Origin of the sequence: Rhizobium cerradonense (assembly GCF_030182455.1) — a bacterium.
In the GTDB taxonomy this organism is placed as follows: Bacteria; Pseudomonadota; Alphaproteobacteria; order Rhizobiales; family Rhizobiaceae; genus Rhizobium.
In genome coordinates this window covers 56541-279904 of sequence record NZ_JAQJCK010000008.1, presented here as the reverse complement: position 1 = coordinate 279904, position 223364 = coordinate 56541, and the positions used below count along the sequence as shown (strand labels likewise).

The window sequence follows — 223364 nt, the reverse complement described above, 5'->3', positions numbered from 1 at the left end:
TGTAGATTCCGATGATTTACCGGACGGCGTTCCAATCAAAAACCGGACACGATTCCGAGAATTAGCCGGACGCGATTCCGATTTGATACCGGACAGTTTTTCAACGTAAGCAGTGCCCCTGGGTCAGCAACCTTGGCATGCATTTCCTTTTGAACTTGAGGAGATGGCATGTCGAAGAGACGAAGGCTGACCATGAGACAACTACGACATTTGCTTCGACTGCGATCAGACGGCGTGAGCGTTCGCGATATTGCCGATCTGCTCGGGATTGCCCGCAGCACGGTGCAGGACGGGATCGGGCGGGCTGCGACGGCAGGGCTGTCATGGCCTTTGCCTGCCGATCTGACTGACGACGTCCTGGAAGGCAAACTTTTCGCCCGGCGAGGCACCAAACAAGGGGTGCGGCGACTACCAGAGCCGGATTGGAGCGTCATTGCGGTCGAGCTGAAGAAGCCCGGCGTGACGCTGACGATCCTGTGGGAGGAATACCGGGCGATTCATCCGGATGGCTACGGGTTCAGCCGGTTCTGCGACCTGTTCCGCGGCTTTGAGCGACGTCTGACGCCAACGATGCGGCAGATCCATATCGCCGGCGACAAGGTGTTCGTCGACTATTCCGGCAAGAAGCTGCCGATCGTCGATCGCAAGACCGGCGAGATCCGCGAGGCGGAGATCTTTGTCGGCGTGCTTGGCGCATCGAGTTATGCGTTTGCAGAAGCAACCTGGACCCAGACCCTACCGGATTGGATTGGCTCGCACGTGCGCATGTTCGCCTTCTTCAGCGGCGTGCCGCGCCTTATCGTTCCGGATAATTTGAAGTCCGGCGTCAACAAGGCGAGCTTCTACGATCCAGAGATCAATCGCAGTTATGGCACCATGGCCGCCTATTACGGCGTCGGTGTCCTCCCCGCACGACCGAGGCGCCCGAAAGACAAGCCAAAGGTCGAGGCCGGCGTTCGTTTTGCCCAAAGCTGCATCCTCGGCCGGCTGCGTAATCAGACCTTCTTCTCACTGGAGGAAGCCAATGCCGCGATCCGCGGAGCCGTCGAGCGGATCAACACGCACGTAATGAAGCGGCTTGGCAAAACCCGCCAGGAGATGTTCGAGACCATGGAACGCCCGGCACTGGCGGCTCTTCCGGCGGAGGCTTACGAATACGCCGAATGGAAGCTGGCGCGGGTGTCGACTGACTATCACGTCGAGTTCGAGCACTATTTCTATTCCGTGCCCCATGCGCTCATCCGCCAGCAGGTGGATATCCGGGCCACGAGCCGCACAATCGAGGTCTTCTTCAAAGGCAAGAGGGTTGCGGCCCACCAACGCCGTTACGGCGGTTCCCGCCACGGAACCGACCCCGACCATATGCCCAGTTCGCACCGCCGTTACGCAGAATGGTCTCCCGAACGCTTCCAGCGCTGGGGTGCATCCATCGGACCTCACACAGAGGGGCTGATCATCGCCATCCTGGCCAACCGTCCTCATCCAGAACAAGGCTTTCGAACTTGCCTCGGCGTGCTGAAGCTCTATCGGGCAATTCCCACGATGCAGGCCGAAGCGGTGTCCGCCCGTGCCGTCGAGATCGGTGGACTGACCTGCAAAAGCATCAGCGCCCTCATCAGCACCTACAAGGCACCAAGACATTCCGCCGAAACCGCCGCCGTCGGTGAGCATGCCAATCTTCGCGGCAAAGCCTACTTTCATTAGGAGACAATCAAAAATGCTGACCAATCCCACCGTCGATACTCTGTACCAACTCGGCCTTTCCGGCATGGCCACCGCTTTCCAGGACCTGGAGAAGCAACCGGAAGCGAGAAGCCTTCAGCATGGCGAATGGCTCGCGATCTTGCTCGAACGCGAGCAGACCACGCGCCGCCAGAAACGCTTCGAGGCACGAGCCCGCGCGGCCAGGCTCCGTCATGACGCCCAGGTCGAGAATGTCGATTTCCGTGCAGCACGCGGTCTCGACCGTAATCTCTTCCTCAAGCTTTCGACCTGCGACTGGATCAGACAGCGGCACTCCTTGCTATTGATCGGACCAGCCGGCGTCGGCAAAAGCTGGCTGGCCTGCGCCCTCGGCCACAAGGCGTGCCGTGAGGATCTTTCCGTCGCCTATCACCGCGTGCCCCGGCTCTTTGCCGCGCTTGCCTTGGGACGAGGCGACGGTCGCTACGCAAAGGTGCTCAAGAGCTTGGCCAAAACCGATCTCCTGATCCTGGATGATTGGGGCCCCGAGAAGCTCAGCGACGAGCAACGCCGCGTGGACCACTGGTACGATATGATCGGAAATCCCACGATCGCCGACGCCGTGCTGGATCGCCTCGTCCACAACGCCTACCGCATCGAACTTTCCGGTGAGAGCCTGCGCAAACATCGAAACCTGTCAGCCGAGGATGCAACTCAGGCTTGACCAGCCTGATATTCGCCGACAATGATCAACTCAGGCCCAGAGACGCTCTACACCGTCCGGCTTCGCCTCGGAATCGCGTCCGGTAAAACGCTGGAATAAGCGTCCGGTCAATGATCGGAAACCCCGTCCGGTTTCATTGGAATACACACGGACGTCATCGCGGAGCTCTCCACCGATCAGATCGCCGCATTGACGACGCTTCAGATCACCGGCCTCACGACGAAGCAACTTGAGGCATTGAGCACGGAACAGGTCGAAACCCTGTCGTCGGCGCAGGTGGCGTCGCTGAGCTCGACGCAACTCGCGGCCTTGGGCACGGCGGACATCGCGACGTTCTCCACCGCCGATATCGCGGCAATTGCCAGCAAGGCCGTGAAAGGCTTGAGTACGGAAGTTATCGCAGCGCTTTCCTCCGACAAGATTGCCGTGTTGACGACAGCCCAGGTCGCCTCGCTTAAAACAACGCAGGTCGAGGCCTTGGACGCTGATCAGTTCGATGGCCTGTCGACCGCCCAGATTGCTGCCCTCAGCACCACCGCAATTGCAAGCCTGACGACCGATCAGATCGCCGGTTTGAGCACCGCCCAGGTCGAAGCCTTGTCGCCGGCGCAGGTCAAGGCCCTATCCTCGACGCAGCTGGCGGTCCTAAGCACGGATGACATAGCGACATTCTCGACCGCCGATGTCGCGGCGATCACGAGCAAAGGCATCTTGGGCCTGGGTACGGGCATTCTTGAAGCCCTCACCACCACTCAGATCGCCGCATTGAGCACTGTCGCGGTTCCAAAGCTGACGACCGATCAGATCGCAGCCTTGAGCACCGATCAGGTCAAGGCTCTGACCTCGGCGCAGGTCAAGGCTCTGACTTCGACGCAACTTGGGGCTCTCAGCACGGATGATATAGCGACCTTCTCGACCGCTGATATCGCTGTCATCACGGCCAAAGCCATACCGGGCCTGAGCGCGGACGTCATCGCAGAGCTCTCCACGAAGCAGATCTCCGTATTGACGACGGTCCAGATCGCTGCCCTCAAGACAGCGCAGATCGAGGCTTTGACCTCCGATCAGGTCGAGGCCTTGTCGTCGACCCAGGTGAAGGCGCTGACTTCGACACAACTTTCTGCCTTGAGCGCAGAGGATATAGCGACATTCTCGGCCGCCGATATCACGGCGATCGCCGGCAAGGCCATGCCCGGTCTGAGCACGGACATTGTCGCCGCCTTTACCACAAGTCAGATCGCTTCATTGACGACAGCCCAGCTCAGCGCGCTCACGACAGTGCAACTCCAGGCCTTGAGCACCGATCAGGTCGAGGCTTTGACGCCGACGCAGGTCAAGTCGCTGAGCTCGACGCAACTTGCGGCCCTGAGCGCGGACGATATAGCGACCTTCTCGACCGCGGACATTGCGGCGATCACGGTCAAGGCCCTCCCGGGCATGAACACGGACACAGTCGCAGCGCTTAGCACCAATCAGATCGCTGTATTGACGACACTTCAGGTCGCAGCGCTGACAACAGCACAGCTTACGGCCTTGAGCACCGATCAGGTCGAGGCTCTGTCGCCGACGCAGGTCAAGGCGCTGAGCTCGACGCAGCTTGCGGTTCTGAGCGAGGAGGACATAGCGACCTTTTCCACCGCGGATATCGTGGCGATCACCAGCAAAGCCCTGACAGGCTTGAGCACGGATACCGTCGCGGCGCTTTCCGACGATCAGATCGCCGTGTTGACCACGCTCCAGATCAATGCCCTCAAGACAGTACAGCTTCAGGCCCTGAGCGCCGACCAGATCGAAGCCATGTCGACCGTTCAGATTGCTGCCTTGAGCACCAGCGCGGTTGCAAACTTGACGGCCGACCAGGTCGAGGCTTTGAGCACCGATCAGGTGGGAGCTCTGTCCACGACGCAGGTGCGGTCGCTGACTTCAACGCAACTTGCGGCCCTGAGCGCAGAGGACATAGCTGTGTTCTCGACCGCCGATATCGCGGTGATCACGAACAAGGCTATATCGGGCCTGAGCGAAGATATTATCGGAGCCCTGTCGACTGTTCAGATTGCTGCCCTGAGCACCAGCGCGGTTGTAGGCCTGACGGCCGACCAGATCGACGCCTTGAGCACAGCTCAGGTCCAAGCACTATCCACGGCCCAGGTGAAGGTGCTGAGTTCAACGCAACTTGCGGCCCTGAGCGCAGAGGACATCGCGACCTTCTCAACCGCCGATATCGCGTCGATCACGAGCAAGGCCATGCCGGGCTTGAGCACGGATGTTGTCGCATCTCTCAGCGAAGATCAGATTGCTGCCCTGAGCACCAGCGCAGTTGTGAGCCTGACGGCCGATCAGGTCGAAGCCTTGAGCAGCACTCAGGTCGGCCTCCTCTCCGCTGCGCAGGTCAAGGCGCTGACTTCGTCGCAAGTCGCTGCCTTGGGTGACGATGTTACAGTCTTGTCCACCGACAAGATCGCCGTGCTGAGTTCATCGGGCATTACGGGCTTGACTGCCGATCAGATTACCGCCCTGAGCTCGGCTCAGCTCGACGCCCTGACCAGTACCCAGATCGGCGCACTCAGCTCGACACAGATCGCGGCGCTGAGCACGGGCGACATAGCGTCGCTTTCAACGACCCAAATCGCGGCACTGAGCACCGCTGGCGTCGCAGGACTTTCGACCAAGCAGCTCGCCGTCCTGAGCACCGATCAGATTGCGCTTCTGTCGACCAAGCAGATCGCGGCGCTGAGTTCGGCGCAGGTTGCTGCTTTGAGCACAGACGACATAGCGGCTCTTTCAACAGCCCAGATTGCTTCCCTCAGCACGGCTGGCGTTGCGGGATTGAGCACCAAGCAACTAGCGGTGCTCAGCACCAGTCAGGCTGAAGCCTTGACCAGCGCCGAGGTCGGCGCTCTCCATTCCACACAGATTGCCGCGCTTACTTCGGACGACATAGCAACCTTCTCGACCAAGGACATTGCGGCAATCAGTTCGAGTGCGATTCCGGGGTTGTCGACGGCGACGATCGCCTCCCTGACGACAGCCCAGATCGCGGCCCTGAGTACGCAGGGTATTGCCGCCCTGAGCACAGCGCAGATTGCAGCGCTGAGCACCGCTCAAGTGGAGGCCTTGACGAGCACCCAGGTCGGCGCGCTGAGCTCACGGCAGATCGGAGCCCTCGGCACGGACGACATAGCAACGTTTTCGACCAAGGACATTGCGGCGATCAGTTCGGATACCATCGCCGGATTGTCGACAGACACCGTCGCCTCCCTGACGACGACCCAGATCGCATCGTTGAGTACGGCAGATATCAATGTGCTCAGCACCAAGCAGATCGCGGCCCTGAACACGGCGCAGATGGAGGCTTTGACCAGCACCCAGATCGGAGCACTCAGTTCCACACAGCTTATGGTATTGGGGTCTGACGATATAGCGACCTTCTCGACGAAGGAGATCGCGGCGATCGGTTCGAATGCGATCCCAGGCCTGTCGACGGACGCGATCGCCTCCTTGACGACGGCTCAAATCGCGGCGCTGAGCACGGTCGGCGTCAGTGGACTGAGCACCAAGCAGATCGCGGCCCTGAGTACCGATCAGGTGGACGCTCTGACCAACGCTCAGGTCGGCGCGCTCGGCTCGCGACAGGTTGCGGCCTTGGGCACCGGCGACATCGCTACCCTTTCGGCAAGCCAGATCACCTCTTTGAGCACGGCGGGCATCGCAGGTCTGACCACCGATCAGATCGCGGCGCTCAGCACCGATCAGGTCGAGGCCCTGACCAGCACCCAGGTCGGCGCACTTAGCTCGAAACAGATTGCCTCCCTCAGCGCCGAGGATCTCGACACCTTCACTGCTGCGGAGATAGCCGTAATCACTTCGATTGCGGTCTCGGGCCTGTCGACGGCAACGATCGCCTCGCTGTCGGCGACCCAGGTCGCCGCACTTGGCACGGCGGGCATATCGGGTCTGACCACCGATCAGATCGCGGCGCTCAGCACCGTTCAATTGGACGCTTTGACGACCGCGCAGGTCGGCGCTCTCACCTCGAAGCAGATTGCGGTCCTCAGCACCGACGATATCGCTTCGCTCTCGTTGGAACAGGTCGCGGCACTTGGCACGGCGGGGATAGAGGGTCTGACCACGGATCAGATCGCGGTGCTCAGCACCGATCAGGTTGAAGCCTTGAGCAGTACCCAAGTGGGCGCGCTCAGCGCGAAGCAGATCGCGGCGCTCAGTGCGGACGATCTGGATACCTTCACCACTGCCGAAATGGCCGCGATCGGTTCAAGCGCGGTCTCGGGCCTGTCGACGGCAACGATCGCCTCGCTATCGGCGACCCAGATGGCGGCCTTGGGTACGGCGGCCATAGTGGGGTTGACCACCGATCAGATCGCAGTGCTGAGCACCGATCAGGTGGACGGCCTGACGACGGCACAAATGCACGCACTCAGCTCGAAACAGATTGCGGCCTTGAGCACCGCCGACATCGCCTCGCTTTCGCTGGAACAGGTCACGGCACTTGGCACGGCGGGGATAGAGGGTCTGACCACCAGCCAGATTGCTGCCCTGAACACCAATCAGGTCGAGGCGCTGACCAGTGTGCAGATCGGCGCCCTCAGCTCGAAACAGATTGCCGCCCTTAGCGCGCAGGATCTGGATACCTTCACCTCAGCCGAGCTTGCGGCAATCGGTTCGAGTGCGGCTTCGGGCCTGTCGACGGCAACGATCGCCTCACTGTCGGCCGCCCAAATCGCAGCGCTGGGTACGGCCGCCATTTCGGGTCTGACCACCGATCAGATCGCAGTGCTGAGCACCGATCAGTTGGACGCTTTGACGACGGCTCAGGTCGGCGCTCTGACCTCGAAGCAGATTGCGGCCATGACCACCGGCGACATCGCCTCGCTTTCGGAGGAGCAGGTTGCAGCACTTGGCACGTCGGGTATAGCGGGCTTGACCACCGATCAGATCGCGGTATTGAGCACCGATCAAGTCGAGGCACTGACAAGCGTGCAGATCAGCGCGCTCAGCTCGAAGCAGATTGCCGCCCTCAGCGCGGATGATCTGGATACCTTCACCACGACCGAGATCGCGGCGATCGGTTCAAGCGCGGTCTCGGGCTTGTCAACGGCAACGGTCGCCTCGCTGACGGCGTCCCAAGTCGCAGCCCTGGGGACAGCCGCCATATCGGGTCTGACCACCAACCAGATCGCAGTCCTCAGCACCGATCAGGTGGATGCCCTGACGACCGCTCAGGTCGGCGCTCTCACCTCCAAGCAGATTGCGGCCATGAGCACCGTCGACATCGCCTCACTTTCGGATGCGCAAATCGCCGCCTTAAGTTCGACGGCTGTTGCAGGCCTCGGCAGCGCGCAGGCCGGCGCCTTGACGGTTGAGCAGGTCGAAACGCTCTCGACCAGTCAGATCGCTGGATTGAGTTCGGAGGCGCTGAAGGGCCTGACCCTTGATATGCTGGACACTTTCTCACCGGAAGAACTCGGTGCGATTAGCTCAAGCGCGATGAAGGGGCTATCTACGGACTTTATCGTGACGCTTTCCGCCACCGAAATTGCGGCCTTGAGCACGGCAGGCGTTGCGGGATTGAGCAGCGACCAAGTCGCAGTTCTTAGCGAGGAGCAGGTCGAAGCGCTTTCCACCAGTCAGATCTCCGCATTGAGTTCCACCGGGCTTGCCGGGTTGACCACCACGGATCTGGAAACCTTCTCGACGGAGGAACTTACGGCGATTAGTTCGACGGCGATCAGAGGATTGTCCACGACCGCCATCGCGTCCCTATCCTCCGACGAGATTGCGGCTTTGACGACAGGCCAGATTTCTTCGCTGAGCTACGCCCAGGTGGCGGCAATGAGCACTGCGCAAATCGAAGCGCTGTCGACATCGCAGGTCGGCTCCTTCGACGTCATGCAGGCCGCAGCACTGGATGCTACCGACCTCGCCGCGTTTTCAACCGAGCAGATCATCTCTCTGAGCACGAGCGCGATTTCGGGACTGAGCACCAGTGCGCTGGCCGCCTTGTCAACGTCCCAGGCTGAAGCCTTTACGTCAGGTCAGCTCGCTTCCATGACGTCGGCACAGCTCGCGGCGTTGACGACGAGCAGCTCCGCGTCAGACGCTTTGTCCTACCTGACGGTCTGACGTTCGGAGGTGACCAGATGGCAAATGGACAACTATTATGATCGGCTGGTCATCATTGCTGTGCAGAACAAGGCATTGAGCCTGCCGAGGCAGGCTCAAGCGTGATGGAGTTCTGTTCCCTGGATAGCCGAAAGCTTCCAGTCGGAACCGGGCTGGCGCACGAAGGTCCAGACTTCGGTGGTCTCAGACGCATTGCGATCGTCGCCGTCGACGAGTCGGCCCGTCGTGCGGTCGAGCAGCGCGTCGACGCTCGAATAGCGCATGGCAAGAGTGGCATATTCGGCATTGCCTTCGCGCCAGGCTTCTGAAATATCGCCCTGCAGCAGACGAACGTTGGAAACGCTGTTGCGGACGCCTTTGGTTGCATTCTCTCCGAGCTCCTCGGCAAGATAGGACATTGCCTCCGGCGTGGTTAGACGGCGTAGGGTGTTGTAGTCCTCGGCGCCATAAGCCGATTGGACTTCCGTCAGAAGCTGTTCGAAACGGTCGAGATCGGCTTGCGACAGCCCGATCTCGTCATTGGCATGTCTTTGCGGCGCCTGGCTCGCAGCGCCACCGCCTATCGTCGGAATGGAGAAGGAAGAAGGCCGCGGCGCGCTCATATTGTATGACGCGTTCGATCCCGATGCCGAATAAGAGGTTCGCTGCCGGTTGGCGAAAAACCGCATGGCGAAGCTGATGGCCGCGATGATCAGGCCGATCTGCAGCAGCATGCCAAGGAAACCGAAGCCGCCGCCGAACCCGTGTCCGAGCAGCATGCCGAGAAGACCGCCCGCTATCAATCCGCCGATCATCGACCGGCCGAAACCGTTGAAGAGGCTGGGACGCGGCTGCGTATTGATCGGCGACTGCGTTTGGGTTTGGGTCTGCGGCCGGGGCGTCATGGTCCGGTCGATGGGAGCGGCTTGCGTCGGAGCTGTGCGGGTTATCGCCGGAGAGTCAAAGGTTCGCGTCCCGCGGCTGCCGAATCCACTAAAACCGCCGGCACGACGCGCATCGGCATCGCTGAAGCTCGCAAGGGACGTAGCAACGGCAAGGGCGACGATGACTGCAAGCTGAGTGAAACGCGGAACTGCACCGGGCATTGTTTCTCCTGTCCTTAGGCAGAAAGATGACTTGTTCGGTATATATAGGAACGCGGCTTGCGATTAAAAGTTGGCGGGAAGTTCGCCTTTGCGCCTGCCTGTTCCGTGTGTCGGCAAGATCGTTGCCATCCGTCAGCAGCGTTTCCAACGGGAAGAGGCGGCATGGAGCATCGAGGAGATGAAAGCCTTCTGGCGCAGATCGCTTAGCTCAGTGTCTGCCAACTCATTGTTTTGAAGTTCACCGGGGGCATAGTCGGGACTGGATCGCCGATCCCCTCCGGTGCGAGCGGGCAGATTGCCCAAAAGCCACTGCATCACATGCATGCGATACAGAAGCCCGGACAAGATATGGAAGCGGGCTTTCTTGTTTGCGGCCGCCTGCCAATCCTGGGAGGATGCGTTCGGATCATGGTCTTCCGGATACATTTTCGCGGCTCCGTATTGGATGTTTGCCATCGGCCTCCGAAGCCACTGCAACTCCGCTCGTCCTAGTGATATCGATGCGCAAGCTCGACATCGAAATGCGGGGGTCCATCGGAGGTGATCGGCACAAAACGACCCTTCACCCGGAACACTTTTTCGATGAGCCCAGTGCCGGCCAGGACCTTGGGATCACCGTCGAAGACCAGATTGCCTCTATCGAGCAACGAGATCTGATCGCAAACCGACATTGCTTGATTGAGATCGTGGATCGCCATGATGATGGTGACACCCTTTTCCCGGCTGAGCCGGTGGACGAGATCGAGAACCTCCACCTGGTAGCCTATGTCGAGGAACGAGGTCGGCTCATCGAGCAGCAAAATCCGTGCTTCCTGGGCAATCGCCGCCGAAATCCAAGCCCGCTGGCGCTCGCCGCCGGACAGTTCCCGCAGGCTCCTGTCGGCAAAGCCGTGGAGCCCTGTGCTTTCCAGCGCCCAGCGAATGGCATCCTCATCCCGCGGACCATAGCTTTTGAACAGGCCGACATGCGCGAAGCGACCTTGCCGCACCAGTTGCGCCACGGTCATCTCGTCAGGCGCGGCCGGTTGCTGCGGCAGGAAGGCAAGCCGTTTGGCCAATTGTCGCCGCGACATGGATGTGATCGGCCTGCCATCGATCTCCGCGTTCCCATCGGCCGGTTTGATCAGACCGGAAAGGGCTTGCAGCGCCGTGCTCTTTCCGGAGCCGTTGGGTCCGATCAGCGCGCGGATTTCGCCTGGCCTGAAGGAGAGATCTAGGCCGTTCAGCGCTCTTCGAGGACCATAGGCGACGGATAGGCGGGAGCAGGACAGCAGCATGGCATCCTCATGGGGTTTTGCGAAGAAGTGCGATGAGCACAGGAACGCCACAGATCGCCGTGACGATGCCAATCGGGATTTCGTCGGCCTGCCCTATCAGCCGGCCGACAAGATCTCCAAGGGTCACGGTCACCGCGCCGAGGGCGACCGTCAACGGCAGAATGAGGGCATTGCGTCTGCCGGCAAGAAAGCGGGCTAGGTGAGGCACGATGAGCCCGATGAAGACGATCGGGCCAACCGTGCCAACCGCGCTTGCTGCGAGGACGCAAGACAGGAGCAGAGCAAGCGAAAACTGCCGCTTGTAGGAAAGCCCGAAGGATTGGGCCATCGGGGCTTCGAAACGCAGGAGTTCCAGTGGCCGTCGGATCATGGGCAAGACGGCGAGACCGGCAATCGTATATGGAAACAGAAAGGCGGCATGTTCCCAACTCCGCGCGTAGAGACTGCCCGAAAGCCATTCCAGCAGCACTTCGATCCGCGCGGAGCCCCAGCCTGCGATCAATCCGATGGCGAGCGCTTGCAGGACGGCTCCCACGGCAATGCCGCAAAGCGTAATGCGAAGCGCCCCCAGGTCGAGGCGAAACGCCAGCATATAGATGATGCCGCCGGCCAGAAGACCACCCACCGTGCCGACGGCGGGCAGCCACTCAAGGGGGAGCTCGGCGACAGTCGTCGATCCCGTATAGTGAATATAGACTGTGAACAGCAGGAAGATGGTGACTGCAAGCGTTGCCCCCTGAGAGACACCCATGATCGATGGATCGGCGAGGGGGTTGCGGGTAACGCTTTGAAGAATGAGGCCGGAAACAGCGAGGTGAATGCCAGCCAGTATTCCCGTGATGATACGAGGCAGGCGGATGTCCATGATGATCGAGTGCGCCTGCTGCGAGCCGCCTCCCGTGAACACTGCGAGGACATCCGATGCCGGAATATCGGCCACCCCAACGAACACCGCCAGCACGAAGGAGAGGAGCGCGATGAAGACAAAGGCGAGCAGGAACCCGGTGCTGCCGGTGTTTCGGAGCGGCAAGGAAGTGGCCATGATCACGCTTCTCCCTTGAGCGAGAAGCTGCGGCTTTGCACGAGGTAGATGAACAACGGCCCTCCTATCAGCGCCGTGACGATCCCGACCGGAAGTTCTTGGGGAGCGGCAATGCTGCGCGCGATCACATCGGCGGCAACGACCATCAGGCCGCCGAGCGCTGCGGTCAGGGCAATGGTCCATCCCGGACCGTTCGGCCTCAAAAGCCGGGCGATATGCGGCGCGGCCAAACCGACGAACGCGATAGGACCGGCCACCGGCGTAACACCCGCTACGGGGAAAACCGCGAGAAGCAGCAGCAACGGCTTCCAAAACGAGAGCTGCAATCCCATCCCGGCCGCCGCCTGTTCGCTAAGAGCGAGAAGGCCGATCACACGCTGGCATGTCAATGCGCCGGCTGTGCCTAGAAAAACCCATGGGGTCATGTATGCGAGCTGCGTCCACGAACGCCCCTGAAAGCCTCCGGCCAGCCAGAAAAGCAATGACGGCACCTGCGGTCCGCTCAACAAGAGGACGTAGGTCGTGACCGCGCTGAGGAATAAAGAGATGCTGATGCCGCCAAGGGCTAGATGCAAGGGTTGTCCTCTGCCCCCGCGTGAGACCCAGAAGGTCAACAACGCAGCCGCCAAACCACCCGCCAGTCCGACCAATGGATAATATGCGGACGAGAGCCACGGTACGAAGACGAAACAGAAAACGATCGGTGTCACCGCTCCGGATGTCACGCCGGTCAGGCCCGGCCCGGCAAGCGGGTTGCGCGTCAGGGTCTGCAGAAGATAACCGGAGACGCCGAGACCGGCGCCTCCGATGAAAGCCGCAAGGCTGCGCGGCAGCCGCAATGTCCATACGAGAATGGAATCGATTTTCCCGTCGGGAGCTAACAGGACCGTCCAAAGAGCACGCGGCTGAAGCGGCTTTGCGCCGATCAGAAGCCCGCCGATGACGACGATCGCGGCAGCGACCACGATCATCATTGTCATCACCAGCGATCGAAGATCATTCCGTGGCCGCGCATCGGCCGCGAGCCCCATCAATTCTGCAGCTCGGTCGGGATCAGCTTGGCCGCCTCCGCCTTGACATCGACGGCAGGGAAGGTGTCAGGATAGAGGTAATGGGCGGCCTCACGCAGTACCAGCTCACGGGCGATCGGACCATTGGTCTCCACCCATTCGTCGCCGACATAGAACACGCGACCGTTCTTGACTGCCGAGAGCTGCTGCCAGATGGGATTGTTCTCATGCGGACGATCCGGTCCGCTGTCATAGACGAAGATCACCTGCGGATCTTTTTCCAGCATCGTTTCGAGGCTCAGTTCCTGGCCGAACTTACCGTTCTGCGTCATCGGGCCGGCAATATTGTCGCCTCCGAGCGCTGCAACGATCGACGCCGCGGTATTTTCAGTATGGAAGGAGAAGGGGGTATCGCCCGCCCACATGATCTGGAAACGCGGGTGCACATCCTTCGGCGCCTTCGCGGCGAAATCTTCGAGATCCTTCTTGAAAGCGGCGTTCAGTTCTTCGCCGCGCTGCGGATTTCCGAATAGCTTCGAAAGGTCGCTGACCTCCTGATAGCTTTGGCTCAGAAGCTCCATGTTATAGGCGACATAGGGCGCGATCTTCTCGAACTGTGCGGCGTTGCCGACGGTATAGCGTTTCATGGCAATGATGACGTCGGGCCGGACTTCCGACAGCAGTTCGAGATTGGGCTTTGCCCGTTGCCCGATCTGCTTCATGTCCTTTGTCAGGCCAAGAAGGTAGTCCGGTTGGCGTCCGGCCGTCATGTAGGTGGTCGCGACAGGCTTGATGCCGAGGGCAAGCGCGACATCGACCGCAAGGTAGGAAACGGAGGCGATCCGCTTCGGATTGATTGGCGCTTGCACGCTCACACCACGATCATCCACGATCGAAAGCGTCTGTTTTTCCTCTGCGAAAGCGCTTCCCGAGATCAACATGACAATAATGCTTGCAATATTACACACGCTCAACACGCGCCGCCTCATGGCGAATCCTCCAGGTCAATATTTGTTACAACATAGTGTTCATTCAACAGGCACAGCCTATCCGTCGCTTCCACCGCTCAAGGAGAAACGACATCTCAGCGCTTTTGCCTGAAAAACTTGATCGTGATTGTCTGCTTTAACGACAAAACATGATGAATACAATCATCTTTTAGTATGGTGTGCGGAATATCGTCATGCCTTTCCGCCAAGCCTGGCGGGTGCCCGATATTCAGGGTCTTGCGACGTAGCCGATGCCATTCTCAGGTCCGCAATGAAACGCCACCACAGCAGAAAGCTGGTCGCTCCAAATCCGACGCAAAGGCCGAACCAGATGCCGTAACTGCCCCAGCCGATCCAATATCCGCAGACCGCCATGGCCGGGATGCCGATCAACCAGTAGCCGATGAGCGTGTTTGTCAGCCCAGCCTTCGTGTTTCCGAGCCCCCGCAGCAGCCCGATGCAGATATTTTGAGAACCTTTGAAGAACTGATGGGCTATGGCGAACCAGAGGAGCGTCGTTGCGGCGGCGAGCACGGCCGGATCGGCCTCATCACCCAGGAAGGGGCGCAGCACCGCCTGCGGAAGCAAGACGTAGAGGAGCCCAACAGCCGTCATGATGGAAAAGCTGATCGTGAAGGTGCGCCTCGCGACCGCGCCGATTTCACCAGTCTGCCCTTTTCCGGCCGTGCGGCTCACCAGGATCGACGAGCCTTGAGACAGCCCGATATTGGCTTGGTAGACGATATAGGCGAGCTGATTGACGATGTTGGAAGCGGCGAGAGCGACCGGACCGAACGTCCCCATGAAGACGGTCGCGATCGAGGTGATTGCCGCTTCGGAACCGTAGGTCAATGCGATCGGCGTTCCCATCCTGGCGATTTTTCTTATCGTCGCAGGCTGCGCCCGCCATCCATCCAGCGCGAGGAGGGCGTTCAGTTTTTCGTCCCGCCGGACCGTACGCAAATAAACGAAAAAGGTCCATATCTGGACAAGCGTGGTCGCCAGACCGATGCCTGCAAGACCCAGTTTCGGCAAGCCGAGCCATCCATAAATGAAAGCCCCGTCGAGCAGGGCGTTGACGCCGATCGAGATGATCGTAACCCGCAAGAGCGAGCCAGCGCGACGCATTCCTACCGCAAACTGACGAAGGACATTGAGCCACAGCATTGGCAGCAAGCCCGGTGCGAGGGTCAACATAATCGGCTTCGCAAGCTCGACGACCTCGCTGCTCTGCCCGAGAAAGACCAGGCAATAGCTGAGCGCGACGAGGACCATGCCCGCGGCGATCGCGACGATCGTCGCAAGCAGCATGGACGCCCGGAGCAAATCACGAATTTCGTCATGCGCAGTGGTGTCAATGGATGAGGTGCCGGTTCTTTTTTCTCCTCGGCCGACCGAGGCGGCAATCATGTTGCCGACGCCCGTCACCATGCCGACGCACAGCGTACGCAGTTGGTTATAGAGCAGGATCGCGAGACCGCCGGCAGCAACCGCCTGAACACTGATGAAGCCCATCATCAGGAGATCGGTGCTGGTAAGAGCGACCTGAGCGAACTGAATGCCGGCAATGGGGGCGGCGAGCGCGATGATTTCCCGATAATTCCGAAATTGCATTGTGGCCACGTCGTTATGCTCCCAACGCTGCGGCGGTTCGAGATGCCAGATATATCGATTCCCGGTACGCATCGAAGAGCCGATGCAGTCGCCGATGTGCTGTCTCGTCGAACAGATGACGCTCCCGAAGCCACTCATCGTCGTAGATGGTATCGAGATATTTTTCGCCCGCGTCACAGACCAGGACCACCATCGTGCTGTTCGGCTCGATAAGGGCCAAACGCTTGAGCGCCACATGGATCCCGGCGCCGGCGGTGCCGCCGACAAGCATTCCCGTTCGGCGAGCGACAACACGGGCAGCAGTGAACGCATCGATGTCGCCGACCGTCAGTCCCTCATCGATCAGAGCGTGATCGACATTGGGGCCGACGGTAAATCCGCCCGGCGCGCCGGCGCCGGTCTGCCAATACTTGCCGGGTCGTCCTCCGAAGATAATCGATCCTGTCGGTTCGACGCCGATGCTCGTTACCTGCGAGCCGAGGCGGCGCAACTCCCTTACCGTTCCGCATAGAGTGCCGCCGGTGCCGACCGCGCCGACGAGATAGTCGACATCCGTGCCAAGGTCACGCAGCAGTTCGGCCGCGAGGCCAACATAGCCATTGTTGTTGTTGGGGTTATGGTGCTGATCCGGCCAGAATGCACCTGTTTCCTTGGCAATTTCCCCCGCGACGCGCCGCCGCTCGACAGTGCTTGGGCCTTCTCCCTTGCCCTCGATAAAAACGAGATCGACGCCCATGGCCTTCATCGCCCGAAGCTTGTCGCGCGATGCGTGGCTGTCTACGACTGCGGTAAACTTATAGCCCCGTTCGATCGCCGCAAGCGCCAGGCCCGTTCCGGTATTGCCCGAGGTCGGCTCGACGATGCAGCCGCCCGGCTTCAGTTTTCCGTCCCGCTCGGCTGCCAGGATCATTTCCCGCGCCATTCGAACCTTGCAGGAGCCGGTCGGGTTGAACTGTTCCAGCTTCAGCAGCAATCGACTGCCGGATCCCGTCCGGGCAAGTTCCAGCAACGGCGTGTCGCCAATCAGCTCGGAGCATGTGGTTACCACTCGTTCAGCAGGCCGGCTAATGTGTCTGGTCATTGATCCATTCTCCAGGTGAAACGTTCGCCTTGCCGGGCCACAACAATCTTGGGCGGCAAGGCGAGCTGGTGAAACTCACTCTCGTTCTTGTCCATCTGATAGCCAGCGGTATTGGGATAGATGATCAGATCGCCATACCGAGGTGCCGCGGGAAATGCGATCTTGCGCCAGGTCAGAACGTCGTATTCCATGCAACTGGAGCCGCCGATCGCTGCTCGAACGGGCTCCTGCGGGCGGGCTTCTCCCCTTTGCACCAGAACAGGGGTCGGCAGAAACTCGCTGTTTTTCCATTGTTCCGACAAACTCATGCTGAGGCCGGCGACGGTAACGATGCCGTGCTCTGCATTTTTCTTGAAACCCTGCACCGGAAAGACCGTGATTCCCGCACCGTCGAGAAGGGCTCGACCTGGCTCGAGGTATAATTGCACGTCCGCTGCGATCAGCTTCGATGCGAGCGTTCCCTCTGCATCTCGGCTTTGCAGGATCGCGTCGAGCATGGCGGCGCCCGTGGGGGCCTGGTAGTAGGGATAGAAGTGGCTGAAGCTCTTTTCCGCGTGAAAATCAGCCGGATCCACCAACTCCCTAAAGGCTTTCCAATCGGGCTCTTCGACATAGGCGCAGGCAAAGCCGCCGCCTATGGAAATGGCGGATGCCGGAAAGCCCTGTCGGCGTGCTTCCAAGCATTGGTCGATCAACATCGATGCCAATTCGGCGCGCGGCAGCACCGCGTAGCCGTCGAGATGGAAGGAAAAGCCATCCATGATCAGGTGGGCTCCGGCCTTCGCGCAGCGCTCGAGCGCCACGCGAAGGTCATTTGAATTGAGTCCGAAGCGGCTGTTCTGCCCGGAGGGCGGCAGCACACGCAGCAGGATTTGCAAGGGAGCGGTGTCCGCCGCGATGCCGATCGCCCGCTCCAGTTCGTCCAGGGCGTCGATGGCAACGGTTGCACCGTGGCGGCAAGCCAGCCACAAGAGTTCGTTGCTCTTGGCGGCGCCCGTCACGCCAATATTCTCACCCCGAACGCCGTTGGCCAGCGCATGAACAAATTCGGGTATGCTGGCGACGTCCACTGATCCGTGCAGCCTTGCAACCTCACGCAGCCATGCGCCCGCCTTATTGGCTTTCTTGCCGAAATAAACGTGTCCTGCCACGTTCCTTTCCCGCAAAATGCGCTGGAAGGCCGCGAGATTGTCGGCAAAGCTCTCGGGATGGATGATATGAAACGGGCCATCCGTGGCGCCGTGTATCTGGCTCAGCAGCTCAATGTCTTGCCTGACGGCGGTCGCCCAGGCCTGTTCACGAGCGCGCATCGAATTGATCCCTAGTTCCATAGTTCGACCCGCTTGCCGCGACCGGCGGCAATCCCTCTGGTGGCCAGTGCATGGGCGACAGGGATATCCGTGATGATCATGCCGCTGCTGAAGGCGAACACGCGGTCCTCCTGAGTGTTGCGCCCGGGCCTGCGGCCGCCGACGATTTCAGGCAGTTCTGCGTCGATCTTGGCAACGCCGTCCGCGCCGGCGAGCCTCTTTCCGGTGACGCCCAACTGACCCTCGTTCGTCGCAATCGCATAGTCCGCATCGTGCAATGCGCCCGATTCAACCCCCTTGCTGGCAACCGAGATCAATAGACCACCGGGCTTGAGCCACTTGGTCTGGACTTTGGGGTGGGCGGCGCGGCCGGAGGCGGCCACGACGATATCGGACGCTGCGACAGCTTCCGGGACATCCTTCACCAACTCGATCTCACGATCAGGAAAATACTTGGCAAATGTGGAGAGGCTCGCGGCAATCCCGTCGGGATGCGTGCCAAAGAGGCGCAGGGTTTGCAGGCGGGGCAGGGCGGTCAGAAGATATGGTAGCGTATTGATGCCCTGCGCACCTGTCCCGATCATCAGCACCGATCGAGCGTCCTCCTTGGCGCAATGCTTGGCAATGATCGCGGTCGTCGCCGGAGTGCGCGAACCGCCAACGCGATGGCAATCCATGAACGCGAAGGGAAGCCCGGTCGCGTCGTCATAGAGGCTGATCGTGGTGTAGTATTTTTCGGCGCTTTCGCTGCCTTGGCGATAGGAGGTCTTGAACCCGACCTGTTCGAGCGCGCCATCATATCCGAGCATCGAATAGGATACCGCATCCCGCTGCTCGTTCGGGAGCGGCATCATAAGCTTGGTCGGGCAACGCGACTGTCCGTTGGCATAGGACAAGTAGGCGTCTTCGACGAGTCGAATGACCTCCGCCGGCGGCAGCTCGATATCCGATAGGTCGGAACGTGTGAGGATATGGATGGCAGGCGTGTGCATGAACGTCTTGGTCATCGTCGATGCCTTTCGATGTTGCCGATGTGATGTGAGGTGAAAAAAGGGGCGGCGCTGAGCGAGCGTTTCGCTCACCCAACCATCGGGATGGGAGGATCTGCGCTGGGCCGTTTGGCCTCTCGCCTTAGGAGGGAGCCATTGAATGTTTGGCGCTTGGGCTGGGGTCGGGATGCCGGAGATCCCTCAAAGGAATATCGCAAGCCGGCGGCGGGCCTTCGAAAATGTGGCGCGTCGTTTTGCAGGGGAATTTTCGGCCGCTGCGCGCCATCTCGAAAATCATGTCGGGAGTGATTGTCTCACCCAGCCGCCATGCTTCCACCCGGACGGTGTCGTAGTCCAAAAGAACAACTGGCAGGACTTTGAAGCCAAGGCGTTGCGCAATGGTGAGCCTGTGGTGCCCGTCCATGACGAACCAATCGCCGCGATGGACGGTGATCGGCCGCGTCCACCGGCCGGATTGGACGATCTCCTGTTCGAGCTCGTTTACCCTGTCACTGTCGATTTCTTCGGTTGGAATGAGCCTCCTGGGGTCGAGAAGCTGGTACTGAACAATGCTCGTTTTCATTCACGCCTCCCCGACGTCATGATTTGCGAGAGCGCAAGCCGGATCGTTTATGAGCGGGAACTTACACCCTTTTAAGATGCAGTCAATAAAAGATGATGAAAATAATCAACTTTAGAATTAAACTAAGAATCTATCTAAAACAGTGCGTTAGAATCTGGCTAACAAAAGTATAACAACTATTGATAGTATAAGAGGTTGTGCGAAAATGAGCCATGCGATGCTGTCGCAAAGCCCATATGGCATGGAACACGCGGCGGGGTCTCATGTGCTCGTCATTCTGCTTGTCAGATAGTTTCTCGGCAATTTGTCGTTCCGATCACCCTTTGCGCCGACCGCGAACGTGGTTCGCTGAATGGGGAGGACGACGGGCAAATCCGGCGTTTGTATTCAACGAAAGCTGACGGGAAGGTGATTGTCTTTGTTGCTGCTATGCGCCTATGTTGCCGCATCGATTGCCCCGGAGGAGTTGCACCATGGAATATCGTCGTCTTGGAAAGTCGGGCCTGCAGGTCAGCGAATTCTCGTTCGGATCGTGGGTTACCTTCGGCCGACAGGTCGAAGGCAGCGATGCCGTAAGTCTGATGTCACGTGCCTATGACAGCGGCATCAATTTCTTCGACAATGCCGAGGGCTATGAGAGCGGAAAGTCCGAAATCGTTATGGGCGAAGCCCTGAAAACCCTCGGCTGGAGCCGGGATAGCTTCATCGTTTCGAGCAAGGTGTTTTGGGGTGGTCAGAAGCCGACCCAACGGGGCCTGTCGCGCAAGCATGTTACGGACGCCGCTCACGCTGCGCTGAAGCGCCTGCAGGTGGAATATCTCGATCTCTATTTTTGCCACCGGCCCGACATCGATACGCCGATCGAGGAAACGGTTCGCGCCATGCACGATCTCGTTACCCAGGGCAAAATCCTCTATTGGGGTACGTCGGAATGGTCAGCCCAGCAATTGACCGAAGCCTATGCAGTAGCCCGCGATCTGCGCATCACGCCGCCGACTATGGAACAGCCGCAATACAATATTTTCGAACGCCAGAAGGTCGAGGGTGATTACCTGCCGCTTTATGACCTGATGGGCTTGGGCACCACGATCTGGTCGCCGCTCGCATCGGGCGTTCTGACCGGCAAGTACAATAAGGGGGTGCCGAACGACAGCCGCATGAACCTGCCGGGTTATGAATGGCTGAAGGAGAGATGGGCGAGCGACGCCGGCCGCGCTCGGCTTGCCCAGGTGGTGGAACTGGCTGACCTCGCGGAAGAGATCGGCATCTCGATCACCCATATGGCTCTGCTCTGGTGCCTTTCGAACCCCCATGTGTCCACGGTGATCCTCGGCGCCTCGCGCATGAGCCAACTGGAGGACAACCTGGCAGCGCTGGCACACAGAGATAAGCTGACACCCGAGGTGTTGGCTCGTATCGACGCCATCGCCGGAAACAAGCCGGCGGCCCCGCAGCGGTTCTGAGCCAGGAGCAGCCCGCGAGGTTTATGACCGGAATACCATCATGACCCCTTCGAGATTTCGATGAATTAAATCAAAACGACGCGTTCACGCCATATTCAGGCAAATATTATCATGTTTGAAAGCGTTCCTTAACTGAGTCGAAGACTTGAATCGTATGGCGTGCGGCGTCGGAGGTGGTCATGATGAAAAAGACAGTTCTTTCGGTTTTCTTTACTGCAGTGTTTGCAAGCAGCACATTGATTGGTGGTTTTGCCCAAGCGCAGCAATATGACTGGCGGGACGGCCCGCCTCCGGAACGGCGTCATCATCATCACCATGATGGAAATGTAATCGCTGGCGGCGTGGCAGCCGGGCTTATCGGCGGCATAATCGGCGGCGCAATCGCCAATGGTGGTGGAGTGTATGAGCCTGCACCGCCGCCGCCGAGATGCTGGCATGAGAGCCGTCCTGTTCAGAACGAATATGACGACGGATATCATTACGAGCGCGTGCGCGTCTGCGATTAAGAGCCTTCCTTTCGCCCTGAACGGCAGATCGGCTCTCGGTCCCAAGGCCTGATATGGCCGGTAAAATATCGGATGCTTTCAATAAGCATCTATTCAGAGCACCCCGCTTTCTGGTGGACCACCGAAAGCGGGGTGCTCTGGTTTCAAAGAGCAGCCTGTATGCGTTAAAACCCAGGGCGCTAGGCGGTGTGAGAACCGTTGGCGACGATGACGGGGGTCAACAGGTCGCCCCAGTTGCCGTTGCCGCTGTGATGGCGAGCGGAACGTACCAGCTCGACGGAGACTCCAGCCTCGACCGCATCCATAACGACCTGGTTGAGGCGATGCAGCTCATTAGCCAGCATGCGGATAACAGCCTGTTGGTCGGCATTCATACTCGAAGACTGTTCTTCGGTTCTTTCGCTGATGCGTGCGATGGATGGCATTGTCGTTCTCCTCCGATTGATGGTTATTTATTCCGCAGCCGGCTTGAATTGCGCGTGCTCGGTCGATTCATGCATGGCGGTAGTCGAAGACTGGCCGCCGGTGATTGCCAGTGAGACGGCGTCGAAATAGCCGGTGCCGACCTCGCGCTGGTGCTTGGTGGCGGTGTAGCCATTGGTTTCCGCCGCGAACTCCGCCTGCTGCAGTTCCGAATAGGCCGCCATCTGGCGAGCCTTGTAGCCGCGGGCAAGCTCGAACATGCCGTAGTTCAGTTGATGGAAGCCCGCGAGCGTGATGAACTGGAACTTGTAGCCCATCGCTCCGAGTTCGCGCTGGAACTTGGCGATTGTCGCGTCATCGAGGTTTTTGCTCCAGTTGAAGGACGGCGAGCAATTGTAAGCGAGCAGTTTGCCCGGATGAACCCGGTGCACGCCTTCGGCAAATTTTCGCGCCTGCTCCAGATCCGGCTTCGATGTCTCGCACCAGATCAGGTCGCAATGCGGTGCATAGGCGACGGCGCGGGCGATACAGGGCTCGATGCCATTCCTGACCCGATAGAAACCCTCCACGGTGCGGCCGGCTTCGTAATCGACGAAAGGACGATCGCGTTCATCGATATCGGAGGTCAGAAGCTTGGCTGCCTCGGCATCGGTGCGGGCGACGACCAGTGTCGGAACACCCATGACATCGGCCGCCAGACGAGCGGCATCGAGATTGCGGATATGGGCCGCAGTCGGGATCAAAACCTTGCCGCCGAGATGACCGCACTTCTTTTCCGAAGCGAGTTGGTCTTCGAAATGCACGCCGGCAGCGCCAGCCTCGATATAGGCCTTCATGATCTCGAAAGCGTTGAGCGGCCCGCCGAAACCAGCCTCCGCATCGGCGACGATCGGCGCGAACCAGGTTTCGACCGAAAGGCCCTTGCCTTCGGCAATCTCGATCTGATCGGCGCGTTGCAGCGTGCGGTTGATCCGCTTTGCGAGCTCCGGCCCGGCATTGGCCGGATAGAGCGACTGGTCGGGATACATGGCGGACGCCGTATTGGCATCGGCCGCAACCTGCCAGCCGGAAAGATAGATCGCCTTCAGACCGGCGCGAACCATCTGCATCGCCTGGTTTCCTGACAGCGCGCCGAGCGCATTGACGAAATCCTCTTCGTGGATGAGCTGCCAAAGACGGTTCGCTCCCATCTCGGCTAGGCTATGGCGAATAGAGATCGATCCACGCAGCCGCCTGACATCGTCAGCCGTATAGGGCCGCTCTATGCCGTCGAAGCGGCCAGCAGGCGCCGCCGAAATGAGTTTGTAAAAATCAGTCATAGCAGTTTTCCTTCTCCCAACCGCTTGCGTTTCGTGATGTGACTAAATTTACATTGCAGTGCGGCGTGAAGCCAATAAAAATGGCTGAATCCTGAATTGAAAAGGGTTAGGATGTCTTGCGCTTGACAAGATGGCGCAGTAAATTTGTCAAAACTGTAAATCTTTGCGGTCGGAAAAATTTGTAAAAGGAATGACAGATGGCTGAGCGCAAGATCTTTGCCGGCCCCCGGATGCGGCGCATTCGCAATGGCCTCGGTTTGACGCAGACGGCCATGGCGCAGGCGCTGGAGATTTCCCCTTCTTATCTCAATCTCATCGAGCGCAATCAGCGGCCGCTGACCGTACAGCTTCTCTTGAAGCTGTCTTCGGTTTACCGGGTCGATCTCGACGAGCTCCGGGGTGAGGCCGGAGGCGGCGCCGGACAGTTGCGCGAGGTCTTTGCAGATCCGCTATTGGCGGGAGAAATCCCGGGAGAACAGGAACTGATCGAAGTTGCCGAAGCGGCGCCGAATGCTGCGAATGGCATGATCAGGCTTTACCGCGCTTATCGTGAGCAGGCGGCGCGGCTGTCCGACCTAGCCGAGCTTCTCGCGCGGGAGGGCCGTGTTCCGGCGCTAGCCGGCCCGCGCTTGCCGCTCGATGAAGTGCACGACAAGCTGGAGCATCGTGCGAATTTCTTCGCTGGCATCGAAGGCGCGGCTGAGGCCTTTCATGCGAAGCTGACACCGGGAGACGACCTAGCGGCGGCGCTGAAGGCATGGCTTCGCAGCGAGCATGGCATTGCCGTGCGCACACTGCCGGTCCACGCCATGCCGAACCTGCGCCGGCGCTATGACCGCCACTCGATGCGGCTCTTTCTGTCGGAGCGTCTGTCCCCTTTCGATCAGTTGCAGGAGGTTGCGACCGAAGTCTCGCTGCTGGCGTTGCGCGAGGAAATTCATGCCGAGCTCGAGCTGTTGTCGCTGTCGACGCCGGAAGCAAACCGCATTGCCCGTTTCGAACTCGGGCGTTACGCCGCCCATGCGCTGATGATGCCCTACGGCGCCTTCCACAACGCGGCGCAACGTTTGCATTACGATATTGACGCGCTGCGCGCCCGTTTCGGCACATCCTATGAGCAGGTGGCCAGCCGCCTGACGACGCTGCAGCGGCCGGGTGCAGCCGGCATTCCCTTTTTCCTGATGGAGATCGACGGGGCAGGGCACCGCCTGCGCAAGGTGGGGGCTCAAGGCTTTCCGCAGGCGCGCTTCGGCGGCGGCTGTCCCAAGCTTAATGTCCATGCTGCCTTTGCGCAGCCTGGGCAGATTCTGGTCGAAGCGGTCGAAATGCCAGACGGTACCGGCTTTCTGACGATATCGCGCACGATCGAGGGTCCGCAGGCCAATTTCGGCGAAAGAGTTCGCCGCACCGCGCTTCTCGTCGGCTGCGATCTCGGATTTCGGGAGGAAATTGTCTATGGCAAGGCTCTTGCCGTGGCTCCGATCGCAATCGGCACCGCCTGCCGTCTCTGCGAGCGTCAAGGTTGTCTTGCAAGGGCCGAGCCGCCGGTGACGCGGCCTCTCGGGCTCGATGAAATGGCCGCCGGGCTCAGCGTCTTCGACTTCCAGTGATGCCGGTAATTGGTCCTGTTGCATCGAACAGCCGTTAAGGCCGCTGGCGGGAACCAGCCAGGATTGCCGTGACGGCTCTCTTCGGCTGGTTCCAGCTATTCGCGCCAGAGATTAGCACTATCGCGGATCTCCTAGACCAATGGTGGCCGCCTGTCCGATCCACCAGAACAGGCTTGGCTCATGGCCTGGTATTTGTGTCTTGGTTTCGGAACGCCGCCTCGCCGGCGTCCGACACCTCGACCCACTTCTTGTCGGGCGCCGCGTCCGCGACGTAGCTGTCGTGCCAGTTCCACCATTTGTAGGTCGGCGTCTGGGGATAGCCCTCGGGCGAATCCTCCCAGACCTCCTGCCGACCAAGAGGCGTGATATCGAGGTAGTTCCAGGTACCTCCCATCTGTTCATCGCCGCGGTTGTTGATGAAGTAGGTGCGGAACACGCGGTCGCCGTCACGGTAGAATACGTTCGTGCCGTGCCACTCGCCGACGCCGAAGTCAGTATCGAAACTGTCCGTGATGGTGAACCAAGGAATCTCCTTCCAGCCCATCCGCGCCTTCAGCCGCGAGATATCCGCCTGAGGCGCACGCGAGACGAAAACGAGGGTGGTATCGCGCGCATTCAGGTGGGCAACGTGGGCGACCTGGTCGGCCACCATGGAACAGCCCCGGCAGGCATGGTCGGGCCAGCCGAATACGCCCGGCTCAAAGAAGGCGCGATAGACGATCAGTTGCCGCCGACCTTCGAAGAGATCGAGCAGGCTTACCTTGCCCGAAGGCCCCTCGAATGCGTAGTCCGTCTTCACTTCCATCCACGGCATTCGCCGGCGCTCGGCGGCCAGGGTGTCCCGGGCGCGGGTCTGCTCCTTTTCCTTCACGAGCAATTTTTGGCGGGCCGCCTCCCATTCCTGCGACGACACGACCGGTGGTGCGTGCATCGCAGGCTGCCCACCATTCCGACCATTCTCGGCTGATGTAGTCATGGCTTTGAATCTCCTGGCTTGGGCGAATTGCCGCGCTCGTGGTTGAGGCACGATTTCATTCGCTGGTTAACGCTCCTTGTTCGTCGTGAGATAGTCTGGCACCGGAGAGCGGCCAGTGGGAGTAACAAGTGTGGCGGTATTCCAAACGGCGCCCGCTGATTGCAGCCGGCATGCGAGAGGCGCCGCGTCCTGCGCTAGTCACGGTCTTGACCAGGATCAAGGCGGAGCGCCAAGATCGGCCTAGAATGGCGCTGATCGAACAACTTCAAACATGAGGTGTGACCATGCGAGCCAAAACCGTTTTGAGCATCATAGGCATCAATCAAGACAACGGGGATCTGCGTTCGGCGATCGAGCTATGCCGTGCGGCGGGGGCGCATCTTTCCGTGCTGGTGACAGCGCTTGCGATAGCGCCTGTCGGCGGATACGGCGAAGTCTCTTCCTCCGCATGGGCCGAAGAGCGCGAGCGTGAGGTGCAGAGCCTCAGCCAGCAGGTGGCAACCGCAAAAACTCTGCTGCAATCGAGCAATATTTCGTTTGATGTGGACAGTCTGCTAACGGAGTACGGATGGGTCGACAATGAAATTGGCGAACGCGCTCGCTACGCCGACCTGACGCTCGTCGGCGGCGGTCTCCTGGCCCAAAATGATATGCGGTGGCGCGTATTGGATGGTGCGCTGTTTCATTCGGCGGCGCCGATTCTTATTACACCGAGAGGGCGCGTCGCCACGCTTCAGCCGCGCGTGGTGCTCGTTGCCTGGGATTCCCGCAACGAGGCAAGTCAGGCCGTTCGCGCTGCAATGGAGCAACTGACGGCAGCCGAAAACGTGCATGTCGTCATTGTTGATCCACGCGCATCGACCCGCGGCAACGGCGAGGAGCCGGGCGCGGATATCGCCGCCTTCCTTGCACGACACGGCGTCAATGTCTCAGTCGATATTCTGTCAGGCGGAGGCAGGACCGTCGCCGAAGTCCTGCGGCAACATGCCGTGGATATCAGCGCCGAACTGATCGTCATGGGTGCTTATGGACATTCGCGAATGCGGGAGCGGATTTTTGGGGGAACCACGCGCTCGATGCTGGAGGCCGCGCCCGTCCCGTTGATGATGACGCGATGATACCCTTCGGAGGCGGCGTGCCGCCCCTCTTGCTGGAGCGTTTCATCATCAACCGCGAGAGCATATTTAGTTCGCTGCTCTCCGGAGTTCATCGATGATCCGGATGAATTGTGCGTTCCTCTGAGCCTACGGTTAGGCAACGGCTTCAAAGTGGATATACTGAGCGCGGACCGATTTTTGAAACAAGCACATGCTCTGGGATTCGAACCGAACTTGTCGGCGGAAGCGGCAGAGATCTCTTCTGAGGTGAAATATGTATAAGACGATCGTCTGCGCCGTAGGCCTTGGATCACGGGAGAGAGCAGAGCATCTGGTGCGCACGGCTCAATCGCTTCTCGAGACCGATGGCAGCTTGCATGTCGTTCATGTCGTGGAACGTTTTCCTTCCATCACCAGTCAAGAACCGGACGGCTGGGCCGTCTCGGTTATCGACGAGGCTGAGAAGAAGCTGTCACAGCTCTGCAAGCAACTGTCGGTTCCTGCACTTATCCATGTTCGCCCCGGTCGTGCCGGGGATACGATCTTGGCGATTGCAGCCGAAGTCAAAGCGGATTTGATCGTCGTCGCGGGCCATAGGCCCGATGTCCTCGATCGCGTCTTCGGATCTACCGTCGATCAGATCATGCACCATGCGAAATGTTGCGTGCACGTCGATCGGATTGAAGCGAAACAATGAAGATTGAAGGCATCGGATGCGAATTCTTGGCAGAGCTAAAATCTGGCCTTGGAAAAATTCGATGTAAGGATCATAGTGCCGATGCTGGATGATGGTTACCGCCTGACAACAATGGCGGCGGCTTCAATTGCACGCTCCACACCAGTACCGTTCCGCGCCACGATGCCGGGCATGCGGATCGGCACTACGATTACCAGCCTATCGTTCTTGATTTAGGAAACGCCTACGAAAGACTGCCCATTAGAAGGCATGCTCCATCGTTTCATGCGGATTGGGAGAGCCTTCGATGAGGACGCAGGTCAAAACGAATCCACGGGAGGAAAAACGATGCTGACAACAGATCGGGAATGCCGAAGAGGTGGAGAGCGATTTGCAATGCCAACGCTCGGTGAAATCGAGGGGAAACTCATCGTTTCGGAAATCGTCGCCGCAAATTGCTTGCGTCAACTTCTCGCCGGACCAGAAACTGAACCGTTGTCCTCGATAAGGCGGGGGATCAAGCAAGCACTTCAAAATCGATGCAAGAAATCAGGGCTGTGCGGCGAAGACACTGATGCTGCCCTGGAGTACGCTTTTCAGCTCCTCGATGCAGCCGTGGAGGCTGTCGGCAATCAGCCCAAACTGGATTCCAATGCGCGTGAGACAGCCCCTCAGTTGAGCCGCGTGGCGGCGCCTCCGCAATAGCCGACACGAAAACAACAGCAGCATATCTATGTGATTTGGATAGGCGTCACCGCCAACCTACCGTCCCCTTCAGGGATTGCTTCAGTTTGGCAGGCTTAGCCAGTCTTGGCATGGTGACGCCAAACATGAGCATTGCCCTATAAATCGTAAGGTTCGTCAGGATATTCGTTAAACGTCCTGCAATACATCTTGGATAAAACACTTCCAAATTATGGGGGAGATTTGGGATGTTTACTAACAGTAGAATGAAGTTATTGCTGAAGATAGTAACGCCCGCTTTGATTGTCGCCGTTTGTGCAGCCATGCCAATGAATATGGCGGCCGCGCAATCAATCTCGGCTGAGCGGGGTGATCAAAACGTTATGAAGCCGGCCGATTCAAAAAAGAAAACAATCAAGAGCAAAAACGTTTCGGCAAAAACCGCAAAGCCGATTTATCTCGGCGGGGCGCCGTACATTTGTACGCCAAGCGGATTCGGACATACGTCTAGATGCTTCCTGAGGTGAATGGCTTCCTCACCCGCCTCAGCATCAAGTTCGCCCTGCGATAAAGTCAGAGAAGCCGTCCGTTCCGCTCCTGAAGGAGCACAAATACAGACGGCCTCGTCAAGTAGGGTCAATGCCCTGCAGGCGTGATCGATCTATTTGTTTTGCGACAATTTGATCCGCATGCGGTTGTATCCCGCTGTCGCGTAATCTCCTGGCCGCACTTTATGATATTCGTCGTCGACATTGGCCGGAGTTTTGAATGCATACCAATCTCCGTCCGGTTCGCGCTTCTGGAATATGGTATTGCCTTTCTTGCGATGACTGAAACACGTCAACGCCAAGGCTTTCCCTGTTTTGGCGTACCACGTGGCCCTGAAGCATAGTTTGCCCGCGTCCGTCACAAACCAACGGCCAACCCCATAGGAACCCGTTCCCTCCCCAGACCAGGCCTTGAATTCGCGCGCTTTCGCCGCAAAATAGCCTGCGCCGTCTTTCCAGATCCAGGTACGATTGTAATAAAGCTGAAACACGTTTTCAGCAGTCAGCGGCACTGACATGGCTGGAGGTTTTTTCATCTTATCTTGCGCGGTATTGGCGGCAAAGGCACCGGTGCTGGTCACGGCAAAAACGCCCAATAGTAACAGCGTTCGGAATACAGTCATTGGTTTCCTCCTGTCTGTTGATTGTCTGTCGGCGAATGAACTACGGCAGAGCGGCTTTGTAAAAATGGAGATTCCGGCCGCCTGTTCGCCGATTTGAGCAGCTTGCGGTTGATCTTGCAAGCTGCCGATTCCTTCGCGGCGGCGGATGTCGCGGCTACGCCGCATCCAAGCGTGGATGGGAAGGGAGAGCAGTTCTCCAAACGAGGGCCCTGTTGCGGATGGCTATCTCTCGGCCGATCGCGATGAGCTGCCTGCCGAGATCTTCAGAGAAAGCGAGGTTCTTGAATTGAGCTTGGGGTTTGCGACGGAAGGCGATGGCCGCAGGTCAACGATCTGGCTATTCTGATGTGGTTGATGATTCTGAAGAAGACGAAACGGCATTGGCGCGAAAATTTCGGGCTCAAAAGGGCATTTTAGTTTCCCCGTCAGATTGAATAGATATATGCGTCATCCATCATTAACGATTTGGTTTTAAATCATTTGCTGATAGACACTTAGAGTGGTACAAATGGCCTCCCGAAAGTTGTGAGGAAATATTGCCTGACTCACCTCAGAAAGGGCATTCGTCGCAGGCTCCCGTCGAAGGACAAAAAGACGGGCAGGCGAGCACGCACCCTACATTCCAAGTCGAGCGCCGGCGTTGGCCTCGGACGTCGGATACTATTCAAGAAACAAATCCGCCTTTGCCGCCGGCCCTGGAACCCCTGCGGTTCTCCACGCACGATTTGCCGCAGGGCGATCAATTCGCGGCCTGGCAGACGTATTTGGCGTCTCTGATCGATATCAGGCTACCGGAAGGTGTGTCGGAGGAAGCTGGCTTTCCTGCCGATCACACAGCCTGGAATCTTGGCGGCATGCTGGTCGTCCAGCAATCGGTGCCGGCACATTCCTATTCGCGTTCGGTGACAAAGCTGCGATCGAATTCAATCGACCATTGGCATATCGTCTTGTTGCGCGCCGGCCAAAGCTGGACAGAGGTTGATGGAAACGTGTCGAAGGGCGCGCCCGGGCGAGTAGAGCTGCGGTCGTTGGGCCATCCGTTCCGGGGAAGGGCTACTGACGCGCAAAGCCTCTCCGTCTACCTGCCCCGGGAATTGTTTCTGGACATGCCCGCGTTCAACGAGATCAAGAGCAATACGATATTCTCCGACACCTACGCGAAGCTGCTGATCGATTATCTCGACAGCGTCGAGGCGAAGCTATCCAGCATGACTGCGGCGGACCTGCCCCGCGTCGTCCAAACAATGCACGATATGCTGGTGACATGCATTTCGTCATCGGCGGACCATTCCGGGCCCGAGAAGCAGCAGAGTAATTTGGCTCTGATGGAGCGCGTCCGCCGTTTTGTTCAGCGCAATCTGAGTTCGCAAGATCTCACGCCGGATGCGCTATGCCGGGAGCTTGGCATTTCGCGCACCCGACTCTACCAGTTGTTCGAGTCGAGCGGCGGCGTTCTCCATTATATACAAAAGCGTCGCCTTTTTGCGGCGCATGTCGCGCTCAGCAACACCGTCAATCGGCAGCAGATCGTGGAGATCGCCACAGAAACCGGGTTCACCTCTGCGGCCCACTTCAGCCGGGCGTTCAGCAAGGAATTTGGTTATACTCCTCGCGAGGCCCGAAATGTCGCCGCTCCGCCCTTTCTTGCACGCGCGGTTTCACCCGCGGACACGAAGGATGGCGCAAACCCATTCGGCGACTGGCTGAATTCCCTCGGACATTAAATAGAAGCGCAGTTGCGGCCGGCGTCTGGCTGGGGTTACGCCCCAATGCCGCGACGGCGGCTTAACCGAGCGCACCCATCTTCGATCTGACCAGACCTCCCCCAAACAGGTCACTGCGATCCGGTGTCTGTCCCGAAAATTACGGCCGGTTGTATGAGCGTTTGCAAATATGGACGCTGCGGCAAATTTCAGGATGCGCAGCTAACGACAGTTAATGACTCCTTAAGTATAAAAACAGCAACAACAACGCCGATGTACAACGCTTTGATCTAACTCGAAAGCACATTTCCAGTGTTTTTACTTAGGCAAAGAATAGGCAAATTATGGGGTCAGGAAGATGAAAGTAATGCGTCCAACAACTGATCGCTCCGACATTAATACCATTCTCGGTGACATACGTGTTCTCCATTCAAAACAGCAACCTCGGCACATTCTTGTAGCCGGTGGTGCGGGCTTTCTTGGGTCGCATCTTTGTGAGCGTCTCCTTAAATTGGGGCACAGCATCATTTGCGTTGATAATTTTTCAACCGGACTTGAGCGCAATATCCGCCATCTCCGCAACTTCGACCGCTTCAGCGTCATCAGGCATGACGTCATCGATCCGATCGACATCGAGGTCGATGAAATCTACAACCTTGCCTGCCCGGCATCGCCGCCTCACTACCAGGCCGATCCGATCCACACGATGAAGACGTCTGTCTTCGGTGCACTCAACTTGCTGGAATTGGCCGGACGTACCGGCGCCCGCATTTTCCAGGCATCCACCTCCGAAGTCTATGGCGACCCGCTCGTGCACCCGCAGGTCGAGAATTATTGGGGCAATGTCAATCCGTTCGGCCCCCGGTCCTGCTACGACGAGGGCAAGCGCAGCGCCGAGACGTTGTTCTTCGATTTTCATCAAAGATACGACGTGGAAATCAAGATTGCGCGGATATTTAATACTTACGGCCCCCACATGCGCCCCGACGACGGCCGTGTCGTCTCGAACTTCGTCGTGCAGGCGCTGAAGGGCCAGGACATCACCATCTATGGCGATGGCTCGCAGACGCGGTCATTTTGTTTCGTCGATGATCTCATCGAGGGCTTTCAGCAATTGATGGCGACCGACCCGACATTCACGGGGCCTGTCAACCTCGGAAATCCAGGTGAATTCACCATTCTGGAACTCGCCGAACAGGTGATCAGGCTCACCGGCTCCCGGTCGAAGATGATTTGCAAGCCATTGCCCAAAGACGACCCGCGCCAGCGTCGTCCCGACATAAGCTTTGCCCAGCAGAAGCTCGGTTGGCAGCCGCTAGTGCCGCTATCAACCGGCTTGGAAAAGACGATCTGCTATTTCGACCGTCTCCTGACCGAAGAAGCACATGAATGGGTGGGGACTGCGTGATGGCACAGCGAAAAGTTCTGGTAGCCGGCGGCGCTGGATATATCGGCAGCCACACGGCCAAGCTGCTCCGTTCCCAAGATATCGAGCCGATCGTCTTCGACAATCTGGTTACGGGGCATCGTTCCTCCGTCCGTTGGGGACCGTTCGTGCATGGCGATATCCTTGATACCAGCAGCCTGGCACGGACCCTTCTGCAATACAAACCGGATGCGGTCGTGCATTTTGCCGCATCCGCCTATGTCGGAGAGTCCGTCGAAGACCCCGCGAAATACTATCGGAACAATGTCGGCGGCACGCTATCCCTTCTGGACGCCTGCCGTCATGCCGGAATCGATAAGGTCATTTTCTCGTCGAGCTGCGCAACCTATGGCGTTCCGGAGTCGCTCCCCATAACCGAGAAGACGCCGCAACTGCCGATCAATCCATATGGACGGACGAAACTCATTGCTGAGCAGATCCTGAGGGACTACGCGGCAGCCTATGATCTGAAATATGTCGCGCTGCGATACTTCAATGCCTGCGGCGCCGATCCGGACGGAGAACTCGGCGAATGGCATGAGCCGGAGACGCATCTCATTCCGAGAGCATTGCTCGCGGCCGGCGGGGCAATCCCCCATCTCGCCGTCTTCGGCGACGACTATGACACCGAGGATGGAACCTGCGTTCGTGACTACATTCACGTCACGGATTTGGCGCGTGCCCATGTTCTGGCACTCGAGCACCTCGTCAACGGCGGCGGCAACCTTTCGGTCAATCTCGGAACCGGCTGCGGTTCGTCCATCAACGAGATTGTGAGAGCCATCGGCCGTATCACCAAACGCGACGTCCCGCTCGAGATGCATGCAAGACGCGCTGGAGATCCGCCCGCTCTTTATACCGACCCGACCTTCGCGCGCGAGGCGCTTGGCTTCTCGCCCGCATATTCCGACATCGACACCATCATCAAGACCGCCGCTCCCTTCTTCGGCCTGGAGTCACGGGCATGAGGAACACGACCGACACGAAGGCTAAAGAAACGGCCGAACCGCTGCAAATCCGGGTTCTTCAAGGTCGCGATCGGCTGGAATATCTGGCCGGAGCTGCAATCTGGGTAGGCTTGCTCATCTATTTCTGGGCCTGGTGGCTGAAGCCGGAGCACTATATCGGCTTTTGGCGCTTCACGATGGTGACTGCCATACTGGCTTGGGTCACTCTTCTGCCGGCCTATTTCATTGCAATATTCTATCGCGCGCAGAAGCCGAACGGACCGTTGCGGCTTCCCGCCGGCAGCCGCGTCGCCATGGTCGTGACCAAAGCGCCGTCCGAGCCTTTCTCTGTCGTGGCGACGACCTTGCAGGCGATGCTCGATCAATCCTTTGCGCATGATACATGGCTCGCGGACGAAGATCCGACTTTGGAGACGCTGAACTGGTGCCGGCAGCATGGTGTTCTCGTTTCAACGCGAAAGAACAGGCCCGACTATCACCGGACCAGTTGGCCGCGCCGCACACGATGCAAGGAGGGCAATCTCGCTTTCTTCTATGATCACTTCGGCTACGATCGCTATGATTTCGTCGTGCAGCTCGACGCCGATCATGTTCCGGAACCCGGTTATCTCGTCGAGATGCTGCGCCCGTTTGCCGATCCTAAGGTCGGTTATGTCTCGGCGCCCAGCATTTGCGATCGTAACGCGTCGGAAAGCTGGGCTGCACGCGGGCGGCTTTATGCCGAAGCGAGCATGCATGGCTCCCTCCAGGCCGGCTATAATGACGGGCTCGCTCCCCTTTGCATCGGATCGCACTATGCCGTGCGCACTGTCGCCCTCAAAGAAATTGGAGGGCTGGGGCCGGAACTTGCGGAAGATCATTCAACAACGCTGATGATGAACGCTTATGGCTGGCGTGGCGTGCATGCGCTCGATGCGATTGCGCATGGCGACGGCCCCCGCACGTTTGCCGATCTCGTCACCCAGGAATTCCAGTGGTCACGCAGCCTTGTCATGTTGCTGCTGCGGTATTCGCCGACCTATGTTGCGCGCCTGCCGCTGAGATTGAAATGCCAGTTTCTGTTTTCGCAGTTGTGGTATCCGCTCTTTGCGCTGTTCATGGGCCTGATGTTCGTCATGCCAATTCTGGCACTCGCCTTCCATCAGAACTTTGTTGCAGTCACCTATCCCGAATTTTTCGCCCACTGCGCGCCGCTCTCCATCACGTTGATGCTGCTGGCCTATCGGTGGCGTGCCAGCGGCTCATTCCGGCCGTTCGATGCCAAGATCTTGAGCTGGGAGGGGGTATTTTTCCTCTTCGCCCGTTGGCCTTGGGCGGTGGCTGGAACGATCGCTGCCGTTCGGGACTGGATGACCGACTCCTATGTCGACTTCCGCATCACGCCCAAAGGTGCGTCTGAAGTGGATCCGCTGCCCTGGCGCGTTCTATTGCCCTACGCTTTTCTGTCGCTTGCTTCCGTGCTGCCGGTTCTGCTTGTCGACCGGGCTGGTGAAACGCGGGGTTTCTACATCTTCGCGATTATCAACTCCGTGCTCTACACCCTTTTGCTGCTGATCATCGTCATCCAGCACGCTCGGGAGAATGTCGTCAGAATTCGCGCAAGAACGTATCGGCCGGCAATGGCTATGAGCCTTCTTTGCCTCATCGCAGCTCCCGGATTCGCCACCATTGAGCGCGGAACGGAAGGACTGGCATCTCTGACGTGGGGCACCGGCCGCCTGAGGCTCTATGAAACGCAATATGCGGTGGCCGGCGCCGGCTTTGGAAGGCAGGACCTCCAAAAGCTGACATTCAAGCCACATTGGTTAGCCGACACGTCGAATAAAGAGCTTCCGCAAGAAGAAGCATCAAATCCGAGATCTTGAAGATCACGGAAGAATAGCAGGCAGAGTTGCTGATGTTGACAGGAGGAAAACCCAATGAGCAACAGGAAAACCAAAGCAGCTATGGTCGCCTTATTTGCAACCTTGGCGACGACTGGAACAATCTTTGCGGCAAGCATTCCCCGCGGAATCCCGGCCGGCGAAGGGACCCATGCAAGACAGATTACCGATAAGCGGCCGAAGATCGGCCCGGACTCGGTAACCTTCGGTGCCTATGACCCTCACGGTGATTTCAGGGACGACCCGAACTCGAAGATCGAGCATCTTTTCCTTCCTTGGGAAGATGTCGATCTGGCAACGCTCTCGCTTGCCGATGACTACGCCCAGAAACGGGGGCGGAAGCTGTTGATTACCGTGGAACCGTGGTCTTGGGCAGTCGATCGGCGATCGACTTCCGAAGAGCTGCTCCAGGGCATTCTGGCCGGCAAGTATGATCGCAACATGGCTGCTGTCTGCGACACTGCAGCCACGCTGAAGAGCGATGTGACCATTCGCTGGGCGCAGGAGATGGACGAAACCGACAACCAGTTCATCTGGTCCCATTGGCAACCCAGCAGCTACATAGCCGCCTATCGGCGAATGGTGAATGTCTGCCGCAAGCACGATAAATCGGCGAAATATATGTGGTCGCCTAAAGGCGAGCCGAGCCTCGTCAAGTTCTATCCCGGCGATGACGTTGTCGATGTCATCGGTCTTTCGGTGTTCGGCTTGCAGCAGTATGACAAGGATCATTTCGGTGCAGACCGGACGTTTGCCCAATTGCTCACGCCCAAATACAGGCTGGTCCAGGGCTTCAAGAAGCCTGTCGCCGTCGCTGAGCTCGGTTATGAAGGCGACGCCACCTATGTCAGCAACTGGGCTGCGAACGCCGCCAAGCGATATCCGGAATTTCCGAACCTGACAGCCGTTGTCTACTTCAACGACAAGGAACTCTATCCTTGGCCAAAACCCTATGGTCTTCCTAATTGGCGGGTGGTCAAAGAGGCCAGCTTCTGATTGTGAAGTTTTTCAATCTCGGCGCGCAAGATGATCTTCCACGCGAGGCCCCGACGCATCATAATATATAGGCATCGGGGCCTTCACTTTCTTGCGTATCGATCGAAATTTCGCAGAAGGCGGGTCTGATCGTTTTGATGTCGGATTACCTGTTTGCAGTAAAGAAAGCCGACCCTGATGAAAATCGAGCAACTGTCCAACTATGACGACAATTCGATTATTACAGCGGACCTCGTAATTGTGGGCGGCGGCCCCACGGGGCTTACAATCGCAGCCCAATGTGCGAAGGCGGGCAGAAAAGTACTCATCGTCGAAAGCGGGCTTGAACTCGAAAACTCGGAGCATTCGGCACTCAACGAAGTCGAGAGCGTCGGCCAGCCCCAATCGGAAGCGCAATGCCGCAAGCGGATCGAATTTCACAGCCCGCAGGCCAGGTTCTGGTCTCAGGAGGTTCAGCCCTTTGGGGTTCGCTGCCGCGCGCTGGGCGGATCGACGCATGCCTGGGCGGGAAAATCTGCACCTTTTAGTGGCATTGACTTCAAGGCTCGCTCCTGGGTGCCCCATTCCGGCTGGCCGGTCGATCGCGAGCAAATTGATCCTTATATCCTGCGTGCAATGGAGGTGCTGAATCTCAGCCCCCAGGAACCACCGGGCCGCTTTGACCAGGAGGGACTTCATTCCTTTTATTGGCAGTTTGCCCGCTCGCGCGTAGACCGGCTCGACGTCATGCGCTTCGGCAGTGAGTTCATGGCGCAACGGCTGGATAATATTGATGTTCTTCTGGATGCGACCGTGACGCATGTCGGCCTGAGCCCGGACGGATCACGCTTTTCAGACCTCGAGGTCGCCAGCATGGACGGCAAGCGCGCACGCATCGAGGCCGGCATGTGCGTGCTGGCCGCGAGCGGGATTGAAAATGCCAGGCTGCTGCTCGTATCCAACGACGTGCATTTTAATGGAATTGGCAATCACAACGATGTCGTCGGGCGATATCTCATGGATCATCCGGGCGCTCGCATCGGTGCAATCCCAACCGATCAAATGGCCGTGCTCACCAAGCTCTTCGGCTTCTTCGGTGTTCATCACCATGGCCGAGCGCACATGTTCATGCATGGCTTGGCGCTGACCCCGGAAATACAGGAGCGCGAGGAGCTGCTGAACGCCGCTGTCTATTTCGCCACCGAGCGCGCGCCCGACGACCCATGGGATGCGTTGAAGCGGCTGCTGCGCCGACACAGCCCAGATGTCGGCCGCGATCTACGTTCGGTTGCCGCAGGCTCCGGGCTTATCGTCAAGGGACTCGGAATGAGGGTCCTTTCCGACAGTCGCACGCCCAAGGCTCTCAAGGATATTGTGGTCAACAGCGCAATCAGGATGTCCCCGAATTTGGTTGCCAATGAATTCCAGAACCAGGGCGTGCCCCATAAGCTGGTCGGTCTGAGGATCGAAGCGATCTCCGAACAGATTCCGAACCCGGAGAGCAGGATCAGTCTCAGTTCGCGGAAGGACCGTTTTGGTGTGCCATTGGCCAAAGTCGCCTGGCGGATCAACGATGCCGAACGTCAAACGCTGCTCAGGATCGCCGAGCTCTCACGCAAAGCGCTGACGAGCGCCGGCCTGCCTGCTCCTATACTGGAAGATTGGGCGCGTGAGCGGCGGCCAGAAGACATCGTCATCATCGATATGGCGCATACGCTTGGCACGACGCGCATGTCGGCCGACGCGAAGACGGGCGTCGTCGACGAGAATTGCAGGGTCCACGGCGTATCCAACCTTTATGTTGCCGGTGGATCCGTGTTCCCAACCAGCGGCCACGCAAACCCCACATTGATGATCCTGGCCTTTGCGATAAGGCTGGCCGATCATCTGAATTCGAACCTGGCAAAGGTTTGAGCCTCGGGCCTCCTTAGCCCGAAAGTTGTTGCTTGGCGCTCATATCGTCGGAGTGGGTTAACCAGCCGCCCTCGGCTGCCGCTGCGCATCGATATATGCATCGATCTTGTCGGGATCGAACAGGCCGCCATCGAAGAAGCCATCGGGACCGAGCGTCAGGCTGGCGTCGGTGGAGCCAACCGGCGTTTCCACGCGAAGAGCGCCTTCGACCTTGGCGCTGGCGCCTGGCAAGGGCACACCAAGCGCCTGCAGCGCCGAGCGGTATATATCCGGCCTGTAGGTGTTCCGGGCGATGGTCTCGTTGTGTTCGTCGTGAGCCACCTGTCCCCAGCGCACCATTTGCGTATAGAACCAGAGCGCATGGCTTTTCCACGGGAAGGTGGCAGCCTTGGCACGGGGAACAAAGAAGTCCTTGATGCTCGTAATCCGCCCGCCCCCGACCTGCAGATCGCCTGAAAGGGCAGGGAGCAGCCAATCGATGGGGCGGCCGATATAGGCGGGCTTGGAAAGGAAAGACGCCAAGCTTTCCCGGTTTTGCGGATCGGAGCACCAGACAGCCGAGCGGTACAAGGCTCGCAGGAGAGCGGCCATCGCCTCTGGGTGATCGTCCGCCCAGCCGGCATTGGCGCCGAGCACCTTTTCCGGGCTGGACTTCCAAATGGCAGCTTTGACCGTTGCCATATGGCCTTTGCCGCTAAGGACACCGGCCGTATTCCACGGTTCGCCGACGCAATATCCGTCGATCTGGCCCGCACCGAGCGCATCGGCCATCTCCGGTGGCGGCAGGATGATGATCTCCACGTCGCGATCGGGATTTATATCGCATGCCGCGAGCCAATAGCGCAGTTCGTAATTGTGCCCGGAATGGGGATGGACGACGGCGAAACGCAACGGACGTTCGGCGCGGGCAAGGACGACCTCATGCAGGGCCTTGCCGTTGCGGCCGGCATCGAGGTCATCCGTCGCGCCGGCGGCAGCCATTTGGTCCCAAAGCGCTGACGATACCGTCACGGCATTTCCGCCGAGACCGAGCGCCATCGGCACGATCATCCGGGGAGCCAATGGGGTCAGTCCGAGATTGCAGGCAATCGGCATCGGGGCGAGCATGTGCGCCACATTGTAGCGGCTGACCGCGAGCCGGTCGCGAATATTGGCCCAGGAGACCTCCCGCACGAGCTGAAGATCGATCGCCTCGGCCTCGGCGAAACCCTTTTCCTTGGCAATGACGAGCAGGGCGCTGTCGAGAAGGGGCAGGAACCCGGCGACAATCTGGTGTTTCTCCATCATGCATTTTCTCCTGGATCGAGCAGGCCGATCGCGGTTACCAGACTTTGCGCGATGTCGATGATCTTGCGGTTCTGGTTCATGGCCGTCTTGCGCATCAGCGCATAGGCCTCCTCTTCCGAAATGCCCCGCGATTTCATCAGCAGGCCCTTGGCGCGGTCGATCACCTTGCGGTTTTCCAGCTCGCCCCGGGTCTCTTCCAGTTCGCGGTTGAGGCGCGCGAAGGCGTTGAAGCGGCTGATGGCCATCTTCAGGATCGGCCGCACGCGCTCCTGCTTCAACCCGTCGACGATATAGGCGGAAACGCCGGCATCGACGGCCGCCTCGATCGAGGCTTCGTCCGATCTGTCGACGAACATGGCGATCGGCCGCTTCACGGCGCGGGAGAGCTGGAACATGTTTTCGAGCATGTCTCGATTGGGATTTTCCAGATCGATGACGATCACATCCGGATTGATCTCGCTGATCCTGCGGGCAATGCCGTTGATGTCATGGACGATCGTAACGTTCCCATACCCGGCCTCGCGCAATCCCGCTTCGATGATCGATGCGCGAATGCGGTTCTCGTCAATGACCAATACGGCAAGGGTATGGGATTTCATCGTCTCATATCGCCTCCGGCCCAAGCTCACAGGTTGAAGCGCCGTTCAACGCCGGAGCTGCGCGTGCTTCCTTACGATCGGTTTGCCGCAATCGCAACGGCAAAGGGGGCCCATAAGGTCCATTGCCGGGAAATTTGTAAGTCAATGTATGAGGAAGCCCGCCGTACACATTGGCGGACAAATTGGCTGCCTGTTCCCGGCAGACGCGCCTGGACATACGGCGAGGCACGGCAGATAGATTGCGTCGTAATCAATATCGCGCAATCTATCTGACAAAGGGGTTTCCTTATGATCAAGCACATTCTGTTCCGGGCGGCTGTGGCTCTCGCGGTAACGACAACAGCGCCGTGGTCCATTGCCACCGCTGCCGAAGTGAAGAACATCGTCATCGTTCACGGCGCCTTTGCCGATGGTTCCGGCTGGCGCGCCGTGTCCAATATCCTGGCGAAGGACGGCTACAAGGTTACGATCGTGCAGGAGCCGCTCACGTCGCTTGCTGACGATGTTGCCGCGACCAAACGTGTCCTCGATTTGCAAGATGGTCCGAGCGTCTTGGTCGGCCACAGCTATGGCGGCATGGTCATCAGCGATGCCGGAAACGCCGACAATGTCGCTTCTCTCGTCTACGTGGCGGCATTCGAGCCCGACAAGGGGGAAAGCGTGGCGACGCTCGCTCAGAGCAAGCCTGTCGAGAACATGAGGAAGGACAGCATCAGGGCAACGGCGGACGGTTTCCTCTATTTGGATCCCGCGGCGGTGCACGAGGCATTCGCCGCCGATCTGCCGCAAGCTGAAGCCGACTTTATCGCCCGCTCGCAGGTCTTTGCCTCTCAGAAGGTATTCGGTGCTGAGGCGGGTGAGCCGGCTTGGAAAAAGAAGCCGAGCTTCGCGCTTGTTGCAACCGAAGACCGGTCGATCAATCCGGACCTCGAGCGCAGCATGGCGAAACGTGCCGGAAGCAAGACCTATGAAGTCAAGGCGAGCCATGTCGTGTTTATGTCGAAGCCGAATGAGGTTGCAAAGCTGATCGAGGAGGCCGCGAAGGCTGCCTCAAAGTGAGAGATATCGTTCGCGTACATGCGAATGGAAAAGGCACCTTGCCTTTAGAGCGAGGAAAGAGGATTGCTATTCGACAATCCTCTTTCCCTCTGTCGCACATCCAACGTCACCATTTCTTGCTGAGCTTGAAAGTGATGGTCCGAGCGTCGCCATAGCCGCAGACATTCTCGCCGGCGCAACCCGAGACGTATTCCTTGTCGAACAGGTTGGCGACGTTGAGCGAGGCGCCCCAGCCCTTCTTTTCGTAGCGGATGCCTAAATCGAAAAGTGTCGCCGATGGCACACGCAGCGTGTTTGCCTCGTCCGCCCAGGACTTGCCTTGATAACGCATGCCCGCTCCGATGCTGAGGCCGTCAAGCGCATCGCTGGTGAAAGAATAATCGAGCCACAGCGACGCCGTGGAATTCGGCACGAGATAGGGCGAATTGCCGATGACGGAGGAATCGATGTCCTTGGTGATTTCGAGGTCGGTGTAGGAATAGGAGCCGAGCAGTTTCCAATTATCGTCGAGGTTGACCTTGCCTTCGAATTCGACGCCGCGGGAGCGTACTTCGCCGATCTGCCGCTGCAGGAAAGTCACCGGATCGGTCAACGCCATATTCTTGCGGTCGATCTGGAAGATGGACGCCGTGAACAGACCATCGATGAATTCGGGCTCATATTTGACGCCGGCTTCATATTGCGCGCCTTCTTCGGGTACCAGGCCGCCGCCGGTGACGCTGGTGCCGACTTTCGGATTGAAGAAGGTGCCGGCGCTGATATAGGGCGTGATGCCGTTGGCGAATTCATAGGCGAGACCCGCCCGGCCGCTCGCCGCCTTATCGTTGGAACTATAAGTGGTGCCGACGATGGCATCGGAATTGGTGTCGACAAAATCATAGCGGCCGTTGAGCGTGACGAGCCAGCCGCCGCCGAAGCGCATCTGATCCTGGGTGTAGATGCCGAGCTGCTGTTGCGTCAGCACCTGATCGAGATAGACGAAATTGGCGCCTTGTGGCGTGCCGTAGACCGGGTGGGTGGCACTGATCGGATTGGAGCCGCAGCAGGCTTGGATTTGATCCAGCCGATAGATCGAGTAGTCCGAGCCGATCATGAAGTTATGACTGACCGCGCCGGTATCGAACTCGTTCTGTGCGCGGGTATCGACCGAGAAGGTATCGACCTTCGACCGCTCGTAGAAGCCGATGCGGTCGAGCAGGAAGTCCGGATCGTCATAGGATGGATCGAGCGGATTGCCGTTCTCGTAACCATTCAGATATGGGCCTTCCTCGCGTTTGTAGAGATGGCCGTAGCGTGCGTTCTGCGACACGGCCCAACCGCCATCGAATTCGTGCGAGACCTCGTAACCGAGCATCTGCTGGGCGTATTTCAGGTTGTCGATATCCGGCTCGCCGTAAAAAGCCTTGCGGTCGATCTTGCCGAAGGGTGCATCGACCACCGTGCCGACATAGGGAAAGAAGCCGTTGCCGCTGTGAACCTCATCAAGGCCGCTGACCATGCCATAGACGGTGAGCTTGGTGGATTCATCGGGCGAAATGGTGAGCTGCGGCATGATGAAGCCACGCTTGTCGTGGGTGTAGTCGCTATAGGTATCGCCACCCGCGATCTTGCCGGTCAGGCGGTAGCGATACACGCCATCGGCCGAGAGCTTGTCGGAAAAGTCGAAGCCCAGGAAGGCGTTGCCGATATTGTTGATGCCGATCTCGGTATAATAATAGGGATCGTCGGTCGGCTCCTTGCGCACCATGTTGACGATGCCGCCCGGGTTGGCGCCGCCATAGATCACCGAAGCCGGCCCCTTCAGCACCTCGACGCGTTCAAGCATGAAGGGATCGATCTGGAAGCCGCCGAACCCATAGCTGTAGAGAGTCAACCCGTTCAGGAAAACGCCCGTCTGAGTGGCGTCGAAGCCGCGGATATAAAACCAGTCTGTATCGCCGTCATTGCCGAAGGGCTGCGTCGTCACGCCAGGCGTGTAACGCAGCGCCTCATCGACCTTGTTGGTGACGCCACGATCGTTCATTTCCTGCCGGCCGACAACGGAGACCGATTGCGGCACCTCGGTGATGGGCATATCGGTTTTTGAGCCGGTGGTCGTTTTGGTGGCGACATAGCCTTTGACAGGGGCAGTGCCGCTCGCTTCGCTGTTTTCCTGACCGGATTGGACGACCAGCGGTTTCAGCTCCGTCGGGTTTTCCTGCGCGGCGGCCTGCGTGCCAAGCGCCAATGCCGCAACGGCAATACCTGCTGCCAAAACCCGTTTCATCGATACACCAGTCAATTCCTGCATTTCCGTAGCCAGCCCCAACTTCGCGGCACCCGGCATCCAAGCCAGGTGTCTTCCTTCACAATAAGATGAGCAATTAACTCATATTAAACGCGACGGCTTGTCTCGAATGCGGGAAATTGAACGTTTTTGGGCAATTCTCCACAATGCCGGCAATTGCCCGCGGAGTGTGGCTTTTAGGCTATCTGGCTGCGTTTCCAGCTTGCCGGGGTCGTGCCGACATTCTTGCGGAAAACGCGGGTGAAATGCGCCTGGTCGGCAAAGCCGGTTTCGACGGCGACATTGGTGAGCGGCGTATCGCCCTTCAGCAGCAATTGCTTGGCCCGTTCGAGCCGTGCCTTGGTCTGCCATTGGTGCGGCGGCAGGCCGGTCGATGCCTTGAAGGCGTGGCTAAAATGCGATTGAGACAGGCCGGTCAGCGACGCCAGCTCCTCCAGGCGGATATTCCGCAGGCAATTTTCCTCGATGTAGTCGACCGCTCGGCGCAATTGCCAGGAGGCGAGTTCGCTGCGTCTGCGCGGCTGTGATCCTCGAAGCTGCAACACATTGATCAGCAGCGAAAGCGTCAGGCCATCGCCGTAAAGATCATGCAGCGGCTCCGGATTCTCGCATTCGGCTGCAATCAACTCGGCGACTGCCATTAGCTGCGGATCGGAGAAATGCAGGCGCGGACTCTCGAGACGGGCCGGGTCCAGATCCTGCGTCAGCCGCTGGCCGATAACCTCGGCATCGAAATGAATATCGAGATGGCGGACGAAATCGATTCCGTCGAGATCGGCCCAGAGCTCCATCCCCGCGGGAATGTAGGAAATCCTTTCACGCTCAAACTCCTGCCGCCGGTTTTGGACGCGCGGCGAGAGCCGGACGCCACTCGTGCCGGAGCCGCGTTGATCGAGCAGGATGAAGAGCCGTGGATCTTCGGCGATGTAGTAGCCGCCCGCGCGCGCAGCGCAATTGACGTTCCAGACGTCGGCAACGATACCGTTCCACCGGCGCCGATGAACGCCACCAATGACGGAGAAACCGCCGATCTTGTTTTGCATCCTTGGCTGAAACGTCATCCGAGCTGCCAGCTCCACCTTGCTCTAAAATCCTTCGTCATAAACTCAAGTTATTATATCAGCGAAATTCCTATGGCAATGCGCGCTGGTTGGCGAAGGTCCGCGGGAAGGAGGACACTCGCTATCGGAAAACAACCCAATTTTGAGCCTTGGGGCGATCCAACTTTGTCTCGTGTTCGTAATGGCTTGCCGATAGTTTTGCCCTAGCAACGTGAGTCTCACGCTTGCCGCTGACAAAACAGCATACAACCGACGCTGACAGGACCTCTCCGTGAAAAAAACGCTTCTCATCGCCGCGGCATTCGCAGCAGCTTTTCCGCTTCTTGCTCACGCCGAAACCATACAGTTCCCGAGCGACGAGCCGATCGCCGAGGTTTCGATTCCGCATACCTGGGGCCCTAAAGAGACGGAAACCGGCGTCGACGCAACGTCTCCGGACTCCGCGATCTATTTCTCGATCGATATCGCCAGCGACAAGACGATTGATAAGACCCTCGACGACGTCATTGATTTCCTGTCGAAAAACGGTGTCGACATCGACGCCAAGTCCAAGCATGAATTTCCGGATTCCGTGCTCAACGGCATGAAGATGGCGCATCTCGAATGGGATGGCAAAGACAAGGACGGCCCGGTCGATGTCGAACTCGGCCTGCTTCAGCCGTCTGAGCACAAGCTTCTGGTCGTCACCTATTGGGGATCGAAGGAAACTCAGGACAAGCATGACGAAGCGGTGCAGGGCATCATGAATTCGCTGAAGCCGCTCAACGACTGAGCTGTCTCAGGAAAATGACGGCAAAGGCAACTGCATATGTCGTTGCCTTTGCTTCTTCGGCTCATGTTGGTTCGGCCTCGGATGTTGCGGTTGCGATGAGGTGCTCGCACCTTCAGCCTGCGGAGTCTTGTGCCGTCGGAAGGCTGAGCGCTTCCAGGCGTTCCAGGAACGGTAGTTGGCTGCCGAGGATCTTCCGGCGGGCATCGGAAAGAGTGAACCATTCGGCACGATCGACTTCGGGAAACGACTGAAGGCGTCCGCTGCCAGGTGGCCATTCGATTTCGAACAGATTGCTGCTCGGGGTGGCCACGTCGAATTCGCCTTCGAGGGCGAAAGCGGTCACGCGTTTTCCGCCTTTCTGACGCAGGTCTCCCAGCGGCTGCAACTTGCCTTCGGGGAGACGGCCCATTTCCTCGGCGAATTCGCGTCGGGCGGCCGTTTCGGCTGCTTCGTCCTCCGGATATTCGCCTTTTGGAATGGACCAGGCGCCTTCGTCCTTTTTGCTCCAGAAGGGACCGCCGGGGTGAACGAGCAATACCAGCAGGTCGCTTTGTGTCCTTCTATACATCAGGATGCCGGCGCTTCTCTTCATTGACGATCGTTCCCGCAACTGGAGCCATAGCCGTCCTTTTACCGAACGCTACAACAGCTTCATCGCCATGTTGCCGAAGCAGCTTACCAGAGCTCTTGTTTGCCGGTCGGACCAGCCCGCCCGTGATTCAGGTCGCTGTCAGACGGCGGCTATAGGTTACCGCAGATAACTAGGTAGATCGATGAAAATGGCACACCAGATCGTCGACAGCTACGAGATGAAGACGATTGTCCTCGGACCGGATATGCGGACCATCTATGTCGTCAGCGGTGCCTTGCCGGAAGAAAGCGCAGTATTTCCGCACTGGGCGAATGAACGTGTTGTCATTGCGCAGGTGATGATAGCCTACATTCAGGGAGAGGCGCATCGTCTCGATATGGTCCAGGGTTATTTCGAGGATCTGGACGAGACCGGCAAGCTGAAAAACAATTCGCAACTCAACCTGTTCCACACGATCGCCAAACAATTTTTCTCTTCGATTTCGGCAAGAAGTCAGCGACCGGCAGCGATCGGCGACGTGCTGGAACAAGCGATGTGGCACTGTAATCCGCGAGAGAATGCAGAGATTTACGAGAGGTTGCTGACCTATTTCGTTTATGGCCGAAAAGATCCCTTCATCAGGCAATTTCCTATCACAGGGTCCATCCAGCCAACACTTCACTGAGATGCAGGAAGAGAACCGCCAAGCAGGCGAATCGCGGCCGAAATCGGCGGTTGGTTCGCCAGGTGGCGCGGATGACGGCTCTTGAATTTTTGCGCGTCTTCCGCCACCTCTTCGGCGCGACTTTTAACATTCTCAGGAGACCAGACGCACCATGACGACGACCACCGCAGAAAATTCCGCCGAGAGCCACGTCTTTGAGGCCGACGTTGCCCGCCTTCTGCACATGATGGTTCACTCGGTTTATTCGGATAAGGATGTTTTCTTACGGGAACTGATTTCGAATGCGGCCGATGCCTGCGAAAAGCTTCGATATGAGGCCATCGCCACGCCGGCACTGGTGGCCAGCGATCCCGACAGCCGCATCGTATTGACGCTCGATGAGGAGGGCGGCAGGGTAGTCGTCGAGGATAACGGCATCGGCATGAGCCGCGACGAGATGATCGAAGCGCTCGGAACGATCGCTCGCTCCGGAACGCGGGCGTTCATGGAGCGCATCGAGGCAAACAAGCAGGGCGAGGGCGCGCAACTCATCGGACAGTTCGGCGTCGGCTTCTATTCCTGCTTCATGGTCGCCGATCGCGTCGATGTCGTATCGCGCCGTGCGGGCGCGGACAATGCCTGGCTCTGGTCTTCCGACGGCAAGGGCGGCTATAGCGTCAGCCCGATCGATATTAGCGAGGCGCCGTCGCGCGGCACGCGCATTACCCTGCATCTGATGGACGACGCCAAGAGCTATACATCCCGCTGGACCATCGAGCGGATTGTCAAGGAGCAGTCGGGCCATGTGCCGGTTCCGATCAGGATCGCGGAGAAGCCCGGTTCTGAAGCAACGCAGCTCACCGACGGCACCGCACTCTGGACCAAATCGAAGAACGAGATTACCAGCGAAGAGTACACGGACTTCTATCGCGGGATTTCCGGCCAATATGACGAACCGGCGCTCACGGTGCATTTCCGTGCCGAAGGCCGCCACGAATATTCCGCACTCGCCTTCGTGCCCAACTCGCAGCCGTTCGATCTCTTCGACCCCGATCGGAAGGGCCGCATGAAGCTTTATGTGAAGCGGGTTTTCATTACCGACGAGGCGGAATTGCTGCCCCGTTATCTCCGCTTCGTGCGCGGCCTTGTCGATACCGCCGACCTGCCGCTGAATGTGTCGCGCGAAATGATCCAGGAAAGCGCAATCCTAGCCTCGATCCGCAAAGGCGTTGCCAACAGGATCATAACGGCCATCGAAAAGCTGTCCGAAAATGACAGTGATGCGTTCCTCAAGCTGTGGGAAGCGTTCGGAAGCCTGATCAAGGAAGGCATTTATGAAGACTTCGAGCGGCGCACCCAACTGATGGCGCTGTCCCGCTTTCGCACGACCGCGTCCGGCGAGGGGTATCGCTCGCTTGCCGATTACGTCAAAGACCTGAAGGATGGCCAGCAGGCGATTTATTATCTGGTCGGCGACAGCCTGGAGCAGTTGAAGGCATCGCCGCAGCTCGAGGGTTTTCGCGCCCGCGGCATCGAGGTTCTGCTGCTGACGGATTCCGTCGACAGCTTCTGGGTCACCAATGCTCCGGAATTCGAGGGTAAGACCTTCAAGTCGATCACGCAGGGGTCCGCCGATCTGGCGCAATTCAGCAAGGTCGAGCAGGGCGCGCCGGCAAGTGAGACGGCACCGGTTGAGGTTCAGGCATTCATCGATTTTGCGAAGGAGAAGCTCGCCGACCAAGTGTCGGACGTGCGTGCGTCGGACCGCTTGATCGAAAGTGCCGTCTGCCTGGTCGCTCCTGAACAGGGCTACGATCGCCAGCTCGAAAAAATTCTGCAGGGCGCCGGCCGTCTGCAGGCCGGCGCAAAGCCGATCCTGGAGATCAATGGGGATCATCCGGTCGTGAAGGCCATCGCCGCCAGAAGCGATCAACCATCCCTGCGCGACGACGCGGCATTCCTGCTGCTCGATCAAGCACGCGTTTTGGACGGCGACAAACCGGCCGATCCCCGTGCCTTCGCCGAGCGGCTGGCGCGGCTCATGGAAAAAGCGCTGCAGTAGGCGGACGTTCAGCCTCTCTGCGGCATGTTCGCTGTTGGAGAGGATGGAGGATTTTTGCCTTCCAATGTTTCGCAGCGGATGGGTCGTTTCCCAGCCGCTACGAATTGAGTTCGTACCGGCTAAGCCGATTTCAGCCCGCCAAGAAGCGTCGGAATGAGTTCGGACACCGTGGGATGGATCGGCACGGCCCATTTGAGAACCGGATAGGGCGTGCGCGCATGCATCGCGGCTATGAAGCCGTGGATTGCCTCGTCGCCTTCGACGCCGAGGATTGCGGCGCCCAGGATCTGTCCGGTTTCCACGTCGGCGACGACCTTCATTAGGCCTTGTGTCTCCCCCTTTTCGATGGCGCGGCCCACTCGGCTCATCGGCATGGTCGACACCGTGATCGCCCGCCCGGTCGCTCGCGCTTCCCGCTCTGTCATGCCGACGCGTCCGAGTGGCGGGTCGATATAGAGCGCATGGGCCAGGATGCGTTCGCTCACCTTCCGGTCTTCACCGTCCAGGAGATTGGCCGCGACGATTTCGAAGTCATTGTACGAGGTGTGCGTGAAGGCGCCGCGGCCGTTGCAGTCGCCAAGCGCCCATATGCCGTCGACATTGGTGGAGAGATGATCGTCGACGACGATATAGCCCTTGCTGTCCAGGGCCACACCGGCCTCCGCGAGGCCAAGATCGTCGGTATTCGGCTGGCGTCCCGTGGCGATGAGGAGATGGCTTGCTTCGACATCCGGATTGTCGTTCGCCGTCGAGATGCGGATGTTTTGGCCGCTCTTCGATAGTTTCATATCCTGCGCATTCGTATGGATCGATATGCCTTCGGCGCGAAGAACATCACCGATCGCCTGGCAGATATCGTCATCCTCCCGCGGGGCCAATCGCGGGCCGCGTTCGATGATGCTGACGTCCGCGCCGAAGCGCCGGTACATCTGTGCGAATTCGAGGCCAATGTAGCCGCCGCCGATGATGGCGAGATGGCGTGGCAGAGCCGTGAGATGGATGATGGAGGTACTGGTCAGGTACTCCACGTCTGAAAGGCCAGGCAGCGGAGGAATGGCCGGCCTTGCGCCGACGTTGAGAAAGATGCGCGGCGCGGTCAGTGTTTCGTCCCCGACGCGGACGGTCTTTGCGCTCTCGAAGCGGGCGTGTCCCCGTATCAAGGAAATTCCGTCCGTTGACGTGAGCCAGTTCGTGAGCGAATTTCTGGCGTTGTTTGTGACGGTAGCCGCGCGCTTCTCGACGGTCGCCATATCCGTCAGTAGCCCGCCATCCGTGCGGATGCCGTAGTCCGCGCTTCGCCGTATCACTTGGGCGGTCCGAGCGCTGGCAACCAGAGTTTTGGTCGGCATGCAGCCGGCATTGACGCAGGTCCCGCCAACGAATTTCCGCTCGATCAGAGCCACCGTCATGCCGGCAGCCGCAAGACGTCCGGCCAGGGATGGCCCTGCTTGCCCGGCACCGACGATAATCGCGTCGAAGGTCTTCATGCTTGTCCCTCCCGCAGTTGATGTCTGATTTTCATGCCCGGTCGAACTGAATGCCGACGCCCAGTCCATTCCAGTTTAACAGACTTGAGCAGACGGAGGTCGAAAACCTGAGGGAGCGACAGCAATGGATTTCGAAGAGGCTCCTGTCTGCGGCAAATCAACGCAATGTCCGCATCATGATCTCCGCTCAAGCGCTCTGCAGCCTTGACGACGAGCGCCGCTAGGCCATGTCTGACCGCATACCTGACGCAAGGGAACCATGTGTCGAAAGGAGACATAGTGCGAAACGCTAGGATGGGATTTACCGAGCTTGAAAGCGAGGCGAATTTGGACTTCGTAAAATGCGAAGGATGGTCGAAGCTTTGGTTTGAAGCAGTCGATTTCTAGACTGTAGGCTTAATCGCGACGGCGTAAGTGCCGTCGTTCTCATCGGAATGCTGCCCGGTTCGTCGCGCGCATTCCAAGCTTCGGACACCCGGCAAGAGAACAGCGTTGAGAAGCTTCAGGGGCATCTCTGCCGCGTGCGACGATAAGTTAAGGATCTAAGCAACGTGCCCGCTGTCCCGAAAGAACCGCCACAGAAATTCATCCTGCTGATGCTGTCTTCCCTTCGAAAGGCGTTTTTCAGCATTGCCATTGCAAGCGCTGCGATCAACATGCTGGCGCTGACCGGCTCCTTTTTCATGTTGCAGGTTTATGATCGGGTCATTCCGGGCCGCAGCCTTCCAACGCTCACGGGCCTCGCGATCATCGCCGCGACCCTCTTCATATTCCAGGGAGCCCTGGAATTGCTGCGCTCGATGCTGCTTGCGCGCGTTGGCGTCTCTCTCGATCAACGGCTGAATCGGAAGGTTTTTGGCTCGCTCATTCTTCTGCCGACAAAAATGCAGGCGCCCGATGATGGGCTGCAGTCCGTCCGCGATTTGGAGCAGGTCCGATCGTTCTTGTCCGGCGGCGGGTCGACGGCATTGTTCGATCTGCCCTGGATGCCCTTTTATCTCATCCTGTGTTTTCTGTTTCATTTCTGGATCGGCTTAACCGCCCTATGCGGCGCCATCCTGCTCATTGTCCTGACAGCGCTGGCGGAGATCCTTTCACAAAAGCCAGCCTTAGAGGCTGCAAAGTCTTCCGCGGCTCGTCTCAGCTTTGCGCAAGCCGCGCGACGAAACTGGGAGGCGGTGGTCGCAATGGGTTTCAGCGGCCGCCTGATCGAGAAATGGATGGCCATGAACGAGGACTATCTGGGAAATCAGCTCTCCGCCGGTAATATCGTCGGCACGCTGACCACGATCGCGAAGATATGGCGGATGATGCTGCAATCCGCCGTGTTGGCCGTCGGCGCGATCCTTGTCATCAAACAGGAGGCGACAGGCGGCATCATCATCGCCAGTTCGATCATGGTCACCCGCGCGCTTGCGCCGGTGGAGCTTGCAATCGGACAGTGGAAGGGTTTTGTCGCGGCCCGCCAAAGCTGGTCGCGCCTTGCCAAGCTGCTGGATCTGATCCCCACCGAGCATCGGGCCATGGCCCTGCCGGCACCGCAAAAGGACCTCAGCGTCGAAAATATAAGCCTTACCTCCCCCGGCAGCCGCGATTTCATCCTCCGGAATGTCTCATTCCAGATATCGGCGGGCACGGTGCTGGGCGTGATCGGCCCCAGCGCCTCGGGAAAATCGTCGCTCGTCAGAGCGATCACCGGATTGTGGCCGGTGGTCATCGGCTCGATCAGGTTCGATCAGGCAGCCTTGTCGCAGTGGGAGCAAGGCGATCTGGGACGGCATATCGGATATCTGCCGCAGGATGTCGGTCTATTCGACGGCTCGATAGCCGAAAATATTTCCCGCTTCGCGAATGACATGCAGCCCGGACCGATTATCGCGGCGGCGAAGGCGGCGGGTGTCTACGACATGATCGTCAAGCTGCCGGATGGCTTCGACACCGTCATCGGGGAGGGCGGCTCGCGACTTTCCGCCGGTCAGAGGCAGCGTATCGCCTTGGCGCGAGCCGTTTATGGTGACCCGTTCCTGGTGGTTCTTGATGAGCCGAACTCCAATCTGGATGCCGAAGGCGAGGCATCCTTGACCAAGGCCTTGCTGGGCATCCGGGCGCGGGGCGGCATAGTCATCGTCGTCGCTCATAGGCCGAGCGCTCTGGCCGCCGCGGATAAGGTCGCGATCATTGCCAACGGCCAGTTACAGGCATTCGGACCCAAGGATGAGATTCTTGGCACATCCGCGAGGCATTCGGGGCCGGGACCGGTGCGTTTGATGATAGCCGGCGAGGATGTGAGCGGATGAAAAACAGAGGTCTGCCTTCCACCGAGCGCGCGATCCGCCGCCTTTCCATGTTTGTGCTCGCGACAATTCTGCTCCTTTTTGGCGTCCTGGGCGGTCTTGCGGCAGCAACGAAGATTTCGGGGGCGGTCATCGCCCCCGGCACCTTGGTCGTCGACAGCTATGTAAAGAGCGTTCAGCACCTCAAGGGCGGGATCGTTGGCGAAATCCGCGTGAAGAATGGCGATCGTGTCGATGCCGACCAGATATTGGTCCGCCTGGACGACACGCAAACCAGAGCCAATCTCGGCATCATCAGAAAGCGTTTGAATGAGCTTTCCGCCAGAACGGCGCGTCTGGCCGCGGAGCGCGACGATAAGAGTGCGATCAGCTTTCCGGCAAAACTACTGTCCAGCGCCGGCGACGATGGCGTGGCGAGCATGCTTGCCGGCGAGCGGCAACTGTTCAGCGACCGGTTGGCATCGCGACAGGGCCAGAAGTCTCAGCTCCGCGAGCGAATCCAGCAGTTGAAACAGGAAGTGGATGGTCTCGTCGCGCAGGAGAAGGGAAAGCGGATCGAGATTGAGCTCGTCAACAAGGAGTTAAACAGTCTTCAGCGGCTGTTCGATCAAGGCATCGTTCCGGCGGCCAAGGTCTATTCGCTGCAAAGGGACAGCGCTCGGCTGACGGGAGAGCTTGGAAACCTTGTTTCCTCGATCGCCCAAACCAACGGCAAAATTACCGAAACCGAACTTCAGATCATTCAGATCGATGATGACCACAGCTCCGAGGTTTCCGACCAGCTGCGGCAGGCCGAAAGCGATACCGGTCAGTTTTCGGAACGGCTGATTGCTGCCGAGGACGATCTCAAAAGAGTGGACATAAGGGCGCCGCAGGCAGGCATTGTCGACCAGTTGAGTGTCCATACGGCCGGCGCCGTGATCGGGCCGAAGGAAACCATCATGCAGATCGTTCCCGATAAGGATGCGCTGGTCGCCGAACTGAAGCTTGCGCCGCAGGACATCGATCAGATTGCCGTTGGCCAGGTGGTCGCGTTGCGATTTTCCGCCTTCAACCAGCGCATTACACCCGAACTGAATGGGCACGTCGAAACCATTTCGGCGGATTTGACGACCGACCAGCACTCGGGGCTTAGCTATTACATCGTTCGCGCAAAAGTACCGAAGGAAGAATGGGATCGATTGGGAAAGCTGACGCCCCTTCCGGGCATGCCGGTGGAAGCATTCATGCAGACCGGGCGAAGAAGCGTTTTGGCCTATCTGACCAAGCCGATGACCGATCAGATAAAGCGCGCCTTCAGAGAGGACTAGGCGTTCCTCTGAGGCGTTGCATAAGCGAATGCGCCAATTAGAAGCGCAGCCGTTATGAACGACTGCGCTGAGCTTAAAGTCCTATCAGATATGCCAGTCCGGAGTATGGGCAGCCGCTGCCGCGGCCGTCTGCGTGAGATGGTCGTTTAGCTGATAGGCCTTGATGTAATCGATTTTCATCTCCGAGTCTGTCAGGCTGGCCGTCGGAGTGCCGGCTGTGCCGCCAACGGCCTGGTCCACCAGCATATACATCGGGCTGTGCATATCGGCTGGTGTTGCGGTGTGCGCGATGGCCACATCGTCGAAATACCAGACGATTTGATCCTGATCCCACAGCACACCGTAATTGTGGAAACCATCGGTGCTGGGAACTTGCACCGGAATGGATTGTATCGTGTGCTGGCCCGTTGCATTCGAGTGAACCGTGGCGTTGACCGTGTTCGGGTCCTGCCCGCGCATTTCCACGACATCGAGTTCCGGCGGCCAGGAACCGTCTTCCGGCAGAAGCCAGAAAGCCGGCCATGTGCCCTGATCATGCGGCATCTCGGCTCGCATCTCGAAATATCCATAGGTCTGGGCGAAGGTAGAATGGGTGGTCAGGATGCCGGACGTATAGTTATGCCCGTCCAGAAGTGATTTCAGCGCATCGGGCGTCGGTTGGGCTGAAATCGTTAATACACCGTTGGAAACGGAAAATGGGTTGACCGATGCGGTCGGGCCATAAGAGGGATTGATATACCACTGCAACTCGCCGGTCATGCTGCTGCCTTTGTCAGGCGCCCACCAGTATTTCGCATCCCAGGTGCCTTGCGTGCCCTGATGAAGCGAAAGCGTGTTGAAATCGTCCGAGAAGGTCTGCGTGAGCGCGGAGCGGTCGAGTCCGAGCTGGAACTGGTCCGCGCTCAGGTCGGCAGCAGTCTTGTTGGCAAAAACCAGGCTCTCGCCGTTGCCGAGATCGAGTTGCAGATTGGCGCCGTGCTGGCTGAGGTGACTGACGACCTGATCGAAGGACGTCAGCCCGTATTGGTTCAGGCGCACCTTGTCGTCACTGCTGAAGTCAGTGATGAGGTCGCTGCCATTGCCCTTGGTGAAGATAAAGGTGTCGGCGCCGCCTCCGCCGGTCAGAACGTCATTGCCTGCACCGCCATCGATGGTCTGGCTGCCCGTACCGCCGGTGATGATGTTGTCGGCGCTATTGCCGAAGGCATGGCGGCCATTGCCGGTCACCGTGAGATTCTCGAAATTGTCAGGCAGAGTGTAGTCCATCCACGTATTGATGGTATCTACGCCGCCACCGGGCGCCTCGGACGCGTGGTTGATGCTGGAATAGAGATAGTAGATATCATCTCCAGTGCCGCCCACCATCGTGACATTGACGGAGGCGTCACCCCAGATCGAATCATTTCCAGCCGTGCCGTAAAGCGTCGGACCGGAGCCCGTGGCGGAAAACCAACTTGTCGAAGTTCCGCTGTAATAGAGCGGTTGGCCTAATGCATTGAGAACTGAATTGGGCATCGGAAACCTCTTCCGTTGTGCTCGGCTGTCTCCTCCAACAGAGCCAATATTCCTCCGTACTTACGTTAGAGGGATAACATTTTCCGCAGCGCAGCACAGCCCCTTGTGACGTTAATTTCAGCTTTTTATAAAGTTTGTCCGGCTAATGATCGCATTGCTCAATCACAAGCTGTTCGTTCCTGAGCATCAAATGAACGGAGTTCGGTAGCAAATGCGATCATGACCGCTTTTAGGCGCGAAAGCTCTCCTTGGTGACTGGTCTACGGCCGCTATGGGCCGCAAGCAGACGAGAACATCGACATCTTTGCCATTTGCGGACGACGACCCCCGCCCATCCGGGTAATATCAATGTGATCAATCGCGGCGTAGTGTTCCTATTTGGCTTTGAGAGGAGGATGCTATGCCTACCATATTGGCCTATCACGACGTCAAAGACGTCAAACACTGGCTCACTTCACCGCGCCGCAAAGAGGTTTTCGAACCCCTCGGCTGCACAAACATTCGTACGTTTGTTGATCCACAAGCGTCCAACCGAGTTGGCCTGGTCATGGACGTTCCCGACATGGGCCGCCTGGCGGAATTTATGAAGTCCAAGCAAGCGGCGGATGCGATGGAGTATGACGGAGTATTGCCGGAGACCTTGGTGATTCTAACTCAATCGTAGGCGGCCCAGCAGAGACGGGGCCTAACGATAGCGGTGACAGCCTTGACGCGGATAAAGGTTGGCGAATGAGGGGCTGCCCCGTGAAATCCGGCTGCGGCTTTCGTAAGAGCCGATAGCCGCGAACAAAAGCCCGCCGCAGACCGGGAGTCGGTAGTCGCGGCGGGCTCACGCTCCAGTGGCCGGCGTGGTGCACCGTGAGCTACGGGCAAGCAACCCGCAAGCAGGAAACCAATATCAAGCGCTTAGGTTCCCGCGATTTCATGTCGTGCGACAATTCGCACAGCCGCACTGATGGCTGCATGCGACAGAGCAGACCGCCCCCACAAAATGAGGAGCGGCCCCTGATCTCACTGCAATAGAGCTACCCCGGCTTCTTTCGCCGCCTTAATGAATGCTTCTCGCGCGGCTTCTACACAGACCACACCCATCATCGCATCGAGGCATATTCGTACGGCGGTCACATACTCTTCGCCATCTTCAATCGGCCAGTGTTCCAGCAACGTCTCGGTCGCATCCTGTACCGAATTGACGCGCCGATAGCCCTCCGCGCCTCCCATCACGAGCGTCACGGCGGGGAAGGGCCGCAAGGTGTTTCGTTTCAAAACGCATTACCTCCGAAACATAAAGACTTCGGTAACCTTGCAAAAAACGTTCCGCGGAAGGCGGCCCGATCTAGTTGCCTCCCGATAGTGGCCAAAATAGCCGGAGCATGATGCCGGAGAATCGACTACGCCGACGCCCGATAACAGCGGCAGCGACATGGCGTGGCTCGACCTAGTGTGGCCAAAGCTCATGCTATGAGGGAGAGATGTCGGTGAAGCTTGAACAGGTTGCCGTGTCGTTGGCGGCGCGAGAGCGATCGGCAAATAGCCTCAGCGGCGAACCAGAAGTGCCTCGATCGAGGCCATTTCAAAGGCGTCACGCGCTTCGCTCGCCGTACATTCGTGCTCGAGCGCGGCGTTGCAGACCTTTTTGGCTTCCCTTAGAAACACGCCGTCGGCTATGGGCCATTCCCTTTCAAGGCACCCCACAGCTTCGGCCGGGCCTTTGACGGCCTTTTGTTTCCCACTGCTGACAATGACGGAGACGGGTGCCTCCCATGCGAGAGCGCTCATTCTGATCCTCCTTTGTCCTTCAGGTGAAGTTAGGCAAACGATGGTCGTGCCGCTCGGTTCCAAGAGTGAGACCAAAAAATTCCATCTCCGCACGAAAAAGCTAGGCAAGTCAGCAAGGATTATAGATCGAGCTGCTTGCGACGACGCCACGTCAAAGAGCAACCATCGTCAGGCTGCGGGACTTACGGCTACTGGCGTTCACATTTTCTGCGCTGATGCTTGCGGGCACAATTCCGGTGCCGGCGGCGGGTCATATTACGCGCCGCTAGCCCATCTGTGAAGCTGTCAAAATTCCGCGACCTCGCCCCAGGACGAGCCATTCAGCCGATCCGGATGATACGGCTTTGGATCGACGATCGGTTTTGCGGCCGTGACAAGGTCCGCGACGAGATGGCCGGCGCCTGGGCCGATGCCGAAGCCGTGGCCGCTGAAGCCTGCTGCCAGGACCAGTCCGGGCAGTGCCCGGATTTCGCCGATCGCGGGAACTCCGTCGGGCGTACTGTCGATATAGCCGGCCCATGCGGCCGAGACGGGGGTGTTGGCAAGCGCTGGAAGCAACGCTCGTGCTCGCTCAAGGGTCAATTCGATCTGCTTCCGATCCGGACGAGGATCGAGAATGCGGTTCCGCTCCATCGGGGTCGGTCGATCGAGCCGCCAGCGCGACAAAGTTTCGTGCCCACCCTTTAGACCCTCAAAGCCGCCGGCAGCGAGGCTGCGCCAGCGCTTGGCGAACATCGGCACAAAATGGCGGGCGAAACGAAACTGTTGCAATGTCGGATCGACGCGGGCGCGGCCGCTGATCGCAAGCGTGTAACCGCCGTCGCCTCTGCGCGTGGCCGAAACCGCGGCCGTATGCAGCGCCGCCGGCAGACCTTGGGCGCCAGGTGCGACCGACAGGATCGAGGAACGGATCGAGGCTTGCGGAAAGCGGATGCCGAGCTGCCGGCAAAAGGACGATGCCCAGGCGCCGCCGGCCATCACCACCATCCGGGTTCGGATCGTGCCTTTCTCGGTGACGACGGCACTGACATGGCCGCTTTCGGTCTCAAGACCGCGGGCAGCGCACATCTGATGAACGCTGCTGCCGAGCGCCCTGATGGCGCGGGCGACCACCGGGGCAGCGCGCGACGGATCGGCGGTGCCGTCGGTCGGGGAAAAGACGCCGCCCTTCCAGCGCCGGCCGGTCGCCGATCCGAATTCGCTTGCTTGCTTTTGATCAAGCATATGGGTGGTAACGCCGACGCCGCGGGCAAATTCACCCCAGCTCGCCCAGCCGGCAAGCTCCGTGTCGTCGTTGCTCAGATAGAGCAGGCCGCAGCGGCTGAAGCCGGTATCCTCGCCACTTTCCTTGCCGAAATCTTCCCAGAGAGCGAGGCTCTTCGTCGCCATCGGCAGTTCGCGGGCATCCCGGTTCTGCTGACGGCACCATCCCCAGTTTCGGCTGGATTGTTCGGCCCCGATCCGCCCCTTTTCGAGAAGCGCGACCTTCAAGCCCCGCCGCGCGAGATAGTAGGCGGCGAAGGTCCCGACGATTCCGCCGCCGATCACCACGACATCGGCCTTTTCGGGCAGTGCGGGGGTGGTTTCGATGTGCAGAAGCGGGGCGGGCATGGCACTCTCCAGGTTACAAGCGAGCATTCTAGTCGAGCTTTCCCCGCGCAAATGCTGCAGATTGCCAGCGGACAGCATTTCCTTCTGTCGCACGCGGTTAAGGCGAATTCTTGTGCTAAGATCCGGATTTTACGAGGTTAAATCAGCGCGGAAAGGTTCAATTCCGCTTGCTAAGTAAGGCTTTCCGCATAAGATGACAAAAGATTATTCCGCCAGGCGGCACCTGCCGCCGCGAAAATTGGAGCGCGCCGATGAAACTCGACCGGATCGATATCAAGATCCTCTACGAATTGCAGAAAAACGGCCGCATCACCAATGTGGAACTTGCCGAACTCGTCAACCTCTCGCCGAGTCCCTGCCTGATGCGGGTCAAGAAACTGCAGGCGGAAGGCTACATTGTTGGCTATTCGGCGCAGATCAACATCGCCAAGCTCGGGCAGACGCTCACGGTGTTCACTGAGGTCACCCTCAAGAATCATCGCCAGATCGATTTCGCGCGCTTTCTTGCGGCGGTCGAGAAGGTGGATTCTGTGGTGGAATGCCATCTCGTTTCCGGAGGCTATGACTATCTGGTGAAGTTCGTGACCGCCGGGATTGCCGAATACCAGACGACCATGGAACGCCTGATCGACATGGAAATCGGCATCGACAAATATTTCAGCTTCGTCGTGCTGAAATCGCCGATTGTCAAAGCGCATATGCCGCTCACCAGCCTGTTTCCGGTTTGAGCCATCTCTCGGCGGTCGATGTGCCGAACCGCACCTCAGCGTTTTGCAAAGGCGTGCGCCAGCTCGGGATTTTCTTCCAGGCTATCCAGCCAGCCAGTGTCGAGCTTCGGCACGGAGGAGAAGAGCAGCTTGGAATAGGGGTGCTTGGCGCCGCCTGCTAGATCGGCGGATGCGAGTTGCTCGATCTTCTCGCCTGCATACATCACCGCAATCTCGTCGCAGATCGCTTGCACCGTCGACAGATCGTGACTGATGAAGATGTAGGAGAGCCCGAGTTCGCGTTGCAGTTCCTTCAGGAGGTCGAGGATTGCAGCGGCAACGACGGTATCGAGGGCTGATGTGATCTCGTCGCATAGGATGAGCTTCGGCTCGGCCGCAAGTGCCCGCGCAAGGTTGATGCGCTGCTTTTGGCCACCGGACAGTTCCGGCGGGCGCCGATGCTTGAGGGCTTTTGGCAGGTGGACCATGTCGAGGAGCTGGTCGATGCGGGCCTCGCGCTCGCTGCGGCCGAGATTGTGATAGAAGGTAAGCGGGCGCCCGAGTATTTCACCGATCGACTTGGCAGGATTGAGCGCGGTATCGGCAAATTGAAAGACGATCTGCAGCTTTTGCAGCTCTTCGCGCTTGCGGTGCCGGGCATCGGCGGCAAGCTGTTTTCCGTTGAAGGTGATATTTCCAGAAACCGGCGGCAGGATGCCGGCTATGGCGCGGGCAAGCGTCGATTTTCCGCAGCCGGATTCGCCGATGACGCCGAGATTGCGGCCGGCTTCGAGTCTGAGGCTCACGGATTTGAGAGCCGTCGCTGCCGGCAGACCGTTCGGTTGGATAGGACCATAACCCGCCACGACGTTGGTCACCTCCAGCAGGGCGGGTATCTTTTCCGGCTCTGTCGACACAGGGGAGGCATAGAGCTTGGGTTCGAAGGCCCCCAGCAACTGGCGCGTATAGGGATGAGCGGGTGCGGAGAGGATCTGCTCGGTCTCGCCGATTTCCTGAACTTCGCCACCCTTCAGAACGACGATCCGGTCGGCGACCTGCGCCACGACAGCGAGGTCGTGAGACACGTAGACCCCGGCGATGCCGCCCTTTTTCATCACCGATTTGAAAGCTCGGAGAACCTCGATCTGCGTCGTCACGTCGAGTGCCGTCGTCGGCTCGTCGAAAATCATGAGTTTCGGATTGCCGATCAGCGCCATCGCGGCTGAAAGGCGCTGCAACTGGCCTCCCGAAACCTGATGCGGGTAGCGCGCACCGATCGTCTCCGGGTTCGGCAGGCTCAGCGCCTTGAAGAGTTCGACGGCGCGCGTCCTTGCCTCTTCGGCCGGCATCAGATTGTGGATGCGGGTGATCTCGATCACCTGCTCCATGATCGTCTGCGCCGGATTGAAGGCTGCCGCGGCACTTTGCGGGATATAGGCGACTTCGGTTCCGCGGATGCGAGCCCTGGCTTTTTCGGGCAGGCTTGCCATGTCCTTGCCGGCGAGCAGGACCTGGCCGCCGCTGATCCGGCAGCCCTGCCGCGTGTAGCCCATCAGGGTCAGCGCGATCGTCGTCTTGCCGGAGCCGCTTTCGCCGATGAGGGCAACGATTTCCCCTTCTTGGATGTCGAAGCTGACGCCGCGGATGATATCGACCTGGCGGCCGGCATCCGTCTTGGCCTCGACCTTTAGGTCGCGAATGTCGACGAGCTTGGCCATTAATTGCTCCGGTCTCGGATCTTCTGGGGAAGGTTGTCAATCAGCAGGTTAACGCTGATCGTCAGGCTAGCGATCGCGATGCTCGGGAACATGACCGCGGGGGCGCCAAAGGGCAGGCCGCCGATGTTTTCGCGCACCAGCGCCCCCCAATCCGCGTTTGGCGGCTGCACGCCGAGGCCGAGGAAGGAGAGCCCCGACAGAAGCAGCACGATGAAGACGAAGCGCAGGCCGAGATCGGCCATGACCGGCCCAAGGATATTGGGCAGGATTTCGGAGCGAATGAGATAGAGCGCCCCTTCGCCGCGGGCGCGGGCGACCGTGATGAAATCCATGGTGTTGATATTGACCGAAAGCGCCCGCGAGAAGCGATAGGCGCCCGGCGTGTAGATGACGGCGAGCGTCATGATCAGGACCGGGATCGACGAGCCGACGCCGGCGACGACCACAAGGCCGAAGAGCTTGCTCGGGATGGAGTTCAGCGCATCGAGAAAGCGGCTGAGCACGCTATCGAACCAGCCGCCGATCACCGCTGCGATCATACCGAGCGCGACGCCGACGAAGCAGGCAATGCAGACGGCGGCAAGCGAGATGCCGACAGTGTAGCGCGCACCCATGAGAATACGCGAGAAAATATCACGGCCGAGATAATCGGTGCCGAGCCAGAACTTGGCAGACATCGGCCCGAAATAATCGAAATCAACGATGTCGCCGATCGGGTAGGGGATCAGCAGCGGCGCGAAGATAGCGACCAGCGCCCAGGCCAGGATGACGGCAAGGCCGAGCATGCCGACGATGTTAAATCGGAAGCCGAACCGGCGAGGGGTGAGTGCGGTAAGAGCCATGGTCAGCGCAGCCTCGGATTGGACATGATGGCGATGATGTCGGCGATGGTGATCAGAAGCAGATAGACGAGGCAGAAAATCATGGCACAGGTCTGAATGAGCGGCAGATCCCGGGTGGCGACGGCATCCACCATCAGCTTGGCTATGCCGGGATAGTTGAAGATCGTTTCGACGATGATGACGCCGCCAAGCAGGTAGGACAGCGAAAGTGCCACTGCATTGACGATCGGGCCGAGCGCGTTCGGCAATGCGTGTTTCAGGACCATGCGCGGGCGCGAGGCGCCCTTCAGGAGTGCCATTTCCACGTAGGGCGTATTCAGCGTCTCGATGACGGCTGCCCGAGTCATGCGGATCATCTGCGCCGATATCACGAAGCTCAGTGTGATGACCGGCATCGCGAAAACGCGCAGCATTTGGGAAAAGGAGTGGATCTCATTGGCGAAGGCGAGCGCCGGCAGCCATTTGAGATAGACGGCAAAGATCAGCACAGCGGATGTCGCGACCATGAATTCGGGCACGGAAATCACGCCGATCGAGACCACCGTCACGATGCGGTCATAGAGGGAGCCGCGCAGCATGGCCGCGGTAATGCCAAGGGTCAGCGCGATCGGCACGGAAAACAGGGTGGTGGCTGCGGCAAGCTTCAGCGAGTTTCCGAGCCGGGCACCGATCAGATCGGCGATCGGCATGTTGTTGGCGTAGGAAATGCCGAGATTGCCGGTGGCAAGGCCGGCAAGCCAGCGAATGAAACGCAGGATCGCCGGATCGTTGAGATGCATCGCGGCACGCAGGCCCGCGACCGCTTCCGGTGTTGCGGCTTGACCAAGGAGGATCTGCGCCACGTCGCCGGGCAGCATTTCCGTTGCCGCAAACACCGTGAACGACACGATGAGCAGCGTGATCACGGCTACGATCACACGGCCGAGCACGAGAGAAAGAACGTGGCGGTTCATGACAGATCCCCATCGCGAGAACGGATGTGCCGATTATACGGCACTGTACCCGACAAGCGGTGCCGTGGCACCACTGGTCGGGTACAAAGGCGAGGATCAGGCGTCGAGCCAGACATATTCCGCGAAGGCATAACCCATCATGCCACCGAGCGGATTGGCCTCCAGGCCATGCAGCTTCGAGGAGATCGCGTCGACGTTGGAAATATAGGCCGGAATGGCGGTGCCGGCCTCTTCCGCGATCATTGCCTGCATGTCACCGTAGATCGCCTTGCGCTTGGCCTGATCGAGCAGACCGCGCGCTTCCACCAGCATGCTGTCGAATTTCTCCGACTTGTACTGGCTTTCGTTCCACGGAGCCTGGGAGGAATAGAGCAGCGAAAAGAGGATGTCCGGCGTCGGACGCGGGTTGATATTGCCGAAATGCATCGGCGCTTTCAGCCAGTAGTTCGACCAGTATCCGTCAGAGGGTACGCGCTGGACGTCGAACTTCATGCCGATCTCGGCGCCGGCCTGCTGCAGCACCATCGCCATGTCGACGGAGGAGGTCGCAGCGTCGGAGGCGACGACGGGAATGGACTGGCCGAGCAGACCCGACTTCTGGAAGTGGAACTTGGCCTTCTCCGGATCGTAGGCCTTCGGCTTCAGATCGGCATTGTGGTAGATGTTGGAAGGCGGCACCGGCTGGTCGTTGCCGATCTCGGCAAGTCCGCGCAGAGCCGACTTCTGAATGACTTCCCGGTTCAGGAGATATTTGACGCCGGTCACGAAGTCCTTGCTGCTGCCTGGGTTCATATCCAGGCGCATGTTGAGGTCCGTATAGTTGCCGGACGTGGTTTTCGAGAGCGTCACGCCCTTCTGGCTGTCCAGAAGCCGCATCGAGCGCGGGTTGATGGACGCGGCGAGCTGGATATCGCCCGAAAGCAACGCGTTGACGCGCGCAGAATCGTCCTCGATCGCGAAGAACTCGAAGGAGTCCAGGTGCGCGCCACCTGACTTCCAATAGTTCTTGTTCTTGACAGCGACGGACCGGACACCGGGTTCAAATCTTTCGCAGACGAATGCGCCGGTTCCGTTAGCTTTACTGAAATCCGTCGTGCCATCGGCAATGATCATGAAGTGATGCATGGCAAGGATGGTCGGAAGATCGGCGTTCGGATTGGCGAGGGTAATCTCAACGGTCTGCGGGTCGACAGCCTTGATGCCGGTCATCTGCTTGGCGATTGCATTGACCTTCGAGCCAACAGCCGGATCGAGATGGCGTTTCAGCGAATAGACGACGTCGGCGGACGAAAGGGTCTTGCCGTCGTGGAAGGTTACGCCCTTGCGAAGCTTGACGGTCCACACTTTGGCGTCGGAGCTTTCAATGCTTTCGGCGAGTTCCATCTGCGTGACGCCGTCCTTGTCGAGGAAGGACAGGCGGTTGTAGAAGGCGCAACAGCGGACATAGTCCGTCGAGAGCGACGCCTTGGCCGGATCGAGCGTGTCGGCCGTCGACGACGACCAGCCGGCTGCCTTGAGCGAGCCGCCCGAGACGGGGGTTGCGGCGAAAGCCGCCGAGGCGCGCCCAAAGATTGCGCCGCCGGCTGCGGCAGCGATGCCGCCTGCAAGCAGCATCTGCAGGAGATCGCGGCGGGTGGCGCCGCGGCGAATGGCATTTTCGACCATGGCATCGTCTGCGCTGGTCCAATTCGTGATCTTGTCGTTCATCTGCGTTCCCCTTGTTGTTAAGGTTTGATTGGCGCGCCTCGTCTTTTTCCGCGAGGTCGATACCGGATAGTCGCTCAAGCGGCCCTGATTGCCTCCACTGCGTCGGCAAGTCCTGCCATGGAGGTGAAATGGAAATCGGGCCTGGTGAATTCCTTGGGTTCGATCGTGCCGCCGTAGCCCTTCTGGGCATGGCGTCGCTCGATCCAGCAATTGGTCATGCCGAGCCGCCGCGAAATGCCGATGTCATGATACTGGCTTTGCGCGACATGCAGAATGTCGTCTTTCGAGCAGCCGTCCTTGGCGACGAAGGCGAAGACCTGCTCGAAGAAGGCCGGATCGGGCTTTTCCGTGCCCGTATCGTCGGCGGTGAATGCGGCATAAAACGGATTGCCGAGTTCCCTGGAAAAGTGCTCGAACGCCCAGCGGCGGGCATTCGTCATGGCGATCAGCCTGTAGCGCTGCGAAAGGCGTTGGAGAGCAGCGGCGCTGTCCGGAAAGCCTTTCCAGCTCTTGGCGGAATCACGCAGGCGTTCGCCGTATGCCTGTTCGGCCGGCAATCCCAATGTCGGGGCAATGACGAGATAGACACGCACCAGATCATCGGGAAACAGCCCGGCATCTCCGGAATAGCGCGCGGCGCGATAGAGGGCGAGCGCTTCCTCGCCATCGATCGAGACGCCCGCTTCCTCGGCAATCCCGGCGAGGCAATCCTTGATACCGCCTTCGAAGTCGATCAGGGTTCCGACGACGTCAAAGGTGAAGTATTTGAAATCCGCTAGGCTCTTTGCCAAGTGTCTGCCCTCGCCAAATATCAGTTCTTGATCGAGCGCATCCAGTTCCGATCACCGGCTGAATGCAGAAGAAAATGCTGTCCTGTTCCTACCGAGGATTTTCTCGTATCTGCCGAAAATCCCCGTTTTTCGGGCATTGAGCGCCTTTAGTCAGTTCAGTTTCGCAGTAAAGGCTCGCCGGATTCTCTGAATGGGAGAGCTGTGGCGGCACAAAATTGCGAATATGAGGGCAAAGCGGTATTTCACCGATACCGCCAAGGCCCCGTTTTGCGCTCAGGCGAGCACCGCCCGTACGTCGGGATCTTCCAGTGTCTGGTCCAGAGTCCTGCGCGTACGTTCGATGATCGCATCGATCTCCCCATCGGTGCAGCAGAGCGGCGGCGCATAGCCGAGAACACCGTTGCCGAAGGCGCGGATGACAAGCCCATTATTCCAGGCGCGATCGAAGATCCGCCGCGCGGGCTCGGCAGCCGCAGGCAAGGGCGTCTTGCGCTCCTTGTCGACCACCAGTTCGACGGCAGCAAGCATGCCGCGCCCGCGCACGTCGCCGACCAGCGGATGGGAACGGAGATCGCGAAGGCCGGCCATCAGACGCGCGCCAGCCTTGACGCCGTTTTCCAACAGGCCGTTTTCGTAAAGGCGCAACACTTCGAGGCCAACGGCGGCGCTGACGGGGTGCGCGGAATAGGTATAACCATGGCCAATCGCGGAGGCGCCGGCGCCGTCGGCAATCGTGCCATAGACCTTCTCCGACAGGAAGACGGCCCCCATCGGCACGTAGCCGGACGTCAGCCCTTTCGCTGTCGTCATCAAATCAGGGACGATGCCGTCTTCAGCACAGGCAAACAGTGGGCCGGTACGGCCAAAGCCGGTGATCACCTCGTCGGCAACGAACAGAATGTCGAGTTCGCTGCATAGGTCGCGCATTGCCTTCATCCAGCCGGTCGGCGGAACCAGCACGCCGCCGGAACCCTGAATTGGCTCGGCGTAGAAGGCCGCCACACGCTCGGCGCCCAGCTCCTCGACCTTGGCGCGAAGTGCAGCGACCGAAGCGGCGATGATCGCCTGCGGATCGGTGCCGACGGGATTGCGATAGGCATAATGGGTGGGAATCTTGTGCTGCCAGTCGAGCGGCATGCCGAAACCAGCATGGAAGACCGGAAGTGCCGTCAGGCCGGCGCCGACGGTGGACGAGCCGTGATAACCCTGTTCGAGCGAGATGAACTGATCCTTCGTGGGCTTGCCGAGTGCGTGATAATAATAGCGGATGAAGCGAACCGTGCTGTCGACGGCATCGGAACCGCCGAGCGTAAAGTAGACATGGTTGAGGTCGCCGGGAGCGCGGTCAGCCAATTCGGCGGCGAGCCGAATGGCGGGTTCCGAGCCGAGGCTGAAATAGCCGGTGGCATAAGGCAGCTCCCGCATCTGACGGGCTGCCGCCTCCACGATACTGTCATGGCCATAGCCGGCATTGACGCACCAGAGACCGGCAAAGCCGTCGATCATCTGATGGCCCGATGCATCGGTCACGGTAGCACCCTTGGCGGATTTCAACACCCGGACGCCGGCCTGTTCGTGACCGCGATAGGAGGCGACGGGGTGAACGAGGTGGGCGCGATCGAGTTCGATAAGGGAATTGCTCAGCATGATGTCTCTCTTCAGCCCAAGGCTTGGCTCGCCAGGGCAAATGTGTGAACGCTGGGAACGGATGACGGGGTAGACGAAGGTGCACGATGCATGGTGATGCCGCCGCCGACATGGGCAAGGCCATGTTCGAGGAGGAAGGGAGCAAGGCCAGTCTCGGCCCCGGTATCGACACGAATGAATGCGCCTGACCGGGCCGCGAACAGAAAGCTCAGAAGGTCCTGAGCCTCACCAGTGGTTCCGGCAACGACCGGGCCGCAGAGTTCGCCACGGCCGAAGGACCGCAAGGCCGCGTAACCGCGCAGCGCGTCGGCTTCGCGTAGAACCGCCAGACGGCCGGCCTGGACCAGGGCTTGGATGAGTGGCCCGCGATCCGCTCCGAAAGCGATGCGATCGAGGGTGACGATCTGCTCGATATCGGCGGCTGTCGCCCAATCCACCGTCGGCGGCGCAATGCACGCGAGCAGCGGGCCTTGGTGCTGAACGATCTCGCCGGTCTTCTTGAACCCTAGACTTTCATAAAGAGGCAGACCGTCGGCAGTCGCCACGAGCCGGCACTCACGATCACCAACGATATCGAGGGCCGCCTGCATGATCCGGCGGCCGATGCCACGCCCGCGCATCGATTCATCGACGATCACCATATTGATCGTTGCGACGTCATCGCCATAGGGAGTGACGAAGATCGTGGCGACGACCCGGTCGTTCTCGACGGCCACCAGGCCGCGGCTAAGCTCCAGCAGCATCTGCCACTCTTCCAGTCGGTGGGGCCAGCCTGCCTGACGGGACAGTGTCAGAGCCGATTGAAGGTGAGAGTGGTCGAGGGGGCGAAGATCGATCCCGGTTGCCTGCACAGGCTTTTTCTCCCGTCGTTGCTTTTCTTTTTGATAGACCCGTAGCGAAAGAAGATCGTCCCGACGAAAGGGCGGCAGCGGTATCTTCCACCGTCCGTCGGCATACCCGCCGCATCTTATGCCGGGGCGGTTGGCGTTGCGGGCTGCGATTGCGGATTTCGGCGGCAACGCGCTTATGACGACGCGCAACTCTCTGCCAAAGCGGAGCGGCGATACAAAACTTTCTGCTTCGCGACGGCCTAAATGCGGTGAACCGATGGAAGAAGGCTGCCTATGATGTTCTCATTCATCAGCGCCTGCGCGGCATTCTGCAAGGATCCAAGACATGACGAAGTTCCGGCCGAAATACATCACCTTCGACTGCTACGGCACTCTGACGAATTTCCAGATGGCCGAGGCTGCTCAGAAGATCTATGGCGGCGAGCTCGACCAGCCGCGTATGGCGCAGTTCATCCAGAATTTCGCAGCCTACCGGCTGGACGAGATTCTGGGAGACTGGAAACCCTATAATGAAGTGCTCCACAATGCCGTCGAGCGGACCTGCCGCAAGAACGGCGTGATCTTCCGCGCCGAAGACGCTCGCTCCATCTATGAAACCGTGCCGAGTTGGGGGCCGCATCCGGACGTGCCGGCGGGTCTTGCGAAGGTCGCCAAGGAAATCCCGCTGGTCATCCTGTCGAACGCGATGAACGAGCAGATCATGTACAATGTCGAAAAGCTCGGTGCGCCGTTCCATGCGGTCTTCACGGCGCAGCAGGCCAATGCTTACAAGCCGCGCTTCAAGGCGTTCGAATATATGTTCGATATGCTCGGCTGCAATCCGGAAGACATCCTGCACTGCTCCTCATCCTTCCGCTACGATCTGATGTCGGCCTATGATCTCGGTATCAAGCACAAGGTTTGGGTTAACCGGGGTCACGAACCCGCCAATCCCTATTATGAATATACCGAGATCAAGGATATTTCCGGTCTGCCCGGCGTCGTCGGGCTCTGACGGGAGGCCGCCATGCAATTTAAGTCCTATTGGCACGACACAGCCCCGCGTTTCGCAAAGCAGAGCACGGCTCCGCTCGAAGGTCATTATGACGTCGCGGTGATCGGCGGCGGCTTTACCGGACTAGGGGCGGCGCTTCAGCTCGCCAAGGCCGGCGCCAAAGTGGTCGTGCTGGAGGCGGGCACAGTCGGCTCCGGCGCGTCCGGCCGAAATGGCGGTCATCTCAATAACGGCATCGCCCATAGTTTCATCGCGGCGAAGGAAGAACTCGGGGTCGAGCGGGCAAAGGCACTCTATCGCGCCTTCGATGATGCCGTCGACACAGTCGAGCGGATCATCGCGGAGGAGGGGATCGACTGCAATTTCCGCCGTGCGGGCAAGCTGAAGCTTGCCTCCAAGCCGGCTCACTTCGACAGCATCGCCAAGAATTTCGAGGCGGTCCATCGCGAGATCGACCCGGATACGGCGCTGCTGACGGCTGATAATCTCAAGGCGGAAATCGGATCGACGTCGTTTCACGGCGCAATGCTCTCCAAGAAGAGCGCAATGATGCATATGGGGCGCTATGCGGTCGGTCTTGCAGAAGCCGCAGTGCGTAGCGGCGCGGTAATCTTCGAGAATGCCACCGTGACCGACAGGAAGGTCAACGGCAGCCGGCATGAACTGACGACCACGCGCGGCAAACTCTCGGCAGATAATGTCTTCCTGGCAACGGGCGCTTATACGCCCGGCATCTTCAGCTATTTCCGCCGTCGCATCGTTGCTGTCGGCAGTTTCATCATTGCCACGCGTCCGCTGACCAAGGCGGAGGTCGCCGCGACCATGCCCGGCAACCGCACTTGCGTGACTTCGCTCAACATAGGCAATTATTTCCGGCTCTCGTCGGACAATCGCCTCATATTCGGCGGCCGAGCCCGATTTTCCGCAACGTCTGATCAGCAATCCGACGCCAAGAGCGGCGAGATCTTGCGCGCCAGCCTCGCGGAAATCTTCCCGCACCTTGCCAAGATCGAGATCGATTATTGCTGGGGCGGTCTTGTCGACATGACCAAGGACCGTTTCCCGCGGGCCGGCTATGTCGATGGGCTTTGGTATGCGATGGGCTATTCCGGCCATGGCGCACAGATGGCGACGCATATGGGCATGATGATTGCCGACGCCATCCTGGGAAAGGCCGATCGCAATCCCGTCAAAGGCCTCGAGTGGCCGGCGGTGCCGGGACATTTCGGCAAGCCCTGGTTCCTGCCGCTCGTCGGCATGTATTACAAGACGCTTGATCGATTCCAGTAACAGCGGTTTTGACAACGAAACGAAAAAGGGCGCTGCTTTTGCCGCGCCCTTTTTGTTGTCTTTGACAGGCTCAGCCAAGCCCGCCGATGTGGAAGGTCTTCAACTCGAGATATTCCTCGATGCCGACTTGCGAGCCTTCGCGGCCGAGGCCGGATTGCTTGACGCCGCCGAAGGGGGCGACTTCGGTTGAGATCGCGCCGGTGTTCAGCCCGACCATTCCGAATTCCAGTGCTTCGCCGACGGCCCAGGAGCGCTTGAGGCTTCCGGTATAGAAATAAGCCGCGAGCCCGAAGGGCGTCCCATTGGCAATAGCGATCGCCTCCTCGTCGGTCTTGAAGCGAAATAGCGGTGCGACCGGCCCGAAGGTCTCTTCGCTGGCGAGCAGCATGTCGGTGGTAGCACCCGACAGGACGACGGGGGCTGCATATTGCCGGCCTTCCGGCAGATTCGAAGCCTTTGCGACGATCGTCGCGCCTTTCTCCACGGCATCGGCAACGTGGCGCTCGATCTTCTCGATGGCGGCGGCATTGATCATCGGACCGATGTCGACGCCCGCTTGCGTGCCGGGGCCGACCTTCATGGCGGAAACGCGGGCCGCCAGTTTTTCGGCAAAGGCGTCGTAGACCTTATCCTGCACCAGAATGCGGTTGGAGCAGACGCAGGTCTGGCCGCCATTGCGGAATTTGGAGGCGATAGCGCCTTCGACGGCAAGGTCGAGATCGGCATCGTCGAAGACAATGAAGGGCGCGTTGCCGCCGAGTTCGAGGCTGAGCCGCTTGATGCTGTCGGCGGCGCCGCGCATCAGCAGTGCGCCGACGCGGGTCGAGCCGGTGAACGAGATCTTGCGGACCGCTTCATTGCGCATCAGCTCGTTGCCAATCTCGGTCGGCAGGCCAGTGACGATGTTGATGACGCCCGAAGGGATGCCGGCGCGTTCGGCCAGAACACCGAGCGCCAGCGCCGAATAAGGCGTGAGGTCGGATGGCTTGATGACGACCGTACAGCCGGCGGCGAGCGCCGGGGCCACCTTGCGGGTGATCATTGCATTGGGGAAGTTCCAGGGCGTGATGATGCCGCAGACACCGACCGGTTCCTTGAGGACCACGATGCGTCGGTCGCGGGTCGGCGAGGGTATGGTCGTGCCACCGATCCGGCGCGCTTCCTCGGCGAACCATTTGACGAAGGAGGCACCGTAGCGGATTTCTCCACGTGCCTCGGTCAATGGCTTGCCCTGCTCGGTCGTCAAGATCAGGCCGAGATCGTCGCAATGTTCGATCATCAGATCATGCCAAGCTTCCAGCAGTTGTGCCCGCTCGGCATGGGTCTTCGCCCGCCAGGCCGGGAAGGCGGCGCTGGCGGCTTCGATCGCGGCGCGCGTCTCCGTCCCGTCCATGTCGGGAACCGTGCCCATTACTGTCTGCGTGGCCGGATCGATGACGTCGACGGTCTTGCCGGAGGCGGCATTGCGCCAGAGTCCATCGATCAGGCCCTGCTGGCGCAATAGGCTCCGGTCCTTGAGGTCGATCATTGCTGTTGTTTCCTTATCGTTCAGACGAGTGCGTTCAGCACGGCATGGGTGATGGCGTCGGTCTTGTCCTTGCCGGGGAAGGTGCCGATGCCGGCTTCGGTTGTCGCGGCAATCGCACGCATGATTTCGGCTGCGGCTGGCTTTTCGCCGAGATGATCCAGCATCATGGCGGCCGACCAGATGGCGGCAATCGGATTGGCGATGCCGAGATGGGCGATATCGGGCGCGGAGCCGTGCACCGGTTCGAACATCGACGGTGCCGTGCGGTTCGGGTTGAGATTGGCAGAGGCGGCAAAGCCGAGCCCGCCCTGGATGGCGGCGCCGAGATCGGTCAGGATGTCGCCAAACAGATTGGAGGCGACGACGACATCGAGGCTTTCCGGCGCCATAACCATGCGGGCCGCCATGGCGTCTATGTGATAGTTCGTTACGGTGACATCCGGATAGTCGGCGGCGAGCCGCGCCGTGACCTCATCCCAGAACACCATGGAATATTTCTGCGCATTCGATTTGGTGACGGAGGCGAGCTTTCCGCGGCGTGCGCGGGCCTGTTCGAAGCCGAAGCGCAGGATGCGCTCCACGCCGGCTCTGGTGAAAATCGAAGTCTCGACGGCGACCTCGTTTGCCGTGCCCTGGTGCACGCGTCCGCCGGCCCCGGAATATTCGCCCTCAGTGTTCTCGCGAATGCAGAGAATATCGAAGTTGCGTGTCTTCAGCGGCCCTTCGACACCCGGCAGCAGCCGATGCGGCCGGATATTGGCATATTGCTCGAAGGCCTTGCGGATCGGCAGAAGCAGGCCGTGCAGCGAAACGGAATCGGGCACCTCGGCCGGCCAGCCGACCGCGCCGAGCAGGATGGCGTCGAATTTGCGCAGCGTCGCAATGCCATCGGCCGGCATCATCGTGCCCGTTTCCTTGTAGTAGGTGCAGGACCAGGGAAAGCTGGTCGGCTCCAGGCCGAAGCCCGCCTTCCCGGCCACTTTTTCCAATATCTGCCACGCTGCGGCGGTAACGTCCTTGCCGATGCCGTCGCCGGGGATGAGAGCGATCCTATAGGTCTTCATGTCAGCTCCTCAGATGTTGATCAGCACGGATTTGCTGCGACGATTGGCGAGATAGGCATCGCGGCCAAGGTCCTTGCCGATACCAGAGTTCTTGTATCCGCCAGTCGGCAGAATATGGTCGCGGGAACGCCCATAGCGATTGACCCAGACGGTTCCGGCCTGAAGGCGGCGCGTCACGCGGACGGCTCTGGAAAGATCGCGCGTGAATAGGCCCGCCGCAAGCCCATAGGTCGGATGATCGGCAAGCAAGAGCGCTTCCTCCTCCGTCTCGAAGGTTTGCAGCGTCAGCACCGGCCCGAAGATTTCTTCAGTGACCGCCGGCGAGGCCTGATCGACCCCGGCAAGCAGCGTCGGGGCATAAAAGTAGCCTGGCCGATCCAGCCGCGAACCGCCGGTCAGGCATTCCGCGCCGACGCCGATCGCAGCCCGAACGATGCTGTCGATGCGCCCGATCTGACGCTCCGAGATAACCGGCGAATAGAGGCTTTTCTCGTCCCAGGTGGGGCCCGGTTTGATTTGATGCATGTGCCGGAGGATCGCCTCGGTGAGAGGTTCGGTAATCGAGCGCTCGGCAATCAGCCGCGAACCCGCCACGCAGGCTTGGCCGGCATTGGCGAGGACGTTGCGGGCGATCGCCTCGGCGGCCTGATCGAGATCGGCATCGGCAAAGACGAGTTGCGGGCTTTTGCCGCCGAGTTCCAGCGTCATCGGCTTGACGCCGCTGCGGGCGATATTCTCCATGATCGCCGCACCGGCTGCCGTCGAACCGGTGAAACTGATCTTGCTGATACCGGGGTGGCTGGTGATCGCCGCGCCGGTGGTCGGGCCGTCGCCGAGAACGATGTTGATCAGACCGGCGGGAATGCCGGCGCGCACCGAGAGTTCCGCCATGTAGAGCGTCGAAAACGGCGTCATCTCGGAGGGTTTCAGCACCACGGCGTTGCCCGCTGCCAATGCGGGGCCGAGCTTCCAGCCGGCCATGGAAATCGGGAAGTTCCAGGGGGTGATCGCGCCGACGACCCCGTAGGGTTCGGTCATGATCATGCCGAGGCTGTGGTCGTCAGTCGGGACCAGATCGCCACCTTCCTTGTCAGCGAACTCCGCGAAGAAGCGGATCTGCTCGGCAGTAATGGCGATATCGCCGGCGACGAGCTGGCCGATCGGGCGGGTCGAGGATACGGCTTCTAGACGGGCGAGCGTCACGGCCTCTTCTTCCATCAGGTCAGCCCAACGAACCAGCGCCTTGGTTCGCTCGCGCGGCCGGAGGGAGGACCAGCCGCTGGTCTTCAGAGCCCGGTTCGCGGCCTCGACGGCGCGGTCGACCAGGTCCTTTCCGGCCACCGGACATTCCGCGAAAGCGACACCATCCGACGGCCGGTGCATGGTCATGCCGCCCATGGCTGCGACATAGCGGCCGTCGATGAAATGTCCGCTTGGGAGATCGAGCGAATTTGGATCGAAACTAAGGGTCATGGCCGTTCCTTACCGTCGGGTCGGGCAAGTCTATCGGCTGCACCCTGGCAGTTTCGATTGATGCTTTCGCCGTCGCGACGGAATATCCCGTTTGCCCTCAGTGTTTCAGCGCAAGATTCGGCGTTTCAGAGAACGTCACGCAATGTAGCCAGAAAGGGCCGCACAAATCGCGAGGCGGGCCGGGCGTCATTGGTGGCGGCCACCATCTGCATGGCAAGACGCGGTTCGAAGGGGCGGGCCACCAGACCCTCGAAGCCATGCCAGGCAACGAGCCCGTCGACCAGGGCGATGCCGAGCCCCTCGCGCACCAGCGGCACAGCGCCAACAGAGGAGGCAATCTGAATGGCAACCTCGCGCTGCAGGCCGCAGCTCGAAAAAGCTTCGTCCATCGCCGCGCCGATTTCCGCATGGGCGCCGTAGGAGATCAGCGGCAAACCGTCGAGATCGGCGGGGCCGATCCTTGCCTTGGATGCCAGGGGATCATCGGCCCGCATTACCGCGACGATCGGGACATCGCTGAGGATTTCGCTGCGAACGGTTGGGGCTTCGATCACAGACAAGGTGACGGCGAGGTCGATGTCGCCGAGAAGCAGCGCCTCGGCGATCTCGCGCTTCGGCAGGGCATGGAGATGAACCTTCACTTCCGGATGCTTCGCACGAAAGCGCAGGAGTGCCTTCGGCAGCACCGAATAGGTGACCGCCAGGCTGATCCCGAGCCTCAGCAAACCGATCTTCTGCGCACCGATATCCCGCGCCAGCGATTTCAGGGCTTCCATCTCACGAAACACCCTGTCGGCATCTGCAAACAGCAGGTTTGCCTCCATGGTCGGCACGAGCCGCCCGCCGATACGATCGAACAGCGTGTAGCCGAGCTGGCTTTCCAGGTGATGGAGAAACTTGCTGGCGGCGGGCTGCGATATCCCAAGCGAATTCGCGGCTGCGGTCAGCGTACCGTCGCGCATGATCGCCCGGAAGATTTCTAGCTGGCGTGCGTTCATGAGATCCGCCTTTAGGTTATGGATGTCATAACCAATCGCCGCAGACTGTCAAACGCCGTAGCGTTCGCGCATCTCGGCGAAGATGGCGCGCATCTCCTCGGCAACATCGCCCGACCTATTCAAGCCGGAGGCGACCGCGTCGAAGATCCTGTGCTTCAAGAAGAATCGCCAGCCGACCGGCACGCTGGCGAGAAAGCCGGTCAGCAGATCGTAGCGCTCTTCCGTCCATACCGATTCAAAGGCGATTCGCTCTGCGGCATAGGTGATGGGAGCGGTCTTTGGCGATCGGTCGGCGCGTAGGGCTGCGGTCGCCTCGCTGTCAACCGCGCCACGCGATATCGCCACGCCGTAGTCGCGTCGCGCACTTTCCATTGAGATAGCGCCGCGGCGCACATCCTGAATGACCTTTTCGACCGGCCGCTCGAACGGATCGCCGTAGCCACCGGCGCCTGGACCAATGACGCGGATCACGTCGCCGGGATTGCAGTGCACAATGTCCGTATTGCCGAGCGAAATCTTGTCGTCTCTGCCGGGGTTGCGGATAAAGCGTGAGATGGTGCCGGCATGACCGCCTGCGAGACCCCAGCAGGGCATGACCGAGCGATTGCGATTGCGCGCCGTCACTACGGTTTCCGGCGCCGAGACCTGAAATTCCATCACGGCCGACAGGCCGCCGCGATAGCGACCGGGCGCGCCCGTATCGGTCTCCAATCCGTAGCGCAGAAAGCGGATCGGCACTTCCGCCTCGCTGATCTCGATCGGCGTGTTGCGCAGGAAACCGGTGGCGCCGCCGGCGCCGTCGCTTCCGTCGCCGATCGGTGTTCCGCCGCCACCGCCGCCGACAGGGCCGATCGAGGCCATGACCGGCCGGCCATTTCTGGCGCTGGTCTTGATGTTCATGATGGCATTGCCACCGGGAGAGGCGGTCGGCATCAGCTCCGGAAGCGCCTTAGCGAAGGCGCCGACCGTGACGATCTGGGTCATGGCGCAGGTCAGGGAACGCATGCCGACGGCGGCGGGACGCTGGCAATTGACGATGCTTCCTTCGGGAAGCACCGCGCGCGCCGGTCGGAGCGTTCCGGCGTTGAGCAGCAGCGAATTGTCGAGGGTATATAAGACATAGGTCAGGCCCACCATCACCAGCGGATGGCGTTCGCGCCCGCCGGTGGGCATATTGAGCGACGACCCTAATTGTGGATCGCTGCCGGTATAGTCGAGTTCGATCTCGTCATCGCGGATGCGCAGCGTCAGCGCCACACGGCAAGGTTTGCCGCCGACCGAATCCTCGTCGGCATAATCCGCGAAGAAATAGTCGCCATCCGGTATGCGCTTGAGAATGGCGCGCGTCTGTTCCTCGGCATAATCGAGAATCTGGCCGACACCATTGATGAAATCGTCAAAGCCGAAGCGGGCAATGATCTCCTTCAGCTTGCGCTCGCCGATATTGACGGAAGCAATCTGGGCATTGAGGTCGCCGATGTTCTGATCCGGCAGGCGGACATTGGCTCTGACAGTGTGCAGCACGAAATCGTTCAGCACACCGTTCTCGACGAGCTTGACCGGCGGAATGCGCAAGCCTTCCTGCTCGATTTCGGTGAGCGAGCGCGACAGCGAGGCAGGGACTGCGCCGCCGACATCGGTATTGTGGATATGGCCGACGACGAAGCAGGCGATCTCGCTGCCGTGAAACACCGGTTTCCAGATATGGATATCGGGAGAATGGGTCGCGACGAAGCCGCTATAGGGATCGTTGGTGATGCAGATGTCACCCTCGGCATAGCTATCGAACATGTCGAGGAGCGGGCGGTAGTCGATGCCGCTATACCAAGGCGCTCCGAACTGACGCGGGCTTGCGAAGGCAAGCCCCTCGCGCGTCACCACCTGGCAGGAGAAGTCCTCCGTTTCCTTGACGAAAGCGGAGTGCGCCGTGCGCATCAGGGTGAAGGCCATGGCATCGGCGGCGGCTGCACAGAAGTTGGCGAGAACTTTCAGATTTCTGCGATCGATCGCCATCTCAGGCCTCCCTGCGGGTGATGACAAGATTACCGAACCTGTCGACATCGACGGTGAAATCGGGCGGGATGACCGTTGTCGTATCGTCCTGCGCGATGATTGCCGGCCCGGTCAGGCGATGTCCCGCCTTCAGATCGCTGCGGTGATAGACTGCAGTCATGGCAAGACGGCCGTCGAACCAGGCTTCGGCCGAGAAGTGGGGCCGGACAGGCTCGTATGCGGGGCCGAGTTCGGCCGGATACGGTTTGGGCGTCGCGCCCGATATGGTCAGGCGGAGATTGATCATCTGCACCGGCGAAGCTGAGGCTGCATGGCCGAAAAGCCGCGCATGTTCGGCATGGAAGGCATTGACTATGGCATCGGCATCGATCTCTTCGAGCCAATCGCCCTGAAGCGGGACTTCGATCTCGTAGGATTGGCCGAGATAGCGCATATCGGCAAAGGCCTGGACGAATGCAGGCCCGGCGAAACTCTGTTTTTGCCGCAGCCAATGTTCGGCCTCAGCTTTCAGTTCCCGGTAGGGTGCGACGACATTGGCCATCGCCTCCTTCGTGACGTCGCAATAGACGGTACGGATGAAGTCGTTCTTCAGGTCGGCGATCAGGCCGCCGAGGGCAGAGACGACGCCGGGAGTGGGCGGAACCACGACGCCCTTCATGTCGAGCTCGCGCGCCAGGAAGCAAGCCAGCATGGCGCCGGCGCCGCCGAACGCAAAGAGATGGAACTCCCGCGGGTCTATCCCAAAGCGGGAAATCAGGCCGCTGACTTCGGCATACATGCCCGAAACCGAGATGTTGAGGATGTCGCTTGCCGTCGCTTCGATCGTACCGCCGAGCGTCGTTGCAAGGGGAGCAATCGCCGCGCGGGCGGCAGCGCGGTCGACCTCAACCGCACCGTAGCCGAGCGGCATGTGGCCGATCAGATTGCAGGCCGCGACCGCATCGGTGACCGTCGGCCGAACTCCACCGCGTCCATAGCAGGCGGGACCCGGCGTCGAGCCGGCGCTGTCCGGGCCGACCTGAAGCATGCCGAAGGCATCCACCCAGGCAACGGATCCGCCACCCTGTCCGACGGAGCTGACCGATACGGAGGGGATGTGGATCTGGAAATCCCCGATCAGCTCGCCCACACCATATTGCGGCAGGCCATCGAGGATGACGGCGACATCAGCGCTGGTGCCGCCAATATCGAGGCTTAGAATACGATCGAAACCACTGGCCTTGGCGAGATAGCCTGCCCCAATCACCCCGGAAGCGGTGCCGGAGAGGATCATCTGCACGCAGTCGTTTCGCGCCTGGTCGATGCCCATCACGCCGCCATTGCTTTTCGTGATGAGAAGAGGGCAGGCAAGTCCCTCCTGTCTCAGCACGCTTTCGAAACGGTCGAGGTAGCGGGAGACGCGCGGCTGCACATACCCGCTGATGACGGCCGTAATGGTGCGCTCATATTCGCGGATGATCGGCCAGGTCTGTGCGGAGGAAAAGACCGGCAGGCCCGGGGCAAACCTTTCGATCATCGCCTTGACGGCAAGTTCGTTGGCCGGATTGCGATAGGCGTTGAGGAAGGCGATGACGATACCTTTGCAGCCGGCCCGTTCGGCTGCACGCACGGCCCTCTCCACGTCGGCCTCATGCGGAGCCTCGAGTATATCGCCGGTAGCGGCGGTTCGCTCGTGGATGCCGAATACGCGATCGCGCCCAATCAGCGGCTCCGGCCGCACCGAATAGAGATTGTGGATCTGCGGGATCTTCAGGCGCGCGATCTGCAGCACGTCCTCGAAATTCCGTGTGGTGAACAAAGCCAGGTCGTGGCCGTTGCGCTGAATGACCGTGTTGACGCCGACGGTGGTGCCATGGGTGAAATAATCGACCCCAGCAGGATCGAGGCCGTCGCGGGCTTTGAACGTCGAAAGACCTGCGGTGATTTCCGCGCCCGGCTCATCCGGCCGCGAGAAGACCTTGAGGGTGGAGATGCGTCCGCTCGCCTCATCAAACACCGCAAAATCGGTGAAGGATCCCCCGACGTCGACCCCGATACGATAGCCCATGTGCTGTTTCCTTGTTCTGGCCGGAGCAGAATGGCGGGTGAGCCTCACGGTCGCCAGTAACAAGAGCAGCGCAATCCATAACCCTTGGTTATGGGCTTTCAGTGGGTTTTCGGATGCTCATGTAATATTCCGGGTGTGGGACTGGCGCGAAGCCGGCCTTTGCGTAGACCGCATGCGCATCACGCGTCGCCAGCATCCAGTTGCTCACCGTTTTCAGCTCTGGATGGCTTTGGATCACCGCCGTAAGAAACGTCGCCAAGCCCCGGCCGCGATGGTCCGGCAGGGTGAAGACATCGCGCAGATAGGCAAAGATAGCGAGATCCGTGACGACGCGTGCAAAAGCGGCAAAATCGCCGTTCGGCGCATAGATAGCGACCGGCAGTGAACCGGCGAGCGCCCGTTCGAGCAGAGCGCGATCGAGGCCACGCGCCCAGTAGGATTCTTCCGAGAGATAGCGATGGATCCGATCGACATCGAGGCGAGCGCGATCCGTGCTCAGCGTATAGCCCTCATGTTCGGCCTCAAAGACCGGCAAGTCCGCAAGGCTTATCATCAGCCAACCGTCACGTAGATCTTGCGGACCGTCTCTATCGTCCGCCATACGCCCTTGAATCCCGGCTTCATGACGAAGCTGTCGCCGGCGCGATAGGTTACGGATGTCCCGCCCTCATCGGTCAATTCGATGACGCCCTGAAGGATGTGGCAGAATTCGAAAGTTTCGCCCTTGATCGAACGCGTTTCGCCCGGGGTTGCCTCCCACACGCCGGTGTTGATCATGCCGTCGCGCGCACTGTCTTGAGCCCAGGTCTTGAAGGACGGATCTCCGGAAATCAGCCGGTCCGGCATGGCCTTGGAGTGTTTCGGCTCGAAGGCCGGCTGCGGGTCGATGGTTTTCAAGAGAGACATGGAGTTCCTTTCCTATTGATGATCAGTAGCCGCGGCTGCGGTCGACAAGACCGATCGGGTCGAGCCCGGCCTCGTGGCGGCGAATATTGGCGATGACGGTGTTTGCGGCCGTCTCCGGCTGCGTGACGCTGGCAATGTGTGGCGTCAGAACGATCCTGGGATGGCGCCAGAGCGCATGTCCGTCCGGCAGCGGCTCCGGTTCGGTGACGTCGAGGACAGCGCTGCTGATATGGCCGCCGTCGAGCGCTTCGATGAGAGCCTCCGCGTCGAGCTGTTGACCGCGGCCGGCGTGCACGAGGCCGGCGCCTTCAGGCAGCGCGTTGAAGAGATCGGCGTTCAGGATGCCGCGCGTCTCGGGCGTCAGCGGCAAGAGGCAGACGAGAATATCGACGCCCGCCAGAAATTCCGGCAATTGATCCGTTCCGTCATAGCAGGCGACGCCCTCAATGCTGCGCGGCGAGCGGCTCCACCCGCGAAGCGGAAAGCCGAAAGGCCGCAGCCGATCGATGACGGCAAGGCCGAGATTGCCGAGGCCGAGTATGCCGACACAGCGGTCGGCTGCCTGCCGAACCGGGCGGGAGGCCCATTTGCCCGCCCGCTGCTGCTCGATATAGCCAGGCAGATCGCGATGCAGCGCCAGGACGCCGAGCGTCACATATTCCTGCATCATCCTGATAATGCCGTCCTCGACCATGCGGACCAGCTTGACCTTGTCGGGAAGTGCGGCCGGCGAGAACTGGTCGACGCCCGCGCCAATCGAAAACAGGATTTCGAGATTGCGATAGCGGTCGAGATCGGCGGGCGCTGTCCAGGTCAGCAGATACTTGATCGTTGCCGGATCGACGCTAGCCGAATCCGTGACGAAGGGGAGGGTCGGCAGTTCGCGCGCGAAAGCCGCGGCAAAGATCCTCGCCCGCTCTGCATCCGAGTTGAATAAAAAGGCCATGGGCTTCCTCTGGCTTGCTCCGGGTATTCTGCTGCCGGCGTCTCAACAGGATGCATCGAAGTGGGGTCAATCAACCGCATATCGATCCGTTTTTCGTGCCAACGACGTATGCCGCCAGAACATCAACGGACGAGACGATCTCCCAGCGCTTCGATCATGCTGACACAGGCAGACAATTCGCTCTCCTCAATGAATTCGTTGGCTTTGTGCGCCCGGCCGATATCGCCCGGACCGCAGATGACCGCCTCCATTCCGGCCGCCTGATAAAGGCCTGCTTCCGTGCCGTAGCTGACGGCGGCGAGCGGTGGCCGCCCTGTCAGCTCCTCCATCAGCAGGGCAAGCGGCGCGTCGGCGGTAAGGGACAGGGCCGGATAGCTGCTTATGACCTCCCAGCGCGCCGTAAAGCCGCGCTGTTTCAAGGCGCCCAGGCGTCCTTCGATCCCCGCGAGCAGACTGGTTGGATCGACGCCGGCGATCGCGCGGGCTTCCAGCTCGATGGTACATTCTTCGGGAATGACGTTGACGGCCTGCCCGCCATGCATAGTGCCGACCTGCAGCGAGGAATAGGGCGGCTCGAAATTGTTGTCGAATGGCCCTTGGGTCAGACGCTCGGCGGTCGTGACTGCTTCGCCGAGAACGTCGGCCATGGCATGGATGGCATTGAGGCCGAGATCCGGCCGCGAGGAATGACCGGCGCGACCACTGATGACGACCCTTGCTGCTGCTTTTCCTTTATGGGCGCGGATGGCGCGCATGCCGCTGGGCTCGCCGATGATACAGCCCTTCGGCTTGGCACAGAGATCGGGAAGCCGTGCGATCAGATGCGGAACGCCGCGGCAACCGGCCTCCTCGTCATAGGAGAAGGCAAGATGCAGCGGCCGGGCGAGCGAGCGTCCGGCAATGGGCGGCAGCGCAGCAAGCGCACAGGCGAGAAAGCCCTTCATGTCGCTCGTCCCGCGGCCTGCGAGCCGCGCGCCGTGACGCTGCAAGCGAAAGGGATCGCTTGTCCACCCTGGTTCTGCTGCCGCGACAACGTCCATGTGCCCGGAGAGCAGGTATCCAGGTCGGTCGGCCGGACCGACGGTCGCAAACAGGTTGGACCGGTCTCCTTCAGGCCCGGTAAGGACGAAGACCTTTGCGCCGGCCCGCTCCAGATAATCGGTGATCCAGCCGACGATCTCATGGTTTGGCGTACCGACCACGGAGGGAAATTCGACCAGCTTTTCGAGGATCTGTGCCGCTGTCATCGCGATCATCACAGCATCCCTGGCTTTCCGAGATCGGTGCCGTCTATCATGCGCTCATATCGGTAGGGCTTGGGATCGACGCAGGGCTTCTCACCGCGAATGAGATCGGCGGCCAGCATGCCGGCGGCGGGTCCGATCCCGAAACCGTGACCACTGTAGCCTGAGGAGACAAAGAGGCCAGGCCGTGAAACGATCGGCGAGATCACCGGTATGGCATCCGGGGTGGAATCCACCATGCCGCCCCAGCACTCGGCCGGACGGATGCCGGCGAGTTCAGGATAGGTCGCTACCAGTCGGGCAATGCCGCGCTCGACAAGATGGGCATCCGGCTGCGGATCGAGCGTGCGGATGCGTTCGAAAGGCGAGATCCCATCCGCCTTCCAGCGGGCGATTGCTTCCGGCCCTTCCATAAATTGACGGCCAAGCGCAAAGGTCAGACCCTTCCGGCGCGTCTGAAAGGTGCGCCAGAAATCGCGGGCTTGCAGCAGGCCGTAGGGCGTGATCTGCAACTGGCCGAGGCCACTCAACCCCACCGTATAGCCGCCGTCCAGCCGGCGGCGGATGGTCACGTCCTCCATCGCGATCCCGCCATCGGTCACGGCCGGTGCAGCGACGGTATAGAAGGATGTGGATTTAACGCATGCCTGCAGGAAGCGGATTCCATGATGTCTCAGGAACATACCGCTCCACGCGCCGCCGGCAACCAGAACGGCCGCGGCGCGGATTGCACCCTTTTCCGTGACGACGCCGCTGATCCGCCCCGCTTCCGTTTCGAGCTCGCGGGCGGCACAGTTCTGGACTATGACGGCGCCAAGCCGCTGGGCACCGCGCGCCAATGCCGGCACCGCAAGCTCAGGTTCCGCGCGCCCATCGGTCGGGGAATGGACGCCGCCGTTCCAATGACGGCTATTGCCTGGAAGCATCGTGGCACATTCGGCTCCCGTCAGCATTCGCGTGTCGACGCCGAACTCCTGGCCCACGTGGCTCCAACGCTCCCAGGCGTTCAGGTCTGCCTTGCGTGTCGTGGCATAGACAAGGCCGCTGCGGCGAAAGCCGGTTTCATCGCCGAGTTCCGCATTGAGATTGTCCCATCTGCGCAGGGCAAGCCGTGCGAGCGGTAGTTCTCTCGGATCACGGTTCTGCTGGCGACACCAACCCCAGTTGCGGCTCGATTGTTCGCCGGCGATCACGCCTTTTTCGATGAGGACGACGGAGGTTCCGCGCCGGGCGAGTTCGTAAGCGGTTGCGACACCGGCCATGCCGCCGCCGAGAATAACGACATCGGCGGATTTCGGGACATCCTGGTTGCTGGCGACGCGACCGACGGGAGGGGACATCGATGGACCTCTGTTGTGTGTGGAGGGAGGTATCCGGAAACGGAAGGTTTCATTCAGAATAAGCCGCGGCCTATCCCCTGCCTGCCGAAAGCCCCGTGGCTTTGGTGGAATCTTTCGAATTCGCGGGGATCTCAAGCGTATTCTGTTGCGTGATCGCCGCTACAACCAAAGCGGGGTGGTCGACTGGTGGAAGCGTGAAAGTCCATCCTGCACGATAGGCCAAGCGTTCCGGCTGGTTCGGGAACGCGCATGTTGGGAGGGGAGATAGTCATGGCAAAATCCAGTTCGATCCAACTGGATTCCTTCGAGCTGACCCTCAGCGAGATGGAGAACGCCGATCTCGATGCCCTGCATGCGCTCTCGCTGTCGGTCGGCTGGCCGCATCGCGCCGAGGACTGGCAGATCGTTCGTGAGATGGGTCGCGGTGTCGTGGCCCGTGATGCGATAGGCCGGGTGCTCGGCTCCGCCATGTGGTTCGATTTTGCTCCCGACTTCACGACCATCGGCATGGTTATCACGTCTCCGAGATTGCAGATGCTGGGAACCGGCCGCTGGATGATGGAGCATGTCCTTGCGCAAACCGGTTCCCGCGCGCTCGGCCTCAACGCCACCCGCGCGGCCAAGCGGCTTTATCAATCACTCGGCTTCCGTGCGGAAAAGCTCGACTATCAATGCAATGGCGAAGCAGTCTCTCCACCCGTCGTGCCGCTGCCGCCACACACACGGCTGCGGGCTCTCGATCAGGCCGATCTTGCAGAGATCGCGGCGCTGGATCTGGCCGCTTTTGGTGCGGATCGCATGCCTGTGCTTGCGCGCCTCCTAAATGTCTCGAAGGGTCTGGCGCTTATACGAGACGGCCGCATCGCCGCCTTCTCGCTTTGCCGCCGCTTCGGACGCGGTCATGTCATCGGTCCGGTCGTCGCAGCAAGCGACGAAGAGGCAATCGCTGTTATCAGACCGCATGTCGCTGACCATGCGGGCAGCTTCCTGCGAATCGATACCCGCCAGCAGACCGGCGCCTTTCCGCAGTTCCTCGCGCAATCGGGGCTGCCGGTTTACGACACGGTGACGAGCATGTCGCTGAGGCGCGCCTGGCTCCCGGAGGACGGCAGCGAAGGACCGCGCGTTTACGGTTTGGCCAGCCAAGCCTTAGGGTAGCAGCCCTAAGACCTATGCGAGCAACAGCATTCGGCCGTCTTTGGATGGGATGATCCGGAACTTGATTCGAACATACGAGTTAAGCGACGTGGAAAACACCGCCAGGCAAATTCCAAGCAGTTTTCGATCGCAGGCAGAAGCCTTTGACTATTTCGACAGTCTCAGTGTGACGTCGGTCACCGAACTTGCCGGTCTTTGGCGAGGTCATGGCGTGGCGTGCGGCCACCCGCTGGATGGCATCTTGGAAAATCTCGGATGGTACGGCAAGCGCTTCACCGCTGATCATAGAGCCGATGCTCTGTTGTTTGCGGTGGGACCTCACCGGCTCGTGGCCATCGACCCGGAAATGATCCCTCTGAAATTGGTCCTGCGCTTTCATCGCTTCGGGCGGACCAGGATAGCCCGTAGCTGGTTCTCGTATCTGCAGAAAATGTGGCGGGCAAACGGGCCGGTCGCCTCTCTCAGGCCCATGTTCTTCAGGGGCAAGACCAGCGCGGCAATGGTGTATGACGGGCAGCCGATTATCGACCATTTCCGAAAAATTGACGATGACCGGCTCCTCGGCGCCATGGTCGTCGGGGGAGATAGCCGCCATTATTTTTTCGTTCTCACGCGTACGATCGCCGATGGCATCAGGTAAGGGTTTTACAACGCTCCTATCCGCTGACGCGCTGCCTGCGACGATGCGCGATCGCAGTGACGAACGCCATATGACTGTTCTCCGCCAGCGCCTGCGCTATTTAACCTATAAACAGGGTATGGAACGCCGCGTCCTGCGGACCCGGCTTGGCAGTAGATAAAGGATACAAGGAGGCCCTTGATTCAAAGTAGCTATATGAATAGCTCGTTCGGGTGGCATTCAGGTTAGAGCTGTATGATCCCCCCATATCGCCGACATAGGAGGAAGCGAAAGATGTTTGGACGTTTGACAAGATTTTCTTGTATTGCGTTGGTCGGACTGGCCGCGGTGCTACCGTCGGCCGCCATGGCGCAATACTACGACGACGACCAGGATTACAGGCCGCCCCCGCGTTGGGACAATCGCCAGGATCAGGACTGGGGTCGCCCGCGAGGGGATTGGGACGGTGGCTGCAGCCGGCGCGAACTCATGCGCGCTGCCCGCGAAGAGGGTTTCCGGCGCATCGATTCCGTTCAGTCGAACGGTCGGCGCATCATCGTCCGTGGCTGGAATGATGGCGGTCCCGACCGCATGGCCTTCGCCAACAGACGTGGTTGCCCGGCTCTCAACTAGCAGCGATGATACTTCATCGCGAGCCGATGTAACCAACAGGCAGAGCATGCTTTGCGCATGCTCTGCCGCGGTGGTCGAGTTCGGCGAAGATCAGCCCCTCAGCCGATCATTTCCTGAGGCCTTGAGTTAGGGAGATGAAAAGGGTTTGGCGGGGGCATTTCGGTAATAGCAGGCTGGGACGGTTTCCTGACAGCCAGTTCAGTACAAGCGACGCAGTCAAACTTTGGGGAGAAAGCTCCCGCATCGACGCGTTCATCCTGAGGCGATTTACTGTGCGAAATCAATGAGGCCCGGCATGGGATGTCGGGCCTTAATTGTGGGTTAGTCGCAACGACGAATCGTCCTTGTTATCCGATCGCCATCTTCATTCACGCGAGTAACTGTCTTGGTGAAGCAGCGGTCGCCGTCGTAATAGCGGTCGCGGTCCCGGACCCTGCCGATCGAAATGCCGTGATTGCTTATGATCACGCCAGCGCGATCACGATGGTGCCGCGGATAGTAGCCGTCATCATAAGAAGGACCGCCGATGATGACATCGTCCGCAAATGCAGGGACGGCAACGAAACCCATAGCGAGAGCTGCCATTGCGCAGCCAATGATTGTACTTCGCATGTGCTTATCCTCCTTGCTTGCATGTTTAAGCAACGAATAAGGAGGGACATGGTTCCAACATTTGACTGCCGTCGAACATCGCGCCGATACGCTTGGCAAGCCGTCCAACCATCAATTGGCGCCTTTTCCGCGCGGTTCAGCGCCAGCCGAGGGCAGGGGCAACGTGAGTCAGAATAGCTTCGATGACATGCGCGTTATAGTTCACGCCGAGCTGGTTCGGAACGGTTAGAAGCAACGTGTCGGCCTCGGCAATGGCCTCATCCTCGGCCAGTTCCTTGATGAGTGCATCCGGCTCCGCGGCATAGCTGCGGCCGAAGATCGCCCGTGTCTTCTCGTCGATGAAGCCGATCTTGTCCTCATTCTGATTGCCGTATCCGAAGTAGGCGCGGTCGCGGTCGTCCACGAGTGCAAAGATGCTGCGGCTGACCGACACCCGCGGCTCGCGCTTATGGCCGGCCGCCTTCCATGCCTCGCGAAACACTCTGATCTGGTCCGCTTGCTGGATGTGGAAGGGAAGCCCGCTCTCATCATCCTTCAGCGTGGAGCTCTGTAGGTTCATCCCCAGCTTTGCCGCCCAGGCAGCAGTGGCGTTCGAACTGGCGCCCCACCAGATCCGGTCGCGCAGGCCTTCGGAGTGCGGCTCGATGCGCAGGAGGCCCGGCGGGTTTGGAAACATCGGCCGCGGGTTGGGCTGCGCGAAGCCTTCGCCGCGCAACACATCGAACAGGACCTCGGCATGGCGCCGGGCCATCTGAGACTCACTTTCGCCTTCGGCCGGCGCATAGCCGAAATGGCGCCATCCATCGATAACCTGCTCCGGGGAGCCGCGGCTGATACCGAGCTGCAGGCGCCCGCCGGCGAGGATGTCGGCAGCGCCGGCATCCTCGGCCATATAAAGCGGATTCTCGTAACGCATGTCGATGACCGCCGTGCCGATCTCGATGCGGCTGGTCTTCGCGCCAACGGCCGCCAGCAGCGGGAAAGGCGAGCCAAGCTGCCGGGCAAAATGATGCACGCGAAAATACGCTCCATCTGCGCCCAGTTCCTCGGCCGCGACGGCAAGGTCTATAGACTGCAGAAGCGCATCGGACGCCGAGCGCGTCTGCGATTGGGACGAGGGCGTCCAGTGCCCGAACGATAGGAAGCCGATTTTCTTCATCGTCATGTAGCCTCAAAATTGTGGCGCAGCGTACCTCTTGGCACAATTCCTGCTGGACATACAGTGTAATGACGCACCGAGCACAACTTCGCCGAACTCTGATATACTTGAGAGGCGTGTTCAGAATGTCAGGAGGCACTTATGTTGTTTCGACTTCTTCTCGCTGGCGCGCTAATTGCAGCGACAGTTGCGATTCAAGCCGTGTTTATGTCGGCCGGACTGAGCGTTTTTCGCCGGATGGAAGTAAGTCACCGGAATTTCCTGCTCCGCCAGCCTACATTCGTAACCGTGGTATGGATTGTTTACTTGATCATTCCAATTATACTTGACGTTTGTATTTGGGCGTTGTTCTATTACATGTCGTCAGCTCTTCCCAATCTTGAAGATGCCGCCTACTTCTCCACTGTTACGTTCACAACCGTGGGGTACGGCGACATAGTTCTCGGAAAGGAATGGCGGCAGATCGCCACTTTCGAGGCAATCAACGGCTGGATCATATTTGGATGGGCAACGGCTCTCATGATGGCCGTCATTCAACGGCTTTATTTTCGTCCCGATAGCCAGTCGCAGCAATGAGCCGTGTGCGCCGTACTATTTCCTTTTCCTTAAGACGGCGCGCCGGGGGGCAGAAGGAACAATGTGAGTCCGAAGATGGCATAGACGGCCAGTGCCATGACACCCGCGTACCATGCGCCGCGTCCGCCATTTGATAGTAAAGTGGCGGCGAGCGTCGCGACCAGCATCATCGTGACCGCGCCCCTCCAAAATTCAAGAGACATCGGCGCCGGGCCGAGGAAATAGCTGACGAGCACCAGGACCGGAGCGACGAAGAGAGCAATCTGGGCCGCGCTTCCTAACGCGATGCTGACGCTGAGGTCCAATCTATTTGCGCGCGCCGCGGAAAATGCGGTCGTCATTTCTGCCGCTGCCCCCACGAGAGCGACGACGATAAAGCCTACAAACGCGGGTGTCATGCCGAGATGGGTGGCGGCGATCTGGACGGAACCGACGAAGATTTCACTGATCACTGCGACGAATAGAGTAACGATAACCAGAATGATGATGCTTACCGAAAGTGGCCACAGCTTCTCGCTTTCATGGCCCTCGCTCGCGCTCGCGAAAAGCTCGCGGTGCGTCCTCAGAGAGAAAAACATACCTAGTGCGTAGACGGCAATGAGGAGGAGAGCCAGCCCCAGGCTCAGGTTTTGGACAGTGGCGGTGTCCGGTGCGCGATCCGCTTCACTCACCAGGGAGGGGACCAGAATGGCGATCGTAGCGAGGAACAGAAGGCAGGCCTGAAAGCGCGCATTGACCCTGTTGAATTCCTGGACATGATGGCGGAGGCCGCCAAACAGAAAAGCGCCACCCAACATAAAGAGCGTATTGGTGACGATCGCACCGGCAAGTGAAGCCTTGACCAGCAGATATTGACCCGATTGCAACGCGGCAAGCGAGATCACCAGTTCCGTCAAATTTCCGAGGGTGGCGTTCAGCAGGCCACCAACCGCGTCGCCAGTCTTGGCCGCGACAGCTTCCGTGGCGCGGCTCAACAGCGCCGCCAATGGCACGATCGCCACGATCGACATGAGAAACAGCAGCGTATGTGCTTCCGGCGTAACCTGCTCCAGAATGATGGCGACCGGCACGAAAACGACAAGCGCAAGAAGTGGCTGTTGGCTGACTTCGGTTTTAATGATTCCGCCGATAGTGAAGCCTGACGAAGCAATGGGGCTTCTTCCCTCAGAATCGCCCATGACCAACCCCCCAGGTTTTCGAAGCGCTCTGCAGCTAAATCTGCGATGGCCGATTTGATGTTTTCCATCGAGAGCGCGACTAGGTCTGCTATAACTTACCATAGGATCGCGGCTTGAGAAACAGGAGCCAGCTATGCGGCGCATCATCCTTCTTGCAGTCGTCGGCCTGATCACCTGTTCATGCGATCAGACGGGCACAAGCTCGTTGCAGCCAATTCCGGGGAGCATCACCTACGGCGGCCAGCCGAGGATGAAGCTCACGAAATCTCCCATTGGCAGCCAAGTCCCGCACCGTTTCACCGACCAGTGGGGAGATGATGTCTTCGAAACCTATATCATCCAGCCGGATCGCAGCCTCAGACTGGTTGACCGGAAAATCATCGAGCGACCGTTTTAGGGTCGTATCCTTTATACTTCAGTATAAACTAATATTTTGGATGATTTTACGATACTGATAGTATTTGTCTTTCTACTGCAAGTCGAGTTCAAAACAAAATTGGCAAATGACAAATAATTAAGCATGTTTGTGTAGTCTCGTATTCTATCTTTACGGGGAGGCACCCATGGCGTCAATTCAGAATAAAATCATCATCGCAAGCGTCGCGATTTTCGCGTTGGCGGGCGGCGCGACGGGCGTTGGCGTATGGTCGACATCCATCCTATCCGGAAACAACGCCGAAGTTGCCCGTTCGGCACAAGTGCTTCGAAACCACATGCAGGCCGACATGATGCACGACGCGCTTCGCGCCGACGTGCTTGCGGCTGTGCTGGCAACCGAGCCCGCGTCAGGTTTGGCTGCTGACGCGGTGAAGGCGGATCTGGCGGAACACGAGGCGTCGTTCCGGGAAATGATCGCGGCCAACAAGGCACTCGCGACCGATGCGGCCACGCAACATGTGCTTGCCGGTCTTGAGCCGCCGCTCCTTGCCTATATCGACAGCGCCAAGAAGATGGTCGACCTTGCAGGCAAAGATCAGTCCGCGGCCATGAAATCGCTACCAGAATTCATGAACCAGTTTTCCGCGTTGGAAACTGTGATGGAACAGACTGGAGATCAGATCAACGCGGTCTCCGAAGAGATCACAAAGCGGAGCGCTGATACGCAAGCTCTTGTCGACACGCTTTTGAAAGTGATTCTCGGGCTGACCGCGCTGTTCTCGGTCGGTCTCTATTGGCTGACCCGGAAGACGGTCACCAAGCCGATGCTCGCTCTTTCCGGCGACATGAAGAAACTTGCGAGCGGCGACACCAACATCACCTCCGCAGGTGCCGGTCGTTCGGATGAAATCGGCGCCATGGCATCGGCTGTCGAAGTCTTCCGACGGGCAGCAATTGCCAACAAGCAGCTCGAACACGACGCCGAGGCAGCTCGCGAGGAAGCCGAAGCCGACCGGATCGCGTCGCGAAAGCAGGCCGATGAAGATGCCGGCGCGCGCCTTCGTGCCGCCACATCGGGCCTCGGTGCCGGGTTGAAGAGGCTCGCTGCCGGCGATCTTGCATTTCAACTCGATGAGCCCTTCTCGCCGGACTTCGAGAGCCTTCGCCATGATTTCAACAGCTCGGTGAAGCAACTTGGAGATACGTTGAGCGCCATCTCAATGGCGATCACGGCGATCGACGACGGCACCAGGGAGATCGCATCGGGCGCCAATGATCTTTCCAGACGAACCGAACAACAGGCAGCATCGCTTGAAGAGACGGCGGCGGCACTCGATCAGATTACGGTGAACGTGTCGAATTCGAGCAAGCGCACGGACGAAGCCCGCGCAGAGGCGACGAAAGCAAACCATAGCGCCGCAAAATCCGCCGAAGTCGTGTCGCATGCCGAAGAAGCAATGCGTCGTATCGAGGCCTCCGCAGAACAGATCTCCAGCATTATCGGCGTTATCGATGAAATCGCCTTCCAGACAAATCTTCTGGCGCTGAACGCAGGCGTCGAAGCTGCTCGCGCAGGCGAGGCCGGCAAGGGTTTTGCCGTCGTCGCGCAAGAGGTGCGTGAACTCGCACAAAGATCGGCTCAAGCCGCCAAGGAAATCAAAGGACATATCCAGAAGTCCTCGGACGAGGTCGAAAGCGGCGTGAAGCTGGTGCTCGATACCGGTCAGGCTCTGAAGACCATCAGCGGGCAAATTGCCGGCATCAATCAGCATATGGACGCGATCGCCACCTCCGCCAAGGAGCAATCGACCGGGCTTGCCGAAGTCAACGTCGCCGTCAATTCCATGGATCAGACAACGCAGCAGAACGCGGCGATGGTCGAACAGTCCACGGCCGCATCGGCGAGCCTTGCTCAGGAAGCGGCCAAACTTCGCGATCTCGTCTCGCAGTTCAAGCTGCAGGCGGCTGCGATGCAATCCGTTGCGCCGCGCCGCGTAAGGGGCGAGATGGCCGCGTAACGGCTCCATTGACTGAGCTCACTGTCACGCGTGCGCTCAGTCGCGTGCTTTTCGATTGCCAAGGCCGGCACCCCACGCCCGCACCGTCTCGGCCACTGTCCTCAGGTGGTGGGCGGCCGTGAAGCCTGAAACTGCCTTGCGCGGTTTCAGATCATGATCGCCATCTTCGAGCCAGATTATTTCAATGGCATCCGACAACACATAACGGGCCACTTCCTCACGAGTGCCGAATTCATCGCGCGTGCCCTGGCAGATCAAGGTCGGAGTCTTCAATTCGGCAAGGTGGGCCGTGCGCAGATTTTCGGGTTTTCCCGGCGGATGAAAGGGGTAACCCAGGCAGAGCAGACCGGCGATCTTGCCGGCCGCGTAGAGTTCGTCCGCGATCATGCTTGCTACGCGGCCGCCCATTGATTTGCCTCCGATAATGAGCGGACCGGTGGCGCCGAGCTCCGTGATTGCTGCCAGATATTCGTCCTTCAGCGTTTCCGCCCGGGGCGGCGGTTTTCGTAAGCCGGAACTGCGCCGGCTGGCCATGTAGGCGAATTCGAAACGAGCAACACGAATATTGCGTTCGGCGAGGGCGCCAGCGGCAGCGTTCATCGAAGCGGAATCCATCGGCGCACCCGCGCCATGCGCGAGGAGAATGGTGATTCCAGCATCTTCCGGGCCTTGAAGAAGAAACTTGCCGTTTGCGATCGTCATGCGGCTAGTTTTCGCCCATGCCTTCCGGTTTGACAATCAGGCGCATGAAAAACCTGGATCAAACAATCGCAGGCCGAACGGCAGTTAAAGCCGTTGCTTTGTTCCGACGCTTTTGCCATCGGAGCTTTTCGAACGTTCCTCGAAGCGCTCGGGACCTTTTGCAAGGCTCGAACCTTTTTTGGCTTCCACTTTCTTCTCTTCCTTCGCTGCGCTCTTCCTCAATCCACGCGCGGCTTGCCTACCTTTTTCTGTAGGTGCTTGCTCGATACCCATTGCCTTTTCCTCCGCGGCTGCTGATGAAACCCAACGGTTAAGTTATAACTTCGTTCCGCCGAGGTTTTGAGCTGTGGGTATCGACTATACGGCAGCTTAGACGATGTCCTTGAGCCCATCCAACGGTCCGGTCAGGGCCGTTCGCGGCGGCACCAAATCCGGGCGGATAAGATGGATTTTCGGTGGTGTCCGCGTTTCCTCGATCAGTTCGAACGCCTTGGTAATCATGCCCTCCACATCCTGGCGCATCATGATAACCGGGAAGGGGAGGAAGGATCCGAACGGATCATAGTCGTAGCAGCCGACGACCAGATCCGCGAAGGTTTCGTGCGGATGGGCCGACATGAAGCGCAGCAGCCCTTCGAAGTTGATCGACGAGTTGATGAAGAGTGCGCGCGGCAGACGGCCAGCCTTCTCGAAAAACGTCTCGAAGGCAATTCGGGCCGTGTTGGGGGAATAGCCGGTCGGTTGAATTGAGGCTTCGGGATCGGCTCCAAGAAGCGCGCGTTTAACATCCCGGAAGCCGCGGATGCGTTCGCGGCTGGCGTGGTCGTTTCGCCCGCCGAACAGGAAGAGTTCATCGGGGCTTAAGGGATCGTCGCTGGCAAAATGACGGATGATCGCTTCTGTCAGGATGCGGCCGCCCTCGTAATTGTCGCTGATGACCGAATGGACCTTCGTGCCTGGAAGGTCGATGTTGATGTGTTTCAGCCCTGCGGCTTCGCAGACTTCGTGCACGCCGTCCGGGTCCGTCGCGCCGCATATGAACAGCTCGTCAATGGAATAGGAGATCAGGTTCTCGGCGGTCTCGCGCTCTTCCTGGGGGTCGCGGCTGGAGCTGACCACGATCGGACATTGGCCACGTTGCCGCACATGGGCTTCGAAAGTCTGAGCCATCGAGGAGAAGTAGCGATTGTCATAAACGGGCAGCATCAGCCCCACCAATCCCGAGCGGGATCTGCGCAGCCCCTGGGCCTGCCGGTTGGTGGTATACTGGTGCTTTTCCGCGAGTTCGCGAATGAGGTCGGCGGTACTTTCCTTGATGCGGCGCTTGCGCCAGGTGCCGTTCAGGACCGCGCTGACGGTCGAGGGAGAAATTCCGGAGAGCACAGATAGGTCATAGATCGTGGCCTTCTTTCGACTGTCTTTCTTCATCAGCGTCTCCTCGGTTTCTCTTAGCGTCCGAGTCCTCTTGACGAAAGGATAGATCTCATCGATATTCATTGCACCATCGATTGTGCAAAAAAGAAAGATCGATTGTGCACAGCAATGGTGCCGTTTGAGGAAGCGGCTGCCAAAGGGAGGCGGGGCACTTATTCGCCACCCACGCCGGGAGGAAGGCCGTCGGTCTAGGCGCGCCTGTTTGTTCCCCGAGGGGAACTGTGGAGGAGAAGATCATGAAGAGATTTATCGTGGCTGCGCTCGCAGCGTCGCTGTCGCTTGCGACCGCCACAATGGCCTTTGCCCAGGACACCGGCAAGGTCGGCATCGTCGTGAAGATCGGCGGCATCCCATGGTTCAATGCCATGGAAGCCGGCATCAAGGAGCAGGGAAAGAAACTCGGCGTCGATGCCTCGATGATCGGTCCGACAAGCGCCGATCCGGCGCTTCAAGTACGCGCCATCGAGGATCTGATCGCTCAGGGCGTCAAGGTCATCGGCGTCGTTCCCAACGATGCCAAGGTTCTCGAGCCCGTTCTCAGCAAGGCGAAGGAAAAGGGTATCATCGTCATTACGCATGAATCGCCGGGCCAGAAGGGTGCGGACTGGGACTTCGAGCTTGCCTCCTCGACCGGCTTCGGTGAAGCGCACGCCAAGCTTCTCGCCGAGAAAATGGGTGGCAAGGGCGAATATGCAGTCTTCGTCGGTTCGCTGACGGTGCCGCTGCACAATGCCTGGGCCGATGCGGCGATTGCCTATCTCAAGAAGAATTATCCGGATATGAAGCTCGTCGGCGATCGTTACGGCGTGGCAGAAGACGTCGACAAGAGCCGCAGCACGGCGCTCGATCTCATTTCCGCCCATCCGGATCTCAAAGGCTTCCTCGCCTTCGGCAGTCAGGGTCCGATCGGCGCAGGCCGCGCGATCGAAGAGCGTCGCAAGGTCGGCAAGATCTTCGTGCTTGGCCCGTTCTCCCCCGGACAAGGACAGAAACTCCTGAAATCGGACGCGATTTCCGGCGGCTTCATGTGGAACCCCAAGCAGGCGGGAGAGGTGTTCGTGACACTTTCGCAGAAGCTGATGAAGGGTGAGCAGATCAAGGACGGCGAGCAGATCGAAGGCTTGGGCACGATCCATCCGGATTTCGAAAAGCACAATATCATCGTGGACCAGCTCGTTCCGATCAACAAGAAGACGGTTGCCGATCTCGCGGCAATGGGCCTCTGAAACAAGACCGGTTCTCCCGGCAGGCTGGGCCGGCTTCGGCTGGCCCGGCATGTCCTCACCCATCCAAGGTATGACGGGCGGATCCGCATGTCTGAGATCGAAAGCGCGAATGCGAGCGGCGGAGCGCTGCTATCTCTTCGCGACATCAACATAACGTTCGGTGGCGTCAAAGCCTTGAAGAACGTGGCCTTCGAGGTCCATCCGGGCGAGGTTCACTGCCTTGCCGGCGAGAACGGCTCGGGCAAAAGCACGCTGATCAAGATCATCACCGGTGTCTATCGTCCGGCGCCCGGCGCCATCATCGAATATGACGGCCAGACCTATTCCCATATGTCGCCCGTGACCGCGCAGGCGAAGGGAATCCAGGTCATCTGGCAGGATCTCGCGCTGTTTCCAGAGATGAGCGTAGCCGAAAACATCGCGTTTCAGACGGTGCTCGGCCGCTGGCCCCGCCTCGTCAATTACGCGCAGATGCGGCAGCTTGCGATGAACGCGCTGAAACGGCTGGGCGTTGCGCTCGATGTCGATCTGCCGCTCAAGGAATTCGCAATCGCCCAACGGCAGATCGTGGCCATTGCCCGCGCCTTGGTCGGCGAAGCGAAGATCGTCTTCATGGACGAGCCGACGGCCTCGCTTACCCAATCCGAAACCAATCATCTTCTCGGGATCGTCCGCAATCTCTCCGCTTCCGGCGTCGCTGTCGTCTTCGTCAGCCACCGGCTTGCGGAAGTGCTCGACATATCGAGCAGGTTGACGGTGCTTAGGGACGGTGCACTTGTCGGCGTTTATCCGACCGAGGGCATGACACAATCCCGCATCACCGAACTGATGACGGGAAAGACCTTCGACACACATGTTCGGGCGACGCCGAAGGATCAGCAGCCCGTTGTCCTCGATGTCAGGTCGCTCAGTCGGCGCGGTCAGTTCGAGGATATTTCGCTGACGGTGCGGCGTGGCGAAACGCTCGGCATTACCGGGCTACTCGGCGCCGGACGGACGGAACTTGCCCTTGCTCTCTTCGGCATGACGAGACCGGATTCCGGTACGATCGCGCTTGATGGCAGGGCAGTGCGCTTCTCTTCCAATCGCGATGCGATCCAGGCGGGCATCGCCTATCTTTCCGAGGACCGCCTGTCGCTCGGCCTCATCCAACCGCAATCGATCGCCGACAATCTCGTGATCTCGTCGCTGCGCAAGATACTCTCCGGCGGCTTCCTCTCCGAGGATAGGAAGGAAAGCCTTGTCGCCCGCTGGATCCGCCAACTCGGTATCAAGATCGGGTTGCCAGAGGATGCGATTTCGACCTTGTCAGGCGGCAATCAACAGCGCGTCGCCATTGCCAAATGGCTGGCGACCGACCCCAAGCTTTTGATCCTCGATGCGCCAACCGTCGGCGTTGACGTCGGCGCGCGGGCCGGCATCTTCGACATCGTCGCCAAGCTCGCAGAAACCGGGCTGGCGATCATCCTGATTTCCGACGAGGTGCCCGAGGTCTATTTCAATGCGGACCGCGTGCTGCACATGGCGCAGGGCAGGATCATCGGCGCGTTCGATCCACGGCAATGTTCCCTTCACGATATCGAGGCTGCCGTCTATGCGTAATTTCATCAGCACCCATGCGACGGAAAGTTCCCTGCTGGCAGTGATGATCGTCATCTGTGCCTTCCTGTCTTTCGCCACGGATAATTTCTTCTCCCTCGGCAATACCTTCGATCTCCTGAATATCAGCGCCGTCAACATCATCTTCGCCGTCGGCCTGCTGGTCGTTCTGATCGCCGGTGGCATCGATATCTCCTTCGCCGTCGGTGCGTCCGTCGTGCAATATGTGACGGCGATCGCGCTTGGTTGGATCGGCGGGGGAGGCTGGGTTTCGGGCCTCATCATCGCCGGGTCGATCGGCATCCTGCTCGGAGCGATCAACGCCTTCCTGATCCATCGATTCCGGATCATTTCGATCGTCGCGACCATCTCCACCTTCAACATTTATTTCGGGCTTCTCATGTTCTTCACTAAGGGCGTGTCGATCTACGACCTGCCCGACTGGCTCACGGACAAGGTCGTCCTGTTCGAGCATGAGATGCCCGACGGCACCTGGATCGAGATCACGCTTCCTGTCCTGGTCATGGTGATCTGTGTCGTCGCCACCTGGGTACTCATCACCCGCACCACCATCGGCCGGCAGCTCTATGCCTTTGGCGACAATCCCGAAGGGGCGCGCCGTTTCGGCATCAATATCGGCGCGATGCAATTCATCGCATTCGGCTGGCTGGGGTTGATGGCCGGCATCGGCGGGCTGGTGCAGGCGCATTATGCGCAGGAAGTGGTCCCGAATGCGCTCTACGGTCGTGAGCTCGATGTGCTCGCCGCAGTAGTTCTCGGCGGTGCGCGTCTCGGCGGCGGCAAGGGATCGGTACTCGGCTGCGTTCTCGGCGTGCTACTGATCTCCATCACGCAGAACGGCCTCAATCTGATGGGCGTCTCGCCTTTTGCGTTCAAGATGATCATCGGCGCCATCATTCTAGTCGCCATCACGCTATCGAATACGCGGATCGACAAGCTTGTGCCGCTCCTGCGCAGGGAGGGGCAGACACGATGACCGTTCTCGTCGAAAGTTTCCAGAAACGCCTGGGCCCGGAAATGGCTGGCCCCTTCTTCGCCTTCGTTGCCGTGATGATTTTTTTCGGGCTCGCTTCGCCGCAATTTCTGAGCCAGGCGACCTTCGGTTCGGTTGCTTTCCAACTGCCCGAGCTTGGCCTCCTGACGCTGGCGATGCTGCTGCCTATTCTGACGGGCGGGCTCAACCTGGCCATAACGTTCACGGCGAATATCGCCGGATTGACGGTTGCCTGGGTGCTGCAGGCAAATGGCGGCGTGGATGCCGGACCTTTGGCATTCGCCCTCGGATGTGTGCTGGCGCTCGCAGCCGGCGCGGCGAGCGGCGTGATAATGGGTTGCGTCATCGCCTATACGCGCGCCCATCCCATTCTCGTGTCGCTTTCGATGATGATCTTCCTGCGCGGCCTTGGCGAATTTCTCACCCGGGGCGGTGACGTATCCGGTTTTCCGGATTTCATCCGGCCGTTGGGGCATGGGTCGCTGCTCGGCATCCCCGCGCCCCTGATCATCTTCATCGTCTGCGTTCTCGTCTGGCATCTGCTGCTGACGCGCATGAAGCTTGGCTTCAATACCTATATGATCGGCTCCAATATCGAGGCTGCGCGCTATTCCGGCGTCAACACGCGCAAGGTCGTCGTCCTCGTTTACACGCTCTCCGGCGCCATGTGCGCGGTGGCCGGCATCATCATGCTGGCGCGTTTCAATTCCGTCCGCGTCGGCCACGGCGAATCCTATCTGCTGATCACGGTGCTCGCCTGCTTCCTGGGCGGCGTCAATCCGTTTGGCGGCTTCGGCCGCGTGATCCCCGTCTTCGTGGCGCTGGTCGTTCTGCAGCTTCTGTCTTCGGGGCTGAACCTGATGGGAGCCAACCAGCATCTGGCGACTGCTGTCTGGGGCCTGCTTCTCGTCGGCGTAATGTTCCTGCGCTGGGTCGCCTCCCACTACAAATTTCTCAACAATAGAAAAGGATGAGAGCTATGGAAGGCTTCGGTGTTCATACCAGCATGTGGACGATGAACTGGGACCGGGCAGGGGCCGAGCGGGCCGTCGCCGCCGCCGTCAAATACAAGGTGGATTTCATCGAAATCCCCATGCTCAATCCGCCCGCAGTCGATACGGCCCATACCAAGGCGTTGCTGGAAAAACATAAGCTTCGGGCCGTTTGTTCGCTCGGACTTCCCGAACGCGCCTGGGCGTCCGTTCGCCCCGAAGCGGCAATCGACCATCTTGCCATCGCGATCGACAAGACGGCTGATCTTGGCGGTGAGGCCCTGTCCGGCGTGATCTACGGCGGCATCGGTGAGCGCACGGGCGTACCCCCGACGCAAAGGGAGTATGACAACATCGCCCGGGTTTTGACAGCCGCAGCCAAGCATGCCAAGGGCCGCGGCATCGAGCTCGGTGTCGAGGCGGTCAATCGCTACGAGAACCATCTCATCAATACCGGCCGCCAGGCGGTCGAGATGATCGAGCGGGTAGGCGCCGACAACGTGTTCGTCCATCTCGATACCTACCACATGAACATCGAGGAAAAGGGCGTCGGCAACGGCATCCTGGCGGCGCGCGATCACCTGAAATACATACACCTGTCGGAAAGCGACCGAGGCACGCCCGGCTATGGCACCTGCGATTGGGATGAGATCTACGCGACGCTCGCCGCTATCGGCTTTAAGGGCGGGCTTGCGATGGAAAGCTTCATCAACATGCCGCCGGAGTTGGCCTACGGGCTGTCGGTCTGGCGCCCCGTCGCCAAGGATGAGGAGGAAGTTATGGGCAACGGCCTGCCATTCCTGCGCAATAAGGCGAAGCAGTATGGCTTGATATGACGCCGATGGCGGGATGTCCTCCGTCTGGTTTGTGGCGAAAGATCACGCATCGGGAATGAATCTTGCGAACGAACTTCGGTCCGGTGCGTTGAGGGAGGTGCGAATGATCTAGGAGGAAACCTTATGAAAAAGCTTGCTCTTATTGTCACCGCAGTCTCGCTCGGGCTCGCCGTTCCTGCCGCCGACGCAGCGACGGTGCATCGGTCGCAAAAACACACCCACAAGGAACAGGTCGAGGCAGGGCCTAAGGAGCGCCTCGGCACACTTTCCTGCCAAGTTGCGGGAGGCGTCGGTATGATTATCGGCTCCAATAAATCCGTCGATTGCAGGTTCAAGCGAAGTTCAGGTCCGTCAGAACACTATGTTGGCTCCATCGGCAAGCTCGGTGTCGACATCGGCGTGACAGGCAAGTCCTATCTGAGCTGGGTCGTCTACAGCATCCATCCGACTCGCGCCGGCGAAGGCGCTTTGGCCGGCAGCTATGTCGGCGCATCCGCCGGCGCCGCAGTGGGCGTCGGTTTGGGAGCAAACGCGCTCGTTGGCGGCTCTTCGAAGAATTTCGGTCTGCAGCCGCTGAGTGGCGAAGCTGGTACGGGACTTAACGTTGCTGCTGGTGTGTCGAGGCTGCAATTGCGTCCTGCCAGATAAACGCTTCAAGGAACGTGTTCGCCGCGTGCCCACGGGATGGGCCAGCGGGTGAATGTAGGCTTGTAAGAGAGACATCCTAACCGCCGGGTTTCGCGCCCGGCGGTTCGCGACATCTATGCCATTGCAGGCAATGCGGCCCAATGTCGTCCTCTGCTCCGCCATGGCGCGCGGTCGCCAATATATTGCGCGGCAATCTTCCCGAACAGCATCCCTCAATCGCCCGCCGTGCCATCCGATTGGCCGACGTGCCGGCGATCACGCCTTCGTGACAATCTCGGCTGTAACGAATCTCCTCCTGCGAACGAGTACCTGACGTGCCCCCAAGACAGGGGCGTTAACGAACCCAAATGGAGATAGTTCATGCTGAAAGCTACTGTGAGTTCTGTCCTGCTCGCCGGCGCGGTTACGACGGCGCTTGCGTCCATGGCCGCCGCCGCACCGCTGACGAAAGCTGAAGCCAGTGCTGCCATCGCGGCTCACAAGGAGAAGTGCTACGGTGTTGCGCTGAAGGGCCAAAACGATTGCGCCGCCGGCCCGGGAACCACTTGCCAGGGCACGTCGACCGTCGATTTCCAGGGCAATTCCTGGAAGTTTGTTCAGGGTGGCACCTGCGCCTCGCTCGACATTCCCGGCGGCCGCCACGGCTCGCTAATGCCCCTCAAGCGCGACCTCTGATCGACCCGGCTATCGGAAAGCGGAGAAGACATGATGAACGCCCACAATCGAACCGTCGCTCCTGTCGTCGAAGCGGGTGCCGAGCTCCGCTTTCCCTCCTATTCTGTTCATGACTTGGCAGGCACGAGCTTCAAGCCGGAACATCTGCCTGCCATACTCGCGGAAACAGGACGGCAAGGGTTTTTCGAAATCCATGCCGAGAACTATATGGGCGCTGGCGGCCCGCCCCATCACGCCCTTGAGCTTGTGCGTCGAGACCACCCGATCTCGCTCCATGGCGTCTGCATGTCCCTCGGTGGGCCACAACCCCTGAACAAGGACCATCTCCGGCGTTTTCGCGAGCTGGTGATGAGATATGAGCCGGCCCTTGTGTCCGAGCACCTGGCATGGTCGACCCACGAGAATACCTATCTGAATGATCTGCTGCCCCTGCCATATACGAGCGCCACGCTCATGCATGTCTGCGATCACATCGACGAAATGCAGACGGCGATCGGACGTCCCATTCTGCTGGAAAATCCATCGACCTACGTGCTTTTCGCCGAATCCTCCATGAGCGAAACGGATTTTATCGGTGAGATTGCAGGGCGGACAGGCTGCGGTCTTTTGCTCGACGTCAACAACGTCTTTGTTTCGGCCACGAACCACGGCTATTCGGCGCTGGACTATCTTGCCGATTTCCCCCTGTCGAAAGTCGGTGAGATCCATCTCGCAGGTCATGCGGAGCAGACGGATGATGAAGGCGAGCTGCTGTTGATCGATAGTCACGACGGGCCTGTCGCGGATGCCGTCTGGCGTCTCTATGAGATCGTCATCGAGCGATGCGGTGCGATTCCCTCGCTGGTCGAATGGGACAGCAAAATTCCCGATTGGCCGGTCTTGAGGGCCGAGGCTGTCGCAGCGCAAGCGATCCTCGATCGGCAATCTCAAACCTTGGGCAAATCCCATGCGTTCCGCTGAAGTCCTGTCCATCGGGCGCGGCGACCCGTCATTCGCTTCGACGTTTTCCAAGTCGCTGTTGAACCCCGAACAACAAACGCCGGCTTCCCTTGTCGGCGCGCATGGGAAAGCTGCCGACAAGCGCTATAACGTCTACCGCAATAACGTCACCGTGAGCCTAATCGAGGCACTGGCCGCGATTTTCCCGGCGACCCAGCGCATAACGGGACCGGATTTCTTTCGTGCGATGGCGCGCTTCCACATTCGCGAGACGCCGCCGACATCACCGCTTTTGTTCGAATATGGTCACCACTTTCCCGCTTTCATCGATGCCTACGAATACGCACAGCCGATGCCGTGGCTGGGCGATGTCGCGCGGCTGGAGCGGGCCTGGCTGGACGCCTATCACGCCGCCGATTGCCCGGTGATCTCGGCAGATGATTTGTCGGCCGTCGCGCCGCACGAGTTATCCGAGCTTCGATTTCGCGCCCATCCGGCGACAAGAATTCTGTCTTCCAAATTTCCGGCCGTGACGATCTTCGTCGCCAACCGAGGCTCCGAGCCGGTGGAGCGCATCGAGTGCGTCGTTCCCGAGGACGCGCTGATCACGCGGCCGGAACTCGACGTCGTGGTCCGGCTGCTGCAGCCCGGTGGGGCCTCGTTCCTAATATGCCTCGCCGACGGCGGTAGCCTCGGATCGGCTGCGGCAGCAGCTCTGAACGTCAATCCTGCCTTCGATCTCGCCGGCATGATCGCCGAGATGATCGAAGCCGGCGCTTTTACTGAGATTTACGTGGAGAATTCCGATGTTGAAAACACTTGACACTTCGGTTGCCGGCAAGCCGTTCGCACCGATCGTCGGATTGCTCGAAAAAGCAAGCCGGTTGATACAGACGATCGCGCAGCCATCCCTGGTGCAACTCGTCCTGCGTATCGGATTGGCCGTGCCATTCTGGCGTTCCGGCATCCTCAAATGGGACGGATTTCTGCAGTTGAGCGATACGGCCGTGGAGCTCTTTTCGGATGAGTTCATGCTCCATCTTCCAGGCGGGCCATATCCCTATCCCGCACCGGCGGTGATGGCATTCCTATCAGGTTCGGGAGAGGTCGTATTTTCAACTCTCCTTGTGCTCGGCCTTACCACGCGTTTTGCCGCGACCGGTCTTCTCGCCATGACCGCCATCGTGGAGCTGACCGTTCCCGATGGATGGCCCGTTCACATCACTTGGGCGGCGTTGGCGCTCGGCCTAATGGCCTGGGGGCCGGGACGTTTGTCCTTGGATTATCTCATCGGAAAGGTTTTTGGGTTTGATGCGCCGTTCCGGACGACGTCGCCTTCAATGCCGGGAAAAAGTCAGCCGTAGGCCTGGAGGTGTCAGGTCTTGCCGAAATGAAGCGCCGCTGCAGCTTTCACTTGACGCGAAAGGTGGCGCGACGTTCACTCCACTTCGGAGATAATGCTGATGACCGAACTTGCCTCATACAGTTTCAGGAACGACCCAGACGTGCCGCCTCACGATCATGAAAAGGGTCTTATCGTTTTCGACCACGAGTGCATTTTCTGTTCGTCGTTCATCCGTTTTGTCTTCGCTCATGACCCTTCCGGTCGTTTCCTATTCACGGCCGCGCAGTCCCCGCTTGGACAGGCGCTTTATCGGCACTACGGCCTCGATCCGACGGATTTATCGACCAACTTGGTGATCGTTGACGGCATCCTGCACACGAAGATGGACGCCTTCGCCACCGCCATGCGGTGTCTCGGTTTTCCCTGGAGCCTGCTTGCGGTGGTGAACCTGATGCCACGGCGGCTGGCCAACGCCGCATATGATCTGATCGCCAGACACAGATACCGCCTTTCCGGCAAATACGAGACCTGCCTCGTGCCATCCAGGGAATTGAGGGCGCGCGTCATCGAATAACGGTTTGCTGCTGTCGGCGATAAGCCAAAGCATGCAAATTCCGCTGGCGGAGCGACCAGCCTTGCCGGCATGGAAGACTGCGAGAGATATTGCCGACGCACTCCCGGGACGGAGGCTACAAGGATGCGTGTCCGAATGGATTTCTGTCGATCGTTGTCGGCTGAGACGTTGCGGCTGGATAGCTCGGGTTCAAGGGGACGTCGGCACGGTGCGATGCTGAAGGGCAATGTTTCATTTCGATGGCGAGAAGCGTTACGGCTTCTGCCAATGCCTTCTCCGCATCGGTAAATGAGGGCGCCGAACCTGCCTGTCTCGCCTGGCCATATATTTCCGCAGATGCCATAACGCGCTCCGCGAGGTAATGACATTCAGGAGTCGCTTCGACAAAGTTCAGGGCGAATCGGAGATTGATCGCGACCTGGAGGACGAAAGCAGCGGCTGAGAAATCAACAATGGCGCCGGGCGGTTTCGTCTGATCCAGGTACGTCTTCCACTGTGTTGTCATTTTGATGCCTTTCGCACCCGGTCCCTTCGATATAAACCGGAAAAGCCGTCGGGAATTTCTGTGCTGGCGCCCGTCCGGGCGCCATGCGTGCTCCGCGCCGCATCTGCGACTGCGATCAAAACAAATGAGTTGTCGAGCGTGCCCCCGACAGATGGCCCCTTTCCCATCTGCCGCAGAGCGTGACGAAAGACATTCATCCCCACCCCTTCGTCAGTGTGGTCAGTATCTTTCCAAGCAGTAGTAAGCGCAGGGCGGGCACCCTTTCAATCGCGCTGTTCCCCATTCAGGCTTCAGTCCAGCCTCCCTTCCGACCTTTGTCCGATAGCAAGCTGGGACCAAGGTCTTAGTCGAAATTGCAGAAGTCCGAGATTGGCGTTTTTGCCGAGACAAAGGTTGACGGCTCCGTCCGCAAAAACGATGTGATGTCGTGGCGGAAGGCTGTTTTCAATTTGGTGACTGCACGATCTTTTTCGCGCAGTGTGCGTTCATGAACGTGTGGGAGGCCAGCTATGTCTTTACGCGGAAAGTCGATCGCCGTTCTTCTCGGTGCATCCTTTACGCTTGTGCTTGTGGCAACGCCTTATACCGTCGAGATTCGTGGATCCTCCATCGGGCTTGTCGCGCAAACCGCGGATGCAAAAAGCGGAGGCAATGGTAACGGCGGCGGCAATGGTAATGGCGGCGGCAACGGCGGGGGTAATGGCAACGGCGGCGGCAATGGTAACGGCGGCGGTAATAGCGGAAACGGCGGCAGCAATGGAAATGCCGGTGGAAACGGCAATGGTAAAGCCAACGGAAAAAGCGCTACCTCGACCCAAACCGACGCGGACGACTCAACCGATGATGACGCATCGATGACGGTGCGCCACGATGACGGCATGAGCGAAGAAATAGAAAATGGACGTTATGTCATGAAGGATTCGAAGGGTCGCACCATCATCAATCGTAGCGCGACCGCAGCCGATCAGCGGAGACTGAAGTCCTTCCTTCACTAACCCCGGTTTTCAAGCGCATCGCGAAAGGCCATCGCAGCCTCCGTTCGGTTTGCAACACCCAATTTGGCGAAAATCTGGGTCATATGATGCTTCACCGTCTTTTCGTGGAGATCTAGCTTCAGCCCGATATGCTTATTGCTCAATCCTTCCGCAACGAGCTGAAGGACCTCGCTTTCCCGGCCTGTCAAGTCGCGCAGGAGATCCGCTTTTTTCGAGGAGGCGTTGCCGTCGCCGGAGATCAGGCGAGCGGAAAGAGTGGGGGCGACATAGCTTTCTCCCGAAGCCACGGTGCGGAGGATGTCAGCCAGCGCTCTCGATCCTACCCCCTTCAGCACATATCCCTTCGCCCCGCTCTTGAGAGCCGTCGTCACATCGTCGTTTGCTTCAGAAACCGTCAGCATCACGATCTTCTGACCCGGCACCCGCTCGAGGATCAGCGGAAGTGCGTTCAGGCCCCCGCCAGGCATGGAGATATCCAACAACAAAACGTCTGGACGTTCGTTCTCGGATATTCGGATCGCATCTTCCTTCGTGCTGCCTTCGCCAACGATCGCAAAGCCGTCGATCTCGCCAAGGCTGCGAATGACCCCTTCCCGGAACAGCGGATGATCATCGATCACCGCCAGACTGATTGCCGTCGTCATATCTGCTCCATTTCCATTGCGTTCAGCGACATTTGAACCACGGTGCCACTTTCGGAAGACTTTAATTCGAAAGTGCCTCCGAGGCTTTCTACCCGCTCTCTCAGGCCTGCCAAACCGATACTGCTTGGCGGTATATAGGCCGGATCGAAGCCGGGTCCCTCATCCGATACTGCTATTGTGATCTGCCCGCCGTCGATTGTTTGTTTTACTTGCTGTGCTGCGCCCTTACCATGGCGATAGCCATTATTCAGCGCTTCTTGAACGAAGCGGTATATACATATCTTAGTGGATGTCGAAAGCTCTTGCGTCCTGCCGGAAATGGATAAGCCGACGGCAATGCCGGTTCGTTGCTCATGGGAGCGCACGGCACGCTGCAATAGTTCGGGCAGGTTTGCCGATTCGATATGCGGCAGCACCAGCCCGCTGCAGATGCTTCTAATATCCGCCATCGCATCGTCCAGGCTCGACTTGATTGCGGCAAGCGATCGCTCTCGCTCGCGCGCCGGAGTGCGTGGATTGATCAGGGCCTCGCTGTCCAATCTCAGCGATGCATAGGCAACAAGTTGGGCGGGGCCATCATGCAAATCGGCACCGATGCGCCTGAGGTAGCTTTCATTGAGGGAAGCAGCGCGTTGTGAGGCTCTTTGAACCCGGGCGTGCAAAATCTCGTTCTGCTGCAGAAGCGTCGATAGCTCGCCGATCCGTGCTTTCAAGGCGCTGCGCTGGCTTTCGATCGTTCGGCTTCCGCGAAGGACGATAACGGAAAGAATGAGAAAGAACGTCAGCGTGAACAGGGCGACAGCGACCCAGCTTCTGAAACGCGCCTGGTTCAGGCTGCGCTCGAAATCGTACGCCACCTCATAAAATTCGGAAACGGCCACGACTTTGCCCGACCAGGGCTGGAGGACCGGATTGTAGATCTCCAGAAGCGGCTTGCCACTGTTGCGCTCGGCAACGCTTTCGACGTCATCAAGCTGGTTGAACTGCGCCACCATCGTGCCGGCAAATGCCGTTTTCAGGTCATTGCTGAGCGGGAACTGTTTGCCCATGAGGTTTTTGTCGTTGGAATAAAGGATGGTGCCGTCGTTACGCCACAGGCGAAAGGACATGAGGCGGCTGCCAAGCGCACCCTCGCCGAGTGTTTCGTCGAGAGCGTGAGTCACCGTATCGTCCAGAACCTCCGTCGTCTGCATATCGGGGAGCAAAGGCGCAATGACGCTGTCAACATAAAGAGCGGTGCTGGCGGCGGAGTTGCGCGTGACAGCCTCCTCGATAAGGTTGGTGACGAAAGCGCCGACGAGAAGCAGCGCGCAGGCGGAAACGAAACCGCCGATCAGCAGAAATTGTTTTGCCAGCGATTGAGAATTCCAGCTCGCGAGTAAACGAACCGGCGACAGCATTGATTTAAGGCTCGTCTGCATGTCTGGCTACTTTCAGCGATAACCACCCAATACGGCATACCTATCGTAGCCGGGCAGCGCGTCAAATGGCGAAAATTCATCTCACCGGCAAGTCTCGGAATTGACGTCCCCCGAGCCCCGTTGAATCGATGAGACTTTCGGCCATATCGGCGATCAGGCTAAGGTCCGATCACCGATGGCATTGGTCTGACCCATGTAGAAACTTTCTTTTCTAGCAATATTGTGGCGATCAACGCGGTTGCTCGTTGCTCGTCCCGCGTCGCGGTTGCGTGGGACGAGCGGCGTGGTTGCCCGTTGCTCGTCCCTCGTCCCTCATCACCGTTGCGTAGCACCGGAAGGGCGCACGTTTGGAATGAAAGGAAGAAGCATATGAAATTCGGATCAGTCTTCGGAACGACCATTATCGCCGTGACGCTCGCCGTTGTTCCGGCCGGTGGCGCCGTTGTGGGTCTCACAAGCCTCGCGTATGCCAAGGGCGGAAACGGAAACGGCAACGGCGGCGGCCATGGAAACGGCGGCGGTAATGGTAATAGCGGGAGCCACGGCAGCGCCAATTCGAGTCATGCTAAGTCCGATGACGCGGATTCAAGCGACACGGATGGGGATGTGGATACCAATGTGGGCCACGTCAAGCACGCGCCTCACGTCTCGAAGTCGGCTGTTGCCAATCAGAAGCTTGAGAAACATAACGTGACCAAGGTCAAAACGCAGGCGGCGGAGCTTGGTAGCCTCAATTCCCTCAAGCGGAATTATCATGCCTACATGAATTCCAAGGATCCGAAATTCGCAGCAATCGCGGCCTATGTCAGGGACTATGCCGAATTCGAAATGCAGTACGGAACCAATGCTATACCGACAGACCCAGCCCTCAGTGACGACGCGCTTCGTTCGGCGCTTGCTCAGGCTTCGAAAAATGGCGTCGTGACAGATAGAACGCTGGCGGAGGCCAAGGATGTCCTGGGTGTCGGCCCCGCCGTCGGAAAGATAGATCAGGTTCGCGATGCGTTGGAAGCATCGACACCGGCGCCATCGGACGACGTAACAGATCCGGATGATTGAACAACCGCTGCGGCGGGTGCGAAAAGGCCCCCCAACCGGAAGCACCCGTCGCTACGCAGAGCGACCAACACGCCGCCCAATCGTGTTGGTCGCTCTTTCGTTATATGATGTCGCCTATATCGCCAGACCTCGGCGGTGCGTCACTTGCCTGTCATTTTTTTAAGACACATCTTGTTCGGCATGCTTCTATGCTGCTTCGCGCTAAGCGGGTTTCAGCGCCCGGCTTCTTGCGAGCGAAATGGAGTAGAATGCGTTTAGCCATGGGCTGGCCGCTCTGTCTCGACCTTGAAGCGGCCTGCACATGAGGGCGAATCCCGCTCATATGCAGATATTAAAGTGCTTTCGCTTCTTTGCGCGTTCTCAACCAAACGGCGACAGAGGCACGTGAATCGTTTCTGCCTGTAGAGAATGAAGAAGAATCTTATGACGAATCTTCGCAGTCAATGCAGCGAGCAAGCCACATGAGGCGCTCTCTCTCGCGAAAACCAAATGCGATCGCTTATTATACGGATTTTGTCGTCTACCCGATCATCACTGCCGGACTGATCGCTGCCTATTTTGCTTGGGGCTATGATGGCCGGCCTTTGATCTGGCTCGCCGCGATCGTGATCGGCGCAGCCGCATGGACGCTGGTCGAGTACCTTATCCACCGCTTCGTGCTGCATCATGTCGTTTATGTGCGCGATATGCACATCCAACATCACCACGCGCCGACCGAACTGATCGACACGCCGATCTGGCTAAGCCTGTCTTTCATGGCCGCGGGCGTGTTGTTGCCGTCGTGGTGGGCTTTCGGCTTCGGCGTGGCGTCAGGCTTCACCGTCGGCATGACGCTTGGCTATCTCACGTATGGCACGATGCATCATGCCATGCATCACTGGCGGATTCCGCACGGCACCTATCTCTACCGCGCCAAGCGCTGGCATGCGCAGCATCATGCCTCTACCGACGAGGGGAATTATGGTGTCTCGTCGCTTTTCTGGGATCACGTGTTCGGCACGGTGCTGCCGGATCCGGCCGTGAAGAGCAGGGAGAGGCGGGACGGTGGCTGAGTGCGTTCTCGAACCCACTCATCGCATAAGCGCATGATCTTCCATATACAAGTTGATCGGCATTTTTATTCCTCGAACATCTTGCCGCTGCGTGCTTCAAGCCGGTACCGGTGTCCGGGATAGACGAGGCGGGCGATGGAGACGACCTGTCGCGCTGACCAAGTGCGCCGGCGGATCGCCAGGCACGGCTCGGTTTTCAGGACGGTCAAGAGCTTGCATTCCCAGGGTTGCGGCATCGCGGCCTCGACGATGTGTTCCGAACCGCTGAGCGGGGCGGCAGCCGTCAGATAGGCATTCGGCGTCAGCGTCGTGAAATCCTGCTCGAGATATTCGGGCGCTGCTTCGGGATGAACGAAACGGTCCTCGATCTGCACCGGAACGCCATTTTCGCTGTGGACGATCAGCGAGTGAAAGACCGCCGCCCCGATCTCCAGCTCCAGCGCGTCCGCAACCTCGGGAGAGGCGGTTTCCCGGGCCAAAACGACGACGGAGGCCTCGTGGACATGGCCGCGCTCGGCGATCTCATCGGCTATGTTGCGCACCTCGAATAGTGCCGAATACCCTTTGCGCTCGGCGACGAAGGAGCCCACGCCCTGGATGCGAACGAGTTCGCCTTCATTGGCAAGCTCCCGCAGCGCCCGGTTGGCGGTCATCTTGCTGACGCCAAGTTCGACGACCAGCTCGTTTTCCGAGGGTACGCGATGCTTCGGCGGCCATTCGCCGCTGTGGATTCGATCCAGGATCATCTGCTTGACGCCGGCGTAAAGCGGACCGGAGTCGTTTTCGGCCAGCTCACGTTTCCGATCGGTAGCGCGTTTCATTGCCTAATCCTTGTGCAGTCGCGAAATTCGCATTGTAAATCGACTTGGCACTTGCATAACACAAAATATCACATATGGTACCCTATACAACCATCCGATCGATGTGACCAGCAAATGAGGTCCGCGACCGGCAAGCCGGCGAAGACTGGCGTAAAAAGAAATTGGCTATTTCGATCTCAAGAGGAGAACATCGATGAAGATTAGACATGCCCTTCTTTCCAGCGCCCTGGCGCTCACCGTTCTCGCCGGCCCTGCGGCCCAGGCAAAGGACTGGAAAACCGTTACCATCACGCTCGAAGGCGCTTATGCGCCGTGGAACCTGACAAACTCCGACGGCACGCTCGGCGGCTTCGAACCGGAGCTGGCCAAGGTGCTGTGCGAGCGGGCGAAGGTTGAATGCAAGCTCGTGGCCTCCGATTGGGACGGCATGATACCGGCTTTGAACGCCGGCAAGTTCGATGTGATCATGGATGCGCTATCGATCACCGACGAGCGCAAGCAGGTCATCGACTTCACCGTTCCCTATGCCGCGACACCGGCCGCTTTCGCGACCGCAAAGGACAGCCCGCTGGCCAATGCTGCCGGCACCGGCGCAACCGTCAAGATGACGCCCGGCCAGACCGGCGTTAAGGAGATCGACGCGCTGAAGTCAGCCTTCAAGGGCAAGACCATCGGCATTCAGGCCGCTACCGTTTACGCCAAGTTCATCTACGACAACTTCGGCGACGTCGCGACGATCCGCGAATACAAGACCGGCGCCGACCGTGACCTCGATCTGCAGAACGGCCGAATCGATCTCGGCTTCGACGATGCCGTCTATTTCCAGACCGCTTTCGATGCCGCCAACGGCGCACTCGCCTTCACCGGCCCGCAAGTCGCCGGCCCGATCTGGGGCGTCGGCGAAGGCCTCGGCGTCCGCAAGTCCGACACGGACCTGCGCGACATGTTCAGCGCGGCAATCAAGTCGGCACTTGCCGACGGCACCGTGAAGAACCTCTCCATGAAGTGGTTCAAGACGGACGTCTCGCCGCAGGAATGATCGTTCGCCGGCGCTTCCGGATGACGGAGGCGCCGGCTCTCGGCTTCAATGCCGCTTCCCGCATGTTATGTTTGACTAATCAAGAAAACAGACCGCTCGGTACGGGGAACGAACGAGATGGCGATATTGCAATTGATCGGTTTCGGCTCGACCGGATGGGGCGCTCTGCTTCTGCTCGGGGCGCTGATGACGCTGTGCGTTACCGCGGTCGCATTGGCGATCGGCGCTGTCTTCGGCGCTATCATCGCGGCGGCGAAGCTTTCCGGCAATCTCATCCTGAAGACGCTTGGAAACGTCTATACAACCGTTTTCCGCGGCGTGCCGGAACTGCTCATCATCTATCTTATCTATTTCGGCGGCTCGAGCGCCATAACCAGCATCGGCAAATCCCTCGGCTATGAAGGGTTTCTGGGGATGCCGTCGTTTGCGGCCGGTGCGCTCGCCGTCGGCATCATCTCCGGCGCCTATCAGGCGGAAGTGTTCCGCGGCGCCTATCTCGCTATTTCCAAGGGCGAGCTTGAAGCCGCCTCGGCGATTGGGATGCATAAAGGCTTGAGATTTCGGCGCATCATCATGCCGCAGGTGCTGCGCTACGCTATTCCCGGCATGGGCAATGTCTGGCAGTTGAGCCTCAAGGATTCGGCGCTGATTTCCGTCACAGGCCTTGCCGAGCTGATGCGCACCAGCCAGGTCGCCGCCGGTTCGACGCGGCAATATTTCCTGTTCTTCATCGTGGGCGGTGCGCTCTATCTCATCCTGACGAGCCTGTCGGATCGCATCTTCAACGGCGCCGAACGGCGCGCCAATCGCAGCATGCCCTCCGCAATGGGCCAGGCCTGAGGATTGATCATGGATTTCGCTTTTCTCGGACAGACCATGCTCACGCTGCTCGAAGCTCTGCCGACGACGCTGGCGCTGTTTTTCTTGTCGATCGCCATCGGCGGCGTCCTCGCAATCCTGATCGTCTGGATGCGGGTCGGCGGCAATCCGGTCTTTACCGCCATCGCCAAGGGCTACATCTTCATCTTCCGCGGTTCGCCGCTGCTGATCCAGATGTTCCTCATCTTTTACGGGCTCGCCCAGTTCGGATTCATCCGTTACGGGCCTCTCTGGCCGCTGCTGCGCGAGCCTTTCGTCTGTGCCGTGCTGTCGCTGGCGCTTTGCACCGCCGGTTATACGGCGGAGATCTTCCGGGGCGGCATTCGCGCCGTCTCGCCGCGCGAGATCGAGGCGGCGCGTTCGATCGGCATGTCCGGCTTCCTGCTGGTGCGGCGTGTCCTGGCGCCGATCGCCTTCCGCCACGCGTTGCCTGCCTATTCGACCGAAATCGTACTGATGATGAAGTCGACGGCGCTCGCAAGTCTCGTCACCGTCTGGGAAGTGACCGGCGTTGCCCAGCGACTGATCTCGCATACCTACCGCACGATGGAGGTCTTCCTCTGCGCGGCGGCCATCTACCTCATCTTGAATTTCATCATTCTGCAGGCGCTCGGCCTGCTGGAATATCGTCTGTCCCGCCATCGTCGCGCCGTTCCGGCGGCGCTGAAGGCGTGAGGCAACTGGCCTAGATCTGGATTGGAGAGATCATGCCCGGCGTCACCCGACTTTCGGTCCGTAATATCCGCAAGAGCTTCGGCACGCACGAGGTTTTGCGCGGCATTTCCCTCGATGCGCAGGACGGCGACGTCATCTCGCTGCTAGGCGCCTCCGGCTCGGGCAAATCCACCTTCCTGCGCTGCATCAATCTTTTGGAGACCGCCACCGACGGCGAAATCTGGGTCGATGGTGAGCAGATCCGCATGGTGCACAAGGGCGGCAAAACCAAGCCGGCGAGCCAGAAACAAGTGGATCATATCCGCTCCGAGCTAGGCATGGTGTTCCAGTCCTTCAATCTCTGGTCCCACATGACGATCCTGCAGAACGTCATTGAGGGGCCGGTGCATGTGCTGAAGCGGCCGCGGGCCGAGTGCATCGCCGAAGCTGAAGCGTTGTTGGAAAAGGTCGGCATCGCCGACAAGCGTCATGCCTATCCGGCGCTCCTCTCCGGCGGCCAGCAGCAGCGCGCGGCGATCGCCCGCTCGCTCGCCATGAAGCCGAAGGTCATGCTCTTCGACGAGCCGACCTCGGCGCTCGATCCCGAGCTGGTTGGCGAAGTGCTGCGCGTCATGCGTTCCCTAGCGGAAGAGGGCATGACCATGCTCGTCGTCACGCACGAGATGAGCTTTGCCCGCAATGTCTCCAACCGCGTCGTCTTCATGCGCGAGGGCCTGATCGAAAGCAGCGGCCCGCCGCAGGAAATGTTCGGCAGCGGCGCCTCGCCGGCTTTCCGCCAGTTCATCGGACATTTCGGAACCCCGACATGACGATTACGCTTCGAACGGTGCTCGGCTGGCGGGATATCGCCAGCGTGGCGGAGGGGGCGCCTCTGTTGCTTGCGCCCGCCGTCCGGGAGCGCGTCACCTATGCGAGCCGGATTGTCGAACGCATCGTCGAGACCGGCGTGCGCGCCTATGGCATCAATACCGGTGTCGGTGCCCTCTCGGACACAGTGGTCGATCGTGAATCCCAGAGCCGCCTGTCGCGCAATATCATCCTCAGCCACGCCTGCGGCGTCGGCGAGCTGTTGGCGCCGCGTGAGGTGCGCGCCATCATGGCCGCTCAGATCGCCAATTTCGCCCATGGCCATTCCGGCGTGCGGCTGGAGATCGTCAGTCATCTCGCGGCCTTTCTCGAAAAGGGTTGCATTCCCGACGTGCCCTCGAAAGGTTCGGCCGGGTATCTGACGCACAATGCCCATACAGCGCTGGTGCTGATCGGGGAGGGCAGTGCCAAAGTCGCCGGTAAAGCCATGTCCGGTCGTGAGGCATTGGCGGCGATCGGTCTTGAACCGCTCGTGCTCGGCGCCAAGGAAGGACTGAGCCTCGTCAACGGCACGGCCTGCGCCACTGGCCTTTCCAGCGTGGCATTGGCGCGCGCCGAGCGCCTGCTCGCCTGGGCCGATGCCGTCGCGGCGCTGACGCTGGAGGCCGCAGGTTGTCAGGTGGCGGCATTCGACGAAGCCGTGTTGGCGTTGCGCCCCTCCAAGGGCATTGCCACGGTCGGCGCATCGCTGCGCGCCCGCATGCAAGGTAGCGGCCTGATTGCCGCGGCTTTGGGACGGCGTACGCAGGATGCTCTCAGCCTGCGCGCCATTCCGCATGCCCATGGCGCGGCACGCGACGTCTTCGACAATTCCGCAGATGTTGTCGACCAAGAGCTTGCTTCCGTCACCGACAATCCGGCGGTTTCCGGCACGCCGGAGAACCCGGTAGTTTCGTCGGAAGCGCATGCGGTTGCTCCCGCGCTCGGACAGGCTGCCGACAGCCTCGCTATCGCGCTCGCCCAGCTTGCGGCGATGAGCGAGCGGCGCACGGATCGGCTGGTCAATCCGCTCGTCAGCGGTCTGCCGCCCTTCCTCGCCAGCGACGCCGGCAGCAATTCCGGTTTCATGATCGCGCAATATACGGCTGCAGCGCTAGCCAATGAGAACCGCCGGCTGGCGGCACCCGCCAGCACCGACGGCGGCCTGACCTCCGGCCTGCAGGAGGATTTCCTGGCGCATCCGACGGCGGCGGCAAACAAGCTGCTCGCGGTGATCGACAATGCCGAATATATCCTGGCGATAGAATTGATGGCGGCGGCGCAGGCGCATGACTTCCTCAGTGCCGCGGGAGGCCGCGCCGCTGGCACGGACGCGATCTACCAGATGGTGCGCGACCGTATTCCGCATTATGGCGACGACCGGCCCTTGAGCGGCGATATGGAAGCCTTGCGAAACCTCGTTCGCGAGACGCTGCCGCCCGATTTTGCCAAATAGGATGGCTTTATGACCGCTCAGTTCGACGTCGCCGTCATCGGCCTCGGCGCCATGGGAAGCGCGGCAATTTCCTTTCTCTCGGCGCGTGGCGTCAAGGCGATCGGCATCGACGCTCACTTTCCCGCCCATGCCTTGGGTTCGTCGCATGGCGACAGCCGGCTGATCCGCCTCGGCTATTTCGAGGACCCGTCCTATGTGCCGTTGCTGCGGCGCGCCTATGAGAACTGGCGGGCGCTGGAAGCGCGGCTGCGCACCGACATCCTGACGATCACCGGTGTCCTGCAGATCGGCAAGCCGGATAGCAAGATCGTCAGCGGCACCCTGGCTTCCTGCGAGCTGCATCAGCTACCCCACGAGGAACTGGATCGGAAGGCGATGGCGACGCGTTTTCCGGCCTTTGCGTTGGACGAAGACGAAGTTGCGGTGCTCGATCCGCAAGGTGGCTATCTCCGTCCGGAAGCGGCTGTCATGGGCTATCTGAAGCTCGCGGCCGAGGATGGCGCGGTCCTGCATTTCGGCGAGAAGGTGACGGCAATCGAGCCCGATGATGCCGGCGTGACGATTTCATCTGATGTAGGCCGCTATCGCGCCAGACGGGTGATCGTCTCGACCGGTTCATGGATCGCCGAACTGGTGCCGCAGTTGAGGGAGTATGCCAATCCGATCCGCCAGGTCGTTGCCTGGTATCAACCGCGCGACGGCTTCGTGACGCAGCCGCATCGCATGCCCGCCTTCCTCCGCGACGAGGGGGAGGACGGTTCCTATTTCGGCTTCCCGGCCATCGGCGTCGACGGCGTCAAGATTGGCCGCCATGCGCATTTCATGGAGCCGATCGATCCGAACCAGCCGAACCAGCCCGTCAATGACAGGGACAAGGCGCTCCTGGATAACTTCATCGCAAAGCGCCTGCCAGCCGCCGCGGGCATTCGCGTCAATGCCATCACCTGCCGCTACACGATGCTGCCGAGCGAGGATTTCCTGATCGATCTCATGCCCGGCGAGCCGAATGTCGTCGTCGCCTCACCCTGTTCCGGCCATGGCTTCAAATTCACCAGCGTCGTCGGAGAAATTCTTGCCGATCTTGCGATGGAAGGCGGGACGAAGCTGCCGATCTCGGCCTTCTCCTTCGAGGCGATGGAGAACTTCCTTGCGCCGCGGAAGATGCAGGCCCGCAGCTAGCGATAGCGGGCGCCGGATCGCGGCGTGTTATTGCTGTGGCTTGTTCGTCTTGGGCGGCAGCAGATTGGCTAATTCCATCGGGAAGGGAAACAGGATCGTCGACGTCTTTTCACCGGCGATGACATTCAGCGTGCTCAAGTAGCGAAGCTGCATGGCTTCCGGTTGCTTGGCCAAAACCTCGGCTGCTTCGAGCAGCTTCGCCGCCGCCTGCTGCTCGCCTTCGGCATTGATGATCTTGGCACGCCGCTCGCGTTCCGCCTCCGCCTGGCGGGCGATTGCGCGGATCATGGTTTCGTTGATATCGACATGTTTGATCTCGACATTGGCGACCTTGATGCCCCAGGCATCCGTCTGGGCATCGAGGATCTCCTGAATGTCGCTGTTGAGCTTGTCGCGCTCCGCTAGCATCTCATCGAGGTCGTGCTTGCCGAGCACCGAGCGTAGCGTCGTCTGGGCGAGCTGGCTTGTCGCCATCATGAAGTCCTCGACCTGGATCGTCGATCTCTCGGGATCGATGACGCGGAAATAGATCACGGCGCTGACGCGGACCGAGACGTTGTCATGCGAAATGACATCCTGGCCGGGCACGTCGAGCACCCTTGTGCGCAGGTCGACCCGCATCATCTGCTGGACATAGGGGACGAGCAGGAACAGGCCGGGTCCCTTGACGCCGGTGAAGCGGCCAAGCGTGAAAACCACCCCGCGCTCGTATTCCCGCAATATTTTGATCGCGGACGCAAGGACGAGCAGCAAGATCAGGATGACCACAAGATAGAAGGCGAGATCTGCAAACATGCCCATGATTATTCCTCCTGCTTTCCGGAGCTGCCGCTTTTCTAAGTGCTGCGGATCACCTCGAGCGTCAGGCCGTCGCGGCCGGTCACTGTAACGGCGTCACCGGTGGCAAGCGGCTCCGAGGACACTGCCTTCCAGCGCTCGCCATGGGCGATGACGTAGCCTGCGGTGCCCGTCCAACTGTCGACTTTGCCCGGGATGCCGATCATCTGTTCCGTGCCGGTGCCGACTTTGCGCCAGCGGGAAAGGATCGCGAGGCGGGCGACGACGAGGCTGAATGCAAAGGCTGCGACAGCGATACCGCCTAGTACGCCCCAGGACACTTCAAAGCCTGGAATATCCGTATCGAACAGAATGGCTGCCCCGAGCACAAGTGCAATCCCACCGCCCATGCCGAGGGCGCCAAAGGAGGGCGAATGCGCTTCGGCCACGGTGAGGCCCACGCCCATGATGATCAATCCGACGCCGGCATAGCTCACCGGCAGCAATGCCAGAGCGTAGAGACCGAGCAGCAGGCATATGCCGCCGATCGTGCCGGGGACAAATGTTCCAGGAGTGAGAAATTCGAAGATGATGCCGTAGATGCCGACCATCATCAGGATGAGCGCGATGTTCGGATCGGTAATCACGGAAAGAAGGCGTGTGCGCCAGTCCGGTTCGAATTCGCGAAGGGTAAGGCCGGCGGTATCGAGACGGATATCCGTTTGGCCAACACGAACCGTGCGTCCCTGCGACTGAGTTAAAAGGTCTTCGATGGTGTTCGCCGTGAAATCGACGACATGCTCGTGAACGGCGGCGGTTGAAGAAAGGCTCGCGGCCTCTCGCACGGCCCGTTCCGCCCAATCGACGTTGCGATTGCGCAGTTCAGCCAGCCCGCGAATATAGGCGACGGCATCGTTGATCGCTTTCGCTTCGCTGGCGCTGCGGGGGACTTGTCCCTGTGTGCTATCCGGCTTTTTCGGAGTGTCCTTATCGGGCTCCGTACCGCCAAAAGGGCTGCCGCCGATGGCGATCGGAGTGGCCGCGCCGATATTGGTGCCCGGCGCCATCGCCGCGATATGGCTTGCATAGAGAATATAGGTACCGGCGCTGGCGGCCCGGGCGCCACTTGGCGCCACGAATCCCGCCACAGGCACAGGCGAGGCAAGGATCGCCCTGATAATGTCTCGCATCGATGTGTCGAGACCGCCGGGAGTGTCGATCTGCAAAACGACGAGGCTTGCGCCATCGGCGCTTGCACGTTGAAGGCCGCGCCGTATGTAATCTGATGTCGCCGGGCCGATGGCGCCGTTCACCTTCAGGACAATAGCAATGCGCTCTGCTCCGAATGTCGGTGAGGCGGTTAGGCCGAACGCTGATGCCAGAGCCAGCATCAAGGCGAGGATTGGCGGCATTCGTCGCCAAAGCTTCAAACACTGCGCTATCGTTCGCCGAGCATTCATTTTCATGAATATATGGCAGCGTCGTCAAACGGTAAGTGGAAACCGTCCCTGTCGATTTCCATTATTTTTAAAGGAGCTAAGGAGCTCAACAGATCCAGATGTCTCAGGCCACGAAGCCCGAATCCTGGGGCGGAACCAGCGACTTCCAGGATATTAGATTGCATCTTTAAAACGAGCGGTTGCCAATAGGTCACAGCCACCGGCTCGAAGCTGTCATAATTTGTTTTTTGATCCTCTCGCATATTGCCTCCCGCCTTATGGTTGATATTTCTGCCATGCCTTTATTACCCATAGGAGATTCGGGATGCGGAAACTGGCGCCAATTGCACTCATGGTTGTCTTGAGCGCATGTGCGAGGCCATCGGATGGGCCGGACGCCGGTAATATCTACAACGCAACGTTGCCGCATTCGAATGAGAGAATTCCGGTCGTTCCTCTGGCAGATGCGCCCATGGGTGGTGCAGTGGCAGCGCCGTCCTACGCGCCGACGGATCAGGGGCTGAGCATTTTCCGGTCTGCGGGCTTTGCCGATGCCCGTTTGCGTCGCGGTGACGTGATTGATGTGACAATCTTGGACACGGGCGAGGACGGGCTGCTTTCGTCGACCCAGAGCAAGGCGCTCAATCTCGGCCGCTTCACCGTCGATTCCCAGGGTTTCGTCACCATGCCTTTCGTCGGCAAACAGCGGGTGGTCGATTCGACGCCAGAGGGCTTGCAGTCGCAGATCATTAGCGGGCTCAAGGGATCTGCCGTCAATCCGCAGGCCGTGGTGACCGTTGTCGACAAGCCCTCGAGCGCGGTCACTGTTGACGGCAAGGTCCGTACGGCGGGACGTTTCCCGCTGACGGCGCGCAAGGAGCGCGTACTGGACGCCATCGCGCTCGCAGGCGGCGCTTCTTCCGCACCCGGCTCGGCGACTGTGACGCTGACACGCGGTTCGAAACGGGCGACCGCGCCGCTTGATCGTGTTCTTCAGGACGATCGGCAGAATGTCCGGTTGCTGCCCGGAGACCAGCTTTTCGTGGCCGACGATTCGCCAAGCTTCACCGCTCTCGGCGCCTTCCGGAGTGTCGGCGAATTTCCATTCGAGCCTGGCAAAATGACCTTGGCGCAGGCGCTTGCCCGCGCCGGCGGTCTGCTCGACGACCGCGCCGATTCTCGCAATTTCTATGTCTTCCGAAACCAGAAGATCTACTCACAGCCGGTCGCTGCCGCAGCCGGCAAAGCCGCCGCCCCAGCCGTCGTGTCCGTCAAGCCGGAGATCTACCGCGTCAATCTGAAGGATGTGTCGAACTTCGTACTGATGCAGCGATTCCAGATGCAGGACGGCGATACGCTTTATGCAAGCAATGCCGGCATGGTCGACGCGGCAAAGCTGCTGACCGTTTACCAGAAGAGCGCTCCGACAGCCGCCGCGCCTTTGCCCGGCGCCAGCGCTGCGAACTAAGGTATTCGCCGCATAATATTCCGGCTGGCGAGTGCAAATTAGAAAGAGCGCAGGGGGTCCGCGCTTAATGTCCCGAGGAGGCCAAGCGCGGCTGCCGCGCTCGCCGGCCTCATGGATGGGTCGGGTCGAGTGAGATGTTCGGCAAAAGCACTGATATTTTCGACATCATCCCCTGTCTCCTCGCATCCATCGAGAAGAACATGCAGCACGCGGCCGGCTGAATAGAGGTCGGAACGAAGATCCGCGGCTGCTCCGTCGGCCTGTTCCGGCGCCATGAACGGCGGGGTGCCCGCCATTTTGATCTCAAGATCGCGGTTCCGACCACCTTGTTTCAGCGCTACACCGAAATCGGCAATCTTTAGCCCGCGAAAATCGTTGTCAGGCAAAAGCAGGTTTGCTGGCGTTATGTCGCAATGGACATAGCCGGCTTCGTGGATTGCCTGAAGTCCTGACAGCAGGCCGCTCATCATCTCTACAATATCGCGGGCCGAGATAGCACCGGCGGCAAGCCTTCGGGACAGAGGCACTCCAGCCCATTCCATCACGATTGCCGGCCGGCCATCCGGAAGCCGCAAGGCGATTTGGGTCCGCGCAATATGCGGATGATGAAGCGCCATCCCGATCTCGGCTTCCCGCAGCAGAAGTCTGCGCGCACCCACATCATTGGCATGGCTTGGCGTGACGGTCTTGAGGGCATGAAGCGTTCCAAGGTCGCGGTGACGAAGCCTGCTGATTTCCGTGCACTCGTGGCGGTGGACGGTTTCCTCGATTAGAAAACTGCCAGCAATGAAGATCGGGTTGTCGGAGGGGAAATGTGGTAGCCGCCGATCCAACGCGTCGCGTATGCGGTCGATCAACATGGTCTGCGTTTCGGGTGGACGATTACCCTTGCCGTCGTGGGTCAATAGGCGCAACAGGCTGGAAAACCGGGAGGCTATTTCTTCCAGATCATCCGAGGGCAGTCCGTTGCTCATGGGACACCGACGACGATGGCGCTGAGGTTCTCACGGCAATTCGCTATCAGACCTTCCTGGACCAGCGCATTGGCAGCGCGCTCTATCGGCGTCTCGATCATAATCTCAGCGATCACGCGATCTGCGAGCATGCGGGACAACGCGGCACTGCATAAGATCAGGCGATCGCCAGGGCGAAGAGCGTCGAGAAACGTGTCGGGTACGAACTGCTGTTTGAGCCCCACCCCTCGCGCAAGCGTACGTCTAAGGCCGATATCCACATGATCGCGCGTGAGGCAGCGCATCATTCCGTCGCGCAGCAGATAGCAGCGTGCATCTCCGGCCCAAATGAGCGCTAGCTTTCCATCGAAAATGGCTGCGACCACGATGCTGGCGAATGGCGGCTGCTGTTCGCCGGATGCCGCTTTCGTCTGCAGAATACTGTTGGCATGGCCGAGCTTGCCTTTGATGTCCTGAACGAGGGCCTGAAGGCTCTCTTGAGCGGCAACGCTTGCGAGCACGCTTGTTGCGGTTCTCGCAGCCTCGATAGCGCCCGTGCTGTCCCCGACACCATCCGCGAGGGCGAAAAGGCGCGGGCGTTCGGATACCAGCAAAGCGTCGGCATTGAGCGATAGGCGTGTTCCCGAATGGCTGGCGTAGCTGCTTTCGATCCGTCGTCCTGTTTCGGGTGCGGTCACGTTATCGGCGGGTTCTGTTGATTGGGAGGCAACTGCCGGTGGCGGCCCTCGGGGCTCCTCCACTGTGACAAGCTTCAGGAAGTCCCGAATGGTGGGCGGACCCTCCGTCTTGAAGCCTTTGCCGTGCCTGGTATCCGGGACCATGCGCCACCAGAGCGAAGCAGGGGCGCCGATATCGGGCGAAACCGCGTCATCCGTCGGCCGAATGTTGGGAATCGGCAGTCGAAGACGCCTCACGCCTTCGATGAAGCGAGGCATGTCGAAATCCGATTTCGTGGATGTCTCGGCAAGCGCTTCGGCTGCGGTGAACCAGATGTCATCCTCGCAAATGTCGCGCAGACGTCCGGTAAATCTATGGAGCTGCGCTGCGATGATCAGCGGAAAACTTCGCCCGACGCGATCCTTGCTCGGCAGCAGCACGCCGGCGACCGCGGCGGGGCTCCAGACACCACCCGCTATCGCAAACCGCCAGGGTGGGCAGGCATGGAAGAGACGACGCCAATCTTTTCCAAGTGTTGGCTCCATCGCTCCCAGACCGTCTTGGATCCAGCGGTCGAGCTCGATCTGGAAGCGCCGCCCCAGTGCGGTGGAAACGAAGTCCCCATGCGTCGGCAGTTTACCGAAGAAGCCGATCATGTCGGTTTCCTGTGGCAGCGCTGTGCGAGCAGAGCGTTCATTCATCGGCCGCACCGCTAGAACTGGGTTGGGCAGGTAAAGTCGGATAGCGCCTGCAGTCGGAAGGGGTTGAGAACGGAACCGAATTGTACGTCGAACTCGGCGGCTTGGCCGGCATTGTCGAACTGCGCCCGGAAGAGATCCGGTCCTTGCATGGTGATTTTTGCCCCGTCGAAAAGCCGGAAGGGCGACCAATCGCCGCTCTCGGTCATCGCCTGCTGCCAGCCGCCGGGCAGAAAGGCGATGCGGGATTGGTTTTCGGCTCCTGTGGACGGCCACGCAATGGATTTTGATTGGATCGGGCCGTGGAAGTAGACCACGCGCTCGCCCCCGATTTCCATCATCACCGCATTGGCCGAATCCGTCAGGGATACCGGTTTGATGTTGATGGAAATCGCCGGTTTTTCGCTCCCGGCGGGGAAGAACGCGCGCTCGATCTTGTCGGCATTCTCGAACTGGGCGATCGCCTGACTCGGAATGCTGTCGCCACCAAAAGTGCCGCGCCATCCCCATGGCTGGGCGCTGGTATCGACGAAAGCTTCCAGCCTGCTCTTGAAGAAAGTTTTGAAAAGGCCCTCCGGCCCAAAAAGACGCACGAAATCCGCCATCGCCACGTCCTGCGAAGACGCCCGCTGGAAGGGATATCGCCCCGTCACGATCCGCGAGCAGAGGTTCGCACCCTCTGTGGCCCATAGGTCGTTGATACGGTCGCGGGCGGTCTTGACGGCGAGAGCGCCGATGTCCGCAGCGACTCCGGCCATCCACGTGTCTACAGGCGCGGGAAGCCCGCGCGCCTGCTGGAGGAGGTCCTGATTGGCACTTGTGAGCTGTCCGCCGGCATCGAACACGCGGGCGACCTCCGCAGTCGAAGTCGAAGCGCGCGAGAGCTGATTGTAGAGGTTCTGCAGGATCGGCAACAAGGACTGGATTTGCGATCGGGCGGCATCCTTGGCGCCTTCCGGCTGCGCACCGGCTTCCTGTTTTGTGCCGCGAGGGATATCAAGCGCTGCCCGCAACGGCCCGTATGGGTCCGGCGCATTGGCGGCGCTCGCCAAGGCGGATGAAAGGGCCGAATCGGGCGCATCGCCCAGCGATGCGATCTCGATGCCGTCTGATGGCCGAAGGTCGGTCGCTGCGGCGATTGATTTCAGGAAGGCTTCGATCGGGCTTGGATTGGCCGCGAGAATGCGTGTCGTTTCCGTTGCATCGGCAAGGTTCTGCGACGGGCGGACCTGCAGGTCGGCGAGCAGCCCCGACCATTGCCGCCCGAAAGCATCAAAATAGAGCTGCAAGGCTGCCTGGGTGACGACCTCGGTTGTCATTCCCGCGGAATTGCTCTCGTTTCCGCGAACCCATTGCTCTCTAAGCGCTTCGGCAGCAGCCTCGGTGATCATCGGCAGCACGACCGTCCGATATCCCTTGCCGGTGAAAAGTCCGGGAATACCGCCGCGAAGCGTTGCTTTGGATTTTCGCTGAAAAGCCTGTTCGCCAAGCGGACCCAACGCATCGGCCGGAACCCACGGATCGAGCGCGCGCGCCTGCGGCGAATAAACGAGAATATCGTAAGCGCGGGCCGCCAGGCTCTGAGCACGGATGATGTCGCGCGCCTTGGCGATGAGCTGGTTGTCGAGTTCGATCGCCGGAAGCTGACCCTCAACCATGGCCTCGACATGGGTGATCAGCGCTTGCCGGGTCGCCGTTCGCCCTTCGTCCGGATAAAGCGAGGCGAACATGTCCGTCGCCTGCTGCGAAACAAAATCCTTGTCCATTGGCCCCATGCCGCCAAGCATGCCGTAGAATTTCAGGGCGTCGAAGGTCTTTTCGACATCGGACGTATTGGCCATGTTCTTCTGCAACTGGACCAGCATGCGCGGCAACAGCAGAGAAGTGAGCGCTCGCCGATAGGCGCTGCGCTGCCGGCTGGCGATCTTGTCCTCCTGATTGAGGCCAAAGCTCGTCGGCCAGACCCTGGCTTCGGAAAAGCCGGTGGTCACCGCGCGCAGATTGTCCAGTGCCGGCAGGATACGCAGGAAATCAACATCGGAGACGTCGCGAACGGGAATGCCGCTTGCAAGCTTCTCATAATTGTCGATGCGCTTGTCGGCAGCGGCAATTGCGCGGGAGTTCTGGAAATAGGTTGCGGTCCAACTGGTGAAGACGATGGCCAGCGCGACGGCCGCGAGGCCATAGGCGGCGCGTTTGATGATCGTCTGCCGGCGCGACAGACGCCGGTCCCGCGCCACAAGCGAAGCCTCGTCGAAAATGACATCCTTGAACAAGCGCGACAGGAAATAGCTGCGCCGCATGCGGGCGGAAACTGCGGATAGGGCGGAAGGCTCTTGTGGCTGTGTGGCGGAGGCGAAATAGACGCCACGCATGAGCGGTGCCTCGATGAGGTTCGATGCCGAGCAAAGTTCGGTCAGCACCTCATGCAGGCGCTCCTTCAGCGAGGCAAGTTCCGCCGGAAAACGGAATATTCTCCCGCGCACTTCAACGTTCGGCTCCTGCTGGAGACGCTCGATGAGCATGGTGCCGACACGCTCCTGCAGAAGCGCGAACTCCTCCATGAACCGATCGGGCAAATTCTGGCCCTGGTAACTTTCCTCCAGCCCGAAGGTCGTGCCCCAAACCTGCTCACGATCCGTCTTGTTGAAGCCGTCGAAGAACTCGACGAAGCCCGTCAGCAGATCCGCCTTGGTTAGAACGATGTAGACCGGAATGCGCGCCTGCAGGAATTCGTCGAGTTCGGAGAGCCGCTGGCGGATGGCGCGCACTTCTTCGAGCTGTGCCTCATGATCACGGGTGAGCAGGTCGCCGATCGACAGCGTCACCAGTGCGCCGTTGATGGGTTGTGACCGGCGATATTTTCTGAGCAGTCCGAGAAAACCTTCCCATCCCGCCTTGGATGCACCGTTCAGATCGTCCTGTGTCGTATAGCGGCCGGCCGTGTCGATAAGGATTGCCTCATCGGCAAACCACCAATTGCAGTTGCGGGTGCCGCCGGCGCCCTGCACCGAGTTGCTTCCAAGCGCATCGCCAAGCGGAAATTTAAGCCCGGAATTGGTCAGCGCAGTGGTTTTGCCGGAGCCCGGTGCGCCGAAAATCACATACCAGGGGAGCTCATAGACATAGCCGAACCGCTTCTTAGTAACGCGGCGCAACAGCGAGAGGGCTTCCTTGAGGCGGCTATGGATCTCGCCGACCTCCGCCTGCTGGCTCGCAGCGTCGGACGCCGCATCCTTTTCAAGGCCTTCGACGAGCGCCTGGTCTCGCTTGCGGGCGCGGAAGGCCGAGACGATGAGATAGACAAGCCAGATTGCGATGACCAGGCCTATGGCAACCATCCGGGCGTTGACGCTGGCGAGCGGTTTGAAATCGCCATAACCGAGCGTGTAGCCGTAAAGCCAAATGCTAACGCTGATCGCCGCAACCCAGATGAGCGATATGAACCGCCGGCCGAGAAGACCGGCATAGACTGAGACATAGGAGCGGAGCGTATAAAATAGGCTGAGCGGGTTCATGGTGAACCCCCCGTTGTCGGAGCCTTCGTTTCACCCGTCTGCGTGCCGTCGGCCGTAGGCGCGGTGACGTTGGCGTCGCTGAGCGTCTCCTTTGGATCGGTCAGCACCAGGATTTCAGTCCGGCGGTTCGTTTCCCGGCCTTCCGGCGTTGTATTGCTTGCCAGCGGATCGCTATCGGCACGGCCTTCCGTCAGGATTGCCTCCTTGCCGGTATAGGCGGCGAGAATATCGCCGACAGCCCTCGCGCGAGCTTCGGAGAGATGCCAGTTCGAGGGGAATTGCGCCGTCCTTATGGGAACATTGTCCGTATAGCCAACGACCACGGCGCGATATTTCTCCGAGGCAAGCGCGCCGCCGATCCGCTGGATGAGATCGCGGAACCGGCTGCTGACCTCGGCGCTTCCGGTATCGAACAGGCCGGAATTGTTGATCCTGACGAGCAAGCGGCCGTTTGCGTTCGAAAGCGTAACCAGCTTGCGGTCCACCTCCGGCTGCAGGAACGCGAGAAGATTGTCGAGCCTGCTTGGGACGGTCGGCTTGATGGGTACCGGATCTGGCTGAGGCTGCTGTTTGGGCGGCGTCTCCACCTTGGCGACGACGACGGGTGGCTTCGGCGCGTCGATGAGCACGCTGGGCGTTTCATGCGGTGGCAGGTTCGCCAGCCGCTCGAAAGTGCCGTCGGAGGCTTCGTTGAGCGACAGTGTGAAAAATAGGTAGCCAAGGGCGAAGAGGAGGACGAGGGCGGAAAGCGCCGTCCAAAGGGCAACGGCCGTGCGCAGCGGCTTATGCCGCGCGGAAACACCCCGCCAATGGGGGGAGAGCTCACGCTCGAAAACGCCGTATTGGCCGAGAAGCGTTTTGTAGAGGCTGTCGCGGATGCGGCCGAGTTCCAGAGACCCGCGCGCCGAGACCCGCGTGCGTCCCTCGAATGCCAGCGACAGGCAGAGATAGATGAGAAGAAGCAGGTCTTTATTGGCTCCCGGACTCTGGTGGAAGTGATCGAGCAGATCGAACACCCGGTCGCCGCCGGTCACATCCATATGAAAGGTCGAGACGAGCCCGGACCGAGCCCAGCCAGCGCGCACGCCCCACGGCTTGCTGAGAACCACGTCGTCGATCGTCGCGCACACCACATAATGGGCGGCACGCGCGCGCTCCGGACTGATCCGCGCGCTCGCGAGATCCCGTTCATAACGCCCGACGGCATCGACGGTCACCCGGCGAAGCTCGGTGATGTCAGGCTGTGCATCCGTGTTCCGCAGGCTGTGGGCGAGATTGAGAAGCGGCGCTGCCGAACGGACGATCGTCGGCACTTCCTCGCCGCCGAAACGGAAATCGCGCACCAATGCGTCGACCGACCATCCGACGGAGCGCAGGTCCTGCGGTTCCGTCGGGGCGAGGGCATCGTCCAGCAATGCCGCCATCTTGCGGGCAGATTCATTCTTGCTGGCGCCGTCCTCGGTCAGCTCGATGATCGTCGGCAGCTCCTGCCAGGGCGTCGATTGTGGCGTATTCATTCTCTGAGGGCCCACAGTTCCATCTCCAGACCCGGGAAGTCGCCTGCAAGATGCAAGGCGATTGCACCGGACGTATCAAGCTGTTTCCAAAGCGGATTCTTCGTGTCGAGCTCGAAGTAGATCGTTCCCGACCGATAGGGCAGTTGCCGCGGCAGCACCGGCAGCGGCCTGACGGGTATGCCGGGCAGAGCCACATTGACGAGGTCGGCTATCTTTTCCACCGGGCCGACTTTGATCTGCGCCGGCAGCTTGCGCCGCACGTCTTCCGCCGACATTTCGGCACGCACGGCCAACACGAAACCGGCATCCTTGAGCAGCGAGCGGTCGTTGATCAGCCCGACACGCACGCCATGACGCCGTTCGGCCAGCTCGATCGCAACGGCCGCCTGCTCGAGGACGGCTGAAAGCGATGTTCGCAGATCGTCGAAGACAGCCGCAAAGGTCGCCTTCAGATCGTCGTGCCGATAGGGCGGAAAGTCGCTGGCCCGCTTGCGGTCGGTGGTGAAGGTCGCGAGCTCGCCGGCGAGCTGAATGCATTGCTCGTAGAAGACAATCGGATGCAGCCGGGTGGCGTTCGCTGCGATATGGCGCAGCATCGGATCGGCGCGATTGAGGATGTGTAGCAGAAAATAGTCGCCGACCTCCGCAGTGCCGCGAATAGTCGGATCGCCGATGCGTTCGGCAATCGCCTCGGCGCGGTGACGGACGATGCCGAGCAATTCGGTCACGAGCTCGTTCAGCCGTGGTTCGGCGGCGCAATTGAGCGACGGCGCGAGATATTCCGGATCGAGGATCACGGCCTTGTCGGAACGCACCTCAATGATGCGGGCGAGCCCGATCAGCTCATAACCTGCCAGTTCGTCGCCTGCCTTCAGATATCTGAGGCTCAGCCGACCGACGTCGATCGGCGCCATGAAATCCGTTTCGACATTGGAGTCCGGCGCTTCGTAAGGAGAGGCGACGATGCGGACGCTGTTGCGGGTTGCGCCGCCATTCAAGGCGACGTCGGCCTTGCCGGGTTGGCGCGCGGGCAAGGCCAGATAGACGACGGCGTTCTTCGTCGATTCATCAAGATCGAGCGGTGGCGGTAGATCGGCGTCAACAGGCGCTTCGAAAGGCGTTCCGTCCGGCAGGATGCCACGCAGGTTCGACAGCGCGAACTGTCCGATCGCCAATGCGCTGCGGTCGATGCCGATTTCTGCGATACCCCAGGGATAGGGCGCAAGCCCGCGCGCGGTGGTTCGCACGAGCCGTTCCGTCCATCGATCGGCCTGCTGAAAATGCTGTACGCGAAGGAACATGCCCTCGCTCCAAGCCACTCGGTTTTCGTTTTTCATCGGCCGTTGTTCGTCCTCTTCGTCATGCTGTCTGAAGCCTGCTCTTGCCGGCTATCCCAGCGCGCATCGCCTCGCCGAATAGCTCGCGTATAGAAAGGTGCCTGCCGTCCTTCTCGAACTGGGCGCGATAGGCCTGCCAATACCGATGGCTGCCCTGCCACGGCAGTTTCCGCGATGCCGCATCGACCCGCGCTTCGATCATGCGGGGTTCCAAGGCCTGGCCGGCTTGATCGGCGAGATTTTCCAGCGCAGCGTTGAATTGCGCCTGTTGCGATAGCAGGGCGCCAAGGCGCGCAATGAGCCGCTCCTCGTGGCTCCGCTCGAAAAGACCGGTCTCGTCTTCGGCTGGGAGAGTATCGATTTCGAATATCGAGAGGCCGTCTGCCAAGGCCTGTTCCAGCCGATCGACCATGGTCTCCAGCCGGAGGATGTAGGACTCCGCATCGCCGGAGCGCCGGCTTTGCGGCGGCCGATCGGCAAAGTCGGCATCGTTTGCCGCGACGATCGTCTTCGTACCGCCATCCACTTCGACAGTATTGCGGCTGCGTGCAACCGGCACGGAGACGCGCGTTGCCGCGCCATGCTCCAGTTGGCTGCCGTAGTCAAAATCCGCGTTCCAATCGTTGGGAAGCACTGGTTCGATGCCGCTGGTATCGGGCGGTCCGTCCCAGCCGATCTCGACGTCGCGGATCGATTTTGTGGCTGCGTCTATCCGTCGCCAGTCGGCGGAGCCGTTCGACCAGTTGTCACCGTTACGCTCGCCAAGTATGCCGGTGGCGGTATGCCCGCCGGGCGCGACATCGGCCAGAATTGAGGAAATCGTCAATGTCTCGTCGCTGAGTGCCAGTCCGGCTTCCGGATCGCCGATCTCGCGATCCGCTTCGCCAGTGACGACGGCTATGAAAGCAAGGCCGCCGATTTCAATTCGGGATTTATCCGCCAGCCGTTTCGTCTCGCCCTCAGGCACTATGACACCGTCGACACGCGATCCGTTGGCGCTTTGGTCGCGCAGCAGAAAGCCGTTGCGATCCCGTTCAATGATGCAATGTATCTTGGAGACGAGCCGTTCGGGGTCGGCCAACTGCCAATCGCAGTCCGGCGAACGGCCGAGCGTGCGTCTGCCGCGCTCGAAGAACCATTTGGCGCCGATCTCGGTGCCCGCGATTTGCCTCAGTTCAAGCCGCATCGCCGCCTCCATTAATCATGACCTGCGACGATGAGCGAGTTTCGGTGACAATGGCATCGCCGCTGTCGCGATCGGCTTTCGCAACCCGCGCCCAACTGTTCCAGCCGAGCCTGGGTGGATCACCCGCGGCGCCAAGCCGGCAGAAAGGGATATGTTCTTTCTTCAGGACGACCTGGATATCGAAATCGAGCGCCGGCCCGGCATAGAGCCGGGTCAGAGCAAAGAGTTCCCCGATCTTCATCCCACCTGGAGAGAGCGACAGATAATCCTGGTAGTCGAGCGGTCCGACGATCACGCGAAAACTGCTGCTGAAATCATGGATGGCCGCGCCCGCGGCTGCGTTGACGCCGAGCCGCACACCCTGCGGCTGGCCAAGCCGGCTACGCTCCGTGACCGGAATTTCCAGCCAACGGCCGCGGAAAAGCTCGACCTCGACAGGCAGGCCCGTAAATTCGCAGAGCATCGCGCGCAGGTTGACCGCGTTGCGCGTGCGGCTCGCGAAAAAGCCGGAGAAGCGCAGGATCAGTTCATCATCAACGGAGACTTGCTCCTTCAACCGCGCGGTACCAAAACCCGCGATCGAAAACAACGTGGTGATGAATGTATTGCCGTTACGTTCGCGGCTCCAGCGCAGCCGCCTGGCAATTCGGTATTTTTCGCAGGCATCGACGAAAAGCTCCGTCATGCGTGCGCTGAAGAGATCGAAGAAACTGGCAAGGCCGCGCGATCGGTTTCGCTCCTCGCGCATGATCAGTTCGTTGTAGCTGGGCGGCATCGAGCCGAGAGGGCCGAGCAGAGCCGCCATCGTGCTGCGCACTGACGCAGACCGCTCTTTGCGGCGGAAGCCGCTCACAGCCAACGGTGCCGGCGAAACACCGATCGGAGACTCGACCGACAGGTCTCCATCCGTCGCCGACTGAGCCACGCGGAAAGCCGTCGCCGGCTCGAAGCGACCGGGGTCGCGTTCGAGCAGCGATGCGAGAGGATCGTTCCTGTTCTCCGCGGGCAACGTCATCGGTGCGTGGCGATCCTTTCCTAGAGAAGCGGTCGTTCGGCAGCGCGCGCCGGCCAGACTGCGATCGGTTTCGACTGTCCCTTCATCGAGATCGAAAGGCGGGTGAAGCTGTTGATGGATGTGTAGAGGCCGAGGAACCGGTCGAGAACGCTGCCGAACAGATAGGCGGATGCCCTGTCGATCGCTGCCGGGTCGAATTCGAGCATGACATCCGTGCCCGGCACCATTCCGCCGCTTCCGAGCCGTGCCGTCGAACTGTGGGCTTGCACCCGCACCAGCGCATCGACGAGCTGCTTCGTCTCGCGGCTGTCCCGGAAGGTGTAAAGCGAGAGAATATCCTTCAACGCCGCGCCCTCATTGTCGAAAAGGGAAAGATGATTGAGCAGCAGGTGCGACACGAGCCGCCAGTTGCGTCCCTGCTGTTCGTTCATGCGGACCGAAGGGGTCGGCGGCATCAGCGCTTCGACGGAACCGACAGCTTCGCTGCCGGAGGCGAGCTGCAGATAGGGATGACCGCCGCCGAACGGCAACTGTTCAGGCAAATCGCGGTTCAGGCAGAGCGTATCGATGCTGGCAATCCTGTCCAGCGGCCCGGGCGCCTTCCGTCCCCTGTCGACGAAGGCGATATCCATGTCGGACGTGCGATCGTCGGCATCGAAACTGCGGATACATTGCCAGAAAAGCGATCCGGATCCGCCCTTCTGGCTGCGGCCGAAAAAGGGAGGGCATACTTCCTCCTCGCCCCCGCGGCCGGAGACCAGCACGCGCTCTATCGCATAGATCTCACGCGTCTTCTGCCGCCGGGCATCGGGCAACAAACGATATTCCGTGCGCGTACCGTCGAGGGTCAGTGGTTCGCAGGTCTGGCGGAAAAGATTGACGACGGGCGTGGCATTGAGCACGAAATCGCGCGCCGAGACCGTCCGTTCCAGCTTGGTGTCCGTCTCGTCGAGATAGATGAAGATTTCCAGCGTTTCTCCACGCCAGACATCAAGCCCGCCAATGTCGATGAAGAGGAATTTCTGCGGCAGTGCGAAGAACTCGGTCAGCAGCCGATAGCCTATGAAGCTTGAAGAAGGATAGGGCAGCATCGACTGGTCCGGCTCGAAACCGACGGGCCGAAGCTTGGTGGCCGGCAACAGGATGGGATTGCGGTCGTCGGCGTGATGGGCAAGCGCAAAGCCGAGCGTGTGGTTAGCAAGCAGCTCATGGAGCGCGACGGCCTGCTGCCAGACCGAGGCGATATGCAGCCGCAATCGCTTTAGTCCGATGTCCCCAAGCGGCTTGTTGGCGTCGCGCGAACGGATGGACAGGCGCAGGCAGCCCGCCGCGCCGGCATGCCGCGATGGCGGGGCGCTGATCGGATGGCTGGAAAGCGAAGCCGAAACGATTTCGACCGGCAGGACATCCGTATCCTGCGTTGTGCGGAAACGGCAGGCTTCACCGCCGATCGGTTCGGCAAAAATTTCAGTGTGACGCGGCACGGTCTGGACCGAGGCGAGCGTATTGCTCGGCGCGAACCGGACGATGCCCATGGAGGGCAGTGGCGCCAGATAGTGAGGATAGAGGGTTTCCAGCAGGCCGTCCGTCAGCTCCGGAAACTCGTCGTCCAGTTTCTGGCGAACGCGGGCGGCGGAATAGGCAAAGCTTTGGATGAGCCGCTCGACATGCGGATCGTCGGCGATTTCACCGGTCATGCGCAAACGGCCGGCGATCTTCGGAAAAGCATCGGCAAAACGCGCCGCGCGCCGCCGGAGAGCGGAAAGCTCGTCGTTATAGCGCTGTAGGAAGCCGTCAGACATTGGCGGTCTCCACCAGAAAACGCTGGGTCGACGGATCGATCATCGATTCAAAGCTGATCGGCGGCATTCCCTCATGCACCCGGAAGGTGGCCTGGATGCGCATGCGAAGGGCCCGCTCTCCGTTGGAGCGGCTTTTAAGGATCGTCACGCGCACATCGGAAAGACGAGTTTCGAACAGGGCTATGCGCCGCTCGATGACGCGGGCAAGGCGCAATTTGGCTTCGTCGGTAACGAGGTTCGCCGATACCATGCCATCGACGCCGTAAGAGACCAGTGCATCGCCCAGCTCTTCGCAAGCCGAAGGCGGCGCGGTTGGGCGGCGTCGGGTGTTGAGCAGGGCTTCGAGGTCGCGGCGAAGCCCTTCGCGCAGCTCGCGGATCTGTTCGGTCGTGCTCAAGGGCGGGTCTTGCGACAGGTCCGGATTGGCATCGACCAAGCGGTCGATGATCGATCGCGCAAGTGTCCTTTCCTGTGGCCTGTAGCGTTCCAGCGGGTCAACCATGGGCCGAGCGCCTCGTCTCTTCTGTCCAGCCGGATGCCTCGAGTTTCACGGTGTCGTGGAAGGACACCAGTTCATCGCCTGCCAGAAAACATCTCTGACCGCGGCCGGTGGTGATCCCGGTCGGTTCGTCGATCCACTCTGTCTCGCGGCCAAGCAGCAGTTTCCCGTCCGCCGGCGTTCCGTGATAGATCGCCGGAAGGAGAACGAGCGCACTTGCGCCATCGACCAGTTCGAGCTCGGCCCGGCGGAATGCGAGGTCTCGCGGCCGTGCGATGGGTTCGATAGTGACGGCCGCGATCTTGGCAAAATCCACCCAGAGATAGGCGCCGCCGTTCATGATGACTTCCAAGGCGTGTGGAACGCGATCGTCGAGGTCACGCAGGTCAGAAACCTGCTTGCCGTTCCAGATCATCGGCTGCTCGCCGCGCAGATCATCAAGCGCCTCCAGCATTGCCCGCGTTTCCTTCGGCGATCCCTGCCGGCTTGCGATGCCGAGCTGCAATGCCGCCTTGTCGAGCTCGCTCGGTCCCTGCGGAAAATCGGGTGTTGCCGCATCGCGAAACCACGCCGATCGCGCAGCCATCGCCCGCAACTGGTTGCGCAACAGCGTAAATCCCATCGTGTCTTCCGGTGCGAATGTGTTGGCGAGATTGCACTGCGCATCAGCGCGCTCGTAGTCGCCATCGAGCACCAGCAGATCGATGTAGAGGTGCCGAGCCTCCTTATCGGTCGGTGAGACCTTCAGATGCGCCTTCACCTGTTCCATTGCATCTTCCAGTGCATTTTCACCGAGGGCTTCGGCAATCCTGGCGGATAGCATCATGCGGACATCCTTTGCGGCAGGGCGGGACGCGACAGGGCCTGGGCCGTGTTCGCGGTCTCGGCAATGAGATGGAAGCTCGTAGAGACATCATCGAGCTGGAAATGCGGCTGCAGCCGCACGGTGCAGGAAAAGATCCCTGGCTTGCCCGGAATTTCGCTGACCGCAATGCCGGCGGAGCGCAGGGGGAAACGCGTGCGCAGCGCAAGATCGGCATCATCATTGCCGAGCGTATATCCGGAAAGCCACTCATTGAGCTTGCGCTCGATCGAGCCGGCGTCCGATAGCCGGCCGATCTCGTCACGCATGATGACCTTCAGATAGTGCGAAAAACGCGAAGCGCAGAGGACATATTGCAGCATGGCGGCGATCCGCGCATTCTGCCGCGCCTGCTCGCTGGAATAATGCGGCGGCGCGTGCAGGGACTGATTGGAATTGAAGATGACCGAGGCCGACAAATAGGTGGTTGCGACCGGCACCAGGCCGAGTTCGCAGAGTTGCTGCTCCTGCGTGCTGGTCAGTCGTATCTCGACGGGTGCCTGGGCCGAGAGGCCGTCGCTTTCGATCCCCATGTCGTAGGGTGCCAGTTCTTCCGCGCTCAAGAGGCCGCCATCCACCGCATCCTGCGTTACGCCGCGGATATCGGCAAACCAGCCGGACTCGATAAAGTTGCGGATGACGATCAGAGCAAAGGCAAAGGCGCCGTTGCCCCACAGCAGCGTGCTGCCATCGGCTGCGATGCTCTCGCGGAAAGGAAAATGATCGTCGCGTCGGCGCGCGAAAGGCTCATAGGGCGATCGCATCAGAATGCGCGGCGCCACGAGCCCGAGGAAACGCGAATCCTCGCGCGCCCGCAACCCGTTCCAGCGGATGCGCTGCGGGTCGTTCGCGAGCCAGGAAAAATCATGCACGCGGTTGAGTTCGCTGAAATGCTGAAGGCCGATTGCCCGCGGGGAAGCGGCTGCCACGAAGGGGCAGAACGCTGCCGCAACCGCCATGCCGATTTGCGTCAGCGCACCGATGGCATCGCTGCCCGCAGACTCCTCGGGCGAAAATTCATAGTCGCCGATCAGCAGGCCGAACGGCTCGCCGCCAGGCATGCCGAATTCGCGGCTATAGACGAGTTCGAACAAATGGCTCTGGTCGAAATCGGTGGTGCGCTCGAAGTTGCGGGATAGCTGCGGCCAGCCGACGCTCAGCATCTTGATCTTCACGTCATCGGCGCGATCGGCCTGCTCCACAAGCAGAGCCAACCCACGCCATCTCGCCTCCATCGCCTGGAATTCGGGATGGTGGAGGATGGCGTTGACCTGCCGATTGAGCGTATCGTCGATCATGGCGATCAATCGATCTATCTGACGCGGTCGCGCTGTGCTGGAATCCATCGCTGTTCCGATCATGGGCCTGCCGAGGATCCGCGCGGCGATTGGGCGCCGCGCGGTATCCAGCTTAGTTTTTGGACGGAATGCGAGCGACCATGCGCAGCGAGGTGGTCAATTCCTCCATCTGAAGCCACGGGCGCATCCAGGCGACGGCATTGTAGGAGCCTGGTTTGCCCGGAACTTCCTGAACCGTGACTTTGGCATCGCGCAGGGGGTATTTCGCGCGCGATTCCTCGCCGGCATCGTCATTGGCGTTGACATAGTTGGAGATCCAGCGATTCAGCCAGTTTTCGCAGTCCTCCGCCTCCATGAAGGAGCCGATCTTGTCGCGGCCCATGACCTTCAGGTAATGCGCGAAGCGAGAGGTCGCCATCATGTAGGGAAGGCGCGCCGAAACTGCCGCATTGGCCGTTGCTTCCGGCTTGTCGTAGAGCTTGGGCTTGTGCGTCGTTTGCGCACCGAAGAACACGGCGTAGTCGGTGTTCTTGTAGTGGCAAAGCGGCAGAAAACCGAGTTTGCCAAGCTCGGCATCCCGCCGGTCAGTAATGCCAACTTCCGTCGGGCATTTCAGGTCGAGATCGCCATCGTCGCTGGAGAAGATGTGCATCGGCAGGTTTTCGACCTTGCCGCCGTTCTCGGCGCCGCGAATGGCGGTGCACCAGCCGCTGCGCGCAAAAGCTTCGGTCAGCCGCGTTCCCATGACGTAGGAGGCATTCATCCAGCAATAGGCATCATGGTCCAGCTCGCCGGTGCTTGACCCCTGGGTTTCGTCGAAGCCGAATTCGTCGATCGGGTTCGTTTTCGGGCCGTAGGGCATGCGTGCCAGTACGCGGGGCAGGGCGAGCGTCACGAAACGCGAGTCGTCGCTGTCCCGCAGGCTGCGCCATTTTGCATATTCCACCGTCTCGAATATCTTCTCGAGATCGCGCGGACGGGCCAGTTCGCGATAGTCGTCGAAGCCGAACATGCGCGGGCTTGCCGCGGAGATGAATGGCGCGAAGGCAGCGGCTGCGATGGAGGAGATGCCCTGGAGCATCTGCACATCTTCGAAGGAATTGTCGAACTCATAGTCGCCGATCAGAGCGCCCATCGGCTCGCCGCCGGGCGTGCCGAATTCATCTTCGTAGATGGATTTGAAGAGGCGCGACTGGTCGAATTCCACGGCCTTTGACAGGTCTTTCGATACGTCGCGCTTAGACGCGTTCAGCACGCGGATCTTCAGGTTGACGCTGGTCTCGCTGTTCTTGACCAGATAGTTCAGCCCGCGCCAGGTGCCTTCGAGCTTGCTGAATTCCGGCGATTGCATGATGGCGGCAAGCTGACGGGAGATCGTCCTGTCGAGTTCGGCAATGGCGTTGTTGAGGGTGATCGTCAGGTTGCGGTCGTAGGTGACGGTGCCCTTGAGGGCTTGGTCCGTCAGCGTTCGCAGAAGGTCCTGGGCACGGTCGGGTTCGGTCTGGCGCGTGGCGGCCACGACCCGGGTCAGGAGGTTTTCATCCGGCGCGAATTCGGCCTCGGGGGCCTTCAATTGGGTTTCAGCGCTCATTCTTCGATCCTTCAGGAAGAGCAGCGATCTCGGCAGAAGCATTGGTCTGACCGGCATCGGCTGCGCGAAACAAGGGTGGGACGATCTCTATTCGGGGCTCGTCAGGAGCGATCAATTGACGGGCGGCTTTTGCAGAGCGCCGAGTTCGGACACCAGTTTCGAAAGATCCGCCTTGTTCTGCAGAATATCCTCGAGCAAGCGTTCGAGTTCCTCCGAGCGGTCCGCCTTGCTCATCAAGTCGCGAAGCTGGTTGCGGGCATCGAGCAGGGCCTTCAGCGCCGGCACCTGATTGACGATCGAGCCCGGCTCGAAATCATTCATGCTCTCGAACTTCAATGAGACCGGGATGTGCGTGCCGTTGCCTTCGATCGTGTTTTCGACGGTGATGTTCAGGCCCGGCGTCATGCGGCGCATGACGTCGTCGAAATTGTCGCGATCGATCTGCACGAACTTGCGTTCGCCGAATGGTTTAAGCGGCTGAGTCGGATCGCCGGAGAAATCGCCGAGGACACCGACGACGAAGGGCAGCTCCTTCACGACCATCGCGCCTTCGGTTTCGACCTCGTACTTGATGTGGACCCGCGGCTTGCGAACCCGCTCCAGCTTCTCATGAACACTTGCCATTAAGCTTCTCCTTCATGCCAGCGGCAAATTTCGGACGTTAAAATTGTCGCAACTCTGAATTCGGCAAGATCAGGTTGCAAAAATTTATGCTTTGCGAGATTTTTCACCCGCTTTTGTTGGACTTTGGTTGAATTCCTGCTGCGGTCAGAACCGCGTTTCGAACCTGCTGCTCCGGCAGGAGCTCCGCCAGAAGTTCGGAAAAATCCATGCGTCCCCGCCTGACCAACGTCTCGATTGCCAATGAAATCGGCGAGTGTGGTTCGGTTCGGCGGAAATAACGAGCGACGGAAGTCAGAAGCTCGAAGGCTTCTTCTCGCGATCCGATCGCATCGGCGTTCAGCGGTCTGGCCTGAACCGGCTGCGCTTCTGCCACGGAGTTCGCGTTCGCGGCTTGAAGTCTCGGCTCGCCTGCGGACGCATCTGTCTCTGGGTCGATGCCCGCCAGCGTGCGAATAGCGGCTGCCGCCTCCCGAAGGACGTTGTGCGTGTTGGAACTTGGCGGCGCCTCGCTCCCGCAGCGCTCGCCAAGAAGCGCCACCAGACCGTCAAATGCGGAGATGCAGCCGTTCACCCCCTCGAGGTGACTGCGCATCGCCGAAACCCCGGCTTCCATGACCACCTGATTGAGTTCATCCCGCCGCTTCGCCTCGTTGGGGCGCTGCGACAACTGGAAATCCCAGAGCGAGAACTGGGCAAATTTGGCGCCGGGAACGAGCGGCGTGAGCCTGATGGCCTGGATGATCGTGCCTTCGCCGCCGACACCGTTGAGGCCCGCCAAAGGCGCCAGCCGCTCTTCCAGATCGCCATCGCCGACCGAATGAAGTTGCTCCCAATACTTGTCTAAAAGCGACGTGATCGCGAGGTAGATATCGCGAAGTCCTTCGAAACCCCGAAGCCGCAACTCTGCTTCGGCAAGCCATGCTAATACTTCGAGGTCCTTACTTCTTGAAGAAATAATCTGCAATCCCAGATTGCTTACATCTGTCCAAGCTGAGCAAAGCGTAATATTATCGCCGGGTGAAATACCTCGTTCAGCAGTACGAGCTTGGTTTCTGGCATCTTTTATTCTGTAGTATATTTCGCGCATTGAAGTATTAACGCGAAGATTTTCTCCGCATGGCGCGTTTTTATCAAGTGGAGCAGCGATGTCGCGAATGTTCAGCAGGTTGTTAACTCCGAAATTTTGAATACATCATCGGAATTCGCGATACTGATGGGGAGATATTGCCTTGTCAACCGTGTATATTCTGCGACGGATTTGTGACATCGAGCAAATTCTCGCGCGTTGGAAAAATTGATATTTGAGCCTAGACAATGACGATTAACCGCCCTAGTTGTTTCGTCGGCTCCAAAGGACGCGATGATTTAAACTTTTGAGGGAGGTTTTCTGAGTGTCCAACATCGATCTCAATCGTCTCATCAGAACGCTTGAGCCGAATTTGCGTGTCGGACTTGAGGCTGCGGCGTCGCTTGCGGCACGTCACAGACACGCGATGGTGGATGTCGCACACTGGATAAGATCGCTGCTTGACGCGCCGGAAGTTTGCTCCGTTTTTGAAGGACTTAGCGTATCTCCTGTCGCGCTGCGGACAGAGCTTGATGGAGCGATTGCCGACCTGCCCCGTGACGGTGAAACATCGCTCGTGTTGTCCGCCAATTTGCTTGCGCTTCTGCGGGAGGCGTGGATCGTCGCGTCTCTTCAATGTGGCCGCAATAGTGTCATCGCCGCCGATCTGCTGACCGTTCTGACGACGGATCAGTCGTTGCGCATCGTCATGCGCGGCATTGCCCCGTCACTACGCAATCTCGATCGGAACGCATTGGAAAACCTGTTGAACGCCGCGGCTTCCTCGGACGCCGTTGCATCGGTGGCGCCGCTTTCCGGCACGATTCCGTCCGCCGGAGAAAACGAGTTTTTGCGCCTGTACACCCGCGACATGACGGCGGATGCACGCCAAGGCCGCATCGACCCGGTGATCGGACGGGATCGAGAATTGCGCCAGGTCATCGATATCCTGATGCGACGCCGGCAGAACAATCCGATCCTCGTCGGCGAGGCTGGCGTGGGCAAGACTGCGGTTGCGGAAGCTTTGGCGCTGGAAATTGCGGCGGGCAACGTGTCGGACATGCTGAAGCATGTGCGTATCTTGCTCCTCGATCTCAGTCTACTGCAGGCCGGGGCGGGCGTTAAGGGCGAGTTTGAGCGTCGCCTGCATGGTGTGGTCGATGCCGTAAAGGCCTCGGCAGAGCCGATCATCCTGTTCATCGACGAGGCGCACGGCCTCATGGGCGCCGGTGGACAATCCGGACAAGGGGATGCGGCAAACATCCTCAAGCCGGCGCTGGCGCGAGGGGAGTTGCGGACTATCGCTGCGACGACCTGGAGCGAATACAAGCGCTTCATTGAGAAGGATGCGGCGCTGACCCGTCGTTTCCAGCTCGTGCACATCCACGAACCCGATGAGGAAACGGCAATTCGTATGCTGCGCGGCATCGTCGGCAGCTTCAAGGCCCACCACAAGGTCAGGATTCGCGACGAAGCGCTTGCCGCCGCAGTCCGTCTCTCGGCGCGCTATATTCCGGCTCGGCAATTGCCGGATAAGGCTATCAGCTTGATAGACACGGCCGCGGCTGCTGTTTCGCTCGCCCGGCAGACGATCCCCGAGGCCCTGAAAGGGCTTAGAAACGAGCGGGATATGCTGGAGCTCGAGGCCGCTTCGCTCTTGGCCGAACCGCCAACTGCCGAGATCGCCGCTCGCCTTGCCATCATCGATGCCGAAAGGTTGGAGGTCTCGTCCGAGATCGAGAAATTGCAGCTCAAGTTCGATGAGGAGATGCGGCTATCGCGGGAGGCCGACCGTCTCGAAGCATCGATCGGCGAGGCTGATGACGGGGCATCGCCGGCAGGTGGATCGCGGGTAGACGACAGCAATGTCGCGCCTTTTCCGCTGCACGGCATGGTTTCCGAAGGAGCGCATTCGGCGCTTGTGCTGGCGGAGCGCAATCTCGCGAAGGTCGCCGGCGAAACGCCGCTTGTCCCCCGCGTCGTCGACAAGGACGTCGTCGCCGGAATCGTGGCGCGTTGGACAGGTATTCCCGTCGGAAAATTGCTTTCGGATCAGGTCGAAACGGTCAAGACCCTGGATGCTCGGCTGAAGGAGCGCATCATCGGGCAGGATGCTGCCATCGACCGGATTTCGGCGGCGATGCGGTCTGCTCGCGCGGGACTTTCCGATCCGCGTCGGCCGCCGGCCGTCTTCCTGCTTGTCGGCATGTCGGGAACGGGAAAGACGGAAACGGCGCTTTCGCTTGCCGATCTGCTCTATGGCGGCAGCCAATATCTGACGACGATCAACATGTCCGAGTTCAAGGAGGAGCATAAGGTTTCGATGCTTCTCGGATCTCCGCCCGGCTATATCGGCTATGGCGAGGGCGGCGTTCTGACCGAAGCCGTGCGCCGGCGGCCCTATGGCGTGCTGTTGCTCGATGAGATCGACAAGGCGCATCCCGGTGTGCAGGAGGTCTTCTACCAGGTCTTCGACAAGGGCATGCTGCGCGACGGCGAAGGCCGGGACATCGATTTCAAGAACACCACCATCGTCATGACGGCAAATAGCGGCTCGGAGCTTCTGGCGGCGCTCGCCGCAGATCCGGAAACGATGCCGCAGGGAGAGGCCCTGGAAACGCTGCTGCTTCCTGAATTGCAGAAGCATTTCAAACTTGCCTTTCTCGGACGGACGATCGTTTTACCTTTCATCCCGCTCGACGGAGATACATTGAGCGGGATCGTCGATATTCAGATCGGCCGCATTCGTGATCGCGTGGGTGCCGCCTACGGCACCGCCGTGTCCCTCTCGTCAGCAGCCCGCGAAGCGCTTGTCGCGCGGGCTAAGGCCAGCGATTTGGGTGCGCGCGCCATCGAGATCATGATCGCCCGCGATCTCCTTCCCGCGCTTTCGACCTTTTTCCTCGATGCGATTTCCGCAGGGCGCAGGGTTGCCCGCATCGACATCAATTTCAACGACCATCGCTTCCTCATCGAGGAGTGCTCGGTGGACGACACCGAATTCGTCGATCCGGAAAAAACCGGTGCGGCGAATGAAGCAGCCTCGGACGGACATGCTGTCCGGATGCGGCATTAGACGGAAAGGCAACCGCGCCTTGGCGCAACAAGGCGGATTTAAATCCCAACAGGAGAGCTGATAGCATGCCGATTTATCTGCAAATCGACGGTATCCAGGGCGATGCCACCCACGAACAACACAAGAAGTGGATGGACATCGAAGTAATTCACTGGAATGTTTCGCGCAACATGAAGACTTCGGCTGGTTCTGCAGCGAACCGTGAAGCTTCCGAGCCGACTGTTTCGGAAGTCATTCTGACCAAGGTCAGCGACTCTTCGTCCACCAAGCTGTTCCAGGAAGCATGCTCCGGCCGCACCGGCAAGCAAGCAGTTATCCATCTGGTGACGACCGGCAATCCCGGCGACACCTATATCGAATATACCCTGACCAACACGCTGATCGCCAGCTATTCGGTCGATTCCAACGGCGATCGTCCGGTGGAGACGATCAAGCTCAACTTCACCAAGATGGAAGTGAAGTACACGCCATACGACGACTCGCAGTCGCCGCAGTCGCCGATGATTGCCTCTTACGATCTGGCAACGACCAAGGCTGCTTGATGACAGCACCATCTTCCGGCGCGTTTCTGACGACGCGCCGGAACTGTGTTTGACGCGAGATCGCAGTCACGGCTGCGATTTCCACCGTTTCAAGAACGTTCCTTCATCGAGGTCGCCATGGTAGATTTTTCCGTTTCCTCGCCGGCGCTGCAAATGGAGCCGGTGAGACAGACCGACCTTCCGCCGGTCAGGCGCGCAGGCCGCGGTCCGTCCTATGATTACTTCTCCTATCCGAGCGGTCCGCGTGAATTCGCGGCACGCAATCAGGCTGCGGGTGCGGCAGCATCGCTTTTCCGGATGTTTGCGGAAAAGGCCAATGAGATGTCGTTGACGCACTGGCTGCAAAGATGGCTGCGCAACAACGAGGCCCACATCATCCGCGAGATGGACACCAACCATCATTCGATCTTCGTGGCGCAATTCAATTATTCCGTCACCGACGGCGAGACCAGGGCTTTGATGGCGCGCGGCGCCTATCTGCTTGGAACGGTTCCGACGCGCGCCGATATCGGCAAAATCCTGACGCCTGAGGTCCTGTATGGGCCGGGCATCCATGAGACCCTACCGAATGGCACATTGTTCCAGATGGTCTATCTCGTGGGCGGACGCCGGCAGGCGCTCGGCAGTGCCGGCAAGACGGGTGCTGCAATCGCGCGGATAGGATGAGGCGCAGATGAACGATCAGCCTTCGGCCAACGATTTCATCCAGGCGACGCGCAATCTCAGGGTCATATCGCCGCTTGGAACGGATCAGCTCCTGCCTGAGCGGGTAACGATCGAAGAGGGGGTGTCGTCGCTGTTCGACATCCAGCTCTCCGTGCGCGCCAAGCGTGAAGTCGTGAAGCCCGAAGAATTGATCGGGCGTCTGGTGGACGTCTCCATCGAGGTTCGGCAAGGCGAAGATGGCGGGGACGGCATGCGCCGCCCCTTCAACGGGCTGGTCACCGCCCTTCACGAAGGCCCGCCGATCACGCGCGGGCTTCGCTCCTATTCGCTGGTATTGAAGCCGCAGATGTGGCTGCTGTCGCAACGGTCCGATTGCCGGATTTGGATGGACAAGACGAGCGTCGATATCGTCGAGACGCTATTTTCCGAGCACGGCATACCCGCACCTGACGTATCCGGTGTCGTAACGCCCCCGCCGCCACAGCATTACTCCGTGCAATGGAATGAAACGGATCTGGACTTTCTGACCCGCCGCTTCGAAGAGGATGGGCTTTTTTACTGGTTCTCGCATGAAAACGGCAGCCACCGGCTGCATGTTGCCGATGGTGCGAGTTCATGGGCCGGACCGTCGCCTTCGGCTCTGGGTGAATCGCAGGTGCGCCTGGCGCAGGGGTCCACCGACCGCAACCACATCAGCGAATGGATGCGGCATTACGCCTATGTGCCGGGGCAACGAGCCGGCGCGGATTGGAATTTCGAGACGCCACAAATGGTGCCTGCCGCAACGACGCCGTCGCTGGTGCAGATGCCGGGGGCCATGAAGCGCGAGCTCTATGAATATCCGGCCCGCATCGCCTCCGTCGGCGAGGCGGAAAGGGCGCAGAAGCTCAGGATGCAGGCGAGCGAGGCCGACCATAACAGGGTTCTCGGCCGCTCCACCTCACGTATTCTCGAAGCCGGCCGGCGTTTCACACCTTACGAGGTTGCCCATCCGGACCATGTCTACGAAGAGCATGTGGTCATCAGCGCAAAGCATGTCGCAGTCGACCCTTCCTACGAAACCAATATCGACCAGCCGGAATACAGCAATGAATTCGAAGCGGTGCCGTCGCGCGTGTCGATGACGCCGCACCGGCATACCGAGCGCCCGCGTATCCGCGGCACTCAGGTCGCAATCGTCGCCGGTCCGCCGGGCGAAGAGATTCATCCGGACAAGTATGGCCGCATCAAGCTTTGGTTTCCCTGGGATCGCAGGGCCAGCAAGGACGGATCGGACACCTGCTGGGTGCGCGTGGCGCAGAATTGGGCGGGCGGCACCTGGGGCGGTCAGGTCATTCCGCGCATCGGCATGGAGGTCATGGTCGCCTTCATCGACGGTGATCCAGATCGGCCGCTGGTGACCGGCGTCGTGCCCAACCCCAGCAACGGCGTACCCTACGATCTGCCCGGCAACAAGACCCGAATGGTTATGCGGTCTAACACCCATAAGGGCACGGGCTTCAATGAAATGACGTTCGAGGATGATGCCGGTCGGGAGAACATGTTCTTCCATGCCCAGAAAGACCAGACGACCCGCGTTCTCAACGACCGGACCAAACGCGTCGACCGCCACGAGGTCGCCTCCGTCGGCGGCAACCGCGCGGTGGAGGTGAGTGGCAACCAGAAGCACGAGATCGGCGGATCGGTGAATACGGTTGTCGGCGGCACGGGGCCGATGGCGATGGCGCTGATGGGCGCAGTGCAAGGACTTTCGGGGCAAACGGCAGGCTTGCTCTCACAGGCGGGCCAAATCGCCGGCGGTGGCGGACCGGGCCTTGCCGCATTCGCCGGCACCCTCGCGTCCTCCGCTCTGGGCTTCCTCAGCGCCGGCGGCCTCGGCAGCCGCGAAGGCGTTGTCTCGGGGTCTAGTCCCCGTGCTGATGCAGGTACGGCGCTAGCGGGATCGGGAACCGGTGTCGGAAACGCCGCATCGGACCTCTTCCCGTTGTCGGGGATCATGAACACCATTGTCGGGTCTTTCAAATCGGACACTGTTGGCATTGCCCGGGCTGAGCAGATCGGGGTGAGCAAGGTTACGAATGTTGGCCAGACATCCCTCGAAAAGGTCGGCAAATTCAAGAAGGTGATCGTCGGCGAAGAGTTCGTCATCGAATGCGGCGCTTCCAAGTTCATCATGCGTCAAGACGGCACGGTCATCATTCTGGGGACGCATTTCAACTTCACGGCATCCGGACCGACACAGATCAATGGCAAGGTCGTCGATCTCAATAAGCCGGGTGGTGGCTTTGCCGAAGCATCGCCGACGTCGTCGGATACGACGGCGCAGGGCTGACGCGCCGATGTCGGTCGACAACCGTACGCCCTTTCCTGCGCTCGCCTTTCGCCAGTACAACCTGGCGGGCGATCTCCTCGGCGTCGTTGTTGCCAGAGGCACGTTCAAGCTCGCGAATGGCGGCCCGCTGGTCGTGGATGATGTCCAGCGGCCTTTGGTCATGTCGGATGCTTATGATGGCGACCCGCACCAGACGCCGCAAATGGCTTGCACGGATCTGGCACCGTTCAAGCCGGGCACGGACGTAACCTTTATCGGCGCCGGCTTTGCTCCGGGTGGCGTGGCAGCTTCTTCGTGGACGTGCGGTCTGAAAGTCGGACCCGTTCAAAAGCGTCTGCGCGTTCATGGGCCGCGTTTCTGGCGTGCGAAGACCCGCAAGACCTGGCGCGGGCTGGTCGATAAGGACAAAGAGGATGCCCTTGATGGCTGGGAACTGACCGCGGGAGAAGCGGTGACCTATGTCCCGATCGACTGGCGGTTTGCCTTCGGCGGTAGGATCGAGGGCGGCGAGCTATTTGAACGAAACCCGCTAGGGATCGGGCTCGTCGACGAGGACCGCTTTCGCGAAAGACCGGAGTGGCCGGCGCCGCAAATCGAAGATGCTGATGCGCCCATTCGCTCGGTCAGCGACCGGCCGGCGCCGGCGGGTCTTGGTCCACTTTCGCCATTCTGGGAGGATCGGAGCCGGAAGGCCGGCACCTACGATGACGCCTGGCTGAAGGACAGGCATCCGCTGCTTCCCCACGATTTCGATTTCTCCTTCTGGCAGGCGGCGCATCCTGACCTGGTGGCAAATCCCTGGCTGCAGGGCAACGAACCCTTCGAACTGGATCACCTCCTGCCAGGAATGGGGGTGTTTCGCGGCCGCCTGCCCGATGTCCGGCTTGAGGTCGCGATCGATCGAGGCACAGGGCCGGCGCGCGGTCCCATGGTGCTAGACGGCGTCCATTTCGACATGCGGCCCGGTGTCGGGCGCGTTTTCCTGACCTGGCGAATTGGCTTCCCTTGGCCGGAGCGCCGCGGACTGCCGCGTCTTGTCTTCGCAAGTTCCGCTCAAGGAGTGGCTTGATGGGCGAGAGGCAATTTCCCGACCCGATCTATGATGGCGATTTCGCGGCCCTCTACGGGCTTCCTGCCGATACGAGAATTATCGGCCCGCCGATGTCTGGCACTTTGCTCACCAAGACGCCGGACGGCAGCAATCCGATGCTCAGCTATGACGGGCCTTGGCCGCCTCCGAAGAAGGAGGCGACCAAGGCAGTGGAGCAGCCACGTCCCACCGCTGCCGATCCCCCACCGCCCGAGCTCATTCCCGACGACAGCAAGGCGATTGCGGTTTGTTTGTCGCCGGACGTGTGCAAATCACCGGACAAGCCGGTTCCCTACATGTCTTGGGGCAAAGCCTCAGACGATCTGAACTATTCGCCGGATGTCCGCTCGAACGGTATGGTCATCAAGCGCCAGGATTCCAAGTTTTCATGCTGTTATGGCGATGAGCCGGGCGTGGGATTGGGATGCAAATCCGGCACGGTTGGAGATGTTGTCGAACCGGTTAGATCCTCGGGAATCGTGCGTGCAAATGGCATTTGGGTCCAGCGCCACAACGATCGCTGCACATTGAACAACGGCAATACCGAAGGCGAATACGTCCATATTCAGTCGACTGACACGAAGAAGGCGCCCGACGGCAACGACAAGGGCGACAAGGCTTGGTACGAAAAGGCTTGGGATTGGACCGGCGAGAAGCTTCATGACGCCGGGCAGGCTATCCATGAGTTTGACGAAAGCCACGGTCGCGTCATAACACGCGGCATGGGAGGGCTGCAGGCCATAGGTGGTGCTGCGGAGAGTGTCGCTGGCGCCGGTCTAGCTGGTGTCGGCGGCGCAGCGTCTGCAACCGGCGTCGGAGCGGCGCCGGGTGTTCCAGCCATGATTGGAGGGGCCGCACTCGCGGTCAACGGCTATGATAATTTCTCAACCGGCTTAAAGCAGCTTTGGACCGGGGAAACTCAAACAACTGCGATCGCCCAGGCCGCCGGGCAAATAACTACTGCACTTGGAGGATCGCCTCAGACGGCGCAGACCGTTGAGAATGTCGTTGGAATGACCCAGGCGGTTGGCGGTGGGGCCGGTACAATCGCCGCCGGTATCGGGAAGGCCGGGACGATCGCAAAGACGGCCAAAGTCGGTGACGACATTGTCGAAGAAGGAGCCAATGTCGGGAGGGCGGTTGAAAGCGGCGAGGAAGGAGCGCGCAGTACACGCCTTAGTCGGTGGGTGAGAAAAGATGTCAACGGTCGAAGAGTCTATCAGCGCGATGATTTAATTGATCCGAACAAAGTTGATGACTTAGGTAGAACTAACAAGCAGCGTATGGAGAAAGGGCTTGCACCGCTTGGCGACGATGGAAAAGAAATTAATTTGCATCATCTAACGCAAGATGAGCCAGGCGCTATGGCTGAAGTGAAGAGTACTTTTCATTCTGAGAATGATCGCGTACTACATATGTATTCAAATCAATATGATAAGATGTATCGGGATAGTGCTGGCAATTGGCACAGATACAGTAGCGCGCCACCATCTATGGACAGGGGCCCTTTCAATCAATGGAAGTCCGATTACTGGCGGACGAGAGCAAAGGATTTTTAGGAGCGCAGAATGACAGCGATAACTGATTTTGAAAATGCACTTGCGATCGTGCAGGCCAATCCGTCGAGTTCCGATTTTTTCGGCCCGGCACCAGACGATAATGTCGAAGCGGCGGAACAGATGTTGGGTATTCGGATGCCTCCCAGCTACAGCAAGTTTCTTGCGACTTTGGGAGTTGGTTCATTTGATGATGCCGAATTTTATGGGATCGTTGCGAATAAAATACCGGGTAGTTCGGTGCCCAGCATGATTTGGCGGACTTTGGAGGATCGTAAACTTGCCGGCTACCCCAAAACCCATGTCACCATCATGAGTAGTGGTTACGGTCCTATTTTCTGCCTGGATGGTTCTGTCGTAAACTCTGAGGACGAGTACCCTGTCGTTGAGTGGACTCCGGCTACCGGCGCGGCAAATCCGGGTGAACGCCTTGCAGATAGTTTCGGCGCCTTCTTCTTGGATGAGGTTAGTAAGCGCACTAGCGCTCAAATTTGAGGTCATCGGTGACGGCTCGCAAAGACAAAATCGATCAAAGATATCGATCCCGTCTATCTCAATCATCTGCGGTCGAAAAAGCTTATCGATTGACGGTGCGACCGCGGCCTTCTCCAAGCTTTTCAGACAAATCCAGCCTTTAAGATTGAGGCTGTCACGCTGCTGAAGGAACAATCGTTCCATGATTTATCGGCGGAAATTGAAGATCTTCCGTCAGGCCTATTGGCCAATTGACGATCGGAGCTCCAGAACGTTTAGACACTCCATGTCCGAGTCATGCGCCTAATACCTAGATAGCTATTGCGAACGTTGACGGCAGCGACCAACCTCTCGGCGAGGATGCCATTTTCGGCGTGAAGCCGGAGTTGATCCGTGAATTCGAGCGCGTGAGCATCGGTGGCGCACCATCCTGGCGGCTCGAATTCACATTTGTCATGGCGTGCGCAAAACAGGGAGCCGAAGCATGAGTCGCAATTTCGTCTATAGCGGCAGTCCCGCCCATATCGTCTTCGGCGAAGGCAAAAGCGCGCTTGCCGGAGAGTGGGTGGAGAAGCTCGGATGCAGGCTCGCGCTCGTCCTCTCCACGCCCCAGCGGAAGGCGGATGCCGAGGCTTTGGCGGCGCGTCTCGGGCCACTTGCGGCGGGCGTTTTTGCCGGCGCTGTCATGCATACGCCTGTCGATGTCACCGAAAAGGCGATGGAGGTCGTGCGGCAGACCGGTTGCGATTGCGTCGTTTCACTTGGCGGCGGCTCCACGACCGGCCTCGGCAAGGCGATCGCTTTTCGCACCGACCAGCCGCAGATCGTCATCCCGACCACCTATGCCGGCTCCGAAGTGACCCCGATCCTCGGCCAGACCGAGGATGGACGGAAGACGACGGTGCGCCATGCAAGCATCCTACCGGAAGTCGTGATCTACGATCCGGTGCTCACCACCGGTCTGCCCGTCGGCATGAGCGTCACCAGCGGGCTGAATGCCATGGCGCATGCCATCGAGGCCCTGTATGCGCAGGACCGAAACCCGATTTCGACGCTGATGGCCGTCGAGGGCCTCCGGGCCTTCAAGACCGGCCTGCCGGCGATCATCGCATCGCCCGGGGATGTCGATAGACGGGCGGATGCGCTCTACGGCGCCTGGCTCTGCGGCACCGTGCTCGGCACGGTCGGAATGGCGCTGCATCACAAGATCTGCCACACGCTCGGCGGTACGTTCGACACGCCGCATGCCGAAACGCATGCGATCATGCTGCCGCATACGGCGGCGTACAACGCGGCCGCGGTGCCGGAGCTGCTGGCATCGGCCGCGACGATTTTCGGCGACTCGGTCGGCGGCGGGCTTTGGGATTTCGCTAGGGCTGTGGGCGCCCCGATGGCGCTGAGGGATCTGGGGCTCAGCGAAGCGGATCTCGATCGCGCCGCTCAGATCGCGACCGAGAACCCCTATTGGAACCCGCGGCCGATCGACCGGCAATCCATTCGCTGCCTGTTGCAGGATGCCTGGGAGGGCAGGCGACCGCAGTAACATCATGCTGACGATCCGGTCGCCGAGCTGCGCCGCGTCTTCGCATCGATTTTGGACCAATGAGGATGATGGACATGGATGCGCATGAAAAGGGATTCTTCACCGAAGAGAGTTCGGTCGAGGTCGTCACCGGCCGCAACCGCAATGCCAAGGACGAACGGCTGAAACAGGTGATGGAAGTCATCACCCGCAAAGTGCACGAGGCGGTGAAGGAGATCGAGCCGACACAGGAAGAATGGCTGCAGGCCATTCTGTTCCTCACCCGCACCGGTCAGATCTGCAATGAGTGGCGGCAGGAATTCATCCTGCTCTCCGATGTGCTTGGCGTCTCGATGCTGGTCGACGCGATCAACAACCGCAAGCCATCGGGCGCTTCGGAAAGCACTGTGCTGGGGCCATTCCATATCGATGGCGCGCCAGAGCTGGAGATGGGCGCCAACATCTGCCTCGATCAGAAGGGCGAGGACATGTTCATTTCCGGCCGTATCCTCGACACGGACGGCCGGCCGATCGAAAGCGCTGTTATCGATGTCTGGCAGGCCAATGATGAAGGTTTCTACGATGTCCAGCAGCAGGGCGTACAACCGGATTTCAATCTGCGCGGCGTTTTTCGCACTGGTGCCGACGGCCGTTACTGGTTCCGGGCGGTGAAGCCGAAATATTATCCGATCCCCGACGACGGTCCGGTCGGCCAGCTTCTCGGCCAGCTCGGCCGCCATCCCTACCGTCCGGCGCATCTGCACTACATCATCAAGGCCAGGGGTTTCGAGCCCCTGGTGACACACATCTTCGATCCGGATGATCCTTACATCAATTCCGATGCGGTCTTCGGCGTGAAGGAGAGCCTGCTTGCCCGGTTCAAGCGGACAAATGATCCTTCACGCGCAAAAGAATACGGCTTCCAAGGAGCTTTCTGGGATGTCGAGCACGATTTCGTGCTTGCGGCCAAATCACAGATGATGGGTTGATCAGATCTTCGGGGATGTTGCGGCCCCGATCTCTCTTTCTCTGGCGACCCGCTCTTTTCGCGATATCTGCTGTTCCACGACGAAGACGAGCAGGCCACCGATGGCCAGGCATCCGGCCAGGAAGAACATCGGGGCAATCGTGCTTCCCGTTGCGTCTTTGATCCATGGCACGACGTTCTGGGCAATGAAGCCGCCGAGATTGCCAACGGAGTTGATGGCCGCAAGGCCCGCCGCGGCGCCGGCGCCCCTCAGGAACCGTGACGGCAGGCTCCAGAAGACCGGCTGACCGGAAAAGATACCGGCGGCAGCGATGCACAGAAACGCGAACTGCAGCGTATGGTCCGGGATTAGTGCGGAAAGCAGGAGCGACAGCGCTCCGACGAAGGCCGGGATGACGATATAGGGCGTCTTCGATTTCGCCTTTGCCGCCATGGCGGGAACGACATAGAGGCTGATTGCGACTAGGATCCATGGAATGATGTTCAGGAAACCGTTCTCGGTGTTGCCGACGCCGAAGCTTTTCACGATCGTCGGCAGCCAGTAGCTGAGGCCATAGGCTGCAAGCGGAAAGGCGATATAGCAGAGCGCCATCAGCAGCACGCGCGGATCGACGAGGGCTTTGAAGCCGTTATCAGCGTTCTTGTCCATGCCGGCATTTTCCGAGGTAAGCTTATCCTGCAGCCAGCGCTTCTCCTGGTCGGTGAGAAAGTGCGCCTGCTCCGGCCGGTCCGACAGATAGAATATCGTCACCACGCCCAAGATGATGGCCGGAATACCAGTCGCGATGAACACCCACTGCCAGCCAGCGATATCGTAGAGCCCGTCGAGATCGAGCAGCATACCGCCGAGCGGCGCGCCGACGGCGTTGGCGAATGCGCTGAAGATCATGAACAGCCCGACCATCGTGCCGCGATAGGCGGACGGAAACCAGAGCGTGAGAAGATAGAGAACGCCGGGGAAGAAGCCTGCCTCGCAAGCGCCGAGAAGGAAGCGCAGGATGTAGAACATCGTTGCATTCTGCGTATAGGCGAGCAGCGTCGTTACGATGCCCCAGGAGATCAGAATTCTGGCGAACCATCTGCTGGCGCCAAATCGTTCCAGCATCAGATTGCTCGGCACTTCGAAGATGAAGTAACCGATGAAAAACAGAGATGCGCCAAGGCCATAGGCATACTCGCTCATCCCAAGCGCATCGACCATCTGCAGCTTGGCGAAACTGACATTCTGCCGGTCGATATAGGCGACCAGATACAGGAGCCCCAAAAAGGGCATCAGACGCCAAGTGATTTTAGAGACGAGCTGTTTTTCGTCGACCATGGCTGTTTCTCCTAAAATTTCATGGGATTTCTTGAGCGCTCGAGGATGAGCGGACTGATTATTTCGCCTTTTAGATGTAGCGGCAGGAGGGTGTGGCAATACGCGGTCGACAAGTTCGTTGCGGATGGCAGCATCCGATTGTCGGTCGAACCACGTCTGTGGCGCCGATTTTCCGAAAAAATCTTTTACGCGGCGATCCGTTTCGGTCCCTGGAGTCGTCTTTGCTGTGTCCGAAACAGAAGGAGGCGCTGATCGCGCTCTTGAAGCAGAACATCGACACAGTGATCCGCACGCTCCATGGCTGGAAGACGACCCGGCTGATCGCGGCAAAGGACGGCGCTAGTGTCGTCATCTATTCCGAGTGGGAGACCTCCGCCGCCATTGAGGCGATGCGCGGCGATCCGCGCATGCAAGCCTATTTTCCGAAGATTGCTGAGTTGGCGAGCTTGGACTCCACGGTAGGCTCGGTGGTTTTGAACGAAACCCGATAAGGATGAACGCACAAGTAAATCTGCGTCAAACAAGCAACTAAGGAGAACTGCAATGGCTCGGATGGTTGTTATTTACCCGACACCGAAGAACATTGAGGAATTTGATCGGCATTACTTTGAAGTCCACGTGCCCCTCGCCAAGAAAATTCCGGGTCTCAGGAAATACGAGGTCAGCGACGGACCCATCGCAACGGTGGTTGGAGGCTCCACGATTCATCGGATCGGAACGCTGTATTTCGACGACCTCGCGGCGATCGAAAGGGCATTTGCCAGCCCGGAGGGACAGGCGACCAGGGCGGATCGCCAGCTTTTTGCGCCTGATGACTCGGGCGTTCAAATGTTCCTTTTCGACAACCGGGAAGTTTGAGCCCATCCCCCTCGTCCCGCGGGCGAGGGGAAACGATGGTGGCCGCTTATACAGGTCGCAAAGATCGCAAATCAGGCAAAAAGGACTGAGCGATGCCAGCAACCAAAGTAATTTTGGTCCTCATCCGCAATGGTTGGCACAACCGTTCGGCGTGGGATAGAGTTGCGCGCGGAAGCGCAGTAGGTTTCGACACATGAGCACCGACGAATTCGAAGATCGTTTGAGAGCGCTGCGGCCACGCCTTCATCGCTACTGCGCGCGCATGACAGGGTCGGCGGTCAACGGCGAGGATGTATTGCAGGATGCCCTCGTCAAGGCTCTTCACGCGCGGGCCCGGGGCGCCGAGGTGGATAATCTCGAGGGCTGGCTGTTTCGCATCGCCCACAATGCGAGCCTCGATTTCCTGCGTGACAGGTCTCGCAAGACGGTCGTTGCGCTCACCGAAGACATGGAAGCGGCGCCCATACCCGAGGCCGACATCGTAGCGATCAGCTTCCAGACGTTTCTGCGGCTGCCTGAGCTTCAGCGCTGCGCGGTGATCCTCAAGGATGTCCTCGGTCATTCGGTCGAGGAGATTGCAGGCATTGCCGAGTGTTCTCCGGCCGCCGCCAAATCGGCGCTCCAACGCGGGCGAGCGGCGTTACGGCAACTCGCACAAGAGCCCGAAGACCTCCAATTGCCGCTGATATCCGACCCGGATCGGCGGAAGATCACCGCTTACGTCGATCTGTTTCGCAGTGGCGATTTCGACGCGATCCGCGCCATGCTCGCCGACGACGTGAAGCTGGATCTGGTGAACCGGCTCCGGCTGGAAGGCCGCGACAAGATTGGCATCTATTTCACGCGCTATGCGGAAGAGACGAGATGGCGCTTCGCCCTCGGTGCCATTGAAGGACAGCCGGCCATGCTGGTCTTTGACAGCACCGGCCCGATGGACAGACCTGCGCATTTCGTCCTGGTCGGCTGGTCGGAAAACCGGATCATCGAGATCCGAGATTTCCTGTTCGCTTCCTATGTGCTCGAAGCCGCAGATTGGGTGCGACTAGGCTGAAAGCTTTTGGATCGAGTCATGATCCGCCCTCGGCTCAATTCGACCGCGACGCCAACCAGCTATGCCATTCTTCCTCGCTGCCGTGGAAAGCATTGAGGTCAATCCGCCCTTCGACCCCATGCGTGAGGCCGGAACCGGAATATTGCCAGAAGAGCCATTTCCGCCCCGGATAGACCTGGGAGGGATGTGCGGCCACCGAGCGTAGCCAGAAGGGATAGTCGGTGAATTCGCCCCGCAAGTTGTCGCGGTAGAAATCCGGCGCGGTATAGATGATCGGGCGTTGGCCGTAATACCGCTCCAGCTTATCCATAAAAACCTGCATTTTTTCCAGAACGTGCTCGCGTGAGGGTTTTCTCCTGCAGCTCGACTCGCCATTCCACTCGACGTCTATGACCGGCGGCAGAGCGCCGGCCTCCCTCGGAACGTTACGCATGAACCAATCGGCTTGCTCGCCGGCCGTCCGGCACCAATAGAAGAAATGATAGGCACCCCGCTTCAGCCCTGCCTCTTTGGCCCGGCGCCAGTTCTTCTTGAACATGGGATCGAGATGATCGCCGCCGTCGGTCGCCTTCAAATAGACGAAGTTCGCACCCTGCGCCTGCAACTTCTCCCAATCGATGTCACCCTGCCAACGCGAAACGTCGACGCCGTGCACGGCGAGTTTTCTGGGTGAGGAACTGCCGAAGTTGATGGGCTTGGCGTCCCGGAAGCGACGGCTGTAGATTTGCATTCGCGTTTGCGGCGCGGCGCTGATCGCTGGGTTCACCGGCATGAGCAGAGCGACCGGTTTTTCCGCGGGAACGGGCACGCCGTCGGTCTTGGCTGTTGGCACGAACGCCTGCGGCTCCGGAGGCGTTTCCGTCCATGTCAGCGCTTGCTGTTGCTGCTGCTGTTTGACCACTTGCGGAGCGGTGCTGCCGACCTCAGCGGTCGGCACGGGCCCGCTTGAGCGGGTGATGGAATTTGTCGTCTCCTGCGACGGCGGCGCGACCGGGACGTCTTCCGGACCGGAGCTGGCGGCGCATGCCGACAAAATCAGGGAGGTGAGAAAGATTGCTGACACAGCCGCTAGACGCATATGAACCCGCACGCAAAACAACAGTCGACGGCAGAATCCATGTCGCTCGAAAACCGCCGACATGAATTGCTAATGGAGAATTACCAAAAAAGATTGAATCCAATCTTTACGGGTCAATAATCGGGTTTCGTGGTGTTCGGTCTGGTGCACGCCGGATCAGAGCGGGCGTGCACCGTTTTGTTGGCGGGAGAGAAGCCTCAGCCAAGGCGCCAAATGGAAGACGCTCATGAGCAAATACATCGGGACCATTCCGCCAAGTGGTAAAGCCCCCTGCATGGCCGAGCAGATCACATCCTGATCGCCGACAGCGGCGGTCAGCAGCGCCATGATCGCGAATGTCGGCGCCGCGGCGAGGGACAGCCAGTGAGAGATGCCAACGGCGACAGCGTCACCGGCAGACCCGCCGCCGGCGAGAAAGCCGTCTTTCGAAGGGGTGGGTTCACTAAACATCGACACGTCAGCTCCGGCCGTACTGGTCATGATGGCGCCACCAGATCCCATTCTCGTTGCGTCCCTTGGGGGCACGATCGAGCCACTGGTACATGCCCCAGAGGCCATCCAGCCCGCGCGCGTAGCTGGAATAGGTGTGGTAAACGACGCCGTCATCGAGCGCGAAGGCGCTGAGGCCCGGCCTTTCGCGCGTAAATGTGGCAGCGTTGGTTCCGGTCATGGCCGCCATTTGCGAGACCGGTTTCTCGCTGCCGCGCTCCTGCCGAGGTTGAGGTGAAGGCGCCTCGCGTCTGAAATTATATTCAATGCCGCCCTCGCGCTGCTGGTCCTCGGTGAAGCAGACGCTGAAATCGCCATTGAAATCGCTGCCGAACGAGGACGCCCAGGGGAAGGTCCACCCCATTCGCTGCTTGAATGCCTGCAGCTTTGCAAGCGGTGCGCGCGATATCGCCGAGAAGGCGACATCGTGGTTTTCGAGATGGACGACGAAGCCGTTGAATCCATCCGCGATCGAAGAGCAGGATGGGCAGCCGGCCGTATAGTCGGGACCGAACATGAAGTGGTAGACGAGGAGCTGCGAGCGTCCCTTAAAGAGATCGGCGAGCGAGGCTCTGCCATTCTCCGTCTCGAAACGATAGTCCTTTTCGATCCGTACCCAGGGGAGGGCTTGCCGACGCAGCGCCAATTCGTCGCTTCGCCGCGTCAGCTCCTTCTCCTCCGCGAGCAGGTCCAACCGTGCAGCCAGCCATTCTTTGCGTGTCGCTGTCATATGTGCGGTCATCATTTTTCTCCCTTGGCTATCTGCCGCCGTATCATTCAAGATGCGACGTGCTGTTTGGTGGTCGCGAGTAAACTACGCCCGGCTATCGAATTGATGGGAGTTACAAGTTTGACGGGATTTCGATGGACTCGATGATCACCGCTGCGGCCTATGCGCTTGCGGCGGGCGATCCTCTCGGCGCGTTGAAGCGAGTTGCCCTGCGCGATGATGCGCCGGCGCTCGCGCTGAGGGGCATCGCGATGGCGCAACTCGGTGATCTCGGCCGCGCAAAGGTGCTCCTCAAGAATGCGGCGCGCGCCTTCGGGCCAAAGGAGGGCATGGCCCGCGCCCGGTGTGTCGTCGCCGAAGCGGAGATCGCACTCGTCTCGCGCGACCTTACCTGGCCCGCCAGAGCGCTTGCCGCGGCGCGGGCGACCCTCGAGGCACATGGCGACCGCGTGAATGCCGCCCATGCCCGGAATCTCGAAGTCCGGCGCCTGCTCCTGATCGGCCATCTCGACGAAGCCGAGCGCGTGCTCGCCGAGCTTGACCCGACACCGCTTCCTCCCGCTTCGAGGGCGGCTTACGAGCTGGTCGTTGCCGGCATCGCCATTCGCCGCCTGCAGACGAAGGCAGCGCGTGCAGCACTTACGCGGGCAGGGCAGGCCGCAAGTGCAGCGGATATTCCTGCGCTGACGGCGGAGGTCGAAAGCGCCTCGCTCGTGCTGAACACGGCTGCGGCGCGCCTGATCCTGCGTGGCGAGGAGCGCCCGCTCCTGCTTGAAGAGGTGGAAACGCTTCTGGAGTCGGGGACGCTGGTGGTGGACGCATGTCGTAACGTCGTCCGGAATGCAGGGGCGGTGGTTTCGCTTGCGACGCGCCCGGTCCTGTTCGCGCTTGCACGCGCGTTGGGCGAAGCCTGGCCCGCAGATGTGCCGAGAAGCACACTTCTCACCCGCGCCTTTCGGGCCAAACATGCCGATGAATCGCATCGTGCAAGACTGCGTGTCGAAATAGGGCGGCTTCGCGCCGAGCTCAGGACGCTGGCGGATGTTCGGGCCACGAAACGTGGCTTTGCGTTGGTGCCGCGCCGCGCAAGCGAGGTCGCCGTGCTGGCGCCGCCCGTCGAAGAACAGCATGCGGCGCTGCTCGCCTTTCTTGCCGACGGCGAATCCTGGTCGAGTTCTGCGCTGGCGATTGCACTTGGAGCGAGCCCGCGCACGGTACAGCGTGCGCTCGAACAGCTTGCGGAAGCAGGTAAGGTACAGTCGCTGGGTCTTGGGAGGGCACGCCGCTGGATGACCCCGCCCGTGCTCGGATTCCCGACAATCTTGTTACTCCCCGGTCCTCTGCCGAATGAATAGGATGACAGCATGAAACGATCTCAAGCCGAAATTCTTCGTGAATATGGACCCTTTCCCGGCGCCGACCGCGTGAACGGCGTCACCTTCGACGGCCGGCACGTCTGGTTTGCCTCCGGAGACCGGTTGAGCGCCTTCGATCCGGCAAAAGGGGAGGAGGTGCTGCATTCGATCGAGGTCGCCTCTCATGCGGGAACGGCCTTCGACGGTCAGCATCTGTTTCAGATCGCCGAGAATATCATCCAGAAAATCGATCCGAAGACCGGTCGCGTGCTCGCCACGATCCCGGCGCCTGGCCATGGCGGCGACTCCGGGCTCGCATGGGCCGAGGGGACGCTCTGGGTTGGGCAGCATCGGGGCCGGAAGATCCATCAAATCGATCCGCAAACGGGAGCAATCCTCCGCACCATCGAGTCCAACCGCGTCGTTACTGGGGTCACCTGGGTCGACGGCGAACTCTGGCACGGCACCTGGGAAGGTGACGAGAGCGATGTGCGGCGGATCGATCCCGAAACGGGAAAGGTCCTGGAAAGGCTCGACATGCCGGCTGGAATGGGTGTGTCGGGAATGGAGTCCGATGGCGGAGATCAGTTCTTCTGCGGCGGAGGCGGCAGCGGTAAGGTGAGAGCCGTTCGCCGGCCAAGCCGCGCGCCCAAGGCCAAAGGTTAGCGCCCTCAAGACTGTTTAGCGAATGCTGAGCGGATGTTTCACGTTAGCGAATCGGAGGCGGATGACGTTGGAAAAGGCAAGCCATCCGGGCGGCTTTGCGCATTAAATCGTTTTCCCGTCCCTCCATATTCACAGATTTTCCGGGAACGATAAGCCGGCGCCGACCTCTCCATTGCCGTTACTTCGCGCTCGGTGAGCGGTGAAAAATCCGTTAACTATCCGTTGCTTGGTCATCGTTCGTCAGATCTCGTCCATGGACGCATGACCAGCGTCTGCGCGTGGCCATAGGCCCGACCGGCGCTGCGCGACGATTTTTGCTTGTTCATATTACATTGCTGAAATAAAAGGTTATCGGCGCGTTAACAGGCGCCTGTCCCAAGACTCAAAAAAGACTTCGCAAGAATCTATGTAGAGAAGGAGACGATAATGTCCATTTCACTCAATAATTTCAATGAGGTTCCACCGCAAGCCGTGCATGCGGACGATGTCGCGGCGCGTGTGAAGGCAGCCCGTGAGACCGTGGGCTACAGCATTGAAGATCTGGCGGTGACCTGTGGTCTCGCCAATGAGGAAATCATAGGCATCGAAGATGGCGCAGATATTGATCCGGCTAAACTGAAGCGGATCGCCACTGCACTTCAGCTTCCGCCGTCAGCGTTCCTGGCGGTTTAATTTTGAAAGAATCTGGTCGGCCTTGCCCCCCAGCAAGAGCCGACCAGCGGGGGCACTAATATTCCCATTGGCGAGCACTCCGGTGGTGACGTGTTCCCCCATAGCGTATTACTCTTCTTTATCTCTTACGTTTGATGGCTTTCGCCTCCGCCGCATGGCCGAGATTCGTAGCGCCCGCGAGCCTTGGGTTTTCCAACATAGATGCTGTCGAGATCGCGGTGATGAGGAACACCGATCGATGTCGGCGTCACTCGCTCCCGGCCACGACTTCAATCACGCATTCCAATGTTCCGGGCTGTATTGACATCACCTGTCCCACCGCTATCATTCCATTATAAAATTTAATGTTCCGTAATAACGGAATAAACAAGGGGATGATATCGTGCGAAGCAAATTTGCCTTTCTGCTGGGAGCAGCTCTTCTCATCATGCCATCGGCGCTTCTGGCGCAAGAAAAGGGCGGCGTGATCAATGTCGCGACAATTGGTGAGCCGCCGACATTGGATCCGATGGTTTCGACGGCCGATCTGGTCGGCATCGTTTCGCAGCATATTTTCGAAACGCTTTTTACCTTCGACAAGAATTGGAAGGTAACGCCGCTTCTGGCCGAGAGCATGCCCGACATCAGCGCTGACGGCAAAACCTATACGATCAAGCTTCGCACCGGCATCAAGTTCCACGACAATAGCGAGATGACATCGGAAGATGTCGTTGCCTCGCTCAATCGCTGGACCAAGATCGCCTCACGCGGCAAGCAGACCGCGGCTATGATCGACAGCATCTCGGCGGTCGATCCCTCGACGGTCAAGATCGTGTTGAAGCAACCCTATGCGCCGCTTCTCTCCCTGCTCGCCTTCAACAATTCGGCCGCGATCATCATTCCGGCCAAGCATCAAGAAGACCCGATGACCGCCTTCATCGGCACCGGTCCCTATATGCTGAAGGAGCGCAAGGCTGACCAATATATTCAGTTGGTGCGCTTCGATGGTTATAAGTCCCGCAGCGGCGAGGCCGATGGTTATGGCGGCGCCCGGCATCAATATCTCGATGAAATCCGTTTCGTGCCCGTTCCCGACGCCAATACCCGCGTCGAGGCGGCAGTTGCCGGCCAATATGATTATGTCGATTCACTGCCGGTCGAATCTTTCGACCGCGTGAAGGGCTCGGCGGCGTCCCAGCCGGTCATGCTGAAACCCTTCGGCTATCCGGTCTTCGTCTTCAACACAGCGAACGGCATCACCAAGAATATAGAGATCCGTAAAGCGGTACGCACCGCGCTCAGCATGGAGGACATGCTCGCCGCCGCCTTCGGCAGCACCGATTTCTATGCGCTCGATGCTGCATTTTATCCAAAGTCCTACGCCTGGAACACGGATGCCGGCACAAGCGGCGCCTATAACGTCGCCGATCCCGAGGCCGCCGGCGCTCTGCTGAAGAAGGCGGGCTATAATGGCGAGCCGCTGCGTATCCTCACCAGCCGTCAATACGAATTCCATTACAAGATGGCGCAGGTTGCCGCCGAATATCTGAAGCAGGCCGGCTTCAAGGTCGATTTGCAGGTTGTCGATTGGGCAACGCTAACGCAGCGCCGTGCCGATCCAAAACTGTGGGACATCTATATCTCCCACAGCCCCTTCCTGCCCGAGCCGGCTTTGATGGGGCAGATGTCGACGAGCGCGCCCGGCTGGTGGGACACCCCGGCCCGAAAGGTCGCGGTCGATGCTTTCAATTCCGCCGTTGATCCCGACAAGCGCGTAGCGCTGTGGGCTGATGTCCAAAAGGTGATGTACGACGAAGTACCGCTGATCAAGATTGGCGACTTTAATGCGCTGGCTGCCAAATCGCAGAAGCTCGAAGGGGTCGAGGCCGCGCCCTGGCCGTATTTCTGGAACGCGTCGATCAAGAAGTAGCAGCCCATAGGCTCGTCATTCCGGCCGCGATGGAAGCGGCCGGAGGATCGGACAAGACATGATACGCTATATCCTCCAGCGCCTTTTCGGCATGATCGTCGTGATGTTCCTCGTGGTCACGATCGTCTTCGTGATCGTGCGCGTCACTCCCGGCGATCCGGCTGCCGTCATGCTCGGTCCGGATGCGACGGCGCAGGACATTGCGAGCCTCAGAACGAGGCTCGGCCTCGATCAGCCGCTAGCCCTGCAATACCTCTATTACTTCGGTCAGCTTCTGCGGGGCGATCTCGGTCAGTCGATCTTTCTGAACGAGCCGGTGACCTCGGCGCTGGTCGAGCGCGCCGAGCCCACCTTCTTTCTGACGGTGTTCTCGCTGGTCATCGCCAGCATCATCGCCCTGCCGATTGGCATCTATTCCGCCTATCGCCGCGGCTCGCTGTTTGATCAGGCGGCGACGGCGCTTGCCATGCTGGCGGCCAGTATTCCGAGCTTCTGGCTCGGCCTCATCCTCATCCAGTCCTTTGCCGTTCGCCACGGTATCTTTCCCGTCTCCGGATATGGCGGACCGGGTTCGTCATTCGTGGACCGGATGTATCACCTGGCACTGCCCTCGATCGTGCTCGGCGTCGTCTCCTCGGCGCTGATCCTGCGCTTCACCCGCGCCTCGATGCTGGACGTGCTCGGTGACGACTATATCCGCACCGCCCGCGCCAAGGGGCTTATCGAGCGCAAGGTCATCCTGAAGCATGCGCTGAAAAACGCGCTGATCCCGATCCTCACCGTCATCGGGTTGACCGCGGCGGTGCTCATTTCCGGCGCGGTGGTGACCGAGACCATCTTCAGCCTGCCGGGCATTGGTAATCTCGTGGTGTCGGCCGTGCTCCGACGCGACTATCCGGTGATCCAGGGCGCACTGCTCGTCATTGCCGGGCTTTACGTCCTGATCAATTTTGCGATCGACATGCTCTATCTGCTGGTTGATCCGAGGGTGCGCTACTGATGGCCGCGATTTCAGACACAAGCGCCGGCGCCGAGCGCCGCAAATTCGCCAGACGTCTCTTCAAGCGCAAAACCGTCGTCTTCGGTGTCGCCGTGCTGACGATATTCGTGCTGCTCGCCGTCTTCGCGCCGTTGATTGCGCCCTATGCGCCAGGCAAGCTGTCCATCGTCAACCGGCTGAAGCCGCCAAGCTTCATCCACCTCTTCGGAACCGATGAGTTCGGCCGCGATGTCTTCACCCGCACCATCTATGCCGGCCGTCTGTCATTGCTGGTCGGTGGCGCGGTCGTCGCGCTGGCTGCGGTGATCGGCGTTACGCTCGGCCTGCTCGCCGGCTTTTTCAAGCAATTGGATACGCCGATCGCCCGGCTGGTCGATGCGATGATGGCATTTCCCGATATCCTGCTGGCGATCGCGCTGGTCGCGGCCCTCGGGCCGTCGCTGACGACGGTCATCATCGCGCTCAGCATCGTCTACGCGCCGCGGCTGGCGCGTATCGTCCGCGCCTCGACGCTGGTTATCCGCGAACTGCCCTATGTGGAGGCGGCGCGCGCGCTCGGCGTCTCGACCCTGCATATCATGACACGACATGTGCTCAGAAACCTGCTGTCGCCGATCCTGGTGCAGGGCACCTTCCTGTTTGCCAACGCCATGCTCGCCGAAGCCGGCCTTTCCTTCCTCGGCCTTGGCGTGAGCCCGGATATTCCGACCTGGGGAACGATGATCGCCGCCGGCCGGCAATATCTCGATCAGGCCGATTGGATGACGCTCTTCCCGGGTTTTGCCATCATTCTCTCCGTCCTGTCGTTGCAGATGGTCGGCGACGGATTGCGCGACATTCTCGATCCCAGACTTCGAAAGGACTTGTAGCCCATGTCTTCCGGATATGAACCGAAGCGGCCATTGCTGATCGCCAACGTCAAGCCGATGGCTTTCGGGCAGGCGACGTCAGGCGGCGTCACTGACGTGCTGGTCGGCGCGGATGGGCGTATCGCCGAGGTTGGACCATCGCTTGCCGTCTCGGCCGATGTCGAAAGGATCGATGGCAAGGGTGCCTGGATGTCGCCGGGCTGGATCGACCTGCACGTCCATATATGGCATGGCGGGACCGACATTTCCCTCCGCCCATCGGAATGCGGCGTCGAACGCGGCGTGACGACCTTGGTTGACGCCGGCTCGGCGGGTGAAGCGAATTTCCATGGCTTCCGTGAATATATCATCGAGCCGGCGCGCGAACGCATCAAGGCGTTTCTCAATCTCGGTTCGATCGGTCTCGTCGCCTGCAATCGCGTCAGCGAATTGATAGACATCCGTTCGATCGATTTCGACCGCATGCTGCAGGTCTATGCCGACAACAGCGAGCATATTGTCGGCATCAAGGTGCGCGCGAGCCATGTGATTACTGGCTCCTGGGGCATCACGCCCGTCAAGCTTGGTAAGAAGATCGCCAAGATACTGAAGATCCCGATGATGGTGCATGTCGGCGAGCCGCCGGCGCTCTATGACGAGGTGCTGGAGATCCTCGGACCCGGCGATATCATTACGCATTGCTTCAACGGCAAGGCCGGCAGCAGTCTCATAGAGGACGAGGATCTCTTCAATCTCGCCGAACGTTGCGCCAGCGAAGGTGTCCGCCTCGATATCGGCCATGGCGGCGCGTCTTTCTCCTTCCGTGTCGGCGAGGCCGCCATCAAGCGCGGGCTTCTGCCATTCTCGATCTCCACCGATCTGCATAACCGGTCGTTGAATTCCCCGGTCTGGGATCTCGCGACGACCATGTCGAAGCTGCTGTCGGTCGGCATGCCCTTCGAGAAGGTGATCGAAGCGGTCACGCATGCGCCGGCCTCGGCCATCAAGCTGCCGCTTATCGATCGGCTCGCGGTCGGGGAGCGGGCCGAATTCACGATCTTCGACCTTGTGGAGTCCGATATCGAAGCGGTGGATTCGATGGGGGATGCGGCCGTGCTGAAACAGCTTTTCGAACCGCACTACGCAGTCATCGGCGCTGACGCCTTTGCCGCGAGCCGTTACATCCCGCGGGCGCGAAAAATGACGCCCCATGGCCACTGCCATTAATAGCTGAGTTCCGAATTTAATGATTGTACGACAGGAGTTTGCGTGAACCAGTCTTCCGCCACCGCCGAGAGCGCACAGGGTTCGCCCTATGAACGTCTCTCCACCCTCGGCATCGTGCTGCCGCCGCCGCCGCCGCCGATAGCCAACTTCGTGACGCATGTTTGCGAGGGCAACATGCTCTATCTGTCCGGCCAGGGGCCGCGCGAGGCCGACGGCACTCTGCATTTCGGCAAGGTCGGCGCTGAGGTCGGCATCGAACAGGCCTACGCCGATGCGCGGCTGACCGGCATCAATCTTCTGGCCGTTATGCAGGATGCGCTTGGCGATCTCAAGCGCGTCAAGCGCGTGGTGAAGCTTTTGGGCATGGTCAACGCCACGCCCGATTTCGCCGATCATCCCAGCGTCATCAACGGCTGTTCCGACCTCTTCATCGAGGTTTTCGGAGCGGCCGGCCAACATGCACGCTCGGCTGTCGGCTTCGGCTCGTTGCCGGGCAATATCACTGTCGAGATCGAAGCGATCGTGGCTTTGCACGGCTGAGGAAGGGACAGAACGTCAATGGCCACGCCAACCCATCAATCTCTCGATCTTTTCCGCCGAGCTTCGAACCTGTGCGACGTAGTGACCTTCGTCGGAAAAGGCTTTCTGCTCCGGCAGAACGATGGAGATGGTGGCGACGCAGTGGCCATCGCGGTCGCATACGGGCGAAGCAATGCAGGCCACGGCATAGTCGGATTCTCCGGCCTGGATCGACAGACGGGCTTCCAGCGCTTTCGCCGCAGCCGTCGACAGCGTCACCGGGTCGACATCGGCGCGGCCGGTCGGAGAGGTGCGTGCACAGTGCCGGAAAAGCGCGATGCGCTCTTCCTCCGGCAGATGACCGACGAGCAGGCGGCCGGACGCCGTCCAATTGAGCGGCACCCGTGTGCCGACGCGCGAGGCGACTTGGAAGTGGCTTGGACCATCGGCCATGGCGAGAACGAGCATATGGTCGCCGTCGCGGCCGCAGACCTGAACGGTTTCGCCGGCCTGCCGGCAGAGATCGTGCATTTCATGGGTGGCAACGCTCATGAAATCGAGCGATCGGGCATAGGCGAGGCCGTAGTGGTAAAGACGGGAGCCGAGCCAGATCGTGCCATCGGCATTGCGGCTAAGCAGGTTCTTCTCAACGAGGTCGTCGACGATGACGTAGACGGTCGAGAGCGGTGCGCCGATCGCCTTGGCGACCGCGTAGACACCGCAAGACGTGCCGGTTTCGTAGAGGTGATCGATGACCTGCAGCGCCCGGTCGATGCCGCTGACGCGCGAGCGCCGCGCTCCCTTGACGGCGGCGGCGTCGTTTTCATTGGCCGTCTCGCTCTCGGAGTAGCCGATGGGTGATGTCTTTGCGTCCAAAAACCGAACTCCCGTTCAAATCGGTGGTTTGTTACATAATTATGGCATAGCTGTCGATGGTCCGGTACTGCAAGCGCCGCCCCGCCAGCAAAAAAATCTGGAGGTTCTCATGCCGAATGAAGACATTCGTCCGTCCGTCGGACTTCGCCCCGTCATCAATGTCTCGGGCACGATGACGAGCCTCGGGGCATCGATCGTTGTTCCCCAGGCGATTGCGGCAATGGGCTCCATCCTGCCGCAGTTCGTGGAGATCAACGACCTGCAGCGCAAGGTGAGTGCGGTCATCGGGCGGCTGACCGGCGGCGAAGCGGGATTCGTTACGGCCTCCTGCTCGGCAGGCATCAGCCTGGCAGTCGCCGCCGCCATTACCGGCAACGATCTCGCCGCGATCGAGCGTCTGCCCGACGTCCGCGGCGACAAGAACGAAGTCATCGTTCAGATGGGACATGTGGTGAGCTATGGTGCGCCGGTCGACCAGGCGGTGCGGCTTGCGGGTGGTAAGGTCGTGCTGATCGGCCAGGCGACCTCGACCTACCGGCATCATCTGGAAGGTGCGATCACGGAGAAGACGGCGGCCGCCCTTTATGTCGTTTCGCATCATGTCGTTGACTACGGGTTGTTGAGCCTCAAGGAATTCTGCGAGATCGCCCATGCCAAGGGCGTGCCTGTCATTGTCGATGCAGCTTCCGAATATGATCTGCGCATCTTTCTGGAGCAGGGCGCGGATCTTGTTCTTTATTCCGGCCACAAATTCCTGGGCGGCCCGACCTCGGGCATCGTCGCGGGACGCAAGGACATGGTGCGCAACACCTTCCTGCAGAACCTCGGCATCGGCCGTGGTATGAAGGTTGGCAAGGAAAGCATCTTCGGCGTCATGGCGGCGCTCGAAGCCTGGGAGACGCGCGACCATGCCGGCATACGCGAGCGCGAGACCGGCTATCTCCATCTCTGGCACGACCGCTTCGACGGCCGCCCCGGCATCAAAGCCGTGATCGAACCCGACCCGACCAACAATCCGCTCGACCGCTTGCGTCTCACCATCGATGCGCGCGAGGCCCACATCACCGCTTGGGACCTCGCCGACGCCTTGGCCCGGGGAACCCCGCCGATCATCGTTCGCGACCACGAGGTAGAGCACCATTATTTCTACCTTGATCCCTGCAATCTGCATCCGGGCGAGGAGATAATCGTGGCCTCCCGTATCGGCGAAGAACTCGACAAGGCGCAAGCCTCAAACGAAATCATCGCCACATCGTTGGAAGATCGCAGCCGCCGCCGTTTCGACGGTCTTTTGCGCTGGCCGGATTGAGATGGTGAATAAGGGGATGGTGATGGCCAGCGGCGACGCCCAGACTTCACAGCTCACCGAGCCAGTGCTCTCGGTGGAGGGAATGACGACCTCCTTCCTGGCAGAGGGGGCTTGGAAGCCGGTGGTGCGTGACGTGTCTTTCACCGTGGCGCCAGGTGAAACCGTGGCGATTGTTGGGGAATCCGGCTCCGGCAAAAGCGTCACGTCGCTGTCGATCATGCGGCTGCTTCAGCAGGACATGAGCCGGATCACCGGCCGCATCACGCTCGGCGGCAGGGATATTCTGGCGCTGTCGGAAGCGGAGATGCGCAAAGTCCGCGGCAAGGATGTCGCGATGATCTTCCAGGAGCCGATGACCAGCCTCAATCCGCTCTTCACCATCGGCGACCAGATTTCCGAGGCGCTGCTCTGCCACGGCGAGATGTCCAGGGCCGAAGCGAAGGCCGAGACGATCCGCCTTCTGGAGCGCGTGCGCATTCCATCGGCCGCCTCGCGCTTCGACGAATATCCGCACCGCTTCTCCGGCGGCATGCGCCAGCGCGTGATGATCGCCATGGCGCTCGCCTCGCGCCCGAAGCTGCTGATTGCCGACGAGCCGACCACGGCGCTCGACGTCACCATTCAGGGCCAGATCCTCGATCTCATCAAGATGCTGCAGGAAGAGCAGGGAACATCTGTTCTGTTCATCACCCACGACATGGGCGTGGTCGCTGAGATCGCCGACCGCACTATCGTCATGTATCGCGGCGAGCAGGTCGAGACGGGCGCGACCAGCGAGGTGTTCTTCCACGCCAAGCATCCCTACACGCGGGCGCTGCTTTCGGCTGTCCCCGTGCTCGGATCCATGAAGGGGCGCGAGCGACCCCTGCGGTTTCCGGTACTCAACAGCGAGACCGGTCAGGCTGAGCCATTGACGGAGGTGGCCGATACCGTCTCGGCGGCGCAGCGGCCGGTGCTGGAGGTGAAAAACCTCTGCAAACGGTTCGACATTCATTCCGGTCTTTTCGGGCGGCTACAGGGCAGGGTGCATGCCGTCGAAAACGTCTCCTTCGATCTGCAAGCCGGCGAGACGCTGTCGCTGGTCGGTGAATCCGGTTGTGGCAAGTCGACAACGGGCCGCGCCATCATGCGCTTGATCGAGCCGCAGAGCGGCTCGGTGCTTGTCGACGGCGAGGAGATGCTGGCTCTTGATCGCAAGGGTCTGCGCGATATGCGCCGCAAGGTGCAGATGATCTTCCAGGACCCCTTCGCGAGCCTCAATCCGCGAATGACGATCGGCGCTGCCGTCGCCGAGCCCTATCTCGAACACAAGATGGGAACGGCGAAACAGGCGCGCGACAAGGTTGCCGACCTCTTGGTCAAAGTCGGCCTTTCGCCGGATATGGCGATGCGCTATCCGCACGAGTTTTCCGGCGGGCAGCGCCAGCGCATTTGTATTGCGCGCGCGCTCACCCTCGATCCCAAGGTGATCATCGCCGATGAGAGCGTTTCGGCCCTCGACGTTTCGATCAAGGCGCAGGTCATCAACCTTCTGCTCGACCTGCAGCAAAGCCTGAACCTCGCATTCCTGTTCATTTCGCATGACATGGCCGTCGTCGAGCGTGTCAGCCATCGGGTCGCGGTGATGTATCTCGGCGAAATCGTCGAGATCGGGCCGCGGCAGGCGGTGTTCGAGAACCCGCAGCATCCCTATACCAAGAAGCTGATGTCGGCGGTGCCCGTTCCCGACCCGGCCCGGCGGAGATTGAAGCACGGCATCGCCGCTGACGAGCTGAAAAGCCCGATCCGGTCGCCGGACCACACGATGCAGCCGCTGAAATATGTGGAGATCTCACCCGGCCACCAGGTTGCCCTCTGACGGCCGGAGCTTTTGTGCTCGTGTCGCCGTCGCGGTGTCGCGGGCCGTGCCTGGACATACCGTTTAGTCGCCGGTGATGTTATCGTTGCAGGACGAGCCTTATCTTGAGGATATTCCATGGATTCTTCCCCGCAACCCCGACCGACCGAGGCGGGCATTCTGCAATTCATGGAGATCTGCGATTCCTTCTATCCGCCTGATGCGGTGGCGGCGTCCATAGGGCAGCAGCGCCAATGGTATGACGCACTTTGCAGCCGTTTCGACCGCCCGCTGCCCGACGGGATGCACACACGGGATGAAGTCGTGGCGGGCAGAATCCCGGTCAGGCATTATCAGCCGGCAACGATCCGGACCTCGACCTGCCTGCTCTACCTTCACGGCGGCGGCTTCGTGGTCGGTTCGCTCGAGAGCCATCATGCGATCTGTGCTGAGATCGCCGACTATGTCGGTGCGGAGTTGACGTCGGTCGATTATCATCTGGCGCCAGAGTATCGCTGGCCGGCGCAGACGGACGATTGTTTTGTTGTTCTCAAGCAGTTGCTTGCCGAAGGAAAGACCGTCCTGCTGATCGGCGATAGCGCCGGCGGTAATCTGGCGGCGGGGCTCGCCGTTCGGGCTAAGGGTGAGCGGCTCTCCGGCATTGTCGGGCAGATATTGATCTATCCGGCGCTCGGCGGGGATCTTGTTTCCGGTTCCTATGAGGAGATGGCGAATGCGCCGGGGCTGACGACCGCCGACGTCGGTTATTATCGCAGCGTGTTGCAGGCACCCGCCGGCGATCCGGTCGCCGAGCCTCTTGCCTCATCGTCGTTTGCCGACCTTCCGCCAGCCTTCATAACAGTCGCGCATTTCGATCCGTTGCGGGACGATGGCCGCAATTATGCGGCAAGGCTTGCCGCGGCGGGTGTCGAGGTCTGGTTTCGCGAGGAGCCGCAGATGGTGCATGCCTGGCTGCGTGCCCGGCATATGAGCGATGGCGCGAGCGCCGGTTTTCGCGCCATATGCGAGGCAGCGAGCCGTTTTGCGGGATCGAACTGATCACATCAGATCGCGCGGAATTCGCTTTTCCTCGAAAATTTTTTCGAAAATTTGCGTATTGCCTTCAAAGGCGATGACGGACGCACGGATGATCCATTCGGCTGCCGTGCAATAAATCGTCGCCGTCGCCACCGTGCGGACATACCATCCCGGCCGCCGCATGTCGCATGTCCAGATCGAGGTTCCACTCATCGACAGCGGATCGTCGGGCGCGATGGACCAGACCTCTTCGCGGAGCTGGCGCGTGGAAAGACCCGTGCCCGGATGTTCAAAAAGGCCGGTATCCTCACGGATTTCATAATGGGTCTTGTTGGCGGAGAGATCGCGCACGACCTGACGCTTCGTCGCGGCCGGAGCATGTTCAATATATTTCGGCAGCGGATCGGGATTATCCGGCTGCTTGATATCGATGGTTTCATAGGCACCGAGCTTTGGCAGGCCGAAACCAATGGAGGCGATGTCGATCGTCAGACCCGGATTTTCCGGCGGCGGCAGGATCATTGGCCAGTATGCGGTGGAGAGCGAAAGAGCGATGCGGTGGCCTTTGCGGAAGCGATAACCGCAGGCATCCAGCGTTAGCCTGATGGTGGTGCGTTCGCCCTTCTTCAGGGGCTGCGGTTCGGCATTGCCCTCTCGATGAGCAAGATTGAGCACGCCGAAAGAGACGCGTGTCGCTGTGCCGTCCGGGTGGAGATCGATGAGCCTGGCGCAAAGATTGGCCGTTTCGGCATCGCAGCGTAGCGACAGAGTGACGACCGGACGGCCGAGATAGTCATGATCGACGGCCAGCGGCGTGGTCTGGAAGGTCAGCGAACCGGCGTCATCGAGGCGCTGGTCGATCGCCATTTCGGCATCCGGTTTCAGCGTGAAATATTCGCCCGAAGTCGTCCCTGTATCGAGGGGCGAGCGCAGATAGACGGCATGTTCCGGCGCATGCGGGATCGGCATGCCTTCCATCAGCGTGCCGAACTGTTCGACATAGAAGCATTGCATCTCCGGCTTTTGCCAATCCTGCTTGGCGATCCAGAAGCCGGGGTCGAAATCACGGCGCGGCGCAGGCCTTACAGCATCAAGAATATAGGCGCGCACCTGCGGCACGCCCTCTACACCATTTTTGTCGCCGCGCAGCCAGCGGTTCCACCAGGCGATCGCCTCGCCATGGAAATCGGCGCGGGGCTTCGGCCAGGCAAAATGGGGATATTTATGAACCCACGGACCGATCAGCGCTTTCGCCCTATCGCCGAGACCTTCGACGGCCATCAGCGGCGTGTTGCGATAGCCATCCGCCCAACCGGCAATGACAAGGGCGGGGATTTCGACATCGGCGAAATTCTCGCAGATCGAGCCGTGCCGCCAGAAATCGTCGCGGCGCTGATGCTGGAGCCATTCCTCCATGAAGAAAGGCTCATTCTCCAGGCGTTGCAGCCACATATCCCGCCAGCGGTCGCCAACGATCTCCGGGTCGGGAGAGCGGGACTGATAACCGAGCATGGTGGTAGCCCAGGAGAGCTGCGCCGAGAGATGGCAGCCATTCTTGTAGTGGATATCGTCATTATAGCGGTCGACCGTGGAGGCGATCGATATCACTGCCTTGAGCGCGGGCGGGCGCAGCGCCGCGACCTGCAAGCTGTTAAACCCGCCCCAGGAAATGCCCATCATGCCGACGGAGCCGTTCGACCAGGGCTGTGCTGCGATCCAGGCGATCAGTTCACAGGCATTGGCGAGTTCGAGCTCCGTATATTCGCCGTCGATAACGCCATCGGATTCGCCGGAGCCGCGAATATCGACGCGAACACCGGCGATGCCGGCTGCGGCAAACACCGGGTAAGTCGATTCATCGCGGGGGCTCGTTCCATCGCGTTTGCGGTAAGGCAGGAATTCGAAAACGGCCGGCACCGGATCGCTTTCCGCACCGTCCGGCATCCAGATGCGCGCCGCAAGACGCGTGCCGTCGTTCAGCGTGATCCAATGGTTTTCGATCGTGGTAAAGCTGCGGTCGGTCATGACGGGCTCATTCCGATATTGCTGGCCGATATTGCTGGCGCGATGATTTTAAAGCCATGGGGAGCGAACGTCATGCTATCAATTCCCGGCGCTTTCCATCTTTCTCGTCGTCAGGACACGCTCCAGCCAGCCGATCTCCATTTCCGGCACCGATTTCAACAGCAGATCCGTATAGTCGTCGAAAGGCGGCGAAAGCACCTTCGATTTCGGCCCGAAGCGCACGAGCTTGCCGCGATGCATGACCGCGACACTATCGGCGATGGCGCGCACGATAGCGATGTCGTGGGTGATGAAGATGTAGGAAAGCTGGGATTCCTCTTGCAGCCGCATCAGCAGTTTCAGGATGCCTTCGGCAACAAGCGGATCGAGCGCCGAGGTGGGCTCGTCGCAGAGGATGAGTTCCGGCTTGGCCGCCAGGGCACGCGCAATCGCGACACGCTGTTTCTGGCCTCCGGAAAGCTCGGCCGGATAACGGTCGATGAAACCATTGCCCATCTCGATCTCTTCGAGCAGCTCTTTCACCCGCGCCGTCTTTGCCGCGCCCCGCAGGCCATAATAGAAGGTGAGGGGACGGCCGATGATGTCGCGCACTGTCTGGCGGGGGTTCATGGCGGTATCGGCCATCTGGTAGATCAGTTGAATGCGCCGCAGCTCGTTGCGCGAGCGGTTTCTGAGGGCTGGAGTCAGCGGTTTCTTGTCGAAAGAAATCCCGCCATCGCTGGGCGGCAGCAGTCCGGTGATGACACGGGCAAGCGTCGATTTACCGGAGCCGGATTCACCGACAATGGCAAGCGTCTGACCTTTTGGTACATGTAGAGAAACATCGTGCAGCACCTTGAAACCGTTCGAATATTGCGCGCTGACGTGTTCGACTTTCAAAAGCGTGTCGGATTGATCGACCGCCTCCTCGCGTGCGGTCTGGCGAACGTTGACGAGGGCGCGGGTATAGTCTTCCCGCGGCGCCTCGATGATCTGCTGCACGGGCCCGTATTCCACCTTTTTGCCGTGCCGCAATACCATGATGTCGTCGGAGATCTGCGCGACGACGGCAAGGTCATGGGTGATATAAAGGGCTGCCGTATGGGTCTCCTCGATGGCGTGCTTGATCGCCGCCAGAACGTCGATCTGCGTCGTCACGTCGAGTGCGGTCGTCGGCTCGTCGAAGACGATCAGCTCGGGATTGGAGCAGAGCGCCATCGCCGTCATCGCGCGTTGAAGCTGGCCACCCGAGACCTGGTGCGGAAAACGATCGCCGAAGGTCTCCGGGTTGGGCAGGCCGAGGACCCGGAAGAGGTAAAGCGCGCGCTTCCTCGCCTCGTCTTTCGTCATCAAGCCATGCTTGACGGAGGCTTCGATCACCTGTTCGCCAAGCTTGTGGGCCGGATTGAAGGCAGCCGCAGCCGATTGCGCGACGTAGCAGACGCGTGCCCCGCGAATCCTCCGAATGCCCGATTTTCCGAGCGGAAGAATATCGACGCCGTCGAGCAGCACTGCGCCGCCGGTGATCTCCGCGCCGCCGCGGCCATAGGCGAGCGCCGAGAGGCCGATGGTGGATTTGCCGGCGCCGGACTCGCCGATGAGGCCGAGCACCTTGCCCTTTTTTAGGTCGAAGGAGACGCCGTCGACGATTGTGACCCGCTTCGGCGGCTCGCCGGGCGGATAGCTGGTCGCTTCGATCTTGAGATCGCGAACGGAAAGAAGCTCAGGCATCGCCACGTCCTCCCTTGAGGCTGGAGGTGCGCTTCAAGAGCCAGTCGACCACCAGATTGACACAGACCGCGAGCGCCGCAATCGCGGAGCCCGGCACGAGAGCGGCGGAAATGCCGAAGATGATGCCGTCCTTATTGTCCTTGACCATGCCGCCCCAATCGGCCGACGGCGGCTGTATGCCGAGCCCGAGGAATGACAGCGTCGACAGGAACAGGATCGAAAAGGCAAAACGCAGGCCGAACTCCGCCAGCAATGGCGAGAGCGTGTTCGGCAGGATTTCACGGAAGATGATCCAGACCTTGCCTTCGCCGCGCAGTTTGGCGGCTTCCACGAACTCCATGACCGCGACGTCCAGCGCGACGGCGCGGCCGAGGCGATAGACGCGCGTGGAATCGAGGATCGCCATGACGAGGATGAGCACGGCGAGATTCTGCGGTAGCACGGCGAGCACCACCAGCGCGAAGATCAAGGTCGGGATGGACATCATCAGATCGTTGAAACGCGAGAAGACCGTGTCGATCAATCCGCGCGAGACAGCGGCGGTGAAGCTGAGGATGATGCCGAGCGAAAACGAAATGATCGTCGCGGCCAGCGCCACGAACAGCGTGGTGCGGGCGCCGTAGATAAGCCGCGAAAGGATATCGCGGCCGAGATTGTCAAGGCCGAAGAAATACTGCGCGTCGGCTGGCTGCCAGACGTTGCCGACGACTTCGGTTTCGCCATAGGGCGCGATCAGGGGGGCAAAGATCGCACAGATGAAAGCCAGCAGAATGCCGATGATGCCGACCCAGGCAGTGATGGGGATGTCTCTCAATCTCATCGTGGATGCCTCAGGCGCGGGTTGGCGACGATCGCCAGGATATCGGCAACCATGTTGAGCAGGATGTAGACGGCGGCGAAGATCAGGCCGCAGGCCTGGACCACCGGCATGTCGCGCACGGTGACGGCATCGACCATGTACTGGCCCATGCCGGGATAGACGAAGACGACTTCCACCACCACGACACCGACGATGAGATAGGCAAGGTTCAGCGCCACGACGTTGATGATCGGCGCCAGCGCATTGGGGGCGGCATGTTTGACGATCGCGCGGAAGGCGCTGAGGCCCTTCAATTCCGCCGTTTCCATGTAGGCGGAGGACATCACCGAGAGGATCGCGGCCCGCGTCATGCGCATCATATGGGCGAGGACAACGAGCACCAGCGTTGCCGTCGGCAGCGCGATGGCCTTCAATCGGTCGACAAATCCCATGCCGTCATAGACGGTCGCCGGAAAGGTCGCGACCCCGAATTTCACGGCGAAAAACAGAATGAGCAGATAACCGATGAAGAATTCCGGCAACGAGATCGCCGCCAGCGAGATCACGTTGATGATCTTGTCGGGCAAACGGTTTCGGAAATGCACGGCCAGCATGCCGAGCCCGACGGCAAGCGGCACGGAGATCACTGCGGCAAAGGCGGCAAGGAAAAGCGAATTGCCGAGACGTTTGCCGATTTGTTCGCTGACGGAGTTCTTGCTGGCCCAGGATGTACCGAAATCGCCCTGCACGGCGTTGCCGAGCCATTCGACATAGCGGGTGGTCACAGGCCGATTGAGGCCGAGTTCGGTGCGGATATTGGCGACGGCCTGCGGTGTCGCCGACTGGCCGAGATAAGTGGTCGCGAAATCGCCCGGCAAGGCTTCGAGGCCGCCGAAGATCAGGACCGAGACCGCGAAAAGCAGCACGAGGCTGAGCAGGAAACGCTCGATGATGAGGGACAACAGCGGAAAGCGCTGCTTGAAACGCAATCCGGGCAGCACTGTGCTGGGTTGTAGATTGGACATGACTGATGCCTCGCGCTGAAACGTCTGGAGGACCGCGAAGGTTTTCCGCGATCCCGGTTCCGTTAGAGATAAGGGCGTTTCTGCCCTGCTTCGGGCATCAGGTCTCCAACCAGACGCGGGTCGCGACGTAGCCGTTCGACATATCGTTGCCGATGTCGTGGACATAGCCCTTCACCTGCTTGGTGGAGGCGTTCACGAAGTCGTTGAACATCGGCAGAATGACGCCGCCCTCGTCGCGGACCATCATCGCCATGCTGCGATAAAGCTCCTTGCGCTTGGCTTCGTCGAGTTCCGAGCGGGCTTCCAGGAGAAGCTTGTCGAAGTCCGGACGCTTAAAGCGGGTGTCGTTCCAGTCCGCCGTCGAGAGATAGGCGGTGGAATACATCTGATCCTGCGTCGGGCGGCCGCCCCAATAGGAGGTGGAGAAGGGCTGGACGTTCCAGACGTTGGTCCAGTAGCCGTCGCCCGGCTCGCGCTTGACCTCGATGTTGATGCCGGCCTTCTTGCAGCTTTCCTGATAGAGGACCGCGGCGTCGACGGCGCCCGGGAAGGCGACTTCCGATGTGCGCAGCAGCACGGAGCCGCTGTGGCCGGACTTCTTGTAGTGGAAGGCTGCCTTATCGGGATCGTAGGTACGCTGCTCGATGCCTTCGGGGAAGAGGGCGTAGGTGCTATTGATCGGGAAGTCGTTGCCGACCTTGCCGTAACCGCCGAGGATCTTCTTCACCATGGTTTCGCGGTCCATGGCATATTTCAGCGCCAGGCGAAGGTCGTTATTGTCGAAGGGCGCTGTGGTGCAATGCATGATAAACACGTAATGCCCGCGGCCGGCGGTCGACAGGATTTCGACATTGGGCGCGCGCTTCAACAGGTCCACGGTCTTTGGATCGACGCGATTGATGTAGTGCACCTGACCGGACGACAGCGCGGCGATACGTGCCGTCGCATCGTTCATGCCGATGATTTCGATCGAGTCGACATAACCGCGATCAGTACGCCAATCGTCCTTGTTCTTCTCGAACGTCGCGCGCACGCCGGGCTCGAAACTGACGAGCTTGTAAGGACCGGTGCCGATCGAAGCGAGGGGATCGTCATTACCGCCATTCGGCTGGATGACGAGATGGTAGTCGGAGAGCAGCAACGGCATGTCGGCGTTGCCTTCGGTCAGCGTCAGGACGAGATTGTCACCATCGGCCTTGATCTCCTTGATCGATTTCATGACGCCGAGCGCGCCTGATTCCGACTTGCTGTCGGTGTGGCGCTTGAGGGTGGCGACGACGTCGTCGATGGTCAGCTCCTTGCCATTGTGGAACTTGACGCTCTTGCGGATCTTGAAGGTCCAAGTGGCCGCGTCCTTCGACGGCTCCCAGGATTCGGCAAGTGCCGGCACGGCGGCACCGGTCAGGGGATGAGATTCCACCAGCATGTCGCCCCAGCAACGGCCGACGCAGAACATGAACTGTGACAGGAATTTTGCCGGGTCCTTGGAATCGGTTGCGGCACCGCCTTCGAGGCCGAGTTTCAGATGGCCACCGCGCTTCGGTTCGGCTGCCATCGCGCTTTCGGTGAAAAGCTGATCGGCAAGTGCCAATGTCATGCCGGCCGCCATGGCGCGCCCCATGAATTCGCGACGGCTGAGACCGCCGGAGGTCACACGGCTTGCCAAGTGTTTCGTGTAATCTTTCATTCCCCTGTTCCTTCTTCTTGATGCGTTGATAGAACTTTCGGGCAAAGCTTCGGATGCGGTTTCCTCTCCGCCGGAAGCTCGATTGCCCGCGATCATGCGGGAAAATAATGCGGTTGTCGCCGCCTTCTCACTTTCCTTTCCAGATTGGGCTTCGCTTCTCCGCGAATGCCCTTGCGCCTTCCAACTGATCCTCGCTCGAATAGAGGGCATCGACGGTCGCAAACTGCCGTTTGGTGATCTTGTTCATGGCAGTCTGAAACGTCGTTCCCTCCGCTTCGCGGACAATTTCCTTGATGGCTGCGTAGACGAGCGGCGGGCCGCTTTCGAGAAGCCGGGCAAGTTCCCAGGCTCGGCTCATCAATTGATCCGCAGCGACGATCTCATTGACGAAGCCCCAACGATGAGCCTCGGCAACGTCAAGCCAGCGGCCGGTCAGGAGCATGTCCATGGCGATATGATAGGGAATGCGCTTCGGCAATTTGATCGATGCGGCGTCTGCGACAGTTCCCGAGCGGATTTCGGGAAGCGCGAAGGTCGCATGCTCGGCGGCGATGATCAGATCGGCGGAAAGAGCAATCTCGAAGCCGCCGCCGCAACAGATGCCGTTGACGGCGCAAATCACCGGCTTGTTGAGATCGCGAAGCTCCTGCAGACCCCCGAAACCGCCGACGCCATAGTCGCCGTCGACCGCATCGCCGGCGGCAGCCGCCTTCAAATCCCAGCCGGCCGAAAAGAACTTCTCGCCGGCACCGGAAATGATCGCCACGCGCAGATCGGGGTCGTCACGGAAATCGCGGAAGATCAGCCCCATCTCGCGGCTTGTCGCAAGGTCGATGGCGTTCGCCTTCGGTCGGTCGATGATGACCTCCAAGATACCGTTGTCGCGCCTTGTGCCAATGGGGCTGTGCAACTTCCGCTACCTCCTTCGCCGGATGAGGGCATCCGCGGCAATGACGCCACGATTTTCAGGCAGAACCATCAATGGATTAATGTCCAGTTCTTCCAGTCGTGCGGCGTTTTTTACGACATATTCTGCCGCTGATAAGACGGCGTCGGCAACTGCATCGAGACTGCTCTTCGCCCCGCCACGATAGCCTTCGATCAACTTCCTGACCTTCAGCCGCGATATGGCGTCCAACACGTCTGTCTTCGTCACGGGAAGGGCTAAAATAACGGAGTCTTCAAGCAATTCCACTAGGATTCCACCCGCGCCGATCGTCAATGCCAATCCGACGACGGGATCGCGCACGGCGCCGACGATCAACTCGGCGACGGGGCGCTCGACCATCCGTTCGACGAGGTATCCGGAGGCGATCGGAACCATCCGCTGCGCCGCTCTTTGCACCGCCTCCACATCCCAGAGGTTGAGTGCGACGGCTCCGACCTCGGACTTGTGTTCGACGCCCAACGCCTTCAGGGCAACAGGAAAGCCGATACGGCGCGCCTGTTCTGCGGCCTCGCTCGGATTGGATGCCGTTTCGCCTAGGGGAATGGCGAGACCGGCGGCGGACAACTCCGCTTTGGCCGCCGCCTCGCTCAAGGTTTCGATCTCGCCTGCGATCACGGGAATATCGAGCAGCGGTAGCGGGGATTGAGCACGCCAGGCCATTCCGATCCGGCTTGCCACTTCCGCCGCCGTGATGGCTTCGCTAATGCCGCAGAGAGGCACTATGCCATCCCGCATTAGCTGCAAGGCAATCGTTTCCGGCATGTTTTCCGGCAGCGTCGCCAGGATGCCAGCGCGGGCGCCAGTGCGTTTTGCCGCAGCAGCAACGGCGGCAACCGTCGTCATCCAGTCCGCTGCATCGCAACGATCGTCGCGCGGAAAATCGAGGACGATCAGATTGAGCGCGTAGTCGCCTTCGAACATGGCGGTGAAGGCCTCCGATTGGCGTGAAAGATCGCCCCAAACGAAGGTGTGGTAGTCGAGAGGATTGGAGAGCGTCACCATCTCGCCGAGGCTGTGCCGCAAGGCCGGCAATTGCTCCGGTTTCAGAGCGCGAAAATCCACCGCCCGGCCGGTCGCAGCATCGGCCATTAGCGAGGCCTCCCCGCCGGAACAGCTCATCGAAGAGATCGCATTGCTTTGCAGTGGGCCAGTCACGTGCAGCAGTTTCAGCGTTTCGACGAGTTCCGGCAGGGTCGCGACCCGGCCGATGCCGAGGCGAGCGAGAACCGCATCGGCAACGGCATCGCTGCCGGCCAGGGATGCCGTATGGGAAACGGCGGCGCGCTGCGCCTGTTCGGATTTGCCGACCTTCAGAGCGATGACGGGTTTGCGCAATTCCCTCGCACGCACGGCAAGTTTTTGAAGGGTCTGGACGTTGCCGAACCCCTCGATATGCAGGCCGATCGCCGTAACGCGAGGATCTTCCAGGACGGCGAGGGCGAGATCGCACAATCCGATCTGCGCCTGGTTGCCTGCCGTCATCAGATAGCTGATGGGGAGGCCACGCCTTTGCATGGAGAGATTGATGGCGATGTTCGAGGATTGGGTGAGAATGGCAACACCGAGTTCGACACGCACCATTCCGTGCTGATCGGGCCAGAGCAGGGCGCCATCGAGACCGTTGATCACGCCATAACAATTCGGCCCGACGATCGGCATGTCGCCGGCCGCATCGACCAAGGCCTCCTGCAAAGTGGCACCATCGGCCAGTTCGGCGACGGCTTCGCTGAAGCCGGAGGCGTAGCAGACGGCGCCGCCGGCGCCTCTGGCTGAAAGCGCGCGCACGATATCGATAGTCAGCATCCGGTTAACACCGACGAAGGCGGCATCCGGTGCGGCGGGCAGGTCTTCCACCGATCGATAACAGCGGCGCCCAAGTACGTTATCGAGCGTCGGATGCACCGGCCAGATGTCCCCGGCAAAACCCATGCGATCGCATTGTTCGATGACCCGGCGCGCCTCACGGCCGCCGAAGACGGCGATCGTTTGCGGTCTGATCAGGCGATCGAGCGGGCGTTGCGTCATCCGATCACGCTCCGAATGGCCGCAGCAGATCGCGGCTGATGATGTGACGCTGAATTTCCGAGGTTCCGTCCCAGATGCGTTCGACGCGCGCATCGCGCCAGAAACGGGCAAGCGGCAGGTCGTCCATCAAGCCCATGCCGCCGAAAATCTGGATCGCCTCGTCGGTGACGCGGGCAAGCATTTCGGAGGCGTAGAGCTTGGCGGACGCAATCTCCCGATTGGCCGGGATGCCGGCATCCAGTTTCCACGCGGCGGATAGTGTCAGCAGGTCGGCGGCGTCGATCTCCGTGATCATGTCGGCAAGCTTGAACGACACGCCCTGATTGGCGCCTATCGGTTTGCCGAATTGTTTCCGCTCCGCCGCATAGGGCAGCGCCAGATCGAAGACACGGCGAGCGCGCCCGACACAGCTCGCGGCGACCGTCAGACGCGTCCCGTAAAGCCACTCATTGGCAATATCGAAGCCGCGATGCACCTCGCCAAGCACTTGGGATTTAGGCAGACGGCAATCCGTGAAGCTCAGTATGACGTTGTGATAGCCGCGATGGGAAACTGAATCGTAGCCCTTGAGGATCTCGAACCCCGGCGTGCCGCGATCGACCAGGAAAGCGGTGATCTTCTTCTTCACGCCCCTCGGCGTTTCCTCTTCGCCGGTTGCGGCAAAGACGATGACGAAATCGGCGATGTCGGCGTGCGAGATGAAATGCTTGGTGCCGTTCAGAACGAAATCGTCGCCATCCTGCCGGGCTGCGCATTTCATGCCGCGCATGTCGGAGCCGGCGTCGGGTTCGGTGATGGCGAGCGCGTCAATCTTCTCGCCACGCACGGCCGGCAGAAGATAGCGTTCGCGCTGCTCGCCCTCGCAGGCCATCAGAATTCCGGAAGGGCGGCCGAAGAAGACGGTGAGCCCCATCGAGCCCCGACCCAGCTCGCGCTCGACAAGGGTGAAGGTGACGTGATCAAGCCCGGCGCCACCGATTTCCTCGGGGAAATTGCAGGCATAGAAGCCGAGCTCGATGCATTTGCGCCGGATCTCGTCGCCAAGCTCAGGCGGCACGAGGCCGGTGCGCTCGACCTCGTTCTCATGCGGATAAATCTCCGTCTCCACGAAGTCGCGGACCGTCTGGACGATCATCTCCTGCTCTTCGTTGAGCCCGAAATTCATGATCGCTTCCTCCTAGCGCTTTTGTCCGACATGACGCCCGACGCCTTCAGGCGCAGGCAGTTTTGCATGGGCCTCGGCAATCGGCCTTATTTTGCTCAGCACCTCCTCCGGTGCGGGAGCGGCTTTGCCGGCCTTGGCGTCGACATGCAGCAGCATCTGTTCGGCGGTGGCGATCGCTTCGCCGGTTATCGTGTCGTAGATCGTATGGAACACGTGCAGTCGCTTCTCGTCGGCGGACAGAAGCTGGCAGGTGGAATGGATAGCTTGGCCGAGCTTGGCTTCGCCAAGATGGCGAATATGAGTCTCCACCGTATAGTAGCTGTGACCGCGCTCGACATAATCGAGATCGACACCGATCAGGCGCAGCAGCGCGTCAGACGTATCGCCGAAGACCTGCAGATAGCGGTGTTCGGTCATATGGCCGTTGTAGTCCACCCATGCCGGGCTGACTTTGGTTTCGATAAGCCGCAACGGCTGCGCGACATCCGACAGCATTTTGCCGCCGCCGGCGGAGGCCCAGAGGCCGTGCTCGAATTCCTTAAGCAGCTTGCCGGCGCCCCAGCCCTTGTCGCCATGGCTGCCCTTCAGCGTCTGCAGGATGCCGACGAGATTTTCGTCGCGAATGCGCTCCAGCTCGCGGATCGACAGGCCTGCCGCCTGTTCGTCCGACTGCTGGCCGATCTTTTCGACAAGGGCGTCGTCGAGATCGACGACATCCATCAGCTTCGTCCAGTTCCATTGCAGGGCCGGGCCGAACTGCGCCAGGAAGTGCCGCATACCCGCTTCGCCGCCGGCAATGCGGTAGGTCTGGAACAGACCCATCTGCGCCCAGCGCAGGCCAAAGGAATAGCGGATGACGTCATCCAGCGTCTCTACCGTGCAGATATCGTCCTTGATCAGCCAAAGCGCCTCGCGCCACAGGGCTTCCAGCAGACGGTCGCCGACGAAAGCTTCGATCTCCTTGGCAATGTGCACGCCCTTCATGCCGATTGGCGGCAGTCGGGCCATGGCGGCCTTGATCGTTTCCATCGAAGTCTTTTCACCGCCGACGATTTCGACGAGCGGCAGCAGATAGACGGGGTTATAGGGATGGGCGACGAAGAGGCGTTCCGGATGACGCATATCGCGTTGCAGATCGGTTGGCAGCAGCCCCGAAGTGGATGAGCCAATCAGGGCATCGGGCCTTGCTACCGCATCGATCTGCGTCAGGACTTTACGTTTGAGGTCGAGCCGCTCGGGCACGCTTTCCTGGATCCAGTCGGCATCGCCGACGGCCGCTTCAAGCGTGTCCCTGAAAGTGAGCTTGCCGCGCGGCGGAAACGGCGCACCGGTCAGCATCGCATAGGCTTTTTCCGCGTTCGCCAGAACTTCGCCGACGATGCGGGTCGCTTCCGGATGCGGGTCGAAGACATCGACATCGATACCCGCCAGCAGAAAGCGGGCAATCCATCCGCCGCCGATGACGCCGCCGCCGATGCAGGCTGCCTTGTTGATCCTGGTCATGGTGGCCTCAGCGCTTCGTCAGTTTTAGCTTCTTGCGGACATCCTCGGGGCCGATGATGCGCGCGCCCATGCCTTCGACCACCTGCACCGCCTTTTCGACGAGCTGCGCATTGGTCGCGAGCATGCCCTTTCCGGCATAGAGATTGTCCTCGAGCCCAACGCGAACGTTGCCGCCGGCAAGGATCGCCGCCGCCGGATAGGCCATGGCGTTACGGCCGATCGAAAAGGCCGAGAAGGTCCAGCTTTCGGGAACGTTATTGACCATCGCCATAAAGGTGTTGAGGTCATCGGGCGCCCCCCAGGGGATGCCCATGCAAAGCTGGATGAGGACCGGGTCCTCAATAAGACCCTCCTCGGCAAGCTGCTTGGCAAACCAGAGATGACCGGTATCGAAAGCTTCGATCTCGGGACGCACGCCGAGATCCGTCATCTTCTTTGCCATCGCCCGCAGCATGGAGGGCGTGTTGGTCATGACATAGTCGCCGAGACTGAAGTTCATCGTGCCGCAATCGAGCGTGCAGATTTCCGGCAGGCATTCGGCGACGTGGCTGACGCGCTCGGAGGCGCCTGCCATGTCAGTACCGCGGGCGTTAAGGGGCAGGGGGCTTTCAACATCGCCGAAGATCAGGTCGCCGCCCATGCCGGCGGTCAGGTTGAGCACCACATCGACATCCGCAGAGCGGATGCGATCCGTCACTTCCCTGTAGAGATCGTTGCGGCGGCTCGCGGCGCCGGTCTCGGGGTCGCGGACATGGCAGTGGACGACGGCGGCACCAGCCTTGGCGGCATCGATCGCGGATTCCGCGATCTGCTTGGGAGTGATCGGAACATGGCTGGATTTGGAAACCGTGTCGCCGGCGCCGGTGACGGCGCAGGTGATGAAGACATCGCGGTTCATCGCAAGAGGCATTTTTGTTCTCCCTCGTATTGAGCCCATTACGAGGCATGCGACGTTCCAATGCTTTGCATTTTCGGAAGAGAACGATACATTACCGGAAATATCAGGGAATGCCCGTGCTGACTTCGTCCAACACACCACTCGACATCGATCTGCTGGTGCTTCCGGAAACGAACCTGATCCTGATTGCTTCGGTGATCGAACCGTTGCGTGGGGCCAATCGTATCTCCGGAGCCGAGATCTATCGCTGGCGCTTGTTTACACTTGATGGCGCGCCCGTCGAAACGACGAGCCATATCCCGGTTCCTGCGTCGGGCGGCTTCCGCCCCACAAGCGACACCACTCCGCTCTTCGTGCTGGCGAGCTACAATTGGCGGCGCAGCGCGACGCAGGCGCTGAAGATGCAGTTGTCGCAGACGGCGCGCTACCGTTCGATGATGGCGGGCATCGAATCCGGTAGTTGGCTGCTCGCCGAAGCAAGCCTTCTCGACGATGTTTCGGCGGCTGTTCATTGGGAGGATTTCGACGATTTCGCGCTAGCCTATCCGCAGGTCCGTGCCGTCAAGGATCGTTTCGTGATCGACGGCAAGCGCATCACCACCGCCGGCTCGCTGCCGACCGTCGACCTGATGCTGGAGATCATCCGGCGGCGGCAGGGCTATTCACTTGCGCTCGAAGTCAGCAGGCTTTTTATCTACGAGCCGGCCAATACGCGGAGCGCGGCTGAGCTTTCGCCCTCGACCGCCGGCTTGCGGATGCGCGACCCGCGCGTTGCACAGGCCATTCGTCTGATGGAGGAAAACATCGAGCAACCGCTGGTCCTGACGCGCCTGGCGCGGCGCATCGGCCTCAGCGCTCGCCATCTCCAGGCGCTCTTTCAGGAAAGCATCGGCGCGCCTCCACATGTGCATTATCTCGCCCTTCGGCTCAACGCCGCGCGCCGCAAGGTGATCGAGACCAAGGATTCTTTCGCTGAGATTGCCGCGACAACCGGCTTCAACTCGGCTTCGGCATTTTCCCGAAGCTATCGCGCCAGTTTTTCGGAAAGTCCCTCCGGCACGCGGCGGCGCCTGCGCGGGCGCTCTACGGCTGCAGCAGAGCCGACATAGGCTGGAAGGCTTCCCGCACCATTTCCGCGAGCTCCTGGATCGCCTCGCTGGAATGATAGGGATTGCGGCGAAGCACGACGCGCGAGGAATCGACCGGCGGAAAGCCGTCGTCGCTCGTCAGCTCCCGGCAGCCATGCGGAATGTTGCTGCGGGATAGTGTCGTAACGGCAAGGCCGGCGGAGACGGCGTTTTTCAGGCCGGAACTGGTATCGGCAACGAAGGCGATGCGATAGGGCCGCGCCTGCTGCTCCAGGGAACGCAGGGCAAAGTCGCGCGCCCAGGTCGAGTTCCGGTATGTCGCAACAGGCAGCGGCGTTGCGTCATGCAAGCGGTGCACCAATGATGTCACCCAGACTGTCGGATCGATGCAGAGCACCTCGCCAGTGGTCTGATTGCTCCAGTCGAAGACCACAGCGATATCGAGTTCGTCCTTCTCCAGCGCGCTGAGATTTCGAGCGGTGTAGTCGCAGGAAACGGTCACTTCGACGGCCGGGTGCCGGACAGCGAAGGCGGCAAGCGCCGCGGGCAGGACGGTTTGGCTATATTCCTCGGGAATTCCGATCCGCACAGGTCCATTCAACGGTTTGGTGCGGATCGTTGCTGCAGCCTCGTTTAACAGGTCGACGATCCGTCGGGCGTAGGGCAGCAACTGATTTCCCGGCCGGGTCAGCACGACCCCACGTGCGCTTCTTTCGAATAGCGCCTCGCCGACAATTTCTTCGAGACGCTTGATTTGGGCGCTGACGGCCGATTGCGTGCGGCCAATGCGCTGTGCGGCAACGGAAAAATTCGACGTCTCGGTGATGATGAGAAACGTCCGGAGCAAATCGCTTTCGATGGGTTCGCGCATGGGCAAGCCACAAAAATTTCCGATGGCATATATCTCTACTATTCGTTTGTCTGATGTCAAATATCGGCGCACACAGGGGCGATCCGTTCAGGTGCTTCGCTTCCGAGATACCGCACATGACCATTCAGGCCCCCGCCAGATCATTCTCTGCCAATGAGTACGAAAAGGGCGTCGCCCTCGTCGTTGCGGCAACGCTCGCTTGGAGCGCCAGCGGCGTCTATGCGCGGCTGCTGACGACGGATCTCTGGACGGCGATCGCGTGGCGGTCCCTGTTCGGCGGATTGTTCCTGCTGATCCCGAGCTTCTTTCTTGAAGGCGGATTCTCGCGTCGCCAATGGAGCTCGGTCTTTCACCCGTCGGGGCTTGCGATGATCGCCTGCCAAACCTTCAGCCAGGCCTGCTTCATCGGCGCGCTTTATATGACCACCGTCGCGAATGTGACCATGATCTATGCCACGGCGCCCTTCATCGCCGCCTTCCTCGGCTGGGCGATCTTGAAGGAGCGGGTGCCGCGGAGAACGCTGATTGCAGGCGGCGTCTGCCTGCTCGGTGTGGCGATCATCGTTGCCTCCTCGATCGGCGGCGGCACCGGTCTCGGCGATCTCCTAGCACTTGGGATGACGGCCTCATTCGCCTTAGTCATCATCATTCCGCGCATCGACCGCAGTGTACCGAGCCTGCCGCCGACCATCATCGGCGCCTTCCTGACACTCGTCATCTTTGCACCGTTCAGCTCGGTCGGTTCGCTCGATCTGCACAACTGGCTGGTGCTTGCCGCCTTTGGAGCAACCAATTTCTCCTTTGCGCTCGTCCTGTTTCTCGCCGGCGCGAAGCGCATGCCGCCCGCGGACGCCGCTCTTATCGGGACGATGGAGATTGTGCTCACGCCATTCTGGGTCTGGCTGTTTTTTTCCGAAAAACCGCCGCTTGCCACCTTCGTCGGCGGCGCCATCATTCTTGCCACCGTCCTCTGGCACACGTTCATCGATCTCAAGAAGAGCCGGCACAGCCCAGAGCCTAGAACAAGATGCCCGTAAGACCAGACCTGGAAGGTATCGCGCTTGAAACCAGACCCTAGACCGAGAGGGGCGATATGCCTCATCGATCTCCATGACGAATATAAATATTCTCTTATAAGCTGTATATTTGTTCAGCTAACATTCATTTAGCGGAAGGCAAATAAACAATCGCCGCAACGCCTTGCGGTTGATTGAGGCTCGGCTGCTGACAGCTCACGAGGCAGGCGGCCGGGCCTCTCAATTCCCTGAACGGCACGGATAACTCGCATGCGGCTGCTTCTCGCTTTGATTGACTGGCTCTCGGGCCGACGCTGGAAGCGGGCGGAGCAGGAGACTGTTCACTATTCCGCCGATGATCCATGGGTACTCCGGCAGATTGAAGCGTTCGAGCGGGAATTGAAGCACTAAGGCGCGCCAGTGAAATGCGGACGTAGAGCCGGGTGTTTTACCTCCGGATCGACCGATATTGATAATGACTTGGACCTCACACGAGTCATCCCGCTGGCGATGGGGATCTTGTCGTGGTGACGGGCGTCTTATTCGCGCTCCCCGCGGACACTCCAGTAAAATACGTCGAGCTTGTGGCTGGGAGTTGCGCCTTGGAACGTATCACCGAAAGCCTTGTCGAGGATGGAGGGGTTGAACACGACCTTTTGTGAAAGAAACTCAAAAAAACTGGCGACCAGTAACTGACGCGCGGTACCCCTATTGTCATTCTCGGGCCTAGCCTTCCCGAAGACTGCGTAGCGATCGTTAGTATAAGTCCTCGTGCCATTGTCATACGCGCATCCCGGGATCATCTTGACGTTTTCGGTAATGATTTCGAGATCACCCACGAAATAGTGAAAATCATCATGGCAGAATGCGTTTGCCGCGGCTGTATACCCGCTATAGGACTTGACCCTGTTTTCAGTACCTTCTCCGCACAAAGGCTTTGAATCCGGATTCAGCGGATCGCCGCGCAAGTAATCGATTAGCGCGTCTTCGAATTTGGGAAGCTCATGCGCAATCAGAAGCGCATTGATTCCCTCATTCTGAGCTGTCGTCCCACCTACAAGACCGATTAATGGCTTTTTGGGGTAGGAACAGATTTTATCCGGCGGATCCTCCCCCTTGCGTGTGATGTAGCTTATCCCGGTTAAAAAGAGCGGCGCAGAAACCATGAAGCCGTTGCGCCGTTCATTGGTGATCGTTGCCGGATCGCAGAGTATGTCAAACTTGACGCCAAGGTCGAGGAAACGCGAATCGTTTATCGGGGAAATAGTGTTGCTCGTGGTGGCGTCTTTGCCTGCAACGGTGGCCGCAGCGGCTAACGCTTCTTTTTCACGCGCCTCGTCAATGTCGTAGATGCCGATATCATTGAAGGTCAATTCGCCTGGCTTTGCGTCCAGTATCATCTCGGCGAGGGCGGCATCACATATTCGCACCATGTAGCCCGTATAACCGGCTCGTTCCAACGGACCGCGTGCCGCATCGGATGCCTTCTCGCCGGGCAGGCTCGACCTATAAGAAAATGGCCGGGCATCGCTTCGGACCCCGATGCAAAGCTGCGTCTTCTCGTTGCATGTCGTGACTGGCGGTTGCTGGGGAGGCTCGGCTTCCGCGACCCCTCCCGCGATAAAGACAAAACACGCAAAAAGCGAACTGAGCAGTGCAGTATTCATTGATCGCCCCCTTAGTTCAGTTTCTATTTCACGTCGTCGTCTCCAGCCTCCGTAATCTCAAGCATAACGGCGAATGTCAGAAGAAATAGAAATGGAACGAAGCAAAAAATAAACGTATCTCTCGTTTGTTGTGAGAACAAAGCGGCTTTTGGTGCTGAGGGAAGTGCAGATCCATAGGTCAGGAAAATCGCAAGCCACATATATCCCGCATATACTGCAGAGAAAATAATACTGATTAATACTGTCCAAAAAACACTGAGATGTCTGTGCTTATCCATAATAACGAGGGCCGCGAATGAGAGGATCAGCCCGGCCCCAAAATGGAGGGCAAAAAACTCCCCTGATTGTTCAAACAGAAAAATGATTTGCGTTTGTGTCAGATGAAAATTTACGGCCCATGCCAACTTAGCAAAGTTTACCGCAGCCGACGCAAAAACTGCGATAAGCCCCGACAGCAAGGACATGCCAAGCAGCGTTAGGAACGGAAACTGATAGAATTTCCAGTCCGTTCGCCATGATTGTTGCTCGATGCGTACCTCGCGCGCGACGAGCACAAAGAAAACGCTCAAGAGAACCAGAAGTCCCGAATGAAGAGTATCCCAGGCTGTCGTTTCGATGAAAATGGGCCGTTGCGTAAGATTATATCGGCGAATGGCTTCCTTCGTCTTGCAATCGGCGTCAGTTGGGGAACAAACAGGTTGGGCGATGGTATCCTTTGTATTTAATTTATCATTGTTCGCGCTTGCATTATTGTTTGCTCTCACTTGATTAGCAATTTCGTTCTCTAAGACGCGTGTTTGTTCGCTATACACGCCTGGATCACTTTGCACTTTCCAGTCACGCCACTGGTTGTAAATGAGAAAAGTCGCGATTGCGCCAAGGACCAAGCCAACCATCATGCTGATCGCGAACGAGTTTTGTTCGGCGTTATATTTTTCCTGGATTCGCTTTATGGTTTTTTCCATCGGGCTCAGAGGTCTTGTTTCTTCTTTCCTTTGAGACTTCTGACCGAGTTTCGGAGGGCGCCTGCGGAGCAAGCCGCTTTGGCTGAAGACTGACCGGTTATTGCGCACGAACAAGACGGCGAACACTGCCATCGTATTCGATCGCGCGATCGCCGCTTCGCGCTGGAGATTCGAAAGAGCCTCCCATATTTCATGTATATCGGGCTTTGCGGCTCCGTCTTCGCCGCCGGATTGAAGCTTCTTTTGTAAAGCAGCTATGAGGTCGTGCAAGGCGGTGAGCTGCCCGTCGAGTTTGTTCGACAGTGCTTCCAGCTCAGACATTTGATATAGCGGGAAGTACAGCATTCGATTATTCGCGTTTGTAGCGACCGAGAGATAGTCAATCGTGGCCAACGATGACTCAATCTCCGCTATTTTCCTGCTTAAACCGATACTACTCTTGATTGATTCAGTCGCGTCGCGAAAACTTGTGACCAACAATCCCGGTTGATCTCTTAGGAACTCCTCATAGTCCACGCTGCGTAGACTCTCTATGACCCTGTAGACGCCCCGGGGGATACCGGCCATCCGATGAGCAAGACTTCTCATCGTCGCTTCGATGGGTTTGACAGCGCCAATCGACAGGAATGAAATTAAGAGGGCAGAAACGAAGATGGGTTTGCCGTAGCTCGTCGCAGACAGTACCGACGGGTCACTTGCGGGCAACAGGACGTTGTCGGTTGCGCCGATTTCGCTTCTGGCCTTGCTCGCGCTCAATAACAGGTCATACACCTCTGCCGAGCCCAAGACCACGGCGTAGACGATAAGGTATAAGGCAGCATAGAAGGTGAAACCGGCGATAATCTCGCCGGTCGTGCAGAGGTTCCTCACCTCGACTTCTTTGAGAATCGGGTGCAGCGAGAATGGATGGTCGCCGGTTTGCGAGTTGAAATTCCGAAATGCCTCGATCAGCAGCGTCACCGCTCCGGCTGCAATGGCGCCCGCGTAGATCAAATCGTTCATCGCCAGGCGTCCGAGGTCTATCTCTCAGGGGCAGTTTTGAGCTGATGAATTGCAGGGACCAGCGGCCATTGCTCGGTTCTCGTCAACGACGACAAAACCAGCAATTCCAAAAGCGAGGACACTCATCATCAATAAGAACTTGATCATGTGTTCACTCTTTTAATGGTGGTGATTTTTAATTATATCGCACTTAAAACTTGCGTCAACTGCGCAGCAAAGGACGTATGTTCGCCTGTTAGTCGACATATGTCGCCGTTCAGCTTTATGGCCAAAGCTCGTAGAAGTGCTGGACCGGCCCATGACCGGTTCCGACGGTGAGCGTTTCGGCCGCCGCAACCGCGCCCGCAAGATAATGCTTGGCGGTGGTAACAGCTTCCGTCAGTGTCGAACCCTTTGCGATCTCAGCGGCCAAGGCACTGGACAGCGTGCAGCCGGTTCCATGCGTATTCTTGGTTGGCATGCGACCCGCTTCGAACCAGGTCAGCCCCTCCGGGCTTGCGAGAACATCAGGGCTTTCATTGCCGGCAAGATGCCCGCCCTTGACCAGAACGGCCAGCGGACCGAGCTTTGCCAAGGCCTGGGCCTGCCGCGCCATCGTCTCGCGATTTTCGGCAACGGGTTCGTGCAGAAGCGCCGCCGCTTCGGGCAGATTGGGCGTCAGCAGCGTGGCCAGGGGAAGAAGCTGGTTGGTCAGGACGTCGACGGCATCCGCGGCAAGCAGCGCCGCACCGCCCTTGGCGATCATGACGGGGTCCAGCACGATTGGCACGCCTCGATGGGGAGCGAGCGCATCGGCAACGGCTTCGGCGATTGCCGCATTGGCAATCATGCCGATCTTGACGGCATCGACGCGTATATCGGCAAAGATCGCCTTGATCTGATCGGCGACGAACTGCGGAGGAACGGGGTGAACGCCGGAAACGCCTTGCGTGTTCTGGGTCGTCAACGCGGTCAGCGCCGCCATGCCGTAGACGCCGCGTGCCGAAAATGTCTTCAGGTCGGCTTGAATGCCGGCGCCGCCGGAGGGGTCGGAGCCGGCGATGGAGAGGACGTTTCGGATCATGGGCGTGCCTTTCTGATCCAGCCGATAGACAACGCACCGGAGATTGCGGCGAATTCGCCGACCTCCGTTTCGGCATACGCCGTCGTGACCAAGTTGGTGAGGCATTGCACCAGCGGAGGGTTTGTCCGCATGGCCGTCAGCAGCGCGCCGGGAGTGGTTTTATCTTGCATATCGCCCCTTTCGGGCGGGGCGAGACGCGAAGGGGACAACGACAAGAGCACGCCGAGACCCCGAGCGACTCCCTCCGCCAGCATTATCTGGTTCAGGTTCAAAGGGTGCTTCTCAGCCCATCACGCGACGGGCGCCCCTGTCTCTCATCACCGTCTTTTTCGCAGAGAAAGACCGCCCTGTCACCAGCAAATCGCAGTATCGAGATGACCGAGCTTCCGCAGCGTTAAATGTCTCTAGTGGTGGTGGCCCGCCTCCGGCCCGTGTTTTGGCTTTCTGATGAACAAGGCCGCCGCGATCGCTCCCAGCGAGATGATCGTCCCACAGAGAAATGCCGCCTTAATGCCGCCGATCGTTGCCGTAAGGATACTGGCGCCGCTAGCGGAGAGGCTGGTGGACCGGAGCGTCATGATCGCGACGAACAGCGCGGTGCCGGCGGCACCGGCGACTTGCTGGGTCGCACCGAGCATGGCGCTGCCATGCGAATAGAGGTTCGGCGGTAGCGATCCCAGGCTGACGGTGAATAGCGGCGTGAACATCAGCGCAAGACCGATGCTGAGCACGATATGGGCGATCAACAGCATCCAAAACGGCGTATCCTGCTGAATGAAGACCAGTCCGCCCATCACCATGCTGAGCATGATGGCCCCCGGAATGATCAACGGTGCTGGACCGTATTTATCGAACAGGCGCCCGACGGTCGGTGCGCAAAGGCCCATGATCAGCCCGCCAGGCAGCAACAGCAGTCCGGTTTGCAGCGTCGACAATCCCAGCACGTTTTGCAGATAGATGGGCAGCAGGATGAAGACGCCGAACATCGACATCATCAGAATGGCCATCATGGCGGCGGCGATCGTGAAGGTCTTTGTGGTCAAGGTGCGCAGATCGAGCAGCGCTCTATTCTGTTTCTGCAAATGCAACTGACGCAATACGAAAACCGCGATGACGACAGCGCCGGTCAGGAGCGGAATCCATGGCGACACCACGGGCGCGCGAAGTGCTGCGTCGCCGAGCCCGCTGAGGCCGTAGACGAAACCGCCGAAACCGATGGCTGAGAGGATGATCGAAAAGATATCGATCGGCGCGGTGGTTGGAACCGTCACGTTCTTCATCCGCAAGGCGCCAAGCGTCAATGCGCCCAACGCGATCGGCAAGACCAGGAGAAACAGCCAGCGCCATTCGAGCGCCGAAAGGATGAGGCCGGAAATGGTTGGCCCGATGGCCGGCGCCACCGATATGACGACCGAGATATTACCCATGGTCCTGCCGCGGGAGTCCGGCGGCACCAAGGTCATCACTGTCGTCATCAGCAGTGGCATCATGATCGCCGTGCCCGAGGCTTGCACGATCCGCCCGAGAACAAGTGCGGCGAAACCCGGCGCCAGCGCCGAGATCAGCGTACCGGCGCTGAAGAGCGACATGGCGAGAATGAATACTGGCCGGGTGTTGAGCCGTTGCAGCAGGTATCCGGTGATCGGGATGACGACGGCCATGGTCAGCATGAAGGCCGTGGTCAACCACTGAGCGGCACTCGCGGTGATATCGAGATCCGCCATCAGATGGGGGAGCGCAACACCCATGATGGTTTCGTTGAGAATGACGACAAAAGCCGACACCAGCAGCAGGGCTATAACGAGTTTGTTGCGGGCACTATGGTCTTCCACGGTGGGAATATCCTGTTCCACATCGGCAAAAGTCTGGCTTTCGGTCGTCATGGTGCTGCCTTGAGTTTGAATTCAGAAGGGCAATCGAATTGCCTGGAACGGTGAACCGCTTGGCGCTTTCCCGATTATGACGAACGGCCGCGTGAGATTACGACACGTGCAGCGAATTATTTTTGCGCCATTGATTGTCTGAGCAACGCGCGCCTGCAATTCTTGCCGGTTGCTCACCGGCAAGAATGCTAATGGGCTGACAAAGGTCAACCCTAAAGATGTTTCGGTTGGCCTGGTCCGGAGAGAGAATTTGAAGTGACAGAATGGGCCGCCTTCAGACCCATGCGCTACTTGCATGGGTGCAGTGAAGCCTTGGCGCTGCAATAACCGAGGGTGCCGTATTATATACCTCTCATCGAAGCAAAGGGGAGCGCCACGGACGGCAGCTCGGCTTCGAATGCCCGAAGAAAGGGGATCATCATGAACGTAGCACGCTCTTTCAACAACTGGCGCAAGTATCGTCAAACGGTCGCCGAACTGGGCCGTATGTCCACGCGCGAACTGGATGACCTCGGTATCGGCCGCGGCGACATCCGCAACATCGCTCGTGGCGCGGTTGCTCGCTAACGGCTCATAAACGCCATAACTTCGACTTTTCGTTAGCGCCTGCTTCCTCCCGAGCGGGCGCTTTTGTTTTGCGCACGCTGTCGGCGGTTTCCCGCATTTTCAATGTAAGTCGATGCTAATGGAGCATCCCGCTTTTCGCATAACGCATGCCTGCCCTGCAAAGAAATGCCTATGAACTGAGCAAATCTGCGATATAATCTTGGTTATCGAAGCGATGCACCTCCTCCCGCATCCCTTCGTGATGTAGGCGCCCTTATCCTCCTCCCAAGGTCGTCTGCGGGAACAGTAGCACTCCTCCTCCCAGCTACTGTTCGGTTCTTTTCGAAAGCCTGCCGCACCTCCTCCCGCGGCAGGCTTTTTCGTTTGGAGCTTCGGCAACAGCAGGGAGAGTTGATCGATTCTCGATGTTGTCATGAGCTCAATGAGCTTTTCGCCGTAGAGGGGCCGCGCCTGCGCTTGCCGGATGACCCATTCGTGCGGAAAATATCGAGCAATCGTTGGTGCCGCCATCTGCGTCCCATCGGCAAGTCAGCTTCGCTCCATCTTATTTGTCCTAATGTTCCGTGCCCGAAATCATCCTGCGGGCCTCGTGCAGATCGCGGCGCTTGACGCGTTTCGATCTCAGGACTGTGAGAGGAATGTTTCCGCATGCTGAAGACCTTTGACGACTACGCCCCCGGCCTTGCCCCGAACGGCAAAATGGCTGAGACCGCAGGCGCGCCGTTAAAGCCGTCCGGCAAGGACAAGGATGCGCTTCTCACCTGCCTGATTTCCGGTGGGGACGAGAGATTGGAGTGCGACGCTGCAACCGGTCTCAACATGTATGGTTACGGGCCATCGCCCCGGCCGCAGGATCTGGCCTTCGGCTCCTCGACGGCATCGACCATTTCCGCACCGGCTTTCGCGGCGGTCGGCGCTTATTATGCTGATCTTTTGCGGGAGATGGAAACGCGGGCTGCGACCGACATCTACGCGCGGGAGATCGCGCGGATGCGGACGAAACTGCTGCATCTGCTTGGCCTCGATCAAGGCTCAGGGCCTTCGCGGGTGGATGCCGTCATGGCGACGTCAGGCACCGATATCCATCTTTTCGCTGCGGAGCTGCTGGCGCGCCAGGACGATCGGACCTTGATGACCATCACGCTGATGGGCAACGAGACCGGGAGCGGGGTGATGACTGCCGCAGCCGGGCGTCACTTCATGAGCCGCGTCAGCAGCAATAGGCCCGTCGCCAAGGGTGAGGAACTAAGCCCGGGACATGCCACGCGAAATACGACGGTCGCGGTGCGCAATCCGGATGGCACGTTGCGGAGCGAAGAAGAGATAGAATTGGAATTGAGGGGGTTGATCGAGCTTGCCCGCGCGGCTGAACTCAGATGCCTTTTGGTCGTCACGGATGTTTCCAAGACCAGCCTGCTGGCGCCAGGCCTCGAAACGGTCTTTCGCCTGAAAGCGCGCTTCGGCGCCATGCTCGATATCATGATCGACGCCTGCCAGTTTCGCGTCTCCGGGGCAACGATCCGTGCCTATCTGGCCCATGATTTCCTTGTGGCCGTCACCGGCTCCAAATTCCTGGCCGGTCCGATTTTCAGCGGGGCGCTGCTGTGTCCGCCTCGGATGTCGGATCGCTTGAAACAGCGGCCTTTGTCTCCGGCTTTTGCCGATTATTGCGCGAAAGCGGATTGGCCGGAAGGCTGGGTGGCCCGGGACGCGTTGCCAGATCACGCCAATTTCGGCCTCTTGCTACGATGGAAGGCGGCGCTGTTCGAACTGGAGCGCTTCGTTGGCATGCCTGAGCAAAAGGTGATTTCGGTGCTGAACGCTTTTGCAGAGGCGGTCGGAGAGCGGCTGAAGCACGATAGCGCCTTCGAACTGCTCGATAGCCGACCGATAGACCGGAAGAGCCTGTGCGGCGACTCGCACGCCCCGGGCTGGGATGAAATACCTTCGATCTTCTCATTCTATCTGCGCAATCCCCATCAGGACGGCATCCTGACGGCGACGGAGATGGCCGCGGTATACAAGAACCTTGCCGTTGAGCAGAACGGCCTTATACCGGTGCGTCTCGGTCAGCCCGTTCGCTGCGCCGATTTCGGCGATATGCCCGCCAGTGCCTTGAGGATATGCCTGAGTGCGCCGTTGATCGTGCGGGCTTGTGAGAGTGCCGATGCGCTTGATGAGCTCATCTCACAGGCAATGACGGTCCTAGATCGAACGGCTGACATGGCCGCGCAATTGGCATCCCAGCCGAGCATGGCCCGCACGTCAGGCGTGCAAGCCTAGCATCCCACCGAAGCGGCGACAGCAGGGCATCTCAGGCGGCGGCGCTATGTTCGCCCCTGGCCGCCGTCCATACCTCACGCGCCGCATCGGCGTTCATGACGGCGATGGCGATGCCGACGATCAGGTCCGGCCAGGCGGAATTCCAGAGAAATGCGGTCACGAGACCTGCCGCAATGATGGCGACATTGGCGAGCGTGTCGTTGCGAGCCGATAAAAACGCTGCCCGGGTTAGGCTGCCGCCATGCGCGCGAAAACGGGCCAGCATCATGGCGCAGGAAAGATTGATAGCGAGCGCGCCGAGGCCCGCCAGCGATAGGGGCAGTGGTTCCGGCGCAACCGGCATCATGAATTTCTTCCAGGCGGTCCAGATGGTCGCCAGCCCGGGAACGAGCAGGATCGCGGCAAGAGCCATGCCAACGCGGGCGCGATTGCGGGCGCTCCAGCCTAGTGCCATCAGGATCAGGAGATTAACCGACGCGTCTTCGAGGAAATCGACGCTGTCGGCAAAGAGCGATACCGAACCGATGGACAGCGCGACCACAAACTCGACACAGAAATAGCCGAGGTTAAGAAGCGCCACACGTTTGACCACGTTGCGGAGTGTAATGTTGGTCATATCAGCTCTTCACACTCCTCGCCGACCCCAGCTTATCGAGAGCTATTAGGTCTTCCTTACAACCCGCTGAAATCCACCAAACCTCAGCTAAGCGACCGAACAAGACGAATATGGGCTGAACCTAAGTCGCTGCGGTGAGTTTTCAGTTTAACGTCAGCTCGCCGCGATAACAGCTTGGCCACGCCAGACGCAGAACCCTCGTGGCCTTCGGAGAATAAGATTGAATCTCATAGTACTGCGTGATTCTCCTGTTCCGGAGTTCGTGCGCCAGCCTATTCCAGGCCATTTAAAATATCGCGCCGATATCGACGGGCTTCGCGCGCTGGCGATCCTGCCAGTCGTGCTGTATCACGCGGGCATTCCGGGGTTCAGCGGCGGTTTCGTCGGCGTCGATGTTTTCTTCGTCATCTCCGGGTTCCTGATGGCTTCGCTGATCTCGGGTGAGGTTGCTCGCGACGATTTCAGCATCGTGCGTTTCTACGAGAGGCGAATACGGCGAATTTTTCCGGCGCTCTTTGCCGTCCTTGCAGCCTCGTCCATAGCGGCATGGTTGCTTCTGATGCCGGTCGAGCTGGAATATTTCGCCCGCAGTGTAAAGGCCGCCGCATTGTTCACCTCGAACATTCAGTTCGAGAAGGAGAGCGGTTATTTCGACATCGGCGCGCAGTTGAAACCGCTGCTGCACACCTGGTCGCTGGCAGTCGAAGAGCAGTTCTACATCCTGTTTCCGCTGCTGCTGTTGGCGGTCAACCGATTTGCGCGGCGCTATACGGTGCCCATTCTGCTTGGCCTGTTGATCGCCTCGTTCGCGGCGAGTGCCTGGACGGTCTTCCGCACGCCTGCGGCGGCATTCTACCTTTTGCAGTTCCGCGCCTGGGAATTGCTGATCGGCGCTTTGCTGGCTTTCCATGTGATACCGAGACCGGCCCGGCCTGTGGTGCGGGAGAGCCTTGCGGCCCTCGGCGTAATCCTGATCGCCATCGCCGTCTTCGGTTTCACCGATCATACTCTATTTCCCGGCCCTGCCGCTTTGCTGCCCTGCCTCGGTGCGGCCCTGGTGATCTATGCTGGAGCGGAACATGGATTGGCCGGACGAGCGCTGCGGGCGAGGCCGCTAGTGTTCGTCGGCCTGGTTTCCTATTCCCTCTATCTCTGGCATTGGCCGATCATCGTCTTCACACGCGAAATCTTTGGCCGCGAGCTTTCCCCGGTCCAGAGTGGCTTGATCGTCGTCGTCTCGCTCGCTCTCGCCTCATTTTCGTGGCGGTTCATCGAGCAGCCTTTTCGCGGTCGTGGCAGTCGTTTGGGTCGAAGGCCCTTATTCGCGGCCGCAGCAGTGGTCATGGTCGCGGTGGTCGGATTCGGTAGCTACGTCATTCGCGACAATGGTGCGCCGAGCCGCCTCCCGGCCGATGTACAGAAGGTCTACGCCGCAACATATGACATCAGCCGTTACGGCGCACCGCCATGTTTTGCCGACTCCGATACGACCGGCCCGTCTCTATCAGACATACGCGCGGGAAAACTTTGTCCGCTCGGCGCTGACGGATCGGCCTCTCCTTCCTTCCTTGTTTGGGGAGATTCGCATTCCGGAGCTATGTCTCCGGCGATTGACGAGGCGGCGAAACAGGCTGGCGTTTCCGGTCTGTTTGCGGGACATGCGTCATGTCCGCCATTGCCGGATGCGCAGCTTCCGGCTCGCGGTGATGTGAAGCGGTGCGGCGAGTTCAATGCAGCCGTCCGTGATCTCGTTAGATCGAAGCATATTCCGCTGGTATTCCTGATCGCCTACTGGCCGAAATATGTGCATGATGCCGAGTTGCCGCATGAGGGCGTCTACTTCGACCCATCGGTGCCGCCGCCATTAGAGGACAAGTCCGCACCAGTCACGGCATCCCTCGACAGGCTGGTGGCGGAGCTGACGCAGCAGGGAACCAAGGTTGTGTTGGTCATGGACGTGCCGGAAATGGGCCGGTACATGCCGGAAGCCGTCGCCAAGGCTGTGATGACCAAGACATCGACGGAGGTTGCCCCGCCGTGGAGTTACGTTGCGAAACGGCAGGCATTGTCGCGCGCTATTCTGGCTGGTCTAGCGGCCAAATACGGCGCGGCTATAGTCGACCCGCTGCCTGCGATCTGCCACGATGGGCATTGCGACGCGACACAAGACGGCATGCCGCTCTATAAGGATGCCGACCACATCACAGCCACTACCTCGAAAAGGCTCAGCTACCTGTTCGCTCCCATATTCTCGGCCCCGAAGCGAACATCCGCTGCCTTCGGTAATTCATAACCGGTTCAACGCAAGATGCCTTGAGCCTTCAGTGCATTCCACCGCCGCCTTTTCCAAGGTCGATATTGCTGAGGATCAGGGCAAGTGGGATTGCCGAGAGGGCGATGAGAGTCAGCACGTAAAAAACGTCGATATAGGCGAGATAGCTCGATTGCATCTGAACCTGTTGTCCGATCCATGCTGTCGCCTGCGATTGCGCGTCGGCCATGGTCGCGCCTTTCTGCGCAAAGTAGCGCATCATGGTCTGGAGGGTCTCCTGGTAGGCTGGGGCGGATGGGACTATGTGTTCGACGAGCCGGCTTTGGTGCCATTGCTCGCGATGTGCCAGAACGTTCAAGGCAATGCAGACACCGATCGAGCCGCCGATATTGCGCGCCGCGTTGATCATGGCGGAGGCCTGATTGGTCTGGTCCGGCCGCAGGCCGTAATAAGAGGCTGAGGTGATCGCGATGAAGATCAACGGCAGGCCCAATCCGATATAAAGCCGCGACCAGACGAAGAACGCAAAATTGAGGTTGGGATTGAGCCGCGTCAGCCACCACATCGACCCTGCAATGATCAATGCACCGGTGGCGATCATGTATTTCGGCTGGACCACCGTGGTCAGGCGACCCGCGACGAACATCATGACCATGGTGACGAGACCGCCCGGCGATAGCGCGAGGCCGGCCCAGGTGGCGGTGTATCCATAATCCTGCTGCAGGACCTGCGGAAGGAATTGCGTCGTCGCGATCAGGATCGCGCCGGTTGCCATCATGACGATGAAGCAGGATCCGAACTGCCGGGTTCCAAGCAGCCGTCCATCAATGATCGGGTTCGATTTCGTCAGCACCCAGGGGATCGCCAGTGCAAAGGCCAACACACAAAGCGCCGTCATAGCGATGATGAAATTTGAATCGAACCAATCTTCCGTCTGACCGCGATCGAGAACGAGTTCGAGCGAACCGAGAAATGTTGCCACAAGCAGGAAGCCGACAAGATCGAAGCGGATGCCTTGCCTGCGGAGCTCCTGCCGTTTTCGGCGCATTTCCTGCGATCGCTCCACCAGAAAATAGACGAGGATGAAGGCAAAGACGCCCACCGGGCCGTTGATCAGGAAACACCAGTGCCATGAATAATTATCCGAGAGATAGCCGCCGAGCGTGGGGCCGATCACTGGCGCCACCACGACCGCAACGCCGAACATCGCAAATGCCTGGCCGCGTTTTGCCGGCGGAAATGAATCGGCGAGGATCGCCTGCGACGTCGGCACCATGCCGCCGCCGGCAAATCCCTGGATGACGCGGAAGATGAGAAGCGATTGGAGATTCCACGCCAGTCCGCAGAGAACGGAGGCGATCGTGAAGATCGCGAGGCAAGAGAGATAGAAGCGACGTCTGCCATGTCGTTCGGCGATGAAGCTGCTGGCGACCAAAATGGTTGCGTTGGAAACGAGATAGGTCGTAACCACCCAGGAAGCCTCGTCCGCGCTGACTGCAAGGCCGCCCGAAATATAGCGCAGCGCCACATTGGCGATCGTCGTGTCCAGGACTTCCATGAAGGTCGCAAGCGAGACCACGACCGCGATCAGCCATGGATTGGTGGCGCCCGCGGCGGGGGTGGTCGCTCCGCCAGCGGTTGTGTTTGCGCCGCTCATGTCAATGCCTCGGCCGGATGGTGACCGTGGGGACCACGGACATGCCGGGACCGATCGAGAGATCCGCCGGCCAATTGTCGACGACAATCTTCACCGGCACGCGCTGTGTGACCTTCACATAGTTGCCGGTCGCGTTCTCGGCGGGAAGCAGGGAGAACGCCGTGCCGGAGCCGGGCTGAACCGATGCGACCTTGCCGTGCAGCTTGTGATCCGGATAGGCATCGATCGTCACATCCACCGGCTGCCCCGGCCGCATGTCGGTCAACTGCGTCTCCTTGAAATTCGCGGTGATCCAGATTTCGTCGGGAACGAACATCGAGATGGCCTGTCCGGCTTCGATGTATTGCCCTTTGGCACCAGTGAGGCGGACGACACGGCCGCGTTGGGCCGCGACGATCGTCGTATATTTGAGGTTCTGCTGCGCCTCTTCGGCCTGAGCCCGCGCTTGGCTCAAACTCGCGGCAGAACTCGCCCTCTGGGCTTCGGCAACCGCCTTGTTCTTCTGCGCCGAGGTTATGTTTGCCTCGGCCTGTGCAAGGCTCGCCTGGCTCTGCTGCAGGTTGGAGGTCGCCTGCTGCACTGCCTGCACGCTGCCGGAACCGCTTTTGACCAGTTGCTGCTGGCGTGCGGCCTCCTGCTGTGCATATTGCAGCGCCGCCGCTGCCGAGTTCTGCTGGGCCTTTGCGACATCGATCGCGGCGCCTGCGGCGTCGATCTGGGCACCGGCGCTTTGGAGCGCGGCGGCCGCAACATTTACCTGTCCGTTGGCTTGGTCGAGGGTGATCTGGTAATCGCGCGGATCGATCTTCAGGATGACATCGCCAGCCTGAACATGCTGATTGTCGGTCACGGGAACATCGGTGACATAGCCGGAAACCTTCATGGCAAGCGAGAAGCTGCGAGCGTCGATGAAGGCGTCGTCGGTCGATTCATAAGGCTGGAAATAGATCTGCCAGGCGAACCACGTGGCGGCGGCAAGGGCAGCGACAACAATCAGGCCAAGCAGGATCCAAAGGGGATGCCTGCGGACGAATGACGGACGCTTTTTCTCCGCCCGGTCAGTCTGGTGATCGTTGCCGGGATGGATACGTTCAATCCGAGGTTCGGTCTGGTTGTCTTTCTGAGCGAGATGCTGATCATCGACCACGGCACAACTCTCATATCTGTTGGCCATAGGGTCGGTAACGTTTGGGTAGAAGATCAGTTCCTGATCGCTTTGATCGACGCCCCGGCATGGCGGTTTTGTCGCAGGGGCGAAGACATGCTCTAATCACCCACGCGTGGTCGTCGGTCGTCACCATCGAAGCCTGCAAAATCTCCCCGAACAATGCCATGGCGCTGGAGCTTGTCGTAGAAGGTCTTCCGCGGGATGCCGAGGGCCTCGATCGTACGGCGGACATCGCCGCCGTTTTGAGCGAGAGTCTCGCGGATCAGCTCGGCCTCATAGCGCTCGATGCGGGCGGGCAGGGGCAATGTGTTATCTGCGGAGAGGATTTCGCTTGCCTTCGGCTCCGCCGCCGATTCCAGACCTAGAACGAAACGCTCCGCAAAATGCGAAAGCTCTCGAACATTGCCCGGCCAATCGTGGCTCTGCAAATGATGGCGAATAGCGGCGGACATGGCGGGCACTTCGCGCTTGAAGCGGCTGGCGGCGCGATCCGCGAAATAGCCGAAGAGCAGGGGGATATCGTCGCGCCGGTCGCGCAGCGGCGGGATGGATATGGTGACGACGTTGAGGCGGTAATAGAGATCCTCACGGAAGTCGCCGCGTTGGCGCGGGTCGCCCAGATCGACCTTCGCGGCCGCCACCACACGGAGGTCGACCGGACGCACCTCGTTTGTGCCAAGCGGGGTCACCTCCCGCATTTCCAGAACACGCAACATCTGTACCTGTATTGCCGGCGGCATACTCTCGATCTCATCGAGAAACAGCGTGCCGGCGCTTGAATGCTCGATGCGGCCGATGCGCTTCTTCTGTGCGCCGGTAAAGGCACCGGGCTCGTGGCCGAAAAGCTCGCTTTCGATGACGGTCTCCGGCAGCGCGCCGCAATTGAGCGCCACGAAATTGCCCTTGGCGCGCCGGCTCCAGCGATGCAAGAGGCTTGCGACCACCTCCTTGCCGCTGCCGGTCTCGCCGGTCACCAGCACATCGACATCCGTATCCGCGATCTGCCGCAGCGTATGACGCAGCCGCTCCATCGCAGGGGTCTGGCCAATCAACGGCAGATCGCCCTGTGCCTGTTCGGCCGCAATGCGGAGCGCGCGGTTTTCCAGAACGAGCCGGCGCTTTTCCGCCGCCCGCCGCACGCTTTGTACCAACCGGTCGGTGGCGAAGGGCTTCGTGATGAAGTCATAGGCGCCGTCCTGGATCGCCTTGACCGCCATCGGAATATCGCCATGGCCGGTGACCAGGATGACCGGCAGGTCGGCATCCTGCTCTTTGACGCGACTGAATAGCTGCTGTCCATCCATCTGCGGCATGCGGATATCGGAGACGATGACGCCTGCAAAACCGGCCTCCAGCGCGCCGAGCGCATCGGCCGCGGTGGAGAAGGCGGAAACGGAGAAGCCGGCGAGTTCTAGCGTCTGCTTCGTCGCTTTCAGCAGGTCCCTGTCGTCGTCGATTAGAAAGACCGCGGAAACGTCGCTCATGAAATTGCCCTGCGCAAATGAATGGTGAAACGGGTGCCGTTCTCGCCGCTTTCAACCTCGATGCGGCCGCCATAGTCGGCGACGATGTCCTTGGAGATGACAAGGCCGAGGCCGAGGCCTTTTTCCTTCGATGTGTTGAAGGGCGTGAACAGCGAATGGAGGATCGCCGGCGGAATACCGGGGCCGTTGTCAGAGACGATGACAGCAATGCCGTCGGTCGTTTCCTGCACCGAAACCTCGACTTTCGGCTGTTCGCGCCCTTCCAGCGCTTCGAGCGCGTTTTGGAAGAGATTGATCAGCACCTGCTCGAGCCGAACGCGTGTGCCGATGACCGCCAATCCGGCGGGCGGAGGATCGATCGCCAGCGCATCGAGCCGGCCGGCAAAGCGGCTTCTGAGCAGGATCACGGCGCCTTCGATGACGCTCCTCAGTTCCACCGGTTCCGGCGCGGTTCGTCCCTTGCGGGCAAATGCCTTCAACTCTTCGGTAATCGTGCCGATCCGTTCGGTCAGGGCCGCTATGGAAGTAAGATTTTCCTTTACCGGCGCGATCTGCTGTCGCTCCAGGAAGATATGGGCATTGTCGGCATAGGCGCGAATGGTCGCGACCGGCTGGTTGATCTCATGGGCGACGCCGGCGGCGACCTGGCCGAGGATTGCTAGGCGATTGGCCTGTACCAGATCCTGCTGCACGACCTGCAGCTTCGCCTCCGTCGTGCGGTGATCGGCAATTTCCGCTTCGAGCCGATCCCGGGCGCGGCTGAGATCTTCGGTGCGCTCCAATACGCGCCGTTCCAGCTCCTCGCGAGCGACCCTGCTGATGGCGATCTGCATCACGGATACGTGGCGGCGCCTTAGCAGGAAGGCGGCGATCGCCAGGATCGGCACCAGCACAGTCAGGACGAGGAAGCGCGTTTCGCGGACCGTGGAAGAAATTGCCTGATCCGTCGGGACGAGATAGTCCAACTGCCAGGGCGTCGAGGGGATTGCTGTTCTCAGCCGCAGATATTCCGCAGCGCTGCTTCCCGGTAGGACCGCGCGCACGATCGAGACATCCGGACCGATCGCTTCGGGGCGGGCGATCGGCAGAGGTGTCAGCGACGCATCGCCGAATTGCAGGCTCTTGCGGATGGCGGCGAGGTTTTCAGCAGGCAGCGGCGATGCCGTCATGAAGCGCCAGGAGGGAACGCTGGTGATCAGCACGACCCCATGCTCGTCGGTGACATAGGCCGGACGGCCGGCTTCCCGCCAATCGGCTTCGAGCTGGTCGAATTCCATCTTGACCACCACGACACCCAGCGCGTTCTCCGCGTCGCCGACGCGGCGGGAAATGTAAAGCCCGGGGCGGTTGCTGACATTGCCGAGCGCGAAATGCTCCGCCGTTCCCGCCTCCATCGCCCGCCGGAAATAATCACGGAAGGAATAATCATTGCCGACGAAGCTCAGTGGTTCGCGCCAGTTGCTCGATGCGATCGCGACACCGTCCTTGCCGGTGACGTAGAGCACCGAGGCCTTGGTACCGGAGACGAGGCTTTCGAGCTTACGGTCGAGCGTGGTAACGGCATCGCCTTTGGCCGCCGCAAGTGCGTCGCGCACCTGCTGGTCGTCCGCGAGGAGAAGCGGCAAGGCGCGGGGCCGTTCGAGGACGGCTCTCAGCAGTGCGACCTTCAGGTTCGCGTCGGTGCGACCCTGGACCTGCAATGCCTCGATTGCGGTCATGCGGCCGTAAACGCCGGCGCCATAGAGCGCGGCTGCGATGAGGATCGCGCAGAAAGCCGTAAAGACCAACCAGACACGGCGAGAGCGCCGGCCTAGCTGCTCTGGCGTCGAAAATCGTTCCATGGTTGGCCGCTGCAGCATCATGACATTGTGCATGATTTCGCGCGTATCGCAATTCGATCTGTGCGGATTGCCGCACAGATTTGGAGATCTAGCTACCGACCTTCATAAAATCTGCTTTTATATCAATAAATTATTAGGAAATCCTTCATTTGGCACGCCCGTTGCAACGATCCGTCAAACAGTCGGAGGCTGTTGAAGATCAGTAGTCGTTGCCCGGAGGGCCGAAGGATCGGTTGGGCATAACGGAGGATATCATGATTGCACCCGTCGCTGCCGAGACACACGGCAAAATTCCCTTTTACAGGCATCTCTATGTGCAGGTTCTTGCCGCGATCGCCGCCGGCATCCTGCTTGGACATTTCTATCCGCAGATCGGTGCGTCTCTGCAGCCGCTCGGCGATGCCTTCATCAAGTTGGTCCGCATGGTCATCGCGCCGGTCATCTTCCTGACGGTCACCACCGGCATCGCGGGCATGTCGGATCTCAAGAAGTTCGGCCGCGTCGTCGGCAAGGCGTTCATCTACTTCCTGACCTTCTCGACGCTGGCACTGATCGTCGGCCTCATCATCTCGAACGTCGTACAGCCCGGCGCTGGTATGCACATCGATCCGGCAACGCTGGATACGAAGGCCGTCAACAATTACGCCGCTCAGGCTCATGACGCGACGGTGGTCGGCTTCCTGATGAACATCATTCCGGACACGATCGTCGGCGCCTTCGCCAAGGGGGACATCCTCCAGGTGCTGTTCTTCTCGGTCGTCTTCGGTATCGCACTCGGCGCTGTCGGCGAACGCGGCCGCCCTGTACAGGACTTCCTGCAGGCACTGACCACGCCGATCTTCCGCATGGTCGCCCTGTTGATGAAGTTCGCGCCCATCGGTGCTTTCGGCGCCATGGCTTTCACCATCGGCAAATACGGCATCGGCACGATCGCCAACCTGGCCTTCCTGATCGGCACCTTCTACGCTACATCGCTGCTGTTCGTGCTCGTCGTTCTCGGCGCCGTCGCGCGCTACAACGGCTTCTCGATCCTGGCGCTGATCCGCTACATCAAGGAAGAATTGCTGCTCGTTCTCGGCACCTCGTCGTCGGAAGCAGCACTTCCCGGCCTGATGAACAAGATGGAACGCGCAGGCTGCAAGCGCTCGGTCGTCGGTCTCGTTATCCCGACAGGCTATTCCTTCAACCTCGATGGCACCAACATCTACATGACCCTGGCGGCGCTGTTCATCGCGCAGGCGACCGATACTTCGCTCTCGCTCACTGACCAGATCTTGCTGCTGCTCGTGGCCATGCTGAGCTCCAAGGGGGCTGCCGGTATCACCGGTGCCGGCTTCATCACGCTGGCCGCTACCCTTGCCGTCGTGCCGTCGGTTCCGATCGCCGGCATGGCGCTCATCCTCGGCATCGATCGCTTCATGTCGGAATGCCGCGCCCTGACGAATTTCGTCGGCAATGCCGTTGCGACTATCGTCGTCGCCCGCTGGGAAAACGAACTCGACCAGACTAAGTTTGCCGCCGCCATGGCTGGGCGATTGACCAGTGACGTCGATCCGCCGGCGTTGCAGGCAGCGGAATAACGACGCTATCGGCATCTCTGGAAAATGCGAACGGCCTCCCTTCATGGGAGGCCGTTTTCAGTTTCTGGACCCTGAATTAAACCGGAACATCGGCCGCCAACAGACGTTTTCCATTGACACTGCAGGCCGTGCCAAACGGACGTGATGGTGCTGAAGAACATGGAGATTTTTCCGTTTTCTCTCCATGGCCAACGAAATGGCAGGCGAGCTTCCAATCCATCCGGTCTGCAGCCCGCACTTTCATCGATGGAGAACAGCATGGACGAGAGCTTCAAGCTTTGTCGGCCGGTTCCGATCGCAACAGTTGGCAATCGCGATGCCGGTCACATCACGAGCGTGGTGTCATCGCCGGTACGAGCAACGACCACGCCATCAACTTCACCTAAGTCTGAAGCCAAGCATCGATCGCTTGGACGGTTCCTGCTGCTGGCGGCTGCGCTAACAGTTGCAATGCCGGGACTCATGTCCGCGCAACAGCTCAAGATGCCGAACAGCGAACGCTGCCGGGCTCCCGACGCCAATAGCCAGACCCAAGGTGAAAACCAAACCGCACTGGCGGGTCCTCAGGATAACGAGGATAAACTTTCGGATTGCGGCGGTGTGCTGAAACCGCCTCTTACCGGAGATAGCGCTATGGAAAAGCCAGCCCCGCGTGGCGGCAAGACACCGATTATTCCGCCTAGCGAGGTCCCGGGCCAGCAGGAACAGCAGACGCCGGAAGCCAAATAATCCGTTTTGGGAACTCTACGGCTTGGGTTCCGGTTGCTCGATGGTTTTCTGAGCGACAGTCGAATCCTGGTTCTTTCCGGTCACGAACGGCTTGATGACGAGGATGCTGAGGATCGAGGCGACCATCAATCCGATAATGATGATCAACAGTGCGCGCATGCTTGCCTACGCTTTCTATCGCGGCCTACGAACACAAAGATTGCTGTCGTGACCGCTGATGCCGCTTACCTGCCGCGAATGGGTCTCGACGCGTCGCTTGGCCTCGTCGTTTTCGACGGATCCTTCAATGAGAATGCGGCCATTGTTGACGGTGACGAAGACGCCGGAGATATCCAGCAGCGGGTCTTCGCTCAATTTCCTTTGGATTTCCGCGCGAATCTCCGCATCCGGCCGCCACTGCGATTCGGATACCTTGAAAGGGTTTTTCTCAGGCTTTGTCGACGACTCATATGTCTTGGGCTGACGTCGCATGACGCTTTCCCTTCGTTGGGTTCATGAAATGCAACATGAAAAACGCCATAAGGTTCCATCTCGCAGCCCCGGGCTCGCCTATCGACGCCTGAGGACCTCGTGCAGCAAAAAGCCAGCAAGGCCGCCGATTGCCAGCATGGTAACATTGCGCATCGTGCGGTGCTCTCGCGGCTGCGAGGCTCTGACCGCCTCCGCAATCCGGCCGGCGGCAGCATCCAGGGCTTGCTCGCGTTGCCTGTCACAATCCGGCGTATCTGCCGACCGAAAGTCGTCCGTGCCCGGCTCCGCGTAGGTGAAGTTCACTTCCAGCCTCTCCATATTAGGCGCAAGGGCATCGATGTCTCCGGAGCCGCCGGCAGCCTGATCGAGCGCCTGCTGGGTGCGGATATCGGCGTCAGCGGAGGGGGCGGCGTTGGTTTCCATCTCTCTCATTTTGGCCATGGCATCCTCCTTTTGTTCGAAGGGCAAACCATCGCCAGTCAAGAATGTTCCCGGTGAGCATTCTTGTGCATTTCATGGTCATGTAGTCGTCGTCGTCATCTCGAAAGAGACTACTTTATAGCGCTCTTCGACATCAGCCAGCAGTTTCGGCGCGCCGCCGCTGATACCCCCATGCTTCCATCGCACCTGATAGGCGGCATGAGCCGCGCCGTCGGCCTCATTTATCGATTTGCCGACAAAGCAGAAGGAATATCCGAGTGGAGCGAAGGCCGTTTCGATCTTTGCAATATCGGCGCTGTCGGCAAGCTCGATCACCACGCGCGCCTTTTGCTTATGCGATATCAGCTCATCGAACCATTTAAAGAGTGTGAGCACGATGAAGGCCACGATAGCTCCGGCGGACCCGACCACAAGTTGCCCGCCGCCAATGCACAGGCCGATTGACGTCATAATCCACAACGTCGCCGCTGTCGTCACGCCGGTGACTAGGTCGCCGCGCTTGAGGATCGCACCGCCGCCGATAAAGCCGACGCCCGTCAGCACGCCGAGCGGAAAACGCAGTATGTCCATGGAGACGAATGATTGGAATGTTTTGCCCGTCATGGGGAGGAGCAAGTTGGCCTGGATCATGGTCAGGCACGCCGCCAATCCGACCAGGATCGTCGTCCGAAATCCGGCGGCGTGCCCACCTGCCTCGCGATTGAGGCCAATCAGCCCGCCGGCAGCGACGACCAATAGGACGCGCATCGCGATATCCATCCAAGTGGGATTCAAAGGCATGAGCTCGATCATCGTACTCGGCATCGCACCCTCCTGACGTTCGTGGCCGGCTTGAATGCCGGAACAAAGCTGAAAGGATTTCGTTCCGCCTTCAAGGAGATGAAAGGGCTCGCCGCGATTCCGGGCCTATGAAACCTCAGGAGAATGCATATGACCATGACTGCAAAAGAGATCGTCTCCGTTCTTGGACCAGTCGATGAGACTCTGATGGCCGATATCTCCGCGACCGGCGCAACTCTGGGCGAGCTTGCGGAGGCTTGGGCCTGGGTCAACAATGACGAGGCTCTGATCGGCGAGGGCAGGACTCTGCCGAGCGGCAAGGTAGCCACGCTTGTCGATCTGCTTTCTGCCGATGAGGACGACGAATTCGCGATGTAATTTCGATTATCCGCGCTGTGGACGGGAACAGATCGGCGCTTCGCCTGTTGTTGTAGCGGGCTCTCAGCGGAGGGCACCGCGACCAGTGGGGTGCCGGGCGCCGCCCGATCTAAGGTCGCTGGAGAGATTGTCCTGTGCCTAAAGGCCGGACGAAGCGTCCGCTCATGGAGGAACCAATGAAAGTTCGAGACGCCATGACGCACGACGTGCGCATTACCAATCCTGACGAAACGATCCTGCAGGCTGCACGGACGATGGCGGATCTCGACGCCGGTGTCCTGCCTGTCGGCGACCATGACCGCCTAGTCGGCATGATCACCGATCGCGATATCGCCATTCGCGGCATCGCCAATGGCAAGGGGCCGGACGCGAAGGTCCGCGATGTGATGACATCGGAAGTCAAATATTGCTTCGATGATCAGGAGATCGACGAGGTCTGCCGGAACATGGGCAACATCAAGGTCCGTCGCTTGCCGGTGCTGGATCACAGCAAGCGGCTGGTCGGTATCCTCTCGCTCGGCGATATCGCCCTGGCGCAAAGCAACGGCAGTGCCGGCCAAGCGCTGAGCGGCATCTCGCGCCACGGCGGCGAGCACAGCCAGACGACTTGATCGGCCTGTTCGGGACATGGAGACAGCCGGCCATGCACGGGCGTCTTCATATGGTGGAAAAACAGATCGCCGGGCGCGGCATTCGCGACCCGGCGCTGCTGAATGCCATGCGCCTGATTCCACGGGAAAACTTCGTAGAGAAGGGCTTCGAGATGTTTGCTTATAACGACTGTCCGCTGCCGATCGGCAAGGGGCAGACGATCTCTCAGCCCTATATGGTTGCGCTGATGATCGAGGCAGCCGAAGTCAAGCCCAGCGACACGGTTCTGGAAATCGGCGCGGGGCTTGGCTATGCGACCGCTATCCTCAGCCGCATGGCGGCTCATGTGTTTGCCGTGGAGCGCCATGCCTCGCTTGCGGCCGGAGCGACCGAACGACTACAGCGTCTTGGCTATGACAATATCGATTTGCGCTGCGGAGACGGTTCAAAGGGGTGGCCGAAGGCCGCCCCCTTCGACGCCATCCTTGTCTCAGCCGCCGCGCCGGAGGTGCCGCAGGCCCTGAAAGAACAATTGACCGTAGGCGGCCGGCTGGTCATCCCGGTAGGGCCGGAAGAGAGCAGGCAGACGCTCCTGAAAATTGTGCGGAAAGGCCCGGATAATTTTACCACCCAAAATCTCGGCGCCGTGATTTTCGTGCCGCTGATCAGCGAGCATGGCGGAACTGAAGACTATAATTGATCACATTGCTTTTGCCGCAAAGCACGCACCCCCATCTTGGCATTCGTTTATCTTGCAAACGCGTGCAAATGCCGCATGACCTTACGGCACCCATCAACAGCTTTCTTCATAAAACTGTCACGACATCGGCTCACAGGATGATGCACGCAATTGCAAAACCGAGCAAAGCCGCATGCCGGCTGGAGAGAAGCGTGTCGCAGAAAGTGTTCGTGAGCGCACAAGAAGTCGCGGACTGCGCGGGGGTGTCCCGCTCGGCCGTTTCGCGCACATTCACGCCAGGGGCGAGCGTATCGCCGGAGACGCGCCGGAAAGTGCTCGAGGCCGCCGACGCACTCGGCTATCACGTCAATCATCTCGCCCGCGGGCTGATGCGCAACGAAAGCGGTATCGTCTGCCTGATCGTGTCCGACATGGCCACCCCACATCGCTCCGGCCTGATCAAGGCGCTGACGCAGGAACTGCAGCACAGCGGCAAGATTGCCATGCTCGTCAACACCGATCTGCTGGACGGCAGTGTCGACCTGGCGCTGCGCCAGGCGATCCGCTACCGCGCCGATGCCTCGATCATCATCTCTGGGATGCCCGATAAGTCGATCACGCAGCTCTGTCTGAAGAGTGGCCAGCGATTGGTGTTGATCAATCGCGATGACGAGCAGGACGGGCCCTTGCGGATCAATCTCGACGACGAAGAGGCTGCTGCCCGCGTCGTTACCGCCTTCCTTCGTGCCGGCTGCCGCAGGCTCGCCTTTGCCAATTCGGAGGCCGGCACACCAAGCCTCATGGCAAGGGAGCACGGCTTCGTCGCTGCGGCCAGGGCGCATGGTCTGGAGGTCGTCGTCGAGCGCTACGGGTGGACAAGCTATGAGAGCGGCAGGGTCCTTGCGCAGAGGCTCCTAACCCTTCACGAGCGCCCGGATGCCGTCTTCTGCGCGACCGATCTGCTTGCCTGCGGCTTCGTAGATGCCGCCCGCCACCAGTTTCGCATTTCCGTTCCCGACCAGCTCTGCGTCGCCGGTTTCGACGATATCGAGCAGGCCTCCTGGGCATCCTACCAACTAACGACCTTTGCTCAGCCGCTTGCCACGATGGCGCGGGAGGCGGTCGCGTGGCTGGAGAGCAAGGAGGCGGCGAAGCCTGAAGGACGGGTACATGCCATCCGTCTTCATGCCGATCTCGTGTGGCGCAACTCGATCAGGGGTGGCTGACGACATGGCACCTTTGACCTCAGGGCAGACAAAATCCTCCAGAGGAACGGACAGATTTCTTTCCGATCTCGCCTCCCATGCGGATGAGCTGTTTAACGGCCCCGTATATGAGCAATGTGCTGCGATCTGTTACCGGAGAAATGAGGAGCTTGGTATATCGGAAGTGCTTCTCGTCACCAGCCGTGAAAGCGGGCGCTGGGTTATTCCGAAGGGCTGGCCGATAAAAGGGAAAAAGCCGCATGAGGTGGCCGCGATCGAGGCTTTCGAGGAAGCCGGCGTTCGCGGCAAGATCAAGAAGAAACCTTTCGGCTATTTCACCTATCTGAAGCAGCTCGCCGACGGCAACCGCGTTCCCTGCATTGTGCAACTGCATTTGCTCGAAGTCGAAAAAATCTACGAGGATTTTCCGGAAAGAGGCCAACGCCGCAACGCATGGGTCTCCTTCATCGAGGCTGCGAACCGCGTGCGCGAACCGGAACTCAAGGGCCTTCTTCTGGTGGCTGACCGAAAGCTTAGGCGGGCGAAAGCAAAGAGATAGCGTTCGCCACGTCCGTCCTCAGCCAATCTCCGTTCGCCCGCTCATCGCCAGCCGCAGCGGAATGCGCGTCGCAGCTACCGCCGGCAAAGCACCGCCGACGGCGCCGATGATCAAGGACAGCCAAACGGCCTTCGTTACCAGGGCGGGAGACAGGACCAGTTGAAACCTGATCTGCGTATGATCGGCGCTCATCGTTGAGGCGGTCCAGCCGTTGAGGACGGCATAAGAAAAGCCGACGCCGATCAGGCATCCGAAGCAGGTCAGGATCATTGCCTCGATCCAAGTGCCTGCAAAGGCAGCCCGCCGGCTGAAGCCGATTGCGCGGACGGTGGCAATCTCGGTGCTGCGATCCGACACGGAGTTGAACATGGTCGTCATCGCGCCGACCACCGCGCCCGCGGCCATGATCACCGCCAGCGGCCAGCCGAGAAGGAGGATCAGCTTCGACGTGCGTTCTGCGAGCGCTGCGAAATAATCCTGTTCCGACCGCAGAGTTAGCCCGATCTGCGGCGTATCTGCCGCCATGGATTGTAGTGCCGGCAAGGCTTCCTGCGCGGTGAGCTTGATCCTGACGCTCTCAACCAGATTGGGCCGGTTGAACAACGTCTGCACCACGCCGATATCCGCCAGCATTTCGGATTCGAAGACGGAGCCGCCGGCGTCGAAAATACCGACGACAGTCCATTTCGATGTGCGGAGCGTGAGCCGTTCGCCAAGCGCCAATCCCTTGTAGTCAAGGCTCAGCCGACGCCCGACGATGATCTCGCTGGCGCCGGGATTAAACATACGGCCATCAACGATCCTGACATTCGGGCGCAGGCTGAGCCCGGACGGACCGATGCCGCGCAAGGAGAGTGTTGAAAGCAACCCGCCGGTCTTCTGCGGCACATCCACCGGGACGACCATTTCCGGCGACATCACTGAAGCTCCTATGGCATCGGTCGCGATACCGGCAGCGCCGTCGAGATAATGAAGCTGGGACGGTTCGATCCGGCTGCCGAGCTCCGTCGCCGCCCCTTTTCCCAGAGCAATGACGATATCCTTGGAGCCAGCTTGCAGCAGGGAAGTCCGAAAGCCGTTCGACATCGCCAGGAAGCCGAGCAGAACCGCAACGACCATCGCAACGGAAAAGACCAGGGAAAGGGAAATCCATATCCGGCGGCGAAGCGATTTCAGATTGGATATGGTCAAGGCCATGGATTGATTGATGATTGTGCTCATCGTCTCATCTTTCTCTTAAAGCGGCGTTGGGCGGCACTCGAATGGCATTGAAGGCTGGCGCGACACCCGTTGCGAGCGCCAGCAGGACGGCGAGGCCGGTTGCTTCGAGAATGATCGCGGGGGTGAGCACGAGATCCGGCACGATCGTGCGCAGCGGCTCGCGCAGAAACATGACAGCCGTAAAGGCAAAACCGAGGCCGAAGCTCAGGCCTACCGCAAACAGGGCGAAGGTCTCAGCCAGAATATTGCCGAGGATGAAGCGCCGCGAAAAGCCGAGGACCTTCAGCACGCCGATCTCCCGTGTCCGTTCGCGGATGACGAAGAACATAGTGTTGGCGACGATCATCAGGATGGTCACGAACGCCACGCCGATCACCAGACGCACGATGGTCGCGATATCGGCAAACTGTGCGATAAAGGCCCGCATGAACTCGGCTTCCGTCCTCGTCCGTGTCTCGTAAGCGGAGTTGGCAAAGAGGGTGTCGACGGCTTTGATGACGTCGTCGGCGCGGACACCGTTCTTCGGCACGATGCCGAAGCTGCTGACGGTGTCGCGGTCGGTACTGCGCTCGAAATTGACGTAGTCATACCGCGCCACCACGAAATGAGTGTCGGCGGATTGCTTACCATCCAATATGCCGACGATTTCGAAATCGAAGTCCGAACTGCCGTCCGGCTTGAAGAAGCTGGAGGTATTCAGCGTGATCTTCTGCCCGAGCACCCAACCCTCCTGTGTTGCGATGCTCCGTCCGGCGATCGCGCCGTTCCGGATTTGGGCGAAGCGGCTGAGAGCATCGGCGGGGATATCGTATTGATCGCCGATGAAGCCGGCGAAGGTGCCGGGCTCCGCCGCCGTCAGGCCTAGAAAATTCGCCGGTGTCCGGTAGGTCGCGCGGCTGCGTGCCATGTAGGTTGCCGCAGCGACATCGGGCAGGGCCAGGATCTTGTCGTAATAGCTGATCGGGAGAGGAAGCGTGTCGCCAACCTTGTTGGTCACGATCAGACGCTCCGAATCTACCTCACCACCCAGGAAGCCATGTTCGAAACTCGTCAGGATGAGGTGGATGAAGAAGGCGATGGCGATGCTCGCGATCAGCAGGGCGCTGCGCATCGGTTTGCGTGCCATGGTCCGGCGAATGAGAGTGAAGCGGCTCATGATGATCACACAGCCTCGCGTTCGACAAAGTAGCCTTTGTCCAGGCGCAGCACACGTCTGGCAGAACGCGCCGCTGCATCGTCATGGGTGACCATGACGATGGTCTTGCCGAGCTCCGAGTTGAGGATGCGCAGCATGGCGAGCACGTCTTCAGCGGACTCGCGATCGAGATCGCCGGTTGGCTCGTCGCAGAGCAGCAGTTTCGGATCGCTTGCCAGCGCCCTGGCGATCCCCACCCGCTGCTGTTGGCCGCCTGAAAGTTCCGACGGTAGATGCTTGCGCCGGTCGGTGAGGCCGACGAGGGAGAGGATCGTTTCGACCCGCTCGCGACGCTGGCGTCCGGTCAGACTCGTCAGCAACAGTGGAAGCTCGATATTCTGCTCCGCCGTCAGCATCGGCATCAGATTATAGAACTGAAATACGAAGCCGATATTGGCGCCTCGCCACTTTGTCAGGGCGCTTTCGTTCATTCGGCTGATGCGCGCATGGCCGAAATTGATGTCGCCGGCATCGGGGCGATCGATACCGCCGATGAGGTTCAGAAGGGTGGATTTGCCGGAGCCGGAAGGGCCGACGATCGCGACGAAATCGCCTCCTCGGATCGTCATGGTCAGATCCGAAAAGATCGTCACGGCGTTCTTTCCGATGCGGTAATCCTTGCGCACATTATTGATCGAAATGCTGCCGTCTTCCGGCGTCGATGCGCTCTCATCCATTTCAAAATCCTCTTTTGTCCAGGTTTGCTTGAAGGTCCGGAGCGTCCAAAGTGACCTTTGCGGCCATGTTGGGCAGCACCCGGGAGGGTGGCGTCAGGAATTCCAGCCGAGCGGTCACGGTGCCCTTCTGCAGCGATGCCGCTGGTACGATGGTCCGCACCCGCATTTTGAAGGGGTGGTCAGGAAAGGCGTCGAGAATGGCCACCGCCGTCTGGCCGGGCTGTATCCGTGCGGCATTGGACTGCGCGATGTCGGCATCGACGGTCAGGGAGTTCGGGTCGAGAAGGATTGCGATCCCGTCTCGCGGTCCGCCGCCATCCGTCCCCGAGGCAACCATATCGCCGAGGCCAACCAGCCGGGTGACGACCACGCCGTCGAAAGGTGCGATAATCTGATGGAGCGACAGGGTTCTTTCCTGCTTCTCCACCTGCAGTCGCGCGGTCTCGGCTGCCTGCCGCGCAGAGTCGAGATCGCTGGTCAATTGCACGACCGCCAGGCTATCGGCGTCGAGGTTGCTGGTCGCGACGACACCGCGCTCGAGAAGGAGCTTGGTGCGTTCGAGGGTTTTGCGGGCCTGCTCCAGCGAAACCTCGACGCGGCGTGCCGCTGCGACGGCGGCAGCGGCCTGGGATTTGGCAATCCTCAGCTCAATCTCATCCGTCGTCTTATCCAGACGGGCAATGACCTGTCCCGCCAGAAAATGATCGCCGACATCCAGCGGCAGGTCGACCACTCTGCCGCCGATCTCCGGCCGCAGGGTGATCATCCGCCCGGCAACGACATAGCCGGACCCGACAATCGTTTGGGGCAGGGGTTTTGCAGTTTGCTCCTGGGCGGTGGGAGCTTTGCTTTGTGAGGACGTTTCGGTCCCTTTTGCCGGCTCGGTGACAATTCTCGTCGCGAAAGGTTTCCAAGGCGCATCGGATGGCACGGGGGTGAAATAGACGGCCGCGAATGTTGCGGCCGTGCCTGCCAGTATCATACCGAGCATCCCTAATCGGCCGGTGGGGCGTGAGGCGCGGGGAGGCGGCTCAACGCGCTCGATCGATAGCGACCGAAGCCGAGTTGCGATATTCGCGTCAGAATTCATGAGGGGGTCTCCAGACGTTTATGGCGTCACTGTCCGCCGCTAAAGCGTCTGGGGCGACCTCGATCATGATTCAGCACGTCTCAAATCGCGATCTGGATCGCCGGGAGCCGCGAGTCAGGCCATAGTGGCCGCAAATAGGGTTGCCCCGGGGAAGGGTCTCATGCTGTTCGTGCCGCTGCCGTTCGTCGTCGCCTTCATGCTTCTTCTGCTGTTTCTGACAGTGGTGCGGCGTGATGACGAGCTGGCGGCAAACCGCCCTTTCCTCGTCCTGCTTCTGGCTTGTGCCTTGCAGTCGGTTTTCGTTGGGCTGCGCTGGGGCTATGGCTTGCAGCAGGTCGGCCATCTGACGCTCGCCTTGGCAACGATCATGCCGCCCCTTGTTTATGCCGGTGTTCGCAGGTTGGGTGCGGACAGCCGCCGCCGCTGGCCCGCTCTTTTGATATTCTATGGCTTTCCTGCTGTTGTCATCGCCTTGCTGGTCGTCGTCTGGCCGGAGGCTATCGATATCGCCATGATCCTGATTTACGTGGCCTACGCCCTCGCACTGCTCTGGCTCGTCCGGTCCGGTCCCGACGTGCTGCGCCTTGCGCCCTTCGAAGCGGCGCAGCCGGCCCATCGCGCGCTCGTCTTTGCCGCTGGCGCATTGTGTTTCTCAGCAATGGTCGACGCACTGGTGCTGTTCGATTTCGAATCGACCCGTGGCGCGCATGCCGGCATGATTATCAGCATCGCCAATCTTCTCGGCCTCTTCATGCTCGGCACTGCGGCAGCCGCGGCCAGCCGCAACTCCACGCCCACCGAAAGCTTGGAGGCCGCGCCTCCATATGACCTCGCCGAAGACAAGGATACGATCGCCAAAATCCATGAGCTGATGCAGGAGAAAAAGCTCTACCGCGACGCCAATCTCAATCTTGAGCGTCTGGCCCGTAAGGCAGGGATACCGTCGCGGCGCATTTCGGCCGCCATCAACCGGAGCATGGCCAAGAACGTCTCGCAATATGTCAACGATTATCGCATCGCCGAGGCATGCCGCCTGCTGGCCGAAACCGAGCGATCGGTAACCGAGATCATGCTGGAAGCCGGTTTCCTGACGAAATCGAATTTCAACCGCGAATTCCGCCGTGTCACCGACATGACGCCTGTCGGCTGGCGCGAGAAGTGCGCCTATTCCGCAGGTCCGGCTTAGCGCCCAAGCTGGTCTCATCGGTGCCTCCAAAGCTGTGTCCATCACCGCGGATAAGCAACTATCCATTGCGGAGGGCCGATCTCTGCTACTATGCGATCGGCCAACAAAACGCCGAAGAATTGTCAAAAAAGTATCAGTCTTGCGTCGATGGCGTAGTAGCGGCCATGGATATCCGCGCGTAAAGTCCCATTGTCGGAAAAGAAACAATGGCCTCTGGGAGGAGGTGCCGGCGGGGAATAAGCCCAGCCGAGTGCAGGCAGGAGGACGACATGAATCCAGATTTGGAAGTGGTCGCGATCGGCAGCGCCGAGTCCTTCAAGGCATGGGAACATGGCTATCCCTATCGCACGGTCCGCTGGCACTTCCATCCCGAATATGAAATCCACCATGTCGTCGCAACGACGGGGCAATATTTCGTGGGCGATTTCATCGGGGAATTCGAGCCGGGAAATCTCGTGCTCACAGGGCCGAACCTGCCGCACAACTGGGTGAGCGATGTACCTCCGGGCACATGCCTGCCACTGCGCTGCCGGGTCCTTCAGTTCTCCGAATCCTTTTTTGCTGACGCAAACAGGGTTTTTCCCGAGCTTTCCGGATGTATCGACATTCTGGAGATGAGCCGCCGTGGCGTGCTGTTTGCGCCGGAAACGGCAGCGGTTGTCGGGCCGATCCTCGGTGAATTGGTCGAAGCGAAGGGAATTCGTCGCATCGAACTTTTCATGAATGTGCTCAATGCATTGAGCAGCGCCCAGAATGCCAGCACTCTCGCCAGCACGCGTTATCATCCCGATCCTTCTGGATTCATGTCGGCCGGGGTCAACCATGCGTTGGCCTATATCAACACGCATCTGACGGAGCCGTTCAGCGAAGCTGATCTTGCCGAGTTGACCGGCCAGAGCCCGAGTTCGTTTTCCCGCAGCTTCCGCCGGCATACCGGCATGGCGCTCGTTCAATACGTCAATCGGCTGCGGATCAACTTCGCCTGCCACCTGCTGATGAGCAAAGCCGAAATGTCGATAACCGACATCTGCTTTGCCGCGGGTTTCAACAATATCTCGAACTTCAATCGTCGTTTTCTGGATCAGAAGGGCATGGCGCCCTCGCGCTTCAGAACATTGCTGGCGCAGAACGTAAGAGCGGTGGAGGCCGCGTAAAACAAGGAGGACCGGGAGGAGAGACCAGACAATCGGGGCAAGGAGGACCGGGTCATGCGAATGACCCGAAGGGGAACCTTTGCCCGGAAATCAGCTCATAAGCATCGCGCTCAAGACATGAGCCGAGGCTTCATCGACACAACTATCATTTGGAGCGGAGGAATTCCAATGACCCAATTCGCATTGAAACTTGCAGGCGTTGCAACACTCGCCATCGGTCTTCTGAGCGGCACGTCCGCATTTGCCCAGTCCGCGAAAGTGACGGACGCGACGGTCGCTTTCCTGATGCCCGATCAGAGCTCGACGCGCTACGAGGAGCATGACTATCCGGGTTTCCAGGCAGAGATGAAGAAGCTCTGCGCCGGCTGCAAGGTCATCTATCAGAATGCAAACGGCGACGCTTCGCGTCAACAGCAGCAGTTCAACTCCGCGATTTCTCAGGGCGCGAAGGCAATCGTGCTCGATCCGGTCGACTCGACGGCGGCAGCGTCTCTCGTCAAGATGGCGCAGAGCCAGGGCGTAAAGGTCATTGCCTATGACCGTCCGATCCCATCGGCGGTGGCCGACTATTATGTTTCCTTCAACAACGAGGAAATCGGCAAGATGATCGCCAAATCGCTGGTCGATCATCTGAAGGCGAAAAACGTGAAAGCTGGTGATGGCGGCCTTCTGGAAATCAACGGTTCGCCGACCGATGCGGCGGCAGGCCTGATCAAGAAGGGCATCCATGCCGGTCTTGCTGAAGGCGGCTATCCGGTGCTTGCCGAGTTCGACACCCCGGAATGGGCGCCGCCGAAGGCACAGCAATGGGCAAGCGGCCAGATCACCCGCTTCGGCAAGAAGATCCTGGGTGTTGTCGCAGCCAATGACGGCACCGGCGGCGCGGCTGTTGCCGCTTTCAAGGCCGCCGGCGTCGATCCCGTGCCGCCGGTTACCGGCAATGACGCGACGATCGCAGGCCTGCAGCTCATCATCGCCGGCGACCAGTACAACACGATCTCCAAGCCGAGCGAGATCGTTGCCGCGGCAGCGGCGAATGTCGCAATTCAGTTGCTGTCGGGCGAAACGCCGAAGGCCGATACGAAACTCTTCGACACGCCGACGCAACTCTTCGTGCCTGCACTCGTTACCGCGGAGAACCTGAAGGCAGAGATCATCGACAAGCAAGTCAACGACAAGCCGATCCAGACTGCGGAGCAGCTCTGCGGAGATCGCTATGCGGAAGGCTGCAAGAAGCTCGGTATCGCGAAGTGATCATATCCTCCCGCCAATTCCTCCGGCCGCTTACGGGCGGCCGGAGGACCGGGAACTCATCCTGTTCCGTTCATATAGAAAGGCTCGCGACATATGACTGACGCTTCCGACCAGACAGCCGCGGCAGGCGAGTTGGTGCTCAGCCTGCGAGGCATCTCCAAACATTTCGGCGCGGTGTCGGCGCTGACCGATATCGATCTGGATGTGCATGCGGGCGAAGTCGTCGCTCTCGTGGGCGACAACGGTGCCGGCAAGTCGACGCTCGTCAAGATTCTCGCCGGCGTCCACCAGCCGAGTGCCGGCACGATCACCTTTCGCGGTTCCAAGGTGACGCTGAGCGACCCCAGCACCGCCCTGCATCTGGGCATTGCCACCGTCTTCCAGGATCTGGCGCTCTGTGAAAATCTGGATGTCGTCGCCAATATCTTCCTCGGGCGGGAACTCAGTCCGCTGCGACTGGACGAGACCGCGATGGAGGTCCGTGCCTGGACGCTGCTGAACGAACTTTCGGCCCGCATCCCAAGTGTCCGTATTCCGATCGCATCGCTCTCCGGCGGGCAACGCCAGACGGTGGCGATCGCCCGTTCGCTGCTTCTGGAGCCGAAACTCATCCTGCTCGATGAGCCGACGGCAGCCCTCGGGGTCGCCCAGACGGCCGAGGTTCTGAACCTCATCGAGCGCGTCCGCGATCGAGGCCTGGGGGTGGTCATGATCAGCCACAACATGGAAGACGTTCGGGCCGTGGCGGATCGCATCGTCGTGTTGCGGCTCGGCCGGAACAACGGAATTTTCTACCCTGACGCATCGAACCAGGAACTGGTCAGCGCGATTACCGGCGCCACGGAAAATGCCGTTTCGCGCCGCGCCGGCCGCCGTCAGGCACAGCGGCAAATAGGGCAGGAGGGTCAGATATGACCAGCGACATCAAACAGGCGGGAACGCTCCTCGACCGCAGCGATATTCGTGTCAAACACGAAGCAGGTCTTAGTGGCACGATCCGCGCGTCGATCGACAAGGTGCGCTCGGGCGATCTCGGCTCGCTGCCGGTGGTCGTTGGTCTCATCATCATCTGGACTGTCTTCGGCACCCTCAATCCGACGTTCCTTTCGAGCAACAACCTTGCGAACCTCCTGTTCGATGCATCGACGGTCGGCGTCATCTCGCTCGGAATTGTCTGCGTTCTGATGGTGGGGGAGATCGATCTATCTGTCGGCTCGATCAGCGGCTTTGCTTCCGCCATGGTCGGCATGCTCTGGGTCAACGAGGGCTGGCCGGTAGCTATTGCCGTTATCGCCGCACTTCTCGTCGGTGGGTTAATCGGTTCGCTCTATGCCCTGCTTTTCAATCGCCTGGGAATGCCGAGCTTCGTTTCGACCTTGGCGGGCCTGCTAGCGGTGCTCGGCATGCAGCTCTACCTGCTTGGCGCCACGGGTTCGATCAACCTGCCCTATGGGTCGGCGATCGTGAACTTCGGCCAGCTCATGGTCATCCCGCGTCCGCTCGCTTATGTCTTCGCGTTGCTTCCCGGCATCGTGATGCTGGTTTCGGGTTATCGTGCGGCTCTGCGCCGCCGCGAGGCCAATCTCTCCTCTCGTTCCATCGGCGGCCTAGTGGTGCGTGCTGTCGCGATCACCGTCGCGCTCGAATTCGTCGCCTTCTACCTCAATCAGGACCGTGGCATCCCGTGGATGTTCGCGCTCTTCGTAGCGCTCGCCATCATCATGAATTATGCGCTGACGCGGACCCAATGGGGCCGATCAATGGCGGCTGTCGGCGGCAATCGTGAGGCGGCGCGGCGCGCGGGCATCAATGTCCGGTTCATCTATACGAGCGCCTTCGTTCTCTGCGCGATGTTTGCGGCGCTCGGCGGCGTGCTCGCGGCGGCGCGGCTGGCTTCGGCAAGCCAGCAGGCCGGTACGGGCGATGTCAACCTGAATGCGATCGCCGCTGCCGTCATCGGCGGAACGAGCCTCTTCGGCGGCCGCGGTAGCGCATATTCGGCGCTGCTCGGCATCATCGTCATCCAGTCGATCGCAAGCGGGCTGACGATGCTCGATCTGTCCTCGGCCCTTCGCTACATGATCACCGGTGCTGTCCTCGCCATTGCCGTCATCGTCGACTCGCTGGCGCGCCGGTCGAGAGTCTCCCACGGCCGGGCCTGATACAACGACCAAGGTAAGGATTGATATGAGACAGGAACTTTCTGGAAAGGTCGCGGCGATCACCGGGGCAGCCTCGGGGATCGGCCTTGAATGCGCTAAATCGCTATTGCAAGAGGGCGTCAGCGTTGCCCTCGTCGACAGGGCCGAGGAGTCCCTGAAGAACATATGTTCCGAGCTTGGTCCGGAGGCTTTTCCTCTGGTCATCGACCTCACCAATCCCGCCAGCGTCGCGACCATGATGCCGCAGATATTGGAGAGGTTCGGAAAGCTCGATATCTTTCATGCCAATGCCGGCTCCTATATCGGCGGCGAGGTGGTCGATGGGGATCCCGACGCCTGGGACCGGATGCTGAACCTGAACGTCAACGCGGCCTTCAGATCGGTCCAGGCAGTATTGCCGCACATGGTCGAAAGGAAAACCGGCGATATCATCATGACCAGTTCCATCGCCGGCCTGGTTCCCGTCGTCTGGGAGCCGATCTATACGGCCTCCAAGCATGCGGTGCAGGCCTTCGTTCATACAGTGCGAAGGCAAGTCGCCAAACATGGTATTCGTGTGGGTGCAGTTGCTCCCGGCCCGGTGGTGACGGCCCTGATCAGCGACTGGCCGAAAGCAAAGCTTGATGAAACGATCGCGGCGGGCGGACTGATGGAAGCGACGGAGGTGGCAGAGGCGGTGTTGTTCATGCTGTCCAGACCGCGCAACGTCACGATCCGCGATCTCGTCATCCTTCCGAACAGCACGGACCTCTGAAAATGACGCAATATTTCATCGGTGTCGACGTCGGTACAGGCAGCGCCCG

The 223364-nt window shown here is 59.9% G+C and carries 198 protein-coding genes and 1 riboswitch (1 of these 199 only partly in view); of the genes, 96 read left to right on the top strand and 102 right to left on the bottom strand.

Annotated features, from left to right (window positions below; translation table 11 throughout):
- Nucleotides 1-168 precede the first annotated feature (168 nt).
- From istA to PH547_RS20600, 3 genes are all read left to right on the top strand, one after another.
- Complete coding sequence (istA, locus tag PH547_RS20610; protein ID WP_065091858.1) at nucleotides 169-1704, top strand: IS21 family transposase; 1536 nt, start codon at nucleotides 169-171, stop codon at nucleotides 1702-1704.
- A gap of 13 nt (nucleotides 1705-1717) precedes the next feature.
- Nucleotides 1718-2407, top strand: a complete 690-nt coding sequence (locus tag PH547_RS20605; RefSeq protein WP_285169288.1) for an ATP-binding protein — start codon at nucleotides 1718-1720, stop codon at nucleotides 2405-2407.
- 189 nt (nucleotides 2408-2596) lie between these two features.
- Nucleotides 2597-8548, top strand: coding sequence for a beta strand repeat-containing protein (locus PH547_RS20600; protein WP_483315559.1), 5952 nt, complete (start codon nucleotides 2597-2599; stop codon nucleotides 8546-8548).
- Nucleotides 8549-8643: 95 nt separating this feature from the next.
- Here PH547_RS20600 and PH547_RS20595 read toward each other — a convergent pair whose 3' ends face one another.
- The 11 genes from PH547_RS20595 to PH547_RS20545 form a co-directional block, all read right to left on the bottom strand.
- Complete coding sequence (locus PH547_RS20595) at nucleotides 8644-9633, bottom strand: Tim44 domain-containing protein (protein WP_104827214.1); 990 nt, start codon at nucleotides 9631-9633, stop codon at nucleotides 8644-8646.
- A 132-nt stretch (nucleotides 9634-9765) separates the two neighbouring features.
- Nucleotides 9766-10089, bottom strand: coding sequence for a hypothetical protein (locus PH547_RS20590; protein WP_283051718.1), 324 nt, complete (start codon nucleotides 10087-10089; stop codon nucleotides 9766-9768).
- Nucleotides 10090-10121: 32 nt separating this feature from the next.
- Nucleotides 10122-10910 carry an ABC transporter ATP-binding protein gene (locus PH547_RS20585; RefSeq protein WP_285169287.1) on the bottom strand — a complete coding sequence of 263 codons (789 nt, stop codon included), beginning with the start codon at nucleotides 10908-10910 and terminating at the stop codon, nucleotides 10122-10124.
- Between the two features lie 7 nt (nucleotides 10911-10917).
- Complete coding sequence (locus PH547_RS20580; RefSeq protein WP_285169286.1) at nucleotides 10918-11952, bottom strand: FecCD family ABC transporter permease; 1035 nt, start codon at nucleotides 11950-11952, stop codon at nucleotides 10918-10920.
- 2 nt (nucleotides 11953-11954) lie between these two features.
- Nucleotides 11955-12932 carry a FecCD family ABC transporter permease gene (locus PH547_RS20575; RefSeq protein WP_285169285.1) on the bottom strand — a complete coding sequence of 326 codons (978 nt, stop codon included), beginning with the start codon at nucleotides 12930-12932 and terminating at the stop codon, nucleotides 11955-11957.
- 50 nt (nucleotides 12933-12982) lie between these two features.
- Nucleotides 12983-13903: an ABC transporter substrate-binding protein gene (locus tag PH547_RS20570; protein WP_285169284.1), complete on the bottom strand. Its 921-nt coding sequence runs from the start codon at nucleotides 13901-13903 to the stop codon at nucleotides 12983-12985.
- A gap of 240 nt (nucleotides 13904-14143) precedes the next feature.
- Nucleotides 14144-15565 carry an MATE family efflux transporter gene (locus PH547_RS20565; RefSeq protein WP_285169295.1) on the bottom strand — a complete coding sequence of 474 codons (1422 nt, stop codon included), beginning with the start codon at nucleotides 15563-15565 and terminating at the stop codon, nucleotides 14144-14146.
- A 13-nt stretch (nucleotides 15566-15578) separates the two neighbouring features.
- On the bottom strand, nucleotides 15579-16646 hold the full coding sequence (locus PH547_RS20560; protein ID WP_285169283.1) for a PLP-dependent cysteine synthase family protein: 1068 nt from the start codon (nucleotides 16644-16646) through the stop codon (nucleotides 15579-15581).
- Nucleotides 16643-17956, bottom strand: coding sequence for a type III PLP-dependent enzyme domain-containing protein (locus PH547_RS20555; protein ID WP_285169282.1), 1314 nt, complete (start codon nucleotides 17954-17956; stop codon nucleotides 16643-16645). Before PH547_RS20555 ends, PH547_RS20560 begins: the two co-directional genes overlap by 4 nt.
- Before the next feature lie 11 nt (nucleotides 17957-17967).
- Nucleotides 17968-18963 (bottom strand): ornithine cyclodeaminase, encoded by a 996-nt coding sequence (locus PH547_RS20550; RefSeq protein ID WP_285169281.1) that lies wholly within the window; start codon nucleotides 18961-18963, stop codon nucleotides 17968-17970.
- Nucleotides 18964-19087: 124 nt separating this feature from the next.
- Nucleotides 19088-19528: a ParB N-terminal domain-containing protein gene (locus tag PH547_RS20545; protein ID WP_285169280.1), complete on the bottom strand. Its 441-nt coding sequence runs from the start codon at nucleotides 19526-19528 to the stop codon at nucleotides 19088-19090.
- 473 nt (nucleotides 19529-20001) lie between these two features.
- Here PH547_RS20545 and PH547_RS20540 point away from each other — a divergent pair, with 473 nt between their 5' ends.
- Nucleotides 20002-20991 carry a potassium channel beta subunit family protein gene (locus PH547_RS20540; protein ID WP_285169279.1) on the top strand — a complete coding sequence of 330 codons (990 nt, stop codon included), beginning with the start codon at nucleotides 20002-20004 and terminating at the stop codon, nucleotides 20989-20991.
- A 179-nt stretch (nucleotides 20992-21170) separates the two neighbouring features.
- Nucleotides 21171-21497 (top strand): hypothetical protein, encoded by a 327-nt coding sequence (locus PH547_RS20535; RefSeq protein ID WP_104827204.1) that lies wholly within the window; start codon nucleotides 21171-21173, stop codon nucleotides 21495-21497.
- Nucleotides 21498-21676: 179 nt separating this feature from the next.
- On the opposite strand, the gene PH547_RS20530 is transcribed toward PH547_RS20535, so the two are convergent.
- Together PH547_RS20530 and aceA are read right to left on the bottom strand one after the other, a co-directional pair.
- Nucleotides 21677-21922, bottom strand: coding sequence for an SMc00767 family acetate metabolism repressor (locus tag PH547_RS20530; RefSeq protein WP_104827203.1), 246 nt, complete (start codon nucleotides 21920-21922; stop codon nucleotides 21677-21679).
- A gap of 27 nt (nucleotides 21923-21949) precedes the next feature.
- Nucleotides 21950-23239, bottom strand: coding sequence for an isocitrate lyase (gene aceA, locus PH547_RS20525; protein ID WP_285169278.1), 1290 nt, complete (start codon nucleotides 23237-23239; stop codon nucleotides 21950-21952).
- Between the two features lie 197 nt (nucleotides 23240-23436).
- On the opposite strand from aceA, the gene PH547_RS20520 reads away from it, so the two are divergent.
- Nucleotides 23437-24849, top strand: coding sequence for a helix-turn-helix domain-containing protein (locus PH547_RS20520; RefSeq protein ID WP_285169277.1), 1413 nt, complete (start codon nucleotides 23437-23439; stop codon nucleotides 24847-24849).
- A gap of 178 nt (nucleotides 24850-25027) precedes the next feature.
- Here the strand turns inward: PH547_RS20520 and PH547_RS20515 are convergent, their stop codons facing one another.
- On the bottom strand, nucleotides 25028-25825 hold the full coding sequence (locus PH547_RS20515) for a DUF899 domain-containing protein (protein WP_285169276.1): 798 nt from the start codon (nucleotides 25823-25825) through the stop codon (nucleotides 25028-25030).
- A 284-nt stretch (nucleotides 25826-26109) separates the two neighbouring features.
- Between PH547_RS20515 and PH547_RS20510 the strand changes: the two genes are divergently transcribed.
- The 4 genes from PH547_RS20510 (at nucleotide 26110) to PH547_RS20495 (ending at nucleotide 28809) form a co-directional block, all read left to right on the top strand.
- Nucleotides 26110-26943: a universal stress protein gene (locus PH547_RS20510; protein WP_285169275.1), complete on the top strand. Its 834-nt coding sequence runs from the start codon at nucleotides 26110-26112 to the stop codon at nucleotides 26941-26943.
- Between the two features lie 253 nt (nucleotides 26944-27196).
- Nucleotides 27197-27619 carry a universal stress protein gene (locus tag PH547_RS20505; protein WP_260304167.1) on the top strand — a complete coding sequence of 141 codons (423 nt, stop codon included), beginning with the start codon at nucleotides 27197-27199 and terminating at the stop codon, nucleotides 27617-27619.
- A gap of 327 nt (nucleotides 27620-27946) precedes the next feature.
- Entirely contained in the window at nucleotides 27947-28303 is a 357-nt protein-coding gene (locus tag PH547_RS20500; protein WP_260304166.1) for a hypothetical protein, read from the top strand.
- Between the two features lie 227 nt (nucleotides 28304-28530).
- Nucleotides 28531-28809, top strand: a complete 279-nt coding sequence (locus tag PH547_RS20495) for a hypothetical protein (protein WP_104827196.1) — start codon at nucleotides 28531-28533, stop codon at nucleotides 28807-28809.
- A 134-nt stretch (nucleotides 28810-28943) separates the two neighbouring features.
- On the opposite strand, the gene PH547_RS20490 is transcribed toward PH547_RS20495, so the two are convergent.
- Entirely contained in the window at nucleotides 28944-29453 is a 510-nt protein-coding gene (locus PH547_RS20490) for a DUF995 domain-containing protein (protein WP_285169274.1), read from the bottom strand.
- Nucleotides 29454-30136: 683 nt separating this feature from the next.
- Here PH547_RS20490 and PH547_RS20485 point away from each other — a divergent pair.
- The 6 genes from PH547_RS20485 (at nucleotide 30137) to PH547_RS20460 (ending at nucleotide 38322) form a co-directional block, all read left to right on the top strand.
- Nucleotides 30137-31177: a helix-turn-helix domain-containing protein gene (locus PH547_RS20485; protein WP_285169273.1), complete on the top strand. Its 1041-nt coding sequence runs from the start codon at nucleotides 30137-30139 to the stop codon at nucleotides 31175-31177.
- Nucleotides 31178-31550: 373 nt separating this feature from the next.
- A complete protein-coding gene (locus tag PH547_RS20480; protein ID WP_483315562.1) occupies nucleotides 31551-32564 on the top strand; it encodes a UDP-glucuronic acid decarboxylase family protein in 1014 nt (337 codons plus the stop codon).
- Nucleotides 32564-33550 (top strand): UDP-glucose 4-epimerase GalE, encoded by a 987-nt coding sequence (gene galE / locus PH547_RS20475; protein WP_283051689.1) that lies wholly within the window; start codon nucleotides 32564-32566, stop codon nucleotides 33548-33550. The genes PH547_RS20480 and galE overlap by 1 nt, the downstream gene beginning before the upstream one ends.
- On the top strand, nucleotides 33547-35415 hold the full coding sequence (locus PH547_RS20470; protein WP_285169271.1) for a glycosyltransferase family 2 protein: 1869 nt from the start codon (nucleotides 33547-33549) through the stop codon (nucleotides 35413-35415). Before galE ends, PH547_RS20470 begins: the two co-directional genes overlap by 4 nt.
- A 54-nt stretch (nucleotides 35416-35469) precedes the next feature.
- The gene (locus PH547_RS20465) at nucleotides 35470-36429 is read left to right on the top strand and encodes a glycoside hydrolase family 26 protein (protein ID WP_283051686.1); all 960 of its coding nucleotides are present in this window, start codon (nucleotides 35470-35472) and stop codon (nucleotides 36427-36429) included.
- Nucleotides 36430-36606: 177 nt separating this feature from the next.
- Nucleotides 36607-38322: a GMC oxidoreductase gene (locus PH547_RS20460; RefSeq protein WP_285169270.1), complete on the top strand. Its 1716-nt coding sequence runs from the start codon at nucleotides 36607-36609 to the stop codon at nucleotides 38320-38322.
- A gap of 57 nt (nucleotides 38323-38379) precedes the next feature.
- Here the strand turns inward: PH547_RS20460 and PH547_RS20455 are convergent, their stop codons facing one another.
- Both PH547_RS20455 and PH547_RS20450 read right to left on the bottom strand, forming a co-directional pair.
- On the bottom strand, nucleotides 38380-39609 hold the full coding sequence (locus PH547_RS20455) for a CmpA/NrtA family ABC transporter substrate-binding protein (protein ID WP_260304158.1): 1230 nt from the start codon (nucleotides 39607-39609) through the stop codon (nucleotides 38380-38382).
- Nucleotides 39606-40208, bottom strand: coding sequence for an ANTAR domain-containing response regulator (locus PH547_RS20450; RefSeq protein WP_283051682.1), 603 nt, complete (start codon nucleotides 40206-40208; stop codon nucleotides 39606-39608). Before PH547_RS20450 ends, PH547_RS20455 begins: the two co-directional genes overlap by 4 nt.
- A 288-nt stretch (nucleotides 40209-40496) precedes the next feature.
- Here PH547_RS20450 and PH547_RS20445 point away from each other — a divergent pair, with 288 nt between their 5' ends.
- Complete coding sequence (locus tag PH547_RS20445; RefSeq protein ID WP_285169269.1) at nucleotides 40497-41267, top strand: alpha/beta fold hydrolase; 771 nt, start codon at nucleotides 40497-40499, stop codon at nucleotides 41265-41267.
- A 106-nt stretch (nucleotides 41268-41373) separates the two neighbouring features.
- Here the strand turns inward: PH547_RS20445 and PH547_RS20440 are convergent, their stop codons facing one another.
- Nucleotides 41374-43533, bottom strand: a complete 2160-nt coding sequence (locus PH547_RS20440) for a TonB-dependent siderophore receptor (RefSeq protein ID WP_483315558.1) — start codon at nucleotides 43531-43533, stop codon at nucleotides 41374-41376.
- Between the two features lie 197 nt (nucleotides 43534-43730).
- Nucleotides 43731-44615 (bottom strand): helix-turn-helix domain-containing protein, encoded by an 885-nt coding sequence (locus PH547_RS20435; RefSeq protein ID WP_260304155.1) that lies wholly within the window; start codon nucleotides 44613-44615, stop codon nucleotides 43731-43733.
- Between the two features lie 271 nt (nucleotides 44616-44886).
- On the opposite strand from PH547_RS20435, the gene PH547_RS20430 reads away from it, so the two are divergent.
- On the top strand, nucleotides 44887-45387 hold the full coding sequence (locus PH547_RS20430) for a histidine kinase (protein WP_104827185.1): 501 nt from the start codon (nucleotides 44887-44889) through the stop codon (nucleotides 45385-45387).
- 112 nt (nucleotides 45388-45499) lie between these two features.
- Here the strand turns inward: PH547_RS20430 and PH547_RS20425 are convergent, their stop codons facing one another.
- A complete protein-coding gene (locus tag PH547_RS20425) occupies nucleotides 45500-45979 on the bottom strand; it encodes an NUDIX hydrolase (protein WP_285169267.1) in 480 nt (159 codons plus the stop codon).
- Nucleotides 45980-46196: 217 nt separating this feature from the next.
- On the opposite strand from PH547_RS20425, the gene PH547_RS20420 reads away from it, so the two are divergent.
- Both PH547_RS20420 and htpG read left to right on the top strand, forming a co-directional pair.
- Nucleotides 46197-46643 carry a hypothetical protein gene (locus PH547_RS20420; protein WP_285169266.1) on the top strand — a complete coding sequence of 149 codons (447 nt, stop codon included), beginning with the start codon at nucleotides 46197-46199 and terminating at the stop codon, nucleotides 46641-46643.
- 151 nt (nucleotides 46644-46794) lie between these two features.
- On the top strand, nucleotides 46795-48684 hold the full coding sequence (gene htpG, locus PH547_RS20415) for a molecular chaperone HtpG (protein WP_260304151.1): 1890 nt from the start codon (nucleotides 46795-46797) through the stop codon (nucleotides 48682-48684).
- A 119-nt stretch (nucleotides 48685-48803) separates the two neighbouring features.
- Here htpG and PH547_RS20410 read toward each other — a convergent pair whose 3' ends face one another.
- Complete coding sequence (locus tag PH547_RS20410; RefSeq protein ID WP_285169265.1) at nucleotides 48804-50171, bottom strand: FAD-containing oxidoreductase; 1368 nt, start codon at nucleotides 50169-50171, stop codon at nucleotides 48804-48806.
- Nucleotides 50172-50722: 551 nt separating this feature from the next.
- On the opposite strand from PH547_RS20410, the gene PH547_RS20405 reads away from it, so the two are divergent.
- Nucleotides 50723-52468, top strand: coding sequence for a type I secretion system permease/ATPase (locus PH547_RS20405; protein WP_285169264.1), 1746 nt, complete (start codon nucleotides 50723-50725; stop codon nucleotides 52466-52468).
- On the top strand, nucleotides 52465-53775 hold the full coding sequence (locus PH547_RS20400; protein WP_285169263.1) for an HlyD family type I secretion periplasmic adaptor subunit: 1311 nt from the start codon (nucleotides 52465-52467) through the stop codon (nucleotides 53773-53775). The genes PH547_RS20405 and PH547_RS20400 overlap by 4 nt, the downstream gene beginning before the upstream one ends.
- Before the next feature lie 84 nt (nucleotides 53776-53859).
- On the opposite strand, the gene eglC is transcribed toward PH547_RS20400, so the two are convergent.
- Nucleotides 53860-55290, bottom strand: a complete 1431-nt coding sequence (gene eglC, locus PH547_RS20395; protein WP_260304147.1) for an endo-1,3-1,4-beta-glycanase EglC — start codon at nucleotides 55288-55290, stop codon at nucleotides 53860-53862.
- A 400-nt stretch (nucleotides 55291-55690) separates the two neighbouring features.
- Here eglC and PH547_RS20390 point away from each other — a divergent pair, with 400 nt between their 5' ends.
- Complete coding sequence (locus tag PH547_RS20390) at nucleotides 55691-55954, top strand: hypothetical protein (RefSeq protein WP_046610246.1); 264 nt, start codon at nucleotides 55691-55693, stop codon at nucleotides 55952-55954.
- Between the two features lie 347 nt (nucleotides 55955-56301).
- Here PH547_RS20390 and PH547_RS20385 read toward each other — a convergent pair whose 3' ends face one another.
- From PH547_RS20385 to PH547_RS20375, 3 genes are all read right to left on the bottom strand, one after another.
- The gene (locus PH547_RS20385; RefSeq protein WP_104827177.1) at nucleotides 56302-56556 is read right to left on the bottom strand and encodes a DUF982 domain-containing protein; all 255 of its coding nucleotides are present in this window, start codon (nucleotides 56554-56556) and stop codon (nucleotides 56302-56304) included.
- A gap of 270 nt (nucleotides 56557-56826) precedes the next feature.
- Entirely contained in the window at nucleotides 56827-57069 is a 243-nt protein-coding gene (locus PH547_RS20380; RefSeq protein WP_285169262.1) for a DUF982 domain-containing protein, read from the bottom strand.
- A 285-nt stretch (nucleotides 57070-57354) separates the two neighbouring features.
- Nucleotides 57355-58680, bottom strand: coding sequence for an NAD(P)/FAD-dependent oxidoreductase (locus PH547_RS20375; protein WP_285169261.1), 1326 nt, complete (start codon nucleotides 58678-58680; stop codon nucleotides 57355-57357).
- Between the two features lie 251 nt (nucleotides 58681-58931).
- Here PH547_RS20375 and PH547_RS20370 point away from each other — a divergent pair, with 251 nt between their 5' ends.
- Complete coding sequence (locus tag PH547_RS20370) at nucleotides 58932-59408, top strand: Lrp/AsnC family transcriptional regulator (RefSeq protein WP_028752029.1); 477 nt, start codon at nucleotides 58932-58934, stop codon at nucleotides 59406-59408.
- Between the two features lie 35 nt (nucleotides 59409-59443).
- On the opposite strand, the gene PH547_RS20365 is transcribed toward PH547_RS20370, so the two are convergent.
- The 7 genes from PH547_RS20365 to PH547_RS20335 form a co-directional block, all read right to left on the bottom strand.
- Nucleotides 59444-61105, bottom strand: coding sequence for an ABC transporter ATP-binding protein (locus tag PH547_RS20365; RefSeq protein ID WP_260304145.1), 1662 nt, complete (start codon nucleotides 61103-61105; stop codon nucleotides 59444-59446).
- The gene (locus PH547_RS20360) at nucleotides 61105-61947 is read right to left on the bottom strand and encodes an ABC transporter permease (protein ID WP_260304144.1); all 843 of its coding nucleotides are present in this window, start codon (nucleotides 61945-61947) and stop codon (nucleotides 61105-61107) included. The genes PH547_RS20365 and PH547_RS20360 overlap by 1 nt, the downstream gene beginning before the upstream one ends.
- A 2-nt stretch (nucleotides 61948-61949) precedes the next feature.
- Nucleotides 61950-62900 carry an ABC transporter permease gene (locus PH547_RS20355; protein ID WP_104827172.1) on the bottom strand — a complete coding sequence of 317 codons (951 nt, stop codon included), beginning with the start codon at nucleotides 62898-62900 and terminating at the stop codon, nucleotides 61950-61952.
- A 96-nt stretch (nucleotides 62901-62996) separates the two neighbouring features.
- Nucleotides 62997-64607 (bottom strand): ABC transporter substrate-binding protein, encoded by a 1611-nt coding sequence (locus tag PH547_RS20350; protein WP_104827171.1) that lies wholly within the window; start codon nucleotides 64605-64607, stop codon nucleotides 62997-62999.
- Between the two features lie 74 nt (nucleotides 64608-64681).
- On the bottom strand, nucleotides 64682-65398 hold the full coding sequence (locus PH547_RS20345) for an HAD-IA family hydrolase (RefSeq protein ID WP_285169260.1): 717 nt from the start codon (nucleotides 65396-65398) through the stop codon (nucleotides 64682-64684).
- 273 nt (nucleotides 65399-65671) lie between these two features.
- On the bottom strand, nucleotides 65672-67045 hold the full coding sequence (locus PH547_RS20340; RefSeq protein WP_285169259.1) for an aspartate aminotransferase family protein: 1374 nt from the start codon (nucleotides 67043-67045) through the stop codon (nucleotides 65672-65674).
- Between the two features lie 11 nt (nucleotides 67046-67056).
- Nucleotides 67057-67896, bottom strand: coding sequence for a GNAT family N-acetyltransferase (locus PH547_RS20335; RefSeq protein ID WP_285169258.1), 840 nt, complete (start codon nucleotides 67894-67896; stop codon nucleotides 67057-67059).
- Between the two features lie 325 nt (nucleotides 67897-68221).
- On the opposite strand from PH547_RS20335, the gene PH547_RS20330 reads away from it, so the two are divergent.
- Both PH547_RS20330 and PH547_RS20325 read left to right on the top strand, forming a co-directional pair.
- Nucleotides 68222-68890, top strand: coding sequence for a haloacid dehalogenase type II (locus PH547_RS20330; protein ID WP_285169257.1), 669 nt, complete (start codon nucleotides 68222-68224; stop codon nucleotides 68888-68890).
- A 12-nt stretch (nucleotides 68891-68902) separates the two neighbouring features.
- Nucleotides 68903-70180 (top strand): NAD(P)/FAD-dependent oxidoreductase, encoded by a 1278-nt coding sequence (locus PH547_RS20325; protein WP_285169256.1) that lies wholly within the window; start codon nucleotides 68903-68905, stop codon nucleotides 70178-70180.
- A 70-nt stretch (nucleotides 70181-70250) separates the two neighbouring features.
- Here the strand turns inward: PH547_RS20325 and PH547_RS20320 are convergent, their stop codons facing one another.
- From PH547_RS20320 to PH547_RS20270, 11 genes are all read right to left on the bottom strand, one after another.
- Nucleotides 70251-71708, bottom strand: coding sequence for an NAD-dependent succinate-semialdehyde dehydrogenase (locus PH547_RS20320; protein ID WP_285169255.1), 1458 nt, complete (start codon nucleotides 71706-71708; stop codon nucleotides 70251-70253).
- Nucleotides 71709-71728: 20 nt separating this feature from the next.
- Nucleotides 71729-72772: a tartrate dehydrogenase gene (locus PH547_RS20315; protein ID WP_285169254.1), complete on the bottom strand. Its 1044-nt coding sequence runs from the start codon at nucleotides 72770-72772 to the stop codon at nucleotides 71729-71731.
- A gap of 9 nt (nucleotides 72773-72781) precedes the next feature.
- Entirely contained in the window at nucleotides 72782-74245 is a 1464-nt protein-coding gene (locus PH547_RS20310; RefSeq protein WP_285169253.1) for an aldehyde dehydrogenase family protein, read from the bottom strand.
- A gap of 125 nt (nucleotides 74246-74370) precedes the next feature.
- Nucleotides 74371-75243, bottom strand: a complete 873-nt coding sequence (locus PH547_RS20305; RefSeq protein ID WP_285169252.1) for a LysR substrate-binding domain-containing protein — start codon at nucleotides 75241-75243, stop codon at nucleotides 74371-74373.
- Nucleotides 75244-75291: 48 nt separating this feature from the next.
- The gene (locus PH547_RS20300; RefSeq protein ID WP_285169251.1) at nucleotides 75292-77256 is read right to left on the bottom strand and encodes a hydantoinase B/oxoprolinase family protein; all 1965 of its coding nucleotides are present in this window, start codon (nucleotides 77254-77256) and stop codon (nucleotides 75292-75294) included.
- Nucleotide 77257: 1 nt separating this feature from the next.
- Nucleotides 77258-79303: a hydantoinase/oxoprolinase family protein gene (locus tag PH547_RS20295; protein WP_285169250.1), complete on the bottom strand. Its 2046-nt coding sequence runs from the start codon at nucleotides 79301-79303 to the stop codon at nucleotides 77258-77260.
- 88 nt (nucleotides 79304-79391) lie between these two features.
- Nucleotides 79392-79856, bottom strand: coding sequence for a GNAT family N-acetyltransferase (locus PH547_RS20290; RefSeq protein WP_104827159.1), 465 nt, complete (start codon nucleotides 79854-79856; stop codon nucleotides 79392-79394).
- Nucleotides 79856-80209 (bottom strand): cupin domain-containing protein, encoded by a 354-nt coding sequence (locus PH547_RS20285; RefSeq protein WP_285169249.1) that lies wholly within the window; start codon nucleotides 80207-80209, stop codon nucleotides 79856-79858. The genes PH547_RS20290 and PH547_RS20285 overlap by 1 nt, the downstream gene beginning before the upstream one ends.
- 22 nt (nucleotides 80210-80231) lie before the next feature.
- Nucleotides 80232-81155: a 2-hydroxyacid dehydrogenase gene (locus PH547_RS20280; RefSeq protein ID WP_285169248.1), complete on the bottom strand. Its 924-nt coding sequence runs from the start codon at nucleotides 81153-81155 to the stop codon at nucleotides 80232-80234.
- A 122-nt stretch (nucleotides 81156-81277) separates the two neighbouring features.
- A complete protein-coding gene (gene argE / locus PH547_RS20275; RefSeq protein ID WP_483315557.1) occupies nucleotides 81278-82411 on the bottom strand; it encodes an acetylornithine deacetylase in 1134 nt (377 codons plus the stop codon).
- On the bottom strand, nucleotides 82411-83739 hold the full coding sequence (locus PH547_RS20270) for an NAD(P)/FAD-dependent oxidoreductase (protein WP_285169247.1): 1329 nt from the start codon (nucleotides 83737-83739) through the stop codon (nucleotides 82411-82413). The genes argE and PH547_RS20270 overlap by 1 nt, the downstream gene beginning before the upstream one ends.
- A 270-nt stretch (nucleotides 83740-84009) precedes the next feature.
- Here PH547_RS20270 and PH547_RS20265 point away from each other — a divergent pair, with 270 nt between their 5' ends.
- From PH547_RS20265 to PH547_RS20255, 3 genes are all read left to right on the top strand, one after another.
- The gene (locus tag PH547_RS20265; protein ID WP_104827154.1) at nucleotides 84010-84897 is read left to right on the top strand and encodes a GNAT family N-acetyltransferase; all 888 of its coding nucleotides are present in this window, start codon (nucleotides 84010-84012) and stop codon (nucleotides 84895-84897) included.
- Between the two features lie 109 nt (nucleotides 84898-85006).
- On the top strand, nucleotides 85007-85537 hold the full coding sequence (locus PH547_RS20260; RefSeq protein WP_483315561.1) for a DUF4334 domain-containing protein: 531 nt from the start codon (nucleotides 85007-85009) through the stop codon (nucleotides 85535-85537).
- 273 nt (nucleotides 85538-85810) lie between these two features.
- Nucleotides 85811-86149, top strand: a complete 339-nt coding sequence (locus PH547_RS20255; protein ID WP_285169245.1) for a hypothetical protein — start codon at nucleotides 85811-85813, stop codon at nucleotides 86147-86149.
- A gap of 321 nt (nucleotides 86150-86470) precedes the next feature.
- Here the strand turns inward: PH547_RS20255 and PH547_RS20250 are convergent, their stop codons facing one another.
- Together PH547_RS20250 and PH547_RS20245 are read right to left on the bottom strand one after the other, a co-directional pair.
- Entirely contained in the window at nucleotides 86471-86761 is a 291-nt protein-coding gene (locus PH547_RS20250) for a hypothetical protein (protein ID WP_285169244.1), read from the bottom strand.
- 136 nt (nucleotides 86762-86897) lie between these two features.
- On the bottom strand, nucleotides 86898-87920 hold the full coding sequence (locus PH547_RS20245; RefSeq protein WP_285169293.1) for an LLM class flavin-dependent oxidoreductase: 1023 nt from the start codon (nucleotides 87918-87920) through the stop codon (nucleotides 86898-86900).
- 141 nt (nucleotides 87921-88061) lie between these two features.
- Here PH547_RS20245 and PH547_RS20240 point away from each other — a divergent pair, with 141 nt between their 5' ends.
- On the top strand, nucleotides 88062-88496 hold the full coding sequence (locus tag PH547_RS20240) for a potassium channel family protein (RefSeq protein ID WP_285169243.1): 435 nt from the start codon (nucleotides 88062-88064) through the stop codon (nucleotides 88494-88496).
- A 29-nt stretch (nucleotides 88497-88525) separates the two neighbouring features.
- On the opposite strand, the gene cax is transcribed toward PH547_RS20240, so the two are convergent.
- Entirely contained in the window at nucleotides 88526-89674 is a 1149-nt protein-coding gene (gene cax / locus PH547_RS20235; RefSeq protein ID WP_283054275.1) for a calcium/proton exchanger, read from the bottom strand.
- Between the two features lie 133 nt (nucleotides 89675-89807).
- Here cax and PH547_RS20230 point away from each other — a divergent pair, with 133 nt between their 5' ends.
- Entirely contained in the window at nucleotides 89808-90071 is a 264-nt protein-coding gene (locus PH547_RS20230; RefSeq protein ID WP_283051613.1) for a hypothetical protein, read from the top strand.
- A 166-nt stretch (nucleotides 90072-90237) separates the two neighbouring features.
- The gene (locus PH547_RS20225) at nucleotides 90238-92070 is read left to right on the top strand and encodes a methyl-accepting chemotaxis protein (protein ID WP_285169242.1); all 1833 of its coding nucleotides are present in this window, start codon (nucleotides 90238-90240) and stop codon (nucleotides 92068-92070) included.
- Nucleotides 92071-92106: 36 nt separating this feature from the next.
- Here the strand turns inward: PH547_RS20225 and PH547_RS20220 are convergent, their stop codons facing one another.
- From PH547_RS20220 to PH547_RS20210, 3 genes are all read right to left on the bottom strand, one after another.
- Entirely contained in the window at nucleotides 92107-92772 is a 666-nt protein-coding gene (locus tag PH547_RS20220; RefSeq protein WP_285169241.1) for an alpha/beta hydrolase family protein, read from the bottom strand.
- A gap of 84 nt (nucleotides 92773-92856) precedes the next feature.
- A complete protein-coding gene (locus PH547_RS20215; protein WP_285169240.1) occupies nucleotides 92857-93045 on the bottom strand; it encodes a hypothetical protein in 189 nt (62 codons plus the stop codon).
- Nucleotides 93046-93141: 96 nt separating this feature from the next.
- On the bottom strand, nucleotides 93142-94200 hold the full coding sequence (locus PH547_RS20210; protein WP_285169239.1) for a LacI family DNA-binding transcriptional regulator: 1059 nt from the start codon (nucleotides 94198-94200) through the stop codon (nucleotides 93142-93144).
- Nucleotides 94201-94442: 242 nt separating this feature from the next.
- Between PH547_RS20210 and PH547_RS20205 the strand changes: the two genes are divergently transcribed.
- From PH547_RS20205 to PH547_RS20145, 13 genes are all read left to right on the top strand, one after another.
- Nucleotides 94443-95432 (top strand): autoinducer 2 ABC transporter substrate-binding protein, encoded by a 990-nt coding sequence (locus PH547_RS20205; RefSeq protein WP_199773642.1) that lies wholly within the window; start codon nucleotides 94443-94445, stop codon nucleotides 95430-95432.
- An 87-nt stretch (nucleotides 95433-95519) separates the two neighbouring features.
- Nucleotides 95520-97034 (top strand): sugar ABC transporter ATP-binding protein, encoded by a 1515-nt coding sequence (locus PH547_RS20200; protein WP_285169237.1) that lies wholly within the window; start codon nucleotides 95520-95522, stop codon nucleotides 97032-97034.
- Nucleotides 97027-98028, top strand: coding sequence for an ABC transporter permease (locus PH547_RS20195; RefSeq protein ID WP_285169235.1), 1002 nt, complete (start codon nucleotides 97027-97029; stop codon nucleotides 98026-98028). Before PH547_RS20200 ends, PH547_RS20195 begins: the two co-directional genes overlap by 8 nt.
- Nucleotides 98025-99020, top strand: coding sequence for an ABC transporter permease (locus tag PH547_RS20190; protein WP_285169234.1), 996 nt, complete (start codon nucleotides 98025-98027; stop codon nucleotides 99018-99020). Before PH547_RS20195 ends, PH547_RS20190 begins: the two co-directional genes overlap by 4 nt.
- Nucleotides 99021-99025: 5 nt before the next feature.
- Nucleotides 99026-99874 (top strand): sugar phosphate isomerase/epimerase family protein, encoded by an 849-nt coding sequence (locus tag PH547_RS20185; RefSeq protein WP_260304881.1) that lies wholly within the window; start codon nucleotides 99026-99028, stop codon nucleotides 99872-99874.
- A gap of 123 nt (nucleotides 99875-99997) precedes the next feature.
- On the top strand, nucleotides 99998-100522 hold the full coding sequence (locus tag PH547_RS20180; protein ID WP_104826441.1) for a DUF992 domain-containing protein: 525 nt from the start codon (nucleotides 99998-100000) through the stop codon (nucleotides 100520-100522).
- A gap of 140 nt (nucleotides 100523-100662) precedes the next feature.
- Entirely contained in the window at nucleotides 100663-100791 is a 129-nt protein-coding gene (locus PH547_RS20175; protein ID WP_260304882.1) for a hypothetical protein, read from the top strand.
- Nucleotides 100792-100882: 91 nt separating this feature from the next.
- A complete protein-coding gene (locus PH547_RS20170; protein WP_104826442.1) occupies nucleotides 100883-101197 on the top strand; it encodes a BufA1 family periplasmic bufferin-type metallophore in 315 nt (104 codons plus the stop codon).
- 33 nt (nucleotides 101198-101230) lie between these two features.
- Complete coding sequence (gene bufB, locus PH547_RS20165; protein WP_285169233.1) at nucleotides 101231-102157, top strand: MNIO family bufferin maturase; 927 nt, start codon at nucleotides 101231-101233, stop codon at nucleotides 102155-102157.
- Nucleotides 102144-102959, top strand: coding sequence for an HvfC/BufC N-terminal domain-containing protein (locus PH547_RS20160; protein WP_285169232.1), 816 nt, complete (start codon nucleotides 102144-102146; stop codon nucleotides 102957-102959). The genes bufB and PH547_RS20160 overlap by 14 nt, the downstream gene beginning before the upstream one ends.
- Nucleotides 102943-103500 carry a DoxX family protein gene (locus PH547_RS20155; RefSeq protein WP_285169231.1) on the top strand — a complete coding sequence of 186 codons (558 nt, stop codon included), beginning with the start codon at nucleotides 102943-102945 and terminating at the stop codon, nucleotides 103498-103500. Before PH547_RS20160 ends, PH547_RS20155 begins: the two co-directional genes overlap by 17 nt.
- Before the next feature lie 99 nt (nucleotides 103501-103599).
- Nucleotides 103600-104055 (top strand): thiol-disulfide oxidoreductase DCC family protein, encoded by a 456-nt coding sequence (locus tag PH547_RS20150; RefSeq protein WP_260304885.1) that lies wholly within the window; start codon nucleotides 103600-103602, stop codon nucleotides 104053-104055.
- Nucleotides 104056-105069: 1014 nt separating this feature from the next.
- The gene (locus PH547_RS20145) at nucleotides 105070-105555 is read left to right on the top strand and encodes a hypothetical protein (RefSeq protein WP_285169230.1); all 486 of its coding nucleotides are present in this window, start codon (nucleotides 105070-105072) and stop codon (nucleotides 105553-105555) included.
- Here PH547_RS20145 and PH547_RS20140 read toward each other — a convergent pair.
- Both PH547_RS20140 and PH547_RS20135 read right to left on the bottom strand, forming a co-directional pair.
- A complete protein-coding gene (locus tag PH547_RS20140) occupies nucleotides 105552-106199 on the bottom strand; it encodes a response regulator (protein WP_260304887.1) in 648 nt (215 codons plus the stop codon). The genes PH547_RS20145 and PH547_RS20140 overlap by 4 nt on opposite strands.
- A complete protein-coding gene (locus PH547_RS20135) occupies nucleotides 106196-107620 on the bottom strand; it encodes a sensor histidine kinase (RefSeq protein ID WP_285169229.1) in 1425 nt (474 codons plus the stop codon). The genes PH547_RS20140 and PH547_RS20135 overlap by 4 nt, the downstream gene beginning before the upstream one ends.
- A gap of 369 nt (nucleotides 107621-107989) precedes the next feature.
- Between PH547_RS20135 and PH547_RS20130 the strand changes: the two genes are divergently transcribed.
- Together PH547_RS20130 and PH547_RS20125 are read left to right on the top strand one after the other, a co-directional pair.
- Entirely contained in the window at nucleotides 107990-108679 is a 690-nt protein-coding gene (locus PH547_RS20130) for a hypothetical protein (protein ID WP_285169228.1), read from the top strand.
- Between the two features lie 461 nt (nucleotides 108680-109140).
- The gene (locus PH547_RS20125) at nucleotides 109141-109731 is read left to right on the top strand and encodes a sterol desaturase family protein (protein ID WP_285169227.1); all 591 of its coding nucleotides are present in this window, start codon (nucleotides 109141-109143) and stop codon (nucleotides 109729-109731) included.
- A 65-nt stretch (nucleotides 109732-109796) separates the two neighbouring features.
- Here the strand turns inward: PH547_RS20125 and hutC are convergent, their stop codons facing one another.
- Nucleotides 109797-110552: a histidine utilization transcriptional repressor HutC gene (gene hutC / locus PH547_RS20120; protein ID WP_104826450.1), complete on the bottom strand. Its 756-nt coding sequence runs from the start codon at nucleotides 110550-110552 to the stop codon at nucleotides 109797-109799.
- A gap of 193 nt (nucleotides 110553-110745) precedes the next feature.
- Here hutC and PH547_RS20115 point away from each other — a divergent pair, with 193 nt between their 5' ends.
- From PH547_RS20115 to solA, 6 genes are all read left to right on the top strand, one after another.
- The gene (locus PH547_RS20115; RefSeq protein ID WP_285169226.1) at nucleotides 110746-111591 is read left to right on the top strand and encodes a transporter substrate-binding domain-containing protein; all 846 of its coding nucleotides are present in this window, start codon (nucleotides 110746-110748) and stop codon (nucleotides 111589-111591) included.
- Between the two features lie 117 nt (nucleotides 111592-111708).
- Nucleotides 111709-112431: an ABC transporter permease gene (locus PH547_RS20110; RefSeq protein WP_260304892.1), complete on the top strand. Its 723-nt coding sequence runs from the start codon at nucleotides 111709-111711 to the stop codon at nucleotides 112429-112431.
- Between the two features lie 9 nt (nucleotides 112432-112440).
- On the top strand, nucleotides 112441-113145 hold the full coding sequence (locus PH547_RS20105; RefSeq protein WP_285169225.1) for an ABC transporter permease: 705 nt from the start codon (nucleotides 112441-112443) through the stop codon (nucleotides 113143-113145).
- Between the two features lie 32 nt (nucleotides 113146-113177).
- Nucleotides 113178-113954, top strand: a complete 777-nt coding sequence (locus tag PH547_RS20100) for an ABC transporter ATP-binding protein (RefSeq protein WP_120707645.1) — start codon at nucleotides 113178-113180, stop codon at nucleotides 113952-113954.
- Nucleotides 113951-115447, top strand: a complete 1497-nt coding sequence (locus PH547_RS20095; RefSeq protein WP_285169224.1) for an HAL/PAL/TAL family ammonia-lyase — start codon at nucleotides 113951-113953, stop codon at nucleotides 115445-115447. Before PH547_RS20100 ends, PH547_RS20095 begins: the two co-directional genes overlap by 4 nt.
- 9 nt (nucleotides 115448-115456) lie before the next feature.
- Nucleotides 115457-116626, top strand: coding sequence for an N-methyl-L-tryptophan oxidase (gene solA / locus PH547_RS20090; RefSeq protein WP_285169223.1), 1170 nt, complete (start codon nucleotides 115457-115459; stop codon nucleotides 116624-116626).
- A gap of 27 nt (nucleotides 116627-116653) precedes the next feature.
- Here the strand turns inward: solA and PH547_RS20085 are convergent, their stop codons facing one another.
- The gene (locus tag PH547_RS20085) at nucleotides 116654-117427 is read right to left on the bottom strand and encodes a slipin family protein (RefSeq protein ID WP_104826457.1); all 774 of its coding nucleotides are present in this window, start codon (nucleotides 117425-117427) and stop codon (nucleotides 116654-116656) included.
- A 35-nt stretch (nucleotides 117428-117462) separates the two neighbouring features.
- Nucleotides 117463-118815, bottom strand: a complete 1353-nt coding sequence (locus PH547_RS20080) for an NfeD family protein (RefSeq protein ID WP_285169222.1) — start codon at nucleotides 118813-118815, stop codon at nucleotides 117463-117465.
- 352 nt (nucleotides 118816-119167) lie between these two features.
- Here PH547_RS20080 and PH547_RS20075 point away from each other — a divergent pair, with 352 nt between their 5' ends.
- On the top strand, nucleotides 119168-120310 hold the full coding sequence (locus PH547_RS20075; RefSeq protein ID WP_350223743.1) for a polysaccharide biosynthesis/export family protein: 1143 nt from the start codon (nucleotides 119168-119170) through the stop codon (nucleotides 120308-120310).
- 38 nt (nucleotides 120311-120348) lie between these two features.
- Here the strand turns inward: PH547_RS20075 and PH547_RS20070 are convergent, their stop codons facing one another.
- From PH547_RS20070 to tssA, 14 genes are all read right to left on the bottom strand, one after another.
- Nucleotides 120349-121284, bottom strand: coding sequence for a serine/threonine-protein kinase (locus PH547_RS20070; protein ID WP_285169220.1), 936 nt, complete (start codon nucleotides 121282-121284; stop codon nucleotides 120349-120351).
- A complete protein-coding gene (gene tagF, locus PH547_RS20065) occupies nucleotides 121281-122642 on the bottom strand; it encodes a type VI secretion system-associated protein TagF (RefSeq protein ID WP_285169219.1) in 1362 nt (453 codons plus the stop codon). Before tagF ends, PH547_RS20070 begins: the two co-directional genes overlap by 4 nt.
- 11 nt (nucleotides 122643-122653) lie before the next feature.
- On the bottom strand, nucleotides 122654-126157 hold the full coding sequence (gene tssM / locus PH547_RS20060; protein ID WP_285169218.1) for a type VI secretion system membrane subunit TssM: 3504 nt from the start codon (nucleotides 126155-126157) through the stop codon (nucleotides 122654-122656).
- Nucleotides 126154-127674 carry a type VI secretion system protein TssL, long form gene (tssL, locus tag PH547_RS20055; RefSeq protein WP_285169292.1) on the bottom strand — a complete coding sequence of 507 codons (1521 nt, stop codon included), beginning with the start codon at nucleotides 127672-127674 and terminating at the stop codon, nucleotides 126154-126156. Before tssL ends, tssM begins: the two co-directional genes overlap by 4 nt.
- Nucleotides 127671-129011: a type VI secretion system baseplate subunit TssK gene (gene tssK, locus PH547_RS20050; protein WP_350223742.1), complete on the bottom strand. Its 1341-nt coding sequence runs from the start codon at nucleotides 129009-129011 to the stop codon at nucleotides 127671-127673. The genes tssL and tssK overlap by 4 nt, the downstream gene beginning before the upstream one ends.
- 22 nt (nucleotides 129012-129033) lie before the next feature.
- Nucleotides 129034-130197, bottom strand: coding sequence for an FHA domain-containing protein (locus PH547_RS20045; protein WP_285169216.1), 1164 nt, complete (start codon nucleotides 130195-130197; stop codon nucleotides 129034-129036).
- On the bottom strand, nucleotides 130187-131212 hold the full coding sequence (gene tssG, locus PH547_RS20040) for a type VI secretion system baseplate subunit TssG (RefSeq protein ID WP_285169215.1): 1026 nt from the start codon (nucleotides 131210-131212) through the stop codon (nucleotides 130187-130189). The genes PH547_RS20045 and tssG overlap by 11 nt, the downstream gene beginning before the upstream one ends.
- Nucleotides 131213-131232: 20 nt before the next feature.
- The gene (gene tssF, locus PH547_RS20035; protein WP_285169214.1) at nucleotides 131233-133014 is read right to left on the bottom strand and encodes a type VI secretion system baseplate subunit TssF; all 1782 of its coding nucleotides are present in this window, start codon (nucleotides 133012-133014) and stop codon (nucleotides 131233-131235) included.
- A complete protein-coding gene (gene tssE, locus PH547_RS20030) occupies nucleotides 133007-133516 on the bottom strand; it encodes a type VI secretion system baseplate subunit TssE (RefSeq protein WP_285169213.1) in 510 nt (169 codons plus the stop codon). The genes tssF and tssE overlap by 8 nt, the downstream gene beginning before the upstream one ends.
- The gene (locus tag PH547_RS20025; RefSeq protein WP_285169212.1) at nucleotides 133509-134339 is read right to left on the bottom strand and encodes a type VI secretion system accessory protein TagJ; all 831 of its coding nucleotides are present in this window, start codon (nucleotides 134337-134339) and stop codon (nucleotides 133509-133511) included. Before PH547_RS20025 ends, tssE begins: the two co-directional genes overlap by 8 nt.
- Complete coding sequence (gene tssC, locus PH547_RS20020; protein ID WP_285169211.1) at nucleotides 134336-135721, bottom strand: type VI secretion system contractile sheath large subunit; 1386 nt, start codon at nucleotides 135719-135721, stop codon at nucleotides 134336-134338. Before tssC (PH547_RS20020) ends, PH547_RS20025 begins: the two co-directional genes overlap by 4 nt.
- A gap of 64 nt (nucleotides 135722-135785) precedes the next feature.
- Complete coding sequence (gene tssC, locus PH547_RS20015) at nucleotides 135786-137264, bottom strand: type VI secretion system contractile sheath large subunit (RefSeq protein ID WP_285169210.1); 1479 nt, start codon at nucleotides 137262-137264, stop codon at nucleotides 135786-135788.
- 111 nt (nucleotides 137265-137375) lie between these two features.
- Nucleotides 137376-137888, bottom strand: a complete 513-nt coding sequence (gene tssB / locus PH547_RS20010) for a type VI secretion system contractile sheath small subunit (protein ID WP_260304908.1) — start codon at nucleotides 137886-137888, stop codon at nucleotides 137376-137378.
- Between the two features lie 103 nt (nucleotides 137889-137991).
- Nucleotides 137992-139050, bottom strand: a complete 1059-nt coding sequence (gene tssA, locus PH547_RS20005; protein ID WP_285169291.1) for a type VI secretion system protein TssA — start codon at nucleotides 139048-139050, stop codon at nucleotides 137992-137994.
- 229 nt (nucleotides 139051-139279) lie between these two features.
- Here tssA and tssH point away from each other — a divergent pair, with 229 nt between their 5' ends.
- From tssH to PH547_RS19960, 9 genes are all read left to right on the top strand, one after another.
- A complete protein-coding gene (tssH, locus tag PH547_RS20000; protein ID WP_285169209.1) occupies nucleotides 139280-142030 on the top strand; it encodes a type VI secretion system ATPase TssH in 2751 nt (916 codons plus the stop codon).
- Between the two features lie 65 nt (nucleotides 142031-142095).
- Nucleotides 142096-142572 (top strand): Hcp family type VI secretion system effector, encoded by a 477-nt coding sequence (locus PH547_RS19995; protein WP_034511314.1) that lies wholly within the window; start codon nucleotides 142096-142098, stop codon nucleotides 142570-142572.
- A 117-nt stretch (nucleotides 142573-142689) separates the two neighbouring features.
- Complete coding sequence (locus PH547_RS19990; protein WP_260304910.1) at nucleotides 142690-143238, top strand: hypothetical protein; 549 nt, start codon at nucleotides 142690-142692, stop codon at nucleotides 143236-143238.
- A 7-nt stretch (nucleotides 143239-143245) separates the two neighbouring features.
- A complete protein-coding gene (gene tssI, locus PH547_RS19985; RefSeq protein WP_285169208.1) occupies nucleotides 143246-145570 on the top strand; it encodes a type VI secretion system tip protein TssI/VgrG in 2325 nt (774 codons plus the stop codon).
- Nucleotides 145571-145577: 7 nt separating this feature from the next.
- Nucleotides 145578-146639, top strand: coding sequence for a DUF2169 family type VI secretion system accessory protein (locus PH547_RS19980; protein ID WP_285169207.1), 1062 nt, complete (start codon nucleotides 145578-145580; stop codon nucleotides 146637-146639).
- A complete protein-coding gene (locus tag PH547_RS19975; RefSeq protein WP_285169206.1) occupies nucleotides 146639-148219 on the top strand; it encodes a PAAR-like domain-containing protein in 1581 nt (526 codons plus the stop codon). The genes PH547_RS19980 and PH547_RS19975 overlap by 1 nt, the downstream gene beginning before the upstream one ends.
- A gap of 9 nt (nucleotides 148220-148228) precedes the next feature.
- Nucleotides 148229-148711: an SMI1/KNR4 family protein gene (locus PH547_RS19970; RefSeq protein WP_285169205.1), complete on the top strand. Its 483-nt coding sequence runs from the start codon at nucleotides 148229-148231 to the stop codon at nucleotides 148709-148711.
- 463 nt (nucleotides 148712-149174) lie between these two features.
- Entirely contained in the window at nucleotides 149175-150233 is a 1059-nt protein-coding gene (locus PH547_RS19965; RefSeq protein ID WP_283051568.1) for a maleylacetate reductase, read from the top strand.
- Nucleotides 150234-150307: 74 nt separating this feature from the next.
- Nucleotides 150308-151201, top strand: a complete 894-nt coding sequence (locus tag PH547_RS19960; RefSeq protein ID WP_283051567.1) for an intradiol ring-cleavage dioxygenase — start codon at nucleotides 150308-150310, stop codon at nucleotides 151199-151201.
- Here the strand turns inward: PH547_RS19960 and PH547_RS19955 are convergent, their stop codons facing one another.
- Nucleotides 151202-152518, bottom strand: coding sequence for an MFS transporter (locus PH547_RS19955; protein WP_285169204.1), 1317 nt, complete (start codon nucleotides 152516-152518; stop codon nucleotides 151202-151204).
- Nucleotides 152519-152739: 221 nt separating this feature from the next.
- Between PH547_RS19955 and PH547_RS19950 the strand changes: the two genes are divergently transcribed.
- The 3 genes from PH547_RS19950 (at nucleotide 152740) to PH547_RS19940 (ending at nucleotide 154427) form a co-directional block, all read left to right on the top strand.
- Nucleotides 152740-153009 carry a putative quinol monooxygenase gene (locus PH547_RS19950; RefSeq protein ID WP_285169203.1) on the top strand — a complete coding sequence of 90 codons (270 nt, stop codon included), beginning with the start codon at nucleotides 152740-152742 and terminating at the stop codon, nucleotides 153007-153009.
- A 52-nt stretch (nucleotides 153010-153061) separates the two neighbouring features.
- The gene (locus PH547_RS19945) at nucleotides 153062-153376 is read left to right on the top strand and encodes an EthD family reductase (RefSeq protein WP_104826465.1); all 315 of its coding nucleotides are present in this window, start codon (nucleotides 153062-153064) and stop codon (nucleotides 153374-153376) included.
- Nucleotides 153377-153569: 193 nt separating this feature from the next.
- Nucleotides 153570-154427 carry a sigma-70 family RNA polymerase sigma factor gene (locus tag PH547_RS19940; protein ID WP_285169202.1) on the top strand — a complete coding sequence of 286 codons (858 nt, stop codon included), beginning with the start codon at nucleotides 153570-153572 and terminating at the stop codon, nucleotides 154425-154427.
- 34 nt (nucleotides 154428-154461) lie between these two features.
- Here the strand turns inward: PH547_RS19940 and PH547_RS19935 are convergent, their stop codons facing one another.
- From PH547_RS19935 to PH547_RS19925, 3 genes are all read right to left on the bottom strand, one after another.
- Entirely contained in the window at nucleotides 154462-155505 is a 1044-nt protein-coding gene (locus PH547_RS19935) for a glycoside hydrolase family 25 protein (protein ID WP_285169201.1), read from the bottom strand.
- A 156-nt stretch (nucleotides 155506-155661) separates the two neighbouring features.
- Entirely contained in the window at nucleotides 155662-155985 is a 324-nt protein-coding gene (locus PH547_RS19930) for a hypothetical protein (protein WP_285169200.1), read from the bottom strand.
- A complete protein-coding gene (locus tag PH547_RS19925) occupies nucleotides 155963-156736 on the bottom strand; it encodes a DUF899 domain-containing protein (protein ID WP_285169199.1) in 774 nt (257 codons plus the stop codon). Before PH547_RS19925 ends, PH547_RS19930 begins: the two co-directional genes overlap by 23 nt.
- Nucleotides 156737-156858: 122 nt before the next feature.
- On the opposite strand from PH547_RS19925, the gene PH547_RS19920 reads away from it, so the two are divergent.
- From PH547_RS19920 to PH547_RS19885, 8 genes are all read left to right on the top strand, one after another.
- Complete coding sequence (locus PH547_RS19920) at nucleotides 156859-158079, top strand: helix-turn-helix domain-containing protein (RefSeq protein WP_260304922.1); 1221 nt, start codon at nucleotides 156859-156861, stop codon at nucleotides 158077-158079.
- Nucleotides 158080-158088: 9 nt separating this feature from the next.
- Complete coding sequence (locus PH547_RS19915; RefSeq protein WP_285169198.1) at nucleotides 158089-158745, top strand: Vgb family protein; 657 nt, start codon at nucleotides 158089-158091, stop codon at nucleotides 158743-158745.
- 426 nt (nucleotides 158746-159171) lie between these two features.
- Entirely contained in the window at nucleotides 159172-159417 is a 246-nt protein-coding gene (locus PH547_RS19910) for a helix-turn-helix domain-containing protein (RefSeq protein ID WP_285169197.1), read from the top strand.
- Nucleotides 159418-159844: 427 nt separating this feature from the next.
- A complete protein-coding gene (locus PH547_RS19905; RefSeq protein WP_483315560.1) occupies nucleotides 159845-161326 on the top strand; it encodes an ABC transporter substrate-binding protein in 1482 nt (493 codons plus the stop codon).
- Between the two features lie 58 nt (nucleotides 161327-161384).
- Complete coding sequence (locus PH547_RS19900; RefSeq protein ID WP_283051552.1) at nucleotides 161385-162326, top strand: ABC transporter permease; 942 nt, start codon at nucleotides 161385-161387, stop codon at nucleotides 162324-162326.
- Nucleotides 162326-163195 (top strand): ABC transporter permease, encoded by an 870-nt coding sequence (locus tag PH547_RS19895; protein ID WP_260304926.1) that lies wholly within the window; start codon nucleotides 162326-162328, stop codon nucleotides 163193-163195. The genes PH547_RS19900 and PH547_RS19895 overlap by 1 nt, the downstream gene beginning before the upstream one ends.
- A gap of 3 nt (nucleotides 163196-163198) precedes the next feature.
- Nucleotides 163199-164401 (top strand): amidohydrolase/deacetylase family metallohydrolase, encoded by a 1203-nt coding sequence (locus tag PH547_RS19890; RefSeq protein WP_285169195.1) that lies wholly within the window; start codon nucleotides 163199-163201, stop codon nucleotides 164399-164401.
- A gap of 42 nt (nucleotides 164402-164443) precedes the next feature.
- A complete protein-coding gene (locus PH547_RS19885; protein WP_260304928.1) occupies nucleotides 164444-164941 on the top strand; it encodes a RidA family protein in 498 nt (165 codons plus the stop codon).
- Nucleotides 164942-164956: 15 nt separating this feature from the next.
- Here PH547_RS19885 and PH547_RS19880 read toward each other — a convergent pair whose 3' ends face one another.
- Nucleotides 164957-165796 carry an IclR family transcriptional regulator gene (locus PH547_RS19880; protein WP_283051548.1) on the bottom strand — a complete coding sequence of 280 codons (840 nt, stop codon included), beginning with the start codon at nucleotides 165794-165796 and terminating at the stop codon, nucleotides 164957-164959.
- A gap of 109 nt (nucleotides 165797-165905) precedes the next feature.
- Here PH547_RS19880 and PH547_RS19875 point away from each other — a divergent pair, with 109 nt between their 5' ends.
- From PH547_RS19875 to PH547_RS19865, 3 genes are all read left to right on the top strand, one after another.
- A complete protein-coding gene (locus PH547_RS19875; protein WP_285169194.1) occupies nucleotides 165906-167105 on the top strand; it encodes an aminotransferase class V-fold PLP-dependent enzyme in 1200 nt (399 codons plus the stop codon).
- A gap of 22 nt (nucleotides 167106-167127) precedes the next feature.
- On the top strand, nucleotides 167128-168963 hold the full coding sequence (locus PH547_RS19870; RefSeq protein WP_285169193.1) for an ABC transporter ATP-binding protein: 1836 nt from the start codon (nucleotides 167128-167130) through the stop codon (nucleotides 168961-168963).
- A 117-nt stretch (nucleotides 168964-169080) separates the two neighbouring features.
- Nucleotides 169081-170001, top strand: coding sequence for an alpha/beta hydrolase (locus PH547_RS19865; protein WP_285169192.1), 921 nt, complete (start codon nucleotides 169081-169083; stop codon nucleotides 169999-170001).
- Here PH547_RS19865 and PH547_RS19860 read toward each other — a convergent pair whose 3' ends face one another.
- The 10 genes from PH547_RS19860 to bcoG all read right to left on the bottom strand — a co-directional run bounded on the left by PH547_RS19860 (nucleotide 170002) and on the right by bcoG (nucleotide 183778).
- The gene (locus tag PH547_RS19860; RefSeq protein WP_285169191.1) at nucleotides 170002-172005 is read right to left on the bottom strand and encodes a CocE/NonD family hydrolase; all 2004 of its coding nucleotides are present in this window, start codon (nucleotides 172003-172005) and stop codon (nucleotides 170002-170004) included.
- A 78-nt stretch (nucleotides 172006-172083) separates the two neighbouring features.
- Entirely contained in the window at nucleotides 172084-173715 is a 1632-nt protein-coding gene (locus tag PH547_RS19855; RefSeq protein WP_285169189.1) for an ABC transporter ATP-binding protein, read from the bottom strand.
- Nucleotides 173708-174535: an ABC transporter permease gene (locus PH547_RS19850; RefSeq protein WP_260304934.1), complete on the bottom strand. Its 828-nt coding sequence runs from the start codon at nucleotides 174533-174535 to the stop codon at nucleotides 173708-173710. Before PH547_RS19850 ends, PH547_RS19855 begins: the two co-directional genes overlap by 8 nt.
- Nucleotides 174532-175539 carry an ABC transporter permease gene (locus tag PH547_RS19845; RefSeq protein ID WP_285169184.1) on the bottom strand — a complete coding sequence of 336 codons (1008 nt, stop codon included), beginning with the start codon at nucleotides 175537-175539 and terminating at the stop codon, nucleotides 174532-174534. Before PH547_RS19845 ends, PH547_RS19850 begins: the two co-directional genes overlap by 4 nt.
- Before the next feature lie 97 nt (nucleotides 175540-175636).
- Nucleotides 175637-177226 carry an ABC transporter substrate-binding protein gene (locus PH547_RS19840; protein WP_285169182.1) on the bottom strand — a complete coding sequence of 530 codons (1590 nt, stop codon included), beginning with the start codon at nucleotides 177224-177226 and terminating at the stop codon, nucleotides 175637-175639.
- 127 nt (nucleotides 177227-177353) lie between these two features.
- Nucleotides 177354-178136 carry a carnitinyl-CoA dehydratase gene (locus PH547_RS19835; RefSeq protein WP_285169180.1) on the bottom strand — a complete coding sequence of 261 codons (783 nt, stop codon included), beginning with the start codon at nucleotides 178134-178136 and terminating at the stop codon, nucleotides 177354-177356.
- Between the two features lie 6 nt (nucleotides 178137-178142).
- Nucleotides 178143-180200: an acetate--CoA ligase family protein gene (locus tag PH547_RS19830; protein WP_285169178.1), complete on the bottom strand. Its 2058-nt coding sequence runs from the start codon at nucleotides 180198-180200 to the stop codon at nucleotides 178143-178145.
- A 4-nt stretch (nucleotides 180201-180204) separates the two neighbouring features.
- Nucleotides 180205-181365: an acyl-CoA dehydrogenase family protein gene (locus PH547_RS19825; RefSeq protein WP_285169176.1), complete on the bottom strand. Its 1161-nt coding sequence runs from the start codon at nucleotides 181363-181365 to the stop codon at nucleotides 180205-180207.
- Nucleotides 181366-181377: 12 nt separating this feature from the next.
- On the bottom strand, nucleotides 181378-182868 hold the full coding sequence (locus PH547_RS19820) for a carnitine 3-dehydrogenase (protein WP_285169175.1): 1491 nt from the start codon (nucleotides 182866-182868) through the stop codon (nucleotides 181378-181380).
- A 7-nt stretch (nucleotides 182869-182875) separates the two neighbouring features.
- The gene (gene bcoG / locus PH547_RS19815) at nucleotides 182876-183778 is read right to left on the bottom strand and encodes a 3-dehydrocarnitine:acetyl-CoA trimethylamine transferase BcoG (protein ID WP_285169173.1); all 903 of its coding nucleotides are present in this window, start codon (nucleotides 183776-183778) and stop codon (nucleotides 182876-182878) included.
- Nucleotides 183779-183876: 98 nt separating this feature from the next.
- Between bcoG and PH547_RS19810 the strand changes: the two genes are divergently transcribed.
- Nucleotides 183877-184875, top strand: a complete 999-nt coding sequence (locus PH547_RS19810; protein WP_285169172.1) for a GlxA family transcriptional regulator — start codon at nucleotides 183877-183879, stop codon at nucleotides 184873-184875.
- Here PH547_RS19810 and PH547_RS19805 read toward each other — a convergent pair.
- Entirely contained in the window at nucleotides 184850-185725 is an 876-nt protein-coding gene (locus tag PH547_RS19805; protein ID WP_104826492.1) for a LysR substrate-binding domain-containing protein, read from the bottom strand. The genes PH547_RS19810 and PH547_RS19805 overlap by 26 nt on opposite strands.
- Before the next feature lie 116 nt (nucleotides 185726-185841).
- Here PH547_RS19805 and PH547_RS19800 point away from each other — a divergent pair, with 116 nt between their 5' ends.
- A complete protein-coding gene (locus PH547_RS19800) occupies nucleotides 185842-186762 on the top strand; it encodes a DMT family transporter (protein WP_285169171.1) in 921 nt (306 codons plus the stop codon).
- A 518-nt stretch (nucleotides 186763-187280) separates the two neighbouring features.
- On the opposite strand, the gene PH547_RS19795 is transcribed toward PH547_RS19800, so the two are convergent.
- The 5 genes from PH547_RS19795 to PH547_RS19775 all read right to left on the bottom strand — a co-directional run bounded on the left by PH547_RS19795 (nucleotide 187281) and on the right by PH547_RS19775 (nucleotide 193321).
- Nucleotides 187281-188408: a type 2 periplasmic-binding domain-containing protein gene (locus tag PH547_RS19795; RefSeq protein ID WP_285169170.1), complete on the bottom strand. Its 1128-nt coding sequence runs from the start codon at nucleotides 188406-188408 to the stop codon at nucleotides 187281-187283.
- A 23-nt stretch (nucleotides 188409-188431) separates the two neighbouring features.
- Complete coding sequence (locus PH547_RS19790; protein WP_285169169.1) at nucleotides 188432-190375, bottom strand: hypothetical protein; 1944 nt, start codon at nucleotides 190373-190375, stop codon at nucleotides 188432-188434.
- 262 nt (nucleotides 190376-190637) lie between these two features.
- Entirely contained in the window at nucleotides 190638-191438 is an 801-nt protein-coding gene (gene thiD / locus PH547_RS19785) for a bifunctional hydroxymethylpyrimidine kinase/phosphomethylpyrimidine kinase (RefSeq protein ID WP_285169168.1), read from the bottom strand.
- Nucleotides 191435-191608: a hypothetical protein gene (locus tag PH547_RS19780; protein ID WP_285169167.1), complete on the bottom strand. Its 174-nt coding sequence runs from the start codon at nucleotides 191606-191608 to the stop codon at nucleotides 191435-191437. The genes thiD and PH547_RS19780 overlap by 4 nt, the downstream gene beginning before the upstream one ends.
- A 52-nt stretch (nucleotides 191609-191660) precedes the next feature.
- A riboswitch (TPP riboswitch) is annotated at nucleotides 191661-191757 on the bottom strand.
- Between the two features lie 85 nt (nucleotides 191758-191842).
- Nucleotides 191843-193321, bottom strand: a complete 1479-nt coding sequence (locus PH547_RS19775) for a DHA2 family efflux MFS transporter permease subunit (protein ID WP_285169166.1) — start codon at nucleotides 193319-193321, stop codon at nucleotides 191843-191845.
- Between the two features lie 420 nt (nucleotides 193322-193741).
- On the opposite strand from PH547_RS19775, the gene PH547_RS19770 reads away from it, so the two are divergent.
- Nucleotides 193742-193888: a DUF1127 domain-containing protein gene (locus PH547_RS19770; RefSeq protein ID WP_104826498.1), complete on the top strand. Its 147-nt coding sequence runs from the start codon at nucleotides 193742-193744 to the stop codon at nucleotides 193886-193888.
- A gap of 648 nt (nucleotides 193889-194536) precedes the next feature.
- The gene (locus PH547_RS19765) at nucleotides 194537-196171 is read left to right on the top strand and encodes a hypothetical protein (RefSeq protein WP_285169159.1); all 1635 of its coding nucleotides are present in this window, start codon (nucleotides 194537-194539) and stop codon (nucleotides 196169-196171) included.
- Nucleotides 196172-196202: 31 nt separating this feature from the next.
- Here the strand turns inward: PH547_RS19765 and PH547_RS19760 are convergent, their stop codons facing one another.
- Nucleotides 196203-196787, bottom strand: a complete 585-nt coding sequence (locus PH547_RS19760; RefSeq protein WP_285169158.1) for a cation efflux transmembrane domain-containing protein — start codon at nucleotides 196785-196787, stop codon at nucleotides 196203-196205.
- A gap of 220 nt (nucleotides 196788-197007) precedes the next feature.
- Between PH547_RS19760 and PH547_RS19755 the strand changes: the two genes are divergently transcribed.
- A complete protein-coding gene (locus tag PH547_RS19755) occupies nucleotides 197008-199080 on the top strand; it encodes an acyltransferase family protein (protein ID WP_285169157.1) in 2073 nt (690 codons plus the stop codon).
- Nucleotides 199081-199108: 28 nt separating this feature from the next.
- On the opposite strand, the gene PH547_RS19750 is transcribed toward PH547_RS19755, so the two are convergent.
- The 4 genes from PH547_RS19750 to PH547_RS19735 all read right to left on the bottom strand — a co-directional run bounded on the left by PH547_RS19750 (nucleotide 199109) and on the right by PH547_RS19735 (nucleotide 205242).
- On the bottom strand, nucleotides 199109-200716 hold the full coding sequence (locus PH547_RS19750) for a DHA2 family efflux MFS transporter permease subunit (RefSeq protein WP_285169155.1): 1608 nt from the start codon (nucleotides 200714-200716) through the stop codon (nucleotides 199109-199111).
- Between the two features lies 1 nt (nucleotide 200717).
- Nucleotides 200718-201890: an HlyD family secretion protein gene (locus tag PH547_RS19745; RefSeq protein ID WP_483315556.1), complete on the bottom strand. Its 1173-nt coding sequence runs from the start codon at nucleotides 201888-201890 to the stop codon at nucleotides 200718-200720.
- A gap of 92 nt (nucleotides 201891-201982) precedes the next feature.
- Complete coding sequence (locus PH547_RS19740; RefSeq protein WP_285169153.1) at nucleotides 201983-203368, bottom strand: sigma-54-dependent transcriptional regulator; 1386 nt, start codon at nucleotides 203366-203368, stop codon at nucleotides 201983-201985.
- On the bottom strand, nucleotides 203365-205242 hold the full coding sequence (locus PH547_RS19735) for a sensor histidine kinase (RefSeq protein WP_104826505.1): 1878 nt from the start codon (nucleotides 205240-205242) through the stop codon (nucleotides 203365-203367). Before PH547_RS19735 ends, PH547_RS19740 begins: the two co-directional genes overlap by 4 nt.
- A gap of 221 nt (nucleotides 205243-205463) precedes the next feature.
- Between PH547_RS19735 and PH547_RS19730 the strand changes: the two genes are divergently transcribed.
- Nucleotides 205464-206789, top strand: a complete 1326-nt coding sequence (locus PH547_RS19730; RefSeq protein WP_104826506.1) for a dicarboxylate/amino acid:cation symporter — start codon at nucleotides 205464-205466, stop codon at nucleotides 206787-206789.
- A gap of 147 nt (nucleotides 206790-206936) precedes the next feature.
- Nucleotides 206937-207518 carry a hypothetical protein gene (locus PH547_RS19725; RefSeq protein WP_285169152.1) on the top strand — a complete coding sequence of 194 codons (582 nt, stop codon included), beginning with the start codon at nucleotides 206937-206939 and terminating at the stop codon, nucleotides 207516-207518.
- A gap of 15 nt (nucleotides 207519-207533) precedes the next feature.
- Here PH547_RS19725 and PH547_RS19720 read toward each other — a convergent pair whose 3' ends face one another.
- The 4 genes from PH547_RS19720 to PH547_RS19705 all read right to left on the bottom strand — a co-directional run bounded on the left by PH547_RS19720 (nucleotide 207534) and on the right by PH547_RS19705 (nucleotide 209234).
- Complete coding sequence (locus PH547_RS19720) at nucleotides 207534-207677, bottom strand: hypothetical protein (RefSeq protein WP_199773645.1); 144 nt, start codon at nucleotides 207675-207677, stop codon at nucleotides 207534-207536.
- Between the two features lie 15 nt (nucleotides 207678-207692).
- Nucleotides 207693-207989, bottom strand: a complete 297-nt coding sequence (locus tag PH547_RS19715; protein ID WP_285169150.1) for a BON domain-containing protein — start codon at nucleotides 207987-207989, stop codon at nucleotides 207693-207695.
- 78 nt (nucleotides 207990-208067) lie between these two features.
- Nucleotides 208068-208430 carry a hypothetical protein gene (locus tag PH547_RS19710; protein ID WP_285169149.1) on the bottom strand — a complete coding sequence of 121 codons (363 nt, stop codon included), beginning with the start codon at nucleotides 208428-208430 and terminating at the stop codon, nucleotides 208068-208070.
- 78 nt (nucleotides 208431-208508) lie between these two features.
- Entirely contained in the window at nucleotides 208509-209234 is a 726-nt protein-coding gene (locus PH547_RS19705) for an MgtC/SapB family protein (protein ID WP_285169146.1), read from the bottom strand.
- Between the two features lie 126 nt (nucleotides 209235-209360).
- Between PH547_RS19705 and PH547_RS19700 the strand changes: the two genes are divergently transcribed.
- From PH547_RS19700 to PH547_RS33955, 5 genes are all read left to right on the top strand, one after another.
- Complete coding sequence (locus PH547_RS19700; RefSeq protein WP_104826512.1) at nucleotides 209361-209588, top strand: hypothetical protein; 228 nt, start codon at nucleotides 209361-209363, stop codon at nucleotides 209586-209588.
- 176 nt (nucleotides 209589-209764) lie between these two features.
- Nucleotides 209765-210199 (top strand): CBS domain-containing protein, encoded by a 435-nt coding sequence (locus tag PH547_RS19695; RefSeq protein ID WP_285169145.1) that lies wholly within the window; start codon nucleotides 209765-209767, stop codon nucleotides 210197-210199.
- Nucleotides 210200-210231: 32 nt separating this feature from the next.
- Nucleotides 210232-210879 carry a protein-L-isoaspartate(D-aspartate) O-methyltransferase gene (locus PH547_RS19690; RefSeq protein ID WP_285169144.1) on the top strand — a complete coding sequence of 216 codons (648 nt, stop codon included), beginning with the start codon at nucleotides 210232-210234 and terminating at the stop codon, nucleotides 210877-210879.
- A gap of 191 nt (nucleotides 210880-211070) precedes the next feature.
- Entirely contained in the window at nucleotides 211071-212084 is a 1014-nt protein-coding gene (locus PH547_RS19685; RefSeq protein WP_285169143.1) for a LacI family DNA-binding transcriptional regulator, read from the top strand.
- A gap of 163 nt (nucleotides 212085-212247) precedes the next feature.
- Nucleotides 212248-212622 (top strand): NUDIX hydrolase, encoded by a 375-nt coding sequence (locus tag PH547_RS33955; RefSeq protein ID WP_245464172.1) that lies wholly within the window; start codon nucleotides 212248-212250, stop codon nucleotides 212620-212622.
- Nucleotides 212623-212640: 18 nt separating this feature from the next.
- Here the strand turns inward: PH547_RS33955 and PH547_RS19675 are convergent, their stop codons facing one another.
- From PH547_RS19675 to PH547_RS19660, 4 genes are read right to left on the bottom strand one after another with little or no spacing between them, the layout of a single operon-like run.
- Nucleotides 212641-213843 (bottom strand): ABC transporter permease, encoded by a 1203-nt coding sequence (locus tag PH547_RS19675; RefSeq protein ID WP_285169141.1) that lies wholly within the window; start codon nucleotides 213841-213843, stop codon nucleotides 212641-212643.
- Nucleotides 213844-213847: 4 nt separating this feature from the next.
- Complete coding sequence (locus PH547_RS19670) at nucleotides 213848-214999, bottom strand: ABC transporter permease (protein WP_285169140.1); 1152 nt, start codon at nucleotides 214997-214999, stop codon at nucleotides 213848-213850.
- A gap of 5 nt (nucleotides 215000-215004) precedes the next feature.
- Complete coding sequence (locus tag PH547_RS19665; protein ID WP_285169139.1) at nucleotides 215005-215715, bottom strand: ABC transporter ATP-binding protein; 711 nt, start codon at nucleotides 215713-215715, stop codon at nucleotides 215005-215007.
- Nucleotide 215716: 1 nt separating this feature from the next.
- A complete protein-coding gene (locus PH547_RS19660) occupies nucleotides 215717-216697 on the bottom strand; it encodes an efflux RND transporter periplasmic adaptor subunit (RefSeq protein WP_285169138.1) in 981 nt (326 codons plus the stop codon).
- Nucleotides 216698-216965: 268 nt separating this feature from the next.
- Between PH547_RS19660 and PH547_RS19655 the strand changes: the two genes are divergently transcribed.
- From PH547_RS19655 to PH547_RS19625, 7 genes are all read left to right on the top strand, one after another.
- Nucleotides 216966-217991, top strand: a complete 1026-nt coding sequence (locus tag PH547_RS19655; RefSeq protein ID WP_283054271.1) for a helix-turn-helix domain-containing protein — start codon at nucleotides 216966-216968, stop codon at nucleotides 217989-217991.
- Between the two features lie 269 nt (nucleotides 217992-218260).
- A complete protein-coding gene (locus PH547_RS19650; RefSeq protein ID WP_260304950.1) occupies nucleotides 218261-219145 on the top strand; it encodes an AraC family transcriptional regulator in 885 nt (294 codons plus the stop codon).
- 168 nt (nucleotides 219146-219313) lie between these two features.
- On the top strand, nucleotides 219314-220399 hold the full coding sequence (locus tag PH547_RS19645; protein ID WP_283054228.1) for an ABC transporter substrate-binding protein: 1086 nt from the start codon (nucleotides 219314-219316) through the stop codon (nucleotides 220397-220399).
- 93 nt (nucleotides 220400-220492) lie between these two features.
- A complete protein-coding gene (locus tag PH547_RS19640) occupies nucleotides 220493-221314 on the top strand; it encodes an ATP-binding cassette domain-containing protein (RefSeq protein WP_104826522.1) in 822 nt (273 codons plus the stop codon).
- Nucleotides 221311-222561 carry a sugar ABC transporter permease gene (locus tag PH547_RS19635; RefSeq protein ID WP_260304952.1) on the top strand — a complete coding sequence of 417 codons (1251 nt, stop codon included), beginning with the start codon at nucleotides 221311-221313 and terminating at the stop codon, nucleotides 222559-222561. The genes PH547_RS19640 and PH547_RS19635 overlap by 4 nt, the downstream gene beginning before the upstream one ends.
- 25 nt (nucleotides 222562-222586) lie before the next feature.
- Nucleotides 222587-223315, top strand: coding sequence for an SDR family oxidoreductase (locus PH547_RS19630; protein ID WP_104826524.1), 729 nt, complete (start codon nucleotides 222587-222589; stop codon nucleotides 223313-223315).
- Between the two features lie 2 nt (nucleotides 223316-223317).
- A protein-coding gene (locus PH547_RS19625; protein WP_285169135.1) for an FGGY-family carbohydrate kinase crosses the window boundary here: on the top strand, nucleotides 223318-223364 show its 5' portion. The gene runs 1588 nt beyond the window's last position; the window shows 47 of its 1635 coding nt (coding positions 1-47); the start codon lies at nucleotides 223318-223320; its stop codon lies off the right edge, out of view.

What these genes read in the sequence shown, in the direction of transcription:
- istA (WP_065091858.1), top strand. Translation starts at nt 169, where the DNA reads ATGTCGAAGAGACGAAGGCTGACCATGAGACAACTACGACATTTGCTT.
- PH547_RS20605 (WP_285169288.1), top strand. Translation starts at nt 1,718, where the DNA reads ATGCTGACCAATCCCACCGTCGATACTCTGTACCAACTCGGCCTTTCC.
- PH547_RS20595 (WP_104827214.1), bottom strand. Translation starts at nt 9,633, where the DNA reads ATGCCCGGTGCAGTTCCGCGTTTCACTCAGCTTGCAGTCATCGTCGCC.
- PH547_RS20590 (WP_283051718.1), bottom strand. Translation starts at nt 10,089, where the DNA reads ATGGCAAACATCCAATACGGAGCCGCGAAAATGTATCCGGAAGACCAT.
- PH547_RS20585 (WP_285169287.1), bottom strand. Translation starts at nt 10,910, where the DNA reads ATGCTGCTGTCCTGCTCCCGCCTATCCGTCGCCTATGGTCCTCGAAGA.
- PH547_RS20580 (WP_285169286.1), bottom strand. Translation starts at nt 11,952, where the DNA reads ATGGCCACTTCCTTGCCGCTCCGAAACACCGGCAGCACCGGGTTCCTG.
- PH547_RS20575 (WP_285169285.1), bottom strand. Translation starts at nt 12,932, where the DNA reads ATGACAATGATGATCGTGGTCGCTGCCGCGATCGTCGTCATCGGCGGG.
- PH547_RS20570 (WP_285169284.1), bottom strand. Translation starts at nt 13,903, where the DNA reads ATGTTGATCTCGGGAAGCGCTTTCGCAGAGGAAAAACAGACGCTTTCG.
- PH547_RS20565 (WP_285169295.1), bottom strand. Translation starts at nt 15,565, where the DNA reads ATGCAATTTCGGAATTATCGGGAAATCATCGCGCTCGCCGCCCCCATT.
- PH547_RS20560 (WP_285169283.1), bottom strand. Translation starts at nt 16,646, where the DNA reads ATGACCAGACACATTAGCCGGCCTGCTGAACGAGTGGTAACCACATGC.
- PH547_RS20555 (WP_285169282.1), bottom strand. Translation starts at nt 17,956, where the DNA reads ATGCGCGCTCGTGAACAGGCCTGGGCGACCGCCGTCAGGCAAGACATT.
- PH547_RS20550 (WP_285169281.1), bottom strand. Translation starts at nt 18,963, where the DNA reads ATGACCAAGACGTTCATGCACACGCCTGCCATCCATATCCTCACACGT.
- PH547_RS20545 (WP_285169280.1), bottom strand. Translation starts at nt 19,528, where the DNA reads ATGAAAACGAGCATTGTTCAGTACCAGCTTCTCGACCCCAGGAGGCTC.
- PH547_RS20540 (WP_285169279.1), top strand. Translation starts at nt 20,002, where the DNA reads ATGGAATATCGTCGTCTTGGAAAGTCGGGCCTGCAGGTCAGCGAATTC.
- PH547_RS20535 (WP_104827204.1), top strand. Translation starts at nt 21,171, where the DNA reads ATGATGAAAAAGACAGTTCTTTCGGTTTTCTTTACTGCAGTGTTTGCA.
- PH547_RS20530 (WP_104827203.1), bottom strand. Translation starts at nt 21,922, where the DNA reads ATGCCATCCATCGCACGCATCAGCGAAAGAACCGAAGAACAGTCTTCG.
- aceA (WP_285169278.1), bottom strand. Translation starts at nt 23,239, where the DNA reads ATGACTGATTTTTACAAACTCATTTCGGCGGCGCCTGCTGGCCGCTTC.
- PH547_RS20520 (WP_285169277.1), top strand. Translation starts at nt 23,437, where the DNA reads ATGGCTGAGCGCAAGATCTTTGCCGGCCCCCGGATGCGGCGCATTCGC.
- PH547_RS20515 (WP_285169276.1), bottom strand. Translation starts at nt 25,825, where the DNA reads ATGACTACATCAGCCGAGAATGGTCGGAATGGTGGGCAGCCTGCGATG.
- PH547_RS20510 (WP_285169275.1), top strand. Translation starts at nt 26,110, where the DNA reads ATGCGAGCCAAAACCGTTTTGAGCATCATAGGCATCAATCAAGACAAC.
- PH547_RS20505 (WP_260304167.1), top strand. Translation starts at nt 27,197, where the DNA reads ATGTATAAGACGATCGTCTGCGCCGTAGGCCTTGGATCACGGGAGAGA.
- PH547_RS20500 (WP_260304166.1), top strand. Translation starts at nt 27,947, where the DNA reads ATGCTGACAACAGATCGGGAATGCCGAAGAGGTGGAGAGCGATTTGCA.
- PH547_RS20495 (WP_104827196.1), top strand. Translation starts at nt 28,531, where the DNA reads ATGTTTACTAACAGTAGAATGAAGTTATTGCTGAAGATAGTAACGCCC.
- PH547_RS20490 (WP_285169274.1), bottom strand. Translation starts at nt 29,453, where the DNA reads ATGACTGTATTCCGAACGCTGTTACTATTGGGCGTTTTTGCCGTGACC.
- galE (WP_283051689.1), top strand. Translation starts at nt 32,564, where the DNA reads ATGGCACAGCGAAAAGTTCTGGTAGCCGGCGGCGCTGGATATATCGGC.
- PH547_RS20470 (WP_285169271.1), top strand. Translation starts at nt 33,547, where the DNA reads ATGAGGAACACGACCGACACGAAGGCTAAAGAAACGGCCGAACCGCTG.
- PH547_RS20465 (WP_283051686.1), top strand. Translation starts at nt 35,470, where the DNA reads ATGAGCAACAGGAAAACCAAAGCAGCTATGGTCGCCTTATTTGCAACC.
- PH547_RS20460 (WP_285169270.1), top strand. Translation starts at nt 36,607, where the DNA reads ATGAAAATCGAGCAACTGTCCAACTATGACGACAATTCGATTATTACA.
- PH547_RS20455 (WP_260304158.1), bottom strand. Translation starts at nt 39,609, where the DNA reads ATGATGGAGAAACACCAGATTGTCGCCGGGTTCCTGCCCCTTCTCGAC.
- PH547_RS20450 (WP_283051682.1), bottom strand. Translation starts at nt 40,208, where the DNA reads ATGAAATCCCATACCCTTGCCGTATTGGTCATTGACGAGAACCGCATT.
- PH547_RS20445 (WP_285169269.1), top strand. Translation starts at nt 40,497, where the DNA reads ATGATCAAGCACATTCTGTTCCGGGCGGCTGTGGCTCTCGCGGTAACG.
- PH547_RS20440 (WP_483315558.1), bottom strand. Translation starts at nt 43,533, where the DNA reads ATGAAACGGGTTTTGGCAGCAGGTATTGCCGTTGCGGCATTGGCGCTT.
- PH547_RS20435 (WP_260304155.1), bottom strand. Translation starts at nt 44,615, where the DNA reads ATGACGTTTCAGCCAAGGATGCAAAACAAGATCGGCGGTTTCTCCGTC.
- PH547_RS20425 (WP_285169267.1), bottom strand. Translation starts at nt 45,979, where the DNA reads ATGAAGAGAAGCGCCGGCATCCTGATGTATAGAAGGACACAAAGCGAC.
- PH547_RS20420 (WP_285169266.1), top strand. Translation starts at nt 46,197, where the DNA reads ATGAAGACGATTGTCCTCGGACCGGATATGCGGACCATCTATGTCGTC.
- htpG (WP_260304151.1), top strand. Translation starts at nt 46,795, where the DNA reads ATGACGACGACCACCGCAGAAAATTCCGCCGAGAGCCACGTCTTTGAG.
- PH547_RS20410 (WP_285169265.1), bottom strand. Translation starts at nt 50,171, where the DNA reads ATGAAGACCTTCGACGCGATTATCGTCGGTGCCGGGCAAGCAGGGCCA.
- PH547_RS20400 (WP_285169263.1), top strand. Translation starts at nt 52,465, where the DNA reads ATGAAAAACAGAGGTCTGCCTTCCACCGAGCGCGCGATCCGCCGCCTT.
- eglC (WP_260304147.1), bottom strand. Translation starts at nt 55,290, where the DNA reads ATGCCCAATTCAGTTCTCAATGCATTAGGCCAACCGCTCTATTACAGC.
- PH547_RS20390 (WP_046610246.1), top strand. Translation starts at nt 55,691, where the DNA reads ATGCCTACCATATTGGCCTATCACGACGTCAAAGACGTCAAACACTGG.
- PH547_RS20380 (WP_285169262.1), bottom strand. Translation starts at nt 57,069, where the DNA reads ATGAGCGCTCTCGCATGGGAGGCACCCGTCTCCGTCATTGTCAGCAGT.
- PH547_RS20375 (WP_285169261.1), bottom strand. Translation starts at nt 58,680, where the DNA reads ATGCCCGCCCCGCTTCTGCACATCGAAACCACCCCCGCACTGCCCGAA.
- PH547_RS20370 (WP_028752029.1), top strand. Translation starts at nt 58,932, where the DNA reads ATGAAACTCGACCGGATCGATATCAAGATCCTCTACGAATTGCAGAAA.
- PH547_RS20365 (WP_260304145.1), bottom strand. Translation starts at nt 61,105, where the DNA reads ATGGCCAAGCTCGTCGACATTCGCGACCTAAAGGTCGAGGCCAAGACG.
- PH547_RS20360 (WP_260304144.1), bottom strand. Translation starts at nt 61,947, where the DNA reads ATGGCTCTTACCGCACTCACCCCTCGCCGGTTCGGCTTCCGATTTAAC.
- PH547_RS20355 (WP_104827172.1), bottom strand. Translation starts at nt 62,900, where the DNA reads ATGAACCGCCACGTTCTTTCTCTCGTGCTCGGCCGTGTGATCGTAGCC.
- PH547_RS20350 (WP_104827171.1), bottom strand. Translation starts at nt 64,607, where the DNA reads ATGAACGACAAGATCACGAATTGGACCAGCGCAGACGATGCCATGGTC.
- PH547_RS20340 (WP_285169259.1), bottom strand. Translation starts at nt 67,045, where the DNA reads ATGCTGAGCAATTCCCTTATCGAACTCGATCGCGCCCACCTCGTTCAC.
- PH547_RS20330 (WP_285169257.1), top strand. Translation starts at nt 68,222, where the DNA reads ATGACGAAGTTCCGGCCGAAATACATCACCTTCGACTGCTACGGCACT.
- PH547_RS20325 (WP_285169256.1), top strand. Translation starts at nt 68,903, where the DNA reads ATGCAATTTAAGTCCTATTGGCACGACACAGCCCCGCGTTTCGCAAAG.
- PH547_RS20320 (WP_285169255.1), bottom strand. Translation starts at nt 71,708, where the DNA reads ATGATCGACCTCAAGGACCGGAGCCTATTGCGCCAGCAGGGCCTGATC.
- PH547_RS20315 (WP_285169254.1), bottom strand. Translation starts at nt 72,772, where the DNA reads ATGAAGACCTATAGGATCGCTCTCATCCCCGGCGACGGCATCGGCAAG.
- PH547_RS20310 (WP_285169253.1), bottom strand. Translation starts at nt 74,245, where the DNA reads ATGACCCTTAGTTTCGATCCAAATTCGCTCGATCTCCCAAGCGGACAT.
- PH547_RS20305 (WP_285169252.1), bottom strand. Translation starts at nt 75,243, where the DNA reads ATGAACGCACGCCAGCTAGAAATCTTCCGGGCGATCATGCGCGACGGT.
- PH547_RS20300 (WP_285169251.1), bottom strand. Translation starts at nt 77,256, where the DNA reads ATGGCGATCGATCGCAGAAATCTGAAAGTTCTCGCCAACTTCTGTGCA.
- PH547_RS20295 (WP_285169250.1), bottom strand. Translation starts at nt 79,303, where the DNA reads ATGGGCTATCGTATCGGGGTCGACGTCGGGGGATCCTTCACCGATTTT.
- PH547_RS20290 (WP_104827159.1), bottom strand. Translation starts at nt 79,856, where the DNA reads ATGATAAGCCTTGCGGACTTGCCGGTCTTTGAGGCCGAACATGAGGGC.
- PH547_RS20285 (WP_285169249.1), bottom strand. Translation starts at nt 80,209, where the DNA reads ATGTCTCTCTTGAAAACCATCGACCCGCAGCCGGCCTTCGAGCCGAAA.
- PH547_RS20280 (WP_285169248.1), bottom strand. Translation starts at nt 81,155, where the DNA reads ATGGCCTTTTTATTCAACTCGGATGCAGAGCGGGCGAGGATCTTTGCC.
- argE (WP_483315557.1), bottom strand. Translation starts at nt 82,411, where the DNA reads ATGATCGCGATGACAGCGGCACAGATCCTCGAAAAGCTGGTCGAATTT.
- PH547_RS20270 (WP_285169247.1), bottom strand. Translation starts at nt 83,739, where the DNA reads ATGTCCCCTCCCGTCGGTCGCGTCGCCAGCAACCAGGATGTCCCGAAA.
- PH547_RS20265 (WP_104827154.1), top strand. Translation starts at nt 84,010, where the DNA reads ATGGCAAAATCCAGTTCGATCCAACTGGATTCCTTCGAGCTGACCCTC.
- PH547_RS20255 (WP_285169245.1), top strand. Translation starts at nt 85,811, where the DNA reads ATGTTTGGACGTTTGACAAGATTTTCTTGTATTGCGTTGGTCGGACTG.
- PH547_RS20250 (WP_285169244.1), bottom strand. Translation starts at nt 86,761, where the DNA reads ATGCGAAGTACAATCATTGGCTGCGCAATGGCAGCTCTCGCTATGGGT.
- PH547_RS20245 (WP_285169293.1), bottom strand. Translation starts at nt 87,920, where the DNA reads ATGAAGAAAATCGGCTTCCTATCGTTCGGGCACTGGACGCCCTCGTCC.
- PH547_RS20240 (WP_285169243.1), top strand. Translation starts at nt 88,062, where the DNA reads ATGTTGTTTCGACTTCTTCTCGCTGGCGCGCTAATTGCAGCGACAGTT.
- cax (WP_283054275.1), bottom strand. Translation starts at nt 89,674, where the DNA reads ATGGGCGATTCTGAGGGAAGAAGCCCCATTGCTTCGTCAGGCTTCACT.
- PH547_RS20230 (WP_283051613.1), top strand. Translation starts at nt 89,808, where the DNA reads ATGCGGCGCATCATCCTTCTTGCAGTCGTCGGCCTGATCACCTGTTCA.
- PH547_RS20225 (WP_285169242.1), top strand. Translation starts at nt 90,238, where the DNA reads ATGGCGTCAATTCAGAATAAAATCATCATCGCAAGCGTCGCGATTTTC.
- PH547_RS20220 (WP_285169241.1), bottom strand. Translation starts at nt 92,772, where the DNA reads ATGACGATCGCAAACGGCAAGTTTCTTCTTCAAGGCCCGGAAGATGCT.
- PH547_RS20215 (WP_285169240.1), bottom strand. Translation starts at nt 93,045, where the DNA reads ATGGGTATCGAGCAAGCACCTACAGAAAAAGGTAGGCAAGCCGCGCGT.
- PH547_RS20210 (WP_285169239.1), bottom strand. Translation starts at nt 94,200, where the DNA reads ATGAAGAAAGACAGTCGAAAGAAGGCCACGATCTATGACCTATCTGTG.
- PH547_RS20205 (WP_199773642.1), top strand. Translation starts at nt 94,443, where the DNA reads ATGAAGAGATTTATCGTGGCTGCGCTCGCAGCGTCGCTGTCGCTTGCG.
- PH547_RS20200 (WP_285169237.1), top strand. Translation starts at nt 95,520, where the DNA reads ATGTCTGAGATCGAAAGCGCGAATGCGAGCGGCGGAGCGCTGCTATCT.
- PH547_RS20195 (WP_285169235.1), top strand. Translation starts at nt 97,027, where the DNA reads ATGCGTAATTTCATCAGCACCCATGCGACGGAAAGTTCCCTGCTGGCA.
- PH547_RS20190 (WP_285169234.1), top strand. Translation starts at nt 98,025, where the DNA reads ATGACCGTTCTCGTCGAAAGTTTCCAGAAACGCCTGGGCCCGGAAATG.
- PH547_RS20185 (WP_260304881.1), top strand. Translation starts at nt 99,026, where the DNA reads ATGGAAGGCTTCGGTGTTCATACCAGCATGTGGACGATGAACTGGGAC.
- PH547_RS20180 (WP_104826441.1), top strand. Translation starts at nt 99,998, where the DNA reads ATGAAAAAGCTTGCTCTTATTGTCACCGCAGTCTCGCTCGGGCTCGCC.
- PH547_RS20175 (WP_260304882.1), top strand. Translation starts at nt 100,663, where the DNA reads ATGTCGTCCTCTGCTCCGCCATGGCGCGCGGTCGCCAATATATTGCGC.
- PH547_RS20170 (WP_104826442.1), top strand. Translation starts at nt 100,883, where the DNA reads ATGCTGAAAGCTACTGTGAGTTCTGTCCTGCTCGCCGGCGCGGTTACG.
- bufB (WP_285169233.1), top strand. Translation starts at nt 101,231, where the DNA reads ATGAACGCCCACAATCGAACCGTCGCTCCTGTCGTCGAAGCGGGTGCC.
- PH547_RS20160 (WP_285169232.1), top strand. Translation starts at nt 102,144, where the DNA reads ATGCGTTCCGCTGAAGTCCTGTCCATCGGGCGCGGCGACCCGTCATTC.
- PH547_RS20155 (WP_285169231.1), top strand. Translation starts at nt 102,943, where the DNA reads ATGTTGAAAACACTTGACACTTCGGTTGCCGGCAAGCCGTTCGCACCG.
- PH547_RS20150 (WP_260304885.1), top strand. Translation starts at nt 103,600, where the DNA reads ATGACCGAACTTGCCTCATACAGTTTCAGGAACGACCCAGACGTGCCG.
- PH547_RS20145 (WP_285169230.1), top strand. Translation starts at nt 105,070, where the DNA reads ATGTCTTTACGCGGAAAGTCGATCGCCGTTCTTCTCGGTGCATCCTTT.
- PH547_RS20140 (WP_260304887.1), bottom strand. Translation starts at nt 106,199, where the DNA reads ATGACGACGGCAATCAGTCTGGCGGTGATCGATGATCATCCGCTGTTC.
- PH547_RS20135 (WP_285169229.1), bottom strand. Translation starts at nt 107,620, where the DNA reads ATGCAGACGAGCCTTAAATCAATGCTGTCGCCGGTTCGTTTACTCGCG.
- PH547_RS20130 (WP_285169228.1), top strand. Translation starts at nt 107,990, where the DNA reads ATGAAATTCGGATCAGTCTTCGGAACGACCATTATCGCCGTGACGCTC.
- PH547_RS20125 (WP_285169227.1), top strand. Translation starts at nt 109,141, where the DNA reads ATGAGGCGCTCTCTCTCGCGAAAACCAAATGCGATCGCTTATTATACG.
- hutC (WP_104826450.1), bottom strand. Translation starts at nt 110,552, where the DNA reads ATGAAACGCGCTACCGATCGGAAACGTGAGCTGGCCGAAAACGACTCC.
- PH547_RS20115 (WP_285169226.1), top strand. Translation starts at nt 110,746, where the DNA reads ATGAAGATTAGACATGCCCTTCTTTCCAGCGCCCTGGCGCTCACCGTT.
- PH547_RS20110 (WP_260304892.1), top strand. Translation starts at nt 111,709, where the DNA reads ATGGCGATATTGCAATTGATCGGTTTCGGCTCGACCGGATGGGGCGCT.
- PH547_RS20105 (WP_285169225.1), top strand. Translation starts at nt 112,441, where the DNA reads ATGGATTTCGCTTTTCTCGGACAGACCATGCTCACGCTGCTCGAAGCT.
- PH547_RS20100 (WP_120707645.1), top strand. Translation starts at nt 113,178, where the DNA reads ATGCCCGGCGTCACCCGACTTTCGGTCCGTAATATCCGCAAGAGCTTC.
- PH547_RS20095 (WP_285169224.1), top strand. Translation starts at nt 113,951, where the DNA reads ATGACGATTACGCTTCGAACGGTGCTCGGCTGGCGGGATATCGCCAGC.
- solA (WP_285169223.1), top strand. Translation starts at nt 115,457, where the DNA reads ATGACCGCTCAGTTCGACGTCGCCGTCATCGGCCTCGGCGCCATGGGA.
- PH547_RS20085 (WP_104826457.1), bottom strand. Translation starts at nt 117,427, where the DNA reads ATGGGCATGTTTGCAGATCTCGCCTTCTATCTTGTGGTCATCCTGATC.
- PH547_RS20080 (WP_285169222.1), bottom strand. Translation starts at nt 118,815, where the DNA reads ATGCCGCCAATCCTCGCCTTGATGCTGGCTCTGGCATCAGCGTTCGGC.
- PH547_RS20075 (WP_350223743.1), top strand. Translation starts at nt 119,168, where the DNA reads ATGCGGAAACTGGCGCCAATTGCACTCATGGTTGTCTTGAGCGCATGT.
- PH547_RS20070 (WP_285169220.1), bottom strand. Translation starts at nt 121,284, where the DNA reads ATGAGCAACGGACTGCCCTCGGATGATCTGGAAGAAATAGCCTCCCGG.
- tagF (WP_285169219.1), bottom strand. Translation starts at nt 122,642, where the DNA reads ATGAATGAACGCTCTGCTCGCACAGCGCTGCCACAGGAAACCGACATG.
- tssM (WP_285169218.1), bottom strand. Translation starts at nt 126,157, where the DNA reads ATGAACCCGCTCAGCCTATTTTATACGCTCCGCTCCTATGTCTCAGTC.
- tssL (WP_285169292.1), bottom strand. Translation starts at nt 127,674, where the DNA reads ATGAATACGCCACAATCGACGCCCTGGCAGGAGCTGCCGACGATCATC.
- tssK (WP_350223742.1), bottom strand. Translation starts at nt 129,011, where the DNA reads ATGAAAAACGAAAACCGAGTGGCTTGGAGCGAGGGCATGTTCCTTCGC.
- PH547_RS20045 (WP_285169216.1), bottom strand. Translation starts at nt 130,197, where the DNA reads ATGCGGCTTGAACTGAGGCAAATCGCGGGCACCGAGATCGGCGCCAAA.
- tssG (WP_285169215.1), bottom strand. Translation starts at nt 131,212, where the DNA reads ATGACGTTGCCCGCGGAGAACAGGAACGATCCTCTCGCATCGCTGCTC.
- tssF (WP_285169214.1), bottom strand. Translation starts at nt 133,014, where the DNA reads ATGTCTGACGGCTTCCTACAGCGCTATAACGACGAGCTTTCCGCTCTC.
- tssE (WP_285169213.1), bottom strand. Translation starts at nt 133,516, where the DNA reads ATGGTTGACCCGCTGGAACGCTACAGGCCACAGGAAAGGACACTTGCG.
- PH547_RS20025 (WP_285169212.1), bottom strand. Translation starts at nt 134,339, where the DNA reads ATGATGCTATCCGCCAGGATTGCCGAAGCCCTCGGTGAAAATGCACTG.
- tssC (WP_285169211.1), bottom strand. Translation starts at nt 135,721, where the DNA reads ATGGATTCCAGCACAGCGCGACCGCGTCAGATAGATCGATTGATCGCC.
- tssC (WP_285169210.1), bottom strand. Translation starts at nt 137,264, where the DNA reads ATGAGCGCTGAAACCCAATTGAAGGCCCCCGAGGCCGAATTCGCGCCG.
- tssB (WP_260304908.1), bottom strand. Translation starts at nt 137,888, where the DNA reads ATGGCAAGTGTTCATGAGAAGCTGGAGCGGGTTCGCAAGCCGCGGGTC.
- PH547_RS19995 (WP_034511314.1), top strand. Translation starts at nt 142,096, where the DNA reads ATGCCGATTTATCTGCAAATCGACGGTATCCAGGGCGATGCCACCCAC.
- PH547_RS19990 (WP_260304910.1), top strand. Translation starts at nt 142,690, where the DNA reads ATGGTAGATTTTTCCGTTTCCTCGCCGGCGCTGCAAATGGAGCCGGTG.
- tssI (WP_285169208.1), top strand. Translation starts at nt 143,246, where the DNA reads ATGAACGATCAGCCTTCGGCCAACGATTTCATCCAGGCGACGCGCAAT.
- PH547_RS19980 (WP_285169207.1), top strand. Translation starts at nt 145,578, where the DNA reads ATGTCGGTCGACAACCGTACGCCCTTTCCTGCGCTCGCCTTTCGCCAG.
- PH547_RS19975 (WP_285169206.1), top strand. Translation starts at nt 146,639, where the DNA reads ATGGGCGAGAGGCAATTTCCCGACCCGATCTATGATGGCGATTTCGCG.
- PH547_RS19970 (WP_285169205.1), top strand. Translation starts at nt 148,229, where the DNA reads ATGACAGCGATAACTGATTTTGAAAATGCACTTGCGATCGTGCAGGCC.
- PH547_RS19965 (WP_283051568.1), top strand. Translation starts at nt 149,175, where the DNA reads ATGAGTCGCAATTTCGTCTATAGCGGCAGTCCCGCCCATATCGTCTTC.
- PH547_RS19960 (WP_283051567.1), top strand. Translation starts at nt 150,308, where the DNA reads ATGGATGCGCATGAAAAGGGATTCTTCACCGAAGAGAGTTCGGTCGAG.
- PH547_RS19955 (WP_285169204.1), bottom strand. Translation starts at nt 152,518, where the DNA reads ATGGTCGACGAAAAACAGCTCGTCTCTAAAATCACTTGGCGTCTGATG.
- PH547_RS19945 (WP_104826465.1), top strand. Translation starts at nt 153,062, where the DNA reads ATGGCTCGGATGGTTGTTATTTACCCGACACCGAAGAACATTGAGGAA.
- PH547_RS19940 (WP_285169202.1), top strand. Translation starts at nt 153,570, where the DNA reads ATGAGCACCGACGAATTCGAAGATCGTTTGAGAGCGCTGCGGCCACGC.
- PH547_RS19935 (WP_285169201.1), bottom strand. Translation starts at nt 155,505, where the DNA reads ATGCGTCTAGCGGCTGTGTCAGCAATCTTTCTCACCTCCCTGATTTTG.
- PH547_RS19930 (WP_285169200.1), bottom strand. Translation starts at nt 155,985, where the DNA reads ATGACCAGTACGGCCGGAGCTGACGTGTCGATGTTTAGTGAACCCACC.
- PH547_RS19925 (WP_285169199.1), bottom strand. Translation starts at nt 156,736, where the DNA reads ATGACCGCACATATGACAGCGACACGCAAAGAATGGCTGGCTGCACGG.
- PH547_RS19920 (WP_260304922.1), top strand. Translation starts at nt 156,859, where the DNA reads ATGGACTCGATGATCACCGCTGCGGCCTATGCGCTTGCGGCGGGCGAT.
- PH547_RS19915 (WP_285169198.1), top strand. Translation starts at nt 158,089, where the DNA reads ATGAAACGATCTCAAGCCGAAATTCTTCGTGAATATGGACCCTTTCCC.
- PH547_RS19910 (WP_285169197.1), top strand. Translation starts at nt 159,172, where the DNA reads ATGTCCATTTCACTCAATAATTTCAATGAGGTTCCACCGCAAGCCGTG.
- PH547_RS19905 (WP_483315560.1), top strand. Translation starts at nt 159,845, where the DNA reads ATGCCATCGGCGCTTCTGGCGCAAGAAAAGGGCGGCGTGATCAATGTC.
- PH547_RS19900 (WP_283051552.1), top strand. Translation starts at nt 161,385, where the DNA reads ATGATACGCTATATCCTCCAGCGCCTTTTCGGCATGATCGTCGTGATG.
- PH547_RS19895 (WP_260304926.1), top strand. Translation starts at nt 162,326, where the DNA reads ATGGCCGCGATTTCAGACACAAGCGCCGGCGCCGAGCGCCGCAAATTC.
- PH547_RS19890 (WP_285169195.1), top strand. Translation starts at nt 163,199, where the DNA reads ATGTCTTCCGGATATGAACCGAAGCGGCCATTGCTGATCGCCAACGTC.
- PH547_RS19875 (WP_285169194.1), top strand. Translation starts at nt 165,906, where the DNA reads ATGCCGAATGAAGACATTCGTCCGTCCGTCGGACTTCGCCCCGTCATC.
- PH547_RS19870 (WP_285169193.1), top strand. Translation starts at nt 167,128, where the DNA reads ATGGCCAGCGGCGACGCCCAGACTTCACAGCTCACCGAGCCAGTGCTC.
- PH547_RS19865 (WP_285169192.1), top strand. Translation starts at nt 169,081, where the DNA reads ATGGATTCTTCCCCGCAACCCCGACCGACCGAGGCGGGCATTCTGCAA.
- PH547_RS19860 (WP_285169191.1), bottom strand. Translation starts at nt 172,005, where the DNA reads ATGACCGACCGCAGCTTTACCACGATCGAAAACCATTGGATCACGCTG.
- PH547_RS19855 (WP_285169189.1), bottom strand. Translation starts at nt 173,715, where the DNA reads ATGCCTGAGCTTCTTTCCGTTCGCGATCTCAAGATCGAAGCGACCAGC.
- PH547_RS19850 (WP_260304934.1), bottom strand. Translation starts at nt 174,535, where the DNA reads ATGAGATTGAGAGACATCCCCATCACTGCCTGGGTCGGCATCATCGGC.
- PH547_RS19845 (WP_285169184.1), bottom strand. Translation starts at nt 175,539, where the DNA reads ATGTCCAATCTACAACCCAGCACAGTGCTGCCCGGATTGCGTTTCAAG.
- PH547_RS19840 (WP_285169182.1), bottom strand. Translation starts at nt 177,226, where the DNA reads ATGAAAGATTACACGAAACACTTGGCAAGCCGTGTGACCTCCGGCGGT.
- PH547_RS19830 (WP_285169178.1), bottom strand. Translation starts at nt 180,200, where the DNA reads ATGACGCAACGCCCGCTCGATCGCCTGATCAGACCGCAAACGATCGCC.
- PH547_RS19825 (WP_285169176.1), bottom strand. Translation starts at nt 181,365, where the DNA reads ATGAATTTCGGGCTCAACGAAGAGCAGGAGATGATCGTCCAGACGGTC.
- PH547_RS19820 (WP_285169175.1), bottom strand. Translation starts at nt 182,868, where the DNA reads ATGACCAGGATCAACAAGGCAGCCTGCATCGGCGGCGGCGTCATCGGC.
- bcoG (WP_285169173.1), bottom strand. Translation starts at nt 183,778, where the DNA reads ATGCCTCTTGCGATGAACCGCGATGTCTTCATCACCTGCGCCGTCACC.
- PH547_RS19810 (WP_285169172.1), top strand. Translation starts at nt 183,877, where the DNA reads ATGCCCGTGCTGACTTCGTCCAACACACCACTCGACATCGATCTGCTG.
- PH547_RS19805 (WP_104826492.1), bottom strand. Translation starts at nt 185,725, where the DNA reads ATGCGCGAACCCATCGAAAGCGATTTGCTCCGGACGTTTCTCATCATC.
- PH547_RS19800 (WP_285169171.1), top strand. Translation starts at nt 185,842, where the DNA reads ATGACCATTCAGGCCCCCGCCAGATCATTCTCTGCCAATGAGTACGAA.
- PH547_RS19795 (WP_285169170.1), bottom strand. Translation starts at nt 188,408, where the DNA reads ATGAATACTGCACTGCTCAGTTCGCTTTTTGCGTGTTTTGTCTTTATC.
- PH547_RS19790 (WP_285169169.1), bottom strand. Translation starts at nt 190,375, where the DNA reads ATGAACGATTTGATCTACGCGGGCGCCATTGCAGCCGGAGCGGTGACG.
- thiD (WP_285169168.1), bottom strand. Translation starts at nt 191,438, where the DNA reads ATGATCCGAAACGTCCTCTCCATCGCCGGCTCCGACCCCTCCGGCGGC.
- PH547_RS19780 (WP_285169167.1), bottom strand. Translation starts at nt 191,608, where the DNA reads ATGCAAGATAAAACCACTCCCGGCGCGCTGCTGACGGCCATGCGGACA.
- PH547_RS19775 (WP_285169166.1), bottom strand. Translation starts at nt 193,321, where the DNA reads ATGACGACCGAAAGCCAGACTTTTGCCGATGTGGAACAGGATATTCCC.
- PH547_RS19770 (WP_104826498.1), top strand. Translation starts at nt 193,742, where the DNA reads ATGAACGTAGCACGCTCTTTCAACAACTGGCGCAAGTATCGTCAAACG.
- PH547_RS19765 (WP_285169159.1), top strand. Translation starts at nt 194,537, where the DNA reads ATGCTGAAGACCTTTGACGACTACGCCCCCGGCCTTGCCCCGAACGGC.
- PH547_RS19760 (WP_285169158.1), bottom strand. Translation starts at nt 196,787, where the DNA reads ATGACCAACATTACACTCCGCAACGTGGTCAAACGTGTGGCGCTTCTT.
- PH547_RS19750 (WP_285169155.1), bottom strand. Translation starts at nt 200,716, where the DNA reads ATGAGCGGCGCAAACACAACCGCTGGCGGAGCGACCACCCCCGCCGCG.
- PH547_RS19745 (WP_483315556.1), bottom strand. Translation starts at nt 201,890, where the DNA reads ATGGCCAACAGATATGAGAGTTGTGCCGTGGTCGATGATCAGCATCTC.
- PH547_RS19740 (WP_285169153.1), bottom strand. Translation starts at nt 203,368, where the DNA reads ATGAGCGACGTTTCCGCGGTCTTTCTAATCGACGACGACAGGGACCTG.
- PH547_RS19735 (WP_104826505.1), bottom strand. Translation starts at nt 205,242, where the DNA reads ATGCACAATGTCATGATGCTGCAGCGGCCAACCATGGAACGATTTTCG.
- PH547_RS19730 (WP_104826506.1), top strand. Translation starts at nt 205,464, where the DNA reads ATGATTGCACCCGTCGCTGCCGAGACACACGGCAAAATTCCCTTTTAC.
- PH547_RS19720 (WP_199773645.1), bottom strand. Translation starts at nt 207,677, where the DNA reads ATGCGCGCACTGTTGATCATCATTATCGGATTGATGGTCGCCTCGATC.
- PH547_RS19715 (WP_285169150.1), bottom strand. Translation starts at nt 207,989, where the DNA reads ATGCGACGTCAGCCCAAGACATATGAGTCGTCGACAAAGCCTGAGAAA.
- PH547_RS19710 (WP_285169149.1), bottom strand. Translation starts at nt 208,430, where the DNA reads ATGGCCAAAATGAGAGAGATGGAAACCAACGCCGCCCCCTCCGCTGAC.
- PH547_RS19705 (WP_285169146.1), bottom strand. Translation starts at nt 209,234, where the DNA reads ATGCCGAGTACGATGATCGAGCTCATGCCTTTGAATCCCACTTGGATG.
- PH547_RS19700 (WP_104826512.1), top strand. Translation starts at nt 209,361, where the DNA reads ATGACCATGACTGCAAAAGAGATCGTCTCCGTTCTTGGACCAGTCGAT.
- PH547_RS19695 (WP_285169145.1), top strand. Translation starts at nt 209,765, where the DNA reads ATGAAAGTTCGAGACGCCATGACGCACGACGTGCGCATTACCAATCCT.
- PH547_RS19690 (WP_285169144.1), top strand. Translation starts at nt 210,232, where the DNA reads ATGCACGGGCGTCTTCATATGGTGGAAAAACAGATCGCCGGGCGCGGC.
- PH547_RS19675 (WP_285169141.1), bottom strand. Translation starts at nt 213,843, where the DNA reads ATGAGCACAATCATCAATCAATCCATGGCCTTGACCATATCCAATCTG.
- PH547_RS19670 (WP_285169140.1), bottom strand. Translation starts at nt 214,999, where the DNA reads ATGAGCCGCTTCACTCTCATTCGCCGGACCATGGCACGCAAACCGATG.
- PH547_RS19665 (WP_285169139.1), bottom strand. Translation starts at nt 215,715, where the DNA reads ATGGATGAGAGCGCATCGACGCCGGAAGACGGCAGCATTTCGATCAAT.
- PH547_RS19660 (WP_285169138.1), bottom strand. Translation starts at nt 216,697, where the DNA reads ATGATACTGGCAGGCACGGCCGCAACATTCGCGGCCGTCTATTTCACC.
- PH547_RS19655 (WP_283054271.1), top strand. Translation starts at nt 216,966, where the DNA reads ATGCTGTTCGTGCCGCTGCCGTTCGTCGTCGCCTTCATGCTTCTTCTG.
- PH547_RS19650 (WP_260304950.1), top strand. Translation starts at nt 218,261, where the DNA reads ATGAATCCAGATTTGGAAGTGGTCGCGATCGGCAGCGCCGAGTCCTTC.
- PH547_RS19645 (WP_283054228.1), top strand. Translation starts at nt 219,314, where the DNA reads ATGACCCAATTCGCATTGAAACTTGCAGGCGTTGCAACACTCGCCATC.
- PH547_RS19640 (WP_104826522.1), top strand. Translation starts at nt 220,493, where the DNA reads ATGACTGACGCTTCCGACCAGACAGCCGCGGCAGGCGAGTTGGTGCTC.
- PH547_RS19635 (WP_260304952.1), top strand. Translation starts at nt 221,311, where the DNA reads ATGACCAGCGACATCAAACAGGCGGGAACGCTCCTCGACCGCAGCGAT.
- PH547_RS19630 (WP_104826524.1), top strand. Translation starts at nt 222,587, where the DNA reads ATGAGACAGGAACTTTCTGGAAAGGTCGCGGCGATCACCGGGGCAGCC.